Below are 230,686 nucleotides of genomic sequence, written 5' to 3'. Positions count from 1 at the left end.
GACGATTAAAGCGCAAGATAAACTCACCACCAGCTTAGCTGCCGATATTAATAATGCGGACAGCAAGACTGAACTTGAAGATTTATATTTACCTTACAAAGCTAAGCGCCGCACTAAGGGACAAATTGCTATTGAAGCTGGTCTTGAGCCGTTAGCGAATGCTTTATTTAATGATGCTTCTTTAGATCCTGAGCAACAAGCCGCTGGCTACCTAAATGCAGAAGCCGGCTTTGCTGATGAAAAAGCAGTTCTGGATGGCGCTAAATTTATTTTAATGGAACGCTTTGCTGAAGATGCCAAGCTGCTCGCCAAATTTCGTAGTCACATCAGTCAGCACGGTCAAATCGAAGCAAGCTTAATCAAAGGCCAAGAACAAGCTGGCGCTAAATACCGCGATTATTTTGAGCATCAAGAAGCGCTTAAAAAAGTGCCTTCGCACCGCGCTTTAGCTATGTTGCGCGCGCGCAACGAGGGTATTCTACAGTTAACAATCAACCCTGAGCCAAGTTCAGAAAACCTGGCCCATATGTGTGCCGTGATGATTGCCGATCATTACCGCCTTGATATTAACAACCAAGTAGCCAGCCCTTGGTTACTCACTGTCGTGCAGTGGGCCTGGAAAATTAAGCTAGGCTTACATTTAGAAAACGAATTTTTAGCAGCCATGCGTGAAAAAGCCGAAACAGGCGCTATCGATGTGTTCGCTAAAAACTTAAAAGACTTACTTATGGCTGCCCCTGCTGGGCCTCGCATAACATTGGGCCTAGATCCTGGTCTGCGCACTGGCTGTAAAATTGCCGTTGTTGATAGCACTGGTAAGTTATTAGCCACACAAACTATCTTCCCACATGCACCACAAAATCATTGGGATAAATCAGTACGAACGCTAGAGCAGTTATGCCGCCAACATAAAGTCGAACTAATCGCTATTGGTAACGGCACCGCTTCACGCGAATCAGACAAACTGGTTGCTGAATTAATCAAAGCAAATAGCGAGCTAAAACTCAATAAAATTATGGTCAGTGAAGCTGGCGCATCGGTGTATTCAGCATCAGAATTTGCTGCTAATGAGTTTCCTGATTTAGATGTGTCGTTACGTGGTGCGGTTTCAATTGCGCGTCGCTTACAAGATCCACTGGCTGAACTTGTGAAAGTGGAGCCTAAGTCAATTGGTGTAGGTCAATATCAGCACGATGTATCACAAAGCCAACTAGGGCAAACTCTGACTTCTGTTGTTGAAGATTGTGTGAACTCGGTAGGTGTAGATTTAAATATGGCCTCAGTGCCATTGCTTGCGCGTGTTTCAGGGTTAAATAAAACCTTAGCGCAAAATATTGTTAATTATCGCGATGCTAACGGTTCATTCACTAAACGCTCAGAGCTAAAGAAAGTAGAGCGTTTAGGGCCAAAAGCATTTGAACAAGCCGCCGGTTTCTTAAAAATTAGTAATGGCAGCGACCCACTTGATAAATCATCAGTTCACCCGGAAGCTTACCCTATCGTTAAACGCATTTGTGAACAAAATAGTCTCGATGTAAATAACCTAATTGGTAACTCAGAGCTGCTGAATAAGTTAGTTGCCAATGACTACATTGATGATAAATTTGGCTTACCAACGGTTACCGACATCATCAGTGAACTTGATAAACCTGGACGCGACCCTCGTCCTGATTTTAAAACAGCAGAGTTTAAAGCAGGTGTTGAAAAAATCAGTGACTTAAAGCCAGGGATGATTTTAGAAGGCGTGGTTTCAAACGTAGCTAACTTTGGTGCTTTTGTTGATGTGGGTGTGCACCAAGATGGTTTAGTACATATTTCAGCGATTACTAATAAGTTTATCTCTGATCCGCGTGAAGTAGTTAAAGCAGGTGATATTGTAAAAGTAAAAGTAGTGGAAGTTGACGCTGCCCGTAAACGTATTAGTTTTACCATGCGTTTAGACGATGACATTGATACCAGCAATAAACCTGCTCCATCAGTCAGTCAAAAGCCGCAAGCCAATAATCGTAACAATGCTCAGCAACCTCGCGCTGCAAAACCAACACGCGATACCGGTAATGCAATGATGGGTAATGCATTTGCAGACGCCTTCGCAAATGCAAAAGTGAAAAAATAACGTTTAAGCAAAAACGCCACAAACTCAGTTTGTGGCGTTTTCTATTCTGCGATTTAAATCTGATTTAAAAGTAATAACGTAAGGTCGCTGCAATATCAGCATACTCATCAACGTAACGGTATGAAGCACCTAAAATTGCTTTTTCAGTCAAGGTGTAATTAAAACCCGCTTTTAAAACAACGTTATTGTCACTTTCTTCATCATGTAAACGCTCGTAACCTAAGCCTGCATTTACTTCGAATTTATCCGTGACTAAATGCCTAACTTGCACATTAGCAGAGAGGATATCAGCACTATCTGAGTCCGAGTAAGCTGATTCTGACGATGAGAATACTTGGCCATTAAACCTTTCTTCGACTAGGTTTATGAAGTCAGTGCTGTACTTCAGTCTACCTAGATTGATACTGTAATCTAAATTGGTAACTGCAGATAAACGTTGAATATAACCCGCACTGAGCTCTAATCTAGTAAATTCAGCGTCTAGCTTTCCTTCAGTGTATAACTGTGACGTTCCGACATACTCACCGTTTTGAAAGATATCACGATAATCCTCAGAGACACTATTTGACAGATCATCTGATGTGCTTGCATATAAACCGGTTAGATACCAATTACTACTTACTTGCTTGCTAAGCTTAACTGCATAACCATCAAAGCTAAGTTCATCCAAGTCATCTACGTCCATTTTTGCATAGCCAACTTCGACATAGTCATAACTTAAGCCAGCCGTTTCATTCGCCACCGCTGTTATTGAAAAAAGTGATAAAGCACCTGCGATTACTGCATATTTCATTTAATTGTCTTCCATAATAAAAATCGTAGGGAAAATAGCAGTTACAGTAATATTTCACAATTAATTGCATACATCTTTAGGTAAATAAATGTGAATAACCACACTTAAAAAATGATTTATTTGGATTTAAATTGAGGAAACACATATTACGAGGGAGCAACTATATGGTTGCAGAAAAGCCAGACTGTCCATAAGGCGAGGTGGCGGCTTGATAAAACTGCGCAATGCGACCTGCACGCTGCTCAACTTCAATATCGCGCTTAGCCGTTGCGGTTTCTGATTCAGCAGTAGTTGCAACTTTCTCATCCTTTGTTAATTCGTTATCTACTTTGAACGATGCTGATTGCGTACTGCTTTCATCATCACTGTCTATATTACTAAGCTCTGCTTGCGCTGCAGCGAGCTTTTGAGTGGCATCAGCAGCAATCGAACGATCAGCACCAGAAGGCTCTGCCGGCGCTAAAGCTGCAGCACGTACCGTTTGCATTTTCTCTATTGTAGCTCGCGGGTCACCTGCTATTTCAGCAACGTCAATTTGTACTTCGCCGCCAACAGCGTAATTGGTACCATCAGGTCCACGTTGGTACTCATAACTTGGCGAACCTGCGTGTTGACCACCAACTGATGAATGAGCTTGCTCATGAATACGTACTTCAGTATCACGCGCTTTTAACTCTTTAATTTGCTCAGCGTCTTGTTGCTCTTGCTGAGCTACTTGCTCTTTTTGCTTTGCCTCTTTCTCTTTATCTTGTTGTTGCTGTTCATTTTGCTCTGGATTTTGCTCTGCATCTCCCTGCTGACGCTCTTGAATTACTTTTTCGTCGGCAAGTTTACCCTTGGCATCATAAGTGCCGGTATCAGTTGTACCGGGTTGTTTAGTTTTTTCATTATCACCGAGCGCTTTGTTTTCAGCATTAGTCGGTTTTGTAGCTGCAGGTGGCGGGATAACTTCCCGAAGTTGGTTGTCACGCCGAGCGGTTTCCGTATAAACATTTGCGGTGTTTATATTAATATTTGGAAATGGCGTGACAATGTTCATGGCAAATTAAACACGAATATCAATCAAAGTCCCCAGTACTTCGTCCGCGGTTTGAATTGATTGCGTATTGGCTTTGGCATTAAACTCTTCGACCTTTAAATTGACCAAGGCTTCATCAATACGTGGTGGTTGTGACACAGGAGCGGTTACCGCTTCTTCCGGACGAGCAGCTTGCAGCTGGCGCTGTTGGGCAAGCTGAGCGTCGTCTTGTTGCTCAATGCTGGCGCGATTTATTTCTGCGCTGGCTTTCTCTATACCCTGACTGGCACGATTAAAACCTTCAACACCGTTATTAAACACAGATCCGATTGGCATACAACACCTCCACCAATGATATATTGGTTAATTATCGCTCATAAAACAGTCAAAATAAAGCTTTACTGCAGAGTTTTTCAAACCACCGTAAAGTTACTTTTCAAAGCATTGATTTGACGGCAGATAAAAACTCTTTTTTATGGGATATAAAAGGTGCGTGTGACGCCTTATCGATCACTTCATACTCAAAATCGTGTTTTAAAACTTTCATTTTGGTTACTGCGCGATACGGTACCAATGCATCTAAACGGCCAAATACAGCACGGATTGGCACTGGACAACAGGCAAAAGCATCGCGTAAATCATCTTGCTGTAAAATATCCAAACCAGCAGTTAATGCGCACTCTTGTGGAGCCGGAAATTCATTGAGTAACTGTTTAAGTTGTTTAATATCATCTCGGGCATTTTCACTGCCCATCGCCTGTATTGCCAAAAAGCGATCGATGGTTTTCTCGCGATGAGTGACTAACTGCTCTTTAAATGCAGCTAATACATTTGCTTTTATTCCTGGCCAATCATCGCCTTCAGCAAATAATGGAGTTGCAGCAACTAATATCACTTTCGCGACTTTTTCAGGCCAGTGCTTTGCAATATAAAGAGCAAATAAACCACCTAAAGACCAGCCCATTAAGGTAGTGTTTGGCTGTAATTGATTGCTTAATTGTAATGCAGCGGCATGCAAAGTATACGGCTTTGGCGATGTTTGATTATTACCGTAACCTAGTAAATCAACACTGCGTACTGTATCGTTATGCATAAATTGAAGCTCCGGCAAGATCAACTGCCATACGCCTTGATTCATCCCCCAACCATGTAATAACACCAGCTCATTTTGCATTTTTTATAACCTTGCTCCAAACTTAGCGCTCATAATAGCGTTTGAGGGAATGAATGCAATGACTGCTTTTCATCAATGTTTTCAACAGCTGGGCGATTGGTTTTTTCCTTCTTTTTGTGTGCAATGCCAAAGTATTATCCGTACCAAACATAGTTTATGCGAACATTGTTTAGCTGATTTGCCGCTATTAGATATAACCACACATGCTAATTTACTGTATCGCCCAGATGTGGTTGAGTTATTTCCTGATTGCCAATTCGATTACCTGTTCGCTTGCGCGTGGTATCGTCCCCCTTTTGATGGTTGGCTCACGCAACTTAAATTTAGTAACCAGATTCATTATAAAAACGCATTGTCGTTAATTATTAGCCAACAACTGACTGTTAGTAAAAAAAATAGCGAAATATGGCCAGATTTATTTATTATTTTACCTCTACATCAGCAGCGTTTTTTAAAGCGAGGCTTTAACCAAGTATCACAATGCTGGTTGCCATGTTTAGTAAATGAAAATATTGATTCTCAGAGTTTACAGCGTACAAAGAAAACCCAAGCACAGTCATCACTTAGCAAAGCTAAACGAGTAAAAAACTTACATGGCGCATTTATATGTAATACCGATATGAGCGGAAAAACAGTTGCTATAATTGATGATGTGATGACAACAGGAGCAACTCTTAATGCAGCTACCGTCGCCCTTAAAAAGGCTGGTGCTAAGCAAGTTTGGGCATTTGTAACCTGCTTAACACCATTAGGACATTAATACTTAAGCTAATTAATTAATCGGCATTCGCTCTAAATGTGTGACCAAAAAACAATGCATTGCTCAATAAACGACTGGTGCCGTACCAATAGCCCCTAAATACCGGATCATCTGTCATACCAATCACACTGCCACGACCATACGAATGTGCCACTAAACCAGCCGCTCCCGCTACTTGCTCAACATTCACATCATCGGTAAAGCCCGCTAGTAATGGCTTTTGCGTATACTGCAACACATTTACAAATGGTGCAGCTGACATTTCAAGTAACCAAGTACTATTTTTAAATACTGGTAAGGTGTCACGCTTTAATGAAAAAGTAAGTGGGTGCGTTAAATCGGCTTTAGTATTAAATATCGCTCCAGCAATACGTTGACGCCCAGCTAAATGATCTTTATCACCATAGTTTAAGCCATCCGTTTTGAAGGCGCTGGCAACATCTCGGCGTGATAAATAACTGGTTTTTAATAGTTGTTGATCGACTAAAAACTTAGCCCCACCTTTGTGGCCCCAAATAACTCCACCTTTACGTACCCAAGTTTTAATTGCTATTTTGTCAGCATCTGAAAGCTTATTGTAATTTCCATGAGCCAAAACAATGTGGCTGTAATCACTAAGTTCAAGATCACCAAAACGTTCCATTTCCACAATGGTAGGTGCCACACCAACAAAGCGATCTAAGTAATACCACACTTCACCTACTTCATATTGACTAGTCCCTTGGCCACCAACGAGTAATACTTTCGGCGCTTTAACTACCGCTAACGTCCGCGAGCCTAAATCGACACCCTTTGCCGTTAAGCCAGAAGTAATAGGCGTAATTGCAATACCAAACTCATTTTGTGCACTATTTAATAACGACACCCATTGCGGATTTTTTTGAATCCCAGCAGGAATAATAATACTACCCGCAGCAAATTCCTGTGTACTTGCAAGCGATTTAGCTGATAACGGGCTGAGCGCCACACGAGCTTGCACACCTTGCTGTAATAATTTATTAAGCATTTTCGGAGCTAAATAATTATCCCATTTAAAGCCAAACGCATACTGTGCATCTAACGCAGCAAATTGTGGTTTTTCAGGCTGTTGCCATGCATTTTTACTAACGTCTAAGCCCCAGCCACTTTTAATTGCTGCAAACTCCAAGTTAAAAGCATGGGCTAACGTCCAGCCGGATACATCATAAAAAGTGTTATCAACAAAACGCTTTTGCTCACTAAAAATGGCTTTAACTAAGCGATATTGCGGCTGGGCTAATGGCACAAAACAACTTTTCGCAGAAAAATTCTTACCATCCGCTTTTACTGCTTTATTAAGTGGATAAGCTTTGATCTGATGCTGTTTCAATAAATCTAAAAAAAGTGCGCTACGTGTTGTATCTGCACCGCCTTGCACTACATAACCTTTATAATCTTCATCATTAGCAAGCTCTATAGCATTATTGTAAAAACTAGCTTGGTAATCGAGTAATGCTTGGCGATTATCTATCGCAGCCTGAAATGTAGATAGGCTCGTAAGCAGCTGGTTTTTAATCGTAAATGCAAAACTCAGCGGTCCATTTATGGTTTCTTGCAGATGACCACGAGAACTTGCTTGCTCAAATAAAATACCCACACCACCATTTACATCTGGATAAGTTGAACCTTTGCCATAGTAAAAATCATCAAAGCTTTCTTCGGTAAAATATAACGCGTTGTGTTCATCCAATGTTTTAGCATGATAGTTACCTATTGCCTTCGTGAGACTGACATTTTCATCAGGGGTGATCGGGTGCTTACGTGATGGAATACCTGGCTGAAAGAAAAAAGTGCTATTGGGACCCATTTCATGGAAATCAGTAAGAATATTGGGTTTCCAGTAATGAAACTTAGCAATACGAGCACGAGATTCAGGGTGTTGTAGCAGCAACCAATCACGATTTAAATCAAACCAGTAATGGTTAGTACGGCTACTTGGCCAGCTTTCAATATGCTCCCGAGTTTGTGGATCAGACGATAAGTTCATACCGCGATTACTATTCGCCCAATTCGCAAAGCGTGCTAAACCATCGGGGTTTAATGAAGGATCGAGTAAAATAACCGTGTTATTTAATAGCGTATCAATTTCTTTACCTTGCGCCGCAGCTAAATAATAAGCCACTAGCAAGGCTGAATTACTACCAGAAGATTCATTGCCATGAACGCTATAACCCATCCAAACGACCGCTGGCTGATCGGTTTCTTTGGCTTTTTCTGGATCGGCTAAACGCGCCAAGTGCGCCTTACGTGTTTGCTCCACATTCGCCAACTTATCAGCTGCGGTGATAGTTAGCATAACGAGCGGGCGCTGCTCATGGGTACGACCAATGACTTCAAAATTAATACGGTCACTTTTTTGTGCCAATATTTCCATATAACGAACGAGTTGATCATGACGTACGTGCCACTGCCCGACTTCATAGCCTAAAACCTGCTCTGGAGTGGGAATAGTTGGATCAAATTTCACATCATCATTGAAATAATATGAAAGCGGTTGTGCTAAACAAGAAAAGCTTAGCAATAGTGTAAAGATTGTTATTATCAAACGCATAGAAAACACTCAGTAAATGATCAATGTTTGCACGCTACCATTGCTTAAAATAGATGCCAAATTTTTACGCTCAACACTGGCGACAACGCGATGAGCGGAGTATGATAACCAGTATCCGAGTAATTTAGTCAAGTATAGTTGTTTTATGATTTCTATTTCCGAAACCGCACAATCGCATTTTGCAAAATTATTAGCTGACCAAGCTGAAAAAACAAATATTCGCGTATTTGTTGTTAACCCTGGCACATCACAAGCGGAATGTGGTGTATCTTACTGCCCTGAAGATGCAGTAGAAGCCACCGATATTCGTCTTCCTTTTAACGGCTTTGATGCTGTAGTTGACACAGAAAGCGCGCCATTTTTAGAAGAAGCTGAAATTGACTTCGTTACCGACAAAATGGGCACTCAGTTAACACTTAAAGCCCCCAATGCTAAAGCCCGTAAAATCGGTGATGACGCAGGACTTAACGAACGTATTCAACACATGTTAGAAACAGAGGTTAACCCTCAGCTTGCTAACCATGGCGGCCAAGTAAGCCTTGTAGAAGTAACTGCTGAAGGTATTGCTGTTCTTCAATTTGGCGGTGGCTGTAATGGTTGTTCTATGATCGATGTCACACTAAAAGAAGGCATTGAAAAAGAAATGATTGCTAAGTTCGATGAAATCACCGGTGTTGCTGATATTACTGATCACAAAGCTGGCGATCATTCTTACTATTAATAGTAGGCAGTCATGCTAAAGCCGCTGATATATCGCTTAGGTTCAGAGCCTAAGCTCAGTTTAAAGCGCTTTTTACGCGGCTTAGCACTGTTTGTGCTAGCCGTGATATTAATCACCCTCGGCTATTATAGCCACTACAGCTTACAAATCATCGGCTTAGTAATTTTAGCCATCGCACTATTCTTCGCCGCTTGGGGCTACTTAGGTATCTTTGCTAATCGCTTTTCGCAGGTATTAGACAGAAAAGATTCCCGTCCAGAAGAAGATCCTGATCTTTGGAAATAACTAGGATGCTTTTCATCAGCTAAAAGTAAGCAATGAATTTTCAATCATTTTACTTTTATATTCGTTACTAGTGTATCAAGCTTATTTGCATCAAACCCCACGATAGTGACATCATTAAACGTGATCACAGGAATTGAATCGATATTATTTTCCTTTAATAATTTACTACCTGTAGAGCTAAGCTCAATATCTATATTTTTGTAGTTGACATTTCTTTTATTCAAATATTCTTTTGTCGCTTGACAAGCTTTGCACCATTCAGCTGAGTAAAGTGTAATTTCATTTGTTGGATTTTTATGCCAATTATTTTGTAAATAATCAATATTATTAATAGGCGCACCTACCTGCTCTTTAATAAAGAAATGAGTTAATGTAACAGCAATCGAAACTACGGTTAAATAAAATAGTAAATCTCTTATTTTCATACTAATCCTTTAATGTATACACTTCGTTTATGATGGTAATTCTATGAATTGATAGCTTATTTTTTGGAAACTTAGCATCTAGTAAAGCTATTTTTTCTTCTTGCTGCCGACATGGTTCACATGGCCCAATCGCTTCATCTATTGAAGTGTAAAACAAGGTGTAATCGTGTGCGCTAAAATCAATATTTTTATTTAAAAGATTAAATAAATCATTTTTTAATTGCTCGCTGTTTGGTAGCAGTTCTTTTTTTCTAAAGATTGATAAAATATTCTGTAGGTAGCTGTCTGAATAATGGATAAGCTGACCTTGGCGATTAAACAAAAAAAGCTGAGGTGCAGTGTTATTTATAGGACTTGCGACTATTTGTCGGTGTGTAAACTCGTAATTTTCAGCCATGCAATTGCCCGCAAACAACAAACCAACTGACATTACCAAATATCTATATTTCATGATTTTCCTTAACTCAGGTTTTTCCAAGATGTATTTAATATATTTTTAATTTCTATAAAAAACACAATGATCACAAAGGATAGTGCGACTAAGTGAAGTAACGTTATTACAGGTACATCTATTAAATCGACTTTAAAAAGAAAGGGCTGTAGTTTATTCATATTAATATAAGCGCAGACTAAAATAATAGAATAGGCAACGCACAAAATGAAAAAAAACAGCTTACAAAAAGACCATACAATATTTTTAGTCCGTGCACCAAGTGCCCGCTTTAACGATATTTCTGTTGCAGATTTACTTGCCAATTGCTTTATACTATTAAAGCAATACAATAAGGCGCTGAGTAAAAGAACCAATGAACAAGTTATAGTTATAACTAAAATTGCTTCTCTTGGTTGCGCTTCTTTTTTACCAATTCAGACAGTTCAACGTTTGTTAAATTTTTCAGATAGGGGCTAATATTCGCGGTAATACTCATCATTTCTTGTGTGAAATTGGCTGGCATAACCCCGTTACCTTTAACGACGATGCTTTCAAAGCCAGTTATAACACTGATAAGTGTATAAACAGTGGGTTGCACTGGCGTATCACTACCTTTTATATGAATATTCTCAACGACCCCGACAACCTTATATTTTACTTTTTCATTCCCAAAGTCAGTGAGTAAGTAGGCTTGACCTAAACCTGTATTCGCAAAGTATTGATCCCAAAGTGCTTGATTAACGACTATATTGCCATATTGCCCCCAAGACAGACTATTACCCATTATTAGCCGTGTGCCAATCGTATCGAAATAATTTGGGCTAACTCTATGATTTGAGGTTTGTGCATTTTTACTTGAGGTGACGGCTTTACCTGACAATGTATACCAATGACTAAATGCACTACGGTCAGTTAAAGGAGGGACATTAGTTAATGCGGCTGACTCAATATAATCTAAAGAACTCAGCTGTAGCAGTAGTTGCTGTGCTGAATTATCTGCCATAAAGCTATGCTCTGGTGAAGATGGAAAGTCAAAACTGGCAATATATAGGTTTTTATTTTTAAAACCTATATTATGATTGTTTAAATTAGCCTGACTTATTATTACTAAATAACTTACATAAATACTTAATATTGCAAGGCTGATTAAAAATGATAATAAAGTAAACACTTGCAATTTTTCACTCAAAGAAGCGCTACTACCACGTCCAATATGAGTTATGGTCGTTTTGTCTTGTAGGAAATTTAATGTCAGCAGGTATACGATAAAACTCATTAATAGAGTAATTAAAGTAATGACGTTTGCCATAACGTTAAAAGTGTTGATCGTCGGTATAGTTAAATATGCCAACTTACTTGTTAAAGGTGTAAAAATAAACACCATAAAAACAAGGTAACAAGCTAACAGCATAACTTCGATGTAGTTCTGCAACATTATATGTTTTTTATTTGCTCCACATAACTGTCGTATGACGACTTCTTTTTTCTTATCGATACATTGTGTGGCATAAAATGCAGAAAACGATACCAAGCTGAAAGCAAATAAAATACCAAATAATATGGCTAATAAATCAACCCTGTTTGACACTGTTTGAAACTGTTCAGGATCAACACCTACTGACTTACTAAGCATTAATTTTGTATTGTCAAAAATGAATAATTCTTTTTTCAGATATGCATCAAAATTGATTATAAAGTTTTCTAAGTCAGTAATATTACCAAGCACATAAGTGAAAGTATCAGGTGTTAACTCCTGCTCATTAGGCAGTAATTCAGCAAGTTGATGGTAAGGTAATAATAAATCAGTAGAACTATCTCGCCTTAGAGATTTGAAACCTGCATTTAACACCGCGACTATTTTAGTACTTTTACCATTAATAATAATTTGTTTATCTATTACAGCCGGATCACTGTTTAGATTGTTTTTCCAATAGTTAAAACTAACAGCAGTTATTAAACTACTGCCCGTAGATGCCATGCTGAATGCCCTCAATGACCCTAAATGAGTATCGATACCTAATTTACTAATAGTATTAGAGACAAAACTTACCTTGGTCGCTTGCTCTTCTTCTGCCATAATTTTTTTTGTACTTAATTGCAGCGTTCTTTCGAACATACCTACTAAATACGGAAATTGATTATGAAGTTCGTCAAATATGAATTTATCAACCGGTAAATTGCTTGTTTGATCATGTATAAATATCTGGTGGATAATTTCGGTATTTTCAATGGAGGTAAATTCGGTTGATAAAAACGTATTTTCAATTGCTTTTAAATTTAAAATGAAACATAAGGGAATAATTAGCAAGACACTACTTAGCAATAACTTCCAAGATAGAAATTGATATTTAAACCAATTTAATGTGATGTCGGTAAGTAATTTCTGCATTTAATCTATTAACTTACCATCGTGCATCCGTAACCTGCGCTTCGCATGTTTGGCATAAGTTTCATCATGGGTAATTAAGCAAATTGTATTACCCTGTTCATTTAATTGCTCTAAAAGCTTATATACAAGCTGGCTATTGTTTGAATCTAAATTCCCTGTTGGTTCATCGGCTAGTATAATGGATGGTTGATTTATTAATGCCCTAGCAATTGCCACACGCTGTTGTTGACCACCTGAAAGCTGATTCGGTTTTTTATTTAAAAATCCCTCCATCGAAACTCGTTTTAGTGCCTCTTGTACTTTCGCTTTATACTCACTTCGTTTAACCGAGCTATTATAAGTTAATGGTAATGCCACGTTATCAAATATTGTTAAGTGACTGAGTAAATTGAAATTTTGAAAAACAAAACCAATTTCTCTATTTTTTACCGTTGCAATAGAGTCATTTGTTAAGTCTTGAGTATTGATATCTGATATTAAGTAATTTCCATTAGAAGGCTTGTTCATAAGTCCTAATATCGAAAGTAGAGTACTTTTACCGCTCCCGGAAGTACCCGTAATGGCAACATAATCCCCTTTATTGACGGTGAAATTAACATCTTCTAATGTGTTTTTTGTATTGCTAGCATACTTAAATGAAACGTTTTCAAATGCTATAAGGGGCTTAGTCATGAGAAGAGCCTAGATTAAAGTCTATTGTGTGTTCCTTTGTATATTTATCTGGTATCAGCAGCACATAATTACCACTTAACTTTTCTTCAAAGCTCAATTGGCTACTATCAACTTCATGATAATTAATACGAGTAAGTACAGCTTGGTTATTAGCGTTAACTTCAAAAATATTCCAATGTTTGAAATCGTTGAAATCATGTGGTTTTTGTATATTGTAAGTTGCTTGCTGCTGTGCGGTATAGATATTCGCTTCAATTGCTTGGTCGCTTCGAAGCCAATTAGGCGTTACTGAATTAAGCGTTAGAAAGACATTGATCGAGCCATTTCTAATGACTGTATCTATATAATCCACTTTTGCTTGAATGCGACCCGAAGGTGTTATGATTTCAGCAGCTTGGCCTCTTTCTAATTGATCGGAAGAATACTGTGGAACTTGTACTTTCGCTAATAAGTTATTGGTTTCTATCAACTCAAATAAAGATTGCCCTTGTTTAACAACCTGCCCTAATTTACTACTATTTTGACTTATCACACCATCAAATTGAGCAGTTAAAATCAATTTTGATTGTTTTTTGTTTAGATATTCAAGCTGATTTTGAGCAAGTTTGATTTTATTAGCGTATGCGATCAATTGCTGCTCGTAGGCATCTTTAAAAAGAGCTAACTCTGCTTTTTTAGCCTCAACTTCTAATTCATTTTGTTCAAATTGCAAACGGCTTTGTTTAAAACGAATAGATGAAATAATGCCTTTTTCTGCAAGCGCTTCGTTTGCGTTTAGTTCAAGCTTTTGCTGTTTAAGCTGCATGACCGAGTTTGCCAATTCAGACTGAACTTGCGATAGTCGTATCGCTAAATTACTTTTATCTATAGATACTTGTGAAGATATATTTAATAATTCTAATTGTGCAGTATGTATTTTTTGCTCTAAATCATAGTTATTTAGTTCTGCTAGTATATCTCCGCGTTTGATGGTTTGCCCTTCGCGGATATTTAAAAGCTTTATGGTGCCATCTGAAGGCGCAGAAACAAGCTCTCTTTGCGTAGGCTGTATAGTACCAATCCCTTTTAATATTTTACTTTCGGTTGTTGAAGCTATTTTAATCGGTTTAAGATATTCTTCTGGGATAGAATCTTTACTTAACCAGCTAAAGTACAAAAAGGCAACACCAATAGAAATTATTAACGGAATTAAGAATCTTTTTAACGTTTTTCTTTTTTTTGTAATTAAAAGCTGTTTCATAACTACCTGTATTGAAGCTTGTTATAATTTTATTGTTGTAAGCCTAGAATGGATGACAGGTTACAATGGTAGCACATCTTCCCCCTGAACAAACTGTATGTGAAGTGCAAGTTTGAGCATAAGCAAAAGAAGCTGTACTAGCTAAAACAATTGCTAATATAGTTTTTTTCAATGAATTTTTCATATATATTCCTTTTTGTACAGTATTTTTGAATTTTTATTCAACACAGGCAGTAAAAATATCGTACCCAAAAAAAACAATAAATGTAAACTAAAGATCAATTAAATTACAAAATATCATTATATGCAATTATTATGTAATCTCAATAAGTCTAGGTATATTGCTGCTCTAACCATAACCAGATGACACAATGCTTTTATCCGACATTCCGCAGCACTTTTAGGAATAAATTTTCTCGTAGATACTGCCCATGCAATTAATGATAATGTTGTTCCTTTCCTCTATATTGAGGACTAACTGTTGCTCATCACCAACCGTTAATACGTGGATCCCCTGAAAACAAAAGAATACCCAGCGTGCTGCTGGATTTTGGCACGGCTTGTACTTTAAGTTGGGGAAATACACTGATTGAGCTTTTAATTCTCTTCTCATTTTATGCTCTAGTGCCGCGTAAACCATTAAACAGCACGTCATTATCATTAATAGCGCTTCTATTCTTTCTGGCTTTTTCAAATACAATGATGAGGTTAAAAGTCGGGACTCTTTAAAAATCGAAATCCTTTTTCGACACTTTGCTGGGATTTGTAGAGCTTAAGCATCTTCTCCATCGTCAGTGTGTCACTTAACTCATTGGTGGCTAACATAAATAACCCCTTCTCCTGTAACCGTTGCGCTCTATGTGTTAGAGACCAAGACAGTTGCCCTGTGATTTGGTACTCATAACTATCAGCCTGTTGATTTAGCTTGGGCCGGCCACTTTGGCTTAAATATTGCATTCTTGAGGAGTGCACGGTCACTGATGAGCTGTTCAGTATGAGATTTCAACCATACATCCACTGCTTTATCTGCATCTAACTCACAGGAAAAACGTTGACGGCTCAGCTTTTTGAATGATTTTAAAGCCGTATTTGATTCTTTTTCCAACCGTTTATCGAGTGTATGTTGCTCACGTCTTTTCGCTTGTTCACTCTCGATTAATAACCAACGTTGTTTTACGCCGCCATAATCAGATTCAAGCCATGCGCCGCTGTAGCCATTATAAAGCATTTTAAAATCTAATGTGTTTTTCCGGGCGATTGCTTCTTTTACTTGCGTTAATTTTTGCGGAGCACGCGAGATAAACAAGTGTTTTTGTTCATCAAGGGATTGAATTGTTTGTGTGGTATAAAGCACGGCATCAGAGATAAAATATTGGCTATCTTGCGCTGCTTTTAAACTGCTAATGTGGTGTTTAACAATATTTTTAAACCCTTCATTATCATTGATGTTTCCACTGGCCGCTTGCATATAAATAGGAATGCCGGCCTTGTTTTCGGTGATCAGATTAAGCACAACTTGGTTTAATTCTGGGCGATGGTCGCGGCTGTATCCTCGCACTAATTTAACGGCTTTACTGTCAATATCATGCTCATATTTACCGTCTACATGAATACTTGTCGAGTCTAAATGAATACCTTCACAAGGAAGCTCTCAGTGCTTTACAACGCTCGCTGATAACGTTTGATAGATGTCTGACACGCCCGTTTCATACAGTTTATCAAGGCAGCGCCCGAGTGCATCGTCATTAATGTATTCAGCCTTTATCCCTTGCCTATAAGGCGTTCAACAGGACGTTCTTTAAAGTATTGTGGGTACATGTGCAAGGTACGGCCAACAAAACCTAAGCCATTTAAGATCATAGCCTCAACCAATTGACCATAAGAAATAAGCTTATTATCGCACTGCTTAGGGAGTGCCTGATCAATGAGTTTAGCAATCCCAAGCTCTTTATTCATGCCTGCAACCAAACCTAAATGGTCAAGCCCTTTTGTTGAATACGACGTCATTATTTTTTCCACCACCCAAAGATGAGTAATAGATCAAACCTGGCGATCTGCGTCAAGCTTTTTTTATTATACTTTTAGGTGCGAAAAGACAGTTTTATATCAATTTATTTTAGAGGAGTGAATGTGGGTAGCCAAGTAGTGACGACATATCAATATATAACCTTCCTTACAGAGCTCTCGTCTATTTGCTTATTTCAGTTGATTGTGGGAGCCAGTGTTTATAGAGAGCGAACCGACGACCTTCGGGTTATGAGTAGCCCAATTTTTGCACTCACTGAATTTTAGACATAAAAAAACACTCATTAAGAGTGTCGATTCATTATTACTTGATTTCAGTGGTTGCGGGAGCCGGATTTGAACCGACGACCTTCGGGTTATGAGCCCGACGAGCTACCAGGCTGCTCCATCCCGCGCCTGAAATTGCAGATTTATTTATAGTTGCTATACATGACAACTTGGCTTCCAATAAAATTGGTTGCGGGAGCCGGATTTGAACCGACGACCTTCGGGTTATGAGCCCGACGAGCTACCAGGCTGCTCCATCCCGCGCCTGTATATTTTAAGTCTATCGACTAGTGATTTTTAACTCTCACCTAGAGTTTACAGTAACCGCTTCTTTAAAAGAATTGGTTGCGGGAGCTGTGAAAGGTGAAGAGTGAACCGACGACCTTTTAAAACTTCCAATGCACCAAATCATTTAAGAAAATTGGTTGCGGGAGCCGGATTTGAACCGACGACCTTCGGGTTATGAGCCCGACGAGCTACCAGGCTGCTCCATCCCGCGCCTGTAATTTCTTTTTCAACGGTTTCGCGTTATTTGCGAGCCTGTTTCGAAGAGAGCGCTATAGTATAGGAATCATATTATAATGCAACAGTTAAACTGCTTAAAGCTGTTCAACCGAACAAAAAGCAAACAAACAGAGTAATTAAAGCGCTCTTTGGTGTGGACTGATCATTTTTTGCCACTCCCAATCAGGGTGACCCATCACTATAAAGTCAGGGTTCTCTGTACTCTCACGCTGATTGTAGGTTAATGGATTAAATTCAGCATCAGTAATACAGCCACCTGCTTCTTCAACAATTATTTGCGATGCTCCCGTATCCCACTCACCTGTTGGCCCTATCCGTAAAAAACAGTCAGCTTTACCCTCAGCAACAATACATGCTTTTAAAGAGCATGAACCTACAGCAACTGTTGTAAACTGCGCGTTCAAGTATTGACTAACAGCTTCAATTTTTTGACGACGACTAACAGCCAAAGTTAAGTTATCTGGAGTGGCAACATTGATCTGCTGCTCTACGCCATCGACACGCTTAAATGCACCATTTTGATAACTGGCAAAGTAAGTTGTCTCTTTCGCTGGCCAATAAATCACCCCAAGCACTGGGCGATTGTTTTCAATCAAAGCGATATTTACCGCAAAGTCGCCGCTTTCTAAAATAAACTCACCGGTACCGTCCATTGGATCGAGTAACCAATAGCGCTGCCAATCTTGCCTATCCGCTAAAGCAGGGATTGGTGTTTCTTCTGACATAATAGGAATATCTGGCGCTAGTGCTTTTAATCCAGCAACTAACACATCGTTAGCGGCTAAATCGGCTTTAGTGACAGGTGTGTGATCTGACTTTTCTTGCTGGCCAATATCATCTTTCTTGTAAATAGCCATAATCGCAGCACCAGCGCTTTGCGCAAGCTCAATACATGGCTCAAGTAATTCAATCATTCGCAGCTCCTGATTCTAAATGCTTAGTTAATAATAGCAAAGCTGCAACGCTTCGTGCTTCGGTGAAGTCTGATTGTTGTAATAATGACTGCCAATCGGTTAATGGCCACTTAACAACCACTAATGGTTCTGGCTCGTCCCCAACTAAAGTTTGCGGATAAAGTTGTTGCGCAAACAATATGTGCATAGTCGCATTAAAGTAACTGGGTGCCATTGAAACCACTTTAAGTGGCTGAAGTTGCTCAGCACCAAAGCCAACTTCTTCTTTTAATTCTCGGTTTGCTGCTTGTTCTGGTGTTTCACCAGGATCAATTAAGCCTTTTGGGAAGCCTAGTTGATAATCATTAGTGCCAGCACAATATTCTCGTACTAACAGTAATTCATTATCAGCTGTTAACGGCACTATCATTACAGCCCCTCGGCCACCGCCGCGGATCCGTTCGTATTGACGCTGTTCGTCATTTGAAAATTTTAATTCAAGTGATTCCACCGTAAATAATCGGCTTTTAGCAACAACTTCGGTGCGAAGAATTTGTGGTGGTGTTGGGTGCTTTTTCTGTGTCATTGGCATTAATTTGCTATCATGGCAGTTAGTTCAATAATAAACCCTATAAGATGAAATTCCTATGTTAAATTGGTCAAAAATCGATACTGTGCTGCTAGATATGGATGGCACTTTGCTCGATCTCCATTTTGATAATCACTTTTGGCTGACAGTGATCCCTGAGCAACTCGCTATCGCAAAGAATATTAGTTTGGCACAAGCCCAAGCGGATATATTAAAACGCTATCAAGCCGTTAGCGGTCAAATCCAATGGTATTGCTTAGATTACTGGGAACAACAACTTAATTTACCTATTATGGAGCTAAAATATCAGCATCAGCACCTCATTAAAATGCGTGAGGATGTACCTGCATTTTTAACATCGTTGCGAAAAGCGGGTAAAGAGTTGATTTTACTTACCAACGCACACCCGGAAAGTGTCATGCTCAAGTTTGAAAAAACCAATATTGATAACTATTTAGATGGTGTGGTGTCGACTCATCAATATGGTGTGAGTAAAGAGCAGCAAAGCTTATGGCAGCAAGTACAACTCGATTTAGGTTTTGATAAGCAGCGTACGCTGTTCGTTGACGACAGTTTAGCGGTACTAAACGCCGCAAAAGAATATGGTATTGGCCATTTATTGGCGGTTGCAAACCCAGATAGTAAACAACCGCACAATGAAATCAGTGACTATTTGAGCGTCACTGATTTTCGTGACATGCTGCCTTAATTTTTAGGGTAGCGAGCCTCTAAGCCTTGATATACAAGCTTTGCAAAATCAGCATGTTCCGTATTCAGGCTTTTAACGACCTCAACTAAATGCTCGTTATCTTCTTTGCCATGCCATTCTTTAATGTAGCTACCATCTTTATAACCATGATCTTGGCGGAAAAAATTAAGCGTATTTTTACCTACATAGCCTCGATATAAATCATCAATATCCATACCTATTAGCGCCATACATCCAGCGAAGGCTGCGGCGTTAAAGGTTTTCTCAGCGACGGCTGACGCGGCGAGAATTTCTAACGTTTGTTTGAAATCATCAGCTTGTTGCGGTGCACTTAACTGTTGTTCCAACTGCTTAGCAAGATCTAAATAACTGGTCTCACCATCAATGCGTAACGATAAACCGAAGTGAAAAATATCAACCAATTCTAAAATAACTTGCTCGGTATCTGGAGTTTGCTTTTTCCACCATTTCCAACCGTAATGATCAAGCATTTCAGCGCATTCAACCCAAATAGCGCGATACCATTCAAAGCCTTGGCTAAACCATTGATCATGAACTTTGGTGTTCATGGCATTTTGCATTTCTAGCATCACCACTAGTTTATTTAAATTGGCAGACATATCTCTTCCGGTTACTATTTTTTAATTGTAGTTAATAATACAGATAAATACTCTTCGATGAAATCGATTCTACGTGCTGATTGTGGTTAATACGCAGAGGTCGCTAACACAAATATTGCCAATATAGCTAAGGGCATTTCATTACGCGGCACCCGAGGATATTTTGCTAACTGAAAACTGACGGCTACCTACCTGTAGTAAATTCTTGCCATGAATTAATCAGATCAACAAAATCTTCAAAACCACAGCCACTACTTAAACCATTTTCCTCGAGCATAAGCTCATCATCTTGATAAGCAAATAAATCTTCAGAGTCTTGGTGCAAGGCATGGGCTTCAAAAATGGCTTCATCTTTATTTAAGATCAAATCAATTTCTTGGCCCTGTAGCGTTAACGGCTCAAAACTACTTGATACTGAGGCTATTAAAGCTTGTACCATAGCAATTTTGTCTTTGCCGATCTCTTCATTTAACCAACGGCCAATAACCGCATGTTCACTGCTAATTTTAATCCGCAAGCCACTTATTGGATCGCGTATAAATTGGTATTCCATAACTTTACCTAAATACAACTAATGATCGGGATTATACCCTAGTCAGTGCTGAATAAATAAAGCCAGTGACAAAAATAGCGCTAAAAAGCGCTATTCTTTGAAGTGATACAGCTACCGATAAGATCTAAACCGCGCGGCATCAATGATTGCCCAAATATAGACGATCGGCAGTAATATAAAACCAATCGCAACATAAATAAGCGCGCCACTAATAACCCACGCTAGGAAGAAACCAATTGCCGCCATGATCCGGCCTTGAACTAACTGCCCTAAACCTGGGAAAAATATATTACAAATCGCTGCGATAACATTACCGCCTGAACCTTGCTCTGCCATGTTAACCTCAATTATTAATTTAATTTTATTCTTATCTACTTACATTCTTCATGCCAATTATTTAGTTATTAAAAATCAATATGTTAAAATCAACGGTAATACGAAGAACTAGCTAAAATCGTGATTTTTACTAAATATAAGTCAAATTGGCGATATCACTTCACACCCTTGATCTAGCTTAGCTAAAAAATGACTATAAATGAATCATTAAGTTTTTAAAGCCTTTAGACTATGTATTAAATTAACTGGTTATAAAAACAGTATTTTATTTAGCCTAACAAAAACACCTGTTATACTGCTTTTAATATTGATTGAAAAGGCGTGATGATGGACGTTTCAGAATTACTCGACGGTTTAAATGATAAACAACGGGATGCAGTTGCAGCCCCACTCCAAAATATGCTGGTGCTTGCTGGCGCAGGCTCTGGGAAAACTCGAGTACTCGTTCATCGTATCGCATGGTTAATGCAGGTTGAGCAAGCCTCCGCTTATAGTATTTTTGCAGTAACCTTTACCAATAAAGCAGCTAAAGAAATGCGCACGCGCGTTGAACAAGCCCTTCAAGCACCAGTAGGTGGTATGTGGATTGGTACTTTCCATGGCTTATCACACCGTATATTGCGCGCCCACCATCGCGAAGCAAACTTACCAGAAGCGTTTCAAATTTTAGACTCTGATGATCAACTTAGAATGATCAAACGCTTATTAAAAGCCATGAATATTGATGACAAAAAATGGCCTGCAAAACAGTTTGGCTGGTATATCAGCGCCAAGAAAGATGAAGGTCTGCGCCCCAAAGATATCCAAGCTTACGACATCAACGAACAAATGATGCTTAAAGTTTACACCGCTTATCAAGAAGCATGTGATCGAGCCGGATTAGTTGATTTTGCCGAAATCTTATTACGTAGTTTTGAAGTACTAAAAAATAATCCAACCTTACTACGTCACTACCAGCAACGTTTTGCCCATATGCTAGTAGACGAGTTTCAAGATACCAACACCATTCAATATGCATGGCTTAAATTATTAGCCGGCGATACCAACAGCATCATGATCGTAGGTGATGATGACCAAAGTATTTACGGTTGGCGTGGTGCTAAAATTGAAAACATTAAGCGCTTTTTGACCGATTTTAAAGCCGAAACTATTCGCCTTGAACAAAACTATCGCTCTACTGCCACTATTCTAAAAGCGTCCAATGCACTTATTCAAAATAACTCAGACCGAATGGGTAAAAGCCTCTGGACTGATGGCAATGATGGTGAACCTATTTCTGTTTATGCCGCTTTTAACGAATTAGACGAAGCGCGCTTTGTAAGCAGCAAATTACGCAGCTGGTTAAACGCTGGTAATGCCCTACAAGATGCGGCGATTTTATATCGTAGTAACGCGCAATCGCGGGTACTTGAAGAAGCCATGTTACAAGAAGGCTTGAAGTACCGCATTTACGGCGGTATGCGCTTCTTTGAACGTCAGGAAATTAAAGATGCGCTGGCATATTTACGGCTCGTAGGTAATCGTCAGGATGATGCTGCATTTGAGCGAGTGATTAACACTCCTGCTCGTGGCATTGGCGATAAAACCTTAAGCCATATTCGCGATTGTGCGCGTAGCGAATCATTGCCATTATGGTACGCCGCCAAAGCCATCGTAGAACAACAACATTTATCAGGACGTGCGGCGACGGTTGTTACTAAGTTTGTTGAACTGGTAGAACATATTGAAGATAAAATTGGTGATCTCACTTTAGAAGAGCAAGCGAAATACGCTATTCAAACATCTGGTTTAATGGCGATGTACCAAGCAGAAAAAGGCGAAAAGGGCCGCGCCCGGTAGAAAACTTAGAAGAGCTGATCAGCGCCTGTGGCCAATACGAACTCCCGGAAGATGAAGAGTTTAGCTCACCACTGCAAGGATTCTTGGCTTATACCTCACTGGAATCCGGTGATGGTCAAGCTGAAGAACATGAAGATGCAGTGCAAATGATGACGTTGCACTCAGCGAAAGGCTTAGAGTTTCCACTCGTATTTATGGTTGGTGTTGAAGAAGGCATGTTCCCATCTCAACAAAGTAATGAAGAATCAGGTCGGTTAGAAGAAGAGCGTCGTCTTTGTTATGTCGGCATGACTCGCGCCATGGAAAAACTCTATATTAGCCATGCCGAGAGCCGCCGTCTTTATGGTCAAGAAAAGTACCACAGTCCATCACGCTTTTTACGTGAAATGCCTGAAGATTGTATTGAAGAAATTCGTATTAAAACTCAAGTATCGCGACCACCCGCAGCAGGACGATTTAGCTCATCAGTAAGTCATGCCGTATTTGAAGAAAGTGGCTTTAGCTTAGGACAACACGTATTACATGCAAAATTTGGTATGGGAACGGTTATTAATTACGAAGGCAGTGGCGCTCAATCTCGCGTACAAGTGAATTTTGATGACTTTGGTAGTAAGTGGTTAGTAACTGTTTATGCACGACTACAAGCCATTTAACTCGTTAATAAGTAATATCCTACCGCAAATTGCCTATGCTAAACATAGGCAATTGCTACTCATTACTGGCGAACAAAACTGGTGTTATCAACAGGCTAATGAGTTACTAAAGCAACTTTGCCATCCGCTTGTTAAGGTATTATCAACTAGTGGCGAACTCACTGACAGTAGCTGGCCTGAACATACTCATCAAATTCTTGGCCAAGAATTTCAGCATGTTATTTATGACGGTTTTAGTGGCTTAGTGCCAGACAAATTTGCTGCTCTTAGTGGCACTGTTCAGGCTGGCGGTTTATTTATTGTATTGTTGCCAGAACTTGATGATTTACACTATTGGTGTGACCCAGCACTGGCCGCCTTTCAATCATTTGCTCAACAACAACAGCAGAGTTATTTTAACCAACGCTTGGCATGCTTACTCCAGAGTAATTTGTATCTGCACCTGAGCCAACAATCAGGCTGGCAAACGTTACCAGAAACAAGCCAGCTAGCAGGTAAAATAAACCTAACTGAACAGCAATTTTGCATCGAGCAAATCATTAGAACTGCCAACGGTAGAGCCAATCGCCCTTTATTGATCAGCGCAGATCGTGGCCGCGGAAAATCGGCGGCTTTAGGGCTTGCTACTGCAACACTTAACGATAAAAAAATACTCATTTGTGCACAGCAGTTTAACGCCCTACACAGCTGTTTTAAACACTTTGCCGCAGCACGAGGATTAAGCTATCAAACTCGGGATAAACAACTCGCCAACTTGCATTATATTGCACCCGATCAATTACTAAATGAACTACCTGACTGTGATGTATTGTTGGTTGATGAAGCTGCTGCGATCCCAGTACCATTATTAATTAAAATGCTCACGCATTATCCCCGCATTATATTTGCCAGCACTATGGTAGGTTATGAAGGGAATGGCCGCGGGTATACTTTAAAATTCAAACGTTACCTAGAGCAACATTATAAAAATATGCATAGTGTTACTCTAGAGCAACCAATTCGCTTCGCAGCGAATGATCCGCTAGAACAGCATATTTGTAATTTGTTAGCACTTGACGCCGATTATCAAGATATTACGCTAGACACCAGCGCTCTGCTCTATTCTGAACTGACTCCCCAACACCTTGCTGAAAATGAAGCACTACTGCGTCAAGTCATTGGGCTATTAGCATTAGCGCATTATCAAACTAGCGTGAATGACTTGCGCCACTTACTCGACGCGACAGAGCAACGCATCTTTGTATGTCAGCAACAAGGCGTTATTATTGCAGTATGCCTAATTGCAATTGAAGGCGGTTTAACCGCAGACTTGAGTCAACAGGTTGTTAGTGGTCAACGTCGCCCACAGGGGCATTTGATGGCGCAAACATTAGCACAGTTAAGTGCTAATGCTGACGTACTAACAAGGTTGTGTGCTCGTGTTGTGCGCATTGCTGTAGCTCCATCACAGCATAGTAAATGTATTGGTTCACAACTTATTGCTCATTGTGAACAGCAACTAGCATCGAGCTGTGACTGGTTTGGAGCCAGCTTTGGCGCTAATGCGAGCCTACTCAAGTTTTGGCAAATGGCGGGGTTTAGTTTAGTTAAACTAGGCTTTATGCAAGATAAAGCGACTGCAGAACATGCAGCTCTTGTGGCTAAAAGTTTAACTGATCGCAGCTCGCTAATTAAAAATCTGAAAACTGATTTTCAATCAGACTTTGCATTGCAACTACTTGATCATTTCAATCAGTTAGATCAACAATTAGTCGAACAAGTACTGCGTGACTGTGCTCAACATAACGCTGATAACATCCAAGATACACGTCTAGCTGCATTACTAACAACAGATTACCAAATTTTTACCATCAAACCTTTATTGTGGCGGACACTTTGGTGCACACCAAGCAGCTTATCTAATTGCGATGAAAATACCAAATGTCTTTTTATTAGACTAATATTACAAAACTGGTCATCACAAAAGGCACAAATAGTTTTACAGATCCGTGGTAAAAAATCACTCGATAAACTATTCAAACAGGCTGTTACTAATTGGTATGAACAATACTTACTTAAAAATTACCTTAGCGTTCTTCTCTTCTTTTCATTTTCACATAGCAATTTCGCCTATGCCGAGAACAAGCCAGCGATAAAATTAGGCATGTCTACCGCGTTAACAGGACCTGCCAAACAAATTGGTGAACAACTTTACCTAGGTAGTAATATCTATTTTAACAAGCTAAATAAAAACGGAGGTATCAACGGAGCACACGTAGAATTAATAGTCGCCGACGATGGTTATGAACCAAAACGCGCAGTAAGCAATACTCGTCGCTTTATTTATCAAGACAAAGTAGATGCGCTATTCGGTGCAATGGGAACTCCAACAAGCTTTGCTGTTTTACCAATCCTTGAACAACTGCAAATTCCATATTTAATGCCTTATAGCGGCGCTAAATTTTTGCATTATCAGCCAACAATTAATGTATTCAACATAAGAGCTAGCTACGATGATGAAGCTGACGAGCAAATAAAATACCTAGTCGAAGAAAACAATCACACACGTATTGGGTTTTTAATTCAAGCAGATGAATTTGGTCTTGTAGTAGAATCTGGATTGCGAGAATCGCTCGCCAAACACAATCTAAAGCCAGTTAAAGTCGCTCGCTATCAACGAAATAGTAATGATATTAAGGATGCTCTCAAAGCACTAAAAGCCAGCGGTGCTACTGCCATTTGCTTAGTCGGCACATACAAACCATTATCTGAATTTATAAATAGCGCATATGAACAACAGTTTATGCCTGACTACACCAGTATATCTTTTGCCTCAAGCAATGACTTATTTGCTCGCCTAAAATACCCCAGTAAACTTATGGCGACCGAAGTATTCCCTAACCCTAATAAATGTAACGCTTATTGGTGCACTGAATTCTTCAAAGATATGGTTGCAGCGCAAGTTAGCACACCTAGTCGTCTGCACTTTGAAGGCTATCTCAATGCAATGGTGTTTAGCGCCGCAGCACAACGCTGCCCGCAACCACTGCAACATAATTGTTTAATGCAGCGCCTAAATATTATTTTTAGTGAAGATAAACAAATAAACGCGTTATTCATCAATAAAACTGATAAAAATAAGCATACTGTCTATCGCTCTGTGTTTTAACAAAATAGCTGCGCTTTCTAAATAATGTTCTATTATTAAGCTATATATTTAGGAAGTGAGGACACTATGGACTTAATTAATTTTAGAGTAGGCCAGAAAACAATTTCATTAAAAATTCTCGACATACTTTTAACTGAACGCTTTGAAGATAATTTAACCTCATTACCTAACGACAATAAAAGTTTTATTGGCGTTAAAGACTATATGGAAACCCCCACTCCAATATTTGATCTAGGTATTATTCTCAACAAACAATCAACACAAGATACCAACTTATCATTAGTGAATTTATTTAGTGAGTGGGAACAAAAACAACACGAATGGTTTTTCGCACTTGAAAATAGCATTAACCAAAATCAACCTTTTAACCACAACACTGACATTCAGCAATCTAACTTTGCAAAATGGTACAGCAGCTTTAAAACCGAAAATGAAGATCTTAAAGCAATTATAGAACGATTTAAGATCCCTCATGCACGCTTGTATAGTCGTGCTAATAAGCTAATTGAACTAGTAAAAAAAGGCAATCCAAAGCAAGCTCTTATTGACCTAAATATTGAGCGAAACAGCAATTTTATGCAATTAATTAGACTGTTCGAATCAGCCAAAGAACAAATTATTTTAGATTATAAACCAATCATCATTTTCACAACTAAAGATGGTAGAAACCCACATATAGGACTACTTGTTGATAAAGTCGAGGATAATATCAGTTATAAAAAAGAAGATATCAAGCCTTTAGATAAGCTAACAGATGTAGGTTTTGACATTGACCCGCAGACCAAAAATATGATGCGAGGATTAATAAAACTTGAGCATAAACATAGCGTACTCATAGACCCAAGTGCAATCTTTAGACCTGATCACTTAATGCATCAACATGCTGAAGAAACAGCTGAATATGGGTTGTTTTAGAAGTGCATTTTCTAGATAGCAGTTCCTTTTAAAGGGCGCTAGTTTCTCAAGATTAAAAATGGCGCACACATGTCAAAGGTTAACACTGACGGCTCGAAGCCATTAGCTTTCCTACAGACGTAAAAAAGCCGCTTCATTTCTGAAGCGGCTTTCTCAATTTGGAGCCTGGCAATGTCCTACTTTCACATAGCAAATGCTACACTATCATCGGCGCTGTTTCGTTTCACTACTGAGTTCGGCATGGGGTCAGGTGGGTCCAAAACGCTATTGTTACCAAGCAAATTTGGTGTTAATCGCGTTAGCAATTAACTGAAATTTGGAATTCTGATAATAAAGTTTTCAGTAAATCTACTTTAGTCTATTAACTTCTTGCGCTATCAACTATCACATAAAACGCGTTTGGCGTTGTATGGTTAAGCCTCACGGGTAATTAGTACAAGTTAGCTTAACATATCACTATGCTTCCACATCTTGCCTATCAACGTTGTAGTCTTCAACGGCCCTTCAGAGAGCTTATAGCTCTAGTGAGAACTCATCTCGAGGCCTGCTTCGCGCTTAGATGCTTTCAGCGCTTATCAGTTCCGAACGTAGCTACCGGGCAATGCCATTGGCATGACAACCCGAACACCAGCGGTTCGTTCACTCCGGTCCTCTCGTACTAGGAGCAACCCCTCTCAATTCTCAAACGCCCACGGCAGATAGGGACCGAACTGTCTCACGACGTTCTAAACCCAGCTCGCGTACCACTTTAAATGGCGAACAGCCATACCCTTGGGACCGACTTCAGCCCCAGGATGTGATGAGCCGACATCGAGGTGCCAAACACCGCCGTCGATATGAACTCTTGGGCGGTATCAGCCTGTTATCCCCGGAGTACCTTTTATCCGTTGAGCGATGGCCCTTCCATTCAGAACCACCGGATCACTATGACCTACTTTCGTACCTGCTCGACGTGTCTGTCTCGCAGTTAAGCTGGCTTCTACCATTACACTAACCGTACGATGTCCGACCGTACTTAGCCAACCTTCGTGCTCCTCCGTTACTCTTTGGGAGGAGACCGCCCCAGTCAAACTACCCACCAGGCACTGTCCGTAACCCCGATTCAGGGGCCAACGTTAGAACATCAAAACTACAAGGGTGGTATTTCAAGGACGACTCCACAAAAACTAGCGTCTCTGCTTCTAAGTCTCCCACCTATCCTACACATGTAGGTTCAATGTTCAGTGCCAAGCTGTAGTAAAGGTTCACGGGGTCTTTCCGTCTAGCCGCGGGTACACAGCATCTTCACTGCGATTTCAATTTCACTGAGTCTCGGGTGGAGACAGCGTGGCCATGGTTACACCATTCGTGCAGGTCGGAACTTACCCGACAAGGAATTTCGCTACCTTAGGACCGTTATAGTTACGGCCGCCGTTTACCGGGGCTTCGATCAAGAGCTTCTCCGAAGATAACCCCATCAATTAACCTTCCGGCACCGGGCAGGTGTCACACCGTATACGTCATCTTGCGATTTTGCACAGTGCTGTGTTTTTAATAAACAGTCCCAGCCACCTGGTCACTGCGGCTCCAATCAGCTTAGGGAGTAAATCCCATCACCAATCGGAGCGTACCTTCTCCCGAAGTTACGGTACGATTTTGCCTAGTTCCTTCACCCGAGTTCTCTCAAGCGCCTTAGTATTCTCTACCTGACCACCTGTGTCGGTTTGGGGTACGATTCGGTATAATCTGAAGCTTAGAGGCTTTTCCTGGAAGTATGGCATCAGCAACTTCATCACCTTAGTGACTCGTCTCGTGTCTCAGCCTAACAGCAACCCGGATTTACCTAAGTCACTAGCCTACTCACTTTCACATGGACTACCAACGCCATGCTTGCTTAGCCTGCTCCGTCCCCCCATCGCAATTATACCAAGTACGGAAATATTAATCCGTTTCCCATCGACTACGCCTTTCGGCCTCGCCTTAGGGGTCGACTTACCCTACCCTGATTAACATGGGATAGGAACCCTTGGTCTTCCGGCGTGCGGGTTTTTCACCCGCATTATCGTTACTCATGTCAGCATTCGCACTTCTGATACGTCCAGCATACCTCCCGGTACACCTTCAACCGCTTACAGAACGCTCCCCTACCACTCAGAATAAATTCTGAATCCGCAGCTTCGGTGCATAGTTTAGCCCCGTTACATCTTCCGCGCAGACCGACTCGACCAGTGAGCTATTACGCTTTCTTTAAAGGATGGCTGCTTCTAAGCCAACCTCCTGGCTGTCTGGGCCTTTCCACATCGTTTCCCACTTAACTATGACTTTGGGACCTTAGCTGGCGGTCTGGGTTGTTTCCCTCTTCACGACGGACGTTAGCACCCGCCGTGTGTCTCCCGGATATTACTTTACGGTATTCGGAGTTTGCAAAGGGTTGGTAAGTCGGGATGACCCCCTAGCCTTAACAGTGCTCTACCCCCGTAAGTATTCGTCCGAGGCTCTACCTAAATAGATTTCGGGGAGAACCAGCTATCTCCCGGTTTGATTAGCCTTTCACTCCTAGCCACAGGTCATCCCCTAACTTTTCAACGTTAGTGGGTTCGGTCCTCCAGTTGATGTTACTCAACCTTCAACCTGCCCATGGCTAGATCACCGGGTTTCGGGTCTATACCTTGCAACTAGTCGCCCAGTTAAGACTCGGTTTCCCTACGGCTACCCTATTCGGTTAACCTCGCTACAAAATATAAGTCGCTGACCCATTATACAAAAGGTACGCAGTCACCCAACAAGTGGGCTCCTACTGCTTGTACGTACACGGTTTCAGGTTCTATTTCACTCCCCTCACAGGGGTTCTTTTCGCCTTTCCCTCACGGTACTGGTTCACTATCGGTCAGTTGGGAGTATTTAGCCTTAGATGATGGTCCACCTATATTCAGTCAAAGTTTCACGTGCTCCGACCTACTCGATTTCACTTAAAAGGGATTTTCATGTACGGGACTATCACCCTGTATCGTGGCACTTTCCAGAGCCTTCCATTAACACCAATTAAGCTTAAGGGCTGTTCCGATTTCGCTCGCCGCTACTTTCGGAATCTCGGTTGATTTCTTTTCCTACGGGTACTTAGATGTTTCAGTTCTCCGCGTTCGCCTCGTTAACCTATGTATTCAGTTAACGATACCTGCAAGCAGGTGGGTTTCCCCATTCGGAAATCCTAGTCTCAAGTGCTTTTTACTAGCTTGACTAGGCTTATCGCAAGTTAATACGTCCTTCATCGCCTCCAACTGCCAAGGCATCCACCGTGTACGCTTAGTCACTTAACCATACAACCCAAACGGGTCTTTGTTTCGTGACAGTTTAACTTCGCCAGAAGTTAATATTGAATACTAAAGTAGATACCAATCAACAAACGTAAAACGTTCATTAAATGGCACTGAATGATACTGCTATCATTCTTTTTTACTTTTGAAAACTCTGTACAAATAACAATGTTATTCATACGAATTTTATTATCAGCTTTTCCAAATTTTTAAAGAGCAAGAGATACAAAAACCTCTAAAAATTAAACACACTCTATTCTCAGGCGATTATGCTGCCCGATAAAAGAATATTTATTTTTAAGAAGTAAGTGGTGGAGCTAAGCAGGATCGAACTGCTGACCTCCTGCGTGCAAGGCAGGCGCTCTCCCAGCTGAGCTATAGCCCCACATATGCTGGTACTTATTGTTTGTATACCGACTTCTTTTTAAGACAAGGCATAAGTTGAGGCCGTTTAGTTCACTAAACAACGACGCTTACAACGCAGTATTAAGAAGAAGTGGTGGGTCTGAGTAGATTTGAACTACCGACCTCACCCTTATCAGGGGTGCGCTCTAACCAACTGAGCTACAGACCCAAACAATAAGTGTTTGTTCTCTTTACAATAACAATCATCTGTGTGGACACTACGAACAAATAAGTTCTAAATCGTATAAGGAGGTGATCCAGCCCCAGGTTCCCCTAGGGCTACCTTGTTACGACTTCACCCCAGTCATGAATCACTCCGTGGTAAACGTCCTCCCGAGGGTTAGACTATCTACTTCTGGAGCAACCCACTCCCATGGTGTGACGGGCGGTGTGTACAAGGCCCGGGAACGTATTCACCGCGTCATTCTGATACGCGATTACTAGCGATTCCGACTTCATGGAGTCGAGTTGCAGACTCCAATCCGGACTACGACGCACTTTAAGTGATTCGCTTACTCTCGCGAGTTCGCAGCACTCTGTATGCGCCATTGTAGCACGTGTGTAGCCCTACACGTAAGGGCCATGATGACTTGACGTCGTCCCCACCTTCCTCCGGTTTATCACCGGCAGTCTCCTTAGAGTTCTCAGCATTACCTGCTAGCAACTAAGGATAGGGGTTGCGCTCGTTGCGGGACTTAACCCAACATCTCACAACACGAGCTGACGACAGCCATGCAGCACCTGTATCAGAGTTCCCGAAGGCACCAAACCATCTCTGGTAAGTTCTCTGTATGTCAAGTGTAGGTAAGGTTCTTCGCGTTGCATCGAATTAAACCACATGCTCCACCGCTTGTGCGGGCCCCCGTCAATTCATTTGAGTTTTAACCTTGCGGCCGTACTCCCCAGGCGGTCTACTTAATGCGTTAGCTTTGAAAAACAGAACCGAGGCTCCGAGCTTCTAGTAGACATCGTTTACGGCGTGGACTACCAGGGTATCTAATCCTGTTTGCTCCCCACGCTTTCGTACATGAGCGTCAGTGTTGACCCAGGTGGCTGCCTTCGCCATCGGTATTCCTTCAGATCTCTACGCATTTCACCGCTACACCTGAAATTCTACCACCCTCTATCACACTCTAGTTTGCCAGTTCGAAATGCAGTTCCCAGGTTGAGCCCGGGGCTTTCACATCTCGCTTAACAAACCGCCTGCGTACGCTTTACGCCCAGTAATTCCGATTAACGCTCGCACCCTCCGTATTACCGCGGCTGCTGGCACGGAGTTAGCCGGTGCTTCTTCTGTAAGTAACGTCACAGATAGCCTCTATTAAAGACTACCCTTTCCTCCTTACTGAAAGTGCTTTACAACCCGAAGGCCTTCTTCACACACGCGGCATGGCTGCATCAGGCTTGCGCCCATTGTGCAATATTCCCCACTGCTGCCTCCCGTAGGAGTCTGGGCCGTGTCTCAGTCCCAGTGTGGCTGATCATCCTCTCAAACCAGCTAGGGATCGTTGCCTTGGTAAGCCATTACCTTACCAACTAGCTAATCCCACTTGGGCTAATCTTTTGGCGTGAGGCCCGAAGGTCCCCCACTTTGGTCCGTAGACATTATGCGGTATTAGCAGTCGTTTCCAACTGTTGTCCCCCACCAAAAGGCATATTCCCAAGCATTACTCACCCGTCCGCCGCTCGTCAGCAAAGTAGCAAGCTACTCTCTGTTACCGCTCGACTTGCATGTGTTAGGCCTGCCGCCAGCGTTCAATCTGAGCCATGATCAAACTCTTCAATTAAAAGTTTTTTGTCTTTCGACAGCTCAATGAATTCTGAATTTATTTAATATCTTTCGATATTGAATTGACTGTGCCGAAGCAACTTATAAATAAGTTACTTCTGTTGGTCACTCAGCTTCTCTTTCGAGAAATCACATTGAGACTCTAAATTTTTTTGCCTTGCTTAGCGAACTAAGCTTGGCTGTTAGAACTCAATCTGTACGAGTGCCCACACAGATGATTGCTTTATATTGTTAAAGAACGTTGCGACATTGTCGCTAGGGATGCGTATAATACATCCTTTATTTTTCGAGTCAACACTTAGTTTTAAACTTTCTTGCGAATATTTAAAACCGAAGTTTTATTTAACTCTCTGAGTTGTTCGTGCCTCGCTATGCGTTGGCGTTTCCCGTCTCAGTGGGGTCGCATTATAGGGAGATCCAAAAACAGATCAACACTTTTTTTGATCTTTTTTGATTTAATTGACTGTTCGAACAAATTTAGTGCATAAAGGTGGTTTTTAATACAATAAAAGGGCTTTTACAGCCCTTTTGTTACTTAACAATAAACTTCCAACCAGCTTTTGCTTGCTGTTTAGACTCTTGTTGGAGCTCACTTGCCATTAGCGGGTGCGCTTTTAGCCAATCATTTTCAAATATTAGTGTTAGAGCGTCATTATTAACAGTTAATACTAATTTTGGTAATACATCATCTTGGCGACGCATTGATAAGATCACTGCGATCCTAAGCAACCGTGTTACATACTGAGTAAGCTGAGCATGGCAGCCTAAATACTCAAAAACATTCTTTTGCAGATCTGAACGATGTGCATTCGCTACAGCCGCAATAATTTTATGCTCCGATTGTGAAAAGCCTGGCATATCGGTGTTTTCTAAAATATAAGCGGTGTGCTTTTGATATTGCTTATACTCAATTAACAAACCAATCTCATGCAATTGCGCAATCGCTTTTAGTAAAGGCAGGCCACTATTGTTGAATAGTGGCCACTGCTCGCTGACTTGAGCTGCGAGGTGACTGGCGAGTTCTGCAACTCGGTTCGCTTGTTTTTGATCGACATGATAACGGCTCATCAGGCCATCAACTGTGCGCTTTCGAATATCATGATTATGAAACTCAGGGATCATGCTATAAAGCACACCTTCACGAAGTGCGCCTCCTGCTAATCCCATTTTATCAATTTCAAGCGCTTCGAATAAAGCAATTAAAATAGCGAGCCCTGACACAAAAACTAAACGTCTTTCTTCACTAAGCCCAGGTAAATCTAGCTCAGCGATGGTCTCATAGGCGATCGATTGCTTTTTAATTTTATTGAGTTTATCTAAACTCAGTGTTTCATCGAGTGATTGTGCCACCATAATTTCTTGGATAGCTTGTACAGTACCCGATGCACCTGATGCAATCTCCCAACCCGCCACTTTATAACTTGGCGCTATATCATCAATAACTACTCGTGCGGCTTTAATAGCAGCATTGAAATTAGCGTCATTGAGTTTACAGTCTTTAAAGTAACGTTCTAGGTAGGTAACACAGCCCATGTTTAGGCTTTTATAATGTAGTGCGTCGAATCCCTTACCTATAACTACCTCAGTACTGGCACCGCCAATATCTATTACTAGTTGGCGACCACTACATGAAGATGTATGCGCAACGCCTTTATAAATAGTGCGCGCTTCTAGCTCACCACTAATGACATTAATTTTATGCGCAAGGATTTGCTCGGCTTTGATTTTAAATTCATCAGCATTCGTTGCTAAGCGCAAAGTAGCGGTGGCAACAATAGTAATGTTGTTTTTAGGGATATCTTGAAGACGCTCTGCAAATAGTGCGAGACATTCCCAGCCTCGTTGCATTGCTTCTGTGCTCAGTAAATTATCATCATTTAGCCCTGCGGCTAATCTGACTTTGCGTTTAACTCGGCCTATTGTTTGTAAGCCGCCAGCAATTGACTTAGCGATCAACATGTGAAAACTGTTAGAATCCTAAATCAATTACTGCATAAACATTTTTTTGCGGTTTAAGTTGCCCCACCGTTCAAAAACCTCTAGTTACTACTACGACTATAACGACGGTCGCAATTACGACCGTGCTTTTTGGTAACTATTGTTTGGTCTACGTCCGCTGTTGTTACTACGACTACGTGGGCCTGTTGAATAATTACGCTTTCTTTGAATAGTAGGCTTAGTTAAATCATCAAGCAATGCACTTTTATCATAATGTGATAAAGGAATGCTGTGCTCTATGTATTCTTCAATTTCATGAAGATTATATGCGTACTGCTCACATGCAAAACTAATTGCCTTACCTGATGCCCCAGCGCGTGCTGTACGGCCAATACGATGAACATAATCTTCACAATCATCTGGTAAGTCGAAGTTAAATACATGACTCACTTCAGGGATATGTAAGCCACGAGCAGCAACATCTGTTGCCACAAGGAAGTCTAAATCACCTTTAGAGAATTGCGCTAAAATTGATTGGCGTTTTTTCTGATTTACGTCACCAGTGAGCATTCCCACCTGGTGTCCATCAGACTTTAACCATGCATAAACCGTTTCACAGCTATGTTTAGTATTTGCAAACACAATGGCTTTCTCAGGCCATTCTTCTTCAATCAAAGTTAATAACAGCTTAACTTTATCTTCTTGAGAAGGATGAAATAACTCTTCAACAATGCGCTTGCCAGTTTTCACATCAGGTTCAATTTGTACATGCTCTGGGTTTGTCATGTGCTCAAACGCCAGTTCTTGAACGCGATACGATAACGTTGCTGAAAATAATAAATTAAGGCGTTGTGATGTATCCGGCATACGGCGGAACATATAGCGAATGTCTTTTATGAAACCCAAATCAAACATACGATCGGCTTCATCAAGTACCACTACTTCGATTTCATTGAGGGTGTAACACCCTTGTTTATATAAATCGATTAAGCGCCCTGTGGTGCCAATTAAAATATCAACGCCTTTTTCTAATTGTGCACGTTGTTTTTCGTAATCTTCGCCACCATATACTAAACCTAAGTTAAGATTACAGTGTGGCGCTAAAATTTTTGCATCTTTGTGGATCTGAATCGCAAGCTCCCGAGTAGGGGCCATGATCAGGGCTCTTGGATGTTTACTAGGTGCTTTGCTAGATTGTAATAACCGATGGCACGTGGCAGTTAAAAACGCCAACGTTTTGCCTGTACCTGTTTGTGCTTGACCCGCAATGTCGCGGCCATCACAAATAAAAGGTAGGCATTTAGCTTGTATGGGTGTGCAATATTCAAACCCACTTTCGGTTAACCCGCAACCACTTCCGGTGCAATAGCAAAGTCTGAAAACTTTTTATCGGTCAAATGTGTCTTAGTCATAGCGTTTAAGCATAACGTTTAAACTTGCAATAAGAAACAAGAGTGTTTAAATACGCATTAAATAATTCGCCTAACTTATCGGAGAGCGCAATGAGCGAGAAAATTATTCAATTAACTGACGATGGCTTTGAAGCTGACGTTTTACAATCAGACAAGCCTGTATTAGTTGATTTTTGGGCAGAATGGTGTGGACCGTGTAAAATGATCGCGCCAATTCTTAATGAAGTGGCAGAAGAGTTTGATGGCCGTGTTGTAATCGGTAAATTAAACATTGACCAAAATGCGGGCACACCACCTAAATTTGGTATTCGTGGTATCCCTACGTTACTTCTTTTCAAAGAAGGCCAAGTTGCGGCAACTAAAGTGGGTGCACTTTCTAAAACTCAACTTGTTGAGTTTTTAGAAAACAACATCTAAAAATATGCCTAAAAAAAGGGCAACTGCCCTTTTTTTAATTTTTTTGTATAAAGACTGGACGCCTAGCGAATGACCTGCTAGTTTATAAAGCCAACTAATCCTTAGTTTACCAACAAACCTCTCTCACTAATCAATATCGATTATATGAGCATGATAACTGTAATAAAGAACCCACCAATATGCATTTACGCGAATTAAAAGACAAGTCGATCAAAGAACTTGTAGACTTAGCTGAGTCCATGGGGCTCGAAAACGTAGCCCGCTTAAGAAAGCAAGATATTATCTTTGCTATCCTTAAAGCCCACGCCAAAAGTGGAGAGAACATTTTTGGCGGTGGTGTATTAGAAATCTTACAGGATGGTTTTGGTTTCTTAAGATCATCAGAAGCCTCTTACCTTGCTGGTCCTGATGACATTTATATATCACCTAGCCAAATTCGTCGTTTTAGTATGCGTACTGGTGATTCTATAATGGGTCTCATACGTCCACCTAAAGACGGTGAACGTTACTTTGCATTACTAAAAGTAAACGAAGTAAATTTTGATAAACCTGAAAACTCTCGCACGAAAATTCTTTTTGAAAACCTTACCCCGCTACATGCAAACGAACGTTTACGTATGGAACGCGGTAATGGTAGCACCGAAGATATTACTGCTCGAGTACTTGATTTAGCCTCACCAATTGGCCGTGGTCAACGTGGTTTATTAGTAGCACCGCCTAAAGCGGGTAAAACAATGCTACTACAAAATATTGCGCAATCGATTACCCATAACCACCCAGATGCGACATTGATGGTACTACTTATCGATGAGCGTCCAGAAGAAGTTACTGAGATGCAACGCCTAGTAAAAGGTGAAGTTATTGCATCAACGTTTGATGAACCAGCAAGCCGTCACGTACAAGTTGCTGAAATGGTAATTGAAAAAGCAAAACGTTTAGTTGAGCACAAAAAAGATGTAATCATCTTACTGGATTCAATCACACGTTTAGCACGTGCTTATAACACGGTAATTCCTTCATCAGGTAAAGTACTTACTGGTGGTGTTGATGCTAACGCCCTGCATAAACCAAAGCGTTTCTTTGGTGCTGCGCGTAACGTTGAAGAAGGCGGTAGTTTAACTATTATCGCAACTGCGCTTATCGATACCGGCTCTAAGATGGATGAAGTTATCTACGAAGAGTTTAAAGGTACTGGTAATATGGAATTACACTTAAATCGTAAGATTGCTGAAAAACGTGTATTCCCTGCAATCGACTTTAACCGCTCAGGTACCCGTCGCGAAGAGCTACTGACTAAACCTGATGAACTACAAAAAATGTGGATTTTACGCAAAATAGTTCATGAAATGTCTGAAATTGATGCCATGGAGTTTTTAATTGATAAACTCTCTATGAGCAAAACGAATGATGAATTTTTTGATTCGATGAAGCGTCAATAATTCTCTTTACTAGATTCTAAAATGCCTGTTAATACAGGCATTTTTTTTGCCTATCCCTAAATCTCACTCCTATTATAAATTTGTTTTATTAATCTCTTTGCTCTGTTTCCTATAGACGAAAATCATCAGACTGCGCAGTATTGAGTAAATATTAAAACTGCGATTATTTAAATCTAGCACGCAGTAATGCCACTCAATAAAACGCTCAACTCGCCTTATTGGTTAGTAGTAACTTATAGCCTTAATGTAACGACCCATTAAGCTTATATATCGCTCTTTTAAGTCAGCTGTTGTGATAGCTGCTTAATCAAATCATCTACTAATTCTTTTACGTCTGCATCACTACTGGGGTTATGTTTTTGTGATAAGAGTGATTTATCTAAGCACATCGCTGCATTAGCTACATCAGTTAATGAAAATATCTGTGCGGCACCAAGGATACGATGGCTATCTTGCTGTAATGCAATATAGTCCTTTGCTGCAAGGTGCTGTGTAAGTGACGCTATTTCATCATCAAAGCTGGCAATAAAACTCGTCACTAAATCGCTAATATCAGGATTAGCTAAAGGTAGCGTGCTGGTACTATTTAAATGCGCTGCGAGTGCCTGATAAAACGCTTCTTTTTCTATTGGCTTACTTAAATAGCCAGTAAATCCCATCGCTAAGTAATTATCTATTTCATGACTCATTGCATTAGCTGTTAACGCAAAAATAGGTTTATTAAAACCACACTTATGTAACAGTTCAAATGCACTAAGGCCATCCATTACTGGCATCTGTATATCTAATAAAACAACATCTGGAAATTCACTGAGGCACTGTTCAACTGCTTGCTCACCATTACTTACTGAGATCACTTCAAGGCCAATCGACTTTAAAAAGCGCGTTATTAGTCTACGATTGTCGGGATGATCTTCTGCTAATAATACTCGCCCAACTAGACCTTTAGTTGCAGCTGGTTTTGAGTTGTCGGTAGCAATAAGGGTTGGCGCATACTCTTTACATGGCACATTAAAAATAAACTCACTGCCTTTACCATGCTCACTTTCAACACTAATATAACCCCCCATCATAATTGCTAATTGCTGGGAAAGACTCAAACCAAGTCCTGAACCACCGAACCTGCGGGTGATGGTATTATCGCCTTGTTGAAAACATTCAAAAATGTTTTTTATTTGCTCTGTATTCATACCAATCCCCGTATCAATCACTTTAAAGCATACGCCTTGTTCGGTGTGATTAATATCCAGAGTAACACTGCCGTGCTCGGTAAATTTGATCGCATTAGTCAGTAGGTTTATTAGTATTTGCTTAACGCGGATCATATCTAACTTAGTCCAATAACTCGAGCCTAAGTGATTTTCTAATAGCAGCGTTAAACCTTTACTTTTAGCCTGCATACTTGACATAGCATAAACATCATTAACAAGCTCCACGAGGTCAAACTCGCTAACATGTAAATCTAAACGGTTTGCTTCTATCTTACTAATATCGAGCACATCATTAATCAAATCTTTTAAATGATCGCTATGTTTTTTAATAACTAACAATTCTGTTTGTAATTGCTGGGGCTGATATAAACCATGCAATAAGTCGTCTGTTTGCCCTAAAATAGCGGTAAGTGGTGTGCGTATTTCATGGCTGATATTAGCCAAAAACTGGCTCTTAACTTGATTCGCGGCACGTAGCTCTTGTGCCACATATTGTAATTCTTGAGTACGTTGCTCAACTTTTTGCTCTAATTGGGCTTTAGCCTTTTTTTCGATTGCACGGCGATATAATACAACTGCACAGATCAATACCAACATCAGCACAATAGACAGTAAAATAGTTAACTGTGAACGTTTTTCAATCTTTAATTCTTGTAGGCTACGCTCTTGTTTAAGCTGTTTAATTTCTTGGTTTAACTGGTTCGACTGAAACTGAGACTGAAATACATTTAACGCTTTCATGACCTCTTCACTGGTTATGCTACGTTGATAATCAACAAACTGTTGGTGCAGATGAATAGCCCGCTTATAGTCACCGGCACCAGCGCTTAATAACGCCTCGATACCTAAGCCGTCTTTAATACGCAATTCATCTTTATATTCTTTGGCTAGTGATATTGATTGTTGTAAATTTTGCTCCGCAATATCAATATCCCCCATCACTAATTGCACTTTAGCTAAAACATGTAAAGAAGCTAACCGTAAGGATTGATTATCTATCTGCTGAGCGTATTTTTGAGCTGCTTGTGCGTGATACAAAGCAGCATCCAACTCATCGATTTTTAAATTTATGTTAGCTAAGTTGGTATGCTGTACAGATAACTGATAGGCATCATTTACACTTTGATAATAGCGTAAAGCGAGCTGGTAATAGTGCAACGCTAATTGATTTTGACCCGACTCAGTATAAGCAACACCCATATTGCCATAGGAACGAGCAATCCCCTCTTCATCACCCAATTGCTGAAATACATCGAGCACTTCGCGATAAATTTCGAGTGCCGAATCATAGCTAGATAAACGAATATAGATGCCCGCAATATTATGAAGAATATCAGCTTTGTCTTGCGCGCTACCATCTATTTCATAAAGTGCTTTTGCCTGCTGGTAATGATCTAAAGCAAGCTCCATGTTGTGCATATTAAAATATGCAAGGCCAATATTACTTAGCAAGTTGGCTTGTTTTAATGGACTCTTTAAACGTACCGCTAAGTTTAACGCACGGCTGTAATCAATAATGGCTTGTTGTAATAAACCTTGAAAATATTGCACCACGCCCTGCATTTTTATTGCTCGAAAATGTAACTCAGGCAGATTTTCAAATGTACTATGCTGCTCAAGCAACTGATAATAATGCAATGCTTGGGGATAATTACTCAACTCAAACGCACGCTCAGCTAAACCAGAATAAATAGCAACTTGTTGCTGATTTGATAATTGTGTAGACAGTAACTGGGTTGCTAACAGCTGCTTTTCAGACCATTCATCCGTAACTTTAAATTGTTCAAAAAGTGCTACTTGTTGTTGAGCATTACCTGATTGAGAAAAAACGCCAAGCATACTAATAGAGCAAATAAATAATAGGCGCTTAAACTGACCCAGCATAATTTTTTCCTTGGAATTTTGTTAGCAGTAGAAGCTATGATAGTTTAGTCAAGATACACCAATAACTAGACTGTAAACAATGCTTAACCCACTGATTGATGAGATTTTCGAGTTAATTTTAACGAAGCACATTTGGAAGGTTCACACTTTAGCGTTGGAATTATCTAAGCGAGGTGTAGTTAATAACTTAGATACAGATCCATACCGTGATCTGTTTAAGCGTAACTTTTTAATTATGAATGCACTTTATCAACTGCAACAACAACTGTTGCCAAATCAATATTTATTGGTAGCCAGTTTACATATAGAGCTCACCGATAATCCAGATAAGATAACTATTGCAGCGCATGACTCATTACAAACGTACTATCTAGATTGGCAAAATTACGATGCTTCGATAACAGAAGTTAAATCACTGTTAGATGACTTTTGGCGTACTTTTCGTGCATCACCAACAATAAATACGCTTGATCAACAACAACGCCAGACATTATTAAAGCGCTGGGAATTACCTGACGATTTTTCTATGCAGGCATTGCAAAAGCGCTGGCGGCAGTTGGCAACACAATATCATCCAGATAAACAACATGGTAATGCAGAGCAGTTTAAACAGTTAAAAAATGAATATGAGCAGCTTAGAGCAAGCTGCTCAAAAACATCATAAGCAATAATTAACGAGTTAAACGACGGGCACGAATTTTACGGCCTTTAATATTACCTTCCGTTAATTTTCGTAGCGCGGGCTTTGAGCTATTACGTTCGACAGCCACAAAAGCCACATTATCAAGCACATTAATTTTACCGACTTGACGTCCGGCAACACCATCTTTACCGGTTAATGCACCTAAAATATCACCTGCGCGTACCTTTTGCTTTTTACCTGAATCGATCATTAGTGTCACCATTTGTGGTTTGTATGGTGGCTTTTCAAGTAGGCTAAACGGCGGTAATTGTTCTGGTAAAAAATCACATTCATAATGGTCACCAATTTGTGCCACTTTGAATTGTTCTGCATCGCCATAAATAGAGCATGCAATGCCTTTTTTACCAGCACGACCAGTACGACCAATACGGTGTACATGGGTTTGTGGGTCATGGGCAAGGTGGTAGTTAATCACCATATCCATATCATCGATGTCTAAACCGCGAGCGGCTACATCAGTGGCCACTAAAATCGAGGCGCTTTTATTAGCAAAGTGGATCAAGGTGCGCTCACGATCTCGCTGCTCTAAATCACCATGCAATGACACGGCACTGAAGCCTTCATCAGCTAAATCATCACACACCTGTTGAGTTTCGACCTTGGTATTACAAAACACCACACAACTTTCTGGTTGAAACTTCAGCAGCAACAATTTTAATGTATTAAAACGTTGTTTGTTATTATCCATTTTATAAAAGTACTGTTTAATAGTACTTTTTTCTTGCTCTTCTTCAACCTTCACCATAACAGGATTGCTTAATACACGCTTGGCAATCGCTTCTATTGCGCGCGGAAAAGTGGCGCTAAATAATAAAGTTTGACGCTGTTTTGGAATACGCTCAATAATTGCATCCAAAGTGTCTTGAAAGCCCATATCAAGCATTTGATCGGCTTCATCAAGTACTAGCGTGTCTACATCATCTAAACGTAGCGTACCTTTGCGAATATGATCATCTACACGCCCAGGTGTGCCAACAATAATATGTGCACCATGCTCTAGTGAACCAATTTGTGGACCAATCGACACGCCACCACATAGAGTTAATATTTTTATATTGTGAATACCACGCGCTAATTTACGCATTTCCACAGCTACTTGCTCAGCCAACTCACGGGTTGGACAAAGCACTAAAGACTGTATACGAAAACGCTTAACATTAAGCTTGGCCAACACACCTAAACTAAATGCGGCAGTTTTACCTGAGCCAGTTTTAGCTTGTGCAATGATGTCTTTACCTTCAAGCACTGGCGGCAGGCTTTGCGCCTGTACAGCGGTCATTTGGGTGTAACCTAAAGTCGATAAGTTATCGACCAAACCTGATGGTAAAGCGAGTGATGAAAAAGCTGTAGCGGTCAAAGTAATTTCCAGTGCAATAATTAAACATGAAAAGCCGTTGCAGATGCCCGACTTAGTTATGCTGCATAATAGCAGAATATACAAATTGCTACCATTAAGCTGACCATATTCTCAATAAACATTCACCATAACATCACCACCGATAGGCATTTATCTCATCTACTTTTGTTGCTCAGTATTAAATGCTTTAATAACCCTCACTTGAAAATATAACCAGGTCAATAATGAAAAAAATCATCACCGGATTACTGCTAGCCGGCAGCTTTTTAGCCAATGCCGCCGAGCCTGAATTTACCGCAAAGCAACTTCAGCAAGTCACCGAACTAAGAACTATTGCCAGTAACAGCGAGTTAAGCTATCAATTGCTTGAATCGCTTACTACTGAAATAGGACCTCGCTTACCTGGTACAGAAAATGATAAAAAAGCCGTTGCGTGGGCCCAAGCTAAATTTAAAGAGCTTGGTTTTGATAAAGTATGGCTAGAAGAAGCAACCTTCCCTGAGTGGCGTCGTTTTAGTGAAAGTGGCAAAATTTTAACGCCAAGCGAGCAACCTTTGCACCTAACAGCATTAGGCCACAGCGTTAGCACACCAAAAGATGGCATTACCGCTGAAGTTGTATTATTTGAAACGCTTGATGAACTTATCGCAGCACCAGCAAACAGCTTAAAAGGTAAAATAGCTTATATAAATTACCATATGAACCGTCATATTGATGGCAATGGTTATGGTCCTGCTGTTCGTGCTCGCTCAACAGGTTCAGTTGAGGCTGCAAAAAAAGGCGCGATTGGTTATATGATGCGTTCTGTTAGCACCGCACACCACCGCTTTGCTCATACCGGTGGCAGTCACTATCAAGAAGGTGTTACGAAAATCCCTAATGTGACCATTGCTAATCCTGATGCAGATCAGCTAGCTCGCTTAGTTGCACTAGGTAAAAATGTTACCGTAAATATCAATGTGCAAACTGAAGATCGCGGCCAAGGTAATGGCTATAACGTGATTGGTCAGTTCAATGGCACACAAAACCCTGAACAGTACGTACTGATTGGCGGTCATTTAGATTCTTGGGATTTAGGCACTGGCGCACTTGATGATGGTGCAGGCGTTGCGTTAACCATGGCTGCTGCCAAACATATTAGTGAAATAAAACGTCCTAAACGCAGTATTCGTGTAGTGTTATTTGCCGCTGAAGAGCTAGGATTATGGGGCGCTAAAGCTTATTTTAAAAAGCATGCAAATGAACTTGATAAAATTGTTGCCGCCGCTGAATCTGACTTTGGTGCTGATGTAGTGTATGGCTTTGAATCGAATGTCTCTGCAGCCTCGTTGCCAGTAGTGCGTGCAATAGCCAAGCAACTTGCGCCGCTAAATGTTGAATACATAGGTAAAAATAGCGCTAATGGTGGGCCTGATTTAATTCCATTTAAAAATGCCACCAGCGCGCCAATTTTTGAGCTGCACCAAGACGGTACTGATTACTTTGACTACCATCACACTGCTGATGATACGCTTGATAAGATCGATCCGGCTAAACTTAAGCAAAATACCGCAGCATATGCTGTATTTGCGTTTATGGCAGCTGATGCTAAAACTACAATTAAAGCAAAGCCTGTAGCGAGTAAATAAGCTAACCAAACATACTTTATTACAATTTTTTACTTTGCATCTAACCCTCCTTGTTTTAATTTAACGTAAAACAAGGAAGGGGAAAAAAGGCCATATGCTACTATTCAATACCAGCGATTCATTGTCGTTTTTCAGCCAAACAAAAACCTGCCCATACTGTCATCACGATGACTATCGACTACAAAACCACAGCCGCTTTTTGCGTTTTTCAATTGTCCCTATGCTGCCATTAGCATGGCATTACCAATACCAGTGTAGCCATTGTCAGCACAATGTGCAGCTTTCAATTATGCAACTGCCATGGTTAGAAAAGCTTTCTTTGATCAAATATTTTATAGGCTCGATATTACTTATCTGGTTATCAATTTACTTTTATACACAACATCTTGATGAGCTAAAAGCCAAGCAAGCAATACTCAGCCAGCCACAAGCATTCGATACTTACTTGGTACATGCTGATAAGTTTTCTAACGAACCATTGCGCCCTGAAAACCTAAAAGTAGCCCAAGTACTCGAGTTTGATGACCAAAATATCACCTTTCAAATCAGCAATTATCGCTATAAACGCGACAGCGGCATTACTATGGCTATGCGTACCAGCTTATTGATACAAAAAGATTATTTCTCATCAAGAACAATAACTTTACCGCGCAGCGAAGTACAGCGTTTATATGATGATGGTGCTATTTATGATGTACTACGCCCTTATGCATATAGCTTATATGGTGGTTTTGTGATGTTCCCACCACGCCCTAAACCGCTATATGAAGGGTTGAAGCTTAATAAAAATAATCAGCAAGGCATCATCTATTACAAAGATGGGTTATTTCCTGAAGCGTTCGAAAGCTTTTTACTCGCCAGCAAAGAAGGCTCACAATGGGGTCAGCTTAATACTGCGCAAATGTATCGTGATGGTGAGGGGGTAGAAAAAGATATCAGCCAAGCTATTTATTGGTATCAACAAGCTGCCAGGCAAAATAACCACAAAGCCAAAGTACAACTCAAAGAGCTGTGCCTTGAGTATTCCTGTTAATATAGCCAAACTACCCACAACAAGTGGATATAAATATGGCAAGCTTTTAGCTTGCCATTTAACACGTAAATACGACTGTTACATTGTTAAGTGTTGGTCTAAAAAGGTCAGCACTTTTTGATAATAACGAGTGCGATGTTCTTGCTTATAAAAACCATGCCCTTCATCTTCAAGCAGTTCATATATATAAGGATGTTTAGCTTTTTTAAGAGCCGCAATCAGTGATTCGGCTTGCTCAATCGGTGCACGCTGATCTTCACCACCATGCACTATCAGCACTGGAGCCTTTAACTTATCAATATTATAGCTAGGTGAAAAAGCCTTTAGTTGCGCTTCATCTGTACCCAATACATTCTGTAAATAACGTTGGCCACTATCGCGCTCTGCAACATCCCCTTCTTTAAACATTAAGGGCAAATCATAAACGCCAACAACGCCAATCGCACATTTAAACATATCAGGTTCTAAAATCGCACTTTGTAACGCTGAGTATCCACCAAAGCTCGCGCCCATAATGCAGATATTGTTTTTATTAACTGTACCCTGCTCAACTAAATACTTCACACCATCTATAATATCAAATTGAATTTCAGCTCCCCATTTTCGATGCCCAGCATGCTCAAAGTTACGGCCAAAACCACCTGAACCTCTAAAATTAACTTTTAGTACGGCCAAACCACGGCTTGCAAGCAACTGTGCATCAGGGTCGAATCCCCACCAATCGCGCGGGCCATGTGGACCACCATGTGGCATAACCACTAAAGGTAAGTTTTTTTCTATGGTGTTATTCGGTACTGTTAAGTAGCCATAAATAGTTAAACCATCTCGACTGGTATAACTTACAGGCTTGGTCTGCGCCATTTGTTCTGCATCAATCCAACTGCGGGATGCAAACAAAAATCGTAAGTTATTACTTTTGGCATCGAATAAATAATATTGTCCAGGGTTACGATCATTAGAGGCATAAATAATATTAGTGTCGCCATCTTCAGTACTACTAACGAGTTGCACTTGTTCACCAGGTAAAGCGGAGATTAATGATTTTAAACGCATGCTTTTATCTGATTGCCCATCGACAAAAGCATAAGTTGGATAACCTAGTTCGGTTTCAATCGCAAATAGCTCTTTTGATGCTTCATCGACCCATATTTGCTTTGGTGAGACTTTCTCTTCCTTATGAATTAAATCAATTGCTCTGGTTTTTAGATTCAATTTATATAAGCCTTGAGCTTCACCACTTATTGATGCTGTGATATAGACAGCATCACCACTACTATCAAAAGCGTGCAACTCAACATCACTGTAAGTCAAACCAGCTAAATTAAGCGCTTGCCAATCTCCACCTGACTTTTCACGGATATGTATTGTAGGCTTAATGTAATCATCACTGGAAACAGCCACTCTGACATTTCCTTCATGGTCAGTCAAAAAGTTGGCCATACGTGAAGGGGAGCGCGTAACTTTACGACGCTTCCCTGAAAAGATATCAACCTCATAAACAACCGTGTGCGGTTCACTACTTGATGTCCACGGGTAAGTCACTATAAGCATTTTATCTTCATCGTGGATTAAAGGATCCAGCAAATAAGAGGTGCCATAAAGTGGTGTGGCCTTTTTGATACGAGAGCCAGTTTGCATTTCGCCAAGATAGCCAACTAAGTACTTAGCTTTTGAGCCATCAGCATTCACGCCATATAATTCCCCATAATATTCAGGGTGATCTTGCCAGCCGCGTAAGTATTCTTTTGCAACTACAACCCGATCATCACTTACCCAATGATAAGCACCAACTTGGGCATTGCTCTCAAAATTAATAGCGTGGTGAATTGTAAATTTTTTAGCATCTAAAATAACTAGCACCTTTTTACCTTCAGGTTGCATAATTACTGCAAGGTAGCTCCCATTAGGAGAGATTTTAACTTGGCTATATTCACTGCTGCGGCTGAAGTCATCGACTGCTGGAGCTGATTGATTTGCATCACTCATGAAGCTGACAACACACAAAGCAATAACAACAATAAACTGCATTATTTTACCCATACAACATCCTTTTATATTTATATTTATATTTATATTTATATTTATATTTATATTTATATTTATATTTATATTTATATTTTTTGCAATTGTACCCAGTAAGATTTTAAATAGATATCCATCCAAATACTTAAGTAAAGAACGAAGAGTACTTATTTACTTTGATTAAGTTACATTATAACATTACCGATACATTATAACAAAACACCGGAATGTTAATGATTTTACCTAACTTTAAAACTAGCCTGATCGCATCTATGGTCACCGTACTGTGTGCTTGTAACAGTGAAATTGATGATCTTGCAGATAAAAATGCTGGGCTGGCAGATAACCATGATCATATCGGAATCACCTCAACAGGGCGTTTAGCCATTAGTCATGCTGATACTGCAAACGTATCAATTTTCGATACTGATAATGACACGCTACTTGAAATGTTTAATACTGCAAATATTGTTAGCGGCTTATATGCAAGTCCTAACAATCGTTTTGCGGTACTTATACAACGCGCGGATAACTATGTAGAATTTATTGATGGTGGTTTATACCAAGAAGATCATGATGATCACCTGCATGATTACGAACAACTACCTTCCTTTTCAGGTTTTACATTAACAAATGATAAGCCAACTCATTTTGATATAAGCGAACAGCAAGCGGCACTGTTTTTTGATGGCAATATAGATGCGGGGATCCCAGCAAGCTTTGCTATTTTAACTGATACATCAATTGAAGATGGCGAAATACTTGCAGCACATAGCTTTAACAATGCCATGCATGGTACAGCGCAAATTCGCGGTGAATCGGTAATAACAACTTATCGCAGCGAAGATATAACTAGCGTGCTGCCAAATTATGTTGAACAACTGCATATTCATGGTGATCACTTTCATCAAGAACAGCGGTTTGCAGTGGATTGCCCTGCACTACATGGCAGTGCGCAAAATCACCAGCATATCGCTTTTGGCTGTAGCGATGGTGTATTAGTTATAACTGAAAAAGGTGGTGTGTTTAACGCAGCCAAAGTAGCTAATCTCAACAGCTTTGCTGAAGGTACGCGTATTGGCACAATTAAAGCGAGTGAACACAGCGAACTATTTTTAGGTATTGCACAAAGTAAGCTTTTTTACACCATCGACCCAGCATCAGCTGAAATGACACAGCTTGCATGGCAACAAAATACTGAAAATACCGTATTAGCAAGTGCACTGGATAGGATTACCGGCGAGTTTTATGTACTTGAAAGTGATGGTTTCTTGTCAGTGCTACATGCTGAAGATGATTGGCAAGTCAGCGCACGCTTTAAAGTACTCGAAAACCCAGCTGGTAACTATGCACTCGCGGCCTCAGCGGCCGACGATACTTTATATATCAGTGATGCAAACAACCAAACAGTATTAAGTATCGACACCCATGAGCAAACGACTAAAACTATTCTTAACCTTGATTTTATCCCTAATCAAATTACCTGGTTAGGTATAGCTGCTGAATCAAAACATGAACACTAATTAATTCAAGCAAATAACTTTCATAGCATTCCCTTGCTAATTCATTGCCAGCAAATTTACTTTGCTGGCTTTTTTGCTTTCATGCTGGCAATTCCATGATGAACCAACACAGCAACCGCACCGGCTAATACACCGAATAAACCATCGAACAGTAAAGGCGCAATAATCTCTCCCAGCGTACCTAAATTTGCTAGTGCAAACTCAGCAACAGCGATTTGCCAATGATGCAACACACTAATACCATGCACTAAAATTCCACCACCCACTAAAAACATCGCTACCGTACCTGCAAATGCTAAAAACGCCATTAAGCGTGGTGCTGCGGCTAATAAACCTTTACCTAATAATGCTTTAAAACGGTTTCCTGTTTGCTGTGCTTGGTTAAGCAAATACAAACCAGCATCATCAAGTTTTACAATCCCTGCCACTAACCCATAAACGCCAATGGTCATGATCACCGCAATAACACTTAAGACTAACGCTTGATTTAGTAGACTTGCACCCGCCACGGTGCCTAGAGTGATAACTATTATTTCTGCCGATAAAATAAAGTCGGTTCGAATAGCTCCTTTTACTTTTTGTTTTTCGTACTCAACTAAATCTAAATTTTCGATAGCATCTACATCATCATTTTTCGTAGCTGGTAATAACTTTTCGACTAACTTTTCAGCACCTTCAAAACACAAAAATAATCCACCAACCATTAATAAAGGTGTAATAAGCCAAGGTAGCCAAACACTTATTAATAACGCTGCAGGAACTAAAATTGCTTTATTTAAAAATGAGCCTTTCGCTACCGCCCACACGACTGGTAGCTCACGATCGGCAGTGACTCCTGTCACTTGTTGCGCGTTTAAGGCTAAATCATCCCCTAACACACCCGCAGTTTTCTTCGTGGCGACTTTACTCATAGTGGCAATATCATCTAATAAAGTGGTGATATCGTCCAATAATGTCAATAGGTTAGTACCTGCCATCTCATTTCCTTTGCAGTTAAAAAATTTATAATAATCAACATAGCCTAAACAAGTATTTTCACCAAAGGTTAATTTTCGTTTGCTATGCTAGTTGCTAAACACACTTAGCCAAGGTACTTGTTTATGTATAAAATCCTATTAATTGCACTCGGTGTTATTAGCCTCAGTGCATGCACAGAACAATTAAATAGTCAGTCTTTCTCCTGCGATAGCCAGCTAAGCGCCGTTATTACCAGTAACGATGAAGAAAGTGCCACGCTAAATTACAATCAAGTAAATCATTCGCTGACCAAACAAATCAGCGCCTCGGGCGTAAAATATACCAATGAAGATGTGCTGTTTTGGACCAAAGGGAATGAAGCAATGTTGATAATTGATGGCAACAAATATCATTGTAATTTAGAGTAATACAATCGCTCGCCAAACTTATAATTTATAAAAATACTGCTACACTCATAAATAATTAAGTATTTACGGGTTCACTATGCGCGCTATTGCTATTAAAACGAAACTAATTTTTGCCTTTGCCACAATTGGTTTTTTAATGCTCGCCAGCAGTAGTTTTTTTTACTGGTCATTAGGACAAATTAATCACGCCACTTCGGATATAGAAACTTTAGCTGTACCGGTACAACAGCAAAGTCATGCCTTGCGGTTATCGCTGTTATCAATCACCAAATTTAATGCCGTTGCATACAGCCAAACAAGTAAAGCCAGTTTGCAACAGCAGCAACAGAGCACTCATGAAGAACAAGCTTTATTTAAAACCAAGCTAGAAGAATTAAACTCTCAGCTGCACGACCAACCGCAAATGCTGCAATTACTATCACAAATAACACAACGTTATCAAAAGTTTAGTGACACTAGCGCAACAATGTTTAACACCAAACAACAAGGCCTAACAGCAGCAACTCAGGTTACCTCATTAGCAAATGATTACGCTAATAATCTTGCTGACTTGAGTAGTGGCTTACTTGATTTAGAACTAATCGAAGTAACACCGGAGCAACAATCGTTATTAGCCGCTATTGTTGGTACCGCGACCCGCATTGACGACTTACTATTCACCTTAGGCAATAATGTTAAGAGCATCAACCACATTAGCTCCCTACAAACACTCACAGAGCACCAACAAGATACCGCTTTTTTATTAGACAATATCCAATCTAATTTTACATACCTACAACAGCAAGCGAGTGAGTTAAAAAATCAAACAAATTTCAGCAACCTAAAAGACCTTCTCAGCTTAATTAATCAACAGTTGGCAACACTGTACCAGCAACAAAGTACTCTTTTGACCAGTAAAGTTGCGACCGAGCAAGCCTTTGCTGTATTCCAGCAACAGTTTCAACTTACCGAGCAGCTCATTATTGAGTTAAATCATTTAGCCGATAAACGCTTTGATACCTTGCAGGCAGATGCTCAGTCGGTGATCACTACCGGTTCGCGACTCGCGATTATTATAAGTTTAGTGCTTATTTCATTTGCAGCCTTGATCTGCTTTTTAACCACCAAAGCAATGTTAAAACCACTAAATGCTGTAAATAAAGCACTATCACGTATCGCTTCTGGGGATTTATCGAAACGTACAAAGCCCCATAATGATGATGAATTTGGTGTACTTTTAAACAATATCAATCAATTAAGCGATGATCTAAGTACATTACTAAGTGCGATAAGTGATAACGCCCACACCTTAGATCAATCAGCAATTCAAACCAGTGCACAAGGCCAACATATGACCGAAGCAGCACAGCAGCAATTAGATCGTATTGCAGAGGCCGACTCGGTGGCGCATAGCATGCATAGTAATTCCCAAGCGGTCTGTGAACGAGCGGATAACACCTCTAATGAAGTTGCTAACGCTTCGCAGTTTGCCCATGATGTAAACCAGATTGCTGATCGTAACAGCCAGCGTATCGCAGCGTTGCTTACTCGACTTGATCAAGCAGTACAAAGTACTAATGAGCTAACCCAGCACACACAATTAATTGGCGCGATCGTGGATACAATTAGTAGTATTGCTGAGCAAACTAATTTGCTTGCGCTCAATGCTGCAATTGAAGCTGCTCGTGCAGGAGAAAATGGCCGAGGCTTTGCTGTTGTGGCAGATGAAGTACGCTCTTTAGCTGCACGAACGCAAAACTCGACTAGCGAAATACATACAATGATCCAAACACTGCAACATCAGGCCAACACTGCTCATCATGAAATTAACGATGGGCAACAACAAGCAAAAGAATGTGTAGCAAATAGTAGTGAATTAAACCAAGCCGTGGATAAAATACAAAGTACCTTAGTGACAATTAACCAAATGAGTATGCAAATTGCCAGTTCATCGCATCACCAGCTTGATAACAGCAATGAAATAAAACAGATTATGGCGCAGGTAACGGTGCAAGCACAAACGAATGCCGAACATGCAAAGTCTCTCGCCAACCAAAGTGAAGACGTTAACCAACTCGCTCACTCATTAACCAGCGCGGTAGAAAGGTTTAAGTTCTAACTTTGAATATAAAACCCATCTGCAGCTATTGTGATAATGATAAATACACGCCACAGAAATAACGTTGCAGTGGCGTGTAGCAGCTTATTTATTATTTTGCTCCGCGATAAACTCCCTAATGTATTTATCAAATAGTGCCGCTGGCAGTGGTTTGCTGTATAAAAAACCTTGAATATAATCACAATTTAGAGCATTTAAAAAAGCCAGCTGTGCAAAGGTTTCAACTCCTTCGGCAACAACTTTGAGCTGTAGGTTACTAGCCATTGAAATTATTGCACTGACCATCGCGCAATCTTCAAGCTCATCGGGTAAGTCTTTTATAAACTCCCGATCTATTTTTAACTTACTCAGCGGAAAACGCTTTAAATAGCTCAACGACGAGTAACCGGTGCCAAAGTCATCAATTGCTAAACCCACGCCGGTTGCCCGTAATGCTTGCAACTGCTGCAAAATATTTGAGCTATTATCAGCAAGTAGCGTTTCTGTAATTTCAAGGGTTAAACACTGAGCTGATAACTGCGTTTCCTGTAGAACACTTTTAACTAACGCTTCAATATCTTGGCGAATAAATTGCACGCTAGACATATTTACCGTAACAAAAAACTGATCACCGAAACTGCTACACCACTTAGCAGCTTCGCGGCATGCTTCTCTGAGTACCCACTCACCAATTGGAATGATTAATCCTAACTCTTCACATACAGGAATGAATTGTGCCGGCGACACATCGCCAAGCTCCGCACTATGCCATCGCAATAAAGCTTCACAACCGACCGTTTTTTTATCGTGGCTAATAATTGGCTGAAAATAAACGGTAAACTCGTTATTACTAAGCGCTTTATGAAGAGCATTTTCGAGCCTACTGCGAGCAGTCGCTTGTTCATGCAAGCCACTGGTAAAGAACTCAAAGCAGTTTCGCCCTTGTGCTTTAGCTTTGTACATGGCGCTATCAGCATTACGTAATAATATTTTGCGATCGACTCCATCGTCGGGGAAAATAGTGATCCCCATACTGCCGGATACAAATACATCTTGCTCACCAATTTTAAATGAAGAACTAAGCGCCAGCAGAGTTTTTGTAGCTAGTCGCTCAATATCTGCTAACGTATTGATCCCTGGCAGTAATAGCGCAAACTCATCGCCACCTAAACGGGCAACTACGTCAGAGCTGCGCATACATGCTTTAAGCCTTTTGGCAGCCTCAAGTAATAGTAAATCACCACTATTATGCCCTAAGGTATCGTTAACGCTTTTAAACCGATCTAAATCAATAAAACAAATTGCCAAACGCTTATTATCAGCTGTCGCACGGATCATTTCTTGATCTAGCTTGCTATTATAATGATAGCGATTTGCCAAACCCGTTAAGGTATCAAAATTAGTTTGTAGCCACATTTCCTGTTCATTTTCTTTGCGTAAAGAAATGTCGTTAAATAAGGCAACATAAACTTCAATGTCTTTTTCCTCGTCAAATACTACCGAAATATTGACCCAGCTCGGGTAAATACTACCATCTTTGCGGCGGTTCCATATTTCACCTTCCCAGTGCCCTGCCTCATTTAAACGTCGATATAACACTTTAAAAAACGATGGTTTATGATGGCCCGAATTTAATATTGCAGGTGATTTACCAAGCACATCTTGTTCTTGATAACCGGTGATCTGTGTGAAGGCTTTATTTACAGCTTGAATTTCATTATCACGATTAGAAACTAAAATACCTTCATTAGTTGTTGAAAATACCGTGCTCGCGAGTCGTTGTTGTTGAAGTGCTTTTAATTTTAAAGTGATATCACGAATTAAATGTATTTCACCAATTTTGCTATTTTTTTCGTCGATAACTGCGGTTACTCGTGCCTCTCCCCAAAATACCTCTTTAGCTCCGTGAAATTGACACTCACTATCAACCCCAACTACTCCTTTCGAACACTCAGTAAATGAGTAAATATTTTTATCTTCCAGTGGCTCGCCTGCCGTCAACTTTTGCACAGCCGCAGTATTAGCTGTAATGACCCTATGTTCGACATCCGTGTAAACGAGCAGATCATCAATACTATTGAAAATCGCTTTTAGCGTCACACTGTCTTTTTGCGCCGATTTTTTAGCTCGGCGTAATCGCAAAGCTAACCAAGTTAAAGTCGCTAGCAGTATTAGTAGTACAGAAATAGATATTAGCGCTAACAGCAATTGATCGGTGCGTTTTTGTTCTATTTCATTAGTTTGAATGGCAACCAATTGTTCAAGATTTTCTTGATAATGCCAAAGCGCTTTTTCAAGGTTACGTTGAGATGAAATATCATGTATGACAGAAAATAAAAAATCTTTATTTTCAATTGTAAATGGGGCTGAATAAACGCTAACGGTACGTGTTTCACCGCTCGCTAATCGGTGTTTGAAAACAAAATAGTTTTGCCCTTTACTCAGAGCAGCTTGGCGTTCCTGTGCAACTTGTTGCTCAGTAAATATATTAATTTGCTGGATACGCATTGTTTGCAATTGCGCAATACTGTAACCATAAAATGCTGCCGCTGCTTTATTAGCAAATTTAATTTCACCCGTTTGCGGTTCTACCACTAACATCACGGCACTGTGCTCATTAAAAAGCGGCACATTGAGCGCGGAATTTAATGATTGCTTAGCACTTACTTGATCTACAAAGGTAATTACACAGCAAAGAAGAACAGCCTTGATAAATGTTTTTACGATAAGCCCACCCATTAATCAAAAACTCATTTCAAACATTTGTCCTAAACTATAGCTTACTCACCTTATAATGTAACAAAAATGATCGCTTAAATGCGCTCTAAAAACACCTCATTAATTCGCTTAACGTCTTTATTTAAGTATAATGCCAACAGTCTTTTAAGCTTTAAAGCGGCCCACAATGAAATACAAAGATCTACGTGATTTTATCGATTTATTAGAAAAAAAAGGTGAACTGAAGCGTATTCACCAAGAAGTTGATCCTTATCTTGAAATGACCGAAATTGCCGACCGCACACTACGTGCTAAGGGACCCGCTTTATTGTTTGAAAACCCTAAAGGTTATGATATCCCCGTACTAGCTAACTTATTTGGTACACCAGAGCGTGTTGCCATGGGAATGGGTAAAGAACACGTTAGCGAACTACGGGAAGTCGGTAAGTTGCTGGCATTTTTAAAAGAGCCAGAGCCACCAAAAGGCATTAGAGAAGCATTTAGCCAAATTCCAGTGTTTAAGCAAGTATTAAATATGCCTGCCAAAGAAGTTAAAAAAGCGCCTTGTCAGCAAGTTATTCTAGAAGGCGATGATGTTGATTTAACTAAGCTGCCAATTCAACACTGCTGGCCTGGTGATGTGGCTCCATTAATCACTTGGGGTTTAACCGTCACCAAAGGACCTTTCAAAAAACGCCAAAACTTAGGTATTTACCGCCAACAATTACTCGGTAAAAATAAAATCATTATGCGCTGGTTATCACACCGTGGCGGTGCTCTCGATTTTCAAGAATGGTGTAAAGAAAACCCAGGCCAACCTTATCCGGTATCGGTAGCATTGGGTGCTGATCCGGCGACAATCCTAGGTGCCGTCACGCCAGTGCCAGATACCTTGAGTGAATACGCCTTTGCCGGCTTGCTACGTGGTAGCAAAACAGAAGTAGTTAAGTCGATCTCCAATGATTTACAAGTTCCTGCCAGTGCTGAAATAGTTCTTGAAGGCTATATAATGCCGGGCGAAATGGCACCTGAAGGCCCTTATGGCGATCACACGGGTTATTACAATGAGGTTGATAACTTCCCTGTTATGACCGTGACCCACATGACACATCGTAAAGATCCTATTTATCACAGCACTTTTACTGGTCGTCCACCAGATGAGCCGGCAATTTTAGGGGTCGCACTCAATGAAGTCTTCGTACCTATTTTACAAAAGCAATTTCCTGAGATAGTCGATTTTTATCTACCGCCAGAAGGCTGTTCATATCGTATGGCGATAGTGACAATGAAAAAACAATACCCAGGTCATGCCAAGCGCGTGATGATGGGGGTATGGTCGTTCTTGCGTCAGTTTATGTACACAAAGTTTGTCATTGTCTGTGATGATGATGTTAACGCACGTGATTGGAATGACGTGATATGGGCGATTACTACACGTATGGATCCCGCCCGCGACACGACTCTAATTGAAAACACACCGATTGATTATTTAGACTTTGCATCACCGGTTTCAGGTCTTGGTTCAAAAATGGGTATGGATGCCACTAATAAATGGCCTGGCGAAACCACTCGTGAGTGGGGCGAACCCATTGTGATGGATCAAGCGACTAAAGATCGCGTCGATGAAATCTGGCAAAGCTTAGATATTCTTTAACAGCTCTTTTAGAGGCTATAAACTCACTATGCGGATATGTTATTATTGTTCAAATAAAGTGCGTATCCGCTAATTTAAGGTAAAACATGCAAACATTACACGCTGAAGTTGTCGCTATCAGCCCACTCACTGAATTTGTTCACAAAGTAATTTTAAAACCTGTTGAAAGCGTCACCTTTGAAGCTGGCCAATATTTGCAAGTAGTGCTTGGCGAAAAAGACAAGCGCGCGTTTTCAATTGCCAGCCGCCCTTCACAGTCTGATGAGCTAGAACTCCATATTGGCGCATCTGCAGTTGATTCATATGCAATGCAAACTTTAGAGCATCTTCGCCAAGCCCATGCTGAGAAAACTCAGGTGTTGATTGAAGCCGGCTTAGGCATTTCACAGTTGCGTCTCCAATGCGAACGCCCAATTATTTTACTCGCTGGCGGCACTGGGTTTTCATACGCAAAATCTATGGCTGATCATTTAAGTGAAATCGGTTGTGAGCGTCCGGTATTGTTCTATTGGGGTGTGCGTGAAGAGTCAGCCTTGTATGCGCATACTGAAATGCAAACATGGGCCGATAGCCGTGAAAACTTTACCTTTATACCAGTAGTTGAAAACCCAACAGCTAGCTGGACAGGCCACACAGGCTACGTACATAAAGCGGTGATGAACGATATCGTATCGCTTGCCCCATATGATATTTACATGGCAGGGCGTTTTGACATGATAGGTATTGTGCGCGATGATTTCCTAGCACATGGTGCAATTCGCGAAAACATGTACGCCGATGCATTTGCATTTATAAAATAGTATAACCAGAGTAACCAGCTTAATTTTTATCCGTAAGCTGGTTACTGACACTCCCTGACAGCCCGCTATGATTTACTTAGCTCTTCTTAAACAAGGAGAACTATGATGACCACAAATTTAATCGAAGTTGTAAATTTCAAACTAAAGACTGATACAAATTTAGCGCAGTTCCATATCGCTAATAATGATTTTCAGCGTTATATTGATAACCAATCAGGCGTACTTTACCGCTCCCTTGCTAAACAAGCCGATACCCAGCAATATAGTAGTATCATTTATTTTGCTACGGTTGCTGATGCCCAAAAACTGCGTGATACATTTTTTGATAATGCTATTTGCCAACAGTACACTTCTCTCATTGCAAAAGAATCGATAAAGCAGGATCGTTTTGAAGTGCTTAGCCAAACAGCTTGCCAACAAAGCTAACACTGTATTTTTGAAAACAAGGATAACCAATGCACAAATCAGAGCGGCTATTTCAATTAGTAAACATACTTAAGAGTCGCCGCTTTGCGATCACTGCAAACGAACTTGCCAATAAATTACAGGTATCTCAGCGAACAATTTATCGCGATATTCAGCACTTACAGAGCTCGGGCGTGCCCGTTGAAGGTGAGGCAGGCACTGGCTATTTAATTACCGATTACGATCTACCACCGATGATGTTTACTCTTGAGGAGCTACAAGCACTGTTGTTAGGTAGTAAAATGGTGAGCGCTTGGACTGATCCACAGTTAGCGGCGAATGCCCAAGCTGCAATGACTAAAATTAATGCAGTGTTGCCTAACAGGTTAAAGCAACGCGTTGCAGAGCTGCCGTATTTAGTCTCTGCATTTCATCACGATAAAAGCCACCAAACGACCACTTTGATACTTCGTAAAGCCATCACTAATAAAACCTGCATTGAATTTCATTATCTGGATGTAAACCAACGACCAACTCAGCGTATTGTCGACCCTTTAGGACTGGTATATTGGGGAGCAAAGTGGACTCTTATCGCTTATTGTCAGTTGCGCAGTGACTACCGAGAGTTTCGCTTAGATCGTATTCAAAGCATTATTCCACTCGCCAAGGCATTTGATACTAATTCACAAAAAAGCTTAGCGCATTATATGGAGTTAGTGAAAGCCAAATACCAAACTCACTCTGATGGTCTGGCTCATAATTAAATTTAGCTGTGATTGTTGTTACCTATCAGCGCAATCAACATAAACAATTTCACAAACGGCCAATCCTTAACCATACTTTGAATAACTCATTAATTGGGAGAGACCCAAATGTTAAACACCAAAGTAAAAGATTTTATGCAGCGCAAGTTACCGCATATAACCCCTGAAACCGAGATGACCACAGCAATTGCAGAACTACAAAAATTCAAACTACTGGGAGCGCCAGTGTTTGATGATAATAAATGTTTAGTGGGCTTTATTTCTGAGCAAGAACTGCTAAAACCGTTAATGCAAAATAGTTATTTTTGTGACGGTGTGGTTAAGGTTTCACAACTGATGCAAACCGAGGTTGTAACCGTCAACGGCGACACCAACATAATGGAACTTGCCGAGCAAATGAAAACCGGTAAACCTAAAAATTACCCCGTTGTTGAAGGCACCAAAGTAATTGGCATGATTGGACGCAGTGATGTACTCAAAGCACTTTTTGATAACTACCTGAGCTGCCAGCAATAATGTGTTTTTCAAGCAATGCCTGACGCTAAGCGAACAAGGCATTGCCATTTGTTTAATGTGCGTTAATTAAGCTAGGGGTGCTCCGTAATATTTATAACCGCCGCATCTTTGGCTTTTATTAATACTGCGCAGTTTTTATCTGATGGTGCTAACGTCACTTTAACAACGTCACTCAACGTCAAATCGTTTACTCTATTTGCGCATCTTAGCGCTATTTCACCAATCTGCTCAGCATTCATTGAAATTGTAAAATTGAGTTTTAGAGGCTGATATACCCAACTTTGCCCTTTAAGCATTGTTTGTTGTAACTTAAACTCTTTATCACTTGATAGACTCTCATTTATAGGCTGCTGTAAAAAATCCATGCTTTGTTCGCTAATTTCAACATTCTCTAATTGAGTCATTGCCTTAATAGCTTGCCCAGCATTAAAAAACTGATTTTTATATAAGTGCCAACGATATAAATTTTGTAGTGTTTTAGAGGCAAGTGATGGTGGTAAGTCTGGATGAAGATAGCCTGCTCTTTCGATACTTTGACCGTAGTTATCCCACTCTTTTTGCGCGTAATAATAGCGACCTTGAATCCAATAAAGTAAAGCCTGCTCTTGTAAGTTTTTGGCATTATCTGATGACATATCGGTCAATAATTTTTCGACTTCAGCGAACCGCTGCTGAGAAAGCAGCTCACTTGCTTGCTCGTAACGAGTATAAAAACCGGGCGTAACAGCGTATCTACCAATACCAATCCCTTCCTTAGTCAAGCGAAGTAACAGCGTTTGCCCAGACGCAATACTGCCTTGCCCATCTGTTGCTGGCGAAAACTCAAGCTTTTCAAAGTATTTTTTTGTACGTGCAGTAAAATATTCTTTATCAGAAATATCGATAATATCAATATCACTCACTTTACCATCGATATCAATTACATAACTTACGTAAGCCCAGCCTTCTAAACGAGTGGCGCTTTGAGTTTTATTTAGCGTATTGTGATTATTAATAAGTTTCGCAGGTATGAATGATTCAGCCTTTACAAAATAACTATTTGCTAAAATCGAAAGAGTAAAAAATATCGTGAAAAATTTCATAGTCAGGTCCTTTAAGGGAATTACATCCTTACTTTATTTAGAAGCGCCATTCTTCTAGTGCAATAAATGTTTTTCTTTCCTGTTGATATTGCAAAAATGCGCTAGATAGCGCATTTCAATCATAAAACTTAAATTAATAAGTAGACGAGGCTTTTAGATCTCGTAAGGCTTGTTTTTCTGCATCGCTTAAATATGCAATCTCAAGCGCATTAACTTGCGCCTTTTCCATATCAACCTGAGTCAGTCCTGCAGCAGGTCCTGCAACCATGTATTCATGTTCAATTTCGATGCCTTCCACTGCGGGATCATCGGTATTAATACACGCTAAAATACCATGATCTAAGAAGCGCTTCAGTGGATGCACATCTAAACTGGCTACTGTGCTGGTTTGCACGTTACTAGTTAGGCACGATTCAATACCTATGCGTTTATCACGTAGGTAGTCCATTAGCTTGGCATCTTCAATAGCTTTGACACCATGGCCAATACGCTCAGCACCTAGCTCATTGATTGCTTGCCAAATACTGGCAGCTCCCAGAGCTTCACCGGCGTGAATCGTTGCGCTAAGGTAAGCATCACGTACTTGCTTAAAGTGATCGACAAATAACTCGCCCGGAAAGCCAATTTCATCACCAGCTAAGTCCACTGCAACTAAATCATTTTTAAACGCGAGTAAGGCATCTAACTCTTGCTGGCAAACTTTAGTGCCATAAGTACGTGATAATATACCAATCAGGTTAGCTTTAACCGTGCTACTTTGAGTCGCACTTTTAATACCATCAACTACAGCTTCAACCACACCTTGTGGATGTAAGCCTTGGCTTTGTGCCATGTAGTAAGGGCTAAAACGCAGCTCTACATAATCAAGACCTTGTGCTTGCGCATCTTCAATATTTTCGATAGCAATACGCCGACACGCATCGTAATCACCCAATACCGTGACGCCCCAGTCAAGCTTTTGTAAAAAGGCCATTAAGTTAGGCTCAGGATCGATAACTTGCACATGCGGTATTAAGTCTGCAACATTATCAGCAGGCAGCTTAATATTGAACTGACGACCTAAATCAAGAATAGTTTGCGCGCGGACATTGCCATCTAAATGGCGATGGATATCTAGCAAAGGGAGTTTTTTATTGATCATAATTAGCACTCAGTTCAGTTAATTTGCGCGGATCATACGCACTTAAATCGGTAATTCAAGTTTAGATGATTTTGTTTGTATTATTGAGGTCATTTGTCAGCCCCGCTCGATAAAAGTACTAAAAATTAATCAATACTCTGTTGTAGGTAATGCCATATGGTTTTAAATAGCTTTTCGGCATCGATTGGTTTTGTTAAATAGCCATCCATACCAGCTGCGAGAGCTTTTTTAACATCATCATCATGAGCATTTGCTGACAGAGCAATAATAGGAAGCTGATGTATAAATAGCTCATCACGAATCACTTTAGTGGCTTGCAAACCATCCATATTAGGCATTTGAATATCCATAAGCACTAAATCATAACGGGTTTCAGAGACCTTCTCAATGGCTTCAAAACCGTCACTGGCAACATCAGCAATACACCCTTTGGTTTTTAATATAGCGGTAGCAACATGTTGGTTTAGCGGATTATCTTCCACCAATAGGATCTTAAATTCAGCAAGCGATAAAGTACTCGTGTCAATCTCAGCAAAGAGAGGCTCTAATTGCTCGGCTTTAGTGAGAGGCGAGATACGTGGTAAGGTAAAAGTGAAAGTTGAACCTTGTCCTTCCTCACTTACTAAACTAATATTTCCTCCCATCAATTCAACCAACTTTTTGCAAATACTTAACCCCAAACCTGTACCGCCGAACTGTCGCGAGGTAGAGCTATCGGCTTGTGCAAATGGTTGAAAAAGTTGCTGTTGAGCTACTTGGCTAATACCAATACCAGTATCACTGACACTAAAGTAAGTGACGTCTTGCTGCTGCCATACTTTGAGTGTGATTGTGCCTGTAGCGGTAAACTTAATCGCATTATTTAATAAATTTAGCAAGACCTGCTTTAAACGTATTGGGTCGCTATCTAGCTGTAGTTCTGCGCTGTTATCTAGTTCTAATATTAATTTCAGCGACTTAATATCAACGTCGAATTGCACCAAATTAACTAATTCATCAATAAGCTGATTTAGCTCGATAGGCTCTTGTATTAAATCGAGTTTGCCAGCTTCCATTTTAGAGAAATCGAGTACATCATTTAATACTCGCAGCAACACACTCAGCGCACCATCAGCTTGTTCAATATAATGGCGGGCTTGTTGCCAATCTTGCTGCTGCAACGCTAAATAATGCAGACCTTTAATGCCATTGATCGGAGTACGTACTTCGTGACTCATATTCGCTAAAAACTGGCTTTTGATTTGACTTGCTTCATCTGCTTTTTGTTTTTCTTGACGCAACACTCGTGTTTGTTGAGCAACTTGCTCGCGCACCTGAATATTGGTGCCGGTCACTGAGATTAAAAAAGTGATCAGTAACCAAACAAATAACATCCCTAATATTTGTGCAAACCAGTACATTATCCATGACGTTTGTGTTGTTGGCTCAAATAGCTGAACTTGCCAAACTCGCTGCCCAATAACTAACTGGTATTCACTCAGCAGTTTGCTATCGGTGCGAGATGCACGGTAGATTAGTTGCCGCTGCTGCGCATCAGTCACATCGTAGAAGTGCATACTTACTTGACTACGATGATTAAACTGCAAAGTATCAGCCAAGCGCGCTAAGTTAATAACGCCAACCACAAAGCCCCTAAAATCACCTTGAATATCTAAGTCACCAAAAACCGGAAAGAAAAACAATACCCCAGTATCATCATTGTTGCTTTGTACAAGCTTCATCGGTTCGCTAATAATCAACTCATTCAATGCTTTTGACATCATCATCACATTACGGATTTGCGCATTTGAGGCTAAATCAAAACCTACTACCTCTTCATTACCCAACATCGGATGTACATACTGTACAGGGTAATAACTGTCCCGTTTCGTCACACTCTGCCATTGTTGCTCGGGTGATTGCTCTTTTATATAAAATTCATTAAAGCCTTCTAGACGAATTTGTTGTTGGTATTGAGCAACCGTTGATAACGGTACATTTGGCACCCATTCTAGGGCAAGTACTTCATTGCTATAATCAAGTTGAGTTGTAGTAAAACGCTTAAATTCAGCGTAACTGACTTCATCACTACTGGCAAAAAAGTAGAAAGCAGAGCTAAATGCGCCGATACCTCATCTAATTTATGATTTATTTCCAACCGCACTTCAGCTACTTTTGCTTCTTGCTTTTGAATATCTTTGTCTTTTTTCACACTTGCCGCAGCATAAAAGCTAATACTTATAACGACATAAATAAGGATTGAAGGTAAAATTACTTGTAAGCGATGACGCATCTGCTCGTAATTAAAAGCCGCCAATATTAACGGTGTAAAAATTAACACCCCAATACTGTCGCCAATCCACCACGCCACAAAGTTATCAAAAGCGGTATGTACCGGTATTATATTATTGGACACCAATAAGCTAGTGCCTATCGCTGCAGCAATCACACAGCAAGCAGGCCCTGCAATGATCAAGCTTTGTACACTGTGTTTTAAAGAGGATAAGTCTAGCGGAGCTTTAATTATTTTAACGATGCAATAGCAGCCTACCCAGGCCTGCAAAACGGCTGCAAAAGAGACAGCTAAAGCTTGTAAGAAAACCTGCCAATGCAGAATATCAGCAACACGATCGAGATGAATCATATTGGTGAGTAAAGCACCGAGCAAAACCCCAACTAAGGCGCGTCGCCCGCACAATAAAAACCCTGCAAGGGCAATGCCTGATGGTGGCCACGAAGCCACTGCATAACCATCAATAGCGAGCAGCGAATTACTGAAAAACCCAGTAATAAAATAAGCAAAAGTTAAACCAAACGTCAGAGTAAATATATTTTGCAATGCTCTGGCGCTCCTATTCAGGCCTCAACTAACTGTAATTACAAATAAAGGTCGAGTGCTTTTTGTGGTTGTGCGCTTTTACTATAACTAAGCTGTGCTTGTACTAAATATTCTTTGCTGTTCTCTGTGTTTAACGCTTTATCGAACACCCGAGCAGCAAGCTCATACTCACCATGAGCATTAGCTAAGCATGCAAGTGCCAGTAACAATGCTTGATTATCCGGCTCTTTTTTTAAAGTATCTTGTAAACTCGCCTGTAACTTTAATGCGTCTCCAGGGGCGGACACTTTTAATATATGTGCAAGCTCAATATGCTGCTCTGGTTTTTTCAGCATTTTAAGTAAACTTAATTCAATCTCATTTAAACGCCCAGCTTTTGCCATCGCAGCTAAGTAACAGCTATGCGCTTTTACTTTTACGTTTTTAGATAGTTGCTGATACTTATCGGTTAATTGCGATTCTGGCTGTGCCATAAAGTAGGTGGTTAATAATATCGACCATTGGCTATCTGTTAACGCTTTTTTACTTAGTAAACGCGGCATAAACTGCTCAAGCGCAGTCCATTTTTGCTGTTGCACAAGTACTTCGGCATACAATTTCAGCTCCAGCGCGGTGGCTTTTTTAGCTTCCGCTAACGCTTTTAATTCACTGCTTACTGTGCTGCAATCACCACTGGCTAACCAGAGTTTAGCCGCTTTTAGTTGGTTTGCTGGCGATATTTTCTCAAGTAATCCAATCGCTTTGCTTGTGTTATTATTTTGTAAAGCCGCTTTAGCTAGTAACGCATAGCGCACATCTTGCCAATTATCAGCCACGCTATTGTTTCCCAATGCCAGTTCTAGCTGCTCGCTATCACCATTAATTAAGCTCCATACACCTTGCTCAATCGCCGCTTGTTTACGCTCTTCACTGCGGGCAAAAAAACGATGGCGAGTATTGCTGTATAAAGACAAAATATAACGAATAAGCTTATAAGTTAAATACAAACCCAGCGCGATAACCAAAATGGTCGCGCAAAAAGCGACGATAGACCCTTCAATAGTAGTTTGATTAAACGAAATTAATACATAACCCACTTCACCTATTAACATAGGCGATAAAGCAAGTAATACAGCAACTGCTATAATAACCAATATTAAGCGGATCATTTTGCCCACTCCTTGATCTGCTCAGTACTTTGCAAAGTGATAGCTGGACTAAAGTTTAACTGCTCTTTGCTCAACTCCTGCAGCGCTTTAAGCGTACTTTTAGTTAGTGCTTCATCATGTTGGAAATAATCTTTTACTAATACTTCGGCTTGACTCAGAGCAGTAAAATAAATACTGGCTTGTTTAGTCAAAAGCGCATCTTGAGCTTGCGATAAATATAAACTTAATCGCTGTTGGATCAAATGACGCTCGTACTCTGTCAATAAAGGTTCAATAGCGATATCTTCACGTTGGCGAATTTTAATAAAGTTATCTTTAAATTGCTGCCACGAATTAGCTAAATTTTGCTGCCAATCACTAACGTTTTCGCTCAATACATGTTGCTCTTTTTGATCTACTTCTTGTGGTAATGCCACCGCATTGAAAACGAGCTTATCTACTTGCCCAAGTACACCGTGCAGCTTTAAATAAATTGCTTCTATTGCAACCGGCTCAACAGTGCTAAGCGCTTGCAAATCTTGATATATTGCTTGGCGAATAGCGCCAGTTCCTGGATGCTCTGCTAATAACGTATCTAATCGAGTTAATACTGCCGCCGCTCCATTATAATCATGCTCAGCCCACAGTTTAAACTCAGCCATACGCTGCAAACTAGTCACCTCTTGTGGATTAAGACTATATGTTTGTTGCTCTGCACGCTGCAAGGCGGCTGCTAATTGTTTTGCCGTGTTATCTGCATTTTCAGCTAAGCTAGCAGCAACTTTTTGCTCACTATTAAACAGCGCTTGTTGCAAGGTTTGCTGCGCAACTTTCACTGCTTGCAGCTCTTTACCGAGTAATTGGTTGTCAGCTGATAACTGATTAACTAACAGATTTGCTTGCTGTTGTGTATGAAGTTTTTGGTAAAACTGAAAACCAACACCAGAGGCCACAATCAACGAGATAAGTAATGCTAAGCTGCCAGTTTTACTTATTTTTTGTTTGTTGTTTTGGTTCGTTTCTTGTTTCATAGCAAAGTCTTTTTTTGTTGCCGAAGCAGAGTCTGCAACCTTAGCATTCGCCTTGGTTGAACTGCTTGGCGTTGCTTTAGGGTCAGCAAGCTGTGATGTTGGCTTTGTATCTTCACTCATAATGTTACCTTCGCTAATACAAGTAAACATAGCGCTATCGCTTGCACCTGCAGCAATGTGTATATTTGCCGAGTCAATCTGTTGCGCCGCAAGGTATTCACTAATGCGAGCACTGGCAACATAAAACTGGCACTGTCTGATCCACTCTAATTGTTTTGCGCCCAGTTCACGAAAAATCGTATCAACTGCCGCATTACTTGTTATGACTATACCTTTAACATCAAGGCTTTGCCAGTGGTCTAGCCAGTCAGTTGCATTACCTTCTACAGGGCCTCGTTGATAAACCACTAAATTATTTAAAAATGCCCCACGTTGCTTTAAGTTTTTTGCAATCGTTGCTCGGCCATCCTTACCTTTGACCAACACTATATTTAGACCATCAACTTGCTGTAATGATTTTAAAGCCAATAGTCCTTCAGAATCATGCAGTTTAGGCACGGCTGCTCGTACGCCAAATGCCTGCCAAATGGCTTCTGCCGTTTGTTCACCTACGGCATAAAATTGCGCTTTAGTATTGATATCGGGTTTAAGTGCCAACAATGCTTTGACAGCATCTTGGGAGATAAAAATAATTTTATCTGCATTCAGTAAAGGGGTCAGTTGAGTATTATCTGGGGTTAAGTAATCAATTTTCAAAACCGGAAATAAAGTCGCCTGATAACCCCCTTGCGACAGTTGCTCAGCAAGGTCGGCGCCTTTTCCATGTGGGCGAGTTATCAGGATCTGTGACATTTATGCGTCTCTATATACTTCAGCTAAAATTTTATCTGCGCCTAAAGCAAGTAACTGTTCAGCCAGTTGCACACCAAGCTGTTCAGCATCAATTGCTTTACCACTGATCTCAGCGCGTAAAATTTCGCTGCCATCAATTGCGCCCACTAAACCACGTAAATGTACTTGCTCGCCATCAACTAAAGCATAAGCGCCAATTGGCACTTGGCAACCACCTTCTAAACGGCGATTCATTGCACGTTCGGCATTAACACGAATACGTGTCTCGTTATGCTCAAGTGGTGCGAGTAACGCTTGGGTAACCTCGTCATCAATACGACATTCAATACCTACAGCGCCCTGACCATTCGCTGGTAACGATTCTTCTGGTTCAATAAATGCTTTAATACGGTCATGCATCTGTAAACGAATTAAGCCAGCAGCAGCTAAAATAATCGCATCATATTGGCCATCATCAAGCTTAGCTAGGCGAGTATTGACGTTACCGCGTAAATCACGAATTTCTAAATCAGGACGCAGTTCACGAATTTGACACTGACGACGCAAACTTGATGTACCAACAATAGCACCTTGTGGTAGCTGTGCAATGTTAGCAAAGGTATTTGACACAAATGCATCGCGTGGATCTTCACGTTCACAAATTGTATGCAGTGCTAACCCTTCAGGAAAATCAACAGGTACATCTTTCATTGAATGCACAGCGATATCTGCACGGCCATCTAACATGGCCTGCTCAAGCTCTTTAACAAATAGTCCTTTGCCACCGATTTTTGCAAGTGGTGTATCAAGAATAATATCTCCTTGCGTCGACATTGGTACTAGCTCAACAGTAATGCCGGCATGGAAATGCTCTAGCTGTGCCTTTACAAATTCAGCCTGCCACAGTGCTAATGCACTTTTACGCGTAGCGATACGAATAAGTTGAGGTTTTTTTGTCACGTTTTCAGTCATAAAAGGAGTCCAATTAATTTTCTTTGCTGAGCCTAAAGGTGAATAAACACTTACTCAGCTAAAATGCGAAATTCTTTTTGTGCCAATAAATGGCCCTGTTCGTCAACAACATCAACACGCCAGTTGCCAACTTGTTCAGGTAAAATAGTTTTATTAGAGTAAGTGCGATACCGAGGAGACGTTACACCAAGCTCAATACTATCTAGCACTTCATTTTCATAGCGCCAAACATGCTTGACCGTCTGCCCTTGCATATTTTTAAGCTCACTAAAAAATGCCATTGTTTCAGTAAATTCATTTAAACGCACATCCGCTTTAAAAACATTAACGGGTTCACGATCAACCACTTCACGGGTCAATACTGCGCGGCTTACTTTGTCGGTATCAATTTTTGCACCAAGAGCAACGCTGGCAATATGTGCGGATGTAGCAAAACTATCTGGTTGCTCCGCACTAACGTCACTCTCTACTGGCTCATTATTGGTATTTGTAGCAACAATAGTATTAGCTGCAAGTGCTTGGCTTTGTTCGGGCTGATTACTATCAACAATTTGCAGCTCTGGGCTATCAGTTATCATCGCCATTTCTAGCGATTCACTTTTATCATCCACCACACTAGCATCATTACCATCATCAGCATTAATATCAGTGAGCGTCGACGCTTCGCTGACTACCTCAAACTCTGTATTGTCTGCTACCGTTGTTGAAGATGTTAAAGGCGCGTCTTCTTCGCTTGTCTGTGCAACAGACTCGGGGCTATCAAGGGGTTGTTGTTGATCATTTTGCTCAGCATTTACGGAGCTCAACAGGCTATAAGTAAAAATAACTAACGCAAATATCATCAGTAGCGTAACGGTAACAATGCGCTGCCAATGCCATTGATAGGTTACCTCAGGCGCAATAGGTGCAGCCTCTCGACTCATACTTGCAGTGATCACTATTTTTTGTTTCATTTTAGCCTCGGCTACTCAACACTATTTAACTTAAGCGCGCGATCAACCAGTGGCGAATAGCCATTAGTTCTTCCCCGCAGAGCTGATGGCCCATTGGGTAATCTTGCCAACTTACATCCATGTTATGCGTTGTAAGTATGTCAAACGCATGACGACCTGCATCATAAGGTACTACTTGATCTTGGCTACCATGAGCCATAAATACCGACAAATCTGTATGTTTAGCTTCAGCCGTTAACTTATCTGGCACGCACATATAAGTCGAAAGCGCCATTACACCTGCCAGTTTCTGAGTTAAACGCGGTGCTAAATGTAGCGCAATAACGCCACCTTGAGAAAAACCAGCCAATATTATTTTATCTGCAGGAATACCTTTACCAAGCTCTTGCTCAATCAACTGCTCAACCTTCGCCGCTGATTCGCGTACTCCAGTTTCATCAGCGCGCTTGTCTAGATCCATAGATTTAATATCATACCAAGAACGCATTGCCATACCACCATTTATGGTGACCGGTTGTACCGGAGCATGCGGGAACACAAACCGCACACCTAATTCATCAGGCAATGCAAGTTGCGATGCGACAGGTAAAAATCCATCGCCTGAATCGCCTAAACCATGTAACCAAATAATCGTTGCTTGATGCTGGCCTTTTGCCGCGTATTCTACAAACTCTAAACTCATAGTGCTGATTGCCATTCTACCGTTTGGCCAGCTTGACGCGTTGTTGCTTCATTCATAAACTGCCAAAATTCTGCGCCCGAGCGATTATCAATCCACTTATCGCCACGCAATTCAAAATGGTGACCATTAAACTTAGTCGCAACCCATACTTGATGCAAAGGAGCTTGCTTATTAATCACAATTTTACTGCGATCAGCAAAAATAATCTCCAAAATACCTTGTGCAGATTCATAGTCTAAGTCAGCTTCACAGTCATCCACTTGTTCTTCAATGGTAAACATAAGAGCTTCGGCTAATTGGTGGTATTCATGATCAGTCATTATTGTTTCCTTTTACGGGCATTTAGCCAGATATTCGGTACGAATTGCATGCAGCTAGTGTAACAGGAATAAATTCATCCGCGAATAGCTGCATTTTTTAGATATTCTGTTAATCTGCGATTATAAAGCCAGCAACACGATTAATCTAATGAAAGAGATGCATCTTAAACAATTAAAACGACTTTCCCCACTTGGTGTACTACTCATCACTTTAGCTGGCTGCGGACAAAGCGGGCCACTATATTTGCCAGAAGATAAAGCCGAGCCAAATAAACCACAACAAGTAACAACTCCAGTTACGCAAACACAGTCATCAACAACTGAATCGAAACAGGACCAATAATGGACTTTTTTGACTATAAAAATAATCAGCTGCATGCTGAAGACATCGCTGTCAAGGAGCTCGCCGCACAATACGGTACGCCTTGTTATATATATTCTCGCAAAACCTTTGAGCGTCATTACCTTGCCTTTGCACAGGCCGCGACCAATCATAAAAACTTAGTTTGCTATGCTGTAAAAGCCAATTCAAACATTGCTGTTTTAAATGTGCTGGCACGCTTGGGCTCAGGTTTTGATATTGTTTCTAAAGGTGAGCTTGCCCGCGTCATTGCGGCCGGAGGCGACGCTAGTAAAGTGGTTTTTTCAGGGGTTGCCAAAACAGCAGACGAGATTGCCTACGCACTCAAGCTCGGGATTAAATGTTTTAATGTTGAGTCTGTCTCAGAGCTAGATCGTATTTCACACGTTGCCAGTGAACTTAATTTAGTCGCGCCAATTTCAATTCGTGTAAACCCTGATATCGATGCGAAAACCCATCCGTATATTTCAACGGGTTTAAAAGAAAATAAATTCGGTATAGATATTCTTACTGCAACAAGTGTTTATCAGTATGCTGCGTCATTGCCTGGCCTAAAAATCACCGGGGTTGATTGTCACATTGGCTCACAGCTGACTGAAATCAAACCATTTCTCGAAGCACTAGACAAAGTACTGGCTCTAATTGACGATTTAAAAGCCAACGGTATTGAACTCAGCCATTTAGATATTGGCGGCGGTTTAGGCGTACCATACAATGGCGAAGCGCCACCGCATCCAAGTGAATATGTGGCACATATCACCGATCGTTTAACTGATTATCAACACTTAGAGCTTATTTTTGAACCGGGCCGTGCGATTGCTGCCAATGCGGGTATTTTGGTTACAAAAGTTGAGTTTATAAAACAAAACCAAGATAAGTTTTTTGCAATCGTTGATGCCGGTATGAACGATATGTTGCGCCCTGCTTTATATCAAGCATGGCAAAAAATTGTGCCGGTAACGCCTCGTAATGACGACACACCCACATACAACTTTGATATTGTCGGTCCGGTGTGTGAAACCGGTGACTTTTTAGGTAAAGATCGCCTGTTAGCCTTACAACAAGGTGATTTACTTGCCCAGCGCAGCGCTGGTGCCTACGGCTTTACCATGAGCTCAAATTATAACTCACGGCCACGTGTGGCAGAGATCATGGTCGATGGCGAGCAGAGTCATTTGATCCGCGCGCGTGAAACTCTGGAAAGTCTATGGCAAGGCGAGAAAATTTTACCATAAACTTTTTGTAACGAGGCTGCTCTGTGGCATGATTAGCGCAGAGCAACCCGAATTAGAGCGCTATGTTAGTTAATTTTTCCAAAATGCACGGCCTAGGCAACGATTTTGTTGTAATTGATAACATTACACAAAACGTTTTCTTGTCACGAGACCAAATAAAAAAACTGGCAGATCGCCATTTCGGCATCGGCTTTGACCAACTATTAATGGTTGAAGCGCCTTATTCTCCCGATCTTGATTTCCATTATCGTATTTTTAATGCTGACGGTAACGAAGTAGAACAATGCGGCAATGGTGCTCGGTGTTTTGCCCGTTTTGTACGGATGAAAGGCCTTACAAATAAACATAAAGTCACCGTATCTACCAAATCAGGTAATTTAACCTTATACATCGAAAAAGATGGCCAAGTCACCGTCAACATGGGTCACCCTAATTTCGAACCGAGCAAAATTCCACTCAAAGCGACTAAGCGTGAACTGACTTATATTATTCGAGCAGAAGAACACACCGTATTTAGTGGTGCAGTATCAATGGGTAACCCACATTGTGTACTTGAAGTTGATGATATAGAGACAGCTGACGTCAGCACTTTAGGCCCGCTACTTGAAAATCATGAACGTTTTCCACAGCGCGTTAACGTGGGCTTTATGCAAGTGATTAATTCTGAGCATATTAAATTGCGAGTTTGGGAACGTGGCGTTAACGAAACGCTCGCCTGCGGTACAGGCGCATGTGCAGCAATGGTAATTGGCCAAATTCAAAGTAAATTATCCACTACAGTACAGGTCGATTTACCGGGCGGTAGTTTGCAAATTCGCTGGCAAGGTGAAGGCCATCCAGTGCGAATGACCGGCCCTGCAGAGCATGTATTTGATGGGCAGGTCGCTTTATGAGTAACTCAAACGACAAAGTAACTAGTGAGCAAGTGAGTGAGTTTTTACAACAAAACCCATTGTTTTTAGCTCAAAATCCAGCACTATTAGCCCAACTTGAGCTGCAGCAAGCGCAAGGCGCAACCTCATTAGTGCACATCCAACAGCGTCAATTGCGTGAACACAACACCATGTTGAAAAGCAAAATTGACAGCTTAATTAAGCACGCAAAAGAAAATGAGCTAATTTATGGCTTGTTCAGCGAGTGTCATCGCCAGCTTTGGACTAACTACGACTTTAAAACTTTAGCAATAAACTTACGCAATATTATTTGTACTAATCCGGCGATTAATGAATGCCACTTGCTTAAGTATGATAAAAAGTTTGCGCAACTAATTGAACACCGCTTAGAGCATAATGGCGTTTATCTGGGTCGCGTAAATCAGCAAGAGCGAGATTTACTGTTCAGCCCTGCTACACAATCAACTGCGCTCTATTTAATTGGTAACAGTCAGCACCCTATCGCTATTTTGGCCTTTGGCAGTGATGATGCAAACCACTTCGAACCGGCAAAAGATAGTTTATTTGTACTTGAGTTTGTTCGCTCACTGCAACTTAGACTGTTGGAATTGGAACTAGAGCAGGCATGAGCGAGCAGCAGCCGCCAAATGTTGATCAATTATGTGACAAACTAAGCGATAAGTGGCGCACGCCAATCCTATTATTTAGTGATTATCTGCGCTTCGAAAGACAATACTCACCACACACTATCAGCCAGTACACCAGCCAACTTAACTTCGCTGCATTGTATTTCAGCAAACTGTGTAATGATTGGTCAAGCGTACAGGGTGAGCATATACGCCGTTACAGCATGCAGCTTAGAAGCAAGCAACTAAGTGGCCGTACGATTAGTTTAAAGCTCAGCTGCATTCGCAGTTTGTATAAGTTTTTAAAGACCAAAGATAACAGTCAACAAAACCATTATCATAATCCGGCAGAAGCAATCAAAGGCCCCAAGTTTGCCAAACCCCTGCCTAAAAACCTTGATGTAGACCAAATGGCACGGTTACTTGATATTCACGATGATGATCCTCTTGCAGTTCGCGATCAGGCGATGATGGAGCTGATGTATTCGTCTGGCTTACGAATTAGTGAGTTAGTTGGTGCCAATATACAAGATATAAATCGCAGTGCGGGGGAAATATTAGTCCGCGGTAAGGGCAACAAAGAACGCCTGTTACCAGTGGGAGGCAAAGCGCTAGAATCGTTAAATAAATGGCTTAAACTACGCCCTCAATTTGCTCATCCAGAAGAAATTGCAGTATTTGTCAGTAGCAAAAAGTGCCGTATTTCAGCACGTCACGTTCGACTTCGCATGCAAGAGTGGGGAATAAAACAAGGTATTAGCAGCCAAGTACACCCACATAAATTACGCCATTCATTTGCATCACATATTTTAGAATCATCGGGTGACTTGCGAGCAGTACAAGAGTTATTGGGTCACAGCAGTTTATCGGCCACCCAAGTGTATACCCATTTAGATTTTCAGCATTTAGCTAAAGTGTATGACAACACGCACCCTCGCGCTAAAAAACGTTCAAATACCGACTAGCAAGGAGCTTATATGATCCGCTTTAATCGTGCCATTTCACCTTTTACCGTATTGAGTTTTGACTTAGACGACACCTTATACAATAACCATCCGATAATTACAGCAGCCGTTCAAGCACAGATAAATTATCTAAATGCATTGCCAAACTGGCAAGCACAAGGTAAAGACTATTGGCAACAGTGCCGTGAGCAGGCGCTACTTGATAACCCCGAGTTAGTCGACAATGTTACGCAGTGGCGCAAAAGCACTCTGCGTACAGCACTGGCAAAGCTCGGTTATCAAAACGCAGAGCTCGAACACCATGCTAATAATGCTTATCAAGCATTTGCTGATGCCCGCAGCCAAATTGTAGTGGATGATAAAGTGCTCGATTTACTTTCACAACTGAGTAAACGCTATCGCTTAATTGCTATTACCAATGGTAATGTAGAAATTGAACGTTTTAACTTAAATGGTGTATTTGAACTGGTTTTACAAGCAGGTATTCACGGTAAAGCTAAACCTCATACCACGATGTTTGAACAGGCCGCCGCCGCGCTTGGCGTCCCAACCCAGCACATTTTGCACATTGGTGATAGTTTAGACACCGATGTACAAGGTGCGCATAATGCGGGTTGTCAGTCACTTTGGTTAAATGACCAACCAGCTAAATATGCCTACAAAGGCTTAGCCGATATTGAAATAACTGATATTCAAGCGCTTAAACACTTTTTAAGCCAGCCATAATATTCTAGGAGCGAGCAATGAAAGGGACTGCTGTTACTAAATTTATCACGCTGCTGCTACTGCTATCAGTGGCACTTAATGGCTATTTATTGTGGCCACAACAGCAAGCAACAGCCCCACAAGCAGCCGTTAAATTGTCGCCATCAGTTATCGTTGAAAACAATCAGCAATCACTCTATCAGCAAGCTCTACAGCAATTTAATCAGCGACAGTTTACGGCTGCCTTAGCCAGCTACCAAGCATTAACTACAAGCCAGCCATTACAAGCTGAACAACTTTACTTTTTATGGTTAGATAAACTCGATAACTGGTTAAAAAATAATGAGCTCACAGTTGCTGAGACTTTTTTGCAATTATTTTTAAATAGCTATCCATACGATATAAATATGTTACAGCTTGATGCCGAACGTTTAGTGAAAAACCAGCAGCTACACCAAGCTATTGTTGCGTTATTATCATTGCAATCACTTGCCAATGAAAGCCAGCAAGCAGCCATTAATATGCGTTTAATACAATTGACCATGGCACAAATAAAAACGCTTACAGAGCAGCACGCGTGGCAAAAAACCATTAATCAAACCTTAGTGTGGCTTGATTATGATAACGAAAATCCTAATTACTTATTCGCACTAGCTAATGCGTATTACCATCTCGGTGACCTGCTAAGCGCGCAAGCAACATTAGATCGCTTTCCTTTGGAGCATCCATTACAAGCGAAAGTTGCTGAATTACAAACACGCATAGCACAAGCGCAAAGCGGTATTGATCTGGTGCCATTACGTCCATACGGCGCACACTATTTATTAGATATGCAAATCAACGATGCGCTCAACACCCAACTAATGATAGATACCGGGGCAAGCTTTACCGTATTACCAAATAACGTATTTCAAGCATTACGGCCAATACCCGACTATATTGATAGCTTAAGCATCAATACCGCCAACGGCCAAGTAATCGCAAAACGTTACCAACTTGATTCAATTTTAATTGGCCAGCAATATATTGAAAACTTTGAAGTGTTGGTAATTGATAACCATAGTGGGTATGGATTACTCGGCATGAATTTTTTACAGTTGTTTAAATTTAATATTAATCAACAAACTAATCAGCTAGAGTTAGCTAAATAAGGATGACTATGACACTCAACGATTTTTTAAGCCGTCTGGCTAATGAGCCACACACCATTGCATTTGCCGATACGATGGCAGTGATTGAAGCAAACTATACTTTTACAGCCTGCGCATTCAATAACCACGGCTTAAAAAGTGCCGTTGGTGAAAATAATGGCTCATGTAAAATTTTTGCTTTTGCTAAACTAAACCAACTAAGTAAACAAAATACTCTAGATTGCTTTGGCGCGTTTTATCGTGATGATGTACTTGGCAATCCTAATGAGCACGATCACATGAACATTCGCACATTTATGTTAGCACCAGAAGTAACCCCTTCTTGGGCATTACTTTTGATGGCGAACCATTAACAGCTAACTAAGTGATTTTTCCATAAAGTAGCGGGTGCCAGAGCGAGGATAATTATCGAGTTGATATTTAACTTCATAACCACGATGTTCATAAAATGGTTTAGCTTGAAAATCTAAAGTATCAAGCTGAACTTGCAGCGCACCTAACTGCTTACCCTTTAATTCGATCGCGCTAAGTAACTTACTAGCTAGGCCTTGACCGCGTGCTTTTTCATCACACCAAAGCCAATTTATTTGTAACCAGTTACCAAATAATTGAGCAGCTACAGCCGCCACCACTTGCTGATTTTCATCAACAAATTTACACCCCAATGGCAGTCTTTGTGCATCAAAGTGAGCTTGATTATAAGCAACTATTTGCTCACGCAATAACTGTTCTAATACCTGTGAATCATCATTTTCAAACTGATACATGGTCGCTTTTTACCAAGTTAAAAGGTCAGTTTAAATGACTAACAAGTTAATATAAATGATTTTTACCGTAAGGCACCTCAAGCATATTACTGCCCACTTTTTCACTCTGGCCACACATTTCATCGTATGCGCTGGTATGACGCAATACCATTTGCGCATAACTAAGGTGGTCGAGTCGTTTTTGAATATGCAATGGGCTTAAGCCACGAATAAACTCCCCCTGCTCATCCGTTACATAATACTCAACATTGTTGATCATCACCGACACTTGGTATAAAGCCATTTCCAATGAGTGAACAATAACTTTTTGCAAAGGCTGATGGTTTTTAAGTTCTGATAATTTTATCGCCATGGTGAAACCCTTTTTACAGTGGATTAAGTTATCTGTACGTTGCTTTGATATACTTTGATCAATTTAAACCGAAGCGACTTAATTTATGAGCGAGAAAACTCGTCTAGCTAAATACCTTGCCCATGCTGGCGTTTGTTCTCGTAAACAAGCCTCGCGGCTGATTGATGAAGGTGTGGTGAGCGTAAATAACCGCCCAGCCAATCATATTGATCACGTTGATGATAACGACGATATACGCGTCAATAACACGCGCGTACAAGGTAAAGCAACGCGCGTTTATTATGCCTATCACAAACCGGTAGGAATTGATTGTAAACTCAATCAACATGACCCTAGCAGCTTAATTCACCATCTACCAACAGACACCCGCGTATACCCCATTGGCAGGCTAGATAAAGATTCTCGTGGTCTGTTAATACTGACTAATGATGGTGAATTTTGTAATCAGCTGATCCATCCTGACTTCCACCAGCCAAAACGTTATTTAGTCACTGTTGATAAACCGCTTAATGATGGCTTTAGCCAAAAAATGGCAAATGGTGTGCCTGTTGATAAACATATCACACTGCCATGCACCGTGGAGAAAGTAGCCGACTGCCAATTTAGTATTATTTTAAAGCAAGGGCTGAATCGCCAAATCCGAAAAATGGCCCATTACTGTGGCTATAAAGTGATTGATCTTTACCGAGAACAAATTGCCGAGCTTAATTTGGCCACCCTAAGCCTGCCAGAAAATACCTATCGTAAAATAAATAAATCTGACATTTTAAAAAACTAATTATTTTTATATAAAATAGTTGCAAAGTTTGATTACAGGTGTAATCTTAAGTTAAAGATTACACCTGTAGGCAATATATATATGATTGAATTATCAAAAGCAGAATTTGAAGTGCTCGATGCACTTTGGCTGAACTACCCTGCTACAGCAAGCCAAATTATCGAGCGTTTAAGCGATGATAAACAATGGCACGAAAAAACCATTAAAACCTTACTCGGTCGGTTAGTAAAAAAAGGCGCACTCAGCTTTGAAAAAGATGGCCGCCAGTATATTTACACTCCTTGCATGGAACGCGCTGAATACACGCTAAAAGAAAGTCAAAATTTTATTGAGCGTTTTTTTAGTGGCCGTATCGCGCCGTTAGTCAGCGGTTTTGCTAAATCTGAGCAACTTTCTCAACAAGACATCAACGAACTTAAAAAGGTGATTGATGACTGGGAAAAACAGCAAAAGTAAGGGCTTAATATGTTAGAAAACACCTTTAACTGGCTTCTTGAGCAGCAACTATTAATCAGCTTACTGATACTCAGTTTGCTGGTTTTAGAACGCTATTCACTAAAATGGCTCAATGCTAACTTTGTCTATAAGTTATGGCTAATGTTACCAATCACATTACTGCTAGCAAATATGCCAGAGCATTTTAAGCCGCTGCCAAACAACGTCATTAGCACTATGCTGATCAGCCCCAAGCAAGGTTTTTCAACAACGATTAGTATTAGTTGGGTACTAGTTTATAGCGCTATATTTAGCATACTGGCGTTAACTGCCATCGTGGTACACCTACGGTTTATCAACCAATTACGATTAACCAATCTTGATGATAAAGTGCTGATTGACGCACATCCCGACATGCAACTATTACAAAGTAGCGCCGTTAGTACACCAATGGTTATAGGGCTATTCAGTAATCAGCTAGTCCTACCAACCGCCTATACACAACACATTGATAGCACTGCGTTAACGCTGATCATTGAACATGAAAAAGTACATATAAAACGCGCCGATAATTTATTTAATGCGCTGGCATTAATGGCCACATTGCTGATTTGGTTTAATCCACTGGCTTGGCTTGGCTACATGAGCTTTAGACGCTTGCAAGAGCTGTCGTGCGACGAAAAAGTACTGACCAATAAAACTACTCAACAACGCATTTTATACAGTAAAGCTCTGATCAACTGTGCAGCAAATAGCCGTGCAGGGTTAATAGCTTACTCACACTATGGAGATAAAAACACGATGTTACAACGACTCAATCAAATCAAACACACCGGCAATAGCTCAATGATTGCCAAAGGCGCTTTACTTATTTTTGCAGCGGGTATGATCAGCAGCTTTGCTATCGCAAAACAACCTGAAGCAATAAGTAAGGTGCAAGCTATTTCACCCATCATGCGTATTGAGCCTATTTACCCGATACAGGCAGCTGAACAAGGTATCAGCGGTTCAGTAGTATTAAAATACGATATTAGCCCAGCCGGAAAGACACAAAATGTGTCGGTTGTGAATGCCAAACCTGAAAGAGTATTCGATAAAGAGGCAAAAAAAGCGCTAATGCAATGGCAATATAAGCCTTCAAATTCAGGCTTTAAAGATGTATTGGTACAGTTAGACTTTGCAATTGACAGTAATTACAAATCAGAAGAACTGATTGAAAAGGTGACTGTTGCGGCTAAGTAAATTTTAACAACCAAGACCCTAAAGCAAGCGCCTTATTGAAGCCGCTTGCTTTAGCGTTTTAAAAAACAAAGCTTATACCAATCGACTTAAATATTTAACCATTCTAGCGAGCTAAATAAAGCGCTAACTGCGTTATAATTTTTTCAAGTAGAACAACTACATGTCAAAATTTACGCCTTGTTATCAATGTATTTATCTGTCGCTATAAATGGTCAGTAACTTAACACGATTGGTATTACAAGCACACAACAATCATAGCGACTGCAAGCAGCTAAACCAACCAGCCATGATAAAGAGCGCAGTACGTCTAAATTTAGATAGTAAAAAGCACAATATAGAACGCGGGCAATAATATGAGTAATGGCTAATAGCTCAGTAACTTGGTGGACATTATTGGTGCCCAGCACGGTGGCTAACGCTACAGCAAACACGGCCAATGATTCAAAACAATTTTGATGTGCTGCCAGCGCCCTTGCGCCAAATCCGGTGAGCTTAGACTGTTGCTCTCTTGGGTGCTTATTATCGTAGCCATCGAGCTTGTTCATTGCAAATGCCACGGGGGCCTTGGCAAAGTAAGGCATCAGTACAGCAAGTAGTGCGCAAATAAGTAATATCGTCATCGTTACTCCTAATCATAGTTTTCATTAACTTAGCACAGCTAAACTGATCGCGTAATTGACTTGAGTAATAAAAAAGCCGCAATGACTTATATGAAATAAATACAAGGCATTGCGACTAACAATAACATCGCGATAACTATAGCCCAAAAAGTTGGATTTGCAGCTGTGGCATATTGTCGCAGCAAAGATATTTTCATTTTATGGAATCTTAGTTCGCTTTAGAGCCCTGGCACTGGTAACTTATCCGCCTCTGTGAATTGCTGTTTTTTCATTATGACTTGGATCTTTTTAACTATTTTAGCCGCTTTTATGCAGTCGTGGCGCAACGCTTTACAAAGTAAACTAAGTGCGCATGTGAGTGTTGCAGGCGTCACCTTAGCGCGCTTTATACTTGCAAGCCCACTTGCTTTGGCATACCTCATTTCATTATATCTCTATCAAGATGCTCCCTTGCCCACCTTCAACCTAGCTTTTATTAGCTACATTGTCGGCGCGAGCATAGTGCAAATTATTGCAACAGGATTAATGGTGACGTTATTTAAAATGAATAACTTTGCTGTTGGTGCTGGTCTTGCAAAAAGTGAAGCTCTCGTTGCGGCTATACTAGGAGTATTATTTTTTGGCGCGACGCTATCTTTATTAGGCTGGCTTGGCGTGTTTATTGGCTCAATTGCAGTATTACTATTAAGTGGAATTGCTAACATTAAGCACTTTAGCTTAAAAACAGCCTTACTAGGCTTGGCCTGTGGAACAGCATTTGCACTTTCCTCATCATGGATACGCGAAGCAAGCCTAAACTCAGGTCTGTCGTTTCCTTATTCCGCAGCATGGGTTTTACTGCTTATTATCAGCCTGCAAACTATCATGCTATGTGGTTATATTACAGTAAGGGAACGCTCAACATTTCGCGCTATGTGGAACCATAAAAAAACCACCAGTGCGGTGAGTTTTTTAGCTGCATAGGCTCGATTGGTTGGTTTAGTGCGATGAGTTTACAGCATGTTGCCTATGTAAAAACCTTAGGGCAAGTAGAAGTATTTTTTACAATCTTGATCTCAGTTTTATGGCTCAAGCAGCCTTTAAAACGTCAAGATACCGCAGGGCTGGTGTTAATTGCTATAGCCGCAGTATTAGTCATGTTACCTTCGATATAAACAACAAAGGCGGCTCACTGCAACGTGGCCGCCTTTCGATTTTTTAATTCACTGAATTAATGGCTGATTTTCAATGTGATAACGCCGCTAATAATCATTAATACACCGGCAATACGGCCGAATGTTGCTGCATCATTATAAAATAGTATCCCTACTAAAAATGTTCCTGCCGCGCCAATACCTGTCCACACAGCGTAGGAAGTCCCCATCGAAATATCACGCTGTGCCAGCCATAACATAAAACCACTGGCGACCATAAACGCCACTGCAATGCCAATACCTAACCAGCGATTTTCACCCTCTTGCGACATTTTTAATCCTACAGGCCAGCCAATTTCCAGCAAGCCTGCAATAATTAAATAAATCCACGCCATTAATTTTCTCTCTTTTTCAATATTACATCGTACAGATCTTCACGACGATCTTTTAAGTTACGCACCGTGCCTTCACTGTGCAGAACTTTTAATTTATCCATATCTAAATCACTAAATAACAGCATTTCAGTATTGGGGGTTGCTTCATTAAGCGTAGCATCATGAGGGAACGAAAAATCAGACGGTGTTAATACCGCTGATTGTGAATACTGCACATCAAGACTTTCAACTTCTGGTAAGTTACCTACCGATCCGGCAATAACCACGTAGCATTCGTTTTCAATGGCCCGCGCCTGCGCGCAGTGGCGTACTCGTAAATAACTATTTTTGGTGTCGGTCCAAAATGGCACAAACAGAATATCGAGACCTTGTTTTGCTAAAATACGTGACAATTCAGGAAATTCAACATCGTAACAAATTTGAATACCCACGCGTCCAGCATCAGTATCAAATACCGCAATTTTGTCACCACCTTGAATCACCCAGTCATTTTGTTCATGAGGCGTGATATGAATTTTACGTTGTTCGTCAATTTTACCACTGCGATGGCATAAATAACTGACATTATAGATTTTATCGCCTTCAGCAAGCGGCATTGAGCCGGTGATAATATTCGCATTATACTCAATCGCCATACGCGACATCGCATCACGAAAAGTCTCCGTGTATTCGGCTAAATAACGAATAGCCTCGGTCTGATTTCTTTGCTCTGTAAGCCCCATTAGTGGCGCATTAAAAAACTCCGGAAAAAGAATAAAATCACTTTTGTAATCAGACACTGTGTCTACAAAATATTCGACCTGCGTGAGCATTTCTTCAACCGACTCAACACTGCGCATTTGCCATTGCACTGCGCCTACTCGCACTATCGACTTCGTTGATTCAAGTACCGTGTCGGTCGGTTCAAACATAATGTTATTCCACTCAAGTAGCGTGGCATAACCCACCGAATTTTGATCTTCCGGTAAATACTTTTTAAGTAAGCGTTTAACCTGGAAATCATTCGACAATTGAAAACTTAAAATTGGATCATACAGCTCTTTATGATCGACTTTGGCAATATATTCTGTTGGACTCATGTCACTGCTATGATTGTAATAACGCGGAATACGTCCGCCCGCCAAAATAGCCCGCAGATTATACTGACGACATAATTCTTTACGCGCATCATAAAGCCTGCGCCCTAAACGCATACCACGATGAGTAGGCGAAATAACCACATCTAAGCCATACAGCGCATCACCATCGGGGTCACTAAATACCCGGTCATGGCCGTCAACAATATCTTCATAGGTGTGCGGATTAGAAAAGCGCGTGTAATCAACTTGCACACTCAACGCAATCCCTACCAGCACGCCATCATCCACCATGCCCAACTGCCCTTCAGGGAACTGGTCAATCAGTCTAAATATAGTATGGCTTGGCCATGCACCACCTAAATCTGGATAAGCCTGATCCATCAAAGTTTTTACTTGTGGATACTGCTCTTTAGTTAAATTACAAATCTCAAGATGGGTTTTTTCTGCCGACATACACAACTCCTTTAGGCGTAGGACATTAAATTTGATAGTTCAATACGCGCATAATACGTGATCAGCTCTGAACGCTTGCTTAGTGCAGCATACCTAGCGCTGGTTTATTTTTAAGATAGCACCAACAACAGTGTTGAAGTAAGTATAAGTAGGTATAAATTTTTAGTTTTACACCTCTTTGCTCAGCTAACATTAACGCTGGTTTAGCGGTTTTCGACCTAAAGCTTAGGTTAATTGCACTTTATAAGAGTAAAAGTAATGGCCGAAATCAAGCGGCCACTACCTCAAAACAAGGTGGCTTTACTCATTTAAAGCTCATTTGCAGGTAATATTGTGATCTCATGCATTAGTGTTTGCGGTAATAGCGGCGTTGGTTTTGCAGCTACGTAGTCATCAAATCCTGCGCGATAAAATGGCGATAGTGGATGACCTGACTGGCCACCAGGAATGGCCATTATGGCGTTTTCTAAATGCCCAGGTTGAGCAATAAATCGCTGTGACGCACCAAAACTACGCCCCTGCACTGCTGGCATATAACTGTCGCCAAATCCTGGCGCTGTCGGCATATTTAATAATTTACTTAGTTGTGGTATTTGCTGTACGAATGGATGCTCAATAACCAATTCATTAACTGTCCCCCACTGCCAACCTTTTAAGTTACTGCCAAACTCTTTACTTAAATTACTGACAACTTGACTAAATGAATCAGTTAATTGTGCATCCCAATCAGCAAATTGTGGATTTAACCAGCTATCTGGTTGCTGTTCAATAAGCTGCCATATTGCCGGCTCTAAATCACGTTTAACATACTTTAATGAACCGCCCTGAGCCTGTAAATTTGCTTGCATAGCCGTAAATACACTATTGATAACTTCATCACGATAACGCCTAACCAGCGTGTAGCCTATTGACGTTGCACAGGCGCAACCTTGCCAGTTCTCTAACTCTTTTATGTACTGCTGATTAGCCGAACTATTTCTATTAAGCTGTTGCAGCAATAAGCTATGCCACGGTTGTAAAAAGCGCGCCTGATTATCATGCTGCAACTGGTTAAAATTAGCTTCATTAAAATGTTGCTTTTCATACAATCTATCACGAATTTGACTAGATCGTGCTCCCAAGGCATAACCACCATTACCAAAACGCTGGTCATCCAAAGCCGATACAACGCGAGAGTTCCCAGTCCATAAACGGCCATCAACAGGATTTTTAACTTCCGGCCTTTGCTGTTCATTATGCTGCCAAAGTGTTGAGTAGTCATTTTCCTGAACAGCTAGTTCACTGGGCTTAATACGCCCTGGAATGGCTCCCATATTTTTCCAACCCGCATTGCCTTGGCTATCTACCACCATTAAGTTTTGTACTGGAATACCCACTTCACTGGCAATCAGCAGCGCGTCATCGACAGTTGTTGCTTGTTCTAATTTCAATAAATCCATATCGACTGCATAAGGTTGATGGCCAACCCAGCTAAGCGCATAAGGCTTGCCATTTATTTCTCGCACTGGACCATACTCACTCAATGTCAGCTTATATTCTTCAATTGACCCATCGGGTAGTGCTATTTGCTCAACTTCTTGCCATGTTTTACTGTTATCAGTTAATGCTACCCAATCGGCAGTATCGAGGTAACCATTAGTAAATCCCCACGCAATATTGTTATTAGTTCCCACCACAATTGCTGGTGCGCCAGGCAAGGAAACCCCTGTCACTTGGCTCACTTTTCCTGACATTGCATAGTTAAGTTGCGCACGATACCAAATAACCGGCACCGCCATCGACAAGTGCATATCATCCGACAGCATCCCAGCACCTGTGGTAGTTAACTGCCCAGTCACCGCCCAGTTATTACTACCACGTTCTTGATTTGCATCAATCCTGAGTAAAGCTTGTAAGGTTTGCTTAGGAAATTCAGGAATAGTTAAATTATAAGGTGCGAGTGTGCTGCCATCTAAAGCCGCTTGATATTGACTGGGTTGAGTTAAAAAACTGACCATTTCTGGGCCATAAATATCGGCAATTTGAATTAACGCTTGGTCACGTTCAAAGGTCGCCGTTTGTAAATCTAAGTACATACTGTAAATCACTAACAAACTGTCTTCACTGCGCCAAGGCTTTTGCTCAGCGCCTGTTAGTAAATATTCAAAACTGCTAAAACCTACCTGTGCTAAGCCTTCGTTAACGCCAGCGGCATAACTTGTTAATAATGCTTGATCTGCTTGAGGCAATTGCTCAACAATCGCAGCGCTGCGTTTTCGTAACTGGTGGAAGCGCATTTTTTATCCAAACCTAATGCTGCTTTACCAAACAGTTCACTCAACTCACCTGCAGCATTACGGCGCAACAAATCCATTTGAAAAAATCGGTCTTGACCATGTGCGAAACCTAAACCATACGCAGCATCAAGGCGGTTCTCAGCTGAAATAACTGCTTGACCCAGTTGGTCTCGGGAGATTTTTACCGCTTGGCTGACGTGGTTACTACGCCCATTACCATCAAGCGCCGGTAAGCTAATTGACAGTACACCATAAATAACTGCTGTTGCAGCCAATCCTAAAATTACGATTGCTAACACCAACCACTTGATAATTTTAAACATGAACCAGTCCTTTCACTCTTAATTAGCTCTATCATAACCATAGTTTTATGAAAAATAATGCGCTTAGTTCGTTTTTAGATAAAATAAATCACTGTAGCAACAACCAGCTTATATGAAGTTATTCTTAATACTTTCCCCACATAACGTGCGGTTATTTAAATAAAAAACAAATAGCTCAATTGATCGGACTATTTTTATTTCCGTGATAAATTGACTATAGTTGAACAGCCAAATATTAAAAGCACAAGTCGCTAATGCCATTGTTAAAAACAGATGATCACAAACAAGTCTACAAATTTAAACTGATATTTTGGTGCTCGCTCGTTTTTATTTTATTAATCAGTTTAGTGCTTGATCAGATCAGTTATAAACGTGCCCAAGAATCTCATCGACTATTAATTTTATCTGAAGTAAGTAGTTACCGTACTCAACTTGAATCAACATTAGTATCGAATATTCAATTGGTGCGTGGTTTAGCTGTTGCAGTTGCTGCAGAGCCTAATTTAGATCAACAACGTTTTGCCCAAATTGCCGCGCCATTATTCGACACCTCATCTGAATTACGCAATATCGGTGGTGCACCTAATATGGTGATCCGCATGACTTACCCATTGGCAGGCAATGAAAAAGCCATAGGGCTAAACTTTTTAGATAACAAAACACAACGTGCAGATGCAATTCGTGCGCGTGATAACAATGAAATAGTTATGGCAGGCCCACTTACATTAGTGCAAGGTGGCGAAGCATTAATTGCCCGAGTCCCTGTGTACCTTCCCCCTGACAAGCATTTTTGGGGACTGCTCTCGGTGGTACTCGACATAGACAAAATATATAAAAGAGCGGGTATCTACGAACTAGAAGAAGACTATGATGTTGCCATTCAAGGACGCAATGGCTTGGGTCTAAAGGGAGAGTTTTTCCGCGGTAAAGCGGATATTTTAGAGCGAAACCCTCTGGCGTTTACTTTAACCTTTCAAGGTGGCGAGTGGGAAATTTTTGTTACTCCTAAAGTTGGTTGGGCACCTCCAAATTCTGCGATTTGGCCGCTGAGATTAGCAATATTTACTATTTGCGGGCTATTAATTTTAGCCTTTTTATTATTCTTAAAAATGCTCAATCGCCAGCTAAGAAATGAAAAAATGCTAGTGACAATGAGTAGTCTTGCAAAAATTGGCGCTTGGTCATTTAACCTTGAAACACAACAAGTATATTGGTCAGATATGACCAAAAACATTTTCAAATATCCGCTAGACGAACAACCGAATTGGCCAACGAACTTTACTTACTTTAAAGAAGGCGAAAGCCGTGACACGATAAAAAAGCTCGTTGAGCGAGCGATTAAATATGGTGAAAGTTACGAAGTTGAGCTCGAGGTTATCGATTCTAAAGGTAATGCTTTATGGGTGTTAGTGCATGGTGAAGCAGAAATCCGTAATGGCCGTTGTATTAAGATTTTTGGCTCTTTACAAGATATAAACGTCCGTAAATGCATTGAATTAGAAAGCAGTAAAACTGCTTTGCACAATGAGGTACTCGCCTCACTTACCGTTAATAACGCAGTGCTGACTGGTAATTTAAAACAAGCAAAAGATATTATTACACAATCAATTTGCGATGCATTTAATGTTGAACGTGCCAGTATTTGGCTGTTCAATGATGCAAGAGATCAACTGCAATCATTTGCCCATCATGGTAAACACACACCAAATAACACTGCGTTACCAGCATGGCAGCAAACTGAGTTAAATGATTTTTTTACAGCGATTGATAACCAAGCTGTGATCCGCGCCTCAAATGCACTGAGCAATAAATTTACAGCCCCGCTTACAGCGCTCTATTTAGCCCCTTTCGACATAAAATCAATGCTTTGTGTATCTATCCCTACAGGAAGCGGGGCGATTGGTATTGTTTGTGCTGAGCATTGTCAGTATCCGCGGGTATGGTCGCGTAACGAAGAAAGCTTTTTAATTGCCGTTGCCGCTTTAATTGGCAGTTTATATTCTAGCGAGCAACGTATAGAAACCGAGCAACAATTAGTCACAGCAAAAGAAGCAGCGGAACAAGCTGTAACCGCTAAAGGTGAGTTTTTAGCGAGCATGAGCCACGAAATTCGCACCCCGATGAACGGTGTGCTCGGGATGCTTAATATTGTGCAACAGACTAAGTTAGATCCTCAGCAAGCGCATCATATTGAATTAGCACAATCATCAGCGCAATCGCTGCTTAATATAATTAACGATATTCTGGATTTTTCAAAAATTGAAGCTGGTAAATTAAATATCGAAAAGATTGCTTTTAATTTACCGAAATTACTCGGTGAAGTGGTCGAGTCATTTGCCCTTAAAGTAGAGCAACATAATACTAAACTGATTTTAGATGCCACTAAAATTAATGTAAATAAGATTGTTAGTGACCCAAATAGGCTTCGCCAAATTATTAATAATTTACTCGGTAATGCCGTTAAATTTACTCATAATGGTGAAATTATCGTGAGCGCAAACTTAAAAAACACCACTAACGGGACTTTTTAGATTGCTCAATTATTGATACCGGTATTGGTATTAAAGCCGACAAACAAGCTTCGTTATTTGATTCTTTCACTCAAGCCGATACCTCAACTACTCGCCAATATGGCGGCACAGGCTTGGGCCTGGCGATTGTTAAGCAGCTGTGTAATTTGATGGATGGAGAAATCAATGTCACGAGTGTTTATGGCCAAGGCAATACATTTACTTTTTCCATTAAAGTACAGCCGCTACTGGGTAAAGAACAAGACTTACCGAGTCATTTAATTACAAACAAACATATTTTAATTGTCGATACTTGTCCGTTAAATAGCTCAATTGCGCAAAAACAACTGAATGTGTGGGGGGCACGTGCGCATATCCTCAAAAACTACCTAGCTTTGAGTTACTATCTCAATTCTAGCGATGAATTGATTGATGCTGTGCTGCTTGATTATAGCTTTTTTCAGCAAGCCGACGCCGCTGCAATTAATACATTGAAAACTTACCTAAGCAAGCATCACGTAAAACTGATCCTTATGGCACCAATGAGTTTCTCACAAGAAGCACATGCAAACTTGCCAATCGAAGCCGATTGCATGATTTTTAAACCACTAACGCCTTCGGACTTGTTTGATTCTTTGGCGAATGAAAAATTTATCGAGCAACAACAAAATAACAATGCACTACCAGCAAGTATTGCAATCAACAATACACACTTTGTAAATCAAGACAAAATCCTGCTGGTAGAAGACAATAAAGTAAATCAAGTCGTAGCCTGTGCATTACTAAAACAAGCAGGCATAAGTTTTGATATCGCTGAAAATGGTCTGGAAGCTATTGAAAAACTAAAAAACAAAACCACAGAACCATACAAGCTATTGTTAATGGACTGCCAGATGCCAGAAATGGATGGTTACCAAGCAACTAAGGCAATCCGTAATGGGGATGCGGGTGAATACTACAAAAACGTAACTATTATTGCGTTAACCGCAAATGCTATGCAAGGCGATAGAGATAAATGCCTCAGTGCAGGAATGACTGATTACCTAACCAAACCACTCGATTTTGATGCGCTTAATCCGAAACTGCAACAATGGCTTGGTAAACAATAAAGGTGTAAGCTAAGGCATAACAAAAAGAAGGATTTATTATGCAACTCACTGCTATTGAACAACGTGTGATCGGCTGCCTACTTGAAAAACAAAGCACCACACCAGAGCATTACCCGCTGTCACTAAATGCATTGACCAATGCGTGCAATCAAAAATCGAACCGAGAGCCAGTGCTCACGCTCAGCGAAACTGAAGTACAAGAGGCGCTAGACTCGCTAGTTTCCCAGCGGTTAGTTACATTAGACGAAGGGTTATCTGGACGCGTAACTAAGTTCGCACATCGCTTTTGCAATACTGAATTTGGTAATTTACAGTTAACGGAGCAACAGCGCGCTATTATTTGTTTAATGCTGCTACGTGGCCCACAAACCCCTGGTGAATTAAGAACCCGCAGTAATCGGCTCGCTGAGTTTAATAATGTTGCTGAAGTTGAGTCGGCATTAAATGCCTTGATGACTGCCGAACATGTGACTAAACACCCGCGAGAACTGGCAAACGTGAAAGCCGTTACAGCCATTTATTTGCTGATCCACAAAGTGCTGTTGCAGTAGAACCACCTGAATTACCTGCACTCAAAGCTGACGAGTTGAATGAGTTACTTGCTGAAATTGATGAGCTAAAAGCTGAATTACAAAAAATTAAGCTACATTTAGGGCTTTAAATTAAACCCTTTGAATTAGATAATAATTCCAATTGCATTAAATAGAGATCATGCTTTTAAGCTAATTGGTATAACCATGACAACCAATAATATTATTAGGAGAGCTCAGCATGCGCGCTGAAATAGTGGCAGAAATGAAAGTCCAGCCAAATATAGACGTCAACAACGAGATCACACGCCGCGTAAACTTTATAAAAAACCGTTTAGTGGCAGCACATTCACGCTCTTTAGTGCTGGGGATTAGTGGCGGTGTAGATTCATCTACCTGTGGTCGCTTATGCCAACTCGCCGTTAACGAATTAAATGCGCAGCAGCAAACCGACAAGTATCAATTTATTGCGGTTCGCTTACCGTATGGTGTGCAAGCTGATGAAGCTGAAGCGCAATTGGCTGTTGATTTTATTCAACCAAATAAACGCCTAACAGTGAATATTAAACCCGCAGCAGACGGCATGCATGAGCAAGCATTAGCGGCAGTGGTAGGTTGCGGTGATGCACTGCCGGAACAAGCACAAATTGATTTTATAAAAGGTAATGTGAAAGCCCGCCAACGCATGGTCGCGCAATATGAAATTGCCGGACTGTGCCAAGGCCTCGTTGTTGGTACTGATCATAGCGCCGAGAACATTACTGGCTTTTATACTAAATTTGGTGATGGCGCATGCGACTTAGCGCCATTATTTGGCTTATCAAAACGCCAAGTACGCGCATTAGCCAAGCAGTTAGGTGCACCCGATTTACTCGTTAATAAAGCGCCAACAGCCGACCTAGAGTGTGATCGCCCTGGCCTTACTGATGAAGAAGCCCTTGGTTTAAGCTATGAACAAATTGATGACTTTTTAGAAGGCAAAGAAGTCAGTGACGAGGTAAGTGAAAAACTCATCGCAATTTATCTACGCACTCAACATAAACGCCAAGCTATTCCAACCATTTACGACGATCTTTAGGCTGTCATAAGTTCATAAACCGTAAATGACACTTCTAGGGCAATTAACAATAAGAAAAATGTGATTAATTGCCCGCTTTTCACTTTAGCACAAACATAAGCCCCTAACGGTGCTCCTACTACAACCACTGGAATAGCCGCTAATAAATACGACTGTATTTCGCTGCTTAAGCTATTGAAGAACCATACGTTAGCAATGCTTGCCACTACAGACGTTATTGCCATGATAATCACCGAGGTTGCAGTCGCTTTTTGAATATTAGCGTTGCAGGCGATAATCAATAACGCAAAAATAGCAATGTCAGCTCCCGAACCAACTAAGCCAGATGCAACTCCTCCAATAACAGCAACTAATGCAACTGTAAATGTACTAACGTGTATATCGGTTTGACTACATACATGTTGCACCCTGCAATAAATACGCCATAAAAGAGTTAATGCGAAGCATATTAAAAGTACGCTAAAGACTCCTTTAACCACCAGTCTTGGTAATTGATCGGCAATAAAAGTAAGGCTTAGTAATACGCCAACTAATGCAGCAGGAGCTGCGATTAATACCACTTGGCGATAATATGGAATACCAGTAAAAATAATGGTTAATGCGGCCGCACTCATACCAAAACTTTGAATCGCTAACGAGAATACTTTTGCGGTTACAGGATCTATTGCCAGTAACTTAGCCATCACAGGAAATGCTACTGCGCCACCACCAAGTGCAGTGCCACCAGCAACAAAAGACCCAAAAGCCATAGTCACAACAATGCTAAACTCTGCGATAACACTTTGTAGCGCAGCATTTGCGCCTTGCCAAGCAATTAATGAACAATACACGCCAGCAACAAATAACCAGGGGATCATACGCAGTTTATGGATCGGTTTAGGTGGTGATTGCATAGTTACAGATCATAAATTGAAGTTTTATTATTATGCCTGACAATCATCGCAGAGCAAATGATCGCAACTGTTCGTTACGGCGTACAAACAGATTGTTATATGAGTGCAATATCTTTGCAGTAAAGATGAAATAGTTCTGTAATTTAGTTTATAGTTGTTAGTAAACACATGGCAATCCAGCTCATCGCATTAAAAAACCTAAGGATTTGTATTTAGTTATGACATCGCCCATTTTAATAACAGGTGCCGGCCAACGTATTGGTTTAGCACTGGCAAAACATTTTATAGCCCAAGGGCAAGCTATTATCGTTACTTACCGAACTCGCCATCCCGCTATTGATGAATTATCTGCCCATGGTGCTGTATGTGTTTACGCAGACTTTAGCACTGACAACGGCATTAATGAGTTTGTCAGTCAATTAAAGCTGCACACAAATAGCTTAAAGGCGGTGATCCACAATGCATCGAGTTGGGACTGCGAAGCGAATAATCCAGATAGCAGTACGCTATTTGATAACATGATGCGGATCCATGCAAAAGCACCTTACTTAATTAACTTAGCGCTTAGCGAGTTACTGTTAAATTTTCAGCAACAGCAGCAACACCCTGCTGATATCATTCATTTAACTGATTATGTTGTTGAAAAAGGAAGTCCAAAGCATATCGCATATGCCGCAAGTAAAGCCGCCTTAGAAAATATGACAAAATCATTTGCAGCTAAGTTTGCCCCGAATATTAAAGTGAACGCTATCGCCCCTTCATTAATTATTTTTAATGATCACGATAGCGATGAGTACCGAGAAAAAACCCTTAAAAAATCATTAATGGGCATCGAGCCTGGTTGTCGCGAAATTATAAACAGCGTCGATTTATTGCTTAGCAGCCATTACATCACGGGACGTTCTTTACCCGTAGATGGTGGCAGACATTTAAAATAACGGATTAATCGAGAAATTTATGCACGATCAATTAAAAAATAGTTACCACGAAATTATTACTGCTGTAGGTGAAGATCCACAACGTGAAGGCCTATTAGACACGCCAAAACGCGCCGCCAAAGCGATGGAATATTTGACCAAAGGCTATCGTCAAACATTAGAAGAAATTACCAATAATGCGGTATTTACTTCTGATGCAGATGACATGGTTTTAATTCAAGATATAGAGCTTTATTCGATGTGTGAACATCATTTATTACCATTTGTAGGGCGCTGTCATATTGCTTATATTCCTAACGGCAAAGTGCTGGGTTTATCGAAATTTGCGCGTATTGTTGATATGTTTGCACGCCGCTTTCAAATTCAAGAACAACTGACTCATCAAATCGCTAAAGCGGTTGAAGAAGTCACCGGTGCTAAAGGCGTTGGTGTAATAGTGGAAGCAAAACATATGTGTATGATGATGCGTGGGGTTGAAAAACAAAACTCAAGTATGCGTACGTCGGTAATGCTAGGTAACTTCAGAGCCGATCCAAAAACCCGCAATGAGTTTTTACAACTTGTAAAAGGCTAATCCTATGGCCAATGCAATTATCCATGTAACTAACTTACGGCTGCGCACTTTTATTGGCTTTAACCCCGATGAACGTGAGAAAAAGCAGGATGTAGTGATCAATTTAGAAATTCACTATCCTGCTGAGCAAGCCTGTGAAACGGATCAAGTTGAACAAGCACTTAATTATAAAGTGATCACCAAAGAAGTGATTAGTATTGTTGAGCAAGGTCACTTTTTATTGCTTGAAAAACTAGTGGCAGAAATACTCAGTGTTTGCCATAGCCATAGCAGCGTGAATTATGCAAAAGTGCGAGTTGATAAACCTCACGCTTTGCGTTTTGCAGATTCAGTATCGCTAACACTCGATTGGAGTAAAGCTTAAAGCAACTTATCCAGCCCAACGGCAAAGGCTAGTACAAGCAAGTAACGTGCGCCTTTGCCAAGGGTAACCAGCCATAAAAATGTCCACCAGCGCACTTTAAAAATGCCTCCTACAACTGTTAGCGGATCACCAATAATTGGTAGCCATGCCAACAACAGGCTATAAACACCATACTTTTCAAAGCGCTCTGCAGCCTTATAGATACTTGCCTGTGACACGGGAAACCATTTCCGATCCTTAAAACGTATGACTTGCGTGCCTAACCAGTAATTAACGCAACTACCTAGTACGTTACCAACTGTGGCACTGAGCCATAACAACCAAAGTAAATATTCTCCTTTGGTCACCATTGCTGTGAGTACCACTTCTGATGAGCTTGGCAATAATGTTGCCGAAATAAACGCAGTAAAGAACAGAGTTAAATAAGCCATCTAAGCCTTTATTAATACATATAAAAAACCCAGCATTTGCTGGGTTTGATAAAAATGAAGAGTAGTTTATTTTATCAATTGTAAGCTAAATGGGTAGTTAAACTCTTTACCGTCATTAGTTTTGATTGCGCCAATCACCACCATAATAAACGAGAAAATAGCGACTATAGGTAATAGAATTACTCCGATAACTGCAAACATCAAAATCAAACACACTATATATGCTATGAACATAGTGATTTGAAAGTTAAGCGATTTACGCCCATGTTCAGCCACTAATGGCATTTCGTCTTTTTTTATTAACCAGACAATCAGCGGACCGATGATACTACCCATAGGTATAATAAATCCGGCTAATGCGCTTAAATGACATAACATCGCCCACATACGCTCATCTTTACTCGTTATAACTGGTTCAACCTGTTGATTATCTTCCATTACCATCTCCTTATTTCGTTAATACCTATATGCTGACCTTTTTCAGTCTTAATGTCTAGATTTTAATCAGCGTCGTCGATACTGCTAAGCTCGAGCAAGTGTGCAAAACCACAACACTTAATTTAGACAAAAAATTAAGACGTAACCTAAGTCACGCCTTAATTGTAAAACACTAAAATCAGTTATTACTTTTTTAATACCAGCTAAATCTAAGATAAATGCATAATTTAGAGCTGTATCTTGAAGGCTTTTAAAACGCCCAGATGCGCCACCATGGCCTGCTTCCATATCAATTTTAAACAGTAATTTATTATCATCGGTTTTAAACTCACGTAATTTTGCAACCCATTTTGCTGGTTCAAAATATTGCACTTGAGAATCATGCAAACCTGTGGTGACCAACATATTTGGATACGCTTGTTTACTCACTTGATCGTACGGTGAGTAAGACAGCATATAATCATAATATAGTTTGTCATTTGGGTTGCCCCACTCGCCGTACTCGTTGGTTGTTAATGGTAAGCTCGCATCTAACATAGTGGTCACTACATCAACAAATGGCACAGCCGCAACCATCCCCTGATAAAGCTCTGGTGCTTGGTTTGCCACGGCGCCCATTAATAAGCCGCCCGCACTGCCGCCCATCGCGAATATTTTATCTTGCGCACCATACTGCTGGGTAACTAAGCCTTTGGTTACATCAACAAAGTCATTAAAAGTATTCTTTTTATTGAGTAGCTTGCCATCTTCATACCAAGGACGACCAAGCATCTGCGAGCCACGAATATGCGCGATAGCAAATACAAAGCCTCGATCAAGTAAACTCAAACGGCTACTAGAAAAACTTGGATCCATGGTTGCCCCATACGACCCATAGCCATATTGTAACAATGGATTAGTGCCATCTTTTTTGAATTTATCTTTGCGATAAACTAAACTCACCGGTACTTTTACGCCATCTCGCGCAGTAATAAATAGTCGCTCCGATGCATAATTATCGGCATTAAAATCACCGATCACTTGTTGCTGTTTTAACAGTGTTTTCGTTGTGCTATTCAAATCGATATCATACGATGAACCAGGCGTCGTCATACTGGCATAATATACTCGTAAGCTTTCGCTATCTAATTCATTATTACCATATGTACTGACCATATAACTGCTGTCATTAAAGCTCAGCTGCTGTTCATCACCCGACTTTAAGTTGCGTATCGTTAAACGAGATTGCCCCATTTCACGCTCTTTATACACTAAATGGTCAGTGAACAAATCGATGCCTTCAAGCTTAATATCATCACGCGCAGCGATCAGTGTTTGCCAATTCGCTTTGTCGTGCGCTTTATCTTTATCCACCGTCATTAGCTGAAAGTTTACTGCGTTAAGGTTAGTGACTATGTAATAAGTATCACCGAGTTTAGCAATATCATATTCTAGGTTTTCTTCACGTTCAATTAAGCGCTTTGGCTGTGCCTTGACGTCATTAGCATCAATTACCGACACACCTGAAGCGTTAGTACTGCCATGCCAAATATAAATTTCTTGTTTGTCTTTACTCTTACCAAGGCCAGTGTAATAACTTGTGTTAGTCTCTTCGTACACTAACTCATCTTGTGCTTGTGACGTACCTAAGGTATGGCGATAAACCTGATAACCTAGCAATGTCTGTAAGTCTTTTTTAATGTAATAAAAAGTTTTATTATCATTCGCCCAGACGATATCACCATCTGTCCCTTCGAGCTTATCTTCTAGTAATTTACCGGTCTTTAAATCTTTCACTAAAATAGAGTAGATTCGTCGACTTACCGTGTCTTCACCATATGCTAATAAGTGACCATTTGGGCTGACAGATAAACCTGTTGCCGCGAAATAGTCATGGCCTTTTGCCAACTCATTTACATCTAATATAACGTGTTGATCAGTGCCCTTATCATCGCTACTGCGAACATAAGTCGGGTATTCATTATCCCCTCGCGTTTGCGATGAATAATAATAATCGCCACTTTTAGTTGGCACGGAGTCATCATCTTTTTGAATGCGCCCTTTTAACTCTTCAAACAAAGTAGTTTGTAAAGCTTTAGTATGCTTTAGCATCGCATCAGTATAGGTATTTTCTGCATTAAGGTGTGCTATGACAGCTGCATCTTTTCGTTCATCGTCACGCATCCAATAGTAATTATCGGTGCGCGTATCACCATGAATAGTCATTTCGAAAGGGATCTTATTGGCTACCGGTGCAGTTACATTAACCACTGCAGCTTCACTCTGTACAGCCTCGGATTTTATATTATTTTGTTCTGGAGCTTTATTACAGCCCGCTAAAATAGCTAACGACAAAGCCGCTAACGCAAATGATTGACGTGTTTTCATAGTATTCCCTAGAGTTATTATTATTCCACTACTAGCAATATATCTAACTAGCTGTTGATTACCTATATTAGTTTGTAAAGCAATGTAAAAGGGAGCCTAAGCTCCCTTTGTTTGATTAACTTTGCTCGTTAATCACTGATAATTAAAATGACTAACTAAACAATTAATTACTTTTGTTTTCGGCGGCGCATAAATGCAAATGGTGCAATAAGCAATGTTAACCATGCTAGTGAACCGCTGTCACCGTCATTATTATCGTCATCTTTGCCCACAATATTCTTTACTCGTACTTCAACATCAACAGCTTTAGAGTTATTACCCGCACTATCAACAGCGATAACACTAAATGTAAAGTTACGCTCATATTCATAATCAATACTACCTACAACAACAATTTCACCCGCAGCATTAACAGTGACTAAGTCAGTGCCTGACACAATAAACTTAGTAACAGGACTTACATCAGCATCTGGATCACTAAAGTTAAGTTTACCAATCACAGTGCCAAGCGCTGTATTTTCATCAACACTAAAGCGTTGATTATCAGCAATAACTGGCGTGTTTTCTAATGCGTCTTGCGCTACAGTGATTGTTACTTCAACAGCTGCAGATTGATTACCAGCACTATCCGTTGCGCTAACCATCAGCTTTATCTCAGGTGTTGCATCATAATCAACGTCACCCGCCACTGTGATTTGGCCAAGTTCATCAATTGCAATACCGTTATGACCTGCAACTGTGTAGCTTACCATTGGTGTTACTGCTGTATCTGGATCAATAGCACGTATTTGACCAATCACAGTGCCTACCACGGCATTTTCTTGCACTTTAAAAGTTTGCCTGGCTTCGATAATTGGCGCAACTTCTGCTCCTTCATCAGCGACATTTAACACGTTAATCGTCACAATTTCAGCAGCTGACTGATGACCATCTTCATCAATTGCGACTATCTCTAACGTAATAGTACTTTGCTCTTCAAAATTAAGTAGTTGAGCAACGGTTAGCATCCCCGTATTATCAATCGTGATTGCATCACTTCCCGCTACAGTAAACATAGTGATTGAACTGTTATCTGGATCTGTGAAAGCTAATTGAGCAAATGCGGTAGCTACTGGGGTGTTTTCTGCAACAGAGAATACTTGGCCAGAATTTATAATTGGGGTTACTTCGCTCGCTTCATCTGCAACATTGGTAATGTTAATAGTAATAACAGCTGGCTCTGATGTATTTCCCAAAGTATCGATGGCAACAACGACTAGTTCAGCGATGTGCTTACCAACTTCAAAATCAACTAACTCGCTGTTTGATACAAGAATTTGCCCTTTATTATCAACACTAAAGCCTTGATGAGTTTGCGATTGCACATAAAACTCAGCAATCGCTAAATCTCTATCTGATTCCACAACACTCAAGGTGCCAACGAGATGGCCGTTTTCCGCATTTTCAACAACATCAAATGATGCATTTGCAAGCTTAGGAGCCTGCGTTTTTGGTAACACTAAGTCTTCAGCAGTCACTAGTTTCAGTACATCTTGTAATGACGATGCTGTAAAAGCAAATGGCGCACTAGCATTCACAATCGCTTTTTCACCTGGCGCAAGTTGATTTACGACTGTATCACTGCCATCCACCGCAGTTAAACTCACTGACGCTGAAGAACTAAAGGTCGTAGCGCCAACTAGACTATCTGTTTCAAAGTACACGCCGCCACCATAAGATGGATAGCCTACAGATGCCTTAATATTTAACGGATCACCTAAATTATCACGTGTTAATCCAAGTGTGCTGCTACATACCGAGAAGGTAATAGTATCTGCACCGGCTGATTGATATAACGGTGTCAAAAACCGAAGCGTTTCTGCGCCAGCGTCATCGATAGTACCAATAACAGTACGTGAACGCCCTGGCGAAGTCGTTTTACGACCTCGGTCATTGTAGTTCTGCATAAGGAAGTCATAGGCACCATCGTTGTTGGTGTCTATATCTAAACGATAACCTGCTTGGAATACATGAGTGATCTCATCACGTAACTGAATCGATGCTGTAACTAATACACCAGATTCACATCCTTCAGCTGCTATTGCATTGAATGTAGTTGCAAGAATATTGAACGGTGCCTCTGCTGCTGACTTAACTTTACCAGTTGCAACAATATTTTCTGTCATTGTTGAAACTGTTGTTGCCCCAGTATTCTCAACGATAAGTTGCATCTCATTACCAACCACTTCCGGAGCAATACTTAATTCACTAGCCGCTTTTGGTAGCGCATGGTAAACAACATGTAGCGCATAATCTGAATCAGTGTCATCCACATCGTCAAACACTAAGGCGCCGTCAAACTCTGCGAGCGTTAATGCGGCGCTTCGTGCAGCTACCGATTCGGCATCAAATGGGTTTTCCAGTTTCCACTGATGCAATTTACTGGGATCAACAGTTAGCGTTACATCAAACTCTGTAGTTTGACCTGCGGGAATTGTTACGCTGGCTGGAATATCCCAACTGATTGCGCCACTGTTTTTATCATTTGCGTAACGTGCTTCAGTCCGTAATTTGTAGGTTTTTTCTTGTGTCGAGAAATTTTTCACGGTGACTGTTTTGCTGATTGACCTAACGCCAGTAAAGTTTTCTAAGCCAAACGATAATGCCGCTTGTTTAGTTTTAAACTCGGTATTATCAACCCATGCTACAACAGGCAGATTAACCGCTTTTTCAACGTTAACTAAACCAGCACCAATCATACTAATTGGTGCTAATTCAGAATCTGGATTTGTGCTAAGCGGCTCATTAGTCACATTTAGATCTGCCGTATTCATTAATGTTGCTTTAATTTCAAAGGCATTAAGCTGTGGGTGTGCTGCGCGTACTAACGCAACCGCACCGGCAGTAATCGGTCCTGAAAAGGATGTACCTGAGGCTGGAGCTAGTTGATCTTGCGTACCAGTTGCTGCAACCATAATGCTTGTACCTGGCGCTGTGATTTCAGGTTTTAATAAACCATCCATTGATGGACCGCGCGATGAAAAGGTTGCCACAGCACCTGATGTTACTTTACGCTCAACAACTAAGCTATATGCAGCTTTGCCTGATGCTTTAAGCTCCGCTTTTATCGCTGCCACAAGCAGCATAAGTAATGCCAATATTTGGGATGGTAACCGTGGCATCAAATCCACCCATTGAAGCAGGAGTACCGTCATCTTCGTTATTTGCAATAAATACAAACGATGCGCCGCGCTGTTGTGCATGCAGTACTTTTTTCGTGAAATTACATACACCACGATCTATAAGCACCGCTTTATTATTAAAATCGGTGTCTTCTGAAAATACTTCACAGCCATTTTGATTTGCGGTTGGGTAAACAAGTTCAGCATCGGTATCTGCCATAGCAAATGCGGTTTGCGGACCAAAACCTGAAACTTGAAAAACAACCTCTTCTCCAAGTATGGTACCTGAAGCAATCCCAATATCTAATGTTGGATGCGTCATCGCACCAACTGCAAGTGCGTTTGGCGTGGTACTTGGTCCCCCAATACGAAAAGGATGATCGCCATCATTGCCTGCTGAGATAACAACATTTACACCTAAATCAACCGCTTTTTGAATTAAGTATTGAGTACCTCCGTCAGTTTCAGTGCCACCAAACTCGCCACCTAAAGACATATTAATAACATCTACGCGGTCAGAGATATCGCCATCACCATTAGGATCCATTGCCGCTTCTAATGCTGATGCTTGTGCTGCACTTGGACAACCACCACCACACACTGAGTACACATATAACTCTACTTCAGGAGCAATTCCAGTGACAGAGTGAGAAACAGACGTACCATGACTGGTCGGTTCATCAACATCGGGGATCACGACTACAGGATCATGTTCAATTGGATCAGCATCGTCACGAATAAAGTCGTAGCCACCATTTACGATGCCTTGCGGCCAAGCTACAGAAGTAGGATCAGCTTGAGCTGCGTCATACGCCTCTACGGTACCCGCACCACCAAAAACGTTGTGCGTGTAGTCAACACCTGTATCCAGTACCGCTACCGTTTGACCTTTACCTGTTACAACCCCATTTGCAACCAATGGTGAAGCTTTTAAATAATCTGCAGATGCGGCGACATGTAATTCATAATCATACATTGGCAGCACTTTCTCAACTCGGTAGTCACGGGCAATTTTTTCTAACGCCTCAGGGCTTGCTTGTACAATCAAAGTAGGCGCCAGCACTTTAGTTTGGCCGATTACTTTTGTACCAAAATCTAGACTACTTAGTTCAATTGTCACTTCACTTTGCACTTGCTCAATTTGTGCAATGGTTGCACGGCTGTCACCTATTTGATAAATACCTTGCGCCATTAGATCGGCGGCGGTTGTCGCTCTTAGCACAATCATATGAGCTGATGGTAACTGTTCTTTAACTTCGGTTTCATTAAATGTAGCTGTAGAGAAATTATTGAGAGCGGTAATACTGTGTGCTGTTTGCACTGTTTGTGCATTTACCGATGCCGCCATTAGCGCTGATGATACTGCAATTGATAAGGCTGTTTTTGTTATTAACTTGTTAGACATAAATTCCTCTGATGAGATTATTGTTATTAAATGTCCCCAAAAAGAAACATTAAGTCCCGAATACTACACCAGCAAGAAACAAAAAAACAACATTGAAACAAAAAGTGTAACCGTTTTAGGTAATCACAATAAATTTAAAACAAAAAAAATACCGCCCAATGGCGGTATTTTAACTAAAGCTATATGCCTTTAGAGGCTATATTACTACTTTTGTTTACGGCGACGCATAAATGCAAACGGTGCTACAAGCAGCGTTAACCATGCTAGAGAACCAGAGTTGTCATTGTCGTCATCATCGTTCGCACGTAGATTGTTAACACCAACAACAACACTCACGGCTTTAGACACATAACCTTTGCTATCTTCAGCTTGAACACTGAATACGATTTCACGGTCAAATTCGTAATCAATTTCGCCAGCAGTAACAATTGTTCCATCTGGATTTACTGAAACTAAATGGCTACCTGATACAATAAAGCGTTCAACTGGTGACACATCAGAATCAGGGTCAGAGAATGCAAGAGTACCAATAGTTGTTCCTAAAGCAACATTTTCATCAATTCTGAAACGTTGATTCATCTCAATCATCGGTGCATGTGAATTAGGATCAATTTCCACGTTAAGCATTACAGTAACAGGTGCAGACTCTAAACCGCTATCATCAGTTAGCGTAACTTCTAACTCAAGTGTTGGCATTGCATAATGATTTAGGCTACCAGTAACGACTAATTCACCCATTTCATTAATTGCAATTACGTCAGAACCTTTAACACTGCCTGAAACAATCATCGTTGCTGAACTTTCGAAAAGCTCCGCTGCTAGTTTACCAATAACAGTACCTTCAGCTGCAGATTCAATCACGTTGAATTTTTGACCTTCAGCAACAACCGGAAGTTCATCAGCTACGTTATTGATTGTTACTGTAAATGTTACTGGTGCAGACTCAGTACCAATAACGTCAACAGCTTTTACTGTGATTGTAATTTCTTTAAGACCAGCTTCTGAGTCAATTAAATCAGTGTTATCAACAATGATATCACCAGTATCAGCATCAACAATAAGACCCGGAGCAGACATACTCAAAGTTTCAAAATAAGCAATATCAAGTGCTGCCTCAGCATCGAGTTTGATTGTGCCAATGGTTAAACCAGTAAGCATTGTTTCGTCGATTGCAAAATCTTCAATTACTAAGTTAGGTACTTTAGGTGCACCAGGAATATCTCGTGGCGCAGATAAATAAACTTTCGTTCCTGCAGGTGATGTAAGAGCAAACGCACCGCTAGATTTAACAACAGCTTTTTGACCTGGCTCTAGTTTAGTGATTGCATTATCTACGCTATCAGTCGCATACATTGTTACTGCAGGGTTCGCTGTAAACACAGTAGAACCAGCTGCACTATCTGTTTCGAAGAATACACCAGCCTGATAACTTGGGTAACCAACTGAAGCTGCAATATTAATTGTTCCTCCCAGCATGTTTGCATCTAATCCTAACAGATTACTACATCCAGAGAAGGTCACTGTATCTTCGCCAGCAGCATGATACATAGGTGTACCCCATTGCCATACATCCTCACCCGCCGCATCGATTTCACCAATTAATGTACGGCTGCGTCCAGGTATTGCAGCATCACGGCCAACATCATTAAGATTCATCATAAAGTGATCATAAACACCGTCATTATCAATATCGAGATTCATACGAACACCGACTTGACGCATATGGGTAATTTCATCTCGTAATTGAATTGAAGAGGTAATAAACACTCCAGAATCACATGTTTCAGATGCATAAGCAGCAAATGTAGTGCTAAGAATGTCAAAATCTATCTCAGCATTTTCAGGGCTAGATGCAACGACCTGCTCAGATGTTGGCTCTACAGCCAGCGCACCAACGTTCTCAACAACTAACTGCGTAGAACCATCGATATCTTCAAAAGAGAATTCTAACTCAGCACCGGCCTTAGGTAATGCATGATAAACAATGTGTAAGTTGTGATCCGTATCGGCTGTTGAAGTATCATCAAATACCAATGCGCCATCAAATTCAGCCATTGTCAGTGACGGACTACGAGCAGCTAGATCATCTTGGCTAAATGGGTTTTCTAATGTCCACTCATGAAGTTTAGATGGATCAACTGTCATGGTTACTTCGAATGTTGTTACCGTATTTGCCGCAACAGTTACACTACGTGGAATATCAAAGCTAACAGCACCTGTATCCACATCATTCATATAACGCTCTTCAATACGAAGGTCATATGTTTTGTCTGCATCAGAGAAGTTTTTCAGCGTCACTGTTTTTGTAAAGCTGGTTGTTTCTGTCATGCGTTCTAAACCGAATGATAACGCAGCCTGTTTAGTTTCATACTCATCATCTTCAACCCATGCTGCGACAGGTAAATTAACCGCCTTTTCAACATCCACTAAGCCTGCACCGATTAAACTAATTGGTGCAAGTGGTGAATCTGGGTTAATACTAATAGGATCTACGGTTACGTTTAAATCAGCCGCATTCATGATTGTCGCTTTTATTTCAAACGCATTACGCTCTGGATGCGCTTCACGAACTAATGCAACAGCACCGGCAGTAATCGGACCTGAGAACGAAGTACCTGTTGCTGGAGCTAGCTGATCTTGTGTACCAGTTGCCGCTACCATAATATCAGTACCTGGCGCTGTAATTTCAGGTTTTAATAAACCATCCATTGATGGACCACGAGATGAGAATGATGCAACTGCACCCGCAGTCACTTTACGCTCAATCGTTATGGTATATGTTGGCATTTCACCGGCCGCTAAAGCAGCTTTCATTGCTGCACCTGCAGCAAAGTTAATGCCAACATTAGGAATTGTTACTGCAGCATCAAAGCCACCCATTGGAGCAGGCGTGCCATCATCAGTATTGTTTGCTATAAATACAAACTTAGCACCACGGTCTTGAGCATTTAATACTTTTGCCGTGAAATTACATGCACCACGGTCAATAATTACCGCTTTACCAGTAAAGTCAGTTTCAGCAGAAAATGCCTCGCAGCCATTTTGGTTTTCTTCAGGGTAAACAACTTCAGCATCGGCATCTGTCATTACAAACGCAGTTTGTGGACCAAAACCTGACGGCTGAATTGTGGTCTCTGCGCCTTCAATTGTGCCTGTTGCAACGCCAACATCATTTGTAGGATGCGTCATCGCGCCAACAGATAATGCGTTAGGAGTTGTAGAAGGGCCACCAATTCGGAATGGGTTATCGCCATCATTACCAGCAGAAATAACAACGTTTACACCAGCCTCAACCGCTTTTTGAATTAAGAACTGCGCACCGCCACCGATGTATGTGTCACCAAACTCTCCACCTAAAGACATATTGATTACATCAACACGATCTTCTGAATCACCATCACCATTTGGATCCATAGCGGCTTCTAATGCCGAAACCTGTGCTGCACTTGGACAACCGCCGCCACACACTGAATACACGTATAGCTCCACCGCTGGTGCAATACCTGTTACTGAGTGAGATACAGATGTACCATGGCTTGTTGGTGCATCTTCTTCTGTAGGAGCGGCTGGATCATTTTCAATTGGATCAGCATCATTACGTATGAAGTCATAACCACCCATAACTTGGCCTTGTGGCCAATTTACTGTGGTAGGATCTGCTTGAGCTGCCTCATAAGCTTCAACGGTTCCTTCACCACCAAAAATTTTGTGAGTATAATCAATACCCGTATCTAATACTGCAACAGTTTGCGTTGCACCTGTAACTGTACCATTTACTACTAATGGCGACGCTTTGATGTAGTCAGCGGTTGCTGCAACATGAAGGTCGTAATCAAACATAGGTAAAACACGCTCTACGCGTGAGTCTTTTGCAATTCGATCTAGCGCACCTTGACTTGCTTGAACAATTAACGTCGGTGCCAAAATTTTAGTAGAACCAAGTACTTTTACATTACTATCAAGAGTAAATAACTTATCTTGAACTTGGCTTTGTAACGTTGCTACTTGGTCATAACTTTGACGAGCATCAGAAACATTATAGGCACCTTGCTCCATCATATCAGCTGCTGTTTTTGCCTTTAAAACAACAAGGTATGCTGAAGGTTGATTTTTATTAACAATATCGGTCTGTGATACTGGTGTGTAGCTAGTATTCTTAAGTGCGCTGTTATTTATAGTATTTGCATTTACAGCACCTGCAACTAAGATGCTTGTTACAGCGGTTGCAACCGCCGTTCTTTTTATTAGATTCTTAGACATGATTTCCCCTGGGATATGTTATGTATTATTGTACTTATTGATGATCATAAATTAAGTGCGAGACTAATATAGAACTTCAACACCCAAAATGACAACAATTCGATTACATGTAAATTACAAAAAGCAATGTGAAAATTAACAAGCTGACACTAAGTGACTGTTTTAAATAAAAAAACAATCAAAAAAATAAATGTAAATCTTTGTAAACGGAATAATTAAAATCTACCAATGTACCTAAAAGGAAAGCAATGAACTCTGATGTTATAAATATTCTAACAATGGCAAAAGTAATCCAAACAGCCGTTGCGCCAGTTTTTTTAATTACTGGTATTGCTGCTACGCTGGGGGTTTTATCTAATCGCTTAGCTCGAATTACCGACCGTGCTCGTCAACTTGAACGAAAATTAAAGGTAAGTACCGATGAAGAATTTAATTCATCGCTAACAACCGAGCTACGAGCACTGCTGAAACGCTCTCGCTGTATCCATATTGCCTTTAGTTTAAGTGTATTAAGTGCGGTACTTGTTTGCGCCGTGGTCATGCTGTTATTTTTGTCTCATATTCAATCAGTTAATTTAGGTGTTTCCATCGGCAGTTGTTTTGTTGGCGCAATGGCACTACTTATTTGTGCATTTATGTCTTTACTGGGTGAGGTGTTTTTAGCTACTCGTAGTATGCGCAGAGGAATGATCTTTGCTGATATTGATATCAATAATTAAGATACAATCTTAGTTTTATAATTCAATAACAGTTCAGTTTAACCGCAATATACTTGAATAATCTGACTTGCTGATATACAACAGCAACTGTACAAGCAATGAATTACATATAAGGGGCAAAAGGAATGAAGTTAAAGCAATTATTTTTAGGTGCAACACTTTGTGCACTAACATTTGGTGCAACAGCAAACTCTGTATTTGAAGAGCCTAGTGACGCCATTGAGTACCGCCAAGCGGCATTTTCAATGATCCGTGTCCAAATTGGTGATATGGGTGACATGCTAAAAGGCAAAGTACCTTTTGACGCAGAACAGTTTAAGCATCGTGCAAATAATGCTGCTGCATTATCAAAAATGCCATGGGAAGCATTCGTTGCAGGCAGTGATAAAGGTGACACATCTGCATTACCTGCTATTTGGAGCGATAACGAAACCTTTATGAAAAAAGCAGCAGCATTTCAACAATATGCTGACGAACTAGCCGTTGCCGCGCAAACAGGCGATAAAAAAGTAATTGCTAAAGCATTTGGCCCATGGGCTAAAGGCTGTAAAGATTGCCACACATCATTTAAAGACTAATCTTTAATGCGATCATCTTAAAACTAAAACGGCGCTAAATTAGCGCCGTTTTTGATCTGTTAAACAGTTTAACTAAACAAGTAAGCCACAGGCTCTGCGCCCCATGTCATCAGTAATGCCGCAAATACAACGACAAGAATAATTATCGCAGTCCACGGTGATTTTGTTAGCTCTTCATTACTATCATTATTTTTTTCAGCGGCATAGCCCGTAACCATTGCTTTGACTAAATTTTTACCTTTCATGCGATAAATTACAATTGCCACAATATGGAGAATAATCGCGTACAACAATAAATCAAAGTTCTTATGATGCACCCAGCCGGCCCATTCAACTACATTACTTGATACATACTGCACTAATGGGCCATCTGTCAAAATGTCATCGGTGGTCATTAAGCCGCTTACTAACTGCGCCAGTAATAAAATAAAAATGCCAACACCATGTAGCTGCCCGCTGCGCCATGGCCTGGTTTATTATCTGTTTGTTTAAATGATTTTAGTGCTGCGCTAGGTGAATGAAACAATGCACTTAACTTAGCTGTTTTGCTACCAATCAAGCCCCAAATAAGACGTGTTACTAGTAGCGCTAAGGTGAAAAAGCCAGCCACAAAGTGTAATTCCATCATGCCTTCTTCAGCACTAAAATACAGCGCCGCAATTGCAATAACTAACAACCAATGGAAACTGCGAATAAACCCATCCCATACTTTAATTTTATGCATGCTTAACCTCTTTTGCGTAAAAGCTTATTATTTCAAACTTTTGTTAATTTAGCATCTTTGCTGTTCAGGGTTAATTGATCTATGGCAGACTAAGGGCATTAATTACCGTAATGAATAATATTAATGACACTTAGCACCAAACGCGCACTCCTAAAAGGCTTTTTAGATATGCTACCACTGTGTTTAGCAGTGATCCCTTGGGGGATTTTATGTGGTTCACTGGCAATTCAAAATGGCTTTAGCGCATTTGAAACCCAAGCCATGTCATTATTAGTGTTTGCCGGTTCCGCCCAACTAGTCGCTATAGAGCTAATGGCTGGCAATACGCCTTTATTAACTATTTTATTCACCACCTTCATAATTAGCTCACGGCACTTTTTATACGGCTTAGCGGTGCGTCATAAAGTGATTGATCAGTCGCTACGCTGGCGCTTACCGGTAAGCTTTGTACTCACTGATGAGCTGTTTGCGTTTTCCCATCATCGCAAAGCTTATCGAACTAAAACTCGCTTGATCTACGCGCTCAGTGCCGGCTTTAGCTTTTATATTACTTGGAACTTGTGGACATTAATTGGCATCGTAGCGGGCAGTCTGCTACCTGATCTCACTAATTTAGGCTTAGACTTTGCTATTGCTGCAACTTTTATTGCATTAGTAATTCCTGGTATTAAAAATCTAGCTACATTGGCAACGGTTGTAAGCGCTGCTGTTGTGGCTACCGTTTTAAAAAGCCAGGGGTTTGAATTATGGTTAGTAGCTGCGGCACTATCGGCGATGACTATCGGTTACCTTATTAGCCGTATCCAAGGTAAATTGGAGCATAATTGATGATAACAACTATTTTACTTATGGCATGTATTACCTTTTTTACCCGTTACTTATTTTTACATCGTGACCTACCATTTAAAGTTGGCCCGAAAATGCAGCAGTTTTTAAGTTTTAGCGCACCGGCGGTACTTACCGCGATTTGGGTACCTATTGTGTTTGTAACAGACGAGGGGATAAATTTAGATTGGCAAAACCCATACCTCAGTGCGGCAATAGCAGCTATTATTGTCGCATATAAAACGCATAACATTTACTACACAACACTTGTTGGTATGGGTTTATTTTTGATCTTAAATTAGCGCATTTGTAATGCGCTAAAAGTAGCCTTAAACGCTGGCTAATAAAAATTGCACGACTCTTATCAAGCGTGACTTGCTCTCGCTCACCGAGTGCCGTCATCCCATGGCGCTCTAGTTGCGCAACAATTTTGTCTGCGACTTCTTCACCTAAGTTATAATCACTTAAACGCGTTGGCATATTAACACTATGAAAAAACGCTTCTGTTGCTGCAATCGCTTGCTCAATAGCCGTATCTTCATCGCTAATATCAAGGCCTAAAACACGCTCTGCGTATTGTAAGATTTTACCGCGCTTAGTGTCTTTTTGCTCCGCCATCATGCGCGGTAGTACAATTGCCAAGGTTTGTGCGTGATCAAGACCATAAACCGCTGTCATCTCATGGCCTAACATATGCGTTGACCAATCTTGTGGCACACCAGCACCAATTAAACCATTCAATGCCATGGTTGCTGACCACATAATGTTAGCGCGTACTTGGTAATTATCTGGCTCACTGAACGCTTTCGGTCCTTCTTCAAGTAAGGTCATTAAAATACCTTCAGCGAAACGATCTTGAAGTTTTGCACCTACATCATAGGTCAAGTATTGTTCCATGGTATGTACAAACGCATCAACAATACCGTTTGCCACTTGACGTTTTGGTAATGAGTAAGTCACCGCAGGGTCGAGTACTGCAAATTGTGGCTGTACTAATGGACTCGCAAAAGGCAGTTTATCGTGGCTATCAAGGTTTGAAACCACACTAAAAGAATTTGATTCAGAACCCGTTGCTGGCAAAGTCAATACAACACCTAATGCTATTGCTGATTTTACCTCACCGCCTTTAGCTAGAATATCCCATGGCTCGCCGTCATAATTAGCTGCTGCGGCAATAAATTTACTACCATCAATTACCGAACCACCGCCTACAGCAAGAATATAATCAACTTGCTTTTCTTTAACCAAAGCAACGGCTTTCATACATGTTTGGTAACTTGGGTTAGGTTCAATACCGGCAAATTCAAACCAAGTGTGTTCGCTTAACGCCGCAGCCACCTGATCATAAATACCATTACTTTTAATACTGCCACCGCCATAAGTAACAAGTACCTTTGCGTCTGCCAGGATCTCATTTTTGATTAAGGCAATTTGCTGTTCGCCAAAATGAATCTTGGTTGGGTTTGCAAAACTGAAATTTAACATGCTTGCTCCATTGCTTTGAGGTGCTCATTATTTAGTGTGAGCTAAAATTTGCTGACCACCTAATTGTAGGGATTTAAGCATTAATTTAAAGACTAAGCTCAGAGAATCACTTTTGCACAGCTGCAACAATAGATGGTATAAACTATAATTACTTAATATTTGAGAACTAAATTATGTGGCATGGCCTTGATGAATTTTTACATGTGGTTGAACATGGCAGCTTTACCAAAGCAGCCAAAGTCATGGAAGTATCAACTTCCCATATCAGCCGCCAAGTACAGCAACTTGAAAACCGCTTAGGCTCATTGCTATTTCAACGTACCACCCGAAAAATAAGCCTCACCGATGCCGGCCGCGAATATGCCGTAAAGCTCAAAGCAATTAAACAAGAGCTAATTGATGCTAATAATCAACTGCAAGGTGAGCAACGTAAACCCAAAGGGGTCATTAGAATTTCTGGTGCTGGTGAATTTGTTGCATGTCATGTAGCACCTAAAATTGTTGAGTTTGTAAAACGCTACCCTGAGGTTGAAGTAGATATGGACTTCAACAATCGTAATGTCGACTTAGTTGAAGAAGGTTTTGATTTAGCGATCCGTTTTGGCCGTATGCAAGACTCTAACTTAATTGCACGACCACTTAGCCCACGAATCATGACTCTCGTTGCCAGTCCAGAATATTTAGCACATCACCCAACCCCAACTACGCCTCAACAATTAACCGCTCATAATTGCTTAATTGCCATGGGGAAACGTTGGCGATTTAATTTTGCCGGCGATATTAAAGAGGTAAAAGTTGCCGGCAACTGGCGCAGTAACCATCCGCGCGCACTATTATCTGCGACATTAGCAGGCTTAGGCATTGCCCATTTAGCCACTGATATTGTTGATAAGTATATTGAAAACGGGCAACTAATTACCTTACTTGATGAGTTTCAGGTAACAGACAATGCCTCTTGGTTAGTGTATCCACGTAAAGATTTAATGCCGTACAGAGTGCGATTATTGATTGAACATTTACTCACAAGCTTTAATCATGCAAGTTAAAATAAAATGGTCTATGCAATGTGATGATAATTTAAGCTGTATGTCTGTCACAACTCAGGATAGAATTTAACAAACAACAATAACAAGAGAGCAACATGAACGACTTCTATCAACTTTCAGCCAGCAATCTGCAAGGCCAAAGCATTGATTTTTCAGATTTCGCAGGCAAAGTTGTGTTAATTGTCAACACTGCCAGTAAATGTGGCTTCACTCCACAGTACGAAGGTTTACAACAATTACATGCAAAATACGCTGATCAAGGGTTAGTAATTATTGGTTTTCCGTGCAATCAATTCGGCAAACAAGAGCCTGGCGGCGCAAAAGAAATAGCGCAAGGTTGTTTAATTAACTACGGTGTTGATTTTGTGATGATGAGCAAAATTGATGTTAATGGCGAAAATGCCCACCCCGTATTCAGGCATTTAAAATCAGCCTTACCTGGTTTTTTAACCCGCAAAATAAAATGGAATTTCACTAAGTTTTTAGTTGGCCGCGACGGCGAGGCAATTAAACGCTTTGCACCATTTACTAAACCGCAGCAAATCGAAGGTGCTATTATCAAAGCCCTTAAAAGCAGTAATATCTAAACTCTAAAAGCAATAAAGAGGCAAATTGCCTCTTTATTTAAATTATCTCTTAGTCGTTTAAATACTCATCTAAGTCATCATCGCCCAAGTTTTTACGCAAGCGTTTTTGCTCAAGGTAGTCTTCCAACTTTTTCTTAACCTTTTGCTTATTCTTGTCGTGTTGATTACGCCCGACCATTTCGTACTCGTCTTCAACAAAATCGTCATCTAGCGCATCGTAACTAAATGTCTTACCCACAACCCACTCCATAAAGTGTTTGAGACCAATTAAGGATTTTTATCACTATCATTGGTAAATTAAAAATGTTCAGCACTATTTCACCGTATGAAAAAGCACCAAAATAAAGCCATAACGCGATTCTAAAATAGTGTTATGTCGATATTGTGAATAAATAGCGCTAAATTTGAGTTCTGGAAAGTGAGAGTTTTTTATCGAAACGATAAGTATATTTTATGTATCAATGTAAATTAGTCAAAATGACTAAAAAATGGCTTTTTTATAACCTCCTAATACAATTTAAAAATAGCAAAAAACAATTAACCCTTTGTTTTTATTTACCAATAATTGTTGGCACTAAACTTGATATGTATTAAATACGTTAAATACGTACTGGTCATAATCAACAAATTAGCAGGAAATAAAAATGAAAAAATTACTATTAATAAGTTCTTTATTCATTGCCACAGGGGCAATGGCACACAATGACAATGAGACGAATATTTCTTTTAGCGGCGACACATGTGACGTTGAATTTAAAAATGATGTGCGTATTAAGCCAAATGAATTAGAAATTTTTACAGCTGATAACCACACTATGACTTTTATAAATAGTGGCGAGTTAATGATTGATGGCCAAACTTTGACACTCAACAGTCAACAACACCAAGCTATCAGTAATTATTCAGACAGTCTGCGTAGCCAATTACCAGAAGTCGCGAACATTGCTCTTGAAGGCGTTAAAATTGCCGGGGTCGCCATTGAAGAAGTCGCCAATGCATTTAATATCGATGGCCTAGATAGCATTAATGAATTAATGGCTGATATTCAGGTAGAAGTACAAAACACCTTTTACCAACAAGGCGCTTTTGTAATGGGCCAACAAAGCTTTAGCCAATTTGGCGAAAACTTTGAAAGCCAATTTGATGAGCAAATAGAAAGCGCTGTACAAGCTGCGATGATGCAATCGATGGGTAGTATTTTAATGGCTGTAGGTTCAGAACTAATGGGCTCTGGTGGCGATATGCAAGCCTTTGAACAACGCATGGAAAATATGGGAGCTGAAATTGAAGCCAAAGTTGAGCAACAAGCTAACCAACTTGAAAAACGCGCTGATGCACTGTGCGGTAATTTTTCAACCATTGCTGATCAAGAGCAACAATTAGTTAAACTAGTTCCAGAATTGAAAGACTACCAATTATTTAGTTATAAACAAAATAACTAACTTGAACTCAGGTTCTAAACGCTAAAAGTTTGATATCCCTTTAGCAGCACTCTTTTTAAAGGTGCTGCTTTTTTATGCCATGCTATTTCTTCGCTAAATGCACTAACTCACCTAGCTTTATAATAGCTTGTTCAATTTTTTCACCCCATGGCAAACCATAACTTAATCGAATACAACTGCGATATTTATTAGTGGCTGAAAAAATATAGCCCGGAGTAATGCTAATGCCACTTTCTAATGCCAGTTGAAATAGTTTTACACTATCGTAAGCCGCACCTAAATCAATCCAGATCACACATCCGCCTTGCGGATCGCTGATCCTAGCGGTACTCGGAAAGGCCTGATGTAAACACCAGATCATTCGTTCTTTATTAGAACGTAGACGCTGTCGCAGTAGTTTTATATTACGATCATAATCACCACTGACTATAAATTCATATAACGTCCATTGATTGATCAGTGAAGTAGAACAACTCAATGCACGCTTATAGCGACGCGCTTTGGCAGCAAACTTTCCGGCAATCAACCAGCCAACACGATAACTCGGCGCCGCAGTTTTAGAAAACGATGCACAGGTTAATACCAACCCTTTTGTTGAGTAAGCCTGAGCGGGTGTACCACGCTGCGGGGTAAAATGTAAATCACCATACACATCATCTTCAATTAGCACCACATCTTGAGATTCCAATAACTCTACTAATTGTTTACGCTTATGATCAGGCATAAAACTACCCACAGGATTATTGATCGAAGTAGAGAACACACAAGCTTTAATATCGTGATCATGTAAAGCCTGGCTCAGATCATCAAGCCAGATCCCATCATCAGGACACAGCGGGATCTCGAGCGCCTTGAGGCCCAGGCTTTCGATCAATTCAATGATACCAAAATAACAAGGTGACTCGATCGCCACCACATCACCTACTTTAGTGACACATTTTAGCGCGATCGCCAGTGCTTCTTGAGCACCGTTGGTGATCACAAGTTCTTGCGAGTCAACACCAATGCCAAAATCTAAATAACGATGGATTAACTGCTTTTTCAATGGTGCAAAACCATCCATCGCACCATAATTTATGGCGCGACTGCCGGCAATCGACATAACCTGGCGCATCGTACGACTTAGCATTTTATCAGTTGGAGCGGCAGCAACAGGATTAGCAATGCCAAACGGTACGACATCGGCTTGATGAATTGCATCATACACTTGCTCAATTAATACCTGCATGTTGACCGAAACTGGCTCACGATTGAGTTTAACCCGCTTTGGCCGCGCTAACTGGGTATGTGCCGTTTTTAAAAAATAGCCTGACTTTTCTCGTGCTTCAACCAAACCTTGTGCCTCAAGTGATTGGTAAGCCAATTTCACCGTCGGAATACTGACATTCAGCTTAGTGGCCATTTTACGTAATGAGGGGAGTTTTTCGCCTGGTAATAGTGTCCCCTGCTCACTCAGCTCACGCACCAGCTGCATTACTTGCTGATATAAAAAGTCATGGTTGGTTTTGCTGATCACCAGCGACATAGTAGACACCTTAAAGCCGTACAATCTGTATAGGTTGCATTTATAGTTTTCTGTGTATGTTAAGTATACAGAAGTATCTTAAAATAAACACTTAATCGACATAATGGACCAAGGCCATGAAAAGTATCGTGCTTTATGCACTAACCGTTTTAATTTGGGGCTCTACCTGGCTCGCAATCGAATTTCAACTTGGCGATATCGCCGTTGAAGTTTCACTATTTTATCGCTTTAGTTTGGCTGCAATTCTAATGTGGGTATGGGTGAATATTAAAAAATTACCGATGAATTATAGTCGTCGCGATCATGGCTTTTTCGTATTACTAGCACTGTGTAACTTTGGCCTTAATTACTTAGTACTTTACTGGGCACAACATTATTTAACGTCAGCCATGGCATCAATCGCCTTTTCAATGTTGTTATTAATGAACATTGTAAATACCCGATTATTTTTTGGTAAACCCATCGCTAAACGTATTTATACGGGTGCATTGATAGGGGTATTGGGCATCATCAGTCTGTTTTGGCCACAATTACAGCAGTTCGACTTGAGTAATGGGGCGTTGGTCGGTTTGCTACTTGCCTTAGCTGGCACCTTTGTGGCTTCATTAGGGAATATGATCAGCGTACGTAACTCTCAACAACGTATTGGCGTCATGCAGGGCAATGCATGGGGCATGTTATACAGCGCTATTGGTTTATTTGTATATGTAATCATCAGCGGTGCCGATTTTAGCCTGTCGGCCCCAGCAAGCTACTGGTATTCATTAGTTTATTTATCGGTGTTTGGGACGGTTATTGCATTTGCATGTTACTTTGCACTACTAAAAAATATCGGCCCAGAACGTGCCAGCTATGTGATTGTGTTATTTCCATTAGTTGCAGTGACTTTAAGTACATTATTTGAAGGTTTTAGTTGGCAAGCCAATACGTTTATCGGCTTTAGTTTAGTACTGCTTGGTAATGCTATTGTACTGACTCCAACAAAAAGAATTAAAGCGTTTATTGAGTCTAATAAAGCATCATTTGCTAATAAACGCTCCATCCCCAGTTAGAATGCGTATATACGCAACTAACGCCAAAAGCGCCTACTTGTTAGGCGCTTTTTTATTACTAACATATTACTCGTCATTTAACATTGCGGCATACAAAAACGCAACGCGAGCGGATGAATAGTCACCACCGCTGGGGTAACGCCTACCAGCTCACCATCTGCTTCGATTGGTAAATCAGGCGTATTTATATAAGCAATTTCTAAGCGCTGGTAGTTGAGCTCTTTCATACCGTGGTGCTTACGTAGCAATAAGCGCACAAAACTGTAGAGGTTACCTAACAAACCACGCGTAGGCACGCGATAGCACTCTAAATAGCCACTATTCAATTGTGCTTTTGGCGCTATTATCAACCCACCACCAAAATAATGATGATTTGCAAATACAGTAATCAAATTACCATATTCGCATTGCTGCCCTGCAAAACTCCCAGCCAAGCGAGAAGGCTGATAAACGAATAAACACTTAAAGCCAGCTAAACTATAACTTAAAGCGGATAATGCAGGCTTGGTTTGCAATGCCTGTACTACATGCGCATCAAAGCCAACCCCCGCAATATTAATAAAGTAACGGCTATTTATTTGGCCAATATCGATTTTTACTTGATGCTCACTAAAAATAGCATTACGCCAAGCTGAGTTTGAACAGCCAAAGCCGCGTGCAAAATCATTACCCGTCCCCTGAGGCAATAACGCCAACGAGCAACTCAATCCCATCAATGCATTTACAGCCAAATGCAGGCTGCCATCACCACCGAGCACAACAACGCGCTTTTGTGACTGAGCCAAAACCGTTATTTTTTGGCAATCATTGGTAAAATGTCCTGTGGTGTAAAAAACAGTGTAACTAATTTGACGTTTTTGACACTGCTCTAATAACCAAGTGCAATTTTTTTTATGTTTTTTTTGCGTACTTGGTTTAATAATTATTAGCATCTGGATACTAGCCTATTCAAAAGTAGGGAAATAGACATTTTCAAAAAATAAATTAATCTGAATAATTAGTCACTTTATTTATTATCTAATGCATTAAAATATCAGTGGCAGTGTAATATTGCTTTTAAACAAGTGATTTAGGCGACTTTAAATTTCATAACCATGCATAATACTCAGTACGTACTATCTGAATCACACCTTAATAAAAACAATTCGGATTAGTTATTTCTATTCGAACACCCTAATTTTTATCGTTTTATTTTTGTGCAAAAAAAGCTCAGAATAGCCGTGTTGTCAAAACAGACATAACCCGGAGCAAAGTAATGAACCCAGTAAATACATTAAACGAAAATGCAGCTACCCATGTTGCAGTAAAATCGACCAACCGCAAAGCAAAAATGCTTGCCAGACTTAACCGTTTCGGCAAAAAGCTAGCTCTTGGCGGCGCAGTTCAATACAAGTAATCACCCAACCATGATTACTTTAGCGGTGCAGCAAACACCCAACCACTAAATGAAACTACTTATTTAGCTCCCTCGTTTGCTGCAACCCCTTCTTTAAACTCCCTAAAAACTCCTTTTTTATAAAAAAACCTCTTTTTTAGAACAAAAAAACAGCAAACGATCTTTTTCCTATTTACACACCCCAATCACCTGCGTATTATTCTTTCCCAACGGAGAGATGGCAGAGTGGTCGAATGCACCGGTCTTGAAAACCGGCAGGGGTTTATAGCCCCTCTAGGGTTCAAATCCCTATCTCTCCACCATTATTACGTTTTGGTGGTTCACTCGATTATCAAAATGACAATTTATGCGCCGGAGAGGTGGCCGAGTGGCCGAAGGCGCTCCCCTGCTAAGGGAGTATAGGGTTTGTAGCTCTATCGAGGGTTCGAATCCCTCCTTCTCCGCCATTTAATAACGAAAAAAGCCCCGCAATTTATTGTGGGGCTTTTTTTGTTGTTAAAAATGGCAGAAGGCGGGTGAGAACCCTCGACCAGGGTTCGATAAAATGTCAGGAACATTTTAGGCCGCTGCAAGCGTCGCGAAGCGATTGGTTACATGGACGTAAGCAAGCCCATCCCCACGTTTGACACAAATTTCAGAATGAAAAGCCTATTGTTTTATGTCCGTAACCTTTACACCAATGAAGGCGGGTGAGAACCCTCGACTAGGGTTCGACCAAACTTTGTCTGGAACAAAGTTAAACGCACGCAGTGCGGCCAGAAAACTAAACTCTAGATCCCTTCCGCTAAGTTGTGTAATGTAATATCAAATAGAACACATAAGTCAGCTCTTAAACCAAATTCAAAAATCGTTCTGACTTTTCTTTTTAAAAACACCAAAATATTTTCTAAGGCTACAAGTTGAATAATACCAATCGTGTTAAGTTACTGACCATTTATAGCGACAGATAAATACAGTGATAACAAGGCGTAAATTTTGACATGTAGTTGTTCTACTTAAAAAATTATAACGCAGTTAGCGCTTTATTTAGCTCGCTAGAATGGTTAAATATTTAAGTCGATTGGTATAACAGTGAGGACAAAGAAAGTGGTATTTTATATGCAGTTTTTACAACTGTATTATTGTACTTCCTTTTCAAAATCACTTTAATTTACACAATAGTTTCAGACCGACATGCTTCTTGTCTAAGCTCTCGCTGGGACAACATTGAAGTAGTTATTACTCCTTTTTCAGCATTCTTAATTTTAGCAATGTTGAGTTGTATTTGGTTGTTCCTTAGTTGTTTAAAATATAAAAAGAAAGTAGGTAAAGCAGCCTATCTAGTATTTTTTTCGCAGCGATATTCTATTATTTTTGGTTTAAAGGTTTTTACGGCTTTTGGTTACTAATGGAGTATGAGCAGGACAAAATAACCCTATCTCAATTTTTTAACAAAACTGGGGGCAATGAGTTATTTAAATTATATGATGGGCATCACGAAATTCAGATATTGTGCCAACCATATAATCACAATGCAGATAAAAAACCGGATAACTAACTGTTACATCATAGTAATGCAATAGGTTGCTACCTATTAAATCAATACTTTAACCTAGCCTAGGTATTCTCTCGTAACGATTGGGTGAGCAGGTAAAAATTCATCGCAGATAAACGGCCTTGTATTGATACAAGCCTGTAGATTATTTTTTTGTTGTATGTTGTCGGGTTTCGCTGCGATCAAACTCACCTACAATGCTTCTGCGTAAAACGGGTAAAGAGGCTAAACAGTCTCTTTATCTTAATAACCCAAACTAAACCCATCGGCATCTAAATGCGCTGGGAAACTTTGCTTAAAGAGCTCAAGCGGCTGTTTGTCCAAAGTGATAATAACAACATCATCTTTGTTATCAGTAGCGGCTGCTAACGTATCACCTTTAAAGTCATACACTGCCGTGCCGCCATTGTGCGCGACGCCATTAGCATCATCACCAATACGATTAACGCCAATCACATAACACTGGTTTTCCATCGCCCGCGCCATTAGTAAGGTGTCCCATACTTTGCGCCTTGCAGCAGGCCAGTTGGCGACATTAACCATCACATCGTAGTCATTGCGATTGCGCTGAAAGACCGGAAAACGTAAGTCGTAACAAACTTGCGGTAAAATTCTAAAGTCATTAAGGGTGAACACTTCACGTTGCTGCCCTGCGGTTACAAAATCGCCCTCTTTGCCCAAGCAAAATAAATGCCGTTTGTCGTAATACTTCACTTCGCCATTGGGCCATGCCCAATAAAAGCGATTAGCTTTTTTATTTCCTTGCGTTACCAATACCGAGCCTGCAATTACCGCATTGCTTGATTTTGCCGACGCGATCATCCAATCAAGCACTTTGCCTTGCTTTAACTGATGATCCGGCTCTGCGCAATCAAGGTTAATAGCAAAGCCGGTGGCAAAGGTTTCTGGCAATAAAATAAGCTCTACTGATTTATCTATATCAGCTATTTTATTGCCAAAGTGTGCCAAGTTGGCGTCTTTATCTAACCAATTAAGCGATGTTTGTATCAGTGCTATAGTTAAAGTTGACATAAAATCTCCGCGGCTTGTAATAGCGTGGCGTCATTTTTGGCAAAGCATAAGCGAATAACTTTATCGTTGCTTGGTTGCTGATAAAACACGCTTAGTGGAATGGCTGCAACGCCTGCTTGTTCTACTAACCACTGGCAAAATTCTACGTCATTTAAATCCGATACATCGCTGTAATCAAGCAGTAAAAAGTAGGTGCCTTCACTTGGTAAAATGGTAAAGCGGCTATCTTTTAGTGCTTTACTAAGTACATCACGCTTTTGTTGATAAAACTCACTGAGCTCATCCACATGCTCACCTTGCTGTTCTAACATATCGGCTAATGCATGTTGTGCCGGCGTAAAGCTTGAAAAAGTCACATATTGGTGAATTTTACGAAACTCGACCGCAAGTGCAGCGGGTGCGATGCAGTAACCCATTTTCCAGCCTGTGCTATGAAAAGTCTTGCCAAAGCTTGAGATCACAAAGCTGCGAGCAAACAATTCGTTATCACGCAGCACACTTAAATGCGGTTGCTGATCAAAAGTAATATGCTCGTATACTTCATCACTTATCAGGTATAAGTCATGCTTAATTACTAAGGCTTTTAGAGCATTAATATCGTGCTGTTTTAACGTTTTACCACTTGGGTTATGTGGGGTGTTGATTATAATAGCCCGCGTTTTGCTATTGATAGCCGCAGCCACCGTTTGCCAGTCAATTGCATAACTCGGAGCATGCAGAGCAATATTGACTGACTTACCACCGGCCAATTCAATCGCTGGCTGGTATGAATCATAAGCAGGGTCAAACACAATGACTTCATCACCTTCGCGCACCAGCGCCTGAATGGCAACAAACAAGGCCTCGGTCGCGCCAGAGGTTACCGTTACTTGCTGCGCGGCATCTATTTCAGCTGCATATTTTCGTTTTGCTAACTGGGCAATTTGTTGCTGCAGGCGCGGCACACCAGATGAAGGTGAATATTGATTAACTCCTTCAAGCACATAATGATTAAGCTGTTTTTTAAGTAGCTCAGGCGCATCAAACTCAGGAAACCCCTGCGATAAATTAATCGCTTCGAATTGATTTGCTAAAGCAGTCATTTGACTAAAAATACTGGTGCCTAAATTTGGCAATTTACTTTCAAACACTGGTTACCCTTAATGATGGTTTTGCGCCCAAAGCGATGCTATCATTGCTGTTAACAGATGTATAGCCGTCTAAAAAAGTATGAGGAATGTATGCATAACAATACCGCTATTTCAGAACTTATAGAAGCAGGAAAGTGGATCAGTCAACGTGGTTGGGTGCCAGCTACGGGTGGTAATTTTTCAGCGCGAACTAACACCGGTTTTGTGGTTACTGCCAGCGGTTTTGACAAAGGTCAATTAGGGTCGCATACCTTTATTGAACTGGATCATGTCGGTAATCGTAGCGCTAGCGCCGCCAAACCCTCAGCTGAAACCGAATTGCATTTGTGCATGTATAAACTTATTCCTGCTGCTAATTATGTATTGCACACTCATTCGGTTGCTGCGACGGTATTATCTCGGGTTATTAAAGGTCACAGCCTAGACTTACACGGCTACGAAATGCAAAAGTCACTAACCGGCATTACTTCACATTTAGACACCTTGAGTATTCCAATCTTTGATAACGACCAAAATATTGATCGCTTGAGTTTATTAGTGAGCGATCACCACTTACACACGCCTATTGAGCACGGCGTGCTTATTCGCGGCCACGGTTTGTATGTAGTGGGTCGCACTATTGGTGAAGTACGCCGTCAATTAGAAGGCCTTGAGTTTTTATTTGCATGTGAGATAGAACGCTTAAAATTAGTAGGATTAGAATCATGATCAAAGCACTGCTGACCGATATTGAAGGCACTATTACCCGTATTTCGTTTGTTAAAGACGTACTATTTCCATATGCCGCAAAGCAGCTCCCCGAATTTGTAAAAACTCATCAAGAGCAAAGCGCTGTAGCTGAACAAATTTATGCCGTAAAAGCGGTTATTGAACAGCCAGATGCCAGTATTGATGTCGTAATTAACACTTTACTTGAATGGATCCGTGACGATAAAAAAATCACTCCATTAAAACAGTTACAAGGTTTGATTTGGCAAACTGGCTATGAAAATGGCGATTTTACCGGCCATTTATACCCAGATGCCTACCACTTTTTAGTTGCACAGCAACAAGCCGGCCAGCAGTTGTATGTGTATTCATCAGGGTCAGTAAAAGCACAGCATTTAATTTTTAACTACTCTGACTTTGGTGATATTCGCTCCTTATTTACTGATTATTTTGATACTCAAGTCGGCGCTAAACAAGAGCAACGTTCATATCACAATATTATTGAGCAACTACCTTTTGCCGCTAATGAAGTGTTATTTTTAAGTGATGTGGCAGCCGAGCTTGATGCTGCCAAAGCCGCAGGTTTAAAAACCTTGCACCTGATCCGTGATGGTCAAGCAAGCTCGCCTGCGCATAACTATATTAACGATTTTAGCCAATTCACTGTGGAGCATTTAGCATGAGCCAACTGACTATTTTTGCTGACTGTAACGGCAATAATGCTTTATTAAACACTCAAGATACAGCACAAATTGCCACCGAGCTTAATAAAGTAAATGTATGATTTGAGCAGTGGCAAGCAACAAAAATGATTACTGCTGATACTAGCCATGAAGCTATTATTTCCGCCTATAACGCTGATATTGAAAGCTTAAAGCAACAAGGTGGTTATCAAACTGTAGATGTTATTTCGCTGGCAAAAGGCAATCCGAACGCTGCAGAATTACGTGCTAAGTTTTTATTTGAGCACACCCATAGTGAAGACGAAGTACGCTTTTTTGTAAAAGGCCAAGGATTATTTTGCCTGCATATTAACGACAAGGTTTACCAAGTACTTTGCAAGCAGGGTGATTTAATTTCAGTACCAGAGCTTACTCCCCATTGGTTTGATATGGGCAGCGATCCTGAATTTACTGCGATCCGTTTATTCAATAATACCGAAGGCTGGGTGGCACAAAGCACCGAATCTGAGATTGCTAAGCAGTTTCCTTTATTGGACTAGATATCTGTTAATAATGGAGTTTAAATGGAAAAGTTGTTTTCATACGGCACACTGCAATTAGAGCAAGTACAGCTTGATACCTTTGGCCGCTTGCTCGAAGGCCAAGCCGATACACTACAAGGTTACGTAGTAGGCGAAGTTGAGATCACCGACGCCGCCGTGCTGAAAAGCAGCGGCCAGCGTTTTCATCCAGCATTAATTAAAACAGGCCTGCCAACAGATACAGTAACTGGCACTATTTTTACTATCACCTTAGAGGAACTTGCTAACGCGGATAGCTACGAAGTTAATGACTACATCCGTATTGAAGAGTCATTTAGCAGCGGCATTAATGCATGGGTGTATGTGGCAAAAGGCTGTTAAACCAGCCTTTTTAATTCACCAACTAAAACTTGTTGTTGGTCATAAACGCCAGTATCGAGTACCCAGCCGGTAATAAGCTTAGCGGGGGTTACATCAAATGCGGGATTATATACGTTAGCATTTGTAGGTGCCCATAGCGCTTCACCAAAGCTTCCGCTTACACCGCGCACTTCTGCGCTGTTACGTTGTTCTATTTCAATGTCTGCACCGCATGCTGTGTTTACATCGAGGGTTGTTAGCGGCGCTACTACATAAAATGGGATGTCATGAAAATGCGCCAGTACTGCTAAGTTATAAGTGCCTACTTTATTAGCAAAGTCACCATTTGCAGCAATACGATCTGCACCGACAAAAATTTTATCAACCTTGCCAGCAGCCATTAAACTCGCTGCCATATTATCGCAAATTAAGGTGTAAGGTACTTGCCAGCGCTCAAGTTCAAACGCGGTTAAACGCCCGCCTTGCAATAATGGCCGCGTTTCATCCACCCATACATGAATATCGCCATGACGTTGCTGCGCTTTATAAATAACACCAAGAGCAGTACCAATACCTGCGGTTGCTAAGGCACCAGTATTACAATGTGTGAGAATATTATCGCCGCTGCTAACCAATGCAGCACCATGATTTGCCATGCTTTCACACAAGGCGATATCTTCATTAAACAATGTTACAGCAGCGCTTACAATTGCCGTTACATAATCATCTTGTTGTAATGCAATACGTAACTTTGCCATACAATGCATTAAATTAACCGCAGTTGGCCGAGTGGCTTCTAAATCATCAATCGCCTGCGCTAATGCTACTTTAGCTGTGCCTTGCTCTGCCAAATGGGCAACTAGCAAACTTGCTCCTAAACCAATCAGCGGTGCGCCGCGTATTTTTAAGCTTAGAATTAAATCCCTCATACTGGCTACATCATCACATTCGTGCCATACCTGCTGATGCGGCAGTAGGTATTGGTCTAACACGCTTAGTGTATTGTTTTGATATTTTAAACTGCTCGCTATGAGGTCTTGCATGATTGATCCTGAATAATCGTTAGGCTGAGGTTATTTTACAGTAGTTTTTAAAACGCACAACCCAGAAGTGTAGACATCTAAACGGTTGAAGGTATAGAATGCTATTGTTTATCATTTTCTGAGAGTACGCCGATGGCCGAATACGTTGCCTTTAATGCACAGCATGCGATTGATTATATTAAAAATCTTGTAACTAAAGATGGGTATGATTTGTTTGATCCTGACCAAACGTTATCGGCGTATGAGTTTGGAGATGGCAATTTAAATCTCGTTTTTAGAATAAGCGACGAGCAAAGTAATAGCGTTATTTTAAAGCAAGCCTTACCTTATGCGCGCTGTGTGGGTGAGTCATGGCCATTAACGCTTGACCGAGCACGCATTGAAGCTGAGGTTTTACTCAATCACGGCGCATTAAGCCCTGACTACACAGCAAAAGTATTGCATCATAATCCAGAGCAAGCACTGACCATTTTAGAAGATCTTGGTCACTTACAAATTTTGCGTAGCGCACAAATAAACGCAGAGCAATTTCCGCTATTAGGTCAACATGTGGCTCACTACTTAAGCCATACTGGTTTTTATAACTCAGACTTTTACCTAACCGCGCAAGATAAAAAAGCCAAAGTCAGTCAGTTTACTAATCCAGAGTTGTGCCAAATTACTGAAGATTTGTTTTTCAACGATACCTTGCGTGAACATGAGCGTAATAACTACCCAAGCGAGTTGCAAAGTACAGTCAATAAACTACAAAATAACACCGCACTACATTTAGCGATCGCAAAACTAAAAGCTAAGTTTTTATCATGCCCGCAGACGCTATTACATGGTGATATGCATAGCGGCAGTATTTTTGTCGATCAAAAAACCACTAAGATGATCGACCCTGAATTTGGCTTTTTTGGCCCAGTTGGCTTTGATATCGGCTCATTTATCGGCAATTTATTATTAAACTACTGCGCGCAAAATGCTCGTATTAGTGAATTTGTTACACGCCGTAACTATCACACCCATTTACTGACTTGCCTGCAAGAGAGTTATTCTTTGTTTGAACAACAGTGGCTGACATTTATTGCAGAGCAAACCACAGATAACAATTTAAAAGCCGCTGGTTATGGCGAGTATTTTATGCAACAAGTATTACAAGACGCGATTGGTTACTGTGGGACAGAACTGATACGCCGCACTATCGGCTTAGCACACGTTGCTGACATTGATGGCATTGAAGATGCGCAGGCGCGTTTAGACGTACAACGCCACACTTTAGCGCTGGGTGAGCAGTTAGTACTCAACGCCCACACTTGCAATAACAAAGAAGAGTTTTTCTCTTTATTGATAAGCCAACTAAATTAAATTTATAAAAATAGCAAAAGGCACTTTATTTAGTGCCTTTTATCAACCTATTTGGGCGGGACCTAGCTTCTATTACCTAGTCTTTTAAATTACTGGTAATTTTCATACATTTTATCAAGCGGCTCTGATAAACCATTTTCTTGCACAACGCGCACATGCTGGCGGCCAAGTTCACGGGCACTAAATACCCCGCATGAGTGAGCAATTAAACCCGCACCATAATGAATGTACTTATTGTAGTTTGCTACGCGCTGCGCTTTATCGGCGACATCTAAGCCACGTTGCAACCGCTCGTTGTGTGTGGTTATCCCTGTTGGGCAAGTGTCTTTATTACATTGCAGCGCTTGAATACAACCCAAAGCAAACATATGACCACGTGCCGATACAACAAAGTCTGCGCCCAGCGCGAGCGCCCATGCAACCTTAGACGGCACAATCAGTTTGCCTGACGCAATAACTTTAATTCGCTCTCGCAGGCCATGCTTTTCGAGCATATTAACAACCAAAGGTAAACTTTCTTTCAGTGGTAAACCCACCGAATCCATCAGCGGTTGTGGTGCAGCACCGGTACCGCCATCAGCACTATCGATAGTAATAAAATCGGGCGCAGATTCAATACCACGATGATTGATCTCAGCAAACAAGGTTTCCAGCCATGCATAAGCGCCAATAACCGCTTTAAAGCCGGTTGGCTTGCCAGTCGTTTCGCGCACCGAGGCAATCATATCAAGTAAATCTGCAGGGTTTTTAACTTCAGGATGACCATTTGGGCTAATTGAATCGTGACCTTCTGGGATACCACGAATAGCCGCAATTTCAGCAGTCACTTTTTTGCCTGGCAACATACCGCCTTTACCAGGCTTCGCACCTTGGCTCATTTTAATTTCAAACATTTTTACTTGTTCATGCGCAGCTATTTGCTTGAGCTTCTCATGACTTAATTTACCTTGTTCATCGCGCACACCATATTTAGCTGTGCCAATTTGAAACACAATGTCGGCACCTCCTTCTAAGTGATAAGGGCTTAAACCACCTTCACCAGTGTTCATCCAACAACCAGCGAGTTTGGCACCTTGCGATAACGCACGTACAGCAGGTTTTGATAACGCACCAAAACTCATACCTGAAATATTGAATAGCGATTTAGTAATATAAGGGTTTCGACAATGCGGCCCTAACGTAACTGCACTAGGTTCAAGCGCTTCTTCGTCCAAGGTAGGAAACGCGCAGTTCATAAACATCACGGTCCCGGTAACTTCTAGGCTCTGAGTTGAGCCAAAGGCGGTGGTACGATCAACATTTTTAGCCGCTTTATAAACCCAACTACGATCGGCGCGATTAAATGGCATTTCTTCGCGATCCATAGCGAAAAAGTATTGACGAAAAAACTCACCTTGGCGCTCAAAAAAGTATCTAAACCGACCTATTACCGGATAATTACGTCTAATCGCTTGTTTAGATTGAGTTACATCACTGATATAAAAATAAATAACAACTAAAACTAAACACCCAAATACCACTATAAATAAGCTGGCAAACACATCAATGCTAAAAACTATTAAATTACTCATGCAGCGCCCCTTGCTGGTTGTTTTTCCAGCTTTGAGAATATAAGCAGAACAAGTTTCAAGCAAATGTTTTGTAAGAAAAGCTCGGTTACACGCTAATCAGCACGAACCGAGATAAATTGAACGGTGTAATTTAGCCGCGCTTTTCTAGCTCGGTTTCAATATATTGATGGATTTGATCTTCTAATACTGACATTGGCACAGAACCGTGGCGAAGTATTTGATGGTGAAACTCACGTACATCAAAGTCTTGCCCTAATGCTTGCTCGGTTTCTTTACGTAAGCGCTTAATAGTCAGCTCACCAATTTTGTATGATAGTGCTTGTGCTGGCCATGAAATATAACGATCAGTTTCGGTTTTCACGTTATGTAGTGACAATGCCGTATTTTCACTCATAAACTTCATCGCGCGATCTCGGCTCCAGCCATACATATGCATGCCAGTATCAACCACTAAACGAGCTGCTCGCCACATTTCATAAGTTAAACGGCCAAAGTTACTGTATGGGTCTTGGTAAAAACCCGCTTCAATTCCTAAATACTCAGAATATAACCCCCACCCTTCACCAAATGCCGATAAGTATGCATTCTGACGATAGCTTGGTAAGTTTTCTAATTCAGCATTAAGGGAGATCTGTAAATGATGCCCTGGTACAGCCTCATGAAAAGTGAGAGCTTCTAATACGTATAAAGGGCGCTTATCAAGTGCATAAGTGTTTACCCAGTAATAACCCGCTTGATCATCACGACTCGAACCAGAATAACGGCCAGTCGTGTACTTAGGCGCTATGCTTGCTGGCACCGGCGCAACACCATAAGGCATGCGTGGTAAGGTATGAAATAGCTTAGGTAATTGTGCATCCATCTTTTTAGCTATGTACGATGCTTCTTTTAATAACTCTTCCGGTGTTTTAGCATAAAATTGCGGATCAGTACGTAAAAAGTGCACAAATTCAGCAAACGTGCCTTTAAAACCAACTTGCTCAATAATCTTATCCATTTCAGCACGAATACGTGCCACTTCTTTTAACCCCAGTTCATGGATTTCTTTTGGCGTCATATCTGTGGTGGTATAATACTTGGCGCGATTGGCATAAAACGCAGCACCATTAGGTGTTGCAGAGATACCAATTTCAGTACGCGCACCTGGCTGATACTCTTCATTAAAAAATGTTAAATAATCTTGATAAGCAGTAATCACTTGCTCTTTAATAATTTTCTTTGCTTGTTGTTGTAAAGCAAAAAACTCACCATCACTCAAACCAGCGGTATTATTTAAAAATGGTTTATAAAACTCAGACTCAGTAGCGTCATCAACAATATATGCACTGATAGAGTCTTGATAACCCACAAGCACCGCTTTCGGTTGCGTTAAACCAACTTCTAAACCTTTGCGCATCCAGCTGATGTTTTGCTGAAAAAATCGAGGAACTTGCTGCAAACGTTGCAAATAAAGCTGGTAATCAGCTAATTTTTTATAATCTGAACTCGACACCATAAAAGATAAACTAGAGTGAAAGCCATATTCAGAAGTAAGCGGCATGTAGTGGCTGTTAAATACATATTCATCGATACTATTTTGTACTTGTCCACGAATTATAGTGAGATTAATACGGTTTTCATCACTGAGTTTATCTTTATCTATTGCATCTAACTGCGCTAATAATTCAGTGTTATGTTGATATTTCTTTTCAAGAAACTCAGCAGATAAATTAGTTAACAAATAACCATCAACACCCTCGGGGTTGCTATACGTGCTAATACTTTTACGATAATCAACAATTGATTGCGCAACCTGCGTAAATTGTTGATCGCTATCTACGGTGGTCATTTGGCAAGCACTTAATGTACATGCCAAGGCGATGCTTAACAGAGAATGACGCATAACCGATGAAGGTGATTTTCATAATAATAGGGATCTGCTACTGAAAACGTGAGGGTTAACCTAACCTAGACTGCTACAATAACCAAAAAAATGCGACCAAGGGCAATAAATACAAGGTTAAATTAACCGCGACTATTGACTAGTAGTTAATCAGCACTTTTTATTGCTTAATAAGATTGTCGAGAAAACCAGCTATTGAGCGATAAAAATAGAAATTTCGCTATCAAATTACATATTTTTGCTTTTAAATATCCCCGATACAGATTAATGTAAGGCAATCCCATACGCTAGGATTGCGTCAAGACCTCACGGAGAGAGTTATTTAATTTCGCTGTTACGTGTATTTAATTGGTGTATACAATGATGTTCCATGATTCCATGGCTATTGCTCAAGAAAAAATGACCAAGGTATGTATCTTTTTAGAACATCATATATTACCACCGACTCCTCTTAATTATCACGTTGTCTACACCTACGTTAGCCAAGTTAATTCTGATTTAAATACCACTATCGATCGTGCAATTGCCCAAGGCCAAGAAATTGACTGTGTTTATGTAGAACAACTTTATTTCGATTACATGGATCAAGCCCATAAAGCTGAAACCAATATGGTTCGTAATGTTGATGGTATTATTAATTCATTATCACGTAGCGCGCACTCAACCGAAAAAGATATTATCCGCTTTGCAAGTCAAGTCAGCGACTGTGTACATTCTTTAGATGAAAATAATATTGCCCAAACTCGCCTCGCACTTGAGACATTAAATAAGCAAACTGCTCACTTGCTCACTCAACATAAACAATTTAAACAAGAGCTGATCAAAGCAAAGCGACGACAAGAAAAAACTCAACAACAACTCGTACAATTACGCAAACAACACATCACCGATCAACAAACAGGCCTTTTTAAACGTCATTATTTAAACCAGCAAACACAATTATGGTTAGACCAAAAAAATCTGTGTGCGCGATTGCCATTCAAATAGATAACCTAGATCACTTTATTGATAACTACGGCGATATCATTGGTGAAGTAATTTTAAGCAAGGTAGCTAAACAAATTCAAAAATATGTATTTGAAAGTGGCCTACCAGGGCGAACAGGCAAAGATGCTTTTACTGTATTATTGGCTGATATCGACCCTGAAACTGCGAATGTTGAAAAAGTCCGTAATGGAGTCGAAAAATTACGTTTCGTTAGTTCTAAAAACGGTATTAAACTTCCAGCAATCAACCTTTCATTAGGGATTGCCAAGCACTTAGACGAAAAAGATTTTAATAATCTTGCCCGTAAAGCCTCCAATGCAGCACATAAAGCCAGATCGCTTGGCCAAAGCAGCTTTATTGCCGGACAGTGAGCCGTAACTCATAAAGCTTGATCCACAAGCAATTTTCCCCAGATTCAAATTGCACCATGGCGTAACAATCAAGTACACTAGTCTTTATTACCACGATAGAGATTAATCATGAACGAGAATCCTGAAAAGACCACGCATTTTGGTTATAAAACCGTTGCCGAAACCGAAAAAGCTTCTATGGTTGCCGATGTATTTCATTCCGTTGCTACTAAATATGACGTAATGAATGATCTCATGTCGTTTGGTATTCATCGTTTATGGAAACGTCAAACCATTGCTAGTTCAGGTGTGCGTAAAGGCCATCATGTGCTGGATTTAGCCGGTGGCACCGGCGACTTAACGGCAAAGGTTTAGTCAACTAGTTGGTGATACTGGGCAAGTAGTATTAGGTGATATTAACTCATCAATGCTTAAAGTGGGGCGCGAAAAGCTACATAACCTAGGTCTTGTCGGTAATATTGACTACGTACAAATGAATGCTGAAGCACTGCCTTTCCCTGATAATAGTTTTGATTTAATTACCATTGCCTTTGGTTTACGTAATGTTACAGATCAAAATAAAGCACTTCGCTCGATGTACCGAATCTTAAAGCCTGGTGGTCGTCTGCTGGTATTGGAGTTCTCCAAACCAGAGCATCAAGTATTAAGTAAAGCCTATGATTTTTACTCATTTAACTTACTACCTAAAATGGGTGAGTTAGTTGCTAACGACGGTGAATCATACAAATATTTAGCTGAATCAATTCGTATGCACCCAGATCAAGAAACACTAAAAGCAATGATGAACGAGGCTGGATTTGAGCAAACCACCTATCAAAATCTCACCGGTGGTATTGTAGCATTACATCGTGGCTTTAAATATTAAGCGTCACACCAGCTAGTAAAGTTTATTGCTAAGGTATTGTATGTTAAATAATTTCATGGTCGCACTCGTCGAAAGGGTTTTAAATACGGCGCTTAAACTCGATCCCACTCTTAGCGATAGACTGTCGTCAATATCCCAACAACGTTTATTAATTGATATACGCGATTGGCAACAGCAGTTTTTAGTGGTGTTTACTGGCCAACAACTGCATTTATACAACACTACCGAAACGCAATATGACTGCATGATAAGCGCCGATATTAATACTTTAATGGCACTTAAAAACCCTGCAATGCTGACTCAGTTAATCCGCCAAGATAAACTCGATTTGCAAGGTGATCTAAATATTGCACAAGGGTTTAGTAATGCTTTCGCTGCGCTTAATATCGATTGGCCTGAACACTTATCTGATTATCTTGGTGACGCAGCGGCACAGCAACTATGGCAGTTAGTTAAACAAACTCAACAGCAAAGTCAAAAAGCCAACAAGAAACTCTCTACAACGCTAACTACTTTATGCCAAGACGAGCTCAAAGTGACCATTCATCCTTTAGAGCTTGAGCAATTTAAGCAACACACGCGTCAACTCAAAGCACATGTTGCGCAACTTGAGTTACGTATCAACCAACTACTTCAAGCAAAATGAATCAGTAAGGATTATCTGTGTCAGCTGCTCGGCTTTATAACATCACAAAAACCCTCCTTAGCTATGGTTTGGATGAACTGATCCCATCACAAAAAATACCTTGGTATGGCAAAGTTGGCCGTGCATGTCTATTTTGGCTAACCAATAAGCACCCAGAAAAACCAGCAGGGTTAAGACTGCGTTTAGCATTACAACAATTGGGGCCAGTATGGATCAAATTTGGCCAAATGTTATCTACTCGGCGCGATTTATTACCACTAGATATCGCTTTAGAGCTAGCCTTGCTGCAAGATCAAGTACAGCCATTTGATGGTGTGTTAGCACAACAACTAATTGAAAATGCACTCGAAATCGATGATATCAGTGAATACTTTAGTGATTTTGAGCAAACCCCTTTAGCTTCAGCATCCATTGCCCAAGTACATACAGCCACTTTAGTGGATGAGCATAATCAACCACAAAAGGTGGTTATCAAAGTCATTCGCCCTGATATCAGAGAACAAATTGACGCTGATTTAGCATTAATGGAACAATTTTCTAAAATAGTGGCCAAGTTAATCAATGAAGCGAAAAGGTTACGCCCTGTTGAAGTAGTCAAAGAGTATAAGAAAACCTTACTTGATGAACTTGATCTGATGCGTGAAGGCGCAAACGCCATTCAATTAAAGCGTAATTTTGAAGGTTCTGATTCGCTTTATATTCCCTATGTTTACAGTGACTATAGTCGCGTAAATGTACTAGTCATGGAGCGAATTTACGGCATTCCAGTGTCTGATACTGAGGCATTAGTTGCGCAAAACACCAATATGAAACTACTGGCTGAACGCGGTGTGGAGGTGTTTTTCACCCAAGTGTTCCGTGATAGTTTTTTTCATGCTGATATGCACCCTGGTAATGTATTTGTATCCTATGAAAGCCCTGAAAACCCCAAATTTATCGGTATCGATTGTGGCATCGTGGGCACGCTAAACAAAGAAGACAAACGTTACTTAGCCGAAAACTTTATTGCCTTTTTTAATCGCGATTATCGTCAAGTCGCACAATTACATGTCGATTCTGGCTGGGTACCTAAAGACACCAGCGTGGAAGAATTTGAGTTTGCCATTCGCACTGTCTGCGAGCCGATTTTTAATAAGCCATTAGCAGAGATTTCATTTGGCCATGTCTTAGTTAATCTATTTAATACCGCTCGTCGCTTTAATATGCAAGTTCAACCCCAATTAGTTCTACTACAAAAAACCTTGTTGTATGTTGAAGGCCTTGGGCGTCAGCTATATCCGCAACTAGATTTATGGAAAACAGCTAAACCCTTTTTAGAAGACTGGGTAAAGCAACAGGTTGGTCCTTGGTCGGTATTTAAACAGGTATACGCAAATTTGCCATTTTGGGCAGAAAAAATGCCCGAGTTACCTGATTTGATCTATCACAACTTAAAACAACAGCGCAACAGTCCTGCACCACTGCCACAGCCATCGCACAAGCCATTATTACTTGGTCTTTTTGCTGGCTCAGCAATGATAGTATCAGGGTTATGTTATTTGCAGCATGACCTTGTCGCTGCAGGTATTGCTGCGATATGCTCTTTAAGCGGCTTTATACTTGCTTGGCGCAGCGCTGCATAAACTAAGTGCTATTTAGTGCTCGGTGAGTATAATCAGTACAATAATTTTAATTCACAGTATTTAATTAAGTGGAGAACATCATGGGTTTTGGCGGCATTAGTATTTGGCAATTGTTAATTGTTTTGGCAATCATAGTGTTACTTTTTGGTACGAAAAAATTGCGTGGTATTGGCGGTGATTTAGGTAACGCTGTAAAAGGGTTTAAAAAAGCAGTCTCTGAAGATGAGCAAAATAAACCAGCAGAACCAATTGAACAAGCAAATAACCCAATACAAAACAAAGAGTCTGTTGATAAAAGTAAAGAAGACCATAAGGCTTAATTAGCATGGGTATGTGGGAACTTGTTGTGGTGTTAATCGTCGGCTTAGTGGTACTTGGCCCTGAGCGGTTGCCAGTTGCTATTCGTACTGTTAGCCGTTGGATAAAAACTATAAAATCGCTGGCTAATTCGGTTAAGGCTGAAGTTAATGAAGAATTAAGAGTGCATGAGTTACACCAAAATTTAAAAAAAGCCGAACAACAAGGCATGCAGGACTTAAGTCCTGCAATAAAAGATTCAGTCAGCGAATTGCAAAAGGCTGCGGACTCGGTCACCCATAGTTATAAAAGAAATCCTCCTGAGCAAGCAGATAAAGTGAATGTTGATGAACAAAAATGAAATTATTTTTGTTAGCTATGGTCTATATATCGGTAACGAGTTAAATTATGACTGAACAAGTTAAATCAGGCTTTGTAAGTCATTTAATTGAATTGCGAAATAGGCTCATGAAAGCCTTATTAGCCATATTAGTATTTTTTATTGCGCTGGTTTACTTTGCAAACGATATTTACGGTTTTGTAGCGGCTCCATTAGTTGCGCACTTACCAAGTACAGCAACCATGATCGCTACAGATGTAACTGCACCGTTTTTTGCGCCGTTTAAGTTAACCTTATTTGTCGCTTTATTTGCAGCGTTTCCGTTAATTTTACACCAAATCTGGGGCTTTATTGCGCCAGGGTTATACCAACATGAAAAACGTATGTTAATGCCTGTTTTGGCATCAAGCATTATTCTTTTTTATAGTGGTATCGCATTTTGTTACTTTGTAGTGCTGCCCATTATTCTTGGCTTTTTTACTAGCGTTGGTCCAGAAATGATGACCTTGGCACCAGACATTAGTAGCTACTTAAGTTTTGCATTGAAGCTCTTTTTTGCCTTTGGGGTCGCTTTTGAGATTCCGGTAGCTATTATGCTGTTATGTTTTAGTGGCGCTACCACAACACAAAGTTTAAAAGAGAAACGCCCTTATATTGTAGTCGGGGTTTTTGTTGTAGCAATGTTTTTAACGCCACCTGATGTGCTATCACAATCTTTATTAGCATTTCCAATGCTGCTGTTATTTGAATTGGGTTTAATCTTAGCATCCTTTTATAAGGCTAAACCTCAACAAGATGAATCAGAGGAATAAATGAAAAAACAACTTTTACCAATACTTGCCTTGTTAAGCATTCCAACTGTTCATGCCAATGAAGTTAACTTACAAGCTTTACAAGCCTGTACATTTATTGAAAATGACTTCAATCGCTTGCTTTGTTACGACAATACCATGGCAGGCAAGTCATTAACTAAACCAGAAACAACAAAAACCTTAACTCCACCTGCAAGTTCAGTCACCGCAACAGCGGATGTAGCTGTTGCTAGTAAGCAAATAGTTAAAGTTAAAAATGAAGATTTTGGCTTAGAGCATAAAGAACTAGTAAAAGAAAACGACAATGAAATTACTGCCGTCGTGACTAACGTAAAAGAAGCACCTTACGGTGAGTTAATAATTAGTTTAAATAACGGCCAACAATGGCGCCAAATTGGCTCAGATAGCTTGCGTATCGACCAAGATGATACTGTAATTATTGAGCGCGGTATGTTCAACTCATTTTTATTGAAAAAAGCAGGTCAGAATCGCTCAATCCGCGTTAAGCGCACTAATTAATGACCACATCACTTATTGATGCTGGCGTAAATCTTACCAATCATCAATTTGATGCTCAACATTCGGCTATCATTACTCGTGCAAAAGCGCAAAATGTTAGCCAGATGCTGTTAATTGGTTGCGATATAAACTCCAGCCAGCAAGCTCTTCACTTAGCACAACAGTACCACCTACTTGCTACCGCCGGTGTTCACCCCCATGACGCAAAATCAGCCGATGAAAAACTAGAAATACAATTGTGCGCTCTTGCTGCAAATCCTGAGATTGTAGCAATTGGTGAATGCGGGTTAGATTACAACCGCGACTTTTCGCCTCGTGAAACTCAACGTTCTGTGTTACACCGACAACTCGCTTTAGCGGTAGAGTTAAATCTTCCGGTATATTTACATGAGCGAGATGCGAGCGAAGATATGCTGGCGATACTGCAACAGTATTCAGTGCGAGGAGTATTACATTGTTTTACCGGTGATCAACACGCCTTAGAGCAATACTTATCACTCGGTTTATACATTGGTATTACTGGTTGGGTCTGTGACGAACGTCGTGGTAAATCACTACAACAACTGGTGCCTATGCTGCCATTAGAGCGTCTATTAATTGAAACAGATGCGCCGTTTTTTGATCCCACGCTCGTTAACTCCAAAACCAAAATCGCATCGCAATGAACCAAGCTATTTACCACATATATGCCAAACAATTGCGTCCTTAAAAGGTCTAGAGTTTGCAACTGTTGCAAAGCAAACTACACTTAACTTCCAACAGTTATTCAACCACAAGGGCTGATAATGAAGCGTGTTTGGTTGCTGCTTTATAGCTTTGTACTTATTTCATTCTCAGCCAATGCAACGCAGATCACCTTAGATAAGCATTTTGAACATATATTAAATATTCCTTTTGAATATTCTCAACAACCTTTAACAATAGAGCAAGCTAAGCTAGCCCCTACTCAGCAATGGCAACAACTTCCTGAGCAATCGCTCAATTTAGGACTAACCAATCAAGCCGTGTGGCTGCGCCTACAACTGGTCAACGCTGAGGATTCAGATCTACAAATTTTACTGTCCATTGATAATCCGTTATTAGATAAAGTGGCTGTATACCATTACTTTAAGCAAAACAGATTATTGTTTAAAGAAATTGGTGATGCATTACCACTCAATAACCGACAAATTAAAACAGAATCATTATTAGTAAAGCTAACACTCCCACCGAAAAGTAACTCAACATTACTACTTCATATTAAAAGTCTAGATGGTGTCAGAGTGCCGTTAAGTCTTTGGCAATATGATGAATATTTAAAATATAAAAGTAAGTTTAATTTAATGTATGGCTTGCTAGTCGGGTTTATTTTATCTTTAGCGATCACTTGCTTGGTTATGTTTGGTTTTTCACGAAAGCGCTACTTTGCACTCTGTGGCACTATTTTAATGACTTTATGGTTATTACTGATTTACTTATATGGCTTTGGCTATCGCTATTTTCACCCGTCTTTGCCTAGTCTGCAGCAGCTTGCAGTTCCAAGCATGTTGATATTAACCACTTGCTTATTCAAACTATTATTTGAACAATTACGACTGTCCACGAAAATGTGGCTGCAACCCTTACATAGATTGAGTAACTGGTTACTTTTTATCAGCCTATTTTTTATTTGGTTATTACCAACAAATATCATGCTTTATTACAGTCTACTCTTGCCCGCGCTAGTTATGTTATTACACATAGCGGCGTTAGGGATCGATATTAAGCAACAGCGAACACAGCCACTATGTGCGCTGCTATGTGGAGCGTTGATGTTTTTTCCGCACAGCTTTACATGATTATTGTTGTGTTTAATTTCTATGATTTTAATGCGCGTGGTTTACCGTTTGTATTTTTTAGCTTTTTAATCTGCTCACTCAGTTTAAGCTTTGCTACCATCAAACACTTTTTAATCGAACGCGATGCCCAAGTTACTGCACAGCAGAGTAAAATAGCCCAAAGTGAAGCACAAGATGCCATCTTACAAGAACGTTTAGAGCTGCAAGAACAAGCTAGGTTAGATTTAGAAGCAAATATAGAAGAGCGAACGTTTGAACTTCAGGTCACTCTGCGTGAGCTTGAAGAAAAGAATCGCGCACTTGAACAAATCAATATGGAAGATCCATTAACACAAATAAAAAATCGCCGCTATTTCGATAAAAAGCTAGTAATGGACTTGCGTCGCTCTCGTCGGGAGCAAACATCTTTAAGCGTGATAATGCTCGACATAGACCACTTTAAGAGCATTAACGACACCTATGGGCACTTAATTGGCGACCAAACTATTCGTGCTGTGGCTGACATTATAAAAAGCCATTTAAAACGCCCACTTGACGAAGTAGCCCGTTATGGTGGCGAAGAGTTTGTTATCTTACTCCCCAATACCGCCCTCGGTGGTGCTGTAGAAATAGCGGAGCAAATCCGCCAAGCAATCATGGATGCGACAATTACAGTAGCAAACAATGAGATAAAGTTTACTATTAGTGCTGGTGTATATAGCGCCATCGCTGAAGACATTCACAATCCGGGATTATTCACCGACTGCGCCGACAAAGCACTTTATCATGCCAAGCAAAGTGGGCGTAATCGTGTAGTTAGTTTTCCAATTTTAGACTAGGAGCAAATAATGGCCCAATCAGGTCTCGACCTTTTCCCTTATACTCGCATGCGCAGAATGCGCCGCAATGATTTCTCTCGCCGCTTGATGGCTGAAAATCAACTCAGTGTGAATGACTTAATTTACCCAGTATTTGTGCTTGAAGGTAACAATCGCCGAGAAGCCATTGCATCGATGCCAGGCATAGAGCGCTTATCGATTGACTTACTGCTGATTGAAGCAAAAGAGTTGGTTGAATTAGGTATTCCTGCAATCGCTATTTTTCCGGTCACCCCTGCGGACAAAAAATCATTGCTTGCTGAAGAAGCTTACAATGATGATGCACTGGCACAACGCACTGTACGCGCACTCAAAGAAGCCTATCCAGAATTAGGGGTAATCACCGATGTAGCACTTGATCCCTTTACAGTGCATGGGCAAGACGGAATTATCGACGATGATGGCTATGTAATTAACGACATCACGACAGAAATATTAGTTAAACAAGCGATATCTCATGCACAAGCGGGTGCAGATATTGTTGCCCCTTCAGATATGATGGATGGCCGCATTGGCGCGATCCGTGAAGCGCTAGAGGCTGAAGGCCATATTCATACACGCATTATGGCTTATTCAGCTAAATATGCCTCAAGTTACTATGGACCATTTCGTGATGCAGTCGGTTCGGCTGGTAACTTAAAAGGTGCGGACAAAAAAACCTACCAAATGGACCCAGCTAATTCCGATGAAGCCATTCGTGAAGTAGCGCTGGATTTACAAGAAGGTGCTGACATGGTGATGGTGAAACCCGGTATGCCTTATTTAGATATCGTACGCCGAGTTAAAGATGAATTTGGTGTGCCGACGTTTGCTTATCAAGTGAGTGGCGAGTACGCGATGCATAAAGCGGCGATTGATAATGGCTGGCTTGCTGAAGAAGCCACAATTATGGAGTCCTTGCTTGCTTTCAAACGTGCTGGCGCTGACGGTATTCTTACCTATTTTGCAAAGCAGGCTGCACAACTGCTAAAAAGGTAAGCCTTATACATTTTTAATTTAGAAAAGGGCGATTCTGCGCCCTTTTTATTTCCATATTATTAACATTTTGTATTTTCTTTGTCATAAATTTTCCTTAAACTGTTTGTCCCACTCGGGACACAATACACGGGAAAAAATAATAATGTTTAAAACAAAAATAACGCCATTGGCGCTTGTAATTGCAAGCCTCAGTGCACCAGCTTCTGCTAATTTAATAATTTCAGAATATGTTGAAGGTGGTAGTAACAATAAAGCAATTGAGCTTTTTAATACCTCTGGCGAAACACTATCGCTTGATGGCTATAACATCTCACTTTTCGCCAATGGCAATGGCGACCTGACAGCTCCAAATAATACACTTGCTCTATCCGGTAGCTTAGCCGCCAATGGCACCTATGTAATCGTAAATGCAGGCTCTGTAGACGAGCTTAAAGCTAAAGCTGATATTGAAGCAACCGTTACTTATTTCAATGGTGATGATGCATTGGTACTTACGAAAGACGGCACTATTGTTGATAGCTTTGGTCAGTTAGGCGTTGACCCTGGTAGCGAATGGTCAGCCGGAGGTGTTAGCACCAAGGACAAAAGCTTACGTCGCAAGCTAAGTATTACTGCAGGTCGCAGCGATGCTACTGCGTCATTTGATCCAAGTGAACAATGGCTACAATTTGATAAAGATGACTTTTCAGGGCTCGGTTTTCATGGTGAGAGTACTGAGCCAACCCCAGATCCAGAACCAGTTATTCCATTAGAATGCGGCGCAGCTAAAACACTTATCAGCGCAGTACAAGGTGAAGGTGGTGATAGCCCTCTATTAAACACAGAAATTGAGCTGGAAGGCGTAGTAACTGCTGATTTTCAAGGTAGTGAGCAATTAAGTGGCTTCTTTATTACATCACTTGATGCAGATATTGATACAAACCCACTTACTTCTGAAGGTATCTTTGTTTATTTTGCTAATACCGATGTCAATGTTGGTGATCACGTGCGAGTTAAAGGCAGTGTCGCAGAATACTTTAATGCCACCCAAATTGGTGATGTTAGTCAAGTGGAAGTATGTGCTACAGGCTTAACGCCAACAGCAACAAGTATCACTCTCCCTGTTAATAATGTAACCGATTTAGAAGCTTATGAAGGCATGCTGGTTTCACTAGAACAACCGCTGGTTGTTAGCAACAACTATGGTTTAGGCCGTTATGGTGAAGTAGGTCTTGCCACAGAACGCTTATATCAAGGTACACAAATAGCCCTTCCTGGTGATGCTGCTAACGCTGTTGAAGCCGAAAACATAAAAAAACAAATCTTACTTGATGATGGTTCAACGAAGCAAAACCTTGACCCAGTTTCTTACCCTGGTACTGGCTTAGACGCTTATAACACATTACGTTTAGGTGATTCTGTAAACGCAATCACTGGTGTAATGGGTTACAGCTTTGATCGCTATCGTATTCACCCAACAGTACAACCAACTTTTGTTGCAACTAACCCACGTACAAATGCGCCAGAACTGCACGCTGATGCAGATATTCGAATTGCAAGTTTTAATGTCCTTAACTACTTTAATGGTGATGGTCAAGGTGCTGGTTTCCCAACCAGTCGTGGCGCTGATAGTGAAGCTGAATTTATTCGCCAACAAGCGAAAATTGTCAGTGCACTTGTTGCTATAGAAGCTGATGTTATCGGCTTAATGGAAATCGAAAACGATGGTTTCGGTGCAAATAGCGCTATTGCTAGTCTAGTTAATGCGTTAAACGATGAAGATAGCAATAATGAATACGCCTTTGTTAATTTTAACGTAGATAAAATTGGTACTGATGAAATTACCACCGCACTTATCTACCGTGCAAATAAAGTCGCACAAGTTGGCACCGCAGCTATCACAACCCAATATCCATTTGACTATAGTAACCGTACACCTATCGCACAAAGCTTCAAATCACTTGAATCAGAAGAAGTATTTACTGTTGCTGTAGCACATTTAAAATCCAAAGGTAGCTGTGGCAGTGCCGATGGCAACAATGCCGATTTAGGTGATGGGCAAGCATGTTGGAATGAGATCCGCGTTGCTGGTGCTAATGGCTTTGCAGACTGGCTTGATAGCAAGCCAACAGGCATAGACGATGAGGACATCATATTAGTAGGTGATATGAATGCCTATGCGATGGAAGATCCAATACGTGCATTTGCAGACAAAGGATTTAAAAATGTCGTTGCAGAATTAGATGGTAACACTCTTGGCTATTCATATAGTTTTTCTGGACGTATGGGCAGCCTAGATCATGCAGTTGCCAGCCCAAGCTTACTCGCGAAGGTTGTTGCAGCGACAGATTGGCATATCAATGCTGATGAGCCGATCAGTCTGGATTATAACGTAGAGTTTAAATCTGATTCTCAAGTTGCTAGCTTGTATTCAGAGAGTGCTTATCGTGCCTCTGATCATGATCCTGTAATTATTGATATTCAATCTGCCCCTGCTGTAGAGCCAATTCCTGAGCCACAAGCTCCAGTTCTAGAGCCTGAGCAGAGTTTTAGCATCAGTGAAAATAGTCCAATTGGCACTGTCATTGGTCAATTGAGTTTTAGTGATGCCGATGCACAGTACACACCCGTTATTGGCTTCATTGTATCTGGCCACGATGCAGTAACTATAAATGAGCAAGGGCAACTAATCGTTGCTGGTGATTTAGACTATGAGTTTGAAAGAAAAATCACATTAATGGTACAAGCAAAAGACAGTGCTGGTAATTTATCAAATGCGCAGCTTGTTTACATTAATATCGCTAATGATGAGACTGATGACGAAGACGATGACTCAGGTTCATTATTTTGGTTAACGTTACTGGCGTTACCACTAACATTCCTACGCCGTAAAAAAGCGTAGTATAAACTAAACTCTGCTTGTAATAAGTTTATTCAGCAGAGTTCAGATTAGTAAAAAGGCCGCTAAACTGCGGCCTTTTTTATGCATTACATTGGGTATGCTGTGAATTATTACAGCTATTCTTCTTACTATACCAATACATAATTGACTGCTGAGCTTGATCATCAAACTGCCAATTATAAAAGTGGATTACTTTGCTATCTTCTAAAGAAACCGATAATACAGTCAGTAATTTTAATGAGTTAAATTGAATATCAATAATTTCATCTGCATTAATATATTTTTTACCTAACCCCTGAGAGTAATAAATGCCCGCTTTATAACAATGCAAAAAGCGTAAATTGATGATGCTCAAAATTGAGATAATAAATATAACAGGAACAATAATTAGGGCTAAAAAAGTCTGATTTACAGCAAAGATGATTGTTAGCAAAAAAGCAACAGCACAAAGGGTTAGTATCATAACTAACTGCAACAGCCAGTTTGGGCTCAATTTAATTGAATTCATATAAACGTCCTAAAAAGTACACATATATGTCTCTTTATTCGAGAGACTTCCATTTCTCTAATATGCGTATATGGGTGGCATAAGCGGGTATTCTACCTGTATTAGTAACTAAGATTCAAGTAATTGCACTACTTTTTACCTAGTTATAAATAACTAGTTTAATTAGTAAGACAGCCAGCTTTTAAACTACAACTGATGAGTGGAATAACGTTTAAGCTGCAGTAATAAATAGTTGATTCTTTTTCTATTATTTAACTGTTTGCTTAAATAACTACTAAAGAGTGCTAACGACTCATTGCTAGCATCACAACAAAAAAGTATTCGATTGTTGGAGGGATAATATTTCTGGCAATAAAAAACCCGCAACAAGTGCGGGTTTTTTAAGAGTTTAAAGGCTAATTACTTAGCAGCTTTTTTCTCTTTTTCTGCAGCGATTACAGTTTCAGCTACGTTTTGTGGACATGGTGCATAGTGTGAGAACTCCATAGAGAACTGACCACGACCTGATGTCATTGTACGTAATGAACCGATGTAACCGAACATTTCTGATAACGGAACGTCAGCTTTAATACGAACGCCTGTTAAACCAGCTTCTTGGTCTTTCATCATACCACGACGACGGTTAAGGTCACCGATTACATCACCAACGTGATCTTCTGGAGTGAACACGTCAACTTTCATGATTGGCTCAAGAAGTTGTGCGCCCGCTTTAGGGATCGATTGACGGAAAGCGCCTTTAGCAGCGATTTCGAATGCGATTGCAGATGAATCCACGGCATGGAAGCCACCGTCGAAAAGTTCAACTTCAACGTCAAGCACTGGGAAGCCAGCTAGCACACCTTCGCTCATCATTGACTTGAAGCCTTTCTCAACTGCAGGCCAGAATTCTTTAGGTACGTTACCACCAACAACTGATGATTTAAACGTGAAGCCTGAAGCAACTTCGCCTGGCTTGATGCGGTAGTCGATTTTACCGAACTGACCAGAACCACCTGATTGTTTCTTATGCGTGTAGCTATCTTCGATTTCACGAGTGATAGTTTCACGGTAAGCAACCTGTGGTTGACCAACGATAAGATCTACGCCGTAAGTACGCTTAAGGATATCAACTTTGATATCTAAGTGAAGCTCACCCATACCTTTAAGGATAGTTTCGCCTGAATCTTCATCAGTCTCAACTTGGAAAGATGGATCTTCTGCAACCATTTTACCGATAGCAACACCCATTTTCTCATTACCGCCTTTATCTTTAGGCTGTACAGCAATCGAGATTACTGGAGTTGGGAATACCATTGGCTCAAGTGTTACTGGGTGCTTAGGATCACAAAGAGTGTGACCAGTTTGCACGTTTTTCATACCTACGATTGCAATGATGTCACCAGCTTGTGCGCTAGTTAATTCGTTACGGTCGTCTGCTTGCATCTCAACCATACGGCCAACACGCTCAGTTTTACCAGTAAACGCGTTAAGGATAGTGTCACCCTTATTAAGTTTACCTGAGTAAATACGTACGAAAGTTAATGCACCAAAACGGTCATCCATGATCTTAAACGCTAACGCTTTGAATGGTTCGTCAGTAGATACGATTGCGAATTGACCATTTTCGTTACCTTCTTCATCCATAAGAGGTTGAGGATCAACTTCTGTAGGAGATGGTAAGTAGTCAACAACAGCGTCAAGTACTAATTGCATACCTTTGTTCTTGAAAGCAGAACCACAGTATGTAGGGAAGAAAGCAAGGTCACGAGTACCTTTACGGATACAACGCTTGATATCTTCTAAAGAAGGCGCTTCACCTTCCATATACGCTTCAAGAAGTTCGTCGTCTTGCTCTAGAGCAGTTTCAACTAGCATTTCATAGTATTCTTCAGTTTTGTCTACCATGTCAGCTGGAACGTCTTCGATCGTGTAGTTCTCTGGAAGACCAGTTTCGTCCCAGATGTATGCTTTTTTAGTTAAAACATCAACAACACCACAGAACTCATCTTCGATACCGATTGGTAACGTCATGATTAGTGGGTTTGCGCCAAGTACTTTACGTACTTGCTCTGTTACACGGTAAAAATCAGCACCCATACGGTCTAATTTATTTACGAAAATAACACGTGCAACTTCTGATTCGTTAGCATAACGCCAGTTAGTTTCTGATTGTGGCTCAACACCACCAGAACCACAGAATACACCGATGCCGCCATCAAGTACTTTTAATGAACGGTATACTTCAACTGTGAAGTCAACGTGTCCAGGAGTATCGATAACGTTAAAACGGTGATCTTTCCAGAAACAGCTTACAGCCGCAGACTGGATAGTAATACCGCGCTCAGCTTCTTGTTCCATGAAGTCAGTTGTTGATTCACCATCATGAACCTCACCAGTTTTATGGATTTGACCAGTAAGCTTTAGGATACGCTCAGTAGTCGTGGTTTTACCCGCATCAACGTGCGCGAAAATACCAATGTTTCTGTACTTCGATAAATCTGCCATTATTTTACTCTTAATAAAGTCGAAAAATTATTCGGCGGGAGTATAGCATTACTTATAGCGAACATCACCATACATGTCGCTTAAAATGCAATCAATCTTATAATATTTTACTTTCTATGGGTTTTGAAGCGCATAGCCACACTAAAGCCGAGCGCTTTAGCCATTTTATGCACTTTTAAAAAAGCACCGCTGACCCTTCACATAGGTCGCCTGAATACTAAAATCGCTGTTTAAAATAGCAAAATTCGCATGTTTACCTTCCGCTAAAGAACCAACTTGGCTGGCAATATTAAGAAATTGCGCGGGCACAATGCTGGCCATATTTATCGCCTCACGTAGCTCAACACTGCCTAATTGATGCATATTTTTAACTGCTTGCTCAAGCGTTAAAGTGCTGCCAGCTAACGAGCCGGAGGCAGTTCTCGCCACACCTTGTTGCACAACAACATCCATTTTACCCAATTTATACTCACCATCATTTAGTCCACCGGCATTGATACAATCACTGATCAAAGCGATTTTTTGTGGACCTTTTAGCTTATAGATCAGCTTTAAAATTGTAGGATGAAGATGTACACCATCTGCAATCACTTCAACAAGTGCGTCATCATTCATCAATACCGCGCCAGCACAACCTGGATCACGATGATGAATGCCACGCATCCCATTAAAAACATGCACCCCACCGCATGCGCCATGCTCAAGTGCGCTTTGAGTTTGTTCATAATTGGCATCACAGTGACCAAGCATTACCCTAATTCCTTGCGCTGTCAGGTATTCAATTAATACATTTGCGCCTGGCTTTTCTGGCGCCAACGCAACCACTTTTAAGCTACCCGTGGCTGCATTAATCATCGCTTCTAGATGCGACTGCGATAGCTCTAAAAAGTAATCTTGATTGTGCGCGCCTTTATGAACTTCACTAAAAAACAGGCCCTCACTATAGCCACCTAGCACCTGTGCACCGCTAGGTTGCTGCGTGTATGCCTGACCAATTACACTCATAGCATTAAGTGTTTGTTGCCAATCGGTGGTCACTGTCGTTGCTAAAAAGCCTGTTACTCCATGCTCTGCAAGTGAGCATGAAATCGTTTCAATACTACTCATTTTACAATCAATCACATCACAACCTTCGCGACCATGAATGTGTAAATCAATTAAGCCTGGAATAATTGCAGCATTACCATAATCATCAATAGGCACACCGGCTGTAGGGTTTTGCGTAAAATGACTAATAATGCCATTTTCAACTAACATGAAGTGATTTTTAAGTACTCGTTCTTGACAATAAATTATATCAGCTTTGACGTAAAACACGGATCCAATCATGCCAGCGCTCCCACTTGTTCTTTGGCCAAAATAGCGGCACCGCGAGCGCCACTGGCATCGCCAAATTCAGCAAGCACTATTTTTGGCACCCGAATATCAGCAAATACATACGGTACGATTGCCTCTTCAAGCTTGCTCATTAGTTCATCAACTAAAGACATACCGCCACCAACTACAATCACCTCAGGGTCATAGGCCATAATAATTGCCGCAAAAGTACTGCCAATTAAATCCAAATAACAGGCAAAGCTTTGTTGGCAAAATACGTCGCCTTTTCTCAACCCTTCAACAATTTCAAAAGTAGTTAATACTTCGCCAGAAAAGTGCTGGTAAATTCTCGCCAAGCCAGGGCCTGCAATATAACTTTCAATGCACCCTGTTAAACCACAGCCACATTTTAAAATAGGTAACTGGTACTTCTGCTGTAACACTGCAGAAAGTGCGTAATGACCGTATTCACCTGCAATTCCCTGGGCGCTTTTATACAATTGACCATCAATACACAGCCCACCACCCGCACCAGTACCAAGAATTGCACCGAACACCGGGTATGTTGCAAACCAACGCTGCTGCGCGCTTCTGAGAGTGCAAAACAGCGGCAATCGTTTTCGATCGCAACCGGGCGATTTATTAACTGAGCTAAATCTTGCGCGGCATTTTTACCGGTCGCATGAGGCACGTTAGCCGACAGTACTTGTTGGTTCGCATTAACAATGCCAGGCATACCAATACCGACCGCACCGTGACATTGATATTTATGATCAGCACTTAAAATCATACCTACTAACGCATTTAGAAAGTCTTGATAACTATTTTGCGGAGTCGCAATGCGCCATGATTCAAGTTGCTTTAATGAAGCGTCAAATACAGCAAGCTCAATTTTACTACCGCCAATATCAATGCCATAAATAAACTGCTTAGTCATTAATATCACCTTGTTTTAGCGGGTAAATCGTCACCCCTTGCACCACTCTGTTTACTTCACCAGTTGGGCATGGGTTATCTACTGTAATGCCTAATTGCCACGCTTTATAGAACGACATTATTTGCGCGCAGACCATATAATATAAGCCATTAAATACATCGTCTAATTGCTGCATCACCGCGTCATCTGGCAGCGTCAAGGCGTGAACATCAATAGCTTTATTATCGCGACGTAACTCATTCAACAAATCAATATCGTACTGCTTGGTATAGGTATTAGTTGAGCCAAATAAAACAATTAAGGTTTTATCATCAACCAATGATTTTGGGCCGTGACGAAAACCAAGCGGGGATTCAAAATACCCCATAACTTGACCCGCACTTAATTCTAATAATTTTAATGCTGATTCTTGCGCATAGCCTTTTAAGGATCCTGCGCCTAAATACACTAAGCGATGCATAGGCAGTTCAGCCAATGTTTTTAGTTCAGCTAATTTACCAGCAATATTTTTTTCAACCGCTTCTGCAATAGTTAAAACAGCGTTATCTGCATCACTAAATATTGCCACACTTGCCACCAACATTGAGGTAAAACTACTGGTCATAGCGAAGCTGTGATCAAGTGTTTGCGTAGGCATCAATAACGAGAAATAGTTTTCATCTTGCGCTACTTGTTTATGCAGTGCTCCATCAGGGTTACAAGTAATAAATAGATGCGCGCAGTGTTTTACATAGTTATTCACTACATCAACAGCGGCAACACTTTCAGGACTATTGCCCGAGCGTGCAAATGACACTAATAAAGTTGACTTATTTGGCTGTAAATACTGCTCTGGGCAGGCAACAAGCTCTGTGCTACTAACACTTCGACAAGCAATATCCAATTGTTGATTCAAATAACCAACAACCGCCTCACCAACATAAGCTGAGGTACCGGCACCGGTAAAAATTATTTGCGCATTTGGCTTATCTAATACGCCTGCAAGCCAACTATCTAGCTGCGCTCGCGCAGCTTTTACAATACTGAGCGTTGCTCGCCAACAATCGGGCTGCTGCATAATTTCTTTTGCAGTCCATAAACTATTTTTAGCTTCTAAAAGGGTTTCATCAATTGCTAAATAACTAGACATTACTACCTCACTTACGTCTATTGTTGTTTAAAACACGCATCTGCGTAGCGACTGGTTACTTGCATTATGTGATGAAGTACCAAAGATTTAGGGCTGTTTTGCAGGGTGTTATTTCGCACTGCAAGATACTGCAATGGCATATATTGGCTTAGTAACGGCAGTGGTATCGGTTGTTTTTGTAAATTACAAAATAGCTTATCAACGGCAGCTTGATTGCCTTGTTGTCCCCAGTAATAACGGATTCGATCACTAAAACTAAAGCGACGATAAAGCTGCTGCACTGATTTATCAACTTGATAAAAACGCTGCCAATTTTTCGGAAACTGCTGCATATCGGCATCAATAACAGTGCGTATATGTGAACATTGCTCGGTGTCTATTAGCGCATCTTCAATATGGCTTAATGCAAATAATGCCTCACGCAAAGCAAAGGTAAGCTCTGGGCCCACTTTTAAAATCGCAAAATGATCATTTACTAATTGTTGATACGCAATGGGCGTTTGATAATCAGTTGAATGTGCTTCAAAGGCAATGCCATCAACGGCCTTTATATATTGCTTTAGCCGTTGCGCTTTAGCGCTATCATAATCAAATACTTGCGTGTTATCGAATTCCACACCTGGCTGTACAACCAAGCCAACTACTCGCTGCCATGCCGATGATAACCCCTGCTGTAAAAATGCATCGTGATGCAATGCCAATGTACTAGCAACATGGTCAGTTTCTGTGACTGCAAGCGTATCTATTTGCTCATCGGCACCACCGGGCGGCGGCACCTCAGTACCAATAACATAGACTAAGTCACTGCGGCCAAAGGTATCTAATGCTGTTTGTTCAGCCACTGCACACAACTGCGCCGCACGTGTTGCAACTGTTTCATCTGCTAAAATTAATTCATCATCGGCGCAGCGCATACTGGTGTCTAAGTGAATTTTTTTGAATCCTGCACCAACATAACTGGCGATCAACTGCTCAGCTTTTTGCATCGCCGATTCAGCGCTTTCATCACACCAACACACAGGGCCTAAATGGTCACCGCCAAGGATCAGCTTATCAATTGCAAACTCTTGCTTTGTCGCAAGCTGTTCAATAAATGCCATAAAATCAGCAGGTAACATACCCGTATAACCACCAAACTGATTGACCTGATTAGCGGTTGCTTCGATTAATAAATAACTATTATCTTGTTTGGCTTGCAATATGGCAGCTTCTAGCACCAATGGATGAGCGGAACAAACGGCATAAATACCCTGTTTTTCGCCGCGTTTATTCGCTGCGATTAATTGCTGTAATATCGTCATTGCAAGCCTCTTCGTTAGATAATCTTTGTTTAGTTATGAAAGTTAAAGATCGAGAATATGTAACCGCACACCTGCATCTTCGAGCGCGGTTTTTATCTCTGCTGGAATTCCACTGTCTGTAACCAGTACGTTTATTTCACTGGCGGCAATAATTTTATGCACGCCTTTACGATTAAATTTACTAGAATCTGTTACTACTATGATCTCTCGCGATACTTCACACATCACCCGATTTAGCAGAGCTTCAAGCTCAAAGTGCGTTGTAATACCAATATCTTTTTCAAAGCCATCAACACCCAAAATTAACTTATCAAAGTGATATTGTTGTAAGTGCTGTTCAGCTTGGCGGCCATAAAATGACAGTGATTTTTTACGTAGCGTGCCACCAGTCATTAACACTTCAACCGATGGCGCATTAAGTAGTGAGTGCGCCACATTTAAGCCATTGGTCATCACAACTACGCCGTGGTGGCTGGTTAGATTTTTAGCGACTTCTTCAGTTGTTGTCCCTGAGTCTAAAATAATCGATTCACCATCCTTAATTAGACTCGCTGCAAATTTACCTAAGCGCTCTTTAATACCGCGATTTGCATCGTGTTTTTCTTTTAATGATAATTCTTGAGTTAAGCGATTACTGGCAACTGCACCACCACGGGACCGTACCAACAATCCTTTTTCATCCAACTCATTTAAGTCGTTACGGATAGTTACCGTTGAAACACCAAACAACTGAGCTAACTCAGGAACCTGCACCCGCTCTTGTTTGTAGACCAATTGCACAATCTCATGACGCCTTTCGATAGTGTTAAGCATGCCCGCTCTCTTTCATTGTTAACTTTCATTCATTGTACGCAGCTTTCGTTTACTTTCAATTCAATTTTTTTACATTTATCTTTAAACATTAAAAAGTGAAATTAAACCATTGTAAATAAAGACTTTAAAATAAAAAATAAAAAACAACACCACCAAAACGAAAGTAAATGAAAGATTTTTATCTTGCATTGACATTTCATTGTGTGTACAAATAAAAGCCTGCGAAAACAAATTTACAAATAATAAACAATAAGGGCAATGTTATGGGCGATCTCAACCGTAGACGATTTTTACAATCAATGGCCGCAATTGCAGCAACCAGCGCGGCTTTGGGTTGTACCTCTACCACCAATTCCAAATCAATATTAAGAACCGCACAACAAGGACGTTCAACCCTTGGCTTAACAGTGCCAAAAATGGACGTAGTAAGGGTTGGCTTTATTGGCGTGGGTGAACGTGGTGTTGGTGCTGTTAAGCATTTTTGTCATCTCGATGGCGTTGAAATTAAAGCAATTTGCGATACCCATCAGGCCGTTGTAGACAGGGCCGTGAAGATTGTCGTTGATAAAGGTTTTAAAAAACCAGATACCTATGGCAAAAACGATCACGATTACCGTCGCATGCTAGAACGCCAAGATATTGATATTGTTATTATTTCAACACCATGGCAGTGGCATACGCCGATGGCTGTCGATACCATGGAAAGCGGCAAGCATGCTTTTGTTGAAGTACCAGCAGCAGTGACTGTAGAAGAGGCATGGCAACTAGTAAACACCTCTGAGCGAACTCAAAAAAACTGCATGATGTTGGAAAATGTTTGCTACGGACGCGACGAATTAATGGTTCTTAATATGGTTCGCCAAGGCGTTTTTGGTGAATTGTTGCATGGTGAAGCAGCATATATCCATGAGCTACGCTGGCAAATGAAAGAAATTGACCATAAAACAGGTTCTTGGCGTACACCATGGCATGCAGCGGTTAATGGTAATTTATACCCAACTCATGGCTTAGGCCCTGTTTCACAATACATGAATATCAATCGTGGCGATCGTTTTGACTATATAAGCTCGATGAGCTCGCCATCATTAGGCCGTGCAGCCTACGCTAAAAAAGAATTCCCCGCAGATCATAGCCGCAACAAACTTAACTATATTGCGGGTGATATGAATACCAGCATTATTAAAACGGTTAAAGGTCGCAGCATTATGGTGCAACACGATACCACCACCCCACGTCCTTATTCTCGTCATAACTTAATTCAAGGCACTAACGGTGTGTTTGCTGGCTTTCCAAATAGGATCGCACTTGAGCAAGGTGGCAGTAAAAGCTATCACGAGTGGGATTACGACATGGCTGATTGGTATAACAAATACGATCATCCGCTCTGGCAAAAAATGGGCGCTGAGGCTGAACGCAACGGCGGCCATGGTGGCATGGACTTCTTGATGTTTTGGCGGATTATTTTTTGCCTACGCAATGGCGAACCACTTGATCAAGATGTGTATGACGCAGCTGCATGGTCAGCTGTTTTCCCGCTATCTGTTGATTCTGTAGCCGATAGAAGTAACAGCAAAGACTTCCCAGATTTCACCCGTGGTCTTTGGCAGCAAGCAAAACCACTTGGCATTATTTCGTAATTAACCTCACGCGTGTTGGAGAAAAATACACTCAACACGCGTGGCAATAACTCAATAAAAAAACAACCATCAACAAGTAAAATACAGGTAACTATTATGAAAGCACAACTAAAACTGTCCACACTGTTTTTGTCTATGAGCGCCATCTTCAGTGGCACCTCGCTGGCAGCTGATGAAGACAAAAAAAGAAAAAGAAGCCGAAGCAGAGCAAGTCGAAGTAATTGAAGTTAGAGGTGTTCGCTCGAGTATTAAAGAATCCCTGTATTTAAAACAACAAGCTGTGGGGGTTATGGATGCTATCGTTGCTGAAGATATCGGTAAGTTTCCCGACCAAAACATTGCCGAGGCATTGCAACGGATGACGGGGATTGCAATTACGCGTAACGGCGGCGAGGGCCAAAATGTTACCGTGCGAGGTTTAGGTGGTGACTACAACGTTACCACCGTTAATGGCCGACGCATGGCATCAGAGCATTCTAGCCGTAACTTTAATTTTGATTTAATCGCCCCCGAAATAGTCCAATCCCTCGAAGTATACAAATCCCCACAAAGTAAAACACAAGAAGGCGGCATTGGCTCAGTTATCAATATCAAAACCCGCAAACCTTTGGATTTAGATGGTTTCACTTTATCAGGCAGTGCCAAAGGCATTTATGAAGAACGTACTGGCGACACCAATCCACAAGCTTCGTTTTTAATTAGTGATACCTTTTTTGATAATACCTTTGGAGCGCTGTTTACAGCGGTATATTCTGAACGAACACAGCGTGAAGACTCTTATGAAGGTGAAGGTTTTTATGATCCAGACGAGAATGTTGATGTACGTATCCCAATCGATAGTAACGGCAACGGCAAGCTTGAAGATAATGAGCAATCATACCCATCGATTATTCCAGGCTATGTACGTTATTCAAATTGGCAGGATACGCGTGAGCGACTGGGTGCAAGCTTAGCGCTGCAATGGCGCCCGTCAGATAGTATAGATGTTAACTTTGACAGCATGTACTCACAATACGAAACCAATGGTGAGCAATATCAAATTTCATTTGTAACCTATGATGAATCTTGGACACCGGGGATCCCCGCTATCGGTGAAGTAAAGTTCAATGAAGATGGTAATGCTAATTATGTAGAACTAGTTGATGGCGCAATGGCTGAGCTGTTAAATGTGTCTGTGCCACGTAATACAGATACTTGGCAATGGGGTTTTAATACGGTTTGGTATGCCACAGAGAGCTTAACGGTTGATTTAGATATTTCACAGTCACAAGCTAAAAATGTCAGCAATGGTAACAATCGTTTTATTGTTGCACGTGGTTTTGTTGATGGTATCACTATCGACCAAACCGGTAGTAATATGCTGCCAGATGTGACCATGACCCCAGCACTGAGTGCAGAACAACCTTTTGGTGCGCATTACAGCTACAATTCAGGCACCGATGTGAAAGACCAAATAGAAGAGGTGCGCTTAGCAGCAACCTATATTCCCTCTTTTGAACTAGTGAAAGATATTCAATTTGGCGTTCATTACGGCAAACAAACCAAAGAACGCAGTGTTTATAAATCAAAAAATGCATCAATGTTCAGTAATGGTGGCGCTTATTTTAAAAACTCAGAATACGACAGTTTTGACGACTCAAGTGTTGAAGAGCTAGGCGGCTTAAACCTATTTCGTTTACCAGCAGATGTACTCGTGCCAGCTAACTTTGATAACTTCTTAGATGGTGAGCCTGGTAAACATCCGGATCCATGGGCAAGCTTTAATTACGACAAACTGTATGCTTTTTATGAATCAATTAATCCACAAGCGGCGCAAGATAAAATTGTCGCAAAGAACAGCCCAAAGGATTCATTCGCCCTTACTGAGCAGACCTTAGCGGCTTTTGTTGAAGCAAATCTACAAGGCGATATTGCTAAACTGCCTTTTGCACTAAACATGGGCGTCCGTGTAATACAAACCGATGTCACATCAGATGGTTACATCTTTGATGTTGATAATGTTCGTTACAATATAACCGAAAAAGATGGCGCATTAAGCTATCGCGTTGAGGGTGAAATTGAAGATTATTACACCCGCTCCACCACTGAAGAAAGCTACACCGACGTACTACCGAGCTTAAACTTTAAATTGCATCTACGTGATGACTTACTCTATCGTTTTAGTGCGGCTAAAGTAATCACACGGCCAAACTTAGATTATCTATCGCCTTATAGCTACTTAGATTTTAATAATGCCGAATACCATGCCTCAAACCCGGGTATTAAGCCACTAAGAGCCAATCAAATAGATACGACGATTGAATGGTATTTCTCTGACTATGGTGCACTAACCTTTGCAGCCTACTATAAAGACATAGAATCAGTGATTGCCCGCGGCCGAGTAGGCACTGCGCAAGTGGGTAATTATTTTAAAGATGGAGTGGCTGTAGAAGGCCCAGTTTTTACAAAAATCTCACCTACATCGGAAAAAGGCGCAACAATTTTAGGCTTTGAAACAGCTTATCAGCAGTCTTTTGACGAAATACTTCCAGCACCATTCGATGGCCTGGGTGTACAAATAAACTATACTTTCACAGACAGCAGCTATGACGACGAAGAGCTAAATGATCTGCCATTTGTGGGGATGTCTGAGCACTCGTATAACGCGGTTATTTATTATGAAAAAGGTGATTATCAAACCCGTATTGCTTATAACTGGCGCGACGACTACTTAGTCTATCCTGATGCATGGGGCGGACCAGAATGGGCGGCAGACTACGGCCAATACGATTTCAGTGCCAGTTACAATATCACTGAGAAAGTGCGAGTTGATTTAAGCGTAACCAACTTAACCAATGAAAGACAGTGGTCATACGTAAAAACAGAAGAACAAATTCGTCGCTTAGCGCGCTATGGTCGCTCGATTAGCCTTGGCTTTTCAGCATCATTTTAAGCTTATACCCAAACCACCTCAAGATGCAGAATTCACATCTTGAGGAGGCTTGGGTATACCCTCTTATATTAGCGCCGTTTGTCGGCGCTTTTTATGGAGCTCACTATGAGAATTTTACTATTTATTGGTTCATTATTATGGACTTCATTTTCGCCATTTGCAGTGGCAAACCAAACCACGGATTACTTTATTCCCAGTTATGGCAATAGTGCTACTAGCCATAGTATCGCAGCAAATAAAAAACTGATTAGTGATGTGGGGATCACGCACTGGCAAGACTCTGCAATACCAGTTAATCACTACTTTTACCTGCCAACAAAAGCGGCTTTTAATTTAAAGTTGCGCGTAAAAGTTGCAGGCAATCGCAGCCAGCTTAAAGTCGACTTTAATCAACAGAGTCAGTTAATTACGCTCACTAATCAGCAATTTCAAGATATCGATCTTGGCGAGTTTCTGCCAGATCAAATCGGATACCAACAATTGCAACTTACCGGTATCGCTAAAACAGCTGACACCTTTGCTGATATTCAAGGTCTTATTGTCACGCTAGATAAAGAGTCGGCGGCGCCTTTATATGTAAAAGATGATATTTATTGGGGTCGTCGCGGGCCTTCCGTGCATTTAAACTATCCCATACCTGACAAGACTAAAAACTATCAATGGTTCTATTCAGAGCTGAGCGTACCACAAGGGTATGATCATCAAGGCTCGTATTTTATGGCCAATGGTTTTGCTGAGGGTTACTTTGGTATGCAAGTAAACTCTGACACTGAACGCCGTGTATTATTTTCAGTATGGAGTCCTTTTCAGACCGATGATCCAGCTGCTATTCCTGTGGAAATGCGTATTCAGCAATTAGCTAAAGGGCATGATGTGTATACCGGTAAGTTTGGTAATGAAGGTTCTGGCGGGCAAAGCTATTTAGTATTCCCTTGGCAAGCAGAACAAACCTACCGCTTTTTATTGAAAGTAAATCCGACTGAAAACCTTGCTAATCATACCGACTACAGCGCATATTTTTATGACCCTACCGCCGCAAAGTGGCTGTTCATTGCTTCATTTAGACGCCCTAGTACAGATACATATGTGGCAAGGCCACACAGCTTCTTAGAAAACTTCATCCCTGATGCAGGGCAATTCGAGCGCAAAGCGCTATACAGTAATCAGTGGCTCAGAGATACTCAAGGCCAATGGCACTCGCTTGATAAAGCACAATTTACTTATGATGCAACGGCTGCCAAGCAATCGAGAATGGATTATCAAGGAGGCACTGAAAACGCAGGTTTTTACTTACGCAACACTGGCTTTTTTACAGGCCCAACTAAATTACACAGTGAATTTGAACGCCCAGTTGGTCAAGCGCCTGAGGTAGACTTAAGCGCTTTGCCAGATAACTAAGCCATTTTATAACAGCGCTCTGGCCGACCTATGCTGCCGTAGCTTTGGTCGGCACTGACTTGCTCTGCCTCTAGTAAATATTCTAAGTAACGGCGTGCAGTTGAGCGACTTACTCCTACAAGATCGCCCATTTGCTGTGCTGTAAAAGGCGTTTTTTTGTGCTCTTTAAATGCATCAATAATCTTTTTTAAAGTAAGCTGATCAACCCCTTTCGGCAGTCTAACCGGTGCTTTACTTTGTTCGCTTGAGCCAAATAAAGTGTCGACCATAGATTGGGTCACCTCGTTAGCATCAGACAAACACTGCTGGCGTGACTCAAATCGCGCTAACGCCTGATCAAGTCGATTAAGCATCAAAGGTTTAACCAAAAAATCACAGGCCCCTAACTGCATCGCTTTTTCAAGAGTTTCGACTTCTTTGGCGGCAGTCAGTAGCATCACTTCGCTTTTAATTGAGCGCCGACGCAAGTCTGTTAATAACTCAAGGCCATTGCCATCTGGTAGATGGATATCAAGTAAGATCAAATCGGGCTCTATCGCCTGTAATAGCGCGGTAGCAGTACTTAAGTTTGCTGCAATACCAACTACCTGATACTGACCTTGACGCAAGCTTTGTCGGGCAGTTTGGTTCCCCGCAACCCCATTCGGTAAAAGCAGGTATTGAGCAAGAAGTTGTGCAACTTCGAGCTCATCTTCGATGATAACTACTGAATATGTCATTTTTTATTACTCATTTTAGCGTTGCAATGTTAGCCCATTTACTTTTATTGTTGTTTGCTTGGCCACTGCTTATTAGCCTAAATTACCTTAGGGTTATTTAGGAATATAGACGCTTAATCGCGCGCCTTTTAAATCTGACTCACCAATTTCTAAACTACCACCACACGAATCTAAATTAGTTTTCACTAAATATAAACCAATGCCATGCTCTGCCCCTGCTTTTGAACTGTATTGTGGGGTAAATATCACTTCATGGTCGTTACCCAAGCCAAAACCACTGTCTTCGACATCAAACAATAATGTCTTACTCGTTTCATCAACCGTGACTCGTACATGAGGTTCTCGATCTTTACTGGCTCTGATCGCCGCATCAATGGCGTTATCAATTAAGTTGCCCAAGATTGATACTACTCGTTCTAACATTTCAGTACGTGCGATGGCACCAAGTAAACTTTCTGGGTTTAATTCCAATACTACGTTTAACTCGCGGGCTTTATGGTATTTACCCACCAGCAAACCGGCTAACACAGGATCTTGAATACGTTCTAATAAATGGTGGATCTGTGCTTGTGAACCTTGGCTTTCTTGGCCGATCAATTCGATTGCTTGCTCATTTTTACCCATTTGAATAAGCGCCCCAATTAGATTTAGCTTATTCGAATAGTCATGGGTTTGCACCCTTAACAACTCGGCAAATGCTTGTACTTTAGTAAGTTGCTGGCTCAAGTATTCAAGCTCATCAGCTGGGCGCAGAGTGAGTAAAATACCATCCGCCAGCCCTTGCACTTGCAATGAAAAACGCGACAACACCAAACGTTTATCCGCAGCAAACAACTCAAAGCCAACCATTTTACGACGCTGATTTCGTAATAAAAACTCAGCATGCTCTGGCAGTAAATCTTTCAGAGTTAATGACTGATTAATACAGGCAACTGGTTTATCTAAAATTTCGCAGGCACGCTGGGTCAGTTTGCGTACTCGTCCGTCGGGATCAAGTGCAATAACACCGCTACGCATGGTATTTAAAATAGCGTCCTGCTCTGAAAACAACCTCGCTATTTCATCTGGTTGCAAACCAAAGATGGCATTTCTTACTCGCTGACCAATAAAGATAGCGGCAATAATACTCAAAGCAACTAACAACAAACCCCAAATCATAATTTCAACAATCCGCTCACGGATCAACGGCTCAACCGATTGCACTAAAAAACCGACCGAGACCAAACCAATAATATTTTGTTGCTCATCGTATACCGGCACTTTACCGCGAATGGATTCACCTAAGCTGCCCTGCGCCACTGAAATATAACGCTCGCCGTGTAACGCGTCTTGGCTATCACCGCCAACCATTTTTTTACCGAGTTTATTGCTATCTGGATGGACGATTCGATGCGCATTTTTATCACCAATAACAATAAAATCTGCGCCAGTTAGCTGGCGCAGATTTTCTATTTCTTGGTTGATTGCCACCAAGTTACTAGGGTTCTTTAAAGCTTTAACGACATCATCGCTTGATGCAATACTCGTCGCCACAGCGAGTGCTTTGTCACCAATGTGATCATGCAAACTTTGTGCGGTAATTCGATACACCAAACCGCCAAATAACACCGCTTGTAATACACACAGCCCTGTAACCCAAATTATTAACCGCGTTTCTAAACGCTTAGGCTTTTTAACTATGTTTTGCAGCGAATTTTGCGTCTTGGTGTAGCTCATTTTTTACCTCAATTATGCATGCTCTTGCTTCACTTTGAGCGCCGCTTTATCTGCCCGGCGTTGGGTTATAAAGTCTTTTAATGGAAATAACAACACTAATATTGAGATAACAAAAATGCTCAATGTTAGTGGGCGTTCCCATAAGAAGCTTAATGAACCATCCGAGATCATCATTGAACGACGGAAGTTACGCTCAATCATGTCGCCTAAAATAAAGCCTAATAGTAATGGTGCCATTGGGAAAGCCAGTAATCGTAATACCAACGCCACCACAGCAAAGCCAACCATCATAAATAAATCAAAGGTATTAAAGGAAACTAAATACACGCCAATTAAGCTGAAGAACAAAATCATTATCGTTAATACTGATTTTGGCATCGCTAATACTTTTGCAAAATATGGGATCAAAGGAAGATTCAAAATCAGCAATACGATGTTACCAAAGTACATGCTAACGATAACCGCCCAAAATACACTTGGGTTTTCTTGCATCAGCATTGGACCTGGCTGAATACCGTAAGCAATTAGGGCACCTAACATAATAGCAGTAGTACCCGAGCCTGGAATACCTAATGTAAGTAATGGTACAAATGAACCGGTACACGCAGCATTGTTCGCTGACTCCGGTGCTGCCAAGCCTCGTAATGAACCTTTACCAAACTTTTCTTTTAAGCCTTTAGGCGCTAAGTTACGTTCCGTCGCATACGCCATAAAGCTAGCGATAGTGGCACCTGCACCTGGCAATACGCCAACAATAAAACCAAGTATAGACGAGCGGCCAATAACTGGCGCAATGTCTTTGATCTCTTCTTTGGTCAATTTAGTTGAACCGATTTGCGGTGTGTCTGAATCATTAATACTTTTAGTTTCTTTTTTCTCTGGACGCACTACATTAATAAGTGCCTCAGCCAGTGCAAAAGTAGCCATTGCCACTAATAAAAAGCTAATGCCATCAAGTAAGTCGGCTTGGCCTAACGTAAAACGCTCAGTACCAGATGATGGATCAATCCCCACAGTCGCGAGCATTAAGCCAAATACTGTCATCATCATGGCTTTTAAAAATTGCCCTTTATTAGAAAACGCCGCGATCGCTGTTAAACCTAAAAACATCAGTACAACGTAATCTGGAGATTGAAAACTCAGCGATACTTTTGCCAACAAGGGGGCTGCAACCATCAATAAAATTGCGCCTATGGTTCCGCCGATAAAGGAGGAGTAAGCGGCTATCGCCAATGCTTTGCCAGCATGACCTTGTTTAGCCAGCGGATAGCCATCAAAGGAGGACGCAACTGTACCCGCCACCCCTGGGGCATTAATTAAAATAGATGATGTTGAACCGCCAAAAATTGCACCGTAATACACCCCCGCCATCAGAATCATCCCTGAATCGGCACCGATGCTATAAGTAATTGGGATCATTAACGCAATAGCAGTAATTGGCCCAAGCCCTGGAAGCATGCCGATAAAGGTACCAACAAAACAACCCACTATGACATACAATAAATTGTTCCAGTCGAGTACGGTCGACAAGCCCAGCATAATTCCATCAAACATAACTTAACTCCACAGGTTGCCAGGAACCAAATAAATACCGAGCACTTGGGTCATTAAAAACCAAAACACTACAGCAACAGGGATAGAGGCCAATAAGAGAATAGCCTTGCGGCGCTCACCCATAACAAAAAAGCCAACTAATAAAAACGCACTGGTTGAGATTAAAAAGCCAATAGGCTCAAGCGCTGCGCTATATATCACCATCAATATAAGCAACCCGATTGTTCGCAATACATGTGACTTTTCGAGCGCATTATCTTCATCAACGGCTGCAGTTGGTTTAAGTAAAGTAGCCCCGATAGAAAGCAGACAAACGATAATACCAAATGCCGCATATACTTTAGGTAAGGTGGCAGAAGTAACCGTTTCATACTCTTCAAATGGGAGTAACGGAATTTGCCATGCAACAATGGCGTAGAGGGTAAATAGCGCCAAGAATAAACTTGGCCCTAGTAGTTCGCGATTCAACATAAAAGCCTCGATTAACGTGACGTACGAATAAAGCCGAGTTCTTCCATAACAACTTTAAGCTGTGCTTCTTGCTGTTCAAGTGACTTTATAAATTGATCTTTTTCTTGGAATAGGTTTAACCAACCGTTACGTGCACGGACTACTTCCCACTCTGGAGTGGTTTGTAATTTACGTAACTTCTCGGTGTATTCTGCAAGTTTATCAGCCGGTAAATTAGGTGCCGCGAAGAAACCACGCCAATTAACAAACTCCATATCATAACCAAGTGATTTTAAGGTTGGAATTTGTGGATAATCTGGTAGTGCCTCACCAGAGGTCACAGCTAGAATGCGTGCTTGACCGCCATTAGCGACTTCTAACGCTTCGCTAAGTCCGGTAGAAAGTAAGTTAACCTCGCCAGATAACAACCCTGCTTTGGCTTTACCACCCGCGTCATAAGGGATATAACGCAAACGACGTCCGTCAAGGCCTGCCGCTTTAACTGCTTGCGCTGCAACTAAGTGATCCATGCTGCCACGTGCAGAGCCACCAGCTACTTTGACAGAGCCTGAATCTTCTTTCATTGCTGCGATCACATCCTGCCAGGTTTTAAATGGCGAATCGTTACGTACTACAAATGCACCGTAGTCGGCAATCATACTGGCAACGGGAGTTAAATCACGGTAGCTGTAAGGAATTTTACCGGTTAGTGCCCGCAACACGATAGGTGTTGAGTTAACCATTAAGATATCGCCTTTTTTAGTACCAGACTCAATCAGATAAGCGATTGCACGGCCACCGCCGCCGCCCGACATATTTTGAAAAGACGCATTATCTTCAATACCCGCTTTCACTAAACCTTCACCCACACCGCGTGCTGTGGTATCCCAGCCGCCACCAGGGCCGCCCGGTACTAAAAAGTGAATGTCAGCCATAGCAAACGGACTGCTTAGTACTAACGATGCCGCAAGTACCGTAGTTTTAAATGATTTAAATGATTTTTTAAGTAAGTTCATCTCAATTTACTCCTAAAATAAATACTGCATGCGCGCACTAAAGCCCATACCTGAGTCTTCATCACCCACTAACGCAGTTGCGCCTGGACCCTCTACATCGCTGTAGATCAAGTTGCCCATAAATTTGATATCGCTGCTGATATAATAGGATGTGCCTAGGGTATAAGTAGTTACTTCAGTACCTTGCGTGCTACTTGTTGCATCCATTTGTGATACTCGGGCGACAAGCTCCCACGCATCTTTAATGCCTTTAGGCTGTACAAATAATGCTGAACCGGCTTTGTATCTGCGTTGCTCACCACCTAAGAAGTAGCTCGCTGATACATGAAAACCATCATAACGCTCGCCATCAAGCGGGTCGGCGCCATTAACAGCATCGAGTGTGCGGCTTGCGTATTCAGCCTCTAGCGTTAATGCATCAGCTTGATACGCAAACTCAAGACCACTTTGCGACAAACTATCCAATGCCACGGCATTACCACCCACCGCATAATCAACAAGACGTACATTGGCTTCACGTATTTCGCCACGGGCAAAGCGCGCACCTAACTCGTTACCACCCATATCACGGTATGAATGCCACGCACCTAAATGAATCACATCGCCTGGGGCTGCGCTTGACCAAGTAACACGTCCCGTTGCAGCGAGTGTTAGTTGATCATCTTCGTCATGACCCGTCGCACCAAAGGCATCATTTTTATAAACACCAACGGCATAACGAAAACCACTGTCTTTAAAGTATTGAGACGCTGACGCTCCCCAACGGAAGAACGGCGAGAAAGTATTGGCTAGCGTACTGCGCTCTATAGTATTGGTATGCTTAGAGCTCGTTAAGCCATTTAAAGTGATGTCTTCACGGATTTTACCCGCTTTAATTTTTAGACCATTATCGAAATTATAACGAACTCGCGCCATCACGATTTCTGCTGTACCTTCGGCAAACTCAAGCAGTAACTTGTGATCCCAGTTACCATGCTCACTTTCAACATAAGTACGGATACGACGCGCAAAAAAATCACCGCCCGCATCACCGTCATTATTCGCGTTATATGCACCATCAAAATAGTTGTAATCAAGTTGCACTCGACCACCAAATTCCAAATTAAAGCCGCTAGACTTCTTCAGCGCAGCGACTTCTTTTTGTAGTTCGTCTAGTTGCTGCTGTAATTTTTCAGTGTCATTGGCAGCGAATGCTGAGGTACTTGCTAGCGCTGCTGCAATGGCTAAAGCCAATTGTGTGTTACTTGCTTTCATTGGTTGTTCTCTCCACACCTGTTGATGATTTTGTTGTCGTTAGATGAGCGACTACACACTGCTATCTGTCTTCGAGCATAGTGTTAACGTCAGATTAACGAAATGTTTAGAATTTAAGCTGCATTGATCTGCTTAAAATGCATTTAGCGCATAAAAATCACGCACAGTATGCACAAAACTACAGTTTAATAACTCGTTGATAGTAATTGATTATTTATTGAGGTTTAGCTAAAAGAGGCATCTTAAGGGGTGATAAATAATTCACCCCCTTGATAATACTTATACTTTAAAGTTGCTTACTAGGTTGTCTAACTGTTGACACTGCTGTGCCAATGCTTGGCATGCACGCTCAGCCTGATCCACTTTGTCTAGCATATTGCCACTTGATGTAGCGATACGTTGCACATTGATATTCACATCTTCACTCACTTGGCTTTGCTGCGTGGCAGCGGTGGCAATTTGCATGTTCATATCGTTAATAATGGTAACTGCGTCATTAATACGCTGCACCGATTGCGCGGCACCGCGAGAGTGCTCAATCGTTTGTTGACCGCTTTTGGTACTGGCTTGCATTGCACCAACCGCTTGATTGGTGCCTTGTTGGAGCTTTTCAATCATGGCGTTGATCTCTCCGGTACTATCTTGCGTGCGACTCGCTAATGAACGCACCTCGTCAGCAACGACCGCAAAGCCTCGCCCCTGCTCACCCGCGCGCGCGGCTTCAATGGCCGCATTTAACGCTAACAAGTTTGTTTGATCAGCAATACCACGGATAACATCAAGCACAGTGGCGATATTCATTACATCTTGCTCTAAGGTGTTTATTACGTCGCTCGATGCCGAAATGTCGGTCACCAGTTGATTAATTAACGAAATGGTTTCTTCAATTGTGGCTTTTGCTACATTGGCATCATTATTAGCAGTACTTGTGGCACTGGCCGCATCATTAGCGTTTTGGCTTACGTTATCACTGGTCGTGCTCATTTCATTTACCGCAGCTGCCACTTGCTCACTTTCTATTTGCTGATTACTGGCTTCACTTAATACACTTGCAGTAATAATGCGCAAACTTTCAGTTTCATTGCGCACCTGTTCAGCCGAGCCGACAACCGCCAATACTGTGTTATGAATTTTACTGATAAAGGTATTAAACGAACGCGCAAGCGCACCCATTTCATCGTTTGACTTACTGTTTAACCGTTGCGTGAGATCGCCTTGGCCACTAGCTATGTTTTCTAATGCTAACTGCATTTTCTTTAACGGCGCCAAAATAACGGTAGACAGCAGCCAAGTTGCAGCTATTGATAAAACAAAGCTCAATACAATACCAAACTGCAAAGCAAAGCTAGCAGACTCTTGATTAGCGGTTACTTCAATTAAAGAATTTGTAAGTTTGGCATCTATTTCATCACGCATGCTAGTAACATTTTTGCGAATACGCGCTAACACTGCTTCCATATCTTGTTTATGCTCAGCTAAGTAACTAGCCGCAAGCTGGTGATCACTAAAAAGTGCTTGGTAGTAACGAGACCAAATAGCGACATCGGCTTTGATATTCGTAACCCGCTGTGCATTGATCGCATCAATGTAGCCAGACTTCACCAGCTTTAATGGGCTAGAAAGGCGCGCGTCGATACGAACTATATTATCTCGGTACTCTGCAAGCTGTACTATATAGTTTTGTTTGTCACCTTGTCCTAGCACCATGCTCAAACCTGCCGTTTTCACCTGAAAGAGATCACGATAGCCGTCTTCAAGATCGTCCAGCACCGTTCGCACCTCTAAGCTTATAAAACTGTTAAGTCGAGCTTGCTCTTTAAACGTATACAACACGTAACCCGACAACACCGAAAAAATAACTAAGGCGACGACGACAGGAATAGCAAATTTAACTCGAAAGCTAAGGTTATTTATAAATTGGCTCATTTTTATCACTTATCAGTTTGCGGGCAATGGGAGGGTCTGTTTAAAAGAAAAATAGCGCTATGTACCTGAAAAAACAAATAAACTAAATGAACAAAAAGAATTAAAAAACCTAATAGCCACGACCATTCCAAGTATATTTATTAAGCCCTATAAGCCACACTCCCACTTTTAATTTTATTTTCCCAAAGCTGGGAAACTGCTTCTAACAATAAAAAAGCAAACCAAGTAATTTCAATCACTTATAGTTTGGCATGTTATTCGCTTTAGGTTATTCAATTGCCTTAACAACAAATTACCAATGCCATGGATATAGATAGCACCTTAAAACGCAGCACCAAACCGAGTCAGCGTAAAAAACTCATATTTGGTACCTTACTTATTAGCATAGCGCTTATTATTTGGCTGATTTACTCATGGCTAGCACCTACCACATTGGCGGCTAATCAACTGCAAATAGCCACCGTAACTCAAGCTGATTTTGTAATAAAAATACGTGGCTTTGGCCGTTTAAAATCAAAGTATCAGCGTTATTTAACCAATACCGATAGCGCCATGGTCGAAGCTATTCATGTATACCCTGGCACCCGCGTCAATAAAGACACCGTTATTTTAACCCTGGTAAATCCACTACAAGCGCAACGTTTATCAGTCGCACGGCTCGAATTGGCAAGACAAAAAGCCAGCGCTAACGAACAAATAATCAATCAAAAGAGTCAGCTATTAGAGCGCCAAGCAAGCCTGACTATTTTAAAAAGCGAGCTTGAAAGTGCCCAACTGCGTGCACAGGCCGAAAGTAAATTAATCGAGCAAGGCATTGTTTCAAGCCTTGATTACAAGCGCAGTTTATTAACCGTGAAGCAGCTAGAGCAACGTGTTGATATTGAAAAGCAACGCTTAGTCCAATTAGCCGATATGCACCATCAGCGCAGTAAAATTCAACAAGAGCTATTAAGCCAATTTGAATTGAACTATCAAGTACAACAGCAAGCCTTTGATGACTTACAGGTCACCGCCGGCATTGACGGCATGCTGCAAGAGCTTAATGTTGAGCTTGGTCAAAACCTTACACCAGGTACACGGCTCGCCATAGTAGGCTCAGATACCGCTCTCAAGGCTGAGCTTAGTGTGCAACAAAGCGATGCAGAAAAAATAGCTTTAAATATGCCAGCAAGAGTAAACACGTTTAGCACGGGTAATAGTGGCGAAGTAATCGCAACTGTCACCCGTATTGACCCTATCGTCAGTGATGGCCGCGTGATGATTGAACTTGATTTAACAGGTTCGTTGCCAGCTAACGCACGCCCAGATTTAAGTATTGAAGGGTATGTAATAAGCCACGTCATACCCAATGCACTCACCGTTAACTTACCCACCAAAGTGCAAGCCGATACTGACGCTACGCTTTTTAAACTTAACCCGACTACCCATTTAGCACACCCCACGCAAATTGAATTTGGTACACTCAGTGATAACAAAATTCAACTGCTGAGCGGCGCTAAAGTGGGTGAACAGCTGATCATTTCAGATCTCTCTAAATGGCAGCATTTGGCAACTATAAAAATAGAACAGGAAAGTTTATGAACACCAATACACTTATCTCATTAAAAAATATCGCCAAGGTTTATCGCAGCCAAAATGTTGAAACCTACGCCCTCAAAAATATCGACCTTGAAATAAATCAAGGCGATTATATTTGCATTAGTGGCCCATCAGGTTGTGGTAAATCAACGCTGTTATCTTTACTTGGCTTGCTAGACAGCCCTACCGAGGGGCAATATTTTATTAAAAACGTCGATACCAACACCCTCGACATGGACCAACAGGCAGAGCTGCGTAATTTACATATTGGCTTTATTTTTCAGTCATTTAATTTAATAGATGAACTTTCGGTGTTTGATAACGTAGCATTGCCGCTGACCTATCGTGAGCCTGCTATGAGCCAAGCTGATATTCAGAGCGCAGTAAAGCATGCTCTTGATGAGGTTGAAATGGGGCACCGCGCCCAACATAAACCTAATCAGCTCTCTGGTGGGCAACAACAACGTATTGCTATTGCCCGCGCCCTTGCCGGTAAACCCAGTATTTTATTGGTTGATGAGCCAACCGGTAACCTTGACTCTAAAAATGGTGATGCAGTGATGGACTTGCTCGACGCACTGAATCAAAAAGGCACTACCATTTGTATGGTAACCCATGATTTACGTTACGCAGGACGCGCAAAAACTCAGCTAAAACTACTCGATGGCGAAATTATCTCGTATTCGCAAGCACGCCAAGATAGGCACACTGAAAATACCAGCGCTGTATCCGCTGCTACTGCCGAGGTGATTTAACATGAGCCGTTTAACTAAAACACGTAGTCAACTGCGCTTGGCGTGGGCATCACTGATGAACGCACCGGGGTTTGTTACCGCCGTTGTAGCCACATTGGCGCTCACTCTCGCGACCTTATTTGTAGTGCTAAGCCTAGTAAATAGTTACTTTTTAAAACCCCTTGATGTATTTGACGAAACCCGCATGGTGGTGGTTGAGCAAAGCCTAACCTATGACGACTACGATGCGATTGGCTTTCAAAGTTATCAATCGATGGTGCACTGGCTTAAAAACAATCAAAGCTTTGAGCAAGCTTTTATGATGAATGCCGCTGAAAATGTTTTTTTATACTTAGACGGCCAACCAAAAAAGGATGTGCTGTATGTCGGTGGTGAATATTTTGAGCTCCTACATACTCCTTTTTTACTCGGACATGGCTTTAAAAAGGGCGGAACTTTAGAAGAAGCTGATAATAGCGCGGTCATTTCAGAGAAGTTCTGGAAAGAACATTTTAATAGTGACCCTGATGTAATTGGTAAGCCCTTAAAAACAGCCAGTGAGATTGAAGGTGATGGGCATATAATAACGGGGGTTGTAGCGGCTAATTTCAGCCCACCTTACATGATTAAAGCGGGCTCTGTTGATGTGTGGTATCCAACCAGTTCTGACCGTCGATTTTTCCATAATGATGACTGGCAAAGCCCGTGGACCAACACGTTTAGAAACTTAAAACTGATTGCAGTATTAAAGCCTGGCGTCACTAACGAGCAAGTAAAAACCGACTTAAAAGCCCAAATTGATAACATTAAATCTGAGTGGCTCAATAATGGCGGCATTACTGATGTAAAGCCCGTTGTAACACCGTATCGTGAAGTTGAGCTTGGCAATAACGATCAACTTAGTTTAATGATGCTTGCAGGAGCGGTGGGGCTATTGGTCATCGCTGTACTAAACGTCAGCACCTTGTTTTTTTCACGCGCGTTAGCACAGCATAAAACCTTAGCGCTGCAAGCTGTACTGGGCGCAAAACGTAAAACTTTATTTAGCAGCATTTTACTGCAATCACTCATTTTAATGAGTATATCGGTCAGCATTGCACTGTTTTTATCTATTTGGGGTATTCGGTTATTCAAAGTACTTGCAGAAGGACGCTTGCCACTGGTGAACAGCTTGGCTGTTGACCTTAATTTGGTGCTGATAGCGGTAGTTATGTGTATTGCTTTAGCGTACATATTCTCAGTGATCACTGCACGTTTAGTTAACTACAAAACCTTAAATAGCCAAATGCAAAACAGTGGCAAAGGCGGCGTGTCGCAAGTATCTGGTCGTACTGTGCGTATACTAATTGGCACACAAATGTTTGTGGCAGCCTTATTAGTTAGCTTTTCAATTATGATTGTTAGCAAAGCACTCGACACCATTAATCGCCCACTGGGTAGCGACACTGAAAACCTGTACTTTGCACAGTTATTTCAAACCAATAACAATGCAACACTGGCTGAGCGCTACGAGCAAATTAAGCAGTATCAAAAAGTATTACAAAATAGCGAAGGCATTAAAGATGTTGCTCTTGGGCAAAGCCCAGTATCCGCAAGACAAAATGCCAATACCCTAACCGATGTTGCAGGTAAAAGCTCAATCTTCTTTCCAAGCCAGTGGGTCGGGCCTGATTACTTTGATTTAGTGGGCACAAAAATACTCGCTGGGCGTACTTTTAGTGAGCAAGCAATGCGCGGTGAAACTAACGAGTTATTGGTATCTATCAGTGTCGCTAAATGGCTATTACCCGACCAAGAGTACACAAGTGTTATCGGTAAAAGCTACAAAGGCCTTGAAGATAAAATGTTTGAAATTATCGGTATAACGGAGGACTTTAACCACCCTAAATACTACGACGAATCATTTGGTCGGCACATGTGGTGGCCCGCACAGCCTTGGAGCTATATGTTTGTTATTGAAACAGAGCAAGGTGTTGAGCTGACCAGCAAGCAAGTTTTAAGTTTATTAAGAAAAGCCAATAGTCACTTAACTTTATGGCAATTTAGAGACTTACAACAAGAGTACGATGATTTATTGTATATGAGCCACCTAACAGTAGCACTGTGTAGTACCTTGGCATTATTTACTCTATTATTAGCAGCAATAGGTATCTTTGGCGTGCTGAGCTATAACCTAGGTCTGCGCCGTTATGAGTTTGGTATTCGCATGGCGCTCGGCGCTAGAAAGATACGCTTATTTAAATTAATGAGCAAAGAGGCGGTGATCCCTGTGCTGGTTGGCTTTGCCCTTGCAATAATAACCGTGTTAGCTGGTTATTTTATACTTCAAGAACAGCTAATGTCATGGCTAATCATGGATGTCCGGCTGCAATTAATGGCATGGACAATTACCTTAATTATTGCCATGTTCGCGTGTTTTAGGCCATTATTACTGTTAATTAAAGCAAAACCCATGGCTGCGCTTCGTAACGACTAAGCAATATGATGTGATAACCAAGCAAAAGTAAAGCAATTTGCTTTTGCTTGAAACAAGAAGAACAAAATGGACACAATTTTAGTTATCGACGACCAAGCCGATGTACGCATGGCGGCCATCGTGGCATTAAATCAAATTGGCTATCAGTGCATTGAAGCACAAGGCCCAGAGCAGGCGCTGGAAATAATCAGCAGCACAGCTATAAGCCTTATTTTGCTTGATATGAACTTTAAACTCGACACCACATCCGGCGCTGAAGGACTACGATTTTTACAGCAACTGCAGACCCTGAGCGCTAATATCCCGGTGGTAGTCATGACCGCATGGGCAAGCGTTGATGTTGCTGTAAAAGCCATGCAGTTGGGTGCGGTCGATTTTGTTGAAAAGCCATGGAACAACCTGCGCTTAACTGCGGTGGTACAACAGCAGCTGAAACAACAAAAAACCAACCACGACAATGCTTGTTTAAAAGCATTGCATAGCACCAGCGATGCTAATTACATTGCCCTGTCAGCCACTATGCAACAGTTATTAGCCCGAGCTAAACGCGCAGCCCAAACCAATGCCAGCATTTTAATTACTGGCGAAAATGGCACTGGCAAGAGCCTCTTAGCACATTACATACATCAACATTCAAACCGCAGTGAGCAACGCTTCGTTAGCGTAAACATTGGTGCTATTGCCCCATCATTATTTGAAAGTGAATTATTTGGTCATAAAAAAGGCGCTTTTACTGATGCCAAAGAAGACCGCTTAGGCCGCTTTGAAATAGCCAATAGCGGTACCTTATTTTTAGATGAAATAGCCACTTTGCCGCTGGAGTTGCAAAGTAAAATGCTGCGCGTACTCGAAAGCCAAGAATTTGAAGTGCTCGGCTCCAGTCAAACCAAAATTGCCGACGTTCGTATTATTGCTGCAACCAATGCAGAGCTTGCCAAAGCGATTGAAGAGGGCGAATTTCGCCGCGATTTGCTGTTTCGACTCAACACCATTGAACTACACATTCCGCCCCTGCGCGAACGCCCGGAAGATATCGTTGAGCTGGCTAATCACTTGTTGGCAACACACAGTAAAAAATATCAGCGCAGCGGCATGACACTGACTGGCGAAGCGACGCTGGCGCTTACCCAGTACCATTGGCCTGGTAATGTAAGAGAGCTTAGCCATTGTGTTGAGCGAGCCGTGATTATGAGCGACAACGACAATATTGGCGCCTGTGATTTAATTCTTGCACAACCCAGTAGTGAAGCAAGCATCAGCCATAGCGCAGCAGCCAATCAATCATTACCGCTATTACCGCTGGAGGAGCTAGAAAAACAAATGATCCAAAAAGCACTGGCTGAATTTAATGGCAATGTTATTGCTGCTGGGGAATTTTTAGGATTAAGTAAATCAGCTATTTACAGGCGCATCGATAAGCATCAGCTTGATTTAAAAGAAGCAGACAGTTAAATGCCAACCAACCAGTCACTTGAACAGCACCTTAAACGCTACCTTTATTTGCTGGTTTTTATCCTGCTGACGTTATGTATTTTGCTTACGATCAGCTGGGATTTAGATTGGTTTGCCAGTATCAGTATATTATTGCCGTTGATCACTCTAACGGTACTTGCGGCGCTAAAAAGTTATCGGCTAGTTACTGATGTACTCGATCGGTTTGGCTTACAACTTGATGCCCTTGCGAATAACGAAAGCAATAGCTGGCACTTAGCCAAATACCAAGGTGGGCGCATTACAAGCTTAAAAGCCGACTTTAATAAACTCAGTAACAAAATTGCTAAAAATAAACGTCATTACATACAAACCGAAGAGTTTGTATTTGAGTTTGTTGGCATGCTTGATTTACCCATTGTTATTTTAGACCCGCACGGATTAGTCTATTTCACTAATCAAGCATTCTTAAATAGTTTAACCACTCCTGACGTTGCAGGTTTAACAGCAAATAATCTCGGCCTCATATATAACCAAGGCATGTGGCAACAACATGATGATTCATGTTTTGAGCAGCGTTTTCATATCTCATCACAAATATTTTGGCGTGCAGGGCGAAGCTACGAATTACTGACATTATTTTCGATTGAGCAACAACTACGTAGCAACGAGCAACAAGTATGGCAGCGATTAATACGCGTACTTAATCATGAAGTTAGAAACTCCCTCACACCGATTTACTCAATGAGTCAGTCTCTTCAGATCATGAAGCAGCAAGGACAGATCAGTAATGCACCTGATTTAGCCAGCGACATGCTACAAGTGATTGAAAAACGCGCCCAGCATTTGCTCGACTTTGTAGCCAGTTACAGTGCCTTTTCACAGCTGCCTGCCGCTAATAAGCAAGCCGTAACCACAGAACAAATCAATCTGAGATTACATGCCTTATTTCCACAGTTAGTTATTCAAGCAACTGAACCTCAGCACTTCAATGTAGATTTAGGCCAGTTAGAACAAGCACTGATCAACCTAATTAAAAATGCCTTTGAAGCCGGAGGTAGAAGCGCACCTACTCTTAGCTGGCAACAACATAAAGATAAAGTTGTTATTAAGCTGCTCGATAACGGCACTGGTATTACAAATCCTGAAAACCTATTTGTGCCTTTTTATTCAACAAAAGCGCAAGGCGCAGGGATCGGTTTAGTGATCAGCCGCGAACTCATTCGTAATCAAGGTGGTCAGTTACAATTATTAGCCAATCCTAAAGGTCAAGGTACTCGTGTATTAGTTACCTTACCAAGATAATGCCCTGTATTTTATTGGCTTATAAGCCATAGCTTGGTAATCTAACAACAATAGGGACACTTAAAACCAGCCAAAAAGAAGAACAATAATGAAATGGACTCAATTAACGAGCCTCACACTCAGTGTGTGTTTTTTAGTTATAAGTTTTTATAGCACCAGCCAAGAATACCAAATCCAAGCTGCAGATGATTGGGTGAAACAACAGCCACTGATTAAAACGGAAATCCCAGTCAACCAAATCGTCGATGGTACTTATTACCGATTACTTGATACCCAAATAAAAGTATCTGCTCAACATCCTCAGCAGCGCTACACGCGTACTGTGATGCAGGCGGTGAACCAAACTGGCATCGATTACATTAGCCAACTTAATTTAGACTTTGATCCCAGTTATCAAACCCTCACACTCAATAGTCTTGGCCTTATCCGAGATGGGCAATACATAAATAAACTCGCTAGCGCACAATTTAAGGTCTTACAACGAGAAACCGAATTAGCCAATGGAATTTACAACGGCAGCCTAAGTTTAAATATTATTGTTGATGATATGCGCATTAACGACCAGCTCGATTACAGCTTTACGATTACTGGCCGCAACCCTATTTACCAACATTTTAGCGCGTCTCGCACATTAAACTGGTCGGTACCGGTGGCGCAACAATTTATGCGTGTGTTATGGCAAAAACCCACACCACTTTATATCAATACAATTAACGGTGAGGTTGACATAAAAGACACCCCGCTCGCTGTTGGTCATGACTATCAAATCAGCTTACACAATCAAGCAACAATCACATCTTCAAGCCAAACACCATATTGGTATAACCCGTATAAACAGGTTTTTTTCTCTGAATTAAAATCATGGCAGGAAGTTGCTAACTGGGCAGCCCCTTTATATCAATCCGCAATAGAAGTAACAGATCCTGTAACACTCATTGCCGATGAAATAGCCATGCATAATCCACAAGCCTCCGATCGTATCGCCGCTGCATTAAAATTCAGTCAAGACGAGGTTCGTTATTTAGGCTTGGAGATGGGTACTAACTCCCACCAACCAACGTCGGCATCTGAAACTCTGGCACTTCGTTATGGTGATTGTAAAGACAAAACCGTACTGCTAATTTCATTACTTAAAGCAATGGGGATCAAAGCCTATCCTGCATTAGTGAACACTGACGAAGGTAAACGGTTAATTGAACTACCAGCCTCAGCACAAATATTTGATCATGTCATTGTCACGCTTGAGCATGCAGGTCAACGTTATTGGCTAGATCCAACAATAAACTATCAAACCGGAACTTTAGCTCATTTAGCACAACCAAATTATGGTTATGCCTTGATTGTTAAACCTTTTGAGCAACAGCTTACAAAAATGAGTCCCCCTGTAGATGGTATTACAATTAAAACACATGATAACTACACCATAGCTCTTAAACCTGAACAGCCAACAACATTTCAAACTAGTTACATATATAGCCAGTTTGATGCTGTAAATAGACGCAGTTCATTAGCCCGCAATGGACTCGATAAAATAGCGAAAGATTACCTAGAATATTACCAAGGCTATTTTCAAGGCATAGCCATTGATAAGCCGATGACGGTAACTGAGAATACAAATAACGGCGAGCTGTTAAGTGACGAGTTTTACCTTATTAATGATTTTTGGCAACCTGACGACGAAGGACTCAGAGCTGACTTTTATGCCTCAGAGATACAAAATAGCGTTTACGAACCCGATCAAATTAATCGCACAACGCCGCTGTATTTTAAGTACCCAAATAATATTGAAACAACGATTAAAATAAAATTTGAAGAACCAAATTGGCACTTTGATAATAAGCAAAGTGAAATTGATAATGCGTTCTTTAATTTCAAAAAGAATATCCACTTTACGGACAATATATTAACACTCGATTTTTCATTTAGCGCCAAACAAGATCATATTCCAGCTGATCAGATTAAACTGTACCTGAGCGAACGAGACAAGCTAATCGACAATGCGCAGTTTGGCATTGTTAAATATGTAACTGCAGATACCACTAGCAGTTTTGATTTAAACGATAATTGGATCATTGTAGTATTACTTGCTTACCTGCTCGCACTGATATTTTTTATTGTGGCATGGCGTATCGAGTCAGCAAAGCGCCCAACATTTAGTGATGCGCAGTTTTACCCAGTTACTAATGCAAAGTTTATTCTTTATAGTATTTTTACTTTAGGACTTTTTATTAACTACTGGAGTTATCGCAACTGGAAAGCAATTAAAATACAGCAAAATAGTCATATCATGCCGATTGCTCGCGGGATTTTCGCGATATTTTTTTATTACTCTTTATATTTAGAGCTAGTTGCACACAGCCAAACGCAGCACAATAAAAATAAAATCATGCCAAACGTCTTGGCAATTATTGCGTGGTTACTGGTTATTTTGGCAAGTCTCATGACCCGTATTGACGAAGCAACTACTATAGCTATTTGTATCCTGCCATTTTTATGGCTGCCATTAGTTAATTACATTCAACACCTAAACCAATCATCTGACGCACTTGCATACAATTCTAAATGGCGAGTAAGAAATATAGTTATCGCCATAATCTGGGTACCTATTTTATTTTTAAGCTTACTGGAAGAAGTCTATTTATTACCGAGTACCGCTATCGTAAAAGGCGATAAATTGTGGTCATTTCAAATGCAATTCTTAAAACGCCATCAATTAGTACCTATTGATGAAGATGTTTTATATTTTTACAGCGATGCGTGGGTAGATTTTCGTAACGACGGCAATGGTATAAGCGACAACTACATTTTTAGCTATTGGCAAAATGAACAAGGCCAACTTGAATCAAACTTAAAACACTTTAAGGATGTTACTAGCGTCGAAGTCACTTATGGCAGAACACAACTTGATAATACAGTGATTAAAGTTATCGACAAACAAGGCGAGCACTTTTTACTTATAGTTAATAGCGAAGGAAGCAAAGATAAAGAATTGGTAGAACAAATAAATAACCGCATTGCAAGTAATAAGACGCCATAAGCATTAGCAAGCAAAATAATCTAATATCAGCAAGAAATCGGGCTGTGTAATATTAATGCCAACAAAGTGCTTTATTTGTTGTTTTTATCAGCAAATAAAATAAATGAGAATTATTTGCAAATGGGTGTTGACAGATCATAAGATCTAACTGATAATCAATATCAACAAGACGCAAAGCACAACGACTTGTACGGAATAAACTGATTTGTTTCTCGACCCTGAAACACGTGTGGCGCACGTAAACAGCTAAGGTTACCTGTTACTAACCGCAACGCCCCTTGATGTTGGTGACAGGTAACCGCCCTACTATTTTACTTGCTACATTGCTCATATCGGTGACGGTAGATATGAAACTAAAAAAGCCCTTACGGGCTTTTTTTATGTCTGTAATTTAGTGAGCTAACCAGTGGAAAAACAATTACCGGCGGTTTTTACGTGCTCGTGCTCGACGTTGCTTTTTCTCTTCTTCTTTAGCGGCTTTTTTAGCCTCAGCCGCAGCACGAAGCCCTGCAACCATCACTTCTTCTTCTTCACGCATAGCTGGAGTTTCCATAGTGATACGACCAATTATGCCATCGCGTAATTCATTAATTAGAATTTCTGACATTTTATAAGTATCAATTTGGTTACCACCACGAATACAACCACGCTTTTTACCCGCCATTTCAACAAATTCCCAATCATTTTCAGGTAATTCATCAATTTTATAACGCGCTTTTAAAAGTTCAGGATACGCCCGCAATAGATATTCAGCGGTGTAACTAGCGACTTCTTCATATTCAAGTGCGGTATCACGTATCGCACCTGTAGCACCTAAACGGTAGCCTGAGTTTTCATTTTCAACTTTTGGCCACAACATACCCGGTGTGTCGTAAAGCATGATGCCGTCTTCTAGCTTAATACGTTGCTGCGCTTTAGTAACCGCCGGTTCGTTGCCTGTTTTCGCAACAATACGACCCGCTAACACATTAATTAACGTAGATTTACCCACGTTAGGAATACCCATGATCATGGCTTTAATTTGCTTATCAGCACCGACTTTGTGTGGTACTAATTTTTTACACAGTTCATTAATACGATGAACTTCAGCCGCTTTATCATTACCAAACGCAATCGCTTTTACGCCATTTTCTTGCTCAAAGTAATCCTTCCACGTTTGCGTCATTTTAGGATCGGCTAAATCAGCTTTATTCAAAATTTTGATGACCGGCTTACCTTCACGCAACGTCGCCACCATCGGGTTTTCACTACTGTAAGGAATGCGCGCATCAAGCACTTCAATGATCACATCCATTTGTGGCATTATTTCTTTAATTTCATTACGGGCTTTATTCATATGCCCAGGGAACCACTGTATTCCTGCTCTACTCATTTGACTTTATGACCTTTAATTTCAGGCCGTAGCCTATGGGTACTAATGTGGGTACTAATGTGGGTACTAAAAGTAAAAATATGTTTTTATACTTTTGTAATAAAGCTAAGTTTACTACACTAGCCCAACAAAGTGTAAACTCTACCATTTATCATTTAAGTAAATGAAACTAAGCAGCTATCAACAGTAATTCTTTATTATCCTCAAAGATAACACTTTCTAAATCTGGGCGTGCCAATGATAGTTGCAGCAAATTAGATTGATATTCAAGTACAGGACTTGCTTCAACTCTTAAAGACATGAAGCTTTTCAAATCTCTAAACTCACTGCTTTTAATATAGCCCAACATATTCTGCTCTAATGTTAAATTATAAACATCTTGATTTAATGCATGCCAATCAGTTTTAAGTAACTTCAAATCCTCAACAGCCTCATACCTAAAGCCAGATTTATTTTGCACGTTAGATAAGCATAACCCTAAATTCACAACTCGATCTCTAAGTGCAAATATATACCCCATATCCTCTGGAAATTGGCCATTAAAAGCAGCTTTAATTGTTTTTCTTAAAATATCTCTGCTATATATGTACTGTTGTCTTATAGGCAATATTAAAGGTATTAAATGTTCAACATCACCTCTTTTCATAAATTGCTCAGCAGTTGACATTGTAGCCGTGAACTTCGATAAATCCTCAATCATTATTCTCTCATTTGAGTCACTTATGGCACTAAGTACTTTATCAATTTTAACTGAGTTATCTTTTAAAATATCAGTGATAGTATTCAACTTTTTATTCATAATCACAAATCCTGCGACTGAAACGGCTAAGTTAACCCCTGACAAAATTAAGTTTGCACACTGGAGACTTTTCAATGTTTCCAAGCTTTTATTGATTTTCCCAAATCCTTCGCCCATCATCTCACTCAGATTTTCAAGTGATTGGCTTGGGTCATTAGGAAATTTTAGGTGTCTCACTATCTGACCAGCACCTTCGTATCCTCTTGCAATTCTAATTACACCTCCCTCTAAGGTCATTTTACCAGATGTAAGTCCTTCTATAATTTCTGGGCTTTGATCGATAGTTCTGGCCAAATATTCATAACTCATATGCTACTCCTTAATTCATAGCTATATCTTTGGAAATCAAACGCTATTTGTATTTGCCTCATCAAAGCTATACGCAAAAGTAAAGGGTATGTATCCTCCCTCAAAGTTGGCTCAGGCTTTTTGCTAAATATATTTAAAGGGTTGATTCTATTGACCCCAGTTAATACAGTTGAATAGGTATTTTTATATATTTCTTCAATATTTTTATTTTCAATTAGCCATTGGATAGTAGAAAGAGGATTCATGGTTTCAATTGATGGAAGTTTATACTCATATGACTTGTAGGTTATTTCAGGCGCTCCAAAAAGCGAGAAGTTTTCAAGGTTTTCAAGCTTTTCCCGCTTAAACACTGGATGCTCCTCGAGCTTCTCTCAAAAAACTAACTAATAGTTTAGTTTCTAAATCAAAAATGCACTCTTCTTTTGATGCTTCAACACCAAGTATTTGCAAGGCATTTAAAATTATATCTGTATAACCAAAACTACCTCCTTCACAGACGCTTAGAATAGCCTCTGATAATTCTTTAGCTGGTATAGATGAAGTATAGTCACTTAAACTATGAGTAATCATGGATTCAAGCTTTTTGTCTAATCCCAAATTTACAAGTAACGGCAATAAATACCTAAGTTCTATATGAGAAGAGCTTGAAAAAAGTTCGGTGAGGCTCTTATTCTTATTTATTAATAAATCATGACCCACAAAAATACATCCTTATATCAAGACAAGTAACTAAGATAATTATGGCAGGCTGAATAAAAAAGCACTAGCCAAAAAAGATAATAATGAAAAGTTACAAACATAAGTTTGAGCTTAGATTTAACTTTTATTCATCCTTCCTTACCGAATGGATAAAAGTTGACACAACAATCATTGAACTTTCCATTGTTTGCTAGGCAGCAAGTAGTAACGAAAGAAACTGCATTAAAAGCCTATGAAAAAATGAAGCTATCAGGTCGAAGACTTCCTTGGAAGGTGGCTATAGAGCATTTAAACGCCTTATAACGCAAGTACGGCATAGAGCCAGTGCGTGTAGCACTGGCTAAATTAGTTTTAAGAAGGAAACAATATGTCACTTTATAAACAAGAATTTGGTCAAAACTTTGACCTCGGCTTTGCCTTAAAAGATCACCCTTATCTAATAGATAAAAGCTGGCATCACGATCAATGTCCAAGCTTTTATTTCAAAGTAGGTGAACAGTACTACGTGTTATGGGTAGATTATGCTGACGTAGAACAAAGAGAGGAAGATACGCCTAGATATGTAATTATTGAGGCAAATAATGAAGGAACTAACGAAGAGCCAGAGATCTATGCTAGTGATGGGGCAATCACTTTTGAGTGTGAAAATTATGCTGGTTTAAAGCTCTTTTTAGACAGCCTGCTAAGTAAAAACCAAAGCCACTAAAATCAGTTTAACGTTTGAGAATAAACTTTCTCAACCTCTTTAAATACAGATACCTTTTCAAGATTAGACAACGTAGTGAGCTTCATAGTCCTATCTATTGGCCGATGCGGTACAGACTCAACCGGAGAGCTAAGAGTAAGGGGTTTACCAAGCTTAAACAAAACGCATTCTTCGGCACTAGGATTCAATTTACCCGCCTGCTCAATAGTTAAACTACTTCGCACTACTATTTGGCAGTCAATTACTGGCCATACTTTTTTTATAGATTTAGTTCGAGAGTTAATAGCACTCGTAGAGGCAATGGCTAAATACCTAATTTCCTTTAACACATTGAGTTTTGATTTTTTTGTTGCTGAATTGAAAGTAGCTAATGGGGTGTGATACCAAGATGCTAAGCCATTTTCAAAGCGCTCAAAATAACTTTTATCTCGCCCTGCTAGCCCACCTAAAGCGGCTGTAAAAACCAAATCAGGATATAACATCTGCTTCATACCTGCATATGGAATTCGGGCTGCTTCTTGAACATATAAACTCTCTTCTATCTCCTGAGAGTTCTTAACATAGCTATTATTCCCATCCCCCAACTGTTTACGTAAAAATTCAGCAAGCCAATAAGTACCATTTTTTCCATCAGCACTTGGCAGCAATGCAAACGCACCTATACCTATTTCATGAATAGCTTCGTCATAGGGATTGCTTTGTGGGTTAGTCTCTTGTTTGAAGTAGCCTGGATATAAAGCAAATGCACCAAATATGGGTCTGCTCTTGCTTATGCTTTCTGATTGGCTTTCTTTATTTATGTGAATTAACGCATCCCTGTAGCGGTGCATTTGATTTATAGCATCATCAGGCACAAAGTCTGTTGTATCAATATTGTCTTCATCATAGCGGCCTTGCTTCGTTTTAATACGGTACTTGGCATCAAATATCCAAATGAATCGCTTAGAGTGGGGTTTGGATAACGTTACTTCAAGTACAATATCTGGCTCTTGACTAACTAAATATGACTTAATAGGCTTACCCTTTTTAGTAAACCTTGGCTCGTGTGCTAATCTTGCTTTTAGACCATCCTCACGCTCAAATTCAAACGCACCTGCAAAACCGTCTTTTAATTGATACTCTAAAAAATCGTTTAACTGTAAATTAGTTAGCTTTTTTGTTTTATCTTCAAAGCGCAGTTCATTTATTAAAATATTTCGAATCTCTAAAAAGCACCACACTTCGTATATTTCAGCGACAGACTTCATTGATACGCTTGATTGTTCTTCAAACACATCCAAATAGTATTTTAATTCTTGCCACACGCGATACACAGCGCTATAGCCCGTTTTTTGCTGCAAAACTAAAGATTCGCTATTAAGCCCTGTATACGTGCTCACCTCTTTAAAAAAGCTCTGATTTAGTGTTTTTTGTAAAGGTTTTTGCCACTCTTGTAATTCATTTAAAAAGCTATTTGAAAGGCGTTGCTTATCCGGTGCTTTATTTGCTTCTCTTAGTTTATTTTCAAATTTGGCAATACACTTTTTACTATTTGTAATCACCATTTTTATAAAACGGTTTTCAGGTGTATTTACACTAAGCTGCCTTTTTTCAACTTTATACCGCTTAGCGAACTGCTTACTTTTTATATCTTCTTTAACCTTTTCACTTAAACGTTGAGGTAAACGCCCTTTCAACCTATCCGCTTTTGAATATGAAACATATGACTGTAAGCGACTGTGCGGAGCTTGAGTAATAACCTTAAGGCCATCTTCAAACCGTTTGCGTAAATTATTAAAGTTAGCAAGCCACAGCAGAGGAAAGTGACCTCTTTGCTGGCCCTTAGAAGCATTCTGTTCTGTTTTTTCAAGCAAGCTAAAGCGCCATAGTGGAAATTCTTTATCAATCATTTTATACATAGCAGGTAAATCGCTATGCATATCCATTTTTGTTGGCAGCACTTCAAAGGAAATATTACTTTTAAATACCTTTCCACCTGCAATAAACTCAAGCGGCAAACGCATCCAACCAACATCATTTCCCGTATTTAATGTACCTGTTAATCGTGCTGAAGAAGTTAAGCTAGCTCTTTTAAAGCGAAAGCTATCATTAATGTTTTGGCTACGATGGGATAAATAAGCACTTTCAACTTCAGAGCTAAACTCCCATTCAAATTGATATTGTGTATTTTCAAAAAAAATAGGCTCGGCAATACCTATGCTATTAGCGTGATTAGTCGCTTCATATTCTTTTTTATCTACTACTAACGCATCAACATCTAAAGAAGGAGAGAACTTTATAGGATAAATCGATTCTTTGGCGAGTGATTCAAGATCTGAACAAGCGATATTTCGTTTACCAAACGAGGCTTGGTAAACCTGTTTTCGTTTAAAAATATCGTTCGTCCAGATAGATAATTCAAACTGTGATGATTGCAGATATAAAAGCTCTTGCATTCCTTAGCACTCCATCCAGTTTAATTAAGGCCAAAAACTTGTAAAACCAAATGTTGTTAACCTATCTTCCATCCAGTTTATTTTTTCTTTGCTCCGGCAAGCAATATGAATTAATTTATCGCCATCTACATTTTCACGGTACAAATCAGGTCTTGCTTTACCTAAGCCAGGCAATTCATTCCAAAAGCTACCAAATTCACTTTCAAGAATTTCTTCCAATTGTTTCAATATCGATATATCGACAGCTCCAATTGCGGCAAGCTTCTCAGTATCACCTTCAATACGAGGTAAAACCTTACACATTAAAAAGTCATCCCATACCGCTTTTAAGTCAATTTCTTCTTCTGGTTCGCTACTTATAACTGCTAATAGCAGCTCGTTAAGCGCTCTGTATGCAAGCTTAAATGGCGTATGTGCCAATACGTTATTTATAGCATTAATAAATGCGATGCTTTTACAACCATCTATATCGATTTTAGGGAGTTTATCGGCACTAGTCCGTGCATCAGAGTAAATAGGGTAACCCAATGCCTTATTGGTGGTTGTAGGTGCAAAAAAGTTATCGAAATCGTTAGGGAAAAAGTCGCCAAAATCAAAACTTAGCGCTCGGTCTATTACTTTACGTGAAAAGCCATGGGTAGTTTCATCCATATTTACTGTGCCAGCAACTATCAAGTTAAATGGAATACTTAAACCATACTCGCAAATATGTTGCCACGCATCATCATAATTCGCATCCGCAAACCCCAGTTCCTCACGTAACTTTTCAAGATTATCGATTGATTGAATTGTAGTAGCTTTTAATAGTGGATCACACGAGTATTGAAAATCATCTTCATCCCAAGCCCAACGTCTTGTTTCAATGACTGATAAGTAATCCGCAAAGTACTGTTCAACAGGCGCTAAATTCATTTCGTCCAAGCAAAGCCAATATGGTTTTATTGCATCAATGTCTGATACGCCACCTTGAAGGCATAAAAGTTTTTCATTTACTGATAATGAAATACCTTTATCAAGTATTTCACGCCATGCTTTAGCAATAAATTTAAGTACATCCGTTACTACAAACTCAGCACTCCCACTTAAGCGAGACACATATCCCAGTAAATCACTAGGCTCATGCCAGTCAGGTCGTACAGATGTTAAGCAGTAAGTATCAGCTAAGGAGCCTGTTAGCTGCGCCTGCTCTCTAACAAAGCGAGTTTTACCTGTTCCTGATATACCCGCTAAAAGAAGGAAAGGCTTAGGTAGTACGCTTACATTATTTTGCTCTTTCAGAAATTCTGCAAATTTACGGCATGCAGAACTATACATTGAATTACCCGATTTATCTGAAGCCAGCCAGTCAGCATTATTTTTAAGCAAATCAATAGCCTCTAAAACCTCACTTTCTGAACATAAATAAAGTGAAGACTGCTTAAATCCGATAGACTCGATGTATTTATCTGTATAGCTAATTCCTGGGCCTGAATATGATTTTGCGGTGCGCTCAGATAAGTTTTTCCTTATCATCCAATTGTAAAATTTGATTCTAGTATTATGAATATTTTGCCTATTTACTAAAGTACCTTTTGAGTATAAGTCGTCCCAATTTCTTAATGCTTTAGAAATATCATCTGGTGTGAAAAAAGTATTTACTTCAGGTGTCACATATTCACTTGCTGTAAGATAAGAAACTAATTTTGAAATTAACTTTGTTAAAGCCTTCGTTTGACTACGACCTGCTGAAGAAATAGTTTTGAGCTCTTCCGAATCAGCTGATTTATATATTTGTCTATATGACTTTTCTTCGTACTTATTTATTTCATCTTTACGTGTTTGCACTAGCTCCCAAGCATCATGAACTCTATCGAAGTTGCTCAATATAAAATTTAAAAACAACTTTATATTTTCAGGCGAAATACTAAATGCTTCATTCTTAGTATTTGTATAAGTAAATAATAGCGACTCTTCGGCTATTATTTTTTGCTCATCATCGATCTCATTACAATAATTTTGAAATTTCATAGCACATCCGTTTTGATCTTCTTCGCTAATTTTTCGATAACTGGAACTACAACTGAGTTTCCAAACTGCTTATATGCTGGAGTCCGATATTGAGACGCTTCAAACTCCTCAGGAAAGCCTTGAAGCCTAGCGCACTCTCTCAACGTAAGCATCCTAGGGTTTTTATTTTTCTGTGGGATTAAACATTCTTTCCCATCTTTACCATACCGAGCAACAATTGTATTAGAAGGCTTATTTAAATCAGCTGTATGTGCTGTAAAACCAGTGCCACGCTCTATATTTCTTTTAGTCCTATTAATATGACCCTGCCATAGCTTATCTGAAATGGTATAGATTTCATCGACGTTTTCTTCAAGTATAGATTTGAGTGGTAGTGATTCCCCAATAAACTCTGGAAACTCAAAAGGCTTTCCTATATCTTTTCGAATACCTACCATATAGCATCTAACACGCCTTTGAGGCACTAAAGAACTAGAGTCAATAATTTTATATGAAAAGTGATAACCGCTATTTTCAATACTGTCTTTTATAGTTTTAAATGTGCGACCTTCATCATGCCTTTCAAGATTTCTGACATTTTCCAAGAAAACCACTTTTGGACGTTTGCTCTCTATAACTCTTAATACGTCAAAAAATAATGTCCCTTGTACATCGCATAAAAATCCATGTTCCTTCCCAACAGCTGTACGAGCAGAAACCCCTGCGTGTGAAAACGGCTGACACGGGAAGCCGGCAAGTAAGACATCATGTCCAGGTATTGATATCTCTGGAATATTAGTTATATCACCAAATGGCATTTCACCATGGTTTAGTTTATAAGTTTTTTGAGCTGACTTATCATACTCCGAAGAAAATACACATTGCCCTCCAGCAGCTTGAAACCCAAGTCTTACACCTCCAATACCTGCAAATAAATCAATGAATTTAAATGAAGCCTGATTAGAAGGTTTTAACTTCACGTTTTCAAAAACCAGATTGAAGAAACTTTTTGATCTACAAAAACACTGCTTTTTTGAAGTAACAATACAACCTGTTTCTTTATATCTTCAGCGCTAGCCACCTCTGGATTGGAATAAAACTGACTATCTGTCGCGATTGCATGAATCCATTGCTCAATTACTGCTTGAATCTCAGTTCCTTCAGGAACGTGGGGAGTAACTAGAGGTAAAATTAATTCTTCTGCTATTTGAAGCAATTCTAAATTCGTTTTCATTAATTATTACTTTACTGCTAAAATTTGATGGTTAGTTCATGCTTTCATAAATAACTTAACTATGAAGCATCACCCAAATGCATGTTTCTATACTTCGACATCTACAACGTGCATTTCGAACCGGCCCAAAATATATCAAACTTAGGAGGTTTCGCTATCTATCATATTGCTAGATTTGAGCTGTGTTGGACATTTATACATTGCTGTATCATATTACCAACTACTAGTAATTAGGCAAGAATTGACTCAGTTATCCCAACAAAAAGATGACACAATTAACCTCTCTTTGATTGAATTAAATTTGCCCTCAATTTAAGCGCTAAAATTAAGATATTAATTCTCACGCTCACCAATTCTTTCCATTATCCAATCATCAACTTCTGACTCAAGCCAGGCTACAGATTTTGCACCTAGAGAAACTTGCTTTGGAAATGTACCTTTAATCATAAACTCATAAATTGTTGAGCGGCCAAGTGATGTTTTTTCGATTACTTCTTTTAATTTGATTAAACGCATGGATTTCTTCAGTTGGTTATTAGTATATAACTTTACAGAGTATGTAATTTTTAACTGGCTCAGGTCACATACCCAAACCACCTTAAGATCTGAGTTTCAGTTGGAATTAAAAGTGATTTAGGCAAGGCATTGATTGCAAGTAATAGTGGTTCTATTGTTAAAATCAATAACGCAGTATCAATCGCTTTTAAACCAATCCTTAGGACGTTTCACAGCAACTTGATCTCTGCGTTATGACTACTTAACAGTGACTACACTTTTGCAAAGTTACGCCTTGGTATTAACCCCCTGTGAAACGCTGGGCTCTGTATCTTGAGGTGGTTTGGGTATTATTGCGCTATACTGACGCAAATTTTTTTAAATAAACTGTTATGGCTCTTAAATCGACGATTATTAAAGCGCAGTTATCGCTAAGCGATATGGACCGCAACGTATACCAAGACTTTAATTTAACCTTGGCACAACACCCTTCAGAAACCGAGCAACGCTTGATGATCCGCTTGCTTGCCTATGCACTTAATGCCTGTGATGGTTTAGAATTTACTAAGGGTTTATCGGCTGATGATGAACCAGAGCTGTGGCATAAAAGCTATAGCGATGAGATCGAGCTGTGGGTTGAGCTTGGTTTACCTGATGAAAAGCGTGTTAAAAAAGCCTGTAATAAAGCTAAAAAAGTGGTGCTATACACTTATGGTGAAAACAACCAAGCAATTTGGTGGCAAAAGCATCAACCTAAATTGTATGAGTTTAAAAATTTAAGTATTTTTAGTTTAGATTTTGCTACAACTCAAGCGCTGGCAGCGCTGGTTGATCGCAATATATCGCTGACTATTACCATTCAAGATGGTGATGTATGGGTGAGCTCTGATTCAGTTAACATTGAAATAAAACCAGTACAATTAATGTAATTGTAGGTTCAATAGATTAAGAGGGTGTATGACTGTTAAACGCGTTGTGGTATTACACGGATTGTATATGTCTGGCTTTGTAATGCGCCCTTTATGCTCGCAGCTCGAAAAGTCTGGGTTGGATATTCTCAACCTCTCTTACAATACATTGTCTCCCGATCGCGCCGCTATTTTTAAACAGATTGATAATTTTATTAATGATAAAAATACGGCCCTTGTTTGTCATTCAATGGGCGGACTGGTGGCGCGCGCATACCTTGCTGCAAATTCAGAGCAAAGCCAAAACGTAACAAAAGTTATTACTTTAGGCACACCGCATAAAGGCAGCCATATAGCCCGCAGAATGCAGCAAAAAGGCTTTGATGTATTTTTAAAAAACAGTGTGGCATTTTTACTGACCGAAAATGGTGATTGGCCATTTAATGCCAAGCTTTATAGTATTGCTGGCGATTTACCGATCGGCCTCATGCCGCTAATTGCCAAAGGTAGTCAATCAGATGGCACGGTATTAATTGATGAAACCAAACTCAAAGGCATGGCAGAACATAAAGTGTTTCATTTAAGTCACACCAGTATGATCTACTCACGCCAAGTGATGAATTATATTGTTGAGTTGCTGGTTTAATCTTCTGCACTAGCAGCCACTTTATAGGCAACAAATGCGATGATTGCTAAGATCAGTGGTGTTGGCGCTGCGATATAACCAAAGGTATCAAAGTTAGCAAAGCTTGCTCCTGCTAAATGGCCGACTAAGCCAACTACAAATGCAATCAACGCTATACCAATAACAACTAATTCCATTTTACTTTCTTTTTGTGTTTTAGCCTGCATGTTATCTCTCCATCAAATTTATCTGTGTTGATTATGCGCCGACTAAAAACGTTAATTTTGACCTAAATCAAATAACCACTCGCCATGTAATAGCTTGCTATAAAAGCTTGTTTTAGATCATCTTATTGTGCTTTTATTAAGCGATTTGCGGTTATTTTGATTTTTGGGGTGGTTTTTTAAAGATTGGAGCCCATCTCTATTGTACGAACAAATTAATTACTACAGCAGGTTGGCTAATAGGTAAAATCTATTAAGGTTATCGATTTTAACCATTTTACAGATTACTAAAAATGGCTGATACTTGCTTCAGTGTTTAGAAAACATCTTATCAGTTTATTAAGGAGAAGTTATGTCACAGGTAAACGCAATTGGTCTTAACAGCGCGAAAAGTGAAGATATCGTCAAGTCACTCAATACCCTGCTAAGTAGTTATCAAATTCAATATATGAATGCCCGCGGTTTTCATTGGAATATTAAAGGTCGCAACTTTTTTGAACTACACATCAAGTTTGAAGAAATTTATAACCTATTACTTTTAAAAGTAGATGAAGTCGCTGAGCGTATTTTAACGCTTGATGGCGCACCACTGCATGCATTTTCTGATTACTTAGAGATCAGCAAAATTAAAGAAGCAAAAAATATCAGTGATGGTGTCGCAGCAGTCGAAAACTTACTCGCTGGTTACAGCACGCTAATTAAAATGCAGCGCGATATTTTAGAGCAAGCAAGTGATGCACAAGATGAAGGTACGGCTTCATTGATGAGTGATTATATAACTGAGCAAGAGAAGCTAGTGTGGATGCTTAAAGCCTATTTAAATTAATTTTTAGATAACCACAAGTAGGCCAGCTTTTAAAGAGCTGGCCTACTTAATAAACATACTCTGTGATGTTTTAAGTTACTTTACCGCTTGAAAAAATTCAGTTCTATTTCGGCCTTGCACTTTTGCTTGATATACCGCCTTATCTGCTTGGGCGTAAAGCGCGGCAAAAGACATTTTTTCATCAGCAATACTCACACCAATACTTATTGTTATTGGCGTATTTTCAACTTTAATTGTTGCAACTAACGCATGCAGCTTTTGGCAAAATAGTAACGTATTCTCTTGATTTGTATCTGGTAACATAATTAAAAATTCCTCACCACCAATACGCGCAACAAGATCTGTTTTTCTGCACTCGCTGTTAAGCTTAGCACCCAATTCTTTTAGTATGTCATCACCTTTCATATGGCCATAGGTATCATTTATGATTTTAAAAAAGTCTATATCGAGCATTAACAAGCTCACAATCTGATGCGATCTTGCAGCTTGCTCAAGCATTAGCGTGCTTCTGACTTTCATTTCTCTTCGGTTGAGTAATTGCGTTAACTCATCAGTAGCAGCCAGCTGCTTTAACTGTTCGGCTTGTGCTTCCAATACTGAACGTGTTTTTAGTAACTCCTCATAAAGTAAATCTCTCTTCGAGGCATTAAAAAAACTCCAATAAATACAATGATCAGACCCAATATGCGCATTCACTGTAACAGGTAAACGCTCGCCTTTGCCGTTCATTATAAGAAGTTGCATTTCTTCACATTTTTTTTCATGTAATAGGGTGGGAATTAAATAACTTTGAAAAAATATTTTTGATGACTTAGTAAACACCGTATCTACATTTTTCCCCAGCAACACCTCTGGCTGCCATTGGAGTTCGTTGGTAAAGTAACTATTAACGTAAATAATGATTCTGTTAGCGTCAGTCACACAGGCACCACAGGCAAAGTCATCTGGAGTGTAATTAATTTTGTATTGCGTAATTGTATTGTTCACTGAGGTTACTGCAAATATTCAATCATTATTTGCGCAATTTCATTCGGGTGTGTCATGTGCAAACAATGTCCATCAGCTGCAATTACACTAAGCTTGCTGTGTGGTATTCGCTCATGCATATATTCACCCACAGTCACGGCGGCTAATGCATCATTTTGACTTTGAAAAATTAATGTCGGCTGATTAATATCTGTTAATAAGTGTCGGTGATCAGATAAAAACGTTGCTTCTGCAAATGTTTTGGCAATCACAGGATCCGTTGAACAAAAACTGCCTGACAACTCCCGCATAAATTCATGGGTGTTGCTATCTCCAAGCACTAATGGTGCAAGGTAATTAGCCCAGCCAATATAATTTTTATCCATAATACTAAGGAGTTCGAGTAGATCTTGTGTTTCGAATCCCCCTGCATAATCTGGTGGATCATTTAAAAAGCATGGCGACGGGCATATCATAACCAAGTTTGAAAAATATTCAGGCTTTTTATTAGCAGCTATAGCACCAATCATGCTACTAACCGAGTGGCCAACAAATACCACCTTTGATAGCTGTAAGGCGTCACATATATCTATAACATCTTGCGCATACCCGTCTAAATTACTGTAACGTTGTTTGCTGTATTGTGAAATGTCGGACGCGCCCGAGCCAACGTAATCAAATAAAACAATGCTAAAGTTATCGGCTAATGACGCAATTAAAAAGCGCCACATGTTTTGGTCACAACCAAAACCATGAGCCAAAAGCAGCGTTTTCTGCCCTTTCCCAATTATTTTTACGTTATTCCTTCGTTTTATTTCATCAGCTAAACACATAACACGGTTCCTTTGTTATTTAGGGCCTGTTGACCTTTCAGGATTAAAATTTGTTCAATCTAGGGGCGATTTAATCGCGGCGCGAGATTTGTAACCTAGTGGGCTAAGTAAAAATCGAGCAAAGCTACCGCGTCCTGCTATCGCCCCTTACTTACATCCATGTAATAACAAAGAGTTAATCGCCCCTAGGCAGAACCCTTCGGGCAGCGCATGTTTGGCATTTATGCTACGTTATCGCCTATTTATGGGGAATAACCACACTACATAGGCTCTGCCTTGCCTAAAAACCAAACATACTGCGGCAAAAGTAACCTCGAAAGATAAACAGGTCCTATACTTCACACAGCGCACTATAAAAGTAAACCCTGCGGGATTAAAAGTCTATTAGGCTAATAAAAAATGCCATCTCAAGGGCTTTTTCTTCCAAGCTTTTAAAACGCCCTGATGCGCCGCCGTGACCGGCATCCATATCGGTTTTAAACACCAAAATATTATCGTCAGTTTTATATTCACGCATTTTAGCCACCCACTTCATCGGCTCCCAATATTGCACTTGTGAATCATGCAAACCGGTAGTCACTAAAATATGTGGGTATGCCTGTGCGGTAATATTGTCATACGGTGAATACTGAGCAATCACATCATAATAGGCAGGGTCATTTGGATTACCCCATTCATCGTATTCATTGGTAGTTAGAGGTATTGACTCATCCAGCATGGTGGTTAGCACATCTAAAAATGGCACATGGCAGCCAATTCCTAAATAAAGCGCTGGCGCTTGGTTAACAACCGCTCCCATTAGTAAGCCACCGGCACTACCGCCTGAAGCAAACACTTTATCTTGCGCACCATAACCTTGCTCAACCAATGCTTTGGTTACATCAATAAAGTCGTTAAAGCTATTTTGCTTATGTTGTTTTTTGCCTTGCTCGTACCAATCACGGCCCAACATCTCACTACCACGAACATGTGCTATGGCATACACAAAACCACGATCGAGTAAGCTTAATGAGGTACTCGAAAAACTCGGATCGATGGTTATGCCATACGCCCCATAACCATATTGAAACAGTGGATTAGTGCCATTTTTAGCAAAACTATCTTTACGATAAACCAGCGACACGGGCACTTTAATACCATCACGCGCTGTTACCATTAATCTTTCAGAGGCATAGTTTTGCGGATCAAAACTGCCTAATACTTGCTGTTGTTTTAATAAAGTTTTATCACCATTATTTAAGTCTACTTCAAATAATGAACCTGGCGTGGTGAGGCTTGAGTAATAAATACGAGCTACGTGCGTATCATGCTCAGGATTCATTGCAATGGCAGCATAATAACAAGGATCATCAAATTCTAAGGTCATACGCTGCTGTTGCTTATTAATGACCACAAAGCGTGTTTGTCCTTGCTCGCGCTCAGTAAGCACCAAGAAATCGTCAAACAGCTCTACGCCTTCTAATAAAACGCTATCACGATGAGGGGTATGCTCAAGCCACTGTGTTTTATCTGCAATGGTACTTGTATTAGCCGTCATTAAACGAAAGTTTTTAGCTTGCCAATTAGTCACGATATAAAACGTATCGCCGAGTTTATCAACATCAAACTCATGCCCTTCTTCGCGTGGCAGTAACTGAGTAAACACTCCTTGCGGCTGATCAGCATCTAGCACCCAAGTATCGTTCGTTTCTGTAGTGGCTAAATCAATAATGATCAGCCCCTCATCACGGCTTTTACCAAGCCCCATAAAAAAGCTTCGATCTTGCTCTTCATATACCAATACATCGTGCGCTTGCTTAGTACCTAATACATGGCGATAAACTTGATAACCTAATAACGTTTTAAGGTCTTTCTTTACGTAAAAAACCGTTTTATTGTCGTTTGCCCAAACGATTTGCCCTTCGGTGTTTTCTAATACATCTTCAAGTAAATCATCGTTATCAATAACTTTAAACTTTACGGTATAGATACGACGGCCATCGGTATCTTCAGAGTAAGCCAACAATTGTTCATTAGGACTAATTGCCACCTCGCCTAATTCATAAAATTCAAAACCTTCTGCAAGTATATTTACATCTAACAGTAGCTGCTTATCTGCGGCATCCATCTGACGACTACGGTAATGGCGAGAATATTCATCATCGCCACGTACTTCAGAGTGATACCAATACTGGCCATCTTTAACGGGAAAAGTATTATCGTCTTTAACAATCCGCCCTTTTAGTTCTTCGAACAGTTGCTTCTGAAAAGACTGAATAGGCGCTAGTTGCTGTTCACAATAGTCATTTTCAGCAGCTAAATGTGCCAGCATCGCTGGATCTGTACGTTCGTCATCACGCATCCAATAATAATCATCAATGCGTATTTTTTTGTGTGTTGTTAACGTGTGCGGCTGTTTACGCGCAACAGGAGCATTAGGAAGTGAAGACAACGATAAGTTTGATAGAGCCACAGAAAAACCAATAAAAAATTTCGATGGCTGGAGTTTAACATAATTTTCAAAAGTGCATAAAAAAGCCCACTCAATGAGTGGGCCGAAAAATGCTAAATAGCATTAAGGGGAAACTTGCTGCCAAGCAAGGTGCCAACTTTGTCCAACACCGGGCTCGTAAAGTGGATTATTTTCTTCTTTCACATTGCAAAACTGGCTGAAAGGCCAAGGTTTACATTTATAAATTAAGCCTGTTTTTGGCTGTAATACTTTTACACCCGCATTATATACACCACACTTTTCAGGATAGATATAATCATATGCGGGCTTAACAACCTGGTAATCATCACATTTAGCAATACATTGAAAAGTTAATTCCGCACGAGTAATCCCGCAACCTTCGAGTGCATAAATCTGGTTTGAACGATAAGCTACCACTAAACCTTGCTCAGTCATTCTTCCTGCTTCGACTAAGGGTATATGAGTATTAATATATTCCGCGACAAAGCGTGGCCAATTATGTGGCTCACCTTGTTCTTCGGTGATAATTTCATATTGAAATGATAAATCGACTAGCTCTCCTTGCGTGTCATAAAAAGTCACCGTCACCATATCACCTACAAACAATTGGGTATGATGATTTAGACAACCTATTGGCATCCAATTTCCACAGGCCAATGACGTATGCATAAACAAAGCAACACCTTAAGAATATCTAATAGGTACTATCCAGCATTTATTGGATAAAAGAAATACTTTTAACTACATTGTAGGGCTGATGACACACAGTGAGGTTGGTATTACCCTGTGCGACGGCCCCGCTATCTTAGTTTTAATGCTAAAACCTTAGACCGGAAACTTTGCGTCCTAACCTTTCGGTTAGTTTGCCAAAACAGCGTGAGTATAGTGTGACATAGCTCGAAGATCAAACTAAAGAATGTAATCAAAAGTTAAAGCTGGCACTTAAGTTTAATTAACCTGCACTCTGGTTAAGAGATTTTCTGTAAAAACAAGGTTAATTTACGTCTCAATAGCTGGCCTCTTGTAATTAAACTCAAAGCTACCAGTATTATAAACAGCTGCTCAAACATGATTTATTACATACAATTCAGAAGCTTACACTTAGTTGTGTCGACATAAAATAAAAAAGCCAACCTTAAGCTGGTTGGCTTTTTATTATGGTGTAAGCAAAACCTTAACACTCAAAGTTAGCTTACTTTAACCTTTTGGCTAGTAAATGGACGTTTAAACAAACCCCCAATATCCGTTAAAATAATATACAGACATGGCACTAAAATAAGTGTAATTAAGGTTGCAAACATCACAGCAAAACCAAGTGCAACTGCCATAGGTATTACAAATTTAGCCTGTAAGCTGGTTTCAAACATAATCGGCAATACGCCTGCAAATGTAGTAATAGATGTCAGCAATATAGGTCTAAAACGAGCACAACCGGCCTCTATAACCGCATCTTTAATATCTATTCCTGCACGGCGTGCTTGATTAATAAAATCAGTCATTACCAAGGAGTCATTAATAACCACCCCTGCTGCGGCAATTAATCCAAAACCCGACATTAGACTAATGTCTAAGCCAAACCAAAAGTGGCCCCAAATTGCTCCTGTCAGACTAAATGGAATAACCGACATTACAATTAAAGGTTGTGAATAACTTTTAAGCGGTACGGCCAATAATATGTAAACTAAAATCATCCCGCCTGCAAAAAACAGTTGCTGCTCATTTGCTTGCGCTTGCTGCTCTTCTATTGCACCGCCTAATTCAGACTTAACACTTGGGTATTCTTCTTGAAGCTGTGGTAGTAAGTTTTCTTTAACTTGTTTGACTACCTCACTCGGTTCAATTGCTTCCTCGTCAATGTTGCCATAAACGTAAACAGTACGATAACCACCTTCACGGCGAATATAACTAATGCCCGGTGTTTCTGTTAGCTCAACCACATCACCTAATAAAACTTCTCGGCCTTGTGGCGTTGTAACAACCGCATGCTTAAGTGATGAAAATGCCTCACGAGTGAGCTTAGGATAACGCACCATCACCCGAACCTCCTCACCACGGCGAATAACGCGCTGCGCTTCACCACCATAAAAGCTTGCACCTACTTGGTTCGCAATTGCCGCCAGATCTAAGCCTAAGTCATAGGCAACTGGTTTTAAGCTCATTTGCACTTCTTTACTGGCAGGATCGATAGTTGAGCTAATATCAAACAAACCTTCTTGCTGTTGTAATAGCTGTATAAAACGACGACCCGCATCATTAAGCGTATCGATATCAGAGCCATATAGTAAATAGCCAAACTCGCCACCACTACCGCCGCCTCCGCCGCCAACATCATCTTGAATAGTTAATGATTTGACACCAGCGATAACCGGCATCGCTTCACGCCAACGTCGAGATAGCTCAAATGCATTATATGGACGCAGTTCTTCGTCAACTAATGGTGCGAGTAATTGCGCTTCAGTACGACCTTGATTGAACACTAGCACATCACGCACCATCTTCTGGCCTTCTTCACGCTCTGTTTGTCTATCAACCTCTAGCACCATAGCTTCAATTTCACGTATCGCATTAATGGTTTGAATGTCGGATACATTGTCGTTCATTTCTACATTAATTTGCGGGAAGTCATGAGGTACCTTAGGTGAAGGGATCATACGCACTTGATTAGATGAAATTAAACCAAAGGTTAAAATTAACAGCGCAATAAAACCAAACATCACCGTCCAGCGCCATTTTATGCAGTTCACTATAAATTGTTTATAAGGGCCATTAACAAAGCCAAAAAAACGGTTATTAAAACGTGCTCGCCAACCATCAGGATTAATAGGTGAGAAATGCGTATGCGCAATATGTGCTGGTAAAATTAATTTAGATTCAATGAGGCTGAAAACTAAACATAAAATAACCACCACTGAAATACCATAAAAGAAGGCACTTTCAGGACCACTCGAAAGCGTAAACGGAGCAAACACGGCAATAGTTGTTAGTACACCAAAGGTTGCAGGGGTTGCCACTCGCTTAGCGCCATTGACCACATTAACAACACCACCGCCTTTTTTCTCTATTTCGGTGTAGGCACTTTCGCCTATGACTATGGCGTCATCCACCACAATCCCCAGCACCATAATAAAGGCAAACAGGGACACAATATTAATAGTGACACCAAACAGCGGCATCAACATCATCGCCCCTAAAAAACACACAGGTAAGCCAATCATTACCCATAGCGCTAATTTAAAGCGTAAAAATAACGAAAGCATGATTGCTACCAAAATAGCGCCTTGAAATAAGTTAGCTTTCATCATATCTAAGCGCGCATTTAGGTAGTAGGTAAAGTCCATTAATGGCTCTAAACGCACACCGAGCGGTAACTCTTTATTTTTTTGATCAATATACGCTTTTACCGAGTCAGCCACCGGAATAATATTTTGATCTTCGGTTGCTTTTACCGATAAGTAAACCGCATTTTCACCGTTAAACTTAAAGTAGCGCTCCCCTTCAGTGAACTGGTCTTTAATAACAGCAATATCTTGTAGTAATACTTTTGCGCCATTAGCGCCAATTTTAACCGGAATTTGTCTAAACTCTTCACCCGAGTAAAACTGATTCTCTACACGAACCGAAATAACTCCTGCATCTGTTTTTAATTGCCCAGCTGAAAAGTTAGCCGAATAACGACGTACAGCATTTACCACGTCCGACAAAGTTAAATTATATTGGCGTAATGTATCTGGTTCAATTTCTATTGCGATCTCATCCAGAGGAACGTCATTAACCACCAATGACACATTAGATAGCTGTAACAGCTCATTCTCAATTTGATTGGCTATAGGTTTTAATTCAATTAAGGGTAAGTCGGCCACCAGCGTCATACCTATTACGTCTTGGCGAAACTCCACTTGACTTATGGTGACCGGTTCCATTCCAGCAGGGAAAGTGGCAATACCATCAACGCGTAGTTTTACCTTATCAAGCACGTCGGTAAGTTCGGCATCAGTGTTTATTTCAAGGCTGGCCGTGCCGCCATTTCGAAATGCGCGATACACCCCTTTTTTATCTCTGTTATATCTTTTAATGATTCTTCAATTTTTATTAGAATACTTTCTTCAATTTCTTGTGGCGAGGCTCCAGGATAGTTCGCCGACACATTAATATAGTTAATTTCTATATTAGGGAACATTTGTCGCTGAATCGTAAAGTAACTTATCAATCCCATTACAATGATAAAAAACATCATTAAATTAGCAGCAACAGAGTTATTAGCAAAGTAAGCAATTACCCCTGTTTGTTTAGCCTTGTTGGGTAGTTCGGTGTTATTCATAACTCAATCTACCTTTTATAGTTGTTCAGTAGATGCACTTTTCGGTGCCTCTATTTCTTTAGCATCTTGAAGGCCTGCAATTTTTACTGCCATGCCTTTTTGTGGATACTCCGGTAAGGTAACAACTAATTGATCATCAGCCTCTAAACCATCACTAATATAAAAGAACTCTCCTTCTTCGCGGATCACTTTCACTTTACGTGGTTCAAGTTGCTGTTCATCATTAACTATCCATACCATTTGGTTATTCACCAGTTCTTGCGGTAAACGATAGATATTATTAAGCATGGTGCCGGCAAAATTAACTTGTACATAAGTGCCAAACTTAATCGCTGGTTGTTTATTCACTAAACCATACGGATCGTCAATTCGAACAACCAAACTACTCATACGCGTAGCATTATCAACAATACCTAAATCACGATCTATTACCGCTTGGCGAGTAAAACCATTTAAGCCCGTTTTAATCACTGTTGCAGTGACGCCTTTGACGCGCTCAGGTAAAAAACACTATCAAACCCAGCTATAGGTATGATGACTTCAGCGGTTTCAATATTATTTAATTCAGCAACTTGTGCGCCCATAGAAACAAATTGACCCACACCAACATTACGATTAATAACTAATGCATCGTATGGAGCGGTTACTTCACAGTTGTCTAAATCACGCTGTGCACGTTTTAATCCTGCTTGCGCTGACTTAACTGACGCTTGTGCACTTAGCACTTGTGGCTTACGTAAAAATAAATCGGTGCGTGCTTTGCTAGGGAATCGCTTAGCTTCGTCTTCTGCTACTTTGGCTTGCGCTTGCTCTTCAATTAACATCGCCTGCGCACGAGCTAGTTCAGCTTCAGCTTGCAGTACAGCCGCTTCGTAATTATCTTTTTCAATAGTAAATAGAACTTCTCCACGTCCAACAATACCACCGGCGACAAAATTAGGATGCCAACTAACAACTTCACCTGACACTTGTGCTGAAAGCTGTGTGTTTTCCAACGGTTTTACTTCACCATAACTGTTAATCATTACTTGGTGATCGTTGGCAGCCACAGCCTCAACTTTTACAACCGGCCGAGTGTCGACTATTTCTTTTTCTGGTTCTTGGGCAATCGCATTAATTCCCACAAAGCCAACAATCCCTATGCCAAGCGCGACAAAAGGAAGTCCCCATTTTAATATCGTTGTTCGCATAATCAGTCCCCTTAATATTTTACTAAAGCCATAATAACAGAGCTGAATGAAACATTAACGTGACATTTGTAAGCAACTGTTACAAAAAAATTGATATCTTTAAAAAGCTTTAAAAAACCATTGTTAATCTATTATTTAATATTTTTTTATATTTTGATATAAAAAATAAACCATATAAATCAAAATGATAAAAACAAGCTTAGGAATTTCATCCTAGATTTGTTTCTTCCCGAGTCAGTTTGGGTACACTGAATAAGATTTTAACAAGTAAAATAAAGAGTATAAAATGAAGTTAACAACCATTACGCTAGCATTAAGTTTAGCTTTAGCGACCAACGGCCACGCTTTGGCCGCAGATAAAAAAGACGAAAAAAGACAAAACCATTGCCGAGCTGATCAAAGATAAAACCGAGTTTGCGGGGATATTTAGCCTCTATCAAGATGAAAAAACCGGTGATCACTTAATGGTAATTGATGAATCACAGCTTGATACCCCATTTGTGTACTTTGCCCATACTGTCGATGGCGTTACTGATGCTGGTCACTTCCGTGGGGCTTATCGTGAAACAAAGCTTATTGAATTTAGAAAGTATTTTGATCGCATAGACATTATCAGTAAAACACCTCGTTACCAGTTTGATGAAAGTAGTGCTATTGCAAAAGCTGCTAATGCAAACATCAGTGAAGCGGTACTAGCTAGTATTAAGATTGAAAAACAAGAGCAAGGCAAAATTGCTTTTAATGTAAACAAACTATTTTTAAGTGAAGCACTACATAAAGTTTCTCCTTGGCCAAACCCAGATGATAAAAATGCCAAAAAACGCTTTAATCTTGGTAAATTGAGCGACAAAAAGTCACGTATTATCAAACAGCGCCCTTACCCTAATAACCTCGATGTTGTTGTTGACTACGTATTTGAAAATGCTAACCCAAGCGTGCGCGGCTCAAGTGCAGTAAGTGATCCTCGCAACGTATCCTTAAAGGTACAGCATTCATTCGTAGCACTGCCAAAGAATGATTACCAATCTCGTATTGACGATGCTCGCATTGGTTATTTCACAAATCAGTTTGATCAAATGACCTCCCCAGACTGGGCACCATATAATGATGTGATCAAGCGTTGGGACTTACAAAAGAAAGATCCAAGCGCTGCGTTATCCGAACCTGTAAAACCAATTACTTGGTGGATTGAAAACACCACCCCAATTGAGTGGCGCGACACCATTGCAAAAGCAACCCTGGCATGGAATAGCTCATTTGAAAAGGCTGGTTTTAAAAATGCTATAGAAGTAAAAATCCAGCCGGATGATGCAAAGTGGGACGCAGGCGACATCAACTACAACGTGCTACGTTGGACTTCATCACCAAAGCCACCATTTGGCGGCTACGGTCCAGCCCTAGCAAACCCATTAACCGGTGAAATTTTAGGCTCAGACATCATGCTTGAGTTTGTATTTATGAAAAATCGCTGGATTTACGATACGCTATTTACACAAGGCACTATGAGCCACAGCAATGGTGCTGCTAATACCGGTGAACTAAACTGCTCGCTAGGACATGAAATACAACAAAATATGATGCTAGCAAACAGCCTTTCAACCGGTGCAAGCATTGAAGACAAAGAAATTTTACGTCAAGGTTTAACCCAACTAGTGCTACATGAAGTTGGCCACACACTAGGTTTAAACCACAATATGAAATCATCCATTTTGTGGAATGAAAAAGACGTTCACGACAAAAATAAAACACAAGGGATCGTAACAGGTTCAGTGATGGATTATGCCCCTGCTAATATTGCTCCTATTGGTATGGCTCAGGGTGATATTTTCCAAACCAAGCCTGGTCCTTATGATGATTGGGCAATTGAGTTTGGTTACAGCCAAGCATTAGCGGATGAAGCAGCTGAACAGCAACGCCTTGAAAAGATTTTAGCCCGTTCAATCGAACACAAACTTGCGTTTGGTAACGATGCCGATGATATGCGCGCACCTGGTAGACATATTGATCCTCGCGTGATGATTGGCGATATGTCATCAAACCCAGCAGCGTATGGTGCTGATCGCATGGCGCTAATCAACAAACTGTTTACTGAGCTCAAAGATAAAGCGCGTGTTGCTGGTGAGTCACACCAACAATTACTGATCTCAGCAAACAGCTTATTTGGTCAATATCGCACCCAAGCGAATATAATTTCTCGCCAAATTGGCGGAGTCTACGTAGAGCGCGCTGTTGTGGGTGGTAATGATGCTGTTGCACCATTTACCCCTGTGCCACTAGAGCGCCAACAACAAGCCATGCAAATTTTAGCGAAAAATGTATTTGCCCCAGATGTACTTACCAGCATGCAGCCTCTATATAACTACATGCAACAACAACGTCGCGGCTTTAATCATTACGGCAAAAATGAAGATCCAAAACCACATAAAATGATTTTGGGGATGCAAAAATCAGTATTAGCCCAATTACTCCACCCCGCTGTTATGCAACGCATCTCAGACACGGCACTATACGGTAATGAATATAGCTTAAGTCAGTTTATGAACGATTTAACGGCGAGTATTTTTATTGACAGTAAAGCAGCTAATTCAATCAGTCATAACTTGCAAATTGAATATGTCAATCAGCTAATTGCTATCGCGGGACTAGGTAAACCAAGCAAGCACGATAACTTAGCAAAAACTGCAGCGCTTTATCAATTAACTCAAATTGCAGACAGCAGCACGCCATGGGGTGCAGATACAGCGACAAAAGCACATAAAAAGTATATCGATCGCCTAATCAATAAAGCGCTCGAAGCATAACTAACCACGCAATAATAAGGCCGCACCTTCAAGTGTGGCCTTTTTTATTTTTAAAACCGAACACCTGCGTGTTCGATATCGAACAGCTATCACTTTATAATCACCATATAAAAATTTAACCAACTGAAAATAAACAGTATTTATTTCTGGCATCAAACTTTCATTAACTACACTATCAACCACGTAGATTTGTAGATTATGAATATTAATATTGAGAAAACCACAAAACTAAACAAAGTTAAAATAGCCCTCATTGTTGCCGCACTCATACTGCTTGCAAGCATCAGCTATTTTGCTGTGCAACCTGCTGTGCCGCAGCTAAATGCGAGTACGCTCAATGTGGTGACCGTCCAACAAGGTGATATTGATATTATGACGCCGGTGTATGGTCAATATGCATCACGCTATGAGCGCCTAATTAGTGCCCTTGCAGTTGGTCAAGTTAGTGAAATTTATCTACGTGCTGGCGCAGATGTTGAAGCTGACACTGTGATTGCCAAACTCACCAACCCAGATCTAGAACAGCAATTTTTTGAAGCTCAAGCCAAGCTAGAACGTATGCACTCTGAATTTGCTGCATTTAAATTTCAAAAACAAAATGAGCAGCTGACCTTTCAAGCTGAGCTTGCTGATATTGATAGCCAAATACAAAGCGCTAAATTAGATGTTGATGTCAATCAGCGCTTATCAGAGCAAGGTATCGCCGCCAAAATTGATTTAGAACGAGCTACGTTGAAATACCAACAACTTAAAAAGCGTCTTGAGTTTGCAATCTACCGTTTTGAAAAACAAAAAGAAATGCACAAGTTAGAACTGCAGCAGCAACAAATTTTATTAACACAGCAACAAAAACAAGTAGATTTAGTCAGTAATAAAGTGACGGCATTAACAATCATCGCAGGGATTGCAGGTACATTACAGCGCTTAGATATTGAACTTGGTCAGCGAGTAAGCCAAGGACAAGCTATGGCGCGAGTGGGCTCAAAAAGCCAACTAATGGCTAAATTAAATATTCCGCAACGCATTGCTGAGCGCATAACACTTGGTGCTCGAGTCGAACTAAAACATCCATCAGGCATGTTAAAAGGCACAGTTAAGCAACTAACATCCGTAGTCGAAAACGGCTTTATTATTGCCGAAGTACACCTGAGTGAACCATTACCGACCAATCTGCGTCCTGCGCAGCCTGTCAATGCTTTAGTATTTGTTGAGCGTAAAGAAAATGCCCTCTATGTGAGCCAGCAACCAGGATTAAAACCTCTCGGTGCGCAACTGCTCTATAAACACTCAGCGAATCAAGCGCAATTACAGCAACAAGAGATCACCTTTGGCGAGCTAACGGGCAAAGATTTACTCATCACCGCAGGTGCAAACGCTGGTGAAAAAATTATCACAAATGATTTAAGCCAATGGCATACTTACAGCCACTTGGCGCTAGATACTGCAAAACTTTAAGGAAAAACACCATGACAGCACTCGTTACCATTAACAACATCAATAAAGTGTATAGCAAAGGCCAAGTTAAAACTCATGCGCTACAGGATGTTTCTTTAACAATAAACAAAGGCGAGTTTATCGCTATATCTGGCTCATCTGGCTGCGGAAAATCAACCTTACTGAGTATTTTAGGATTGCTGGATACGCCAACCGATGGCGACTATCAACTGGCGAATATTGACACTCACAGCCTCAATGTTGATCAACGCTCAAGTGTTAGGAATAAGCATATTGGCTATGTATTTCAGTCATTTAACTTGATTGATAGCCTAACCGTATTTGAAAACGTGGCTTTGCCGCTGGAGCACCGAGGTACGCCAAGTAAAGATATTAAGGCCGCCGTAGAGCAACAACTAGCGGCAGTTAACATGAGCGCCCGTTTACATCATAAACCAAGCCAACTCTCTGGCGGACAGCAACAGCGCGTTGCGATTGCTCGCGCGCTAGTTGGCAACCCCGACTTACTACTTGTGGATGAACCAACTGGTAATCTAGATAGCCAAAATGGCGATGCTGTAATGCGACTCTTGCTAGAGCTAAACAAACAAGGTGCCACTGTCGTCATGGTGACCCATGACGAACGGTATAGCCAAATGGCACAGCGTCAAATTCGCTTATTTGACGGCAAAGTACTTGTTGAACATAAGGAAGCGGTAGCATGAGTTTTTACCTTCGCGCTCTGCGCCATGGCGTTTTGAGGCTATTTACTTTGCCGCGCCTATCTTTGCCCATTTTAATTACACTCAGCTTTACGCTGGCAGCCGTGTTGGTTGTGGTCGCAATGAGTAGCAACCTAATTTTTAAACCGCTACCCGATATTAAAGACGAACAAAGTCTCTATACAATTAACCGGACTATGGCTGTCTCAGACGATATGCGAGTATCAATATTTACCACTAAACGCCTTGCACTGTTAGCTGAACAATATAAACAGTATGGCAAATTTGCAGGCTTTCAAGCAGATGAAAGTGCTATAAAAGTGGATGAGGTTGCTTATCCTGTATCGCGCTTTGATGCCAGTGATAACTTTATGACGGTAGTCGGCGGCGAGTTATTAGTTGGCGAACGACCAAGTCAAGAACATAGCCAAAATGCAGTGTGGATTTCTCAAAGTTTATGGCGCAGTGCATTTCAAAATAATGCTAATGTAATCGGTCAAACCTTACAACTTGAAGGCCAATCACTGCAAGTTCGTGGCGTTGTTACTGATTTTTCATCTTTTTTATCGGAAACTGACGAAAAGTACGCCCAGCAAATATGGCTTTACTACAATTTAGCAGAGCAAGCTTCAAAGCCAACACAAATGACGATTGATGGCAGCCTGCAACCTCTGTTTAGAAAAACTCAGCAAGCAATTACAACAAGCGACATCGAAGATTTCTGGCTGCAATATTACCAACAAGAAAGTGAACAACTTGGCCCGATGAAGCAAATGTTTGAAAGCATGAATCCAGAAAGTACTGCGGTTCTCTATCGAGATAGTTTAATGGCTGAGCAACAAACTATGATCTGGTTTTTACTCGCCGCTGTCACCATTCTACTCATAATGGCAAGCCTAAACCTACTCAATTTATTTATTGCTCACTATCAGCAGCGTGAACAAGAATTTGCAACTCACCTATGCATGGGTGCCACCCGCAACAAGCTACTGGTGATGAGTTTCTTAGAAAATCTCAGCACCTTTTTACTTGCCGCAGTGTTAGGTTTATTAGGTGCTGCGTGGTTGATCCGCATATTACCCATAATCAGTGGCGGTAATATAGAGATGCTCGAACTGGTAAAAATTGACGCCGTAACTATATTGGTTGCACTAGTGGCCGTTTTAACTATCAACTTGTTTTTGCGTTTCTATCAACCCAGCAATTTGATCAAACGCAGCTGATAAGCAATTTAAATAACGGCAATAAAGGCGTTAATGCAGGGAAAATAACCATGCTTAGTCGTATACTGTTTATTGCACAATTAAGCTCTGCCGCCGTGATATTAACAGGTACCGCGATGCTAGCAAATGCGGCTTATAACAGCTTAAATGTCGATTTAGGTTTCACCCCTGGTAATACACTTGTTGCTCAGGTAAACCTACACAATAACGAAAAAGCTCTTTTAACAAATGCCGAGTTGGAAGCACAAAAAGTAGCGCTAGATAATGACCAAGATAGCGAGCAAAAAGCGAAGCAACGCTTTTTGGGCACCCTCGATATAAAGCGCCAATTAAGTCAGGCTGTTCAAAAGATACAACCAAATATAACCATATTACAAAGCCAAGGTGAACCGTTTAATTTTAATACCACAATTAGCATGAATCAGGATGATGAAACCCAAAAAAGGTTCACCTTTATGAATATAAACATAGCGGCTGATTATGTGGATAGCTTTGGTTTAACATTACTAGCTGGGCAAAATATTAGCCAAGCACAATACCAAGATTTAGATGATGTGGCACTTATTAACGAGACCTTTGCCAAACAAATATCGACTGACGGTACGCTTGAATCTGTGGTAGGAAAAAATATTGCTAGCCGACGTATCATTGGAGTGGTTGCCGATACCTATACTATCATGGCTAAAAACCAAGGCTACCCAGCTATGCTTTATACTGACAAGAGCAACACCTCAACAATAAACTTGGTGATGCAACTGCCTGAAGGGCAAGAGTTTGATAAGAATGCCATTATTCAAGCAATTAAAAGTGCTAATCCACAAGTCAACGAAGTTAAAGCTCGTACACTGACTGAACGCTGGGATGAGCAAACAATGCCAGCTCGCGTACAGTTTTACTTTATCAGTGCATTATCGGTATTAACGCTATTGTTAGCCGCGGTGGGCAGTAATGGTATGGCAATCAGCTTTACAGAACTAAAACGCTTTGAGCTTGCCATCCGTATGGCAACAGGAGCAAGTCGTAGTAATCTGATGAAACGCACCATTAAAAGCTTTAATGGTTTACTGCTGAGCGCACTTGTCATTGCGATAACACTTGCATGTGGTATTTACTTACTATTGCAATTGCAAATACCTTTGTTGCCGGCATTTTCCTGGCAGGCACTTACAATATTTACTAGTTTATTGATTGCTATCGTCTTTATTGCCATTGTTTTGGTAGTATGGCGTATTATAAATGCTGATCCTATGCGTGCGCTTAGAGAGCAATAAATTTAAGGAGTTGGCAGCAAACGCTGCCAATACGACCATTATGAACCAACCCACTATTTTGGTTGTGGATGACGATGACGATATCCGCTTTGCACTCACATTACTGTTAGAGCAAGCCGGTTATCGCGTGGTTGAAGCTGATGGACCGGTGCAATGCATGCAATTGCTTAGCCGATTAACGCCTGCACTGGTGTTATTGGATATGAACTTTACTCGAGATACCACCTCAGGAAAAGAAGGGCTCGCGTTACTTGCACAAATTAACCCATTAAATATTCCCGTCATTTTAATGACCGCTTGGGCTAACATTGAGCTGGCAGTCACTGGCTTACAAAATGGCGCAAAAGATTTTATTGAAAAACCATGGCGTAAAGAAAAATTGCTAAGCCAAATTGCTAATCATATTAAGTCCGTAACGGCAAAGCCTGTGGACACTAGTTGGATCGCGCAATCCAGCGCGATGCAGTCTCTCGAGACACTCATCAAGCAACTGGCGCCGACCGATGCGAATTTATTAATTTTAGGTGAAAACGGTACCGGGAAATCGCAATTAGCAAAGCGAATTCATCTGCTCAGTGGCCGCTGCGAAGCGCCGCTGATAAGTCTCAATATGGGGGCATTAGCAGAGTCGTTATTTGAAAGTGAACTATTCGGTCATCATAAAGGGGCTTTTACCGATGCCAAGCAAGACCGCTTAGGCGCATTTAGCCGTGCTAAAAATGGCACCTTGTTTATGGATGAAATCGGCACTTTACCGTTTCATTTACAGCCTAAATTATTACAGGTGTTAGAAACTGGTGAGTTCACTCCGCTTGGCGCAAACGCCAGCGAAAATATAAACGTGCGACTAATCGCAGCTACCAATCAAGACTTAGCCAGCGCAATTACAAACGGCCAATTTCGCCAAGATTTATATTATCGCTTAAATACCTTTGTCATTCGTCTGCCTGCGCTACGCGAACGTAAAGACGATATCTCTGCGCTGTGCGAACATTTTATCAATCAGTTTGCAGCTAAGTACAACAAGCCCATATTGCCATTATCCGCCAGTGCTCGCGAGTTGCTAAAAACCACCCTTGGCCTGGCAATATTCGAGAATTAAGTCATGTAATCGAACGTGCTGTGCTGATCTGTAACGGTGAAGCAATTGAAATAAATCATATCATGCTCGACTATCAAACAACACAAAGTCAATCTATCCCTGCGCTGACTTTAGAGGAGCTAGAAAAACAACGCATAGTCGAAGTACTACAACAACATAATCAGCAGATCACAGCGGCAGCTAAAAGCTTAGGTATTTCTCGTAATGCGCTTTATCGGCGTATGGAAAAATATCAATTAGAGGGTTTGGATGAATCATTTTAAAATGAGCCATAAAGCCAAGATGATTGCCATTTTAAGCGCCATATTTGCCGCAATTCTTATTCCTACTGCTGCTTTAGTGTATCAACTAAGCCAAGATATTTTACTCACCGTCACTTTAGGGGTTTGCTTAAGTTATGCATTGATTGTTTGCGCCTATCGGTTATTCCATAGTCATTTTTCACCCGTGGCACAATTACAAGCTTATATTGATGCAAAACAGCAAGGGCAAAGTAACCTTAGCTTAGGCTACAGTGATCCAAGCTCCCCATGGGCAATACTCGGCGCACAAATAGAAACATTATTTACAACACAACAACCGCAGTCTGAGCACTTAATTGATGGGTTATTTCAGCATTGGCCACACCCTATTGCAGTATTTAACGAGCAAAGCCAACTGATATTTTTTAACCACCCAATGTATGCTCAGCTGAAAACGCCATTACTACGAGGAATGACTTTTACAGAATGTGGTTTTAGCCTTGATAATAACCAATGCAGCCATGCAAAATTAAACCAGGATTGGCAAATACAACGCATTGCCCTGAGCGATGCTAAACAAACACTTATTACCGCCAGCTATATAGGCCATCAGTTACAAGATGCAAAGCGCCAATCACAAGCTGATCTAATTCGTATTTTATCGCATGAATTAAACAACTCACTGACGCCCATGGCCTCAATGACAGATACACTAATGGCGGCAGATGAATTAGACGAAATACAAACGAGACAAGTGCTAACACGGATTAAATCGCGCAGTGAGTCACTGCTGCTTTTTATTAAAGCCTATGCAGAGTTAAGTCGTTTACCGAACGCAAAACCGCAAACCTTTGATTTAAAAGCGCTCGCAATACTCAACGCCAAAGAACAAAGCGTTCAACTTAACTTCGCAGGTTCCCCATCCTTTTTTGCCGATAAACTACTGATAGAACAATTATTAATTAATGTATTTAAAAACAGCTATGAAGCCTGCGCAGAGCAAGCTTGCATAACATTGCGCTGTTTTGCACAAAGCGACATGCAAATATTACAGCTGACTGATAACGGTCCTGGTTTTGCCAATATTGATAATGCCCTGCAACCTTTATACACCACCAAAAAACAAGGCAACGGCTTAGGCCTTGCCTTGTGTAATGATATTGTGCAAAAGCACAACGGCCAATTGCAGTTAGCTAACACAGCAGATGGCGCGCAAATCACCATTAAACTACCGCAAAATAGCTGTTAAAAACTTACAAATAAATTGTGCCTTGCATATACCGCACTGCGTATCCTGTGAGAGTAACACTATGTTCACTGACTTCGCATTGCATATGGCCGCCACGACTAGAGGCTTGATAAGCACTTAAGGTTTTTTAACTAATTGCTGCGCCCAATAAGGCGCGAGACCGGTATGAATTGAGCCGGTAACGTAATCTTCATCACCGCCATTAGCAGGCCAAAAATAACGTGAAATAAAGTCGTATTTTGCGCTTGGTGCGGTTGCAACTACATCAAGTGGAGCTAGTGTTTTTAGCAAGTTTGAATCTGTTTTAAGGTTTAATATATCCTGCTCACTTTCATAAATCGCAAAGTAAGCTTGTTTGTTTTTCAACACCTTAACTGGTTGTATAGACAAGCCAGAAAATAGCTCAGAGGGTATTTCTGTTGTAACAAAAGGAGCTTGTTTTGGAAAAGTCATGGCAAAGCTGCCATCGCTATTTTTATTAATAACTAACTCACCGACTGCAACAGCTTGAAAACGAACTTGCGATAAATTGTGCTGTTCGCACAACACAAATGCCGCAGCGAGTGTAGCATGCCCGCAAAAATCGATTTCCATTAACGGCGAAAACCAACGGATAGCAAAACTACCGTCAGTTTGACGACAAGTAAACGCGGTTTCGGAGACGTTATTTTCTGCGCCAATTTTTAGCATTAGCTCATTATCAAGCCAATTATCTAAATCAATAACTGCGGCATAGTTACCTTTAAACAGCTCGTTAGTGAAAGCGTCTATTTGATGGATTGTGAGTTGCATTTTTGCTCAATTTATCAGGCTAAGTTTCTAATAACTTGCCACAAATTGAGCTAAAAGAGTATTAAATTTATCTAGCTAATATTAAGCTGCGACAGGGCGCATTTTATAATATTGAATACAACCAAGTTGCGCGGCATTAGTCAGTAAGATCATCACAAACGTTAAAACATGCGAAGTACTTGGTGCCGCCATCGCTAATTCTGCAAATAAACCACACACACCCGCTATAAACTGTAAACTAAAATAACGTGCACTTAGGTTGCTAATATCACCACTGCGCAGCGTTTTATAGGTTTGCGGCATCACTCGTACAGAGCTCATGATCAAACCCACAAAAGTAAGCCATGTGAGTACCTGTGCAGTTTCTAACTGTGGATTAAGCAACAATAAAAATGGTAAGAACGAAAAGCCTAGCATGGCAGTTAATTGAATTCGCTCTCTTGTCTTTGCATTATAACGGGCAAAATAATACAAAATTAAGCCACTTAAGCATCCAGTCACCACAAAAGGCAGCACCATATAAAAGCGCTCAAAGTACAAGTTATATGTAATAAAGTAGACACTTTGGGCAACACCAAAGAGCCATCATTAGTAATGATAAACCCGATACACTGCGATTTTTACGAATTTTATTGAGTAACGGTAAAAAGCTAAACACTAAAATAAATGATGATAAAATAGGCAGGTAATGCGCCAAAGTAGACCTCGCTCGTTAGTAGTTGATTAATAAGTTAGCAACTTATAAACAAAACAATAAATCAGTGTAAATTACTGTTTTTATATGCTTTATGTAAGGCGCGGCATTGTAAAGGTCCTATAAAAACAAGCAACCATTTGTACAAAATAAACTCATTGCTAATGCGGCAAGTTAACCTTACAGTTTCCGTTTTTCGACTGACACTTTGCAGTTAGCAAGTAAACATCTCATCGCATAGAATTGAAATAACATTGATAATTGTTATCATGCAACAAATTAATTTTGATAGCTCTTTGCCTTATGAGAAAAACACTTTTAAAATACACAGTTGGATTGCGCTTTGTGCTTTAGTTCCACTTATTGTGATCAGTATTACTGGCAGCGTATTAGTGTTTAAAAGTGAAATTGATGGCTTACTCATGCCAGATAGTCACTTTGTCGTTGATAGTCACGCAGAACGCAAACCCATTGATAAATTAATAGCGGTTGCTGAGCATGAATTTCCTAGCTATATAGTAGGTAGTTGGGAAATATTTAATGATGATACTGCTGATCGGGTTTATTTAATCGAACGCGGTACCGACACTTGGTATAAATTTCATATCAATCAATATTCTGGCGAAATACTCTCGCAGCCAGTTAGCACCAGTCACTACTTCACAGATTGGTTTTAGAACTGCATTACACATTTTTGCTAAACGATTTAAAAACTCTACCAGGTCAAACAGGCACCGTCCTTGGGTTCTTTTTTGCAATCTTTCTATTTATCCTCGGCGTTACAGGCTTAATAATTTATCGTAAATTTTGGCAACGTTTATTTTCAGTACGCTTCAAGGCGACGCTGCAAATTGTACTAAGCGATATTCATAAAATGACAGGGGTACTTGGCTCACCCATTATTTTAATTTTGGCGATCACTGGCGGCTACTTTAATTGGGCTGTGTGGTATCACGAAGTAGTCGAACACGCAGAAGAACAGCATTTTATACTCACTAAAAACTTACATAGCGATACCATTAACTTTCAAGTCATTCTAGATGACAGCAAAAAACAAATCCCGACATTTAATGGTACTTTTTTAGTTATGCCACTGGAGCCTGACGAAAACATTACGCTATTTGGTGAAGTTGATAGCAATAATCCACTGGCAAGCGAATACGCTAACACCGTTACTTATGATAAACAAACCGGTGAACATATAGCTAACTGGGATATTCGCGAAGTCGGCATTGGTTGGCAAGTAATTGATAGCTTTAGAAAATTACACTTTGGTTATTTTGCCGGTTTACTCAGTAAAATCTTATGGTGCGTGATTGGACTAAGCCCAGTATGGCTTGCAGGCACTGGTTTTTACTTGTGGCTTAGCCGCCGTAATCGTAAAAAACAATCACAAAGAAATCGCGAGCAAAGGCGAACAGCGACAGCATTTAATACTTGATTAAATTTTTACCTCAGCGTACCTTTATCTAAACGCTGAGGTGACTATGAAACTTTACTTTTCTTTATTATTAATATGTTTATTAACAGCTTGTAAAAGCACAGAACAGCAGAGTACGGTTGCGCCAACACTAACTAGTTTACTAAATCACACTCTCTTTGAGTTACAGCAAGTCCCTTCAGAACAAGTTATTTTTCAACTGCCCAACGATGAAGCTAAGATCTTTCTATCTTATGTCGAGAATCAACGCCAAGACGGTTTAACTGACGATATTATTCTTTATAACTACATTGAACGCAGCTTTAGTAATTTTAGCTATCATGGCGATACCCTCACAGCAGAGCAAACCCTCGAGTTATCTCATGGTAACTGTATAAGTCTGGCAATATTAACCCAAGCCTATGCAAACTTAATTGATCTGGAAACTGGTTTTCAAGAAATGACAAGCCAGCCTGTTTACGCCAAAGAAGGCAATCTGGTATTTATTGCTAACCATTTTCGTACTAAGTTATATAGCCCTTTCACTGAAGATGAAGATCAAATTACTTTTATTCGACCAGGAGTACTTATTGACTATTTTCCTTCGCGAGGAAGTTTTTATGTTGGCAGTGCTAGTTATGAGGATCTCATTGCCAAATATTATAGTAATTTAGCGGCTGATGCTTTACTGGAAAATGATTATAATCAAGTGTATAGCTTGTTAATTAAGGCTAATCAGTACGCACCAAATGATGCTGAGTTATTCAATCTTGCGGCTATATTACATCGTCGAATTAACGATAAAACAACCAGTCAATTAATTTACCAAACAGCGCTTGATCAGCAATTACAAAGTTTAAACTTACTAAGCAATTACAAAGTACTCGCAGAAGATATTGGCAATGAAATGTTAGTTGAACAAATTAATTCATTGTTAGGTGCTCAAGAAAAAGATCCTTATGAATTAATTGCTCTTGGTGAAACAGAAGCATTGAGTGGGCGCTTAATGAGCGCTAAAAAACACATAGATGAAGCAATAAACAAGGCACCTTATTTGGCTGATCCCTATGTAGCTCTTGCAAAAATCCGTTATCAGCAAGGTAATTTAAATGACGCTCATAAATTACTCAAACAAGCTATGGATCTCGAAAGAGATCATCAACAACGTAGTATTTATGCGGCAAAGCTTGCCGCTATAAGAAGTCACCAATAACCGCCTTGAGTGAAAAGACTCAAGGCGTAAGCGTTTACAACGAATAATAAAACCCGAGCCAGCCTCTAAGCTCATCATCAAAGCTGTCGCCTTCTACTCTGACTAGGCCAAAATCAAGCTTCACATCATTGAGGCCTGCAGGGCCTAAGCCAAAACTAAAGGGGCCTTGCCATTTCACACCATAGCTTTGCCCGTATACCTGTTGGTCAATCTGATGCTGTTGATAGTACAACCATGGCATGCCTTCTGCCCAGCTAATACCTCCACCATAACCTTGATAGCGTTTGCCAATAGCGCTGTAAAAGGGCAGTTCAGGTGCAAAAACAAAGTCACTGCGAATATTTTTTGATAACAACGAAGAGCTAAAACCACCTAATCGCAACTCACTATCATCTCTATATTGCTGGCTATAATTAGCATACATAGGGATTGCCAGCGCTTTACCAAATAGCTGCGCAGCAACATCATAGCCCTGCCAATTCTGCGTGTCGCTATCGCCACTATACCAACGCGCATCAATCGCTTGGCCAATGGCATAATCTTGTCTGTCATAGCTCCAAGATTGCTTCAAGCCGACTCTAAGCCACTGTGAACTCTGCTCTTGCTTGATATTTGCATCATCTATCTCTGAGTAGTTATAAGCCAGTTCTGGCTGTACTTTAAACTCTCCAAAGCTCAGTGGCAAGCTGGCAGCAATATAGCCGCCTTGCACTGACTGATCAGCCAACAGGCCATGCTGATATTGCTTGCTAGCATTCAAATCATAAGAAAATAACTGGCTGTCAAACTTGATTGCAAGCGCACTGTAACGTGCTTGGGCATAAATGCCTTGCAGTGCAGTGTCATGTAAATCAACACTGTAGCCCAGCTGCCAATCTAATTGCTTGAGTAAATCGCTGCCTTTAATACTCGCTGAAAATAATGCCGCAGAGGCTGAATGATATTGTTCACCTAACGCAAAAGTGGCTTTTTGCTGCCAAATATCGTAGTGCGTTTGCTCACCAATGGGTTGTTGATATACTTGAGCTTTTGGCAAGGTGTGCTCATTCACAAGCAACAAAGGCGCAATACTGTTAGTTGCAAAATCGGTGATTTCTTCTTCGTTATTATTTACCTGTAGCTGCATAATGTCAGGGCCATCACTACTGATTGAAAAATACAGTAAATCCCCGTCAGACAATGCGAGTGGATTAGCAACCGCTTGTTGACCTTGAGTCAGCTTGAACAAACGTTGTGTAGTTAAATCATAACGATAGATATCCGTTGCCTGAGCCAATCCTGCAACAAAATAAAGCTGCTTGCCATCCGCACTCCAACTTGGTTGTGATAAGTATTGATATCCCTTAGGCATTGGTACAGCAATTGATTTTTGTCCATCAATATCTTGTATATACAATTGCCAATTATGATTAAACTCAGTTTTAAGAAAGGCGAGTTGCTGTTGATCGGGGCTAACTACAGGATAATCGTAAACCGTTGCTAGACTTTTTTCGAATAATGGTTCAGCTTGACCGGTTTGTAAATCAACTCGCACTAACTCTGAGTAACCTCCTTTAACCTGTTCTCCATAAAGTGTTTGCCCATTATCTGCAATACTAAAGCGCCGCAGGGCAGCTAAATCAGTTAGTTTGGTAACTTCACCGGTTTGCGTATCCCAGCTAAATATATCTGATATACGCTGATTATCAATATTATCTACGTTGCTGTAGGCTGAAAAATACAACACGTCGTCATTTAGCCATTGTGGGTTTTGAATACCCGCACGGTTGATTTGATTCAAGACTTGCTTTTGCTTACGTTGAAACACCTTGGGTGGTTTATCAGCAACATCTTTAGGATCATCAGCGAGTAGCTCTTGTTGCTCTTGGTTAAACTCTTCTGCAACTTTGAGGTTATCCTCAGTACTGTAGAGTTTTAACTGAGTCTTGCCGTCTTGATCACGCTCCACCACTGCAAGTTGCTCGCTATTTGGTGATAAAGCAGGACCACTAGCATAGTGATCTAACGCCAACCAAAGCTCACTAGTAAGTGACTGTTCACTTCTTTCTTTACTCATTGCTTGATAGGTATACTCAGCAATAAAACGTCGATACAACCTACTCGCGGAGTCACCAAAGACCCCTTCGAATGCGTCATCAAATTCGCGTTGCTTAACCCCTTGCATACGCGTCCAAACAGCATCAAGGGTTTGCTCTGAATAGTTTTTCTCTAGCCAAGCTAAAAATCGGGCGCCCATTAAATACGCCATAGAGCCAGCCATAAAGCCACCATCTGTACTATTCAACTGATCATAGCGGGGCAATGCACCTTGCTGAGCAAATTCGATTAAAATCGCCTCGCTGTAGTTATCAAATAACCGACCACGCCCCGTCATTTTCGATTCAAGTAATGTTGCGTAACCCTCTGCCACCCAGCGAGGCATCTCGCTGTGTTTTATATCGTATAAATCCCAAATATTCCTGAGCTCTTGACGCCATTTACTGCGGGTAGGTTGTGCTAAATGCACTAGATGAATATATTCGTGCAGTACCAGTAATTGCTGCCAACCACTATTATTTGAGATCACTGTATCTGACTGCGGTGGTGTAGTAAAAAGCGCCATCAATGGCTTATTTGAAACCGGTAATGCAAAACCATTAGCGGCATTGAGTGGATCAAACACCACCACATCAACCGCTTCATCTAAAGCACGGTTTTGTTGCTCAAGCACTTTGCTGCGGACGATTTCTAATTCATTGGCCGCAGAGCGTGCCCAATCTGCATTTTCTTGACTGTAATGAACATTAAAGTGTTCGGTATGAATAGTTTGCCATTGCACGGCGGCCTGTGTATGTGTGGCTAATAATAACGAAGTAGCGAGTAACGTTTTTTTCATCATGTTCCCTGATCTCTTATTTTAAACCCATTATTGTCATAACTTAGTCTAAAAAGAGAGCATAAAAATGTAAGAAAACGTGAGTTACCGCTATTACGCTTTATAACCTAATAAAATACCATCCTAAGACTTGAAAGCGGTGAATTACATCCAACTTCGTTGATCAGATTCAGCTTGGCAGAGAATAAAGTCGATAATTTCATCGGCTTGCTCTGCTTTGATATAAGGCATAGTCGCTGTGCCCGCAGCGAGTTGTATAGACAAGCTCTTCAAACCACTTTTTCGCATAAAATAAGTGCTTACTGCGCGCGTGCTTTGCACTTTATATAGTTCAAACACTCGATAATGCACACTTATCATGCCACTGCGAAACACTGCGTAATATCGCCCTTGATATTGATAAAAATAATAACCGTATCGTCGATATGATAAGTACGCCAAGGAACTTAGTAATACAGCACAAAGCAGGCCATATAACGGGCTGTAACCTTGTCCTGCATAGCCCATAAATGCAATTAAAGCGCTCGGTAACAAAGCATAAAAGCATAGATTTTTGATCAGTAACGCTTTTTCGACACCTTTAAAGTTGAGTGCTTTAAAATCATCACTGGTTAAATTAAGCCAAGGATGTACCCACTGACAAACTTGTTTTACTTGCTCAAGTGAAAGCACTGGCATCACTAAGCTTTGTTTGCTCTTTGCGCCCGCGCTAAAGCCGCCGCTGGTTGCTTGCAAGCACTGCACGGTATAACGTTTAAGTAGTCGTGCAATTAGGTTTTGCTTAATCAGCAGCGATTGTACTTTATCAAGACTCACCGACAACTGATGACGCTCTAATAATCCTGCAATGCGTTTAAATTTTCCGGCCTGAAAGTAAAGCTGAAAATTATAAAAGCGGATTAATGACATTAATACCGATAATAAAACGGCAACCAACACAACAAGCACAAGTATTGAAAACACAGCGAGTGCTGCAGCATCAACCAACACGCCCACTTCTTGCTGATAGAATGATTCTAGGCGATTGATCACCGCTTTTTCTAAAAACTCCAGCACAACATTCATAAAAGGCGCAAGCGCTGCTAATGCCAAAATAGCCATATTCGACATCAAGCCAAATTTTGCAACTTCTTTATTGCTCAGCACCAAACATTGTTGTGGTTCGTTGGTATGTGTATCTTCAGGTTGCTGCTTAGCTGCAGTTTGTTGTTGGGTTTCTTTATAAGCCAATACTCGCTCGCGCATTTGCTCTGCATATAGCGATGTAACCCCAGGTAATACAGCCTCTTGGCTAGTGCTGCCAGCGGCATCAAAAATACAGTTAACCAAACCCAGAGGCTTAAAATAAAACGGTTCGGCAATATTAACATTCTGCACTCGCAAAAAGTTCAAGGTTAAACGCTCTTTTTTAAACACCCCTTTATTGAGTAATATTTCATGCTCATCAGTAATGCAAAAGCGAAAATTAATATAGTAAAAAAATGAATAAATTAACAAGCTAATAATCGCTACCGCTAATGCAACTTGCCCCCAAAACCACTTATTTTCAACTTGCGTAACAAACACAACCATAATAGGTAGTAAGTTAAATACACCGTCTTTGACAAATCGGAAAGCAAAATGCACGATAAAATAAACCAGTGACCAAGACGAAACACGCTGCCATTTCAAATTATCCATTTAACGACTCATCAGTAGCTAATACACTATCACCGGCTTGATTGCTGGTATTGTTAGATACTTGTCTTGCTTCAGTGTACTTTTGAATATACTGACGGATATTTTTACAATCATCATGACTTAAGCCACTAATGTTGAGATCGGCGCTCATTCCGCCAGCACTGTACAAACGCAAGCTAGCCAAGCCCAGTTTTCGCTCCAAAGGGCCACGATGTATTTCTGTGTGCTGCACTCGTGAGAAAGGTAAAATCGTCACCTGCTGCCAAATAACGCCTTTGCGATAAGCTATATCATGCTCACGCATAGCAATTCCTTTAAGTCGCATACTGACAACATTATAAGCTAGCGATAAAACTAAAATAATTGGTAAACCAATCAGTAAGCTCGTTTGTGCCAGTGCTGCAAACTCCTGATTAAAAAAGCAAACAGCGCCTAATATTGCAGTTAATGGTAGATAAAACAGCAGCCAGTTAAGCTGAGCGTGCAGCAACGCTTTATCTGCCAGTGGCTTATATACTATTTGTTGATGTTGGGGTAAGACGTCCAGTTGGTGGTTTTCGAACACTTTTTTCCTTAACAAGCCAACGATTTGATACGTTGGCTTTGATTTATAGCAAAGTTGCGGCCCTATATTACACCCAGCGAATGGTCGTCGCTAAGGTATGACTTTCGCCTGGCGCTACAATCGCACTATCATCCATTACATTTGCCGCTTCAAGGCACAACATTGTATGGTATTCATCATCAGCAAAATTAGATAAACGCTTAGACTTATCAATCCACGGGTTCCACAGCACACAAGAGCTGGAGTTTTCACGGCCGACTTCAATAATTCCATCCGGAGTAATAATACGCTGGATAGTTGCGGCTTGGGTATAAACCATATCTGTTTCACGAGCAAAACCAACCAGTCCATCTTGATCAAACGGGCCTTCGCTAAACTCAATATATTTGGAACCTTGCAGCCCATCCACTTGAGTTTCTTCAATAGCAGGGGTTGGAAAATAAGTGTGCAGCGCTTGCGTGAAAGTAATCGTTTGGTTACTTAAATTAGTGGTTGTTAAACGCACTTCAAGCTGATTAGTTAGTATAAATTCAACCTTTAGCTTTGATTTGTGTGGCCAGTAGGTTTCATCAACTTGTGCCATTGGCAAGGTTAAGCTAACTCGAATTTCATCGTCTTGCTCTGCAACTTCATCTGCTCGCCATAAGCTCGTACGTGCTACACCGTGAATTGGCCACTCAGGATTTGGATTGACACCAAACCATGGCCAACAAATAGGAATGCCACCACGTATACTTTTACCTTCTTGGTAATCTTCTTCGCTTGATACCCAAATTAATGGCTTTTTGCCACTTGGCGTGAATTCAGTGAGTTGTGCACCTTGTAGAAAAATTTTAGCGCTACAAAGCTCGCTTGCAACATTGATATATTCTAAACCAGTGTCAGTTTGTTCGATGCTTACAGATGGAGATAACTTCATTATACGTCCCATAAAAATGAAAAACCTATCTCACCTTACCCAATCCCCAACCAATTAGTAAATATTATTTAGTGAGTTTTTATGTCAAATTTACAATTTTTCACTCTGTCATGACTTATAGGTAAGCTCAGCACCAAAAACGTTTAATTAAATAATATGCAAATGAACTAAATTTAATTTCAACTCAAAACAAATAAAAAACAGCCACAGTTCTGTGTAAAGCCAATAATACAGTATAAATCGACCTTATCTATTTGAACTCTATTTATTAGATGTGTAATATTTATTGATTGCGCGAGCGCCTTGACCGTAAACCATCTGCGAATGAGATAAAAATGAAAAAATATGACGAATTATTGGTTTCTTTACGTAAAGTGATCCGCGCGATCGACCTCCATTCTAAGCAGTTAAATAAAATCTCCGGCCTTACCGGTCCGCAGCTATTAATTATGACTGAAGTAGCACAAACTGATGGTATTACAGCCAGTCGCATTGCCCAAAATGTAAACCTGAGTCCTGCAACTGTAACTAATATCTTGGATCGCTTAGAAAACCGCGATTTAGTGATGCGTGTTCGCAGCCAATTAGACAAACGTCGAGTGAGTCTTTACCTCACTGCAAATGGTCAAACGATTCTGCAAGCAGCACCACAACCGTTACAAGAACACTTTATTGAAAAGTTCTCAGCCTTAGACGAGTGGGAACAAAGCCAGCTACTATCATCAATGCAGCGTATTGCTACTATGATGGATGCTCAAAGTATAGATGCAGCTCCTTTATTAGAAGTTGGTGTGCTGACCCGCGCCGCTGAAGGCAAACCCACCGAATAAATAGTTTATAAAATCATATTAAACAAATGATTACCCTAGAACACATGGTTAGTTAACTTGGGTTAAAGGTACAATTAGTCTATTCTATACAGACCTATATCAAGAATAGCGATTTATCATGCTTAAACTATCAAAGTTAGCTTTCGCGACTATGCTAGGCGCAACAAGCAGCGCCTCATATGCTTCAGACATTGATGCTATGCAAGCTCAACTTTCTCAACTCCAACAACAGATGCAGCAACTGCAACAGCAGCTTGCGGCTGAAAAAGCAAAACAAGCTAAAGTTAATCAACAGCTTGAAGAACAGACCAAGACCATCGCAAAGCAAACTCAAGATAATACCGAAACAGCCCTATCCGGAGTTAAATTTGGTGGTGCAATTCGTACTAACTACAGTCACACTTCATATGATGACGGCAATAAAAACCGTGGTGGCGATTTTGATTTTGATATTTTCCGTTTAAATGTTTCTGGCGATATTGGTGGAGTGCTGATCGGCGGAGAGATCCGCTTTTTGATTACATGACCGCAATAAAATCAGCATGGGCAGGCTATCAATTTACTGACGACTGGCAAGTGCAAGTAGGTATCACAAAAGTGCCGTTTGGTAATGATCCTTATAACTCCCATAACTATTTCTTTAGTGCAAACTACTACGTTGGTTTAGAAGACGATCATGATTTAGGCGTGATGTTTAAACGTAAAGTAGCTGATAACTGGCAGCTCGATTTAGGTTTTTTCAAAAATGACGAACTCGGTGGTGTCGATGGTTATGTTGAAGATCGCAGCCATCGCTATTCGTACGATATTGTTGGTAGTCGCACCGTCGACGAGGGTATTTATGCCGAACCGAGCAAAGGGCTTGGTGAGTATAATACCTTTGCCGGCCGCTACGCCTATTACTTTGAACACGGCAAAGGCATGACCACAGAAGTCGGAATATCAGGCTTAGCCGGTGGCTTACATGACGGCCAAGACCGCGCAGGAAGTTACAACGCATGGGCACTGCATGTAAACAGCGTTATCAATAATTGGAATATTCAGCTACAGCATGGCGAATATGACTACAATATCGATGACACTAATCGTATCGCGGTTGGCGCATATGGGTTTTATGACTCTATTGCGACCGATGCAACCACCAGTAGCTTTAATGTCGCTTACAGCGTACCGGTTGAATGGGGTCCAGTAAGCAACCTGCAATTTTATAATGATTACAGCGCGATCTATAACAAGTCTGATGACACTGCCGATACTTGGATGAATGTTACCGGGGTATCCGTCGCGGCTGGCGGCTTGTTCACTTACTTTGATTTAGTTCATGCCCGCAATCAAGCATTTGTAGGTGGCTCTGTTGCCGGTGATAGTAATGAAACCGAGCGTCGCTTTAATATTAATATTGGCTATTACTTTTAATCTTTAAAGTCAGCCTGTAATTAGGGGGTTAGTCTTAAGAGGTTACCCCCTCATAAACTCATCCTTCATAACGCTGTAAGCAATGACTGCAAGCAATTACATTCCCATCAACTCATAATAGGATATAAAAAGAACAGCGGCATCAGGTTGAATCGCAAGCTGAGGCGCTGAACGTGGCAGAGTATAACGTCATCGAGTACAATTAACTGACAATGCTGAGTAAACTAGCAGCATATTGTTTAACGTTGCTTGCCAAGCATTTAGCCGTTTTCAACTTTATCAGGCACAAGTCTATTCATGAATTTAAAAGTAATTTTAGCCACTTATAAAAGTATTGGCTATCAACTATTAGGACTAGCCTTGGTTGGGCTGGGAATTATAGGTATTGTTTTACCTGTGATGCCCACCACTATTTTTTTCATTTTGGCATTAGCGTGCTTTACTCGCTCGTCCCCAAAACTCGCTGCTTGGTTACTCAATCATCCTCGTTATGGCGTAACCTTACGCCATTGGCAAAAGTACAAAGTAGTACCCGTAAAGGCGAAGTGGTTTGCGGGTATTGGTATGTCACTTGGCTTTATTGTATTGCTGCTTTGTGCACCGCCGTGGTGGGTTTTACTGCTGGTAGCCTGCATCGAAATAGCGGTTATGGTTTATTTACTCTCTCGCCCTTCAAAATACCTACCAATGTAAATTTCGTAAATAATGTTGTGATAACTAATGCAAATCATTACCATGTAGATAACATTGCTTAACTACTAAATTATTTATGCCGTTAATAAATAAACGAACTTTATATAGTACCAGTCGTGCGTTGCATATTTATCTATCAACAGCACTGCTGTTTTTGCTTATTTTATTTTCTGTCAGTGGGATTGTACTTAATCATGTTGATTGGCTAGAAGGCGATAAAAGTGATGGGCAACTAACCACATCACTCCCAAGTGCATTACTTGAGCAGGGCCAAGAAAACCTAGCAACCTTACCCATTTTATACCCTGAAATAGAAGCTTACTTAGCCAACCAATATGGCTTAACTAAAGTAAAAAGTATCGACTGGGAAAAAGAAGATGCACTCGTGATGCTCGACTACCCACTGCCTGCAGGTTTTGCCTTCGCAGAACTTAATTTCATCAGTGGCGAACTGAATCTCGAATATCAAACTGGCGGCTTTTTAAGCTTAATTGGCGATTTACATAAAGGCCGTCATAGCGGCGAAGCATGGAGCTGGGTGATTGATATATCAGCCGTGTTAATGATTTTTTTGCTATCACCGGGATGATTATTTTATTTCAAAATAGAAAAAAACGCTTAGTAGGAATATGGCTAACAGTGCTTGGGGTCGCAACACCAGCAGTCATTTATTTATGCTGGGTTCCGCAACTAAAAGGAGTGTCTTAATGCTAAAACTTAATACCTTAATAAGCGCTGTTGTTTTATTTACAGCAGCTTTGTTTCAACCTCATGCGAATGCCGCTGAACTTGAAATAGAACTAACCCTACCTGATCTAGACGTACAACCTTACCATCGACCTTATGTCGCGGTTTGGCTAGAAACCCCAGAGCGTAAGCATGTAACCACGGTTGCCTTATGGGTTGAAAAAGCAGAATGGTTTAAAGACTTACGCCAGTGGTGGCGTAAAGCCGGAAAAAGTGACGCTAACTTTGATGGTGTAACAGGTGCAACAAAGCGCCCAGGTACTTACACCATTAACTGGAATGGCACAGATCTAGATGGCAAAGCCGTAGTTGCAGGCAAGTATTTACTTAATTTAGAAGTCGTTCGCGAAGAAGGTGGCCGTGATTACACCCGTGTAGAACTTGATCTAAATAAAGACGGCAAGATCACCATCGATGGCACCAATGAATTTTCACAAAGCTTCGTCACCATTAAAAGTCAGTAAATGTAGCTGCTAAAACAATTTAAATAAGGAAAGACTATGAAAATCAATTTACTTAAAAGCGCATTTATCGGCGCACTTACTTTCACTGCCCTAGCATCTAGCTATGCCAATGCACATGCTCGCTGGTTAGTGCCTTCGCACACATCTCTTTCAGGCGACAAAGCACATTATGTGATGATCGATGCCAGTATTTCGAATGAAATTTTCGCACCAGATAAAGCATATCGTCCAGCACAAAAAGGCGCGGAATATGATGATAATCTGATTATGGCAATCGGCCCTGATGGCAAACCAGTTAGCGATAAAATTCGTGCATATTATCTGCAACGTAAAAATTCAGCGGCGGTAAAACTAGCTGGGGAAGGTACTTATCATATAACGATGAGCCAAGAACCACGACTAATGACTTTTTATAAAGATGCCAAAGGCGAACGTGGCCGTGTATTTGGCCCTAAAGACAGTAAAGATATCCCAGCTGATGCAACCGATATTAAAACCACAAAATCGATTGCAACGGTAGATACATTTGTAAGCCGCAACGGCACCTCAAAACCTGCGCTACTTGGTCAAGGCTTAGAGATCAGCGGCCCGACTCATCCTAATGATTTATTTGTTGGTGAAGAGGCACGTTTTCAGTTATTAAAAGACGGTAAACCTGCTGCCAACATAGAACTTGCCATCTTAAAAGGTGATACACGTTATCGTAACGAACGTGGCGAAGTTAAAGTAACCACAGATAAAAACGGCTTTTTCACTAACACATGGCAACACCCTGGACTATACCTGATTGAAGCAAGTGTGAGCGAAGGTTCAACTGAAAAAGGTATCGATAGCGTACGTTATTCATTATTTACTACATTAGATGTAGCACCTGAATAAAACCCCTCATTAAAAATAAAGGCCAAGTAACTTAGCTTGGCCTACAACTCTAAATAAACACATAAACAACTTAGCGCCAAAATTTTTCTAAAATTTGAATTTAATTCTTTTATTTTCCCTCTTTTGGGTTCATATTATAAACAATTAACATAACTATAAAATATTTAACGGAAATAAATATTATGAAAAATGGACTTTATACCAACCTAATTCAAACCAGAAATAATCCTCATTTAAATTTAATAGCAAGCACTACAGGCTTAGCTTTACAGTACCACTAAACACAACAAAACCAACAACAAGGAAAGTAATATGAAATGGAGTTTTTTAATCCAGCTAGCTTTGATCCTAACTCTCACAGCCTGTGGCTCAGGAGGTGGTGACTCAGAAAAAAACCAACCAATAAAGTCACTAACAATAAACCCGTTGCCATGATCAGTGCACCAACCGGTGAAATGCGGGTAAATACCGCGCTAACATTTAGCGGTACAAAAAGTAGCGATCCCGACGGCGATTCATTAGTTTATAAATGGCGCTTAACCACTGCAGACGGACAAAATGAGCTCGCTCTTGCTGTTGATAATGAAAGTAAAGTTGAAGTATCACTTGCTGAAGCAAAGAGTTATAAACTAATTCTAGTTGTGAGCGATGGCAAACTTTCGAGCGCCCCAGTTGAAAAATTAATTGAAATTAAAGCCGAGCCAACGCAATTAATTGCTCATGCAGGACTTACTCAAACAGTAAAACAAGGTGATGTGGTTGCATTAAATGGTGCGCTAAGTAGCACATCTAACGGTGTAATAAATAAATACTTATGGCAGTTTACGGCAAAGCCTCTTACCAGCAATGCAATCATAGAAAATAATAATAGCGTTACCAGCAAATTCATTGCAGATAAAACAGGTGCTTACGCAATAAAGCTAACCATTACTAATTCACTGGGCGAAACAGCAAGCAACGAGGTAATGATAAAAAGTGAGTCTTTATACGAAAATTCAGCTCCTCAAGCGGTTATTAAAGTACAAAATAAAACCGTCGCTCCTCGCAGCATAGTCACATTAGATGGCAAGCAAAGCAGTGACCCTGATCAAGGTGATACACTAAGTTATCTGTGGACTATTACCGCACAACCTGCCGATAGCAACCCGACACTCACTGATAACTTAAGCAATACCGCAGGCTTCTCTTCTTTAGACCTCGGTGAGTACACGCTCTCACTAACAGTTAAAGATCAATATGGTGAAACTGATACCGCCACAGTTACTTTAACTGTAGAGATAGCAAATCAAGCTCCTATTGCACAACTTGTAGCTGAGAGAAACATTAACTTAGCTGAAACTATTACTCTGCAATGCGAACAATGCAACGATCCTGAAGGGCAACCCTTGAGCTACCTTTGGCAGATAAAAAGCAGACCTGAGAATAGTATAGCGCAGCTAATCCAAGATACGACAGCAACCCCTTCTATCAGTGCTGATATTGAAGGTGATTATGTGATCACATTAATCGTATCAGACGGACAGCTTAATTCTGAGCAAGCAACAAGCGTTCTTCACGCTCAAGCCAATGCAAAACCAACAGCGATTATTGCTGATGTAGCACCTATTTTAGTCGATGAAGAAATTCAACTTGATGGCTCACAAAGCACAGATCCTGAAGGCAAAGAGCTTACCTACCAGTGGGAAATTTTATCGCCATTAGGACGTGCTACGCTTTCTAACACAGACGTTGCTAAACCTTACTTTAAAGCATCAAGTGCAGGAAGTTTTGTTATTTCGTTACGTACCAATGATGGTAATAAAGACTCCGATACGCAAACAATCACTATCATAGTTAGAGACAATGCAAAGCCAGTCATTATTTCTAAAGGCGAACAATTACGTCAGGCTTTTGTTGGTAATATAGTAACATTTGATGTTAGCCAAAGTTACGACCCTGAAGAGACCAATCTTAATTATACTTGGGGGCTTACCAAGCCTAATGAGTCAAATGCAGCACTGGTAAACATAAAAGATGGCGTCGCTGAATTTACCCCTGATATTATAGGTAGCTATAATGTCACTGTTACTGTTACTGATGCTGAGGGCAATGCAGCTGTAATGGAGTTTGCGATCTCTGCTACCGATTCCGCTTTACTAACAGGCATAGTTAAAGGACAAATTACCAACGTAGCTAAAGTTGGTATCAATAACGCTATACTGATGATAAATGGTAAGCAGCATACTACAAATAGCAGCGGCTTCTTTGAGGCAATAGTTAGTGTTGAACAGGGCGCAACTGTTAGTATTTCTACAGCAGATGAAAGACTGGCAACTAGCGAGTATAGTTCAGCAGCGATAACACAAAATGATTTTATCATTAATATTAATCAAACAAGCCTACCGGTTTTTCAAGATGTAGAAGTCTCTGTATTCGTCTGTCCTGATTTTACTGGACCCGACACCGTAAATCTGCGCTTTAAAATGATCGATACTATTTTAACGTCGAATAGTTTTCAGGCTCAGTATGATGAAACCAAGCCTTTGATATTACAAAAAAGTAATAACACATATCTAGATAGCACACTAAATATTGCACTCCCTGTAACTGCAACATATGAAATAACCGTGGTTGAAGACAATGTGCGCAATACATCTTATTCAAGTACTGCTATTTACTACTCTCAGTCGCCCCCAAACTTAGCGATAATCACCATTTGTAATAATTAGAAAAAACTAAGCCACTTCACGCGTGTTGAAGTGGCTTAGCGTACCTTCCAGATCCAATCTAAAGAATATTAAGAACAACCCTAAATTTGGTATTTTTGACCACTTATTCGCTATACTTATCTGATAATAAAAATAAAAACCAATAAAAACAAATCATTAAATTTTGGCTTTGTTTTTGCTATAAATTAGCAAATCGTAAAATATAATTAACAATGAGAAAATAAATAATGATCAACAAACCTCTTTCTTTGCTAGCCAAAGCCCTTCCTATTGCCACTAGCCTATTGTTTCTCAGTGGCTGTATTGTGCATGTTTCAACCTCGTCAGCCAATATACAACAACAGCAGCAACGCTCAATATCAGCGTCACAATTACAGCAACTAAGTATTAATGCTGAGGCGGGTTCACTTAAAGTGATCGGCTCAACCACAGCAACTAACATCAGCGTAGATGCCACTATTTATACAGCAAAAAGTGATGACCCTTACATACTTACTCTGGAACAAAAAGGCGATAAAGCCGTACTTATAGCAAAAAATTATAGTTCATCAGGAATAGTGGTATATCAAGGTAATTCACCCAGTATTGATTTAGTTATTACTGTGCCAAGCTCATTTAACCTTGAGATTGACGATGACTCTGGCGATATAGATATTGCTGGTGTACTAGGTAATATCATTATAGATGACGACTCAGGGAGCATTCGTATTGATCAAGGTCATCACGTCACAATTGACGATGATTCAGGGGATATCGATCTGCAAAATATTACTGGTAATGTAGAGATCAGTGATGACTCTGGCAGTATTACTGCACGTAACGTTGCTGGCAATATGACTATTGAAGATGATTCGGGTGATATAACCCTTACTAATATCACTGGCAGCGTAGATATTGACGATAACTCTGGCAGCATCAATGCCAAAACTCTAGGCAGTTACATCACCATTGAAGATGAATCGGGTGATATTTATGTTGAACATGTAAATGGCCTAGTCACCATTGAGGATGGCTCAGGCAGTATTCGTGTTAACGACAGTAAAGGTCTCACCATCATTGACGCTGGCTCTGGTGATTTGAGCATCGATAATATCAACGGCCCAGTAAAACTTAACTAACTCTTGATGTAAAACGGCCAAGTAATTGGCCGTTTTTTACTGTCTAATTTTGTGTTGTCGGTCGTGTGATCACAACAACTGCTATGTTTTGCTAATCGCAAATACCCTCAGCGTCTTATCGCAATGCTTGATGAGCGTAAATGTGTCGTCGCTAGTTTCCCTACCTGCGGTATTTTGCATTAAAAACATCAACAAGTAATAGTAAGCACTGTTTACTACGCATAAAGCTCCTTTTAGTGCCATACAACACACCATTAAAATTCTTTAAAAAAGAATGTTAATGCCTATTTTTACTAATTTTCGTTCTTTTAACCTGAGTATATTATTAATCAAGCATCAATAGTGACACTCGAAATTAAGTGATCATCTATTGTTAGGGCTATAACTTATGTATTCAATTAATCGAATCAACGTGACTCTGCTTGGTCACCTTTAAGGAGCAAAACATGGCTAAAATACTCAACCCAACTGAACATGATATTGGTGGCTTAAACGTAAAGCGCGTACTGCCTAATTTTGATAAAAAAATGGTGGGACCATTTATCTTTTTTGATCACATGGGACCAAACGATTTTCCTGTTGGCCAAGGGATCAATGTTCGCCCTCACCCGCACATAGGCTTATCAACACTCACTTATTTATTTCGCGGCAGCATTTTACATCGCGACTCGCTAGGTAATAATTTAGAAATCCACCCAGGCGATGTGAACTGGATGACGGCAGGTAAAGGCATTGTTCACTCAGAACGAGAAAGCTTTGAAGTGCGCGCTAACCCGCATCATATTGACGGCTTACAATGCTGGATTGCGCTACCAGAAAATATGACTGAGATTGAGCCTTCATTCACCCATATAAAAAAACAGCAACTACCACACATAATTCATGAAGGTATCATGATGCGCTTAATTGTTGGTGAAGCTTACGGATTAAGCTCCCCAGTTAAAACCTACTCCCCCATGTTTTATATTGATGTGGTTGGCAGCGCCAATAGTCAAATTAAGTCGCCTAACCCACAGCAAGAAACCGCGTTATATGTTATTTATGGAAGCGTTACCGTGGGTCAACAGGATTATCAAGCAGGTGATTTTATCCTACTTGATAACCTCGATACTGATATTCACTTTGCCAGTGATGCACGCTTTATTTTACTCGGTGGCGATAAATTTGAAAAAGTCCCATACTTGCATTGGAACTTTGTTGCTTATAGCAAAGAACGCTTAGAGCAGGCAAAACAAGACTGGCAAACTCAACGTTTCCCAAAAATCCCTGGTGACGATAAAGAATTTATTCCGCTATAGTAAACAGTATTTTAAGGCATAATAAGTTAGCCAGTATTAGCAAAGGACAACTATGTTAGAGATCGCATTAATTTATTTAGCCGCAGCCATTGTTGCGGTGCCTATCGCAAAACGCCTTGGGTTAGGCTCCGTGCTCGGCTATTTGCTGGCAGGTATTTTAATTGGCCCGTATTTGCTGGGGTTAGTGGGCGATCAAACGTCTGTTATGCATTTTGCTGAATTTGGTGTAGTAATGATGCTGTTTTTAGTCGGCCTTGAACTACAACCTGCAAGGCTTTGGAAGTTACGCCACTCTATTTTAGGGCTTGGGGGTTTGCAAGTAACCCTAACAGCCGCGGTAATTTTTGCAATTTGTTATTGGTTTATGGCCATGCATTGGCAAACAGCACTAGCAATTGGTTTAATGCTCGCGCTTTCTTCAACAGCAATTGTGCTACAAAGCCTGGAAGAAAAAGGTTGGCTGAAAAATGAAGCCGGCCAAAATGCGTTTTCGGTACTGCTATTTCAAGATATTGCCGTTATTCCTATTTTAGCATTACTACCATTATTGGCGTTTGAGCCAATGTTAAATGCCACCAGCACGCATAATTCGCTAACTGCCGATTGGCCAGTTTGGGGGCAAGTAACCGCCTCAGTAACAGTGATCGCGGCAATTATTTTAGCTGGTAAGTATATTTCTGCGCCGCTATTTAGGTACATTGCTGAAACCAGAATGCGGGAAATATTCACTGTATTTGCGTTATTTTTAGTGGTAGCGATTGCGCTGATTATGCAAAATGTTGGCTTATCTCCAGCGTTAGGGACTTTTTTAGCTGGTGTGGTACTGGCAGAAAGTGAATTTCGTCATGAGTTAGAGGCCGATATAGAACCCTTTAAAGGACTGTTATTAGGATTGTTTTTTGTCGCTGTCGGTGCCTCTATCGACTTTGCATTGTTATTTAATCAATTTACTTTAGTGGTTACATTGGTTGCAGCTTTAATTGTTGTAAAGGCCGCTGTTTTGTATGCCTTAGCACGAACTTTTAAAATTCATCATACCCAGCAACTGTTATTCACTTTAGCCCTAGCACAAGGTGGTGAGTTTGCTTTTGTGCTCCTGACGATGACTAATACATTGCAAATTTTAACCCCAGAACAAAGCAACTTAACCACCTTAGTCGTGGCCATCTCAATGTTAATAGCCCCTTTACTATTAATGCTTTACGACACATTACAAAAACGTAGCAACACAACAACAAAACCTGAGTTTGATAAACCAGAGCAGATAAGCCCA

164 protein-coding genes, 7 tRNA genes, 3 rRNA genes, 28 pseudogenes and 1 riboswitch (2 of these 203 cut by a window edge) are annotated in these 230,686 nt (G+C 40.6%); of the genes and pseudogenes, 102 read left to right on the top strand and 100 right to left on the bottom strand.

The annotated features are described in order from the left end of the window. Nucleotides 1–2,116, top strand: the 3' portion of a protein-coding gene (locus tag P4S61_RS09865) for a Tex family protein (RefSeq protein WP_337118205.1). The gene continues 218 nt to the left of window position 1, outside the view; the window shows 2,116 of its 2,334 coding nt (coding positions 219–2,334); the start codon falls outside the window, past its left edge; the stop codon is at nt 2,114–2,116. A gap of 64 nt (nt 2,117–2,180) precedes the next feature. Here the strand turns inward: P4S61_RS09865 and P4S61_RS09860 are convergent, their stop codons facing one another. The 4 genes from P4S61_RS09860 to bioH form a co-directional block, all read right to left on the bottom strand. Continuing rightward, nucleotides 2,181–2,909, bottom strand: a complete 729-nt coding sequence (locus tag P4S61_RS09860) for a hypothetical protein (protein WP_145242537.1) — start codon at nt 2,907–2,909, stop codon at nt 2,181–2,183. Nucleotides 2,910–3,069: 160 nt separating this feature from the next. Beyond that, nucleotides 3,070–3,948, bottom strand: coding sequence for a putative metalloprotease CJM1_0395 family protein (locus P4S61_RS09855; RefSeq protein ID WP_149983058.1), 879 nt, complete (start codon nt 3,946–3,948; stop codon nt 3,070–3,072). A 6-nt stretch (nt 3,949–3,954) separates the two neighbouring features. Then, complete coding sequence (locus P4S61_RS09850) at nt 3,955–4,263, bottom strand: hypothetical protein (protein WP_145242541.1); 309 nt, start codon at nt 4,261–4,263, stop codon at nt 3,955–3,957. A gap of 100 nt (nt 4,264–4,363) precedes the next feature. Then, complete coding sequence (gene bioH / locus P4S61_RS09845) at nt 4,364–5,101, bottom strand: pimeloyl-ACP methyl ester esterase BioH (RefSeq protein ID WP_337118204.1); 738 nt, start codon at nt 5,099–5,101, stop codon at nt 4,364–4,366. 58 nt (nt 5,102–5,159) lie between these two features. Between bioH and P4S61_RS09840 the strand changes: the two genes are divergently transcribed. After that, nucleotides 5,160–5,861, top strand: coding sequence for a ComF family protein (locus P4S61_RS09840; protein ID WP_145242545.1), 702 nt, complete (start codon nt 5,160–5,162; stop codon nt 5,859–5,861). Between the two features lie 16 nt (nt 5,862–5,877). Here P4S61_RS09840 and P4S61_RS09835 read toward each other — a convergent pair whose 3' ends face one another. Then, nucleotides 5,878–8,430, bottom strand: a complete 2,553-nt coding sequence (locus P4S61_RS09835) for a M14 metallopeptidase family protein (RefSeq protein ID WP_337118203.1) — start codon at nt 8,428–8,430, stop codon at nt 5,878–5,880. 145 nt (nt 8,431–8,575) lie between these two features. On the opposite strand from P4S61_RS09835, the gene nfuA reads away from it, so the two are divergent. Then, nucleotides 8,576–9,151, top strand: a complete 576-nt coding sequence (gene nfuA / locus P4S61_RS09830) for a Fe-S biogenesis protein NfuA (protein ID WP_145242549.1) — start codon at nt 8,576–8,578, stop codon at nt 9,149–9,151. 12 nt (nt 9,152–9,163) lie between these two features. Further along, a complete protein-coding gene (locus P4S61_RS09825) occupies nt 9,164–9,436 on the top strand; it encodes a hypothetical protein (RefSeq protein ID WP_145242551.1) in 273 nt (90 codons plus the stop codon). 44 nt (nt 9,437–9,480) lie between these two features. Here the strand turns inward: P4S61_RS09825 and P4S61_RS09820 are convergent, their stop codons facing one another. The 12 genes and pseudogenes from P4S61_RS09820 to nudE form a co-directional block, all read right to left on the bottom strand. Then, nucleotides 9,481–9,861: a glutaredoxin family protein gene (locus P4S61_RS09820; RefSeq protein WP_145242553.1), complete on the bottom strand. Its 381-nt coding sequence runs from the start codon at nt 9,859–9,861 to the stop codon at nt 9,481–9,483. 1 nt (nt 9,862) lies between these two features. Further along, a complete protein-coding gene (locus P4S61_RS09815) occupies nt 9,863–10,312 on the bottom strand; it encodes a hypothetical protein (RefSeq protein WP_337118202.1) in 450 nt (149 codons plus the stop codon). Nucleotides 10,313–10,320: 8 nt separating this feature from the next. Then, complete coding sequence (locus P4S61_RS22935) at nt 10,321–10,668, bottom strand: FtsX-like permease family protein (RefSeq protein ID WP_442961557.1); 348 nt, start codon at nt 10,666–10,668, stop codon at nt 10,321–10,323. 20 nt (nt 10,669–10,688) lie between these two features. After that, nucleotides 10,689–12,683 (bottom strand): ABC transporter permease, encoded by a 1,995-nt coding sequence (locus P4S61_RS09810; protein WP_337118201.1) that lies wholly within the window; start codon nt 12,681–12,683, stop codon nt 10,689–10,691. Next, a complete protein-coding gene (locus P4S61_RS09805) occupies nt 12,684–13,355 on the bottom strand; it encodes an ABC transporter ATP-binding protein (RefSeq protein WP_145242557.1) in 672 nt (223 codons plus the stop codon). After that, a complete protein-coding gene (locus tag P4S61_RS09800; protein ID WP_337118200.1) occupies nt 13,348–14,595 on the bottom strand; it encodes an HlyD family secretion protein in 1,248 nt (415 codons plus the stop codon). Before P4S61_RS09800 ends, P4S61_RS09805 begins: the two co-directional genes overlap by 8 nt. Nucleotides 14,596–14,995: 400 nt before the next feature. After that, nucleotides 14,996–16,602, bottom strand: a pseudogene (locus tag P4S61_RS09795) (IS1634 family transposase). Between the two features lie 336 nt (nt 16,603–16,938). Then, nucleotides 16,939–17,015, bottom strand: a tRNA-Met gene (locus tag P4S61_RS09790). 59 nt (nt 17,016–17,074) lie between these two features. After that, a tRNA-Met gene (locus P4S61_RS09785) sits at nt 17,075–17,151 on the bottom strand. A 158-nt stretch (nt 17,152–17,309) separates the two neighbouring features. Continuing rightward, a tRNA-Met gene (locus P4S61_RS09780) sits at nt 17,310–17,386 on the bottom strand. 142 nt (nt 17,387–17,528) lie between these two features. Continuing rightward, nucleotides 17,529–18,326, bottom strand: coding sequence for a 3'(2'),5'-bisphosphate nucleotidase CysQ (cysQ, locus tag P4S61_RS09775; protein WP_145242561.1), 798 nt, complete (start codon nt 18,324–18,326; stop codon nt 17,529–17,531). Next, nucleotides 18,319–18,891, bottom strand: a complete 573-nt coding sequence (nudE, locus tag P4S61_RS09770) for an ADP compounds hydrolase NudE (RefSeq protein WP_179959231.1) — start codon at nt 18,889–18,891, stop codon at nt 18,319–18,321. The genes cysQ and nudE overlap by 8 nt, the downstream gene beginning before the upstream one ends. 61 nt (nt 18,892–18,952) lie before the next feature. Between nudE and yrfG the strand changes: the two genes are divergently transcribed. Continuing rightward, nucleotides 18,953–19,603 carry a GMP/IMP nucleotidase gene (gene yrfG / locus P4S61_RS09765; RefSeq protein WP_145242565.1) on the top strand — a complete coding sequence of 217 codons (651 nt, stop codon included), beginning with the start codon at nt 18,953–18,955 and terminating at the stop codon, nt 19,601–19,603. Here yrfG and P4S61_RS09760 read toward each other — a convergent pair. The 3 genes from P4S61_RS09760 to P4S61_RS09750 all read right to left on the bottom strand — a co-directional run bounded on the left by P4S61_RS09760 (nt 19,600) and on the right by P4S61_RS09750 (nt 21,112). After that, a complete protein-coding gene (locus tag P4S61_RS09760) occupies nt 19,600–20,223 on the bottom strand; it encodes a dUTP diphosphatase (RefSeq protein WP_145242567.1) in 624 nt (207 codons plus the stop codon). The two genes, yrfG and P4S61_RS09760, sit on opposite strands and share 4 nt — an antisense overlap. Nucleotides 20,224–20,407: 184 nt before the next feature. Continuing rightward, a complete protein-coding gene (locus tag P4S61_RS09755) occupies nt 20,408–20,776 on the bottom strand; it encodes a YacL family protein (protein ID WP_145242569.1) in 369 nt (122 codons plus the stop codon). 111 nt (nt 20,777–20,887) lie between these two features. Beyond that, nucleotides 20,888–21,112, bottom strand: coding sequence for a hypothetical protein (locus P4S61_RS09750; protein WP_145242571.1), 225 nt, complete (start codon nt 21,110–21,112; stop codon nt 20,888–20,890). 327 nt (nt 21,113–21,439) lie between these two features. Between P4S61_RS09750 and uvrD the strand changes: the two are divergent. The 4 genes and pseudogenes from uvrD to P4S61_RS09730 all read left to right on the top strand — a co-directional run bounded on the left by uvrD (nt 21,440) and on the right by P4S61_RS09730 (nt 27,667). Continuing rightward, nucleotides 21,440–23,604: pseudogene (gene uvrD / locus P4S61_RS09745) on the top strand (DNA helicase II). Further along, nucleotides 23,582–25,639: pseudogene (locus P4S61_RS09740) on the top strand (GNAT family N-acetyltransferase); the annotation flags it as partial. The pseudogenes uvrD and P4S61_RS09740, both read left to right, overlap by 23 nt. Nucleotides 25,640–25,747: 108 nt before the next feature. Then, on the top strand, nt 25,748–26,752 hold the full coding sequence (locus P4S61_RS09735; RefSeq protein WP_337118895.1) for an ABC transporter substrate-binding protein: 1,005 nt from the start codon (nt 25,748–25,750) through the stop codon (nt 26,750–26,752). A 66-nt stretch (nt 26,753–26,818) separates the two neighbouring features. Then, nucleotides 26,819–27,667, top strand: a complete 849-nt coding sequence (locus P4S61_RS09730; RefSeq protein ID WP_145242578.1) for a chemotaxis protein — start codon at nt 26,819–26,821, stop codon at nt 27,665–27,667. Between the two features lie 163 nt (nt 27,668–27,830). Here the strand turns inward: P4S61_RS09730 and rrf are convergent. From rrf to rhlB, 7 genes and pseudogenes are all read right to left on the bottom strand, one after another. After that, nucleotides 27,831–27,945 (bottom strand): 5S ribosomal RNA (gene rrf / locus P4S61_RS09725). A 131-nt stretch (nt 27,946–28,076) separates the two neighbouring features. Further along, nucleotides 28,077–30,963 (bottom strand): 23S ribosomal RNA (locus P4S61_RS09720). 306 nt (nt 30,964–31,269) lie between these two features. Further along, nucleotides 31,270–31,345: transfer RNA gene (locus tag P4S61_RS09715), tRNA-Ala, on the bottom strand. Nucleotides 31,346–31,457: 112 nt separating this feature from the next. Next, a tRNA-Ile gene (locus P4S61_RS09710) sits at nt 31,458–31,534 on the bottom strand. 76 nt (nt 31,535–31,610) lie between these two features. Next, nucleotides 31,611–33,152, bottom strand: a 16S ribosomal RNA gene (locus P4S61_RS09705). The 16S, 23S and 5S rRNA genes sit together here with 2 tRNA genes alongside, the layout of an rRNA operon. 533 nt (nt 33,153–33,685) lie before the next feature. Continuing rightward, a pseudogene (gene gppA, locus P4S61_RS09700) lies at nt 33,686–35,180 on the bottom strand (guanosine-5'-triphosphate,3'-diphosphate diphosphatase). A gap of 47 nt (nt 35,181–35,227) precedes the next feature. Then, nucleotides 35,228–36,504 (bottom strand): annotated as a pseudogene (gene rhlB / locus P4S61_RS09695) (ATP-dependent RNA helicase RhlB). 90 nt (nt 36,505–36,594) lie between these two features. Here rhlB and trxA point away from each other — a divergent pair. Together trxA and rho are read left to right on the top strand one after the other, a co-directional pair. Next, entirely contained in the window at nt 36,595–36,921 is a 327-nt protein-coding gene (gene trxA, locus P4S61_RS09690; RefSeq protein ID WP_145239901.1) for a thioredoxin TrxA, read from the top strand. A 179-nt stretch (nt 36,922–37,100) separates the two neighbouring features. Next, the gene (gene rho, locus P4S61_RS09685) at nt 37,101–38,360 is read left to right on the top strand and encodes a transcription termination factor Rho (RefSeq protein ID WP_064666866.1); all 1,260 of its coding nucleotides are present in this window, start codon (nt 37,101–37,103) and stop codon (nt 38,358–38,360) included. A 278-nt stretch (nt 38,361–38,638) separates the two neighbouring features. On the opposite strand, the gene P4S61_RS09680 is transcribed toward rho, so the two are convergent. Then, a complete protein-coding gene (locus P4S61_RS09680; RefSeq protein ID WP_337118199.1) occupies nt 38,639–41,455 on the bottom strand; it encodes an ATP-binding protein in 2,817 nt (938 codons plus the stop codon). A gap of 79 nt (nt 41,456–41,534) precedes the next feature. Here P4S61_RS09680 and P4S61_RS09675 point away from each other — a divergent pair, with 79 nt between their 5' ends. Next, nucleotides 41,535–42,119 (top strand): DNA-J related domain-containing protein, encoded by a 585-nt coding sequence (locus P4S61_RS09675; protein ID WP_145239905.1) that lies wholly within the window; start codon nt 41,535–41,537, stop codon nt 42,117–42,119. Nucleotides 42,120–42,126: 7 nt separating this feature from the next. Here P4S61_RS09675 and dbpA read toward each other — a convergent pair whose 3' ends face one another. After that, complete coding sequence (dbpA, locus tag P4S61_RS09670; protein ID WP_145239907.1) at nt 42,127–43,515, bottom strand: ATP-dependent RNA helicase DbpA; 1,389 nt, start codon at nt 43,513–43,515, stop codon at nt 42,127–42,129. Nucleotides 43,516–43,739: 224 nt separating this feature from the next. Here dbpA and P4S61_RS09665 point away from each other — a divergent pair, with 224 nt between their 5' ends. Then, a complete protein-coding gene (locus tag P4S61_RS09665) occupies nt 43,740–45,143 on the top strand; it encodes a M20/M25/M40 family metallo-hydrolase (RefSeq protein ID WP_337118198.1) in 1,404 nt (467 codons plus the stop codon). A 94-nt stretch (nt 45,144–45,237) separates the two neighbouring features. Continuing rightward, on the top strand, nt 45,238–46,176 hold the full coding sequence (locus P4S61_RS09660; RefSeq protein WP_145239911.1) for a tetratricopeptide repeat protein: 939 nt from the start codon (nt 45,238–45,240) through the stop codon (nt 46,174–46,176). Nucleotides 46,177–46,254: 78 nt separating this feature from the next. On the opposite strand, the gene P4S61_RS09655 is transcribed toward P4S61_RS09660, so the two are convergent. Beyond that, nucleotides 46,255–48,216 (bottom strand): alpha/beta hydrolase family protein, encoded by a 1,962-nt coding sequence (locus P4S61_RS09655; protein WP_257325246.1) that lies wholly within the window; start codon nt 48,214–48,216, stop codon nt 46,255–46,257. A 215-nt stretch (nt 48,217–48,431) separates the two neighbouring features. Here P4S61_RS09655 and P4S61_RS09650 point away from each other — a divergent pair, with 215 nt between their 5' ends. Beyond that, nucleotides 48,432–49,721, top strand: coding sequence for a hypothetical protein (locus P4S61_RS09650; protein WP_145239913.1), 1,290 nt, complete (start codon nt 48,432–48,434; stop codon nt 49,719–49,721). Between the two features lie 56 nt (nt 49,722–49,777). On the opposite strand, the gene P4S61_RS09645 is transcribed toward P4S61_RS09650, so the two are convergent. Further along, entirely contained in the window at nt 49,778–50,698 is a 921-nt protein-coding gene (locus tag P4S61_RS09645) for a DUF808 domain-containing protein (RefSeq protein WP_145239915.1), read from the bottom strand. A gap of 123 nt (nt 50,699–50,821) precedes the next feature. On the opposite strand from P4S61_RS09645, the gene P4S61_RS09640 reads away from it, so the two are divergent. Together P4S61_RS09640 and P4S61_RS09635 are read left to right on the top strand one after the other, a co-directional pair. Beyond that, nucleotides 50,822–51,106 carry an MliC family protein gene (locus P4S61_RS09640; RefSeq protein ID WP_145239917.1) on the top strand — a complete coding sequence of 95 codons (285 nt, stop codon included), beginning with the start codon at nt 50,822–50,824 and terminating at the stop codon, nt 51,104–51,106. 76 nt (nt 51,107–51,182) lie between these two features. Further along, nucleotides 51,183–53,204 carry a methyl-accepting chemotaxis protein gene (locus tag P4S61_RS09635; protein WP_145239918.1) on the top strand — a complete coding sequence of 674 codons (2,022 nt, stop codon included), beginning with the start codon at nt 51,183–51,185 and terminating at the stop codon, nt 53,202–53,204. An 84-nt stretch (nt 53,205–53,288) separates the two neighbouring features. On the opposite strand, the gene P4S61_RS09630 is transcribed toward P4S61_RS09635, so the two are convergent. Next, nucleotides 53,289–55,922 (bottom strand): sensor domain-containing protein, encoded by a 2,634-nt coding sequence (locus P4S61_RS09630; RefSeq protein ID WP_337118197.1) that lies wholly within the window; start codon nt 55,920–55,922, stop codon nt 53,289–53,291. Between the two features lie 166 nt (nt 55,923–56,088). Here P4S61_RS09630 and ubiD point away from each other — a divergent pair, with 166 nt between their 5' ends. The 5 genes from ubiD (at nt 56,089) to P4S61_RS09605 (ending at nt 60,040) form a co-directional block, all read left to right on the top strand. After that, the gene (gene ubiD / locus P4S61_RS09625; RefSeq protein ID WP_145239922.1) at nt 56,089–57,555 is read left to right on the top strand and encodes a 4-hydroxy-3-polyprenylbenzoate decarboxylase; all 1,467 of its coding nucleotides are present in this window, start codon (nt 56,089–56,091) and stop codon (nt 57,553–57,555) included. A gap of 86 nt (nt 57,556–57,641) precedes the next feature. Further along, complete coding sequence (fre, locus tag P4S61_RS09620; protein ID WP_149982174.1) at nt 57,642–58,355, top strand: NAD(P)H-flavin reductase; 714 nt, start codon at nt 57,642–57,644, stop codon at nt 58,353–58,355. A 102-nt stretch (nt 58,356–58,457) separates the two neighbouring features. Further along, complete coding sequence (locus P4S61_RS09615; protein WP_257325242.1) at nt 58,458–58,781, top strand: hypothetical protein; 324 nt, start codon at nt 58,458–58,460, stop codon at nt 58,779–58,781. A gap of 29 nt (nt 58,782–58,810) precedes the next feature. Then, nucleotides 58,811–59,524, top strand: a complete 714-nt coding sequence (locus P4S61_RS09610; protein WP_149982175.1) for a helix-turn-helix transcriptional regulator — start codon at nt 58,811–58,813, stop codon at nt 59,522–59,524. 108 nt (nt 59,525–59,632) lie between these two features. Further along, nucleotides 59,633–60,040, top strand: coding sequence for a CBS domain-containing protein (locus P4S61_RS09605; RefSeq protein WP_145239928.1), 408 nt, complete (start codon nt 59,633–59,635; stop codon nt 60,038–60,040). Nucleotides 60,041–60,111: 71 nt separating this feature from the next. On the opposite strand, the gene P4S61_RS09600 is transcribed toward P4S61_RS09605, so the two are convergent. The 9 genes and pseudogenes from P4S61_RS09600 to cyaY form a co-directional block, all read right to left on the bottom strand. After that, complete coding sequence (locus P4S61_RS09600; protein WP_337118196.1) at nt 60,112–61,122, bottom strand: hypothetical protein; 1,011 nt, start codon at nt 61,120–61,122, stop codon at nt 60,112–60,114. 133 nt (nt 61,123–61,255) lie between these two features. Further along, entirely contained in the window at nt 61,256–62,263 is a 1,008-nt protein-coding gene (gene add / locus P4S61_RS09595; RefSeq protein WP_182735754.1) for an adenosine deaminase, read from the bottom strand. 125 nt (nt 62,264–62,388) lie between these two features. Further along, nucleotides 62,389–65,081: pseudogene (locus P4S61_RS09590) on the bottom strand (CHASE domain-containing protein). A gap of 38 nt (nt 65,082–65,119) precedes the next feature. Then, a complete protein-coding gene (locus P4S61_RS09585) occupies nt 65,120–66,229 on the bottom strand; it encodes a heme biosynthesis HemY N-terminal domain-containing protein (protein WP_182757909.1) in 1,110 nt (369 codons plus the stop codon). Continuing rightward, nucleotides 66,226–68,091, bottom strand: a complete 1,866-nt coding sequence (locus P4S61_RS09580; RefSeq protein ID WP_337118195.1) for a uroporphyrinogen-III C-methyltransferase — start codon at nt 68,089–68,091, stop codon at nt 66,226–66,228. The genes P4S61_RS09585 and P4S61_RS09580 overlap by 4 nt, the downstream gene beginning before the upstream one ends. Beyond that, nucleotides 68,092–69,030 carry a hydroxymethylbilane synthase gene (gene hemC, locus P4S61_RS09575; protein WP_149982317.1) on the bottom strand — a complete coding sequence of 313 codons (939 nt, stop codon included), beginning with the start codon at nt 69,028–69,030 and terminating at the stop codon, nt 68,092–68,094. Between the two features lie 62 nt (nt 69,031–69,092). Further along, nucleotides 69,093–69,995, bottom strand: a complete 903-nt coding sequence (locus tag P4S61_RS09570) for a DUF2914 domain-containing protein (protein ID WP_337118194.1) — start codon at nt 69,993–69,995, stop codon at nt 69,093–69,095. 25 nt (nt 69,996–70,020) lie between these two features. Further along, a complete protein-coding gene (locus tag P4S61_RS09565) occupies nt 70,021–70,677 on the bottom strand; it encodes an alpha/beta hydrolase (protein ID WP_149982182.1) in 657 nt (218 codons plus the stop codon). Continuing rightward, on the bottom strand, nt 70,674–70,997 hold the full coding sequence (gene cyaY, locus P4S61_RS09560) for an iron donor protein CyaY (protein WP_145239944.1): 324 nt from the start codon (nt 70,995–70,997) through the stop codon (nt 70,674–70,676). The genes P4S61_RS09565 and cyaY overlap by 4 nt, the downstream gene beginning before the upstream one ends. A gap of 148 nt (nt 70,998–71,145) precedes the next feature. Here cyaY and lptM point away from each other — a divergent pair, with 148 nt between their 5' ends. The 8 genes and pseudogenes from lptM (at nt 71,146) to P4S61_RS09520 (ending at nt 77,297) form a co-directional block, all read left to right on the top strand. Next, on the top strand, nt 71,146–71,340 hold the full coding sequence (gene lptM / locus P4S61_RS09555) for an LPS translocon maturation chaperone LptM (protein ID WP_149982183.1): 195 nt from the start codon (nt 71,146–71,148) through the stop codon (nt 71,338–71,340). Continuing rightward, nucleotides 71,340–72,593, top strand: a complete 1,254-nt coding sequence (gene lysA / locus P4S61_RS09550) for a diaminopimelate decarboxylase (protein ID WP_149982184.1) — start codon at nt 71,340–71,342, stop codon at nt 72,591–72,593. Before lptM ends, lysA begins: the two co-directional genes overlap by 1 nt. 62 nt (nt 72,594–72,655) lie before the next feature. Continuing rightward, nucleotides 72,656–73,486 carry a diaminopimelate epimerase gene (dapF, locus tag P4S61_RS09545; protein ID WP_145239950.1) on the top strand — a complete coding sequence of 277 codons (831 nt, stop codon included), beginning with the start codon at nt 72,656–72,658 and terminating at the stop codon, nt 73,484–73,486. Continuing rightward, nucleotides 73,483–74,115, top strand: coding sequence for a DUF484 family protein (locus P4S61_RS09540; RefSeq protein WP_145239952.1), 633 nt, complete (start codon nt 73,483–73,485; stop codon nt 74,113–74,115). Before dapF ends, P4S61_RS09540 begins: the two co-directional genes overlap by 4 nt. Continuing rightward, the gene (locus tag P4S61_RS09535; protein WP_145239954.1) at nt 74,112–75,077 is read left to right on the top strand and encodes a tyrosine recombinase XerC; all 966 of its coding nucleotides are present in this window, start codon (nt 74,112–74,114) and stop codon (nt 75,075–75,077) included. Before P4S61_RS09540 ends, P4S61_RS09535 begins: the two co-directional genes overlap by 4 nt. Nucleotides 75,078–75,089: 12 nt before the next feature. Continuing rightward, nucleotides 75,090–75,803 (top strand): HAD-IA family hydrolase, encoded by a 714-nt coding sequence (locus P4S61_RS09530; RefSeq protein ID WP_149982187.1) that lies wholly within the window; start codon nt 75,090–75,092, stop codon nt 75,801–75,803. 17 nt (nt 75,804–75,820) lie between these two features. Then, entirely contained in the window at nt 75,821–76,933 is a 1,113-nt protein-coding gene (locus tag P4S61_RS09525) for a retroviral-like aspartic protease family protein (protein WP_145239958.1), read from the top strand. An 8-nt stretch (nt 76,934–76,941) separates the two neighbouring features. Continuing rightward, nucleotides 76,942–77,297 (top strand): annotated as a pseudogene (locus P4S61_RS09520) (HopJ type III effector protein). Here the strand turns inward: P4S61_RS09520 and P4S61_RS09515 are convergent. Both P4S61_RS09515 and P4S61_RS09510 read right to left on the bottom strand, forming a co-directional pair. Then, entirely contained in the window at nt 77,290–77,700 is a 411-nt protein-coding gene (locus P4S61_RS09515) for a GNAT family N-acetyltransferase (RefSeq protein WP_145239962.1), read from the bottom strand. The pseudogene P4S61_RS09520 and the gene P4S61_RS09515 sit on opposite strands and share 8 nt — an antisense overlap. Before the next feature lie 46 nt (nt 77,701–77,746). Next, nucleotides 77,747–78,052 (bottom strand): DUF6482 family protein, encoded by a 306-nt coding sequence (locus P4S61_RS09510; protein WP_145239964.1) that lies wholly within the window; start codon nt 78,050–78,052, stop codon nt 77,747–77,749. Nucleotides 78,053–78,137: 85 nt separating this feature from the next. Between P4S61_RS09510 and P4S61_RS09505 the strand changes: the two genes are divergently transcribed. The 3 genes from P4S61_RS09505 (at nt 78,138) to P4S61_RS09495 (ending at nt 80,507) form a co-directional block, all read left to right on the top strand. Beyond that, nucleotides 78,138–78,830 carry a pseudouridine synthase gene (locus P4S61_RS09505; protein ID WP_145239966.1) on the top strand — a complete coding sequence of 231 codons (693 nt, stop codon included), beginning with the start codon at nt 78,138–78,140 and terminating at the stop codon, nt 78,828–78,830. An 81-nt stretch (nt 78,831–78,911) separates the two neighbouring features. Beyond that, on the top strand, nt 78,912–79,286 hold the full coding sequence (locus P4S61_RS09500; RefSeq protein WP_145239968.1) for a BlaI/MecI/CopY family transcriptional regulator: 375 nt from the start codon (nt 78,912–78,914) through the stop codon (nt 79,284–79,286). 9 nt (nt 79,287–79,295) lie between these two features. Then, nucleotides 79,296–80,507, top strand: a complete 1,212-nt coding sequence (locus tag P4S61_RS09495) for a M56 family metallopeptidase (protein ID WP_337118193.1) — start codon at nt 79,296–79,298, stop codon at nt 80,505–80,507. Nucleotides 80,508–80,742: 235 nt separating this feature from the next. Here P4S61_RS09495 and P4S61_RS09490 read toward each other — a convergent pair. Further along, a pseudogene (locus P4S61_RS09490) lies at nt 80,743–81,127 on the bottom strand (MAPEG family protein). Nucleotides 81,128–81,400: 273 nt separating this feature from the next. Here P4S61_RS09490 and P4S61_RS09485 point away from each other — a divergent pair. After that, nucleotides 81,401–82,281, top strand: a pseudogene (locus P4S61_RS09485) (multidrug transporter). A 56-nt stretch (nt 82,282–82,337) separates the two neighbouring features. On the opposite strand, the gene P4S61_RS09480 reads toward P4S61_RS09485, so the two are convergent. The 3 genes and pseudogenes from P4S61_RS09480 to P4S61_RS09470 form a co-directional block, all read right to left on the bottom strand. Continuing rightward, nucleotides 82,338–82,655: a DMT family transporter gene (locus P4S61_RS09480; RefSeq protein WP_087531228.1), complete on the bottom strand. Its 318-nt coding sequence runs from the start codon at nt 82,653–82,655 to the stop codon at nt 82,338–82,340. Then, nucleotides 82,655–84,187, bottom strand: coding sequence for a bifunctional GNAT family N-acetyltransferase/carbon-nitrogen hydrolase family protein (locus P4S61_RS09475; protein ID WP_145239976.1), 1,533 nt, complete (start codon nt 84,185–84,187; stop codon nt 82,655–82,657). The genes P4S61_RS09480 and P4S61_RS09475 overlap by 1 nt, the downstream gene beginning before the upstream one ends. Nucleotides 84,188–84,495: 308 nt before the next feature. Next, nucleotides 84,496–86,786: pseudogene (locus tag P4S61_RS09470) on the bottom strand (penicillin acylase family protein). Nucleotides 86,787–87,040: 254 nt separating this feature from the next. On the opposite strand from P4S61_RS09470, the pseudogene P4S61_RS09465 reads away from it, so the two are divergent. The 3 genes and pseudogenes from P4S61_RS09465 to nadE all read left to right on the top strand — a co-directional run bounded on the left by P4S61_RS09465 (nt 87,041) and on the right by nadE (nt 92,013). Beyond that, nucleotides 87,041–90,405: pseudogene (locus tag P4S61_RS09465) on the top strand (ATP-binding protein). A gap of 38 nt (nt 90,406–90,443) precedes the next feature. Further along, nucleotides 90,444–91,066, top strand: a pseudogene (locus P4S61_RS09460) (YceH family protein). Nucleotides 91,067–91,176: 110 nt separating this feature from the next. Next, complete coding sequence (gene nadE, locus P4S61_RS09455; protein WP_149982194.1) at nt 91,177–92,013, top strand: ammonia-dependent NAD(+) synthetase; 837 nt, start codon at nt 91,177–91,179, stop codon at nt 92,011–92,013. Here nadE and P4S61_RS09450 read toward each other — a convergent pair. Continuing rightward, nucleotides 92,010–92,906 carry a sulfite exporter TauE/SafE family protein gene (locus P4S61_RS09450; protein WP_182819426.1) on the bottom strand — a complete coding sequence of 299 codons (897 nt, stop codon included), beginning with the start codon at nt 92,904–92,906 and terminating at the stop codon, nt 92,010–92,012. The genes nadE and P4S61_RS09450 overlap by 4 nt on opposite strands. Nucleotides 92,907–93,124: 218 nt before the next feature. On the opposite strand from P4S61_RS09450, the gene folM reads away from it, so the two are divergent. Genes folM through folX form a run of 3 tightly spaced genes read left to right on the top strand, consistent with a single transcriptional unit; the run spans nt 93,125 to nt 94,782 of the window. Then, a complete protein-coding gene (gene folM / locus P4S61_RS09445; RefSeq protein ID WP_149982195.1) occupies nt 93,125–93,844 on the top strand; it encodes a dihydromonapterin reductase in 720 nt (239 codons plus the stop codon). 19 nt (nt 93,845–93,863) lie between these two features. After that, nucleotides 93,864–94,418, top strand: a complete 555-nt coding sequence (gene folE, locus P4S61_RS09440; protein ID WP_145239988.1) for a GTP cyclohydrolase I FolE — start codon at nt 93,864–93,866, stop codon at nt 94,416–94,418. Nucleotides 94,419–94,422: 4 nt separating this feature from the next. Further along, the gene (gene folX, locus P4S61_RS09435; RefSeq protein WP_145239990.1) at nt 94,423–94,782 is read left to right on the top strand and encodes a dihydroneopterin triphosphate 2'-epimerase; all 360 of its coding nucleotides are present in this window, start codon (nt 94,423–94,425) and stop codon (nt 94,780–94,782) included. Here the strand turns inward: folX and P4S61_RS09430 are convergent. The 5 genes and pseudogenes from P4S61_RS09430 to P4S61_RS09410 form a co-directional block, all read right to left on the bottom strand. Then, complete coding sequence (locus P4S61_RS09430) at nt 94,779–95,213, bottom strand: YqaA family protein (RefSeq protein ID WP_337118191.1); 435 nt, start codon at nt 95,211–95,213, stop codon at nt 94,779–94,781. The genes folX and P4S61_RS09430 overlap by 4 nt on opposite strands. A gap of 66 nt (nt 95,214–95,279) precedes the next feature. Then, nucleotides 95,280–95,651, bottom strand: coding sequence for a DUF4870 domain-containing protein (locus P4S61_RS09425; RefSeq protein ID WP_145239994.1), 372 nt, complete (start codon nt 95,649–95,651; stop codon nt 95,280–95,282). A gap of 189 nt (nt 95,652–95,840) precedes the next feature. Further along, nucleotides 95,841–98,018, bottom strand: a pseudogene (locus P4S61_RS09420) (S9 family peptidase); the annotation flags it as partial. 167 nt (nt 98,019–98,185) lie between these two features. Then, a pseudogene (locus P4S61_RS09415) lies at nt 98,186–102,584 on the bottom strand (S8 family serine peptidase). A gap of 204 nt (nt 102,585–102,788) precedes the next feature. Then, entirely contained in the window at nt 102,789–106,844 is a 4,056-nt protein-coding gene (locus tag P4S61_RS09410) for a S8 family serine peptidase (RefSeq protein WP_337118190.1), read from the bottom strand. Between the two features lie 248 nt (nt 106,845–107,092). Between P4S61_RS09410 and P4S61_RS09405 the strand changes: the two genes are divergently transcribed. Both P4S61_RS09405 and P4S61_RS09400 read left to right on the top strand, forming a co-directional pair. Then, nucleotides 107,093–107,563, top strand: a complete 471-nt coding sequence (locus P4S61_RS09405) for a DUF2721 domain-containing protein (protein WP_145240002.1) — start codon at nt 107,093–107,095, stop codon at nt 107,561–107,563. A gap of 125 nt (nt 107,564–107,688) precedes the next feature. Next, nucleotides 107,689–108,141 carry a c-type cytochrome gene (locus tag P4S61_RS09400; protein WP_182730735.1) on the top strand — a complete coding sequence of 151 codons (453 nt, stop codon included), beginning with the start codon at nt 107,689–107,691 and terminating at the stop codon, nt 108,139–108,141. A gap of 68 nt (nt 108,142–108,209) precedes the next feature. Here P4S61_RS09400 and P4S61_RS09395 read toward each other — a convergent pair. Further along, nucleotides 108,210–108,865: pseudogene (locus P4S61_RS09395) on the bottom strand (cytochrome b/b6 domain-containing protein). Nucleotides 108,866–108,988: 123 nt separating this feature from the next. Here P4S61_RS09395 and P4S61_RS09390 point away from each other — a divergent pair. Together P4S61_RS09390 and P4S61_RS09385 are read left to right on the top strand one after the other, a co-directional pair. Beyond that, nucleotides 108,989–109,693, top strand: coding sequence for an AzlC family ABC transporter permease (locus P4S61_RS09390; protein WP_259401909.1), 705 nt, complete (start codon nt 108,989–108,991; stop codon nt 109,691–109,693). Next, nucleotides 109,693–109,992: an AzlD domain-containing protein gene (locus tag P4S61_RS09385; RefSeq protein ID WP_145240011.1), complete on the top strand. Its 300-nt coding sequence runs from the start codon at nt 109,693–109,695 to the stop codon at nt 109,990–109,992. The genes P4S61_RS09390 and P4S61_RS09385 overlap by 1 nt, the downstream gene beginning before the upstream one ends. On the opposite strand, the gene P4S61_RS09380 is transcribed toward P4S61_RS09385, so the two are convergent. Then, complete coding sequence (locus tag P4S61_RS09380; RefSeq protein ID WP_337118189.1) at nt 109,916–111,175, bottom strand: iron-containing alcohol dehydrogenase; 1,260 nt, start codon at nt 111,173–111,175, stop codon at nt 109,916–109,918. The two genes, P4S61_RS09385 and P4S61_RS09380, sit on opposite strands and share 77 nt — an antisense overlap. 173 nt (nt 111,176–111,348) lie before the next feature. Between P4S61_RS09380 and P4S61_RS09375 the strand changes: the two genes are divergently transcribed. Then, complete coding sequence (locus tag P4S61_RS09375) at nt 111,349–112,221, top strand: LysR family transcriptional regulator (RefSeq protein WP_145240015.1); 873 nt, start codon at nt 111,349–111,351, stop codon at nt 112,219–112,221. A gap of 95 nt (nt 112,222–112,316) precedes the next feature. Further along, nucleotides 112,317–112,808, top strand: a complete 492-nt coding sequence (locus P4S61_RS09370) for a glutathione peroxidase (protein ID WP_145240017.1) — start codon at nt 112,317–112,319, stop codon at nt 112,806–112,808. 49 nt (nt 112,809–112,857) lie between these two features. On the opposite strand, the gene P4S61_RS09365 is transcribed toward P4S61_RS09370, so the two are convergent. Beyond that, a complete protein-coding gene (locus P4S61_RS09365; protein WP_145240019.1) occupies nt 112,858–113,046 on the bottom strand; it encodes a PA3496 family putative envelope integrity protein in 189 nt (62 codons plus the stop codon). A gap of 406 nt (nt 113,047–113,452) precedes the next feature. Here P4S61_RS09365 and P4S61_RS09360 point away from each other — a divergent pair, with 406 nt between their 5' ends. Beyond that, entirely contained in the window at nt 113,453–114,250 is a 798-nt protein-coding gene (locus P4S61_RS09360; RefSeq protein ID WP_145240021.1) for a YggN family protein, read from the top strand. Nucleotides 114,251–114,332: 82 nt separating this feature from the next. On the opposite strand, the gene P4S61_RS09355 is transcribed toward P4S61_RS09360, so the two are convergent. Next, a complete protein-coding gene (locus tag P4S61_RS09355) occupies nt 114,333–115,775 on the bottom strand; it encodes an aminotransferase-like domain-containing protein (RefSeq protein ID WP_337118188.1) in 1,443 nt (480 codons plus the stop codon). A gap of 116 nt (nt 115,776–115,891) precedes the next feature. On the opposite strand from P4S61_RS09355, the gene P4S61_RS09350 reads away from it, so the two are divergent. After that, the gene (locus P4S61_RS09350; RefSeq protein WP_145240025.1) at nt 115,892–116,827 is read left to right on the top strand and encodes a DMT family transporter; all 936 of its coding nucleotides are present in this window, start codon (nt 115,892–115,894) and stop codon (nt 116,825–116,827) included. A gap of 77 nt (nt 116,828–116,904) precedes the next feature. On the opposite strand, the gene P4S61_RS09345 is transcribed toward P4S61_RS09350, so the two are convergent. Continuing rightward, nucleotides 116,905–117,759 carry a diacylglycerol/lipid kinase family protein gene (locus P4S61_RS09345; RefSeq protein WP_337118187.1) on the bottom strand — a complete coding sequence of 285 codons (855 nt, stop codon included), beginning with the start codon at nt 117,757–117,759 and terminating at the stop codon, nt 116,905–116,907. A 323-nt stretch (nt 117,760–118,082) separates the two neighbouring features. Here P4S61_RS09345 and P4S61_RS09340 point away from each other — a divergent pair, with 323 nt between their 5' ends. From P4S61_RS09340 to P4S61_RS09330, 3 genes are all read left to right on the top strand, one after another. Further along, a complete protein-coding gene (locus P4S61_RS09340) occupies nt 118,083–118,223 on the top strand; it encodes a hypothetical protein (protein ID WP_182757905.1) in 141 nt (46 codons plus the stop codon). Between the two features lie 211 nt (nt 118,224–118,434). Next, nucleotides 118,435–118,525: transfer RNA gene (locus P4S61_RS09335), tRNA-Ser, on the top strand. A 51-nt stretch (nt 118,526–118,576) separates the two neighbouring features. Continuing rightward, a tRNA-Ser gene (locus tag P4S61_RS09330) sits at nt 118,577–118,669 on the top strand. A gap of 1,331 nt (nt 118,670–120,000) precedes the next feature. Here P4S61_RS09330 and P4S61_RS09325 read toward each other — a convergent pair. Both P4S61_RS09325 and P4S61_RS09320 read right to left on the bottom strand, forming a co-directional pair. After that, nucleotides 120,001–120,789: an amidohydrolase gene (locus P4S61_RS09325; RefSeq protein ID WP_337118186.1), complete on the bottom strand. Its 789-nt coding sequence runs from the start codon at nt 120,787–120,789 to the stop codon at nt 120,001–120,003. Further along, nucleotides 120,777–121,919, bottom strand: coding sequence for a methionine aminotransferase (locus P4S61_RS09320; RefSeq protein ID WP_145240033.1), 1,143 nt, complete (start codon nt 121,917–121,919; stop codon nt 120,777–120,779). Before P4S61_RS09320 ends, P4S61_RS09325 begins: the two co-directional genes overlap by 13 nt. A 90-nt stretch (nt 121,920–122,009) precedes the next feature. On the opposite strand from P4S61_RS09320, the gene P4S61_RS09315 reads away from it, so the two are divergent. The 4 genes and pseudogenes from P4S61_RS09315 (at nt 122,010) to P4S61_RS09300 (ending at nt 124,212) form a co-directional block, all read left to right on the top strand. Next, the gene (locus P4S61_RS09315) at nt 122,010–122,627 is read left to right on the top strand and encodes a methylthioribulose 1-phosphate dehydratase (protein WP_337118185.1); all 618 of its coding nucleotides are present in this window, start codon (nt 122,010–122,012) and stop codon (nt 122,625–122,627) included. Then, complete coding sequence (mtnC, locus tag P4S61_RS09310; protein WP_145240037.1) at nt 122,624–123,310, top strand: acireductone synthase; 687 nt, start codon at nt 122,624–122,626, stop codon at nt 123,308–123,310. The genes P4S61_RS09315 and mtnC overlap by 4 nt, the downstream gene beginning before the upstream one ends. Then, nucleotides 123,307–123,849: pseudogene (locus tag P4S61_RS09305) on the top strand (1,2-dihydroxy-3-keto-5-methylthiopentene dioxygenase). The gene mtnC and the pseudogene P4S61_RS09305 overlap by 4 nt, the downstream one beginning before the upstream one ends. A gap of 24 nt (nt 123,850–123,873) precedes the next feature. Further along, nucleotides 123,874–124,212: a gamma-glutamylcyclotransferase family protein gene (locus P4S61_RS09300; RefSeq protein WP_149982210.1), complete on the top strand. Its 339-nt coding sequence runs from the start codon at nt 123,874–123,876 to the stop codon at nt 124,210–124,212. Here the strand turns inward: P4S61_RS09300 and mtnA are convergent. Beyond that, nucleotides 124,209–125,234 carry an S-methyl-5-thioribose-1-phosphate isomerase gene (mtnA, locus tag P4S61_RS09295; protein ID WP_145240043.1) on the bottom strand — a complete coding sequence of 342 codons (1,026 nt, stop codon included), beginning with the start codon at nt 125,232–125,234 and terminating at the stop codon, nt 124,209–124,211. The genes P4S61_RS09300 and mtnA overlap by 4 nt on opposite strands. Nucleotides 125,235–125,366: 132 nt before the next feature. Between mtnA and mtnK the strand changes: the two genes are divergently transcribed. Then, on the top strand, nt 125,367–126,584 hold the full coding sequence (mtnK, locus tag P4S61_RS09290; RefSeq protein WP_182819430.1) for an S-methyl-5-thioribose kinase: 1,218 nt from the start codon (nt 125,367–125,369) through the stop codon (nt 126,582–126,584). Between the two features lie 89 nt (nt 126,585–126,673). On the opposite strand, the gene P4S61_RS09285 is transcribed toward mtnK, so the two are convergent. Together P4S61_RS09285 and P4S61_RS09280 are read right to left on the bottom strand one after the other, a co-directional pair. Continuing rightward, complete coding sequence (locus P4S61_RS09285; RefSeq protein ID WP_145240047.1) at nt 126,674–128,155, bottom strand: FMN-binding glutamate synthase family protein; 1,482 nt, start codon at nt 128,153–128,155, stop codon at nt 126,674–126,676. Between the two features lie 130 nt (nt 128,156–128,285). Further along, nucleotides 128,286–130,037 (bottom strand): DUF885 domain-containing protein, encoded by a 1,752-nt coding sequence (locus P4S61_RS09280; protein WP_337118184.1) that lies wholly within the window; start codon nt 130,035–130,037, stop codon nt 128,286–128,288. Between the two features lie 378 nt (nt 130,038–130,415). Here P4S61_RS09280 and P4S61_RS09275 point away from each other — a divergent pair. The 13 genes and pseudogenes from P4S61_RS09275 (at nt 130,416) to P4S61_RS09215 (ending at nt 143,029) form a co-directional block, all read left to right on the top strand. Next, nucleotides 130,416–131,395, top strand: a pseudogene (locus P4S61_RS09275) (GGDEF domain-containing protein). 108 nt (nt 131,396–131,503) lie between these two features. Beyond that, nucleotides 131,504–132,260: pseudogene (gene ubiE, locus P4S61_RS09270) on the top strand (bifunctional demethylmenaquinone methyltransferase/2-methoxy-6-polyprenyl-1,4-benzoquinol methylase UbiE). A 40-nt stretch (nt 132,261–132,300) separates the two neighbouring features. After that, entirely contained in the window at nt 132,301–132,906 is a 606-nt protein-coding gene (locus P4S61_RS09265) for a ubiquinone biosynthesis accessory factor UbiJ (protein WP_145240053.1), read from the top strand. Nucleotides 132,907–132,923: 17 nt separating this feature from the next. Then, nucleotides 132,924–134,528: a ubiquinone biosynthesis regulatory protein kinase UbiB gene (gene ubiB / locus P4S61_RS09260; RefSeq protein ID WP_145240055.1), complete on the top strand. Its 1,605-nt coding sequence runs from the start codon at nt 132,924–132,926 to the stop codon at nt 134,526–134,528. Nucleotides 134,529–134,608: 80 nt separating this feature from the next. Beyond that, nucleotides 134,609–134,848: a Sec-independent protein translocase subunit TatA gene (gene tatA, locus P4S61_RS09255; protein WP_064666784.1), complete on the top strand. Its 240-nt coding sequence runs from the start codon at nt 134,609–134,611 to the stop codon at nt 134,846–134,848. A 5-nt stretch (nt 134,849–134,853) separates the two neighbouring features. Beyond that, complete coding sequence (gene tatB / locus P4S61_RS09250; RefSeq protein ID WP_145240057.1) at nt 134,854–135,186, top strand: Sec-independent protein translocase protein TatB; 333 nt, start codon at nt 134,854–134,856, stop codon at nt 135,184–135,186. 47 nt (nt 135,187–135,233) lie between these two features. Next, the gene (gene tatC / locus P4S61_RS09245; protein ID WP_145240059.1) at nt 135,234–135,977 is read left to right on the top strand and encodes a twin-arginine translocase subunit TatC; all 744 of its coding nucleotides are present in this window, start codon (nt 135,234–135,236) and stop codon (nt 135,975–135,977) included. Beyond that, a complete protein-coding gene (locus P4S61_RS09240; protein WP_145240061.1) occupies nt 135,978–136,496 on the top strand; it encodes a hypothetical protein in 519 nt (172 codons plus the stop codon). After that, nucleotides 136,496–137,279: pseudogene (locus P4S61_RS09235) on the top strand (TatD family hydrolase). Before P4S61_RS09240 ends, P4S61_RS09235 begins: the two are co-directional and overlap by 1 nt. Before the next feature lie 2 nt (nt 137,280–137,281). Then, a complete protein-coding gene (locus P4S61_RS09230) occupies nt 137,282–138,313 on the top strand; it encodes a 7TM-DISM domain-containing protein (protein WP_337118183.1) in 1,032 nt (343 codons plus the stop codon). 8 nt (nt 138,314–138,321) lie between these two features. After that, nucleotides 138,322–139,131 carry a GGDEF domain-containing protein gene (locus tag P4S61_RS09225; protein ID WP_337118182.1) on the top strand — a complete coding sequence of 270 codons (810 nt, stop codon included), beginning with the start codon at nt 138,322–138,324 and terminating at the stop codon, nt 139,129–139,131. A 9-nt stretch (nt 139,132–139,140) separates the two neighbouring features. After that, nucleotides 139,141–140,148: a porphobilinogen synthase gene (gene hemB, locus P4S61_RS09220; RefSeq protein ID WP_145240066.1), complete on the top strand. Its 1,008-nt coding sequence runs from the start codon at nt 139,141–139,143 to the stop codon at nt 140,146–140,148. Nucleotides 140,149–140,290: 142 nt separating this feature from the next. Beyond that, nucleotides 140,291–143,029, top strand: a complete 2,739-nt coding sequence (locus P4S61_RS09215) for an ExeM/NucH family extracellular endonuclease (RefSeq protein WP_145240068.1) — start codon at nt 140,291–140,293, stop codon at nt 143,027–143,029. Nucleotides 143,030–143,108: 79 nt separating this feature from the next. Here the strand turns inward: P4S61_RS09215 and P4S61_RS09210 are convergent, their stop codons facing one another. From P4S61_RS09210 to agaR, 8 genes are all read right to left on the bottom strand, one after another. Further along, nucleotides 143,109–143,537: a hypothetical protein gene (locus tag P4S61_RS09210; RefSeq protein ID WP_145240070.1), complete on the bottom strand. Its 429-nt coding sequence runs from the start codon at nt 143,535–143,537 to the stop codon at nt 143,109–143,111. 399 nt (nt 143,538–143,936) lie between these two features. Further along, nucleotides 143,937–146,021, bottom strand: a complete 2,085-nt coding sequence (gene fusA / locus P4S61_RS09205; RefSeq protein WP_145240072.1) for an elongation factor G — start codon at nt 146,019–146,021, stop codon at nt 143,937–143,939. 165 nt (nt 146,022–146,186) lie between these two features. Further along, the gene (nagA, locus tag P4S61_RS09200; RefSeq protein ID WP_337118181.1) at nt 146,187–147,350 is read right to left on the bottom strand and encodes an N-acetylglucosamine-6-phosphate deacetylase; all 1,164 of its coding nucleotides are present in this window, start codon (nt 147,348–147,350) and stop codon (nt 146,187–146,189) included. Beyond that, nucleotides 147,347–147,838, bottom strand: a complete 492-nt coding sequence (locus P4S61_RS09195) for an ROK family protein (protein WP_337118894.1) — start codon at nt 147,836–147,838, stop codon at nt 147,347–147,349. The genes nagA and P4S61_RS09195 overlap by 4 nt, the downstream gene beginning before the upstream one ends. Further along, nucleotides 147,748–148,275 carry an ROK family protein gene (locus P4S61_RS09190; protein ID WP_337118180.1) on the bottom strand — a complete coding sequence of 176 codons (528 nt, stop codon included), beginning with the start codon at nt 148,273–148,275 and terminating at the stop codon, nt 147,748–147,750. The genes P4S61_RS09195 and P4S61_RS09190 overlap by 91 nt, the downstream gene beginning before the upstream one ends. Next, nucleotides 148,268–149,404 (bottom strand): SIS domain-containing protein, encoded by a 1,137-nt coding sequence (locus tag P4S61_RS09185; protein ID WP_145240078.1) that lies wholly within the window; start codon nt 149,402–149,404, stop codon nt 148,268–148,270. Before P4S61_RS09185 ends, P4S61_RS09190 begins: the two co-directional genes overlap by 8 nt. Nucleotides 149,405–149,421: 17 nt before the next feature. Then, nucleotides 149,422–150,705: a D-tagatose-bisphosphate aldolase, class II, non-catalytic subunit gene (locus P4S61_RS09180; protein WP_149982228.1), complete on the bottom strand. Its 1,284-nt coding sequence runs from the start codon at nt 150,703–150,705 to the stop codon at nt 149,422–149,424. A gap of 42 nt (nt 150,706–150,747) precedes the next feature. After that, nucleotides 150,748–151,518: a transcriptional repressor AgaR gene (gene agaR / locus P4S61_RS09175; protein ID WP_145240083.1), complete on the bottom strand. Its 771-nt coding sequence runs from the start codon at nt 151,516–151,518 to the stop codon at nt 150,748–150,750. A gap of 263 nt (nt 151,519–151,781) precedes the next feature. Between agaR and P4S61_RS09170 the strand changes: the two genes are divergently transcribed. The 3 genes from P4S61_RS09170 (at nt 151,782) to P4S61_RS09160 (ending at nt 157,485) form a co-directional block, all read left to right on the top strand. Beyond that, entirely contained in the window at nt 151,782–153,155 is a 1,374-nt protein-coding gene (locus P4S61_RS09170) for a Gfo/Idh/MocA family protein (protein WP_182730721.1), read from the top strand. Nucleotides 153,156–153,327: 172 nt separating this feature from the next. Next, complete coding sequence (locus P4S61_RS09165) at nt 153,328–156,087, top strand: TonB-dependent receptor (protein WP_337118179.1); 2,760 nt, start codon at nt 153,328–153,330, stop codon at nt 156,085–156,087. 105 nt (nt 156,088–156,192) lie between these two features. Beyond that, nucleotides 156,193–157,485, top strand: a complete 1,293-nt coding sequence (locus P4S61_RS09160) for a DUF3472 domain-containing protein (protein WP_337118178.1) — start codon at nt 156,193–156,195, stop codon at nt 157,483–157,485. Here P4S61_RS09160 and P4S61_RS09155 read toward each other — a convergent pair. From P4S61_RS09155 to P4S61_RS09125, 7 genes are all read right to left on the bottom strand, one after another. Then, the gene (locus tag P4S61_RS09155; RefSeq protein ID WP_149982231.1) at nt 157,482–158,204 is read right to left on the bottom strand and encodes a response regulator; all 723 of its coding nucleotides are present in this window, start codon (nt 158,202–158,204) and stop codon (nt 157,482–157,484) included. The two genes, P4S61_RS09160 and P4S61_RS09155, sit on opposite strands and share 4 nt — an antisense overlap. A 93-nt stretch (nt 158,205–158,297) precedes the next feature. Beyond that, entirely contained in the window at nt 158,298–159,920 is a 1,623-nt protein-coding gene (locus tag P4S61_RS09150) for a sensor histidine kinase (protein ID WP_337118177.1), read from the bottom strand. Between the two features lie 12 nt (nt 159,921–159,932). Beyond that, nucleotides 159,933–161,474, bottom strand: coding sequence for a tripartite tricarboxylate transporter permease (locus tag P4S61_RS09145; protein WP_182757888.1), 1,542 nt, complete (start codon nt 161,472–161,474; stop codon nt 159,933–159,935). A 3-nt stretch (nt 161,475–161,477) separates the two neighbouring features. After that, complete coding sequence (locus P4S61_RS09140; RefSeq protein WP_145240097.1) at nt 161,478–161,945, bottom strand: tripartite tricarboxylate transporter TctB family protein; 468 nt, start codon at nt 161,943–161,945, stop codon at nt 161,478–161,480. Between the two features lie 11 nt (nt 161,946–161,956). Continuing rightward, on the bottom strand, nt 161,957–162,940 hold the full coding sequence (locus tag P4S61_RS09135) for a Bug family tripartite tricarboxylate transporter substrate binding protein (protein WP_145240099.1): 984 nt from the start codon (nt 162,938–162,940) through the stop codon (nt 161,957–161,959). Nucleotides 162,941–162,952: 12 nt separating this feature from the next. Beyond that, entirely contained in the window at nt 162,953–164,194 is a 1,242-nt protein-coding gene (locus P4S61_RS09130) for an OprO/OprP family phosphate-selective porin (RefSeq protein WP_145240101.1), read from the bottom strand. 279 nt (nt 164,195–164,473) lie between these two features. Continuing rightward, nucleotides 164,474–166,120, bottom strand: coding sequence for a methyl-accepting chemotaxis protein (locus tag P4S61_RS09125; protein ID WP_149982232.1), 1,647 nt, complete (start codon nt 166,118–166,120; stop codon nt 164,474–164,476). Between the two features lie 303 nt (nt 166,121–166,423). On the opposite strand from P4S61_RS09125, the gene P4S61_RS09120 reads away from it, so the two are divergent. The 6 genes from P4S61_RS09120 to P4S61_RS09095 all read left to right on the top strand — a co-directional run bounded on the left by P4S61_RS09120 (nt 166,424) and on the right by P4S61_RS09095 (nt 176,681). Continuing rightward, on the top strand, nt 166,424–167,701 hold the full coding sequence (locus P4S61_RS09120) for an efflux RND transporter periplasmic adaptor subunit (RefSeq protein WP_145240305.1): 1,278 nt from the start codon (nt 166,424–166,426) through the stop codon (nt 167,699–167,701). Beyond that, a complete protein-coding gene (locus P4S61_RS09115; RefSeq protein WP_337118176.1) occupies nt 167,698–168,453 on the top strand; it encodes an ABC transporter ATP-binding protein in 756 nt (251 codons plus the stop codon). Before P4S61_RS09120 ends, P4S61_RS09115 begins: the two co-directional genes overlap by 4 nt. 1 nt (nt 168,454) lies before the next feature. Further along, a complete protein-coding gene (locus tag P4S61_RS09110; RefSeq protein ID WP_337118175.1) occupies nt 168,455–170,908 on the top strand; it encodes an ABC transporter permease in 2,454 nt (817 codons plus the stop codon). A gap of 66 nt (nt 170,909–170,974) precedes the next feature. Continuing rightward, nucleotides 170,975–172,360 carry a sigma-54-dependent transcriptional regulator gene (locus P4S61_RS09105; protein ID WP_145240299.1) on the top strand — a complete coding sequence of 462 codons (1,386 nt, stop codon included), beginning with the start codon at nt 170,975–170,977 and terminating at the stop codon, nt 172,358–172,360. Then, nucleotides 172,361–173,644: a sensor histidine kinase gene (locus P4S61_RS09100; protein WP_337118174.1), complete on the top strand. Its 1,284-nt coding sequence runs from the start codon at nt 172,361–172,363 to the stop codon at nt 173,642–173,644. Nucleotides 173,645–173,732: 88 nt separating this feature from the next. Next, the gene (locus P4S61_RS09095) at nt 173,733–176,681 is read left to right on the top strand and encodes a DUF3857 domain-containing transglutaminase family protein (RefSeq protein WP_182730714.1); all 2,949 of its coding nucleotides are present in this window, start codon (nt 173,733–173,735) and stop codon (nt 176,679–176,681) included. 418 nt (nt 176,682–177,099) lie between these two features. Here P4S61_RS09095 and ylqF read toward each other — a convergent pair whose 3' ends face one another. The 4 genes from ylqF to P4S61_RS09075 form a co-directional block, all read right to left on the bottom strand. Beyond that, complete coding sequence (ylqF, locus tag P4S61_RS09090; protein WP_145240293.1) at nt 177,100–178,053, bottom strand: ribosome biogenesis GTPase YlqF; 954 nt, start codon at nt 178,051–178,053, stop codon at nt 177,100–177,102. Between the two features lie 169 nt (nt 178,054–178,222). Continuing rightward, entirely contained in the window at nt 178,223–179,161 is a 939-nt protein-coding gene (locus tag P4S61_RS09085; protein WP_149982238.1) for a hypothetical protein, read from the bottom strand. Next, nucleotides 179,158–179,511, bottom strand: a complete 354-nt coding sequence (locus P4S61_RS09080; RefSeq protein ID WP_337118173.1) for a hypothetical protein — start codon at nt 179,509–179,511, stop codon at nt 179,158–179,160. The genes P4S61_RS09085 and P4S61_RS09080 overlap by 4 nt, the downstream gene beginning before the upstream one ends. Next, entirely contained in the window at nt 179,504–179,860 is a 357-nt protein-coding gene (locus P4S61_RS09075; RefSeq protein WP_337118172.1) for a hypothetical protein, read from the bottom strand. Before P4S61_RS09075 ends, P4S61_RS09080 begins: the two co-directional genes overlap by 8 nt. A 367-nt stretch (nt 179,861–180,227) precedes the next feature. Between P4S61_RS09075 and P4S61_RS09070 the strand changes: the two genes are divergently transcribed. Continuing rightward, nucleotides 180,228–180,566, top strand: coding sequence for a hypothetical protein (locus tag P4S61_RS09070; RefSeq protein WP_337118171.1), 339 nt, complete (start codon nt 180,228–180,230; stop codon nt 180,564–180,566). Between the two features lie 2 nt (nt 180,567–180,568). On the opposite strand, the gene P4S61_RS09065 is transcribed toward P4S61_RS09070, so the two are convergent. From P4S61_RS09065 to P4S61_RS09045, 5 genes are all read right to left on the bottom strand, one after another. Beyond that, nucleotides 180,569–183,001, bottom strand: a complete 2,433-nt coding sequence (locus P4S61_RS09065; RefSeq protein WP_337118170.1) for a restriction endonuclease-like protein — start codon at nt 182,999–183,001, stop codon at nt 180,569–180,571. Nucleotides 183,002–183,025: 24 nt separating this feature from the next. Beyond that, nucleotides 183,026–185,008 (bottom strand): McrB family protein, encoded by a 1,983-nt coding sequence (locus tag P4S61_RS09060; RefSeq protein WP_337118169.1) that lies wholly within the window; start codon nt 185,006–185,008, stop codon nt 183,026–183,028. Further along, a complete protein-coding gene (dcm, locus tag P4S61_RS09055; protein WP_337118168.1) occupies nt 185,005–185,967 on the bottom strand; it encodes a DNA (cytosine-5-)-methyltransferase in 963 nt (320 codons plus the stop codon). The genes P4S61_RS09060 and dcm overlap by 4 nt, the downstream gene beginning before the upstream one ends. Beyond that, on the bottom strand, nt 185,964–186,221 hold the full coding sequence (locus P4S61_RS09050; protein WP_337118167.1) for a hypothetical protein: 258 nt from the start codon (nt 186,219–186,221) through the stop codon (nt 185,964–185,966). The genes dcm and P4S61_RS09050 overlap by 4 nt, the downstream gene beginning before the upstream one ends. A 333-nt stretch (nt 186,222–186,554) precedes the next feature. Then, nucleotides 186,555–186,737, bottom strand: coding sequence for an AlpA family transcriptional regulator (locus tag P4S61_RS09045; RefSeq protein WP_337118166.1), 183 nt, complete (start codon nt 186,735–186,737; stop codon nt 186,555–186,557). A gap of 371 nt (nt 186,738–187,108) precedes the next feature. Here P4S61_RS09045 and P4S61_RS09040 point away from each other — a divergent pair, with 371 nt between their 5' ends. After that, nucleotides 187,109–187,645, top strand: a complete 537-nt coding sequence (locus tag P4S61_RS09040) for a YaeQ family protein (RefSeq protein ID WP_145240254.1) — start codon at nt 187,109–187,111, stop codon at nt 187,643–187,645. Nucleotides 187,646–187,673: 28 nt separating this feature from the next. Then, on the top strand, nt 187,674–188,270 hold the full coding sequence (locus P4S61_RS09035; protein ID WP_337118165.1) for a PGAP1-like alpha/beta domain-containing protein: 597 nt from the start codon (nt 187,674–187,676) through the stop codon (nt 188,268–188,270). Here the strand turns inward: P4S61_RS09035 and P4S61_RS09030 are convergent. Further along, the gene (locus P4S61_RS09030) at nt 188,267–188,476 is read right to left on the bottom strand and encodes a hypothetical protein (RefSeq protein WP_149982248.1); all 210 of its coding nucleotides are present in this window, start codon (nt 188,474–188,476) and stop codon (nt 188,267–188,269) included. The genes P4S61_RS09035 and P4S61_RS09030 overlap by 4 nt on opposite strands. 349 nt (nt 188,477–188,825) lie before the next feature. Between P4S61_RS09030 and P4S61_RS09025 the strand changes: the two genes are divergently transcribed. Further along, on the top strand, nt 188,826–189,299 hold the full coding sequence (locus P4S61_RS09025) for a Dps family protein (RefSeq protein ID WP_145240248.1): 474 nt from the start codon (nt 188,826–188,828) through the stop codon (nt 189,297–189,299). A 75-nt stretch (nt 189,300–189,374) separates the two neighbouring features. On the opposite strand, the gene P4S61_RS09020 is transcribed toward P4S61_RS09025, so the two are convergent. The 6 genes and pseudogenes from P4S61_RS09020 to P4S61_RS08995 form a co-directional block, all read right to left on the bottom strand. Then, nucleotides 189,375–190,286 carry a GGDEF domain-containing protein gene (locus P4S61_RS09020; protein WP_337118164.1) on the bottom strand — a complete coding sequence of 304 codons (912 nt, stop codon included), beginning with the start codon at nt 190,284–190,286 and terminating at the stop codon, nt 189,375–189,377. Between the two features lie 5 nt (nt 190,287–190,291). Beyond that, a complete protein-coding gene (locus P4S61_RS09015) occupies nt 190,292–191,098 on the bottom strand; it encodes an alpha/beta fold hydrolase (RefSeq protein WP_145240244.1) in 807 nt (268 codons plus the stop codon). A 373-nt stretch (nt 191,099–191,471) separates the two neighbouring features. Beyond that, a complete protein-coding gene (locus P4S61_RS09010; protein WP_145240242.1) occupies nt 191,472–193,550 on the bottom strand; it encodes a S9 family peptidase in 2,079 nt (692 codons plus the stop codon). A 102-nt stretch (nt 193,551–193,652) separates the two neighbouring features. After that, nucleotides 193,653–194,219, bottom strand: coding sequence for a chitin-binding protein (locus P4S61_RS09005; protein ID WP_145240240.1), 567 nt, complete (start codon nt 194,217–194,219; stop codon nt 193,653–193,655). A 118-nt stretch (nt 194,220–194,337) separates the two neighbouring features. Continuing rightward, nucleotides 194,338–194,428, bottom strand: a riboswitch (cyclic di-GMP riboswitch). A gap of 309 nt (nt 194,429–194,737) precedes the next feature. Beyond that, nucleotides 194,738–197,868 (bottom strand): annotated as a pseudogene (locus tag P4S61_RS09000) (efflux RND transporter permease subunit). Nucleotides 197,869–197,883: 15 nt separating this feature from the next. After that, a pseudogene (locus P4S61_RS08995) lies at nt 197,884–199,058 on the bottom strand (efflux RND transporter periplasmic adaptor subunit). A 286-nt stretch (nt 199,059–199,344) separates the two neighbouring features. On the opposite strand from P4S61_RS08995, the pseudogene P4S61_RS08990 reads away from it, so the two are divergent. The 8 genes and pseudogenes from P4S61_RS08990 to P4S61_RS08955 all read left to right on the top strand — a co-directional run bounded on the left by P4S61_RS08990 (nt 199,345) and on the right by P4S61_RS08955 (nt 209,102). Further along, nucleotides 199,345–201,859, top strand: a pseudogene (locus P4S61_RS08990) (zinc-dependent metalloprotease). A 198-nt stretch (nt 201,860–202,057) separates the two neighbouring features. Continuing rightward, a complete protein-coding gene (locus tag P4S61_RS08985) occupies nt 202,058–203,314 on the top strand; it encodes an efflux RND transporter periplasmic adaptor subunit (RefSeq protein ID WP_337118163.1) in 1,257 nt (418 codons plus the stop codon). An 11-nt stretch (nt 203,315–203,325) separates the two neighbouring features. Next, nucleotides 203,326–204,018, top strand: coding sequence for an ABC transporter ATP-binding protein (locus tag P4S61_RS08980; protein WP_145240229.1), 693 nt, complete (start codon nt 203,326–203,328; stop codon nt 204,016–204,018). Further along, the gene (locus tag P4S61_RS08975) at nt 204,015–205,238 is read left to right on the top strand and encodes an FtsX-like permease family protein (protein ID WP_337118162.1); all 1,224 of its coding nucleotides are present in this window, start codon (nt 204,015–204,017) and stop codon (nt 205,236–205,238) included. Before P4S61_RS08980 ends, P4S61_RS08975 begins: the two co-directional genes overlap by 4 nt. Nucleotides 205,239–205,288: 50 nt before the next feature. After that, nucleotides 205,289–206,509, top strand: coding sequence for a hypothetical protein (locus P4S61_RS08970; protein WP_337118161.1), 1,221 nt, complete (start codon nt 205,289–205,291; stop codon nt 206,507–206,509). Next, nucleotides 206,475–207,646, top strand: a pseudogene (locus P4S61_RS08965) (sigma-54-dependent transcriptional regulator); the annotation flags it as partial. The gene P4S61_RS08970 and the pseudogene P4S61_RS08965, both read left to right, overlap by 35 nt. A gap of 27 nt (nt 207,647–207,673) precedes the next feature. Further along, entirely contained in the window at nt 207,674–207,874 is a 201-nt protein-coding gene (locus tag P4S61_RS08960) for a helix-turn-helix domain-containing protein (protein ID WP_442961589.1), read from the top strand. After that, nucleotides 207,861–209,102, top strand: a complete 1,242-nt coding sequence (locus tag P4S61_RS08955) for a sensor histidine kinase (protein WP_337118158.1) — start codon at nt 207,861–207,863, stop codon at nt 209,100–209,102. Before P4S61_RS08960 ends, P4S61_RS08955 begins: the two co-directional genes overlap by 14 nt. Before the next feature lie 4 nt (nt 209,103–209,106). On the opposite strand, the pseudogene P4S61_RS08950 reads toward P4S61_RS08955, so the two are convergent. Continuing rightward, nucleotides 209,107–209,894, bottom strand: a pseudogene (locus tag P4S61_RS08950) (PhzF family phenazine biosynthesis protein). 81 nt (nt 209,895–209,975) lie between these two features. Next, nucleotides 209,976–210,591 (bottom strand): annotated as a pseudogene (locus tag P4S61_RS08945) (SemiSWEET family transporter). 266 nt (nt 210,592–210,857) lie between these two features. Here P4S61_RS08945 and P4S61_RS08940 point away from each other — a divergent pair. Together P4S61_RS08940 and P4S61_RS08935 are read left to right on the top strand one after the other, a co-directional pair. Then, nucleotides 210,858–212,029, top strand: a pseudogene (locus tag P4S61_RS08940) (PepSY-associated TM helix domain-containing protein). A 46-nt stretch (nt 212,030–212,075) separates the two neighbouring features. Beyond that, nucleotides 212,076–213,221, top strand: a complete 1,146-nt coding sequence (locus P4S61_RS08935) for a tetratricopeptide repeat protein (RefSeq protein ID WP_337118157.1) — start codon at nt 212,076–212,078, stop codon at nt 213,219–213,221. Between the two features lie 34 nt (nt 213,222–213,255). On the opposite strand, the gene P4S61_RS08930 is transcribed toward P4S61_RS08935, so the two are convergent. The 4 genes from P4S61_RS08930 to P4S61_RS08915 all read right to left on the bottom strand — a co-directional run bounded on the left by P4S61_RS08930 (nt 213,256) and on the right by P4S61_RS08915 (nt 219,260). Then, nucleotides 213,256–216,096, bottom strand: a complete 2,841-nt coding sequence (locus P4S61_RS08930; protein WP_337118893.1) for a TolB family protein — start codon at nt 216,094–216,096, stop codon at nt 213,256–213,258. A gap of 144 nt (nt 216,097–216,240) precedes the next feature. Further along, nucleotides 216,241–217,776 carry a PH domain-containing protein gene (locus P4S61_RS08925; RefSeq protein ID WP_145240215.1) on the bottom strand — a complete coding sequence of 512 codons (1,536 nt, stop codon included), beginning with the start codon at nt 217,774–217,776 and terminating at the stop codon, nt 216,241–216,243. Then, nucleotides 217,769–218,341 (bottom strand): PH domain-containing protein, encoded by a 573-nt coding sequence (locus P4S61_RS08920; protein ID WP_182757871.1) that lies wholly within the window; start codon nt 218,339–218,341, stop codon nt 217,769–217,771. The genes P4S61_RS08925 and P4S61_RS08920 overlap by 8 nt, the downstream gene beginning before the upstream one ends. 67 nt (nt 218,342–218,408) lie before the next feature. Beyond that, nucleotides 218,409–219,260 (bottom strand): D-hexose-6-phosphate mutarotase, encoded by an 852-nt coding sequence (locus tag P4S61_RS08915; RefSeq protein ID WP_145240211.1) that lies wholly within the window; start codon nt 219,258–219,260, stop codon nt 218,409–218,411. 335 nt (nt 219,261–219,595) lie between these two features. On the opposite strand from P4S61_RS08915, the gene P4S61_RS08910 reads away from it, so the two are divergent. The 10 genes and pseudogenes from P4S61_RS08910 to P4S61_RS08865 all read left to right on the top strand — a co-directional run. Beyond that, the gene (locus tag P4S61_RS08910) at nt 219,596–220,090 is read left to right on the top strand and encodes a MarR family winged helix-turn-helix transcriptional regulator (RefSeq protein ID WP_337118156.1); all 495 of its coding nucleotides are present in this window, start codon (nt 219,596–219,598) and stop codon (nt 220,088–220,090) included. A 118-nt stretch (nt 220,091–220,208) separates the two neighbouring features. After that, nucleotides 220,209–221,506, top strand: a pseudogene (locus P4S61_RS08905) (porin). Nucleotides 221,507–221,803: 297 nt separating this feature from the next. Continuing rightward, nucleotides 221,804–222,199, top strand: coding sequence for a YbaN family protein (locus P4S61_RS08900; RefSeq protein ID WP_182757870.1), 396 nt, complete (start codon nt 221,804–221,806; stop codon nt 222,197–222,199). A gap of 76 nt (nt 222,200–222,275) precedes the next feature. Then, nucleotides 222,276–222,907, top strand: a pseudogene (locus P4S61_RS08895) (PepSY-associated TM helix domain-containing protein). Next, on the top strand, nt 222,907–223,410 hold the full coding sequence (locus P4S61_RS08890) for a DUF2271 domain-containing protein (RefSeq protein WP_337118155.1): 504 nt from the start codon (nt 222,907–222,909) through the stop codon (nt 223,408–223,410). The pseudogene P4S61_RS08895 and the gene P4S61_RS08890 overlap by 1 nt, the downstream one beginning before the upstream one ends. 36 nt (nt 223,411–223,446) lie before the next feature. Then, the gene (locus P4S61_RS08885) at nt 223,447–224,289 is read left to right on the top strand and encodes a DUF4198 domain-containing protein (protein ID WP_182717530.1); all 843 of its coding nucleotides are present in this window, start codon (nt 223,447–223,449) and stop codon (nt 224,287–224,289) included. 431 nt (nt 224,290–224,720) lie between these two features. Further along, entirely contained in the window at nt 224,721–226,997 is a 2,277-nt protein-coding gene (locus P4S61_RS08880; protein WP_337118154.1) for a PKD domain-containing protein, read from the top strand. A 227-nt stretch (nt 226,998–227,224) separates the two neighbouring features. Next, a complete protein-coding gene (locus P4S61_RS08875; RefSeq protein WP_145240195.1) occupies nt 227,225–228,115 on the top strand; it encodes a DUF4097 family beta strand repeat-containing protein in 891 nt (296 codons plus the stop codon). Nucleotides 228,116–228,561: 446 nt separating this feature from the next. Continuing rightward, on the top strand, nt 228,562–229,413 hold the full coding sequence (locus tag P4S61_RS08870; protein WP_145240193.1) for a pirin family protein: 852 nt from the start codon (nt 228,562–228,564) through the stop codon (nt 229,411–229,413). Between the two features lie 52 nt (nt 229,414–229,465). Next, nucleotides 229,466–230,686: the 5' portion of a monovalent cation:proton antiporter-2 (CPA2) family protein gene (locus P4S61_RS08865; RefSeq protein ID WP_145240191.1), read on the top strand. The gene runs 633 nt beyond the window's last position; only the first 1,221 of its 1,854 coding nucleotides appear in the window; its start codon is at nt 229,466–229,468; the stop codon falls past the right edge of the window.

The sequence above is a fragment of the Pseudoalteromonas sp. B160 genome, assembly GCF_037162485.1.
GTDB classification, from domain to species: domain Bacteria; phylum Pseudomonadota; class Gammaproteobacteria; order Enterobacterales; family Alteromonadaceae; genus Pseudoalteromonas; species Pseudoalteromonas rhizosphaerae.
Note: the sequence above shows the minus strand (reverse complement) of the source record. Positions and strands in the feature narration are given on the sequence as shown.

Excerpts from the sequence above, each read along its gene's own strand:
- P4S61_RS09860 (WP_145242537.1), bottom strand. The coding sequence starts at position 2,909 with ATGAAATATGCAGTAATCGCAGGTGCTTTATCACTTTTTTCAATAACA.
- P4S61_RS09855 (WP_149983058.1), bottom strand. The coding sequence starts at position 3,948 with ATGAACATTGTCACGCCATTTCCAAATATTAATATAAACACCGCAAAT.
- P4S61_RS09850 (WP_145242541.1), bottom strand. The coding sequence starts at position 4,263 with ATGCCAATCGGATCTGTGTTTAATAACGGTGTTGAAGGTTTTAATCGT.
- bioH (WP_337118204.1), bottom strand. The coding sequence starts at position 5,101 with ATGCAAAATGAGCTGGTGTTATTACATGGTTGGGGGATGAATCAAGGC.
- P4S61_RS09840 (WP_145242545.1), top strand. The coding sequence starts at position 5,160 with ATGACTGCTTTTCATCAATGTTTTCAACAGCTGGGCGATTGGTTTTTT.
- P4S61_RS09835 (WP_337118203.1), bottom strand. The coding sequence starts at position 8,430 with ATGCGTTTGATAATAACAATCTTTACACTATTGCTAAGCTTTTCTTGT.
- nfuA (WP_145242549.1), top strand. The coding sequence starts at position 8,576 with ATGATTTCTATTTCCGAAACCGCACAATCGCATTTTGCAAAATTATTA.
- P4S61_RS09825 (WP_145242551.1), top strand. The coding sequence starts at position 9,164 with ATGCTAAAGCCGCTGATATATCGCTTAGGTTCAGAGCCTAAGCTCAGT.
- P4S61_RS09820 (WP_145242553.1), bottom strand. The coding sequence starts at position 9,861 with ATGAAAATAAGAGATTTACTATTTTATTTAACCGTAGTTTCGATTGCT.
- P4S61_RS09815 (WP_337118202.1), bottom strand. The coding sequence starts at position 10,312 with ATGAAATATAGATATTTGGTAATGTCAGTTGGTTTGTTGTTTGCGGGC.
- P4S61_RS09810 (WP_337118201.1), bottom strand. The coding sequence starts at position 12,683 with ATGCAGAAATTACTTACCGACATCACATTAAATTGGTTTAAATATCAA.
- P4S61_RS09805 (WP_145242557.1), bottom strand. The coding sequence starts at position 13,355 with ATGACTAAGCCCCTTATAGCATTTGAAAACGTTTCATTTAAGTATGCT.
- P4S61_RS09800 (WP_337118200.1), bottom strand. The coding sequence starts at position 14,595 with ATGAAACAGCTTTTAATTACAAAAAAAAGAAAAACGTTAAAAAGATTC.
- cysQ (WP_145242561.1), bottom strand. The coding sequence starts at position 18,326 with ATGATTGAATTACTTGAGCCATGTATTGAGCTTGCGCAAAGCGCTGGT.
- nudE (WP_179959231.1), bottom strand. The coding sequence starts at position 18,891 with ATGACACAGAAAAAGCACCCAACACCACCACAAATTCTTCGCACCGAA.
- yrfG (WP_145242565.1), top strand. The coding sequence starts at position 18,953 with ATGTTAAATTGGTCAAAAATCGATACTGTGCTGCTAGATATGGATGGC.
- P4S61_RS09760 (WP_145242567.1), bottom strand. The coding sequence starts at position 20,223 with ATGTCTGCCAATTTAAATAAACTAGTGGTGATGCTAGAAATGCAAAAT.
- P4S61_RS09755 (WP_145242569.1), bottom strand. The coding sequence starts at position 20,776 with ATGGAATACCAATTTATACGCGATCCAATAAGTGGCTTGCGGATTAAA.
- P4S61_RS09750 (WP_145242571.1), bottom strand. The coding sequence starts at position 21,112 with ATGGCAGAGCAAGGTTCAGGCGGTAATGTTATCGCAGCGATTTGTAAT.
- P4S61_RS09735 (WP_337118895.1), top strand. The coding sequence starts at position 25,748 with ATGTCTACCGCGTTAACAGGACCTGCCAAACAAATTGGTGAACAACTT.
- P4S61_RS09730 (WP_145242578.1), top strand. The coding sequence starts at position 26,819 with ATGGACTTAATTAATTTTAGAGTAGGCCAGAAAACAATTTCATTAAAA.
- trxA (WP_145239901.1), top strand. The coding sequence starts at position 36,595 with ATGAGCGAGAAAATTATTCAATTAACTGACGATGGCTTTGAAGCTGAC.
- rho (WP_064666866.1), top strand. The coding sequence starts at position 37,101 with ATGCATTTACGCGAATTAAAAGACAAGTCGATCAAAGAACTTGTAGAC.
- P4S61_RS09680 (WP_337118199.1), bottom strand. The coding sequence starts at position 41,455 with ATGCTGGGTCAGTTTAAGCGCCTATTATTTATTTGCTCTATTAGTATG.
- P4S61_RS09675 (WP_145239905.1), top strand. The coding sequence starts at position 41,535 with ATGCTTAACCCACTGATTGATGAGATTTTCGAGTTAATTTTAACGAAG.
- P4S61_RS09665 (WP_337118198.1), top strand. The coding sequence starts at position 43,740 with ATGAAAAAAATCATCACCGGATTACTGCTAGCCGGCAGCTTTTTAGCC.
- P4S61_RS09660 (WP_145239911.1), top strand. The coding sequence starts at position 45,238 with ATGCTACTATTCAATACCAGCGATTCATTGTCGTTTTTCAGCCAAACA.
- P4S61_RS09655 (WP_257325246.1), bottom strand. The coding sequence starts at position 48,216 with ATGGGTAAAATAATGCAGTTTATTGTTGTTATTGCTTTGTGTGTTGTC.
- P4S61_RS09650 (WP_145239913.1), top strand. The coding sequence starts at position 48,432 with ATGATTTTACCTAACTTTAAAACTAGCCTGATCGCATCTATGGTCACC.
- P4S61_RS09645 (WP_145239915.1), bottom strand. The coding sequence starts at position 50,698 with ATGGCAGGTACTAACCTATTGACATTATTGGACGATATCACCACTTTA.
- P4S61_RS09640 (WP_145239917.1), top strand. The coding sequence starts at position 50,822 with ATGTATAAAATCCTATTAATTGCACTCGGTGTTATTAGCCTCAGTGCA.
- P4S61_RS09635 (WP_145239918.1), top strand. The coding sequence starts at position 51,183 with ATGCGCGCTATTGCTATTAAAACGAAACTAATTTTTGCCTTTGCCACA.
- P4S61_RS09630 (WP_337118197.1), bottom strand. The coding sequence starts at position 55,922 with ATGGGTGGGCTTATCGTAAAAACATTTATCAAGGCTGTTCTTCTTTGC.
- ubiD (WP_145239922.1), top strand. The coding sequence starts at position 56,089 with ATGAAATACAAAGATCTACGTGATTTTATCGATTTATTAGAAAAAAAA.
- fre (WP_149982174.1), top strand. The coding sequence starts at position 57,642 with ATGCAAACATTACACGCTGAAGTTGTCGCTATCAGCCCACTCACTGAA.
- P4S61_RS09615 (WP_257325242.1), top strand. The coding sequence starts at position 58,458 with ATGATGACCACAAATTTAATCGAAGTTGTAAATTTCAAACTAAAGACT.
- P4S61_RS09610 (WP_149982175.1), top strand. The coding sequence starts at position 58,811 with ATGCACAAATCAGAGCGGCTATTTCAATTAGTAAACATACTTAAGAGT.
- P4S61_RS09605 (WP_145239928.1), top strand. The coding sequence starts at position 59,633 with ATGTTAAACACCAAAGTAAAAGATTTTATGCAGCGCAAGTTACCGCAT.
- P4S61_RS09600 (WP_337118196.1), bottom strand. The coding sequence starts at position 61,122 with ATGAAATTTTTCACGATATTTTTTACTCTTTCGATTTTAGCAAATAGT.
- add (WP_182735754.1), bottom strand. The coding sequence starts at position 62,263 with ATGATCAATAAAAAACTCCCTTTGCTAGATATCCATCGCCATTTAGAT.
- P4S61_RS09585 (WP_182757909.1), bottom strand. The coding sequence starts at position 66,229 with ATGATCCGCTTAATATTGGTTATTATAGCAGTTGCTGTATTACTTGCT.
- P4S61_RS09580 (WP_337118195.1), bottom strand. The coding sequence starts at position 68,091 with ATGTCACAGATCCTGATAACTCGCCCACATGGAAAAGGCGCCGACCTT.
- P4S61_RS09570 (WP_337118194.1), bottom strand. The coding sequence starts at position 69,995 with ATGAAACAAAAAATAGTGATCACTGCAAGTATGAGTCGAGAGGCTGCA.
- P4S61_RS09565 (WP_149982182.1), bottom strand. The coding sequence starts at position 70,677 with ATGAGTTTAGAGTTTGTAGAATACGCGGCAAAAGGCCAGCATCAAGCA.
- cyaY (WP_145239944.1), bottom strand. The coding sequence starts at position 70,997 with ATGACTGATCATGAATACCACCAATTAGCCGAAGCTCTTATGTTTACC.
- lptM (WP_149982183.1), top strand. The coding sequence starts at position 71,146 with ATGAAAGAGATGCATCTTAAACAATTAAAACGACTTTCCCCACTTGGT.
- lysA (WP_149982184.1), top strand. The coding sequence starts at position 71,340 with ATGGACTTTTTTGACTATAAAAATAATCAGCTGCATGCTGAAGACATC.
- dapF (WP_145239950.1), top strand. The coding sequence starts at position 72,656 with ATGTTAGTTAATTTTTCCAAAATGCACGGCCTAGGCAACGATTTTGTT.
- P4S61_RS09540 (WP_145239952.1), top strand. The coding sequence starts at position 73,483 with ATGAGTAACTCAAACGACAAAGTAACTAGTGAGCAAGTGAGTGAGTTT.
- P4S61_RS09535 (WP_145239954.1), top strand. The coding sequence starts at position 74,112 with ATGAGCGAGCAGCAGCCGCCAAATGTTGATCAATTATGTGACAAACTA.
- P4S61_RS09530 (WP_149982187.1), top strand. The coding sequence starts at position 75,090 with ATGATCCGCTTTAATCGTGCCATTTCACCTTTTACCGTATTGAGTTTT.
- P4S61_RS09525 (WP_145239958.1), top strand. The coding sequence starts at position 75,821 with ATGAAAGGGACTGCTGTTACTAAATTTATCACGCTGCTGCTACTGCTA.
- P4S61_RS09515 (WP_145239962.1), bottom strand. The coding sequence starts at position 77,700 with ATGTATCAGTTTGAAAATGATGATTCACAGGTATTAGAACAGTTATTG.
- P4S61_RS09510 (WP_145239964.1), bottom strand. The coding sequence starts at position 78,052 with ATGGCGATAAAATTATCAGAACTTAAAAACCATCAGCCTTTGCAAAAA.
- P4S61_RS09505 (WP_145239966.1), top strand. The coding sequence starts at position 78,138 with ATGAGCGAGAAAACTCGTCTAGCTAAATACCTTGCCCATGCTGGCGTT.
- P4S61_RS09500 (WP_145239968.1), top strand. The coding sequence starts at position 78,912 with ATGATTGAATTATCAAAAGCAGAATTTGAAGTGCTCGATGCACTTTGG.
- P4S61_RS09495 (WP_337118193.1), top strand. The coding sequence starts at position 79,296 with ATGTTAGAAAACACCTTTAACTGGCTTCTTGAGCAGCAACTATTAATC.
- P4S61_RS09480 (WP_087531228.1), bottom strand. The coding sequence starts at position 82,655 with ATGGCGTGGATTTATTTAATTATTGCAGGCTTGCTGGAAATTGGCTGG.
- P4S61_RS09475 (WP_145239976.1), bottom strand. The coding sequence starts at position 84,187 with ATGTCGGCAGAAAAAACCCATCTTGAGATTTGTAATTTAACTAAAGAG.
- nadE (WP_149982194.1), top strand. The coding sequence starts at position 91,177 with ATGCGCGCTGAAATAGTGGCAGAAATGAAAGTCCAGCCAAATATAGAC.
- P4S61_RS09450 (WP_182819426.1), bottom strand. The coding sequence starts at position 92,906 with ATGCAATCACCACCTAAACCGATCCATAAACTGCGTATGATCCCCTGG.
- folM (WP_149982195.1), top strand. The coding sequence starts at position 93,125 with ATGACATCGCCCATTTTAATAACAGGTGCCGGCCAACGTATTGGTTTA.
- folE (WP_145239988.1), top strand. The coding sequence starts at position 93,864 with ATGCACGATCAATTAAAAAATAGTTACCACGAAATTATTACTGCTGTA.
- folX (WP_145239990.1), top strand. The coding sequence starts at position 94,423 with ATGGCCAATGCAATTATCCATGTAACTAACTTACGGCTGCGCACTTTT.
- P4S61_RS09430 (WP_337118191.1), bottom strand. The coding sequence starts at position 95,213 with ATGGCTTATTTAACTCTGTTCTTTACTGCGTTTATTTCGGCAACATTA.
- P4S61_RS09425 (WP_145239994.1), bottom strand. The coding sequence starts at position 95,651 with ATGGAAGATAATCAACAGGTTGAACCAGTTATAACGAGTAAAGATGAG.
- P4S61_RS09410 (WP_337118190.1), bottom strand. The coding sequence starts at position 106,844 with ATGTCTAAGAATCTAATAAAAAGAACGGCGGTTGCAACCGCTGTAACA.
- P4S61_RS09405 (WP_145240002.1), top strand. The coding sequence starts at position 107,093 with ATGAACTCTGATGTTATAAATATTCTAACAATGGCAAAAGTAATCCAA.
- P4S61_RS09400 (WP_182730735.1), top strand. The coding sequence starts at position 107,689 with ATGAAGTTAAAGCAATTATTTTTAGGTGCAACACTTTGTGCACTAACA.
- P4S61_RS09390 (WP_259401909.1), top strand. The coding sequence starts at position 108,989 with ATGACACTTAGCACCAAACGCGCACTCCTAAAAGGCTTTTTAGATATG.
- P4S61_RS09385 (WP_145240011.1), top strand. The coding sequence starts at position 109,693 with ATGATAACAACTATTTTACTTATGGCATGTATTACCTTTTTTACCCGT.
- P4S61_RS09380 (WP_337118189.1), bottom strand. The coding sequence starts at position 111,175 with ATGTTAAATTTCAGTTTTGCAAACCCAACCAAGATTCATTTTGGCGAA.
- P4S61_RS09375 (WP_145240015.1), top strand. The coding sequence starts at position 111,349 with ATGTGGCATGGCCTTGATGAATTTTTACATGTGGTTGAACATGGCAGC.
- P4S61_RS09370 (WP_145240017.1), top strand. The coding sequence starts at position 112,317 with ATGAACGACTTCTATCAACTTTCAGCCAGCAATCTGCAAGGCCAAAGC.
- P4S61_RS09360 (WP_145240021.1), top strand. The coding sequence starts at position 113,453 with ATGAAAAAATTACTATTAATAAGTTCTTTATTCATTGCCACAGGGGCA.
- P4S61_RS09355 (WP_337118188.1), bottom strand. The coding sequence starts at position 115,775 with ATGTCGCTGGTGATCAGCAAAACCAACCATGACTTTTTATATCAGCAA.
- P4S61_RS09350 (WP_145240025.1), top strand. The coding sequence starts at position 115,892 with ATGAAAAGTATCGTGCTTTATGCACTAACCGTTTTAATTTGGGGCTCT.
- P4S61_RS09345 (WP_337118187.1), bottom strand. The coding sequence starts at position 117,759 with ATGCTAATAATTATTAAACCAAGTACGCAAAAAAAACATAAAAAAAAT.
- P4S61_RS09340 (WP_182757905.1), top strand. The coding sequence starts at position 118,083 with ATGAACCCAGTAAATACATTAAACGAAAATGCAGCTACCCATGTTGCA.
- P4S61_RS09325 (WP_337118186.1), bottom strand. The coding sequence starts at position 120,789 with ATGTCAACTTTAACTATAGCACTGATACAAACATCGCTTAATTGGTTA.
- P4S61_RS09315 (WP_337118185.1), top strand. The coding sequence starts at position 122,010 with ATGCATAACAATACCGCTATTTCAGAACTTATAGAAGCAGGAAAGTGG.
- mtnC (WP_145240037.1), top strand. The coding sequence starts at position 122,624 with ATGATCAAAGCACTGCTGACCGATATTGAAGGCACTATTACCCGTATT.
- P4S61_RS09300 (WP_149982210.1), top strand. The coding sequence starts at position 123,874 with ATGGAAAAGTTGTTTTCATACGGCACACTGCAATTAGAGCAAGTACAG.
- mtnA (WP_145240043.1), bottom strand. The coding sequence starts at position 125,234 with ATGCAAGACCTCATAGCGAGCAGTTTAAAATATCAAAACAATACACTA.
- mtnK (WP_182819430.1), top strand. The coding sequence starts at position 125,367 with ATGGCCGAATACGTTGCCTTTAATGCACAGCATGCGATTGATTATATT.
- P4S61_RS09285 (WP_145240047.1), bottom strand. The coding sequence starts at position 128,155 with ATGAGTAATTTAATAGTTTTTAGCATTGATGTGTTTGCCAGCTTATTT.
- P4S61_RS09280 (WP_337118184.1), bottom strand. The coding sequence starts at position 130,037 with ATGCGTCATTCTCTGTTAAGCATCGCCTTGGCATGTACATTAAGTGCT.
- P4S61_RS09265 (WP_145240053.1), top strand. The coding sequence starts at position 132,301 with ATGTTAAATAATTTCATGGTCGCACTCGTCGAAAGGGTTTTAAATACG.
- tatA (WP_064666784.1), top strand. The coding sequence starts at position 134,609 with ATGGGTTTTGGCGGCATTAGTATTTGGCAATTGTTAATTGTTTTGGCA.
- tatB (WP_145240057.1), top strand. The coding sequence starts at position 134,854 with ATGGGTATGTGGGAACTTGTTGTGGTGTTAATCGTCGGCTTAGTGGTA.
- tatC (WP_145240059.1), top strand. The coding sequence starts at position 135,234 with ATGACTGAACAAGTTAAATCAGGCTTTGTAAGTCATTTAATTGAATTG.
- P4S61_RS09240 (WP_145240061.1), top strand. The coding sequence starts at position 135,978 with ATGAAAAAACAACTTTTACCAATACTTGCCTTGTTAAGCATTCCAACT.
- P4S61_RS09230 (WP_337118183.1), top strand. The coding sequence starts at position 137,282 with ATGAAGCGTGTTTGGTTGCTGCTTTATAGCTTTGTACTTATTTCATTC.
- hemB (WP_145240066.1), top strand. The coding sequence starts at position 139,141 with ATGGCCCAATCAGGTCTCGACCTTTTCCCTTATACTCGCATGCGCAGA.
- P4S61_RS09215 (WP_145240068.1), top strand. The coding sequence starts at position 140,291 with ATGTTTAAAACAAAAATAACGCCATTGGCGCTTGTAATTGCAAGCCTC.
- P4S61_RS09210 (WP_145240070.1), bottom strand. The coding sequence starts at position 143,537 with ATGAATTCAATTAAATTGAGCCCAAACTGGCTGTTGCAGTTAGTTATG.
- fusA (WP_145240072.1), bottom strand. The coding sequence starts at position 146,021 with ATGGCAGATTTATCGAAGTACAGAAACATTGGTATTTTCGCGCACGTT.
- nagA (WP_337118181.1), bottom strand. The coding sequence starts at position 147,350 with ATGATTGGATCCGTGTTTTACGTCAAAGCTGATATAATTTATTGTCAA.
- P4S61_RS09190 (WP_337118180.1), bottom strand. The coding sequence starts at position 148,275 with ATGACTAAGCAGTTTATTTATGGCATTGATATTGGCGGTAGTAAAATT.
- P4S61_RS09185 (WP_145240078.1), bottom strand. The coding sequence starts at position 149,404 with ATGTCTAGTTATTTAGCAATTGATGAAACCCTTTTAGAAGCTAAAAAT.
- P4S61_RS09180 (WP_149982228.1), bottom strand. The coding sequence starts at position 150,705 with ATGACGATATTACAGCAATTAATCGCAGCGAATAAACGCGGCGAAAAA.
- agaR (WP_145240083.1), bottom strand. The coding sequence starts at position 151,518 with ATGCTTAACACTATCGAAAGGCGTCATGAGATTGTGCAATTGGTCTAC.
- P4S61_RS09170 (WP_182730721.1), top strand. The coding sequence starts at position 151,782 with ATGGGCGATCTCAACCGTAGACGATTTTTACAATCAATGGCCGCAATT.
- P4S61_RS09165 (WP_337118179.1), top strand. The coding sequence starts at position 153,328 with ATGAAGACAAAAAAAGAAAAAGAAGCCGAAGCAGAGCAAGTCGAAGTA.
- P4S61_RS09160 (WP_337118178.1), top strand. The coding sequence starts at position 156,193 with ATGAGAATTTTACTATTTATTGGTTCATTATTATGGACTTCATTTTCG.
- P4S61_RS09155 (WP_149982231.1), bottom strand. The coding sequence starts at position 158,204 with ATGACATATTCAGTAGTTATCATCGAAGATGAGCTCGAAGTTGCACAA.
- P4S61_RS09150 (WP_337118177.1), bottom strand. The coding sequence starts at position 159,920 with ATGAGCTACACCAAGACGCAAAATTCGCTGCAAAACATAGTTAAAAAG.
- P4S61_RS09145 (WP_182757888.1), bottom strand. The coding sequence starts at position 161,474 with ATGTTTGATGGAATTATGCTGGGCTTGTCGACCGTACTCGACTGGAAC.
- P4S61_RS09140 (WP_145240097.1), bottom strand. The coding sequence starts at position 161,945 with ATGTTGAATCGCGAACTACTAGGGCCAAGTTTATTCTTGGCGCTATTT.
- P4S61_RS09135 (WP_145240099.1), bottom strand. The coding sequence starts at position 162,940 with ATGAACTTACTTAAAAAATCATTTAAATCATTTAAAACTACGGTACTT.
- P4S61_RS09130 (WP_145240101.1), bottom strand. The coding sequence starts at position 164,194 with ATGAAAGCAAGTAACACACAATTGGCTTTAGCCATTGCAGCAGCGCTA.
- P4S61_RS09125 (WP_149982232.1), bottom strand. The coding sequence starts at position 166,120 with ATGAGCCAATTTATAAATAACCTTAGCTTTCGAGTTAAATTTGCTATT.
- P4S61_RS09120 (WP_145240305.1), top strand. The coding sequence starts at position 166,424 with ATGGATATAGATAGCACCTTAAAACGCAGCACCAAACCGAGTCAGCGT.
- P4S61_RS09115 (WP_337118176.1), top strand. The coding sequence starts at position 167,698 with ATGAACACCAATACACTTATCTCATTAAAAAATATCGCCAAGGTTTAT.
- P4S61_RS09110 (WP_337118175.1), top strand. The coding sequence starts at position 168,455 with ATGAGCCGTTTAACTAAAACACGTAGTCAACTGCGCTTGGCGTGGGCA.
- P4S61_RS09105 (WP_145240299.1), top strand. The coding sequence starts at position 170,975 with ATGGACACAATTTTAGTTATCGACGACCAAGCCGATGTACGCATGGCG.
- P4S61_RS09100 (WP_337118174.1), top strand. The coding sequence starts at position 172,361 with ATGCCAACCAACCAGTCACTTGAACAGCACCTTAAACGCTACCTTTAT.
- P4S61_RS09095 (WP_182730714.1), top strand. The coding sequence starts at position 173,733 with ATGAAATGGACTCAATTAACGAGCCTCACACTCAGTGTGTGTTTTTTA.
- ylqF (WP_145240293.1), bottom strand. The coding sequence starts at position 178,053 with ATGAGTAGAGCAGGAATACAGTGGTTCCCTGGGCATATGAATAAAGCC.
- P4S61_RS09085 (WP_149982238.1), bottom strand. The coding sequence starts at position 179,161 with ATGAGTTATGAATATTTGGCCAGAACTATCGATCAAAGCCCAGAAATT.
- P4S61_RS09070 (WP_337118171.1), top strand. The coding sequence starts at position 180,228 with ATGTCACTTTATAAACAAGAATTTGGTCAAAACTTTGACCTCGGCTTT.
- P4S61_RS09065 (WP_337118170.1), bottom strand. The coding sequence starts at position 183,001 with ATGCAAGAGCTTTTATATCTGCAATCATCACAGTTTGAATTATCTATC.
- P4S61_RS09060 (WP_337118169.1), bottom strand. The coding sequence starts at position 185,008 with ATGAAATTTCAAAATTATTGTAATGAGATCGATGATGAGCAAAAAATA.
- P4S61_RS09050 (WP_337118167.1), bottom strand. The coding sequence starts at position 186,221 with ATGAAAACGAATTTAGAATTGCTTCAAATAGCAGAAGAATTAATTTTA.
- P4S61_RS09045 (WP_337118166.1), bottom strand. The coding sequence starts at position 186,737 with ATGCGTTTAATCAAATTAAAAGAAGTAATCGAAAAAACATCACTTGGC.
- P4S61_RS09040 (WP_145240254.1), top strand. The coding sequence starts at position 187,109 with ATGGCTCTTAAATCGACGATTATTAAAGCGCAGTTATCGCTAAGCGAT.
- P4S61_RS09035 (WP_337118165.1), top strand. The coding sequence starts at position 187,674 with ATGACTGTTAAACGCGTTGTGGTATTACACGGATTGTATATGTCTGGC.
- P4S61_RS09030 (WP_149982248.1), bottom strand. The coding sequence starts at position 188,476 with ATGCAGGCTAAAACACAAAAAGAAAGTAAAATGGAATTAGTTGTTATT.
- P4S61_RS09025 (WP_145240248.1), top strand. The coding sequence starts at position 188,826 with ATGTCACAGGTAAACGCAATTGGTCTTAACAGCGCGAAAAGTGAAGAT.
- P4S61_RS09015 (WP_145240244.1), bottom strand. The coding sequence starts at position 191,098 with ATGTGTTTAGCTGATGAAATAAAACGAAGGAATAACGTAAAAATAATT.
- P4S61_RS09005 (WP_145240240.1), bottom strand. The coding sequence starts at position 194,219 with ATGCATACGTCATTGGCCTGTGGAAATTGGATGCCAATAGGTTGTCTA.
- P4S61_RS08985 (WP_337118163.1), top strand. The coding sequence starts at position 202,058 with ATGAATATTAATATTGAGAAAACCACAAAACTAAACAAAGTTAAAATA.
- P4S61_RS08980 (WP_145240229.1), top strand. The coding sequence starts at position 203,326 with ATGACAGCACTCGTTACCATTAACAACATCAATAAAGTGTATAGCAAA.
- P4S61_RS08975 (WP_337118162.1), top strand. The coding sequence starts at position 204,015 with ATGAGTTTTTACCTTCGCGCTCTGCGCCATGGCGTTTTGAGGCTATTT.
- P4S61_RS08970 (WP_337118161.1), top strand. The coding sequence starts at position 205,289 with ATGCTTAGTCGTATACTGTTTATTGCACAATTAAGCTCTGCCGCCGTG.
- P4S61_RS08960 (WP_442961589.1), top strand. The coding sequence starts at position 207,674 with ATGCTCGACTATCAAACAACACAAAGTCAATCTATCCCTGCGCTGACT.
- P4S61_RS08955 (WP_337118158.1), top strand. The coding sequence starts at position 207,861 with ATGAATCATTTTAAAATGAGCCATAAAGCCAAGATGATTGCCATTTTA.
- P4S61_RS08935 (WP_337118157.1), top strand. The coding sequence starts at position 212,076 with ATGAAACTTTACTTTTCTTTATTATTAATATGTTTATTAACAGCTTGT.
- P4S61_RS08930 (WP_337118893.1), bottom strand. The coding sequence starts at position 216,096 with ATGAAAAAAACGTTACTCGCTACTTCGTTATTATTAGCCACACATACA.
- P4S61_RS08925 (WP_145240215.1), bottom strand. The coding sequence starts at position 217,776 with ATGGATAATTTGAAATGGCAGCGTGTTTCGTCTTGGTCACTGGTTTAT.
- P4S61_RS08915 (WP_145240211.1), bottom strand. The coding sequence starts at position 219,260 with ATGAAGTTATCTCCATCTGTAAGCATCGAACAAACTGACACTGGTTTA.
- P4S61_RS08910 (WP_337118156.1), top strand. The coding sequence starts at position 219,596 with ATGAAAAAATATGACGAATTATTGGTTTCTTTACGTAAAGTGATCCGC.
- P4S61_RS08900 (WP_182757870.1), top strand. The coding sequence starts at position 221,804 with ATGAATTTAAAAGTAATTTTAGCCACTTATAAAAGTATTGGCTATCAA.
- P4S61_RS08890 (WP_337118155.1), top strand. The coding sequence starts at position 222,907 with ATGCTAAAACTTAATACCTTAATAAGCGCTGTTGTTTTATTTACAGCA.
- P4S61_RS08885 (WP_182717530.1), top strand. The coding sequence starts at position 223,447 with ATGAAAATCAATTTACTTAAAAGCGCATTTATCGGCGCACTTACTTTC.
- P4S61_RS08880 (WP_337118154.1), top strand. The coding sequence starts at position 224,721 with ATGATCAGTGCACCAACCGGTGAAATGCGGGTAAATACCGCGCTAACA.
- P4S61_RS08875 (WP_145240195.1), top strand. The coding sequence starts at position 227,225 with ATGATCAACAAACCTCTTTCTTTGCTAGCCAAAGCCCTTCCTATTGCC.
- P4S61_RS08870 (WP_145240193.1), top strand. The coding sequence starts at position 228,562 with ATGGCTAAAATACTCAACCCAACTGAACATGATATTGGTGGCTTAAAC.